Raw genomic sequence first — 230,686 nt, forward strand, 5'->3', positions numbered from 1 at the left:
TTCTTGCTCAGTAAAGCAGGAATCGCCACTGCGCCAAGTGACGCTGCTACAAATCCTGTGATGATTTGAATAAAATAGCCATTCGGGTAGCTTGGATACTGCCTATAATCTTCTTTGATAGTCATGATTCTCGCCAATGTTCCAATGATGATAGCACTTGTGATCGTCAATAGTTCGTTTGATGTTAAATCAGTTGGTTCCATGGAGTCGCCCCACCTCTTTTAATGAAGGAATAATTTGGATTAGTATAAGGGTAAAGCTCAGGAATTATGCAGTGTTATCTTTATTAGATGAATGAGATGATCATACAACCTGTGTTTCTTTGGGAAGAACCATTCAAGCGCTTCTGGTTTTTTGTCGAACGATGTGGGATAAGGAAAGGATTTCCTAAAAGAATGTCGAAGAATTAGAGTAGACGTTTTTCTTAAAGGAGATCTTGTATGTTAGAGACTGTCCATCATTTAATTCTGCATGTGGTATTTATTCTATTTACGATTCTTCTTTTTCAAATGGTTACGAGTGATTCGGACAGCGGAACAAGAGGGTTTACCTTTACGTTTTTCATCATGAACCTTGCTGTTATCGTATTCACCATGATCTTCCCCGTTGTTTACTCAAGCGGATATGTGTACGATTTCAAGGTGATTCCCATCATCCTTGCCTTTCTCTATGGTGGGAAGAGAGTGGGATTTAGTACGTTCTTCGCTATGCTCGTCATCGGTTTGTTTACGGACCATGTATGGATTTTGTTGCTTATGAATTATGCGATATATGGTGTAGTGCTGATCCCTTTATCTAAATGGTACGGGAGGTTAACCTGGAAGAACAAAATGCTCTTGATTTCGGTTTTTTATTTGTTTATCCCGGTTACAAGATCCCTTTATTTACTCCAGCACAATGAAACAGAGCAGCTCCCGTTTGTGGCAAGCTCCACCTTGATCATATGGATCACACTGATTCTGGCCATTTATTTGATTGAAAATAGACTGGAACAAGTCAGGATGAAAAAAGAGCTTATGAAGGCTGAAAAGTTTAATGTCGTAAGCGAGTTAGCAGCCTCCGTCGCACACGAAATCCGAAATCCTATGACGACCGTCAGAGGGTTCATGCAGCTTCTGCAGAGAGAAACGTTAACAGATGAACAAAAGAGCTTTATCGACATATCCATAAAAGAATTGGACCACGCACAAGACGTCATCAATCAATACCTTTCCCTTGCCAAGCCCCAGACGGAGGAGTACGAGGTGTTCAGTTTGACCGAGACCATGAATGAATCTGTTGGTGTCATGTCTACTTATGCCGTTATGAACAGCATTGATATGAAGAAAAACATTGAAAAAGATTTGATGATCAAAGGGATGAAGATTGAGGTGAAGCAAGTATTGCTCAATCTACTGAAGAATGCCATCGAAGCGGTACAAGAAAATGGAGAAATCACGGTTGGTGCCAGTCGTCATAAAGATCGACAGGTGATGATCACCATTCAAGATAATGGAGCCGGGATGCCTCCGGAACAACTTAAAGTATTGGGCAGGCCCTATTATTCGACCAAGGAAAAAGGGACGGGACTTGGATTGACAGTAAGTTATCAAATTGTCAAACGGATGAAGGGTGAAATTCAGGTGGAAAGTGAGGTGGGAGAGGGGACTACGTTTAGGATTTTTTTGCCCTTAGGTATTTAAAAACAGCTTAATCAATAATCAGGGGGGATCTATTCATGGTAGAGACTACTAAGCAGAAAGATGGAAAGACAATACTGTTAATCATTAGTTGGCTAGCGGCATTTTTTCCTTATCTATTTAGTCCAATTGTATTTGGACCCATTGCGTTTTTTCTAGGGTTGGTGCTAAAAAGAGATTATGAAGTGGGGAATCAAGGAAAGATCATTATGATCTTCGGAGTCGTGAATACAATAGGTGGAATTCTATTAGCTAATTGGGTAGTAAGCAATATATTGTAGAATAAGAATAATAGTGGGTTGTTCCAGGTAATGGGTACCAACAGAGGGAAACTTACTTCGATACTATTTACTCAATTGTTCGTAAGTAATTTATGAGGGGGCACATTATGAAAAAGATTTTCTTTTTGCTAATCGCAGCATCTTTTCTTCTAATAGGGTATAGCGACATTAGCAAGGGAGACAGTTTAGTGACATATGATCACAACCAACTCGCAAGTGATTTAGAAAAAGAAGGGATTGAACCGAAATTACCGACAGAGTTTCCGGTAGCTATTACAAACTATGAGATAGTGAAACCTCCGCACGAATCAGCTAGACACGAGATAGGACTAACAGGTGAAAGCGGGGAAGTATTTACTTTGGTTATCCATTCAGCACCAGTTACTTACGATGGGAAATTGGATAATCAAGAAAAAATAGAGATAAACGGAAATGAAGGTTTCTATGCTGTAAATGATGTGACTGGTCCATCTGTACATTGGACAGATGACGATTATCATTATATTTTAGAATATCAAACGATTGGTTTAGAAACAGAAGTTAACAAAGAAACAATGATGGCAATAGCGAAATCGTATGAATAGAGTGTTGGAAGGAGAAGTGCAGGATTGTAGTTGTTGAAGATTGGTAGAAAAAGGACCCTGGAGACAAGTTCCATGTAAAAAAACGGAAATGAGGTCTACTAGTAAATAACAGGGAGAGTGCCCAGATGTTCAACCATTTTAAATTTGAAACGATTTATCGTGAGAGGGATGTTTCCACACCTCTAGTCGTCATGATGTGTGGTGTGGCTGGTGCCGGTAAAACGACATTCTCTCAGAAGTTAGAGAAGAACGGATTTGTCCGTCTTTCCATTGATGAAGAAATCTGGGCGACTCATGGTCGGTATGGCATTGATTTCCCTTTGGAGAAGATGGAGGAATATAAGAAAGAGGCAGAAAGCAAATTGCGCAATGATTTATTAAGGCTCATCCAAGATAAACAACAGGTGGTCATCGACTTCAGTTTCTGGGACCGAGCAAGAAGAGACGACTATAAACAACTTATCGAAACGTACGGAGGTAAATGGAAACTGATTTATTTAAAGGTTAAGCCCGATGATTTACGTGAACGTCTTCAAATTAGGAACCAACGTTTTGATGCTAATGCGTTCCCGATTACAGAAGAAGTGTTAACTTCCTATCTGAAAGGTTTTCAAATTCCTGAGGGGGAAGGGGAAATGGTGATTGAGAACTAGACTTTTCACGTTTAGGGGAGGGGTTCCTTGTTCCTAAATGAAGCTTGAGATTGTGTAGACAAATGAGAGGAAGCCAGCATGTCTTCCCCTCATTTGCCGATACCTTAATCCGTCATATACTCATTCACCAGCTCATAACATCGATCTTTCGTCGACTCATATAAAGAAATGTACCACGCCACATTTTCGAATGTACCGCCTTCATACTTGAGCCTTTCTTTCTCTGCTTTTCCCTCTTTCTGTTCGATCCATTTCACTTGTTGCGTCTTTAACTCTTCCATGACATCTGGAGACAGTTCTTGTTTCAGCAGTGCGTAAATCTCATTTAAGGCATCGTCATACTTTTCATATGACACACCATAATAATCTTTCATTGCGTTGGTGACACCTTTATCTGAATCCTTTTTATAAGGCATAGCATCCATTTCTTTTTGGACGTTGTCCAGTTTTTCGAGGAACTCTGTTTTTCTTCCTTCTATTTTTGTGACTGAATGAACCTGCTCCGGACTTTCCTGGCTACTATTTTCAATAGATGCTTCATTGGATTGATTATTCTCCTTGTCTTCTGATGCCGAAGTACTTTCCGCAGCTGTGTCATCTGTACTTGCTGCAATCGTATCGGATTCAGAGTGATTAGCGGCATCCTCTTCAGGTGATTGACTACAGGCTGACATTCCGACGAATAACATCGCGGATAAGGTTGTGACGATGAACATGTTCCTTTTCTTCATTCTTACAGCTCCAATCTCTTGTTAAAAATACAGTACTTGGATTATTTTAACATAACCAAATATATCCTTCTAACTTGTTTAGATCCGGGTTAACTTCGAGGTAGAAACAGCTTTCGATGATGGGGCACTTGCCCTGGTGTTTTTTTGCTATCTTAGTGAATCACAAACTGGTAAAATTAGGTGTATTAAACGAGAGAAAGATTCAGAGAATCAAATAATATCAGGGCTTGCCCAACGGCTCACTGGAGGTACTGGATGATAGATATAAAAACCGATTACAATTTTAAAACGATCAAACCGATCAATAAGGGCTGGTCGAGTGATAAGAAGTACTTTATTGAAACAGAGACGGGTGAAAGGATGCTACTTCGTACAGCGGACCGCTCTGAATATGAGAGTAAGAAGAGCGAGTTTGAGGTGATGAAGCGTTTGGCAGAAACGGGAATTCCTATGTCTGCGCCGTTGGAGATTGGGTTGTGTGACGGCGGAGATCGTGTTTATTCGCTTTTTACGTGGTGTGAGGGGGAAGACGCTGCGGAGATGCTACCGAAGTTAACCGAAACGGAGCAATACGTGCTCGGGCTGAAGGCGGGTCGTTATCTCAGGGAAATCCATTCGATTTCTGCACCTCTTGATCAAGAGAAATGGGAAACGAAATTCAATCGTAAGGTGGACAGAAAAATCAATCAGTACCAAGACTGTCCCATAAAAATTGAAGCTGGCGATCGAATCCTTGAGTACATAGAGTCCAACAGGCATTTCCTTCGGGGGCGACCGCAGTCATTTCATCATGGGGATTATCACGTGGGAAATATGGTTATATCGAGAGAAGGAGACCTCTCCATTATCGATTTCAACCGGTATGACTTCGGTGATCCTTGGGAAGAGTTCAACCGCATCGCCTTCAGTGCTTCAGCGAGTCCCCACTTTGCCACGGGACAGCTAAACGGCTATTTCAACGGCAGACCTCCGGAAGAGTTCTTTAAGCTCATGCTCTTTTATATTAGCAGCAATATGCTGTCGTCGATTCCCTGGGCGATGCAAATCGGGGAAGAGGAAATAACATTCATGAAGAAGCAGGCGAAGGAAGTGCTGGGCTGGTTTGATGGGATGAACAATCCGGTGCCGACATGGTATGTGGAAGACTTTTATATTCAGTATATCGCAGAGATTCCGTACAAATTAAAGTCTCCATTCGACTTTTCATTCATCGAGGAATATGGTGAGGTCTTCAAGGTCTATGACGATCAGGATTCCGGCAATATCTGTTTCGGAGTAAAGAATGACGAGCAGAAAATTTTCATCAAATTCGCCGGTGCTCCCACAGCGAGATATGCAGGGAAACCTGAAGAGGCGGTCGCAGAGTTGAAGGCAAGTGTTGAGGTTTATGAAGATTTGGCTCATCCCCATTTGGTCAAATTCATTCGGGCGGAGGATAAAGGCGGTGGATTTGCCGCCATTTTTGAATGGACAGACGGGGTATGCATGGGGAAAATGTATCCCTTATCCAGGGAGAAATTCATGCAGATGCCGGACAACACTAAGATGGATGTCTTCCACGACATTCTCGACTTTCACATCCATGTGATAGAAAAGGGGTATGTGGCCATCGATTTCTATGACGGCAGTATTCTGTTTGATTTTTCAAAAGAAGAGACTGTGATCTGTGATATCGACCTCTATTCCAAACGCCCCTATATCAATACAACGGGCAGGATGTGGGGCTCATCACGTTTCATGTCGCCGGAGGAATTCGAGAAAGGTGCAGAGATCGATGAAATCACAAATGTGTATCTGATCGGAGCCACCGCCTTTGCGTTATTTGGCGGGGGAAAAGACCGGTCTTTCAGTAAATGGCGGTTCGGCGAGGCGTTATATGAAGTGGCGCTGAGAGCGGTAAGTGATGAGAGGGAGAAACGTCAGCAGTCGCTTGTGGAGTTTAAGAGGGAGTGGTCCGGTTATAGGAATAATCCATGACACTTTGTGGCCGGGTTTCGACGTTTGATTAAAAGGATGTGTGCATTCTACGTTTCTATTTCAATGCACACATCTTTTTCGATAATTTAGAGTGCAAATCCTCGTTTTTCACTCGATTTTTTATTGATAGTTGCCAAAGAGACGTGAAGTCGGTCCTAATGAGGTATTTTGCTAGCTTCATAGGTACTCATATTACAAACTTCACTCTTATATGAGCCGGTTTCGGGAACTTATGAGCCGTTTTTCAAATATATAAGCCGGAATTTTGAGATATGAGCCACTTTCCAATTGTTATGAGCCGTTTGTCGAAAAATCTTCGAGAAGAAGCGTGATATTCATACTTTTCAGTAGATCGATAGAACCCCTTCCGACAATCTCTCCATCCTGGAAGGATTGAATCATTCTCACAGTCCCAACCCGCTTTTGAAAATGGACTAAAACGGTTCTGGATAGGAAGTGTAAATTACTTTTCTCCCATCACTGCCACCGTTTGAAAATGTCTTGAGTCCGGTCCTTTTACTAATCTTACATTTTTAAACCCGACCTCATTCATTAAGGGAAGTAATTCGGTTTCCAACATGCTGTTTACTCCACTCCAGGTCTCACCATTCTTCCCGTTGCAAAGGGTGATCGTTACGGAACCATTGGTCTTTAGGACTCTATAAATCTCAGTAATGGTTTCAAATGTAATATCCCAAAAATAGACGGAATGGATACTATATATCTTTGTAAACATGTCATCGTTTAAAGGGATCTTTCCCACATCGCCTTGTATGAATGTAGCCCGGCCTTCTTTCATTCCCCGCTTATTTCTGATCTTTGCTGAGTGGAGGATAGACCCCGATAGGTCTAACCCTGTAACATGCTCGACATTGGGTAGCATAAGCAGTTGTTTAATGGCATAGCCTGCTCCACAACCGAGTTCTAATACTCGGTCTTCTGCCGTAACATTCAGTAAATCCAGTGTCCAGAGTGTTTCTGGTCGATGCTGTAAGACCATCTTTTCTCCAAAGTATCGGCCGATTATCCCTTTTGGTAATTGATATTGTCGGTCAGCATATTCCTTTAATTTCCTTCGTATCATCTAGTTTATGTCCTCCCCATACGAAATCTTAATAAAAGTATAGTATAATCATTGTATTAAACAAGGTAATAACGATAATAGTTAGTATTAATTTTTTTAATAATAAGGAGCATGTACGTGGATATCAATCAATTAGAGGCTTTCGATCATGTCGTTCGGCTTGGCAGCTTTAGTAAAGCGGCAAGGCACCTGGATCTTTCTCAACCTACTATTAGCATCAGGATACAAGGATTAGAGAAAGAGATAGGAAGCGGTCTGTTTCATAGAGTTGGAAAAAGGGTGGAATTAACAGAGGCAGGGAAGGGGTTCTTACCATATGCGAGACAAGCTATTGAGGTCGTCGCGAACGGAATTGAAAAAGCGAAACTCATGCAAGTTGGCAAAGTAGGTCATGTTACAATCGGAACGCTTCCCACATTTACTTCTGGCGTATTTAGTTCTGTGGTGGCTCATCTAAATAAGAGGTTCCCTGAGATTCACGTTGAAATTCACACGGGGCATAATCAGGAAATTATTGAAATGCTGTATGACGGATTTATTAAAATGGGCTTAGTGACAACCCCGTATTATAATACAGATTTGAAAAGGATTCTGACGATAAAGGAACCCCTTATGTTAGTTGCACACCATTCTCATCCTCTTGTGTCAGCATGTGATGGAAATTGTACATCGGAAGAAATCATTGAGAACGCTGATCCATATATCATCGTGGACTGGAGTACTGAAAGTAAGCATTGGCAAAAATCGATGATGAGCCCAGGAATCAACTGCATAGAATTGCCTCCATCTACCGCGTTGGATTTCGTTCTTTCAACAAATGGTGTGGCCCTTGTCACCGAATCAATGGTCAAGAACGTATTGGAACCAGACAAGCTAGTGACCTTACAACCAGCAGATTTTCCGCCATTATATCGGGAAATCGCTTTGGTGAGTCTGGATTCTGAAAAGAGTTTATCACCTGTTGCGAAAACAGTTGTTGAGGTGTTTCAGGCAGGTGCCACGGCAACAGATTCACCTCAATCTCTTGATATACGTTCAAAACAAGAGAATAATTGTATGTAAGAATTCAGCATTTGGGAGGTGGCATTGATGATACTAGAGGGAAACCCAAGCCCAAAATGCCGTTGAAGATTGGAAGCCCGCCGAATGGTGAGGATGTTGACGAGCTAACATCCTTTATGAGTGACGGTGAATACATAGGAGACGAAGAATAGCCCGAGTGCCTGCCTCCCGAACACGTTATAGATGAAACGGGTTCGGAAGGCACTTTTTTAAGAGTAGATTCCAAGTTGTTTTTCAATGCGCTCGACTCTTTGTAATAACCGTTGCATTTTCCTATCTAACATGGAATACTGCTTTTCTAGCATTTCTAATTGGTTTTCATACCCACCTTCATATTGTCTTGCATGAATGTAATAACGGGGGGCAGGTGCACATACCATTCGGTGACCTGAAACTCTATGATAAAACATATGTTCACACTCCTATACTGAGAAATTTTCATCAGGCTTTTGAAAATCACTTTTTACTAGGGAAATATGGAATAGTATCAATCCCATTACTTTCAAAATAAGAAAAGCTTAAGTCTCATCATGGATCCTTTTTATCTGTGAGACACTATATGCTTACTTTCACCCAATCGTTCTACTCTTTGTAAATGTATTAAATTTACTCCATATCCGTTGGTGAAAGAATATGGTCTTCAAATTGGTCAATAAAGAGTGAACCATTACTATTGATGACAGCATAATAAATGTCGTTCAACTCGATTCCCCTCTTTTTCGCCTCAGATTCCAACCATGCTAGCGTATAGGTGGAGGTTAAATTCTTTTGTATAATCTTACCTTCCATCATCAATTCAATTGGTATTAAAGTGGATGGAGAAGTATTCACATTCATATCACCCTTGGTTAGGGAAAGGAAACGATCTTTCTTTTTAATGGATAAAACACCACTCACTTCTAGAAGCGCATACTCAATCTCATTTATGTCAAATACCCGCAGTTCCCGGAGATGCTGGTTCAAGTCATCCATCGTGAACTTTAACTTCTTCATATTCTGTTCCAGAATTTTCCCGTTTTCAATTAGAACCGTGGGACGACCGGATAGCCACTTTCGAAGGAATCGACTTTTAGATGACAGCACTAATAATAGGTAAAATAAAAGGACCAATACAATAAAGGAAATAAGTGTTTCTGAAAAATCCAACTTAGAATCAAAGCCCATATTGGCAATAAATGATCCTATAGTGATGGACAGGGCGAAGCTATAATGATTTTTATGCGAGTTTATATGTTTGCCTATGGCTAATGTCACGACAATTAACAAGATGAAACTAATGATCGTTCTTACAATCGGTATTAAAACTCCGTCCATACTCATTCTCCTTATTTACAGCATTCCTTTTCATTATGGACAAATGATGAAAGATGGAGACAGACGAAAATTCAATATTCCATAATGGTTTCTGCTTCGTTGTGATTCCGTATCAGATTCTCACACTACCGGCTGACTATGAACAAAAGCTACTAAAGAAATGGCATGAAAAATCCCAAATTGCACATATTTACATTTCTCTTCAGGTCATACTAACGCCTCCCATAAAGATTGATTTAAGGAATTAAGGAGCGCAGCGTAATCTGGTGGAGTTTTATATGATAAGACAAAAAACAATCCATTTCCGTTATAATGAAGAGGAAGAGACTTTTTCTACTAATTAAAAATTATGTGAAGTGGGGAGGCAAGGGCATGGCAATGGATTATGCTGAGTTACTTACTGGTCTACTGATGAACCTCCTTGTCATATTAATCATTATTTTACTATTAAACTTTTATCACCTTTCCAAAAATAGAGTACATAAGCTTCACTTTAAACCCCTGGTGATCTATTTGTTCAGTTCGCTCCTTATGTTACTGAGTATGGCTTTAGCCGTTCAATTAGAGAATGGATTTCTTTATGATTTACGATTCATTCCTTTTCTATTAGGGGGAATTTACGGTGGGAAAAGGGTCTTACCTTGGCTTGCGGTCACGATGATCGCAATTCGTTTACCTCTCTTAGGCCCGGGATTGGTCATTACGGTGATCATGGCGATTCTCGCCACCCTTGTGATGATCTATATGCGACCGAGGATGGCGATGAAAGCATGGAAGACGAGGGTTTACTGGTATTCGCTTGTTGCCTTTGGTTACTCGGTTCTTTCCTTATGGATTCCATCTTTGATCTTTGATTTCGGTCATACGAGCACTCTCTTGATCTATTCATTTGTCTTAACAGGTTCGACGTTCTTTGTTTTTTATTTATGTGAAATCATCCGGACCATCTATATTCTTCAGTTGGAAGCAATTAAGTATGAGAAAATGCAGGTGGTCAGTCACTTGGCTGCGAGTATGAGTCATGAAGTCCGGAACCCATTGACCACGGTGAAGGGATTTCTGCAGCTGATCAATGAAGATCCGACTAATGTCGATGCGAATAGCGAACTCTCCAACATTGCTGTTAGTGAAATCGACCGTGCGACTGAAGTGATCAACCAATACTTGAATTTTGCTCGGCCCCACCCGGAGCTTGAAATGGAAGTGGACATCCGGGATGAGATCAGCCGCTCTAAGGAAATCATCATGCCCCTTGCCTTTAAAAAAGGTGTCGATCTAAAGGCGAACATTCTCCATCATCATTCGATTAAAGGCGATCCGAACAAGCTCCAGCAGGTTCTCATCAACGTCATGAAAAACGGACTGGAGGCCATGGATACAGGAGGTACGCTGCGAATCTTCAGTTACCTTGAAGAGGAAAAGGTGTTCATCGTCATCAACGACACGGGAATCGGAATGACAAAGGAACAGCTCATGCGACTCGGGGAACCGTACTTCTCCATGAAAGGGAAGAACGGGACGGGCCTCGGAATGATGACCGTCTTTCAACTCGTAGAAGGAATGAAAGGCACCATCAAAGTCCTGAGCAAACCGGGCAAAGGAACCACTGTTATTCTATCCTTCCCTTCATATGAGTAAAAAGAAAAAAACAAAATCAATCAAGGTCCGTCCCTCACTGCGTTAATGCTTTAGCAGTGCTAGGGACGGACCTTGTTTGTCGAACGCATCCTTTTGACTATCTCCCAAAAAAGGAATACACTGTAATAGTTCCATTATGAACAGTTCAATTTATAAACAATTAGAAATGAGGGCAAATCGATGGGAAATCATCTTACTCCTGCAATACAATTATTGCGTTCATTTTCAAGAGTGAATAAGACCATGATGCGGTTCGTTCAGAAAACAGCTGCAGATAATGGGTTATCCGTCCCACAATATACGGTTTTAGTGACGATTGCCCCTGAGAAAGAGATGAGCCAAAAGATAATCGGGGAGGAGACATTCCTGCCGAAAAGCACATTGAGTCAAGCCGTTGATGGGCTGGTTCAGGCAGGGTTCATCCACCGGCAGCAAGTGGAGGAAAATCGCCGGGAAATGCTTCTTTCTCTCAGTGGCAAAGGGGAAACCCTGCTAAAAGAGATACACAGGCAGGAAGGCAGCATTCATCAGCTTACGGCCGGCGCAGTCGAGACTCTGTCTGAAGAGCAATTTGCCGGCCTTTTACAGGCACATGGGCAGATTGCCGACTTCTTTGATGAGAAAGCAGCAGAACAGGGGGAGGATTCCAAATGATTAAGCTCTTGAAACACTTATCCGCGTATAAATGGATGGTCGTGGGGATCTTTGCTCTCATATTTATCCAGTCCATGTCGACCCTCTATTTACCCACCCTGATGTCTGACATCATAGACAAGGGAGTGGTCGTTGGGAACATCCCATATATATGGAAGATTGGTGGATTTATGCTGGTGGTTTCCGCTCTCGGCGCGGTGGCTTCCATCATTGCCAGTTACTATTCTTCGAAAGCAGCCGTCGGTTTAGGACGGGATATTCGCCGGAAGCTGTTCTACCATATCGAGAAATTCTCGTTGCAGGAATTCGATGAAGTGGGGACGGCCTCTCTGATTACGAGAACGACGAACGACATTACACAAGTGCAACAAGTCGTCATCATGATGCTGCGGATGATTATCAGTGCTCCTATCATGTTGGTTGGCGGGATTATCATGTCTGTGTTGATGGATGCCAAACTATCCTTGGTCATCGTCCTTACCATGCCGGTACTGGTTGGTTCCATCCTTCTGATTCTCTATAAAGGCATTCCGTTATTTCAATCCGTCCAGGAGAAGCTGGATCAATTGAATCTCGTGCTCCGGGAAAATTTAACCGGGATCCGGGTCATCCGTGCTTTCAACCGTGAACCGGAAGAGAAGGAGCGCATGAAGAATACAAACTGGGAATTAACCGATGTATCGATTAAAGTGAATAAAATTATGGCCTTTATGATGCCTGTTATGATGCTCGTTATGAACATGACCGTCGTCGCAGTCATTTGGTTCGGTGGCATCCGAATCGACAATGGCGGTATGCAAATCGGGGACCTAATGGCCTTCATTCAATATGTCATGCAAATCATGTTTGCCTTGGTGATGGCTTCAATGATGTTCGTCATGGTCCCACGTGCGGATGTATCGGCAAAACGTATTAACAAAGTACTCGAGATGAAACCATCTTTTGAAGATAAAGGGACAGAAAACGCGGATATTCATCGAGGCACACTGGTATTTGATCATGTCACCTTTCATTACCCTGGTGCAGAAGAACCTGCCTTATCTGATATCAGTTTTGAAGCGAACCCTGGTGAAATCACGGCCATCATAGGTGGAACCGGATCTGGAAAAACGACGCTCATTAACTTGATTCCGCGATTTTATGAGGTGGCGAGTGGTACGATTCGGGTCAATGGCGTGGATATAAAGAATGCTTCTCAGGAGGAAATCAGGTCAAAGCTTGGTCTTGTCCCACAGAAAGCAACTCTCTTTACGGGAACAATTGCAGAGAATATCCGATTCGGTAAAGAAGACGCAAGTGATGAAGAAGTGGAACAGGCTGCTCGGATTGCTCAGGCAGAGGAATTCGTCAGCAAGATGGATGAGGGATTTCAAGCAGAAATTGAACAAGGCGGATCCAATCTTTCAGGAGGTCAGAAACAGCGTTTGTCCATTGCAAGAGCGTTGGTTCGTAAACCGGATATCTATCTATTTGACGATAGTTTCTCTGCTCTCGACTACAAGACGGATGGAAAGCTTCGTGCCGCATTAAAAGCTGAAACGGAAAAGGCTACGGTACTCATTGTTGCCCAGCGAGTCAGCACGGTTGTCGATGCTGACAGAATTATTGTGCTAGAAAAGGGATCAGTGGCCGGAATCGGCACGCATAGTCAGCTGCTGGAAACCAATGATGTCTATAAGGAAATTGTCTCATCACAGCTCTCAGAGGAGGAAACGGCATGAGTAATCAACGAAAACCTCAAAGAGGCGGTGGCCAAATGGGATTTGGTCCGGGTGGCGGCAACATGATGATGATGGGACAAAAGCCCAAGAATTTCAAGGCCACCCTGAAGAGGTTGCTGGGCTATTTAAAGCCTCGAAGAACTCAACTTATGGCTGTCTTCATCGCCGCAATCTTAAGTACCATCTTTGCGATTGTCGGTCCTAAAATCATGGGTACTGCGATCACGGAATTATTTGAAGGCGCATATAGCAAGTTCAAAGGGATACCCGGTGCCGGGATTGATTTTGAAAAAATCGGTGGAATTCTCTTGATTCTGGCTGGGTTATATGTGTTCAGCAGTGTGTTCAACTTTATCCAGCAATATATCATGTCAAGCGTTGCCCAGCTGACAGCGTATGACTTAAGGGAAGATGTGAATCAAAAGATTGAGAAGCTTCCATTGAAATATTACGACGGACGTCCGAATGGGGAAACCCTGAGCCGGATGACCAATGACATCGACACGATCAGCAGTACGCTTCAGCAAAGTCTGACACAGTTCATCACGTCGATTGTCACCATTGTGGGAATCATTATTATGATGCTGTCCATCAGTCCTTTATTGACGCTGATTTCGGTTGTCAGCTTACCGGTTTCCGTGTTTGCCATCCGACCGATCTTGAAACGGTCTCAAAAGCACTTCTCTGATCAACAACGGACGCTCGGTCAATTGAATGGCCATATTGAAGAAATGTTCACCGGACATCAAGTCGTGAAAGCCTTCGGACATGAAAAGAAGGCCGGCGTACAATTCGATAAGGTGAATGATGAACTGTATGAAGCAGGTAGCAAAGCGCAGTTCATTTCAGGGATCATCATGCCGATTATGATGTTCATCGGGAACATAAGCTATGTGCTGATCAGTGTGGTCGGGGGGATTCTCGTCACGAATCGTGCGATTTCCATCGGGGATATTCAAGCCTTTATTACGTATACACGTCAGTTCACCCAGCCGATAACCCAAACGGCGAATATTGCAAATGTAATTCAATCGACGGTGGCAGCGGCTGAACGGGTATTTGAGCTACTAGACGAAGAAGAAGAAACGAAAGAGCAGACTTCAGAACACTTAACTCGGCCAAAAGGTGCTGTTACCTTCGAACATGTGGACTTTGGTTATGGAGAAAACCTGTTGATCCACGACATGAACATTGACGTTCAATCCGGGCAGACCGTCGCTATCGTCGGACCGACGGGAGCGGGGAAAACGACTCTGATTAATCTACTGATGAGATTCTATGAACTGAATGATGGGGAAATCAAGATAGATGGAATAGATACAAGGTCCGTCCCTCGAAGCGAATTGAGAAAAAGCTTTGGAATGGTGTTACAGGACACGTGGCTCTTTAAGGGTACTATCAGAGAAAATATCGCTTACGGGAAGACGGGTGCAACGGAAGAAGAAATCATGCAAGCTTCCCAAATGGCCCATGCCGATCATTTCATCCGCACGCTACCTGACGGTTATGATACCGTATTAAATGAAGAAGCATCCAATATCTCACAAGGGCAGAAACAGCTCATGACCATCGCACGAGCGATCCTGGCTGATCAACCAATCATGATACTGGACGAGGCCACTTCAAGTGTCGATACCCGGACTGAGCTCCTGATACAACAGGCAATGAACCGATTAATGGAAGGGCGAACTAGCTTTGTCATCGCTCACCGTCTTTCGACCATTAAAGATGCAGACTTGATACTGGTCATGGATCAAGGATCTGTAATTGAACAAGGAACTCACTCAGAACTACTCAGACAGAACGGATTTTATGCGGATCTGTATAACAGCCAATTTTCTACCGATGTTGCTGGGTAGAGTGTTTTTACACTCATTACGATTAGAAGGCTAGGCGAGTCAGGAAAGTGATTCGTGCCATTACATAGAAAATGGTCAGCGGCTTAAAGCCCTGACCATTTTCTATGTATTCTTTTAAACTAGCTCTACGACCGAATGGGGCTTCTTATAACATTCGTTGTCTGATGGAACTTTGATTTATTTTTACATCTACCTCCATCATGAAAGAGGGCAAGGAAGAAAAAACAGCTTTGACCATCCATTGATGATCGAAACCGTCTTTACTTTCTTTTCTTCCCATTTATCAACCACACTAGTAATGAATAAAAGAGGATGAAAAACAAAGCTTGTATGGTATTTTCCTTCCACATTATTAATTCATCATGCTTTACATAATCAAATAGCATAAATATGATCAATACGGTTATGAATAGAATGATATTCTTATAAAGTGTCTTCATAATTCCTCCATTGTTGACAACATTCTCATTGATATTTCTCCAGGTAATGCCCTTTCTCAAAGATTTCCTGAGCGCTGATCCCAGTCCATTCCGCAGGGCCAACACCGGGATTTTCTTCGACATAAGACCTGACCATCTTATATCCTTCACTATATCCGTAGATCCAAGGCAAATCATTCCCACCCATCAAGATTTCAAGTGATCGGTTGAAATCAACTTTACTTAGATCAGGTTCGATTTTCGCCCAATTTTCTTTATTATACGATTGATCAATTTTTGTAAATTCAATGTCCGGGTACACCGTTTTCTCAAACATGACGGCTTTTCCTTCAAAGATGATGTTATCTAATACTGTTGGATTTGTTTTCTTTCTGACATGCTTTTCAGCCGAGATACTATGATGGTATTCATGTGCCACTCCAGCCCTTAACGTGTCCTCTGTATAAAGGGGATTATAGAGGACATTAATTTTCCCCGCGCCCACTGTGATCATGTCAGTGTGTTTATTTTTTGATGGGAGAACACAAACGGTTGTTTCAATCCCTGAAGGCAGCAGGTCAGAGGATTTAATGAGAGATTCTTTGATGAGCTCATCGGTTTTCTGCCTGTCGATTTGATCGATTACATGCTGAATTTCTATGAGATGGGAAGGACCGACGTTCAGCTGTTTGGGAGAAGCGTTTAGAATCGGTTCAGCCATATGGAGAAACTCACCGTCTTTGAAGCAATCACTATATATGGGATCAATCACTTCTTCTTGATAAATCTTCAAATAGGAATCGTCGGGATTCTTCGATTTAGCTACTCTACTTATGTAGTTTTGGAAAAGCTCATAGGCATGAACAATTTTAAATGATTGGCTTGTTTTTTGATGTTCAAAAGAAGTTACAAGGTTTTCAAGTTTGATTTTATCTTGATTTTCCTTCTGTTCTTTTCGGGTTTGGACGGTGTTTTCACATGCTATCAATGTGAGTAACAGAATGCATGCCACAACGAGAATTCTTGCTTTCTTTTTCAAATTAGGGCTCCTTCCAACAAAACTTGTTTTTATAAGTTTACCATAATTTTGAATTTCTGGGCGATAAATCAGGGGGGGATTGTCAACATGTGGTATTATGTTTCCTTCATTGGTACTCATATTAATTCTTCACTCATATATGAGCTGATTTCGGGCACTTATGAGCTGGAATTCTGATATATGTGCCACTTTTCAATTTTATGAGCCGTTTGTCGAAAAATCTTCGTTAATGAGTGTATCTAATACATTCTAAATAACAATCCCCTTCATTCTTAAAAACTTCCAATCTTGTACACACATTGTTAATAGTTTCGTCATATTTACCTTCTATGATGAAATTAACAGAGAAATAGAGGAGGAAATATCATGATAGAACACAACAATCAAAATGAAGAAATGAATTATACGGAAACAAACGATACAGAAGTTAGTCATAAAGAAGAGATGGAGCGGACTCCTAAGACTAAGAAGCCTTTTAAAGGACGGGGATTCCTTAATACGGTTGGGGCGGGGATCATCGGATCGGTCCTGACGCTGACGGTATTACCTCAAACCGACTACTATCAGAACTTGGCGCAACCGAGCATCGAGCAGTCAGGAGATAATGCCCAGGCGGACACATCGGCTAATTCAGGAATCACGCCCACAACGGTTTCAACAGGGACAGGCGGCGATGTAGCGAATATTGTGGAGGATGCATCTGAATCGATCGTTGGAATCGTCAATTATCAGAAGCAGAATGGTATGGGTGCCTCACAAGATGCTCCTGCAGGGACAGGTTCAGGTGTTCTCTTCAAGAAAGAAGGAGACAGTGCTTTTATTATCACCAACAATCATGTCATAGAAGGTGCTTCGAAGATTGAAGTATCTCTCTACGATGGGGAAAAGACCGATGGAGAGCTGATCGGATCGGATCCACTAACCGATCTTGCCGTCGTGAAGATCGATGGAAAATATGCGGACAACCTATTGGAAGTCGGTGACTCCAGTGCACTGCGCGCCGGTGAACAAGTGATCGCGATTGGGAACCCACTCGGGCTCGACTTATCAAGAACGGTGACACAAGGAATTGTCAGTGCGGTGGACCGTACCATTCCCGTGCAGACATCTGAAGGTGAATCTGAATTGAATGTCATCCAAACGGACGCCGCGATCAACCCGGGTAACAGTGGAGGGGCTCTCTTGAATTCCAAGGGTGAATTGATTGGGATCAACAGCGCTAAGATTTCGAACTCCGGTGTAGAAGGACTCGGATTTGCCATTCCAAGCAAGGATTTCATGCCAATCGTCAGCGAAATCATCAAAACGGGAAAAGTGGAGCGCCCGTATATTGGGATCGGAATGACCAATCTCGCGGATGTACCACGACATTACCTGCCCAATCTGCCTGAATCAGTAGAGGCCGGTGTGATTGTTGCCAACATTGATGGAACATCTGCAGCAGCTGACGCCGGGATCAAAGAAGGCGATGTCATTACCGAGATGAATGGCAAGTCAGTAGCGAATGTGGCCGATTTGAGAAGGCAGCTGTACGGTGACTTGAATGTAGGAGATAAGATTGCACTTACCATTTTCCGAGACGGTAAAGAAATGACGGTTAGTCTGACGCTCACTAGTAATAGCATGGTGAATGGGTAAGGCTGAGGTTTGGATTGGTGCATGGTAAAAAATGGATGGAAAGTGCCAGGCACCAATCGAGTGGATTGTGCCAGGAACCAACCAAGGAAATTGTACCTGGCACCAAAAACTACAACTAAAGAGAATACAAATAAATGAACATAAAAAGGAGTACGGGTAAGTGGATAAAAAGAAGCGTTCGATCACATTATGGAGTGTTATAGGAGGGGTTGTCCTCATCGGTTCGCTACTTGCGGTGTTTGGTTTTTCGAAAGATGAAGTAGTGGCGAAAGTAGGCAGTGAGTCTATCAGTAAAGATGACTTGTATACGACGCTTGTGGATCAGTACGGGGATGGCGCCCTGGATACCTTGATCGCCGAGAAGATTGTGAAGCTTGAAAGTGAGAAGAAAGAACTCACGGTCAAGGACAGTGAAATCGAAAAAGAACTGGAATCAATCAAAGACTCTTATGACAGTGATGAGGCATTTAATGAGGCACTGGCTTCGAGCGGTTCAAATCTTGAAAGTGTCAAAGGGAATATCAGATCCTTCTTGTTGACGGAGAAATTGCTCAAGGACAGGATTTCGATTACAGAAGATCAGATAAAGGAATATTTTGAAACCAATAAGGACACGTTTGCTCAACAAGAACAGATAGAGGCAAGTCATATTCTTGTTGATGATGAAAAAACGGCACAGGAAGTGAAGAAAAAGATTGATGATGGAGGAGATTTTGCCGAGCTTGCGAAAGAGTACTCCTCTGATACGTCGAATGCCGAGTCAGGCGGGGAGCTTGGTTATTTTGGTAAAGGAGAAATGGTGACGGAGTTTGATGATAAGGCATTTGCGATGAAAAAGGGCGAAATTAGTGATCCGGTTAAAACGGAATTTGGCTACCATATTATCAAGGTGACGGACAAGAAAGAAGCGAAAGAGGCCGTTCTTTCCGATCATAAAGATGAAATCAAAGACATCTTGTTTGATCAGGTCCTTCAAACGGAGTATGGAACGTGGCTCCAGGAAAAGAAAGAGGACTATAAAATCGAAAAATTATTGAAAGATTCATAAATCGGCCTTGATTTGTTCATAAAATGGTCATGTTTTCTGGAAATAATGACAGTGCAGCCGCCGGATTGGGTGGCTGCCACATAAAAAAGGAGGAAATAAAAATGAATAAGAAAAGAACGCTAACCTATGTACTGACAGGTGTACTAACAGTAGGAATCCTCGGGGCTCTTCCAGCGTTTGCTGCTGAAGAGGATGCAGGAAAAACAAATGATTCGGCGGTTGTAAGCGGAAAGTCGGAGCCGGTATTTGGGGATCATCGAGGCGGGCATAGAAACTTCCATCTGAGTGAGGAACAGGTGAAGGAGAAAGCCAAAGAACTTGGAATCGACACTACCGATAAGGATTCAAGAGAACTCGCCAAAGAAATCATGGATGCTGAACTTGAAAAAAGAGCGAAGACATTAGGGATTAATACAGAAGGAAAAGATCATCGTGCCATCATGGAAGAAATCCGCCAGGTGGAACTGAACAATAAAGCGAAGGAACTGGGGATTGCTACTGAAGGAAAAGAGCGGGAGGAATTGGCACAAGAAGTCAGGGAAACCCTGGTAAAACAACAAGCGAAAGAATTTGGAATCAAAACTGATGGAAAGAAACTGGATGCACTTACGGATGAAGTCAGAGAAGCTGCCCTTCTGAAACAGGCAAAGGATCTTGGAATTGAGACAGAAGGAAAAGATCATCATAAATTGCAGCAGGAGGTATTCCAAGCATCCATCCTGAAGGCCGCCAAAGAGCTGGGAGTTAAAACAGAAGGCAAAACGCCTGAAGAACTGATGGAAGAAATTATGATTGATCATGCTGATGAAGCGAAAAAACTGGATTTCTTCCCTTTCAATAAGGAAAAGGGCTTATTTTTCCATAAGGGTGGGAAGGGGCTGCATGGTACACACGGAAAAGGACCTCACCATTCTGAGCAAAGTGATCAACGTTTGAACGATTCTCAAAGTGAATCATTATAGGAACGGAAATCCCCGCCATGGTGTGGGGGTTTTTCAGTTGAAGGAAATTAATAGAAGGAATTGGTCAAAACGATTATAATTTAGATAGAAAGTAATTGGGAAGGGGAGTCAAGGTTCAGTACCTTGCATAAATTCCAAGGCGGTGCCAGGGTACCTGTCTCCGCGGCTGTTTTAGAGAAATCGGAAAGGAGTAATGTTTATGGACGTTTTGGTCGTTGAAGATAACAAGAGTGTTACATCCATGCTTGAGATGTTTTTTATAAAAGAGGGGATTGACGGCGAATTTGTCCACGACGGGTCTGAAGGATACCGGCGTTATAGGGAAAAGGATTGGGATCTTGTCATCCTGGACTGGATGCTGCCGGGGATGGACGGTGTCACCATTTGTAAGAAAATCAGGGAGAGTGGATCCAAGGTCCCAGTCATCATGCTGACGGCGAAAGACAGTGAATCCGATCAGGTGCTCGGTCTTGAACTCGGAGCCGATGATTATGTGACCAAGCCCTTCTCTCCCCTTGCCCTGATGGCGAGGATCCGTGCGGTATCGCGGAGGTATCAAGGGGAGAAAGCCAGTGCGCCTGGAACTCGAGATGTCTCAACGTCTGATTTCCAAATCAGTAAGGAAACACGTGAAGTCTTTCTGAAAGGGGCTCCACTTACGAATCTGACACCAAAGGAATTCGAATTGCTCTATTATCTTTCACAGCACCCTCGCCATGTGTTTTCGAGGGAACAGCTTCTTGAACGCGTATGGGGGTATGATTTCTACGGGGATGAGCGGACGGTTGATGTTCATATCAAACGGCTGCGCAACAAAATTGGCAGTAAGGACAAGCCGTACCTGCATACAGTGTGGGGAGTAGGGTACAAATTCGATGAGGCGGCAGGAGATGAAATTTAGATATCTTTATCAGCTTCTTCTCAGCCATACAAGCGTCCTCATCATTGCTTTCTTGATCCTCGGCCTCCTATTTTCCCAGTATGTCGAAAATCTTGTTTACGAAAATAAGGTCACGGAACTAAGAACATATGGGGAGAAAATATTATCGGACCTTGAAAGACCAAGCCCTAGAAAGCCCCTCTATCTGGAGGAATACAGCAACTTGCTTCATGCACGGAACATCGATGTGATCACCTTCAACCGCCAAGGGGAAGTATCTTTCTCAAGAGGAGGGGGGTACCCGCGGATAGAGCTCTCTAAAGAAGAGTGGCAAAAAATCGAAAGCGGAGAAACCGTTCCTCTCAAAAAAGATTTCGGACGATTTAACCAGGCTGTATCTCTTGTCATTATGCCCCGGGTCATCAATGATCAGCTGACCGGTGGACTGATCTTGATTTCTCCGATCAGCGGCTCGAGGGAAATGCTGAGTGAGATCAATCATTATCTTCTTTACATCGCACTCCTTGCAATGGCGATCTCACTGTTGGTCAGCTGGTTCCTATCAAAGCATCATGTCAAACGGATTCAGCGGATCAGGGACGCTACTTCTCGGGTGTCATCGGGTGATTATGACGTCCACGTCCCGAGCTCTAATTTCGATGAAATTGGGGATCTTGCCGAAGACTTTAATGAAATGGTCACTAAACTCCAGGCTTCCAAAGAGGAAATTGACACACTGGAAAATCGGAGACGGCAATTCATGGCGGATGTGTCCCACGAACTGAGAACGCCGCTGACTACGATTCGGGGAGTCATCGAGGGTATCCGGAACGACATGATTCCAGAAGAACAGAAAGAGAAAAGCTTCGGTCTCGTAAGCCAAGAAACAAAGCGGCTCATCCGGCTTGTGAACGAAAATCTAGATTATGAAAAAATCCGTTCCAACCAGGTCGTCCTCTCGAAAGTGACCCTGCCACTTCTGGATATGTTCGAAGTTATCAAGGAACAGCTTGATTTCCAGGCTGAAGAAAAAGGAAATGAAATCAAGATAATTGCAGATTCGAATGTTTTGATACACGCCGACTATGATCGCCTCATCCAAATATTGATTAACATCACGAAAAACAGTATACAATTCACTACCGGGGGAACGATCACGTTATTCGGCACTTCTTCAGGGAACGAGACCGTCATCGAAATTGAAGACACAGGAATTGGCATGGATCCCCAGGAGATTAAGTCGATTTGGCGCCGTTTTTACAAAGCGGACCTGTCCCGTACCAATAACCCATACGGTGAATTCGGCATCGGACTCTCCATCGTGAAGCAATTAGTACTTATGCATGAAGGGACGATTGATGTTTTCAGTGAAAAAAGGAAGGGCACGAGGTTTGTTATCCGGCTGCCGCTTTGAGGGATTTCCAACGAGGAGCTTCAATCATCATACTATAAGCGAAATGCCGCGTGGACACTAACCCATGCGGCGTTCTTATCTGTAATATATCTAGAAGAAATACTCGTCGTAGTGACTATACACAAGGACCTTTCACAATCCGACGCCTACCACTTGTTCACTGTATTCATGTAAACTCGAAAGCCGGGGCTCAGTCCCCGGCTTTTTATCCTACGCCGACCCTTTTACTTCTCCTCTCCAACAAAACCGTATCTCGCCACACGCCATCCATTTTCCCGATTTTCTCACGGTGACCAATGGTTCGAAATCCATGTTTCTCATGCAGTTTGATGCTTACACGGTTTTCCGGGAATATCCCCGATTGAAGAGTCCAATATCCATGTCGTTCACTTGCTTCAATTAAGGCATCGAGGAGGAGGCTTCCGATTCCTCTGCCCGTATGCCGGGATGAAACGTACACACTCACTTCTGCTACCCCAGTGTATACACATCTGCTGGAGACAGGACTCATGGCAGCCCATCCCAATATTGAATCTTCTGAACGCATAACAATCCGCCCTGCTTGAATATGATTGGCGTCCCACACTTCCCAGGAAGGGACGTCTTTTTGAAAGGTTGCATTCCCCGTTGCGATTCCCTCCCGATAGATTTCGGCTACTTGATTCCAGTCAGCCGGTTTTATCTCATCTATGTATTCCTTTTTCATATCAACACTCCTTTCTCCTTAGAATAATACAGAAACGTCTTGCAATCTATATATAAGTGAACTATTATATAAGCATACATTAATATATGGAGGTGACGAAGTGACGATAGAAATAGACAAATCTGCAACCATTCTAAAGTTATTAGGGGATAAAACCCGCTTAACCATGGTAAAGATACTAGATACGAATGATTGTTGTGTGTGTGAATTCGTGGAAATCTTTCAAACAAGTCAGCCTGCCATTAGTCAACACGTTCGTAAATTAAAGGATGTGGGGATCGTGAGGGAGAAGCGCCGTGGTCAATGGATCATTTATTCTCTTAACCGGGATAGTGAAGCTTATCCAATGATTCAAAGCCTTCTTAACCACCTTCCAAACCAGGACTCCAAATTGACGGAGTTGGAGGAACAGGGCTTACGCATTTCTTGTGATTAATAGGAGGTAAAAAGGAATTATGACTATATTAGCATCTGTGATTTTTCTCATCACCCTTGTGTTCGTTATTTGGCAGCCAAAAGGGCTTTCCATCGGCTGGTCAGCGATCGGCGGGGCTGTTCTTGCCCTTGTGGCAGGGGTTGTCGATTTCCACGATGTGGTGGATGTAACAGGCATCGTGTGGAACGCGACTTTAGCATTTATTGCGATTATTATTATTTCTCTCATCCTTGATGAGATTGGATTTTTTGAATGGGCTGCCCTGCATATGGCCAAGGCGGCAAAAGGAAGTGGCGTGCGGATGTTCGTCTACGTTTCACTGCTTGGAGCGGTTGTCGCTGCTCTATTTGCCAACGACGGGGCAGCGCTTATTCTGACGCCAATCGTTCTTGCGATGGTACGGAACCTGAACTTCAGTGAGAAGCTCGTCTTTCCGTTTATAATTGCGAGTGGGTTTATCGCGGATACCACGTCCCTTCCGTTAGTAGTCAGTAACTTGGTGAACATCGTATCTGCAGACTTCTTCAGAATCGGTTTTGTTGAGTTTGCCTCCCGGATGATTGTGCCGAATCTCTTTTCCCTAGGGGCAAGTATTTTGGTGCTGTATCTGTTCTTCCGGAAGAGTATTCCCAAGAAATATGACGTTTCACAATTGAAGAAGCCTGTTGAAGCAATCCGAGATCAGAAGATGTTCCGCCTCTCATGGGTGGTTCTTTCGATCTTGCTGGTAGGTTATTTTGCCAGTGAATTCATTGGTCTTCCGGTTTCTATTATTGCAGGGATTGTGTCCATCTTCTTTTTGGCTATGGCTAGAAGAAGTGGAGCTGTTAATACGAAAGCCGTCATTAAAGGGGCTCCTTGGGCCATCGTGTTCTTCTCCATTGGAATGTATGTTGTTGTATATGGTTTACGGAATGTAGGGCTTACGAATGTGTTAGCCGATGTCATTCAAGTGACGGCTGATCAAGGGTTGTTTGCTGCTACTGTCGGTATGGGATTTATCGCGGCGATTCTATCATCCATTATGAACAATATGCCGACGGTCATGATCGATGCCTTGGCAATTGCCAGTACCGATACGACGGGTGTCACGCGCGAAGCCCTCATCTATGCTAACGTCATAGGATCGGATCTAGGACCAAAGATCACCCCGATCGGATCACTGGCGACATTATTATGGCTCCACGTCCTTTCATTAAAAGGTGTGAAAATCTCCTGGGGTACGTATTTTAAAACTGGCATCATTTTGACCATCCCAACCCTTTTCATTACACTGGTGGGGCTATATATATGGTTATTAATCATCTAACAAACATTAAAGGAGAGATTCAACATGTCAAAGAAAACCATCTACTTCCTATGTACAGGAAATTCATGCCGAAGCCAAATGGCGGAAGGTTGGGCGAAACAACACTTAGGTGAAGAGTGGAATGTATACAGTGCAGGAATCGAAGCACACGGCTTAAATCCAAACGCAGTCAAAGCGATGAACGAAGTCGATATTGATATCACGAACCAAACATCGGATATCATCGATCCAGAGATTTTAAATAGCGCAGACCTAGTTGTGACACTATGCGGGGATGCAGCAGATAAATGTCCGATGACACCCCCTCATGTGAAACGTGTACATTGGGGATTTGATGATCCTGCGAAGGCAGAAGGAACCGATGAAGAAAAATGGGCATTTTTCCAACGTGTACGTGACGAAGTGGGGGAAAGAATCCACCGTTTTGCTGAGACCGGTGAATAAAAAAGCATTACCGAGAGAGAGGTCTCTTGGGAAGGATGTATAGAATTTCTCGATATACAGTAAATGCAGCTGCCTTTATGCAGCTGCATTTTTTGAATCGATTAAACGTTGTGGGTTTAACCCGGATATGGGTGAGATGGTCTTAATCGTTAGAACAAAGTAAAGACCCGTTGTTTTTTAAAAATTAGGATTTATTAGAATCTATTTTATAAGTCATGGCCATTTTTACTTTATCCTTCTACATTAGCTTGTGGTTTTGTTTCTTCAATAGCATGGGGCTTTAATGAAGTAGCCAGTATCACCACCATACTCCCCAATCCAATCCAAACAAGCGTCGACACAGGAGAACTCCAAGTTAAACCTTTTCCGAAGAAGAATAATTCACGTAATCCTTGTACCATGAATTTCATTGGCAGCCATGAATAAAACCAATCACGATAAAACGATGACATCATCTCAGGTGCCATCGCAAGGAGTGGTGCTCCAAAGAATAGCATTAAGACGAAAAGTGGCATTCCCTTAATTCCGATAAGAGAAAGGATGCTTGAAATCATAAGATAAAAACTGAAGGATGTAATACTCAGGAATAACGCGGTATCCGTTACATCGGGAATTTTGAATCCAATCAGTCCATCTGCTATCCATGTTAAGCCAAATCCGATTACTAGAGCTACTACCGCCCCAATCAGGATTTGAAAAAACTTTGCAGTAAGCTTTTCTTTACGGCTCGCAACAGATAATTTGCTGACAGCGAGATAGATGATCGCTGCACTAGCCATGCTTCCCATCCACAGTGGCTGGAACAGGGAAACAGGGGCATTTCCGTTTGCACTATGTGTTCCGATTTCATTAACGTTCTTCACGTTTTTCGTAATCGGTGTCACTAGGCTTGAGACCTGTTTCGGCGCCAATGTGGTACCTTGCTTCTCAAGTCCTTCAAGGAGCTGCTCGCGAACACTGTTGTTCATATTATCGACGACACCATTCAAGATTTGCCCAGAAGCAGTTGCGGCCATCGTATTCATCCCTTGATTAATGAAGATTTCCACTTCAGCAGAAGATGGGTCCGGCGTCCATAAAGAAGCTTGCTTCGCACTGAAATCTTTCGGAAAGACGAGAGCTGCATAGTACTCTTGATTGTCTAATCCTTTTTGTACGGCTTCTGTACTATTCACTTCAATCCATTTTACGGCAGCCTCTTCATCCGATGTTGGTTTGGACATTGATTGGATCTTTTCAACAAGTGTCTGACCCATATTCATCTTTGGTTGATCAGGAATCTGTACTCCCTCGTCTTCGTTTACAATCGCAATCGGCAAATTTTTCGGTTGAGGCTGAACCGATGGGAACAAGGTTAGGGAAAAAATGAAGATAATTGCCAATGCAATGAGAGGGGATGCAAGTACCAGTTTGTTTTTGAATATATTCATGTCTTTGAACCTCCATTTAAGAAAAATATATGAAAGTGAGTAATCACTCACAAATAATATTACTTGTTTTTTCCAGAAAGTCAACAATAAAGTGAGTGATCACTTACCTCTTAATTGTATGTGAATAGGTTAGGTGTCTAGTCCCGTAAATGACCGGTGAAGGGGTATTTGTATGATAAAAACTATTTACAGGTTGGCATGATTATTAATATTCTCGCACGTTAAAATGAAATCCCCCACGAATAATCTGAAACCCGCAAGATAATTCGAAATCTGGCATTATAAAGCTGCAATCGGCTTGATTATATGTTGAGACGACAGAAGTGAAGGTCATAAAGAGGCATCGAATGATGTGTTGACTGAACATAAAGTATGGAATGACACTATTGAATAGATTTCTCAAATGGAGCGTGTTGTGTCCATCATCTACACTGAAAAAATGATTACTTGTGCTTAATTGACAGAATTTTCAAATCTGGTATATTGGTAATTGTTAGGAATACGTCTTTACATCCAAAGGGGACAAGATAAGGAGAGATGGGTAACCAGACAGAGGATGGTTCTATGGTTGAGAGTGATTTTTTATTAATAGACCAGAAGTTTGATAGAGAAAGCTGATGAAATGACTGGAAAAATCGTGATTTTTTTAAAAAAAGGGAAATTTTTTCTCTTTTCGTTTATTTCGCACGATCCAGGAGGGACCTATAATGAGAGGATTCACAAATATGTACCGGTTTCATTCCTTTATGAGCTGCCATTCAAATATATGAGCCAGTTTCAGACTTTATAAGCCGGATTCCAAATATATGAGCCACTTTGGTGTGTTTATGAGCCGTTTGTCGAAATAATGCAGGACCTTGACACGAGGAATGGATGTGTACATAAGACTTATCTACTTTCAATCATAATAGGAAAGAAACCGTTTAGCTAGTCGATGGTTACTAGTCAAAAAAATCCAGTTTGTATATCATTTGAAAAAGCCGATTAATAGGAGAGTGATGAAGTGTGAAATTTGTAATCCGAGTGTTAGCCATCATTTTATGCATCCTTTCTTTAGGAGCCTTCATCAGCCTCTTCCAAAAAGGAATCCATCTCAGCTTCTCATCTTTCTGGCAAAACTTCATCCACCTAGTATTTACTCTTACACACCCTGCCTCGATGACCTTCCAGACCGAGTCGTTCATGCATGATGCTAAGTATGATGTATTTCCCGATTTCTTCGGTTATTACTTTTATACGTTGACGATTTTGTTTCTAGGCTTTCTCTTATCATTAGGGTTCGCGATCCTTTGGATTCTGATTACGTTTCAGCTTTCTTTGAAGAAGAGGCTGCTATTGATCCGTTGCTCTACAATTCTGGAGTCGGTCCCCGATGTCTTTGTCATTGTCCTAGCGCAGCTTTTCTTCGTTTTTTTGTTTAAAAAAACCGGGATTTTAGTCTTCGAAGTGGTAGGTGGGTCGGAACGGCCCTTTGCCCTTCCACTTCTCACGTATAGTATCCTGCCAACGATCTTTCTCTACCGGACGTTGATGTTGATCTTTGAGGATGAATTGATGAAGCCGTATGTGGAGTTAGCAACGGGGAAGGGATTGACGGGCTTTCAGATATTAATGAGACATGTGTTCCGCAATAGCTTGGTTAGTTTGATCAACCATTCCAAGATGATCATTTCGTTCATGCTCTCCAATCTGATTATGCTTGAAATCCTATTTAATACATACGGACTTACCTGGTTTGTTATTAATCATCCTACGTACGAAATTGCAACCATGAGTGTCCTTTTGATTTTTATCCCGTTTTATCTGCTGGAGGAAGTGGTCAAGAAGCTGAAAACGAAGTATGTAGGAGGGGAATAGAATGATCCGTGTTTTGAGAAATAAGTCCTTTATGGCCGGCTTTTTATTCATCTTTCTAACACTCATGGGAAGCTTGATGTATGGATGGTACTTCGACAATCATGTCCCGGTAGCCGACCTTCGCTTTACAGGGGATGGGGTGAAGAGCCCGCCCTATTCCCCGTGGGAGTATCCTCCTTTCGGGACCAACAACCTGGCAGAAAGCCTGTTTCATATCCTCCTCATCGGAGCAAAGTATACCCTTGGCGTCGCCTTTCTGGTTGCGACTTTACGCTTTGTGGTCTCTTCTGTATGGGGAACGTTGTCCGAGCTCTATGTTCCTAAGCTGAATCAATGGAGCCGACCGTTTCTTGAGGCATTCTACTACTATCCGGTCACCCTCATTGCCTATTTAATGCTGTATTGGGTGTTGTTTGCCGACGGTCAGTTTAACGGGGGTGACAGTGAGTTCACATATGGTTTTGGAGCAAGGGTTATCATCGAAGTCATGGTTCTAACATTAGCTGCCGTTCCGATCACCTCACTGACGATTTCCAAAGAGGTGAATCAAATCCTTCGAAAAGAGTTCATGGAAAGTGTTCATATCCTAGGAGGGAACCGCAGGCATATTCTTTTGAAACACATCCTGCCTTTTTTGAAACCCCAGCTCGTAATCATCTTTCTGCGGGAGATGATCCAGGTGCTGATTCTTCTTGCTCACCTGGGTATCCTCGGCATCTTCTTTGGAGGAGGGGCCATGAAAGAAGATCTCTTTAAAAATGTTGTCTTCGTCTCCCTTTCCAATGAGTGGTCGGGGATTATCGGTAATAACTTCCGGTTTTTATTTACAACTTATTGGTGGATTGCGATCTGTCCGATCTTTTTACTAACATTGACTGTCTTGGCTTTCAAGTTGATGTTGGAGGGGTATCAGGACTTGCAAGGGGTGTCTGCTAAAAGGGGTCAGGTAGAAGGACCGGAAGAAGAACCGCTTGGGGAAGAGGAACGCTTTGAGCGGGTGAGGAGATCAATAAGGTGAGTCCAGAAGAAAAATCGTCTCGGTGTGGCATATACGAATGATAAGACTGATAAGACGTTTTATTTATCGTACAATGAGAGGTAGTATTACGGAGAGCAAGTGATCTTTCAGATTGCTGGCTTTATGAAAGAAGACTATAGGAGTTACTGATTACAATGATGAAAAGATACAAATTAAAAATAGATTTCCGAGGAATCCAAAAGGGGTCCCACTTCTATTTGATTGCAGAATCTGAGTATATTGGCATCAAGGAGTATATTCTACGAACGACAGATTTATCCACAAGGCTGGTCATCTCAGAAAGGGAAATGGAGAATTATTTTTTCCTTTTGAAATGAAAAAAAGGCTCCTTTCGCAATTGATGTTTTCTCGCCGTGTATGGTAGTGGATTAATCCTCCATACTTAGAAAGTTGATTGTAGCGGAAGGTGAGCACCTGCAGCAGAAATCAACTAGCACTCGCTACCTTCAATAGCAACAAAGTTTACAAAAAGAGCCTAAAAAAAAAGACCGGTAATCAGTTGGAAAGAAAAACCTCGTATTACCTCCTGATGTAAGTATAAGCATCGGGAAATAGTTCATCATCCCTTACAATACATGTCTAAATTTCCAATATTCTGGCGATCCTATATCTCATGAAGCCCTTCTCGTAATGTAGCTCTGATCTGGCACGTCCAGGTTAACCTACGAATGTACGAGGAAGGGCTTCTTTTGTGATTTTTTTCGTAAATTCCCGCTGTCCAATCTCCTCACTCGACAATCAGGGAAGCCAACTGTTAGAATATAATAGTTACTCAAGCTAACTATTATCAAAGATAACTATATATAAAGGAGGAAAATAATGAAGCCGGCACAGGAATTTTTTCAGGAGCTGATCAGGCTCTACAGGCCATTTGAGAATCAATTGAACGTCCAACTGAGCGGGCACGGGCTGCACCGTGCTCAGTGGACGATCCTCTATAATCTTTACCACAACGGTCCTGCATCCAGTGTGGAAATCTCACATTATCAAAGCGTCGAGAAGCCGACCATTACGAGAACGGTTCATCAGCTGGAGGAAGCAGGTTATATCGAGCGGATTCCGGGAAAGGATCGTCGGGAAAAGCGGATACAGTTGACGAAATTGGGGGTCGAGGTCTACGAAGATGTACGGAAAACCATCGACCGTTTTGAGCAGGGCATCATGGAAGGAATCAGTGAAGAGAAGCAGATCGAAATGATTGAACTGATGAAACAGATCAAAGGAAATATGAAAGGATAAGGAGTTTTACAGATGAGTCAGACAGAATCAAAGCTTTGGACAAAGGACTTTACCCTCATGTCCATCGCCAACTTTTTCATTTATTTAATCTTTTATTTATTGCTCGTCACCATGGCGGTGTATGCCGTGGATGAATTCGGGGCATCGGAGAGTCAGGCGGGACTTGTGACCGGCATCTTCATCATCGGGACCTTAATTGGTCGGTTGTTCCTTGGCCGTATGATCACGACCATTGGAAATAAGAAAATGCTGTTTGTCGGTATGCTTGCGTTCATTGCTACTTCTTGCCTCTATTTCGTGGAGAGTGGTATCAGTTTCTTGCTGCTCACCCGTTTCCTTCACGGGGTGGCACTCGGTATGGTCAGTACGGCTACAGGTACAATCGTAGCGGAAATCATCCCAGGGAGCCGGAAAGGGGAAGGAATCGGTTACTACAGTATGAGCATCACGCTCGCAACAGCTGTAGGTCCATTCTTTGGAATCTTCCTAAGTCAGCATGCAAGTTTCAAGACAATCTTTGCCTTCTGTCTTGCCCTTGGTGTCATGAGCTATGTGATCACTTTGTTTGTCAAGATTCCGGTTGTCAAGAAAGCGGCTAAGGAATCGGAAAAACAACGTCTAAGGCTATCAAGCTTCATCGAGCCCAAGGCGCTTCCGATTGCGCTTGTCGTGCTACTCGTTTCTCTTGCTTACTCAAGTGTTTTATCGTTCATAAATTTTTATGCAATCGATATCGACCTTGTTGAAGCTGCTAGTCTGTTCTTTGTCGTCTATGCCGTGGCAATTCTAGTATCACGCCCATTTACGGGACGGCTCATGGATGCGAAAGGTGCCAAGGCCGTCATGCTTCCCGCATTTGTGCTGTTTGCAGTCGGCTTGTTTCTATTAAGTGCAGCAGGGAATACGATGGTGCTATTGCTATCGGGTGTTTTGATCGGTCTCGGTTTCGGAAACATGCAATCTGTCACACAGGCGATTGCCGTGAAGAGCGTTCCACCGGAGCGTGTCGGGCTCGCAACCTCAACCTATTATATTTCACTGGATGCCGGTCTCGGGTTTGGACCTTATGCCCTCGGCTTCCTGATCCCGCTCTCGGGCTACCGTTCACTGTATATGATGATGGGAATCCTGGTTGCTGCGACACTTGTCATTTATTATGTTCAGGAAAGAAAACAATCCTGCGCAGTCTTTGCGCATGAATAGCCTTCAAAGAGGAGCCTGGCCGTATGGTCCGGCTCCTTTTTTTGGAGGGACGGACCTCCAATATGTGTGCTTACTCCGATATTCCACCACTCAGCAAGTATGACACTTCATAATTTCACGAAATTGATCTGAAATTGGCTAGTTAGCGGTGAAGACAGGCAAGCTGGTTCCTGCTAGTGTCTGTGGCCATAGGGCTGTCACCAGGTTTAATCCATTCACAAAGCTTGCTATAATACATGTATCAGTATATGGAAAATCAGAAAAACAATGTAAACGATACATACTAATAAAGGACTCTTACAAGAGAGCCCGCAGATAAGAGGTAGATGACATGTCACTCATAACCATCCTAATCGTCGATGACGATCCCCATATCAGAGAATTGATTAATCTTTATTTAACCATGGAAGGATACAACGTTCTGCAAGCGAATGATGGGGTAGAGGCGATGGAACTGGTCCAGGAGAAAGATATTCACTTAGTCATCGTCGATATCATGATGCCGAAGAAAGATGGCTGGGACCTATGCCGGGAAATTCGAGAAGACTATGACCTGCCCATCATTATGGTGACGGCTAAGGGTGAAAGTGAAGACAAGGTGAAGGGGTTCGAGCTTGGCACGGACGATTATATTGTGAAGCCGTTTGAGGCAAAAGAGTTTATCATGCGGGTTAAGGCACTGCTTCGTCGTAATAAAGTCCACACAGTGAAACGACTTTCGATCGGAAACCTTAAGATTGACAGTAAAAGCCTCGAGGTTCTTGCAGGAGATGAGCGTATTGACTTTCCATTAAAAGAATTTCAGATTCTGTTTAAGCTCGCATCCAATCCTGGTCTCGTCTTCTCCAGAGATCAGTTGATTGATGAAATATGGGGTATGGACTTTGAAGGAAATGAACGGACCGTTGATTCTCATATAAAAAAGATCAGAAAAAAGTTAGAAGGGAAACAATCAAATGTTTCTATTACGACTATTCGTGGACTCGGTTATCGGTTAGGGGTTGAACAAGATGTTTAATACTCTCTATTCCAAAATGGTGTTTACGTTTCTCGGGGTCGTGTTCATTAGTGTGACTGTGTCCTTCTTTATCACCTATAATATTTATGAAGAACGGGTCACTGCTGAAATTGAGGAAGAATTGATGGTTGCTGGTAAAGGAATCATCGAATTATCTAAAGTAATGGAACCGGAAAGCGTCGAGGACTATTTAGAGAGAGTTTCCTCTATTCGCTATAATATTGCACTTTATTCAGAAGGTGGAGAGGCAAGGTTCTATGGGAAAGCAGACCATGAGAAGTATGCCAGCCGGGATGAGATTGAAAAGGTGCTTGCCGGAGGGATTCACCACATCACAAATGAGGATCAAAGATTCTTTAATTATGCGTCAGTAGGGATTCCTTTTGAAGCAAATGGAAAGAAGTATGCTCTCTTTTTAAAGCCTGGACTCGTCGGGAAGCTCGATTTTGTTAAGAAAATCTTGAGGACGGTTTTAATCAGCGTATTGATCATCGGAAGTGTCCTGTATCTATTCGTAGCCCTTTATTTCGCTCGTCCCATCAAGAAATTAACGGCTTTCACCTCGAACGTAGCGAAAGGGAACTTTAGTGAACAGGTTTCAGTGAGAAGAAAAGATGAAATTGGCGAGCTTGCGGAGGGCTTTAACATCATGAACAAGGAATTGCAAAGCTTAGAGAACATGAGAAGAGAGTTCATTTCTAATGTATCCCACGATCTGCAGTCCCCTTTGATGTCCATAAAGGGATTTGCCAAAGCCTTAAAGGATCATCCCTTTCCTAAGGAACAGCAGGATCATTACTTAAGCATCATACAAACCGAGAGTGAGCGACTTGGGAGACTAAGTGAAAACCTGTTACAGCTATCGGTTCTTGAGAGCAAAGAAAATCCGGTGAATAAAGATTGCTATCGCCTGGACCAGCAGATCCGTCAAGTGTTCCTCAGTCATCAACCCCAGTGGCTGGAAAAAGAGATTGACATCGATTTGGAAGATGTAACACCAGTAGAATTGTCAGCAGACAAAGGCCAATTGGAACAAGTATGGCATAACCTTCTGACAAACAGTATTAAATTCACGGGTCAAAATGGAGAAATAAAGGTTTCACTTAAAGAGCGGAAAACGCAGGTTGTCGTCGCTTTCTCTGATACAGGAATGGGGATACCAGGAGATGATATCCCACACATCTTTGATCGCTTCTTCATGGTGGATCGGGCAAGAGAAAGCTCGAAACAGGGGAGCGGACTGGGTTTATCCATTGTCAAAAAAATCATCGATGGTCACCATGGTGACGTAACTGTTACCAGTTCTGTCAAGGGTACCACCTTTACGATTACTCTTCCAAAATGCATGGATTCACTAAGCGAGTAGACGGTTGTTTTGGAGAAAACCTAAATAGCACACTAAAAAGCTCAGAGTTCATTAATGTCTCTGAGCTTTACCTATTGTCTCAATTAAATCAATCATTAGTATATAGTGATGAAACACGAAAGGTCAGGACTCTTTAACGATATGACGAAACATGAATGGAGCGAATAGAGAGAAAAGGAAGATACTCAACGCGGTCCACCACCCGATTGAATGGAAAACATCTTCAGGTACCATAAATGTGTACCCCAAGTAGGTTAAGAACAATAATCCTTGAAGCATCTTCAATGTTTTCGCATCGGCTTCATTCTTCTGGGATACCAGCCTTTCATCCATCTCGGATATCATTATGTTTGGGTCCTTCTTGATTTTCATAAGTTTAAGGAAAGAAGCTATTGCTGCACTAAACGGGATGAGTGACAGGGCTAATAAGGCTTTGTTATTAATTAAAGAAATATCCATTGTTTCGAAAATGGCCCAGGTTATAAAAAGGGCTACGCTAGCAAGTAAGCATATTAGAATGGTTAATTTGGCTTCCTTCATGATTTTAGTTATACTCATTTTTCATTCCTCCCAGAATAAATCGTCTAACGTTTTATTTAATGCTTTACATATTGTCGTGCATAATTTAAGACTCGGATTATAGTTTCCAGCTTCGATTAGATTAATGGTTTGCCTGGTGACTCCGACAATACCTGCTAATTGTTCTTGAGATACGTCGGCTTCAACCCGGGCGATCTTCATCTTTTTATTTTTCAAAAAAATTCATCTCCTCCCTTTAGTATAGTATGTTGAACAGTAGAATATGTCATTTATATATTACATTTTGTAATGTATTATGGAGCCCTTTTTTCGATCGTACCTATTTTTAATAATGTTTATTCCTTACACTTCAACTGACATTTGTATTTATATCGCTTTTAATCAATAGCCTTATTGACTCGTTCCTTTAAATGCGAGATGGATGGTTTCCCCTTGTGGGCTGAACTACTTCTGAATTAATTCCACGCATTATAAAGTGGAGGCAGATTTAATACTTTGGTCATATTGAGGTCACATTACTCCTATACGATGGCTCATATCGAAGAGGAGAGATTAGCATGAAAAAAATAGTGGATTTTAGCTTAAAGAAAAACGTAGCCATTATCGTTTTGGCTTTATTGGTGGTGGCAGCTGGGCTTGTGTCAACCCAATCCATCAAGGTAGAAACCTACCCAGATGTCGATTCTCCGACCCTCATGATTCAAGGGGTCTATCCGAATCACTCATCGGAAGAAATTGAAAAGACCGTGACCACACCGGTAGAAGAAGCGATTGAAGGGATCAAACCGTATGACTCCTTAACAAGTACTTCAAGAGAAAATGGTTTCATGATCCAGGTGACATATGAATTCGGCGAAGATATGGATGAAATCGAAACCAGCATCCAGTCTTCGATCGAGAAGGTCAATCCGCCGGATGATGTCGACTTTACGTATAAACGAATCTCTGCCAGTGCCAAGCCGATCTATAAAATAGCCCTGTCAGGTGAGAATTTAAGTGAGTTACAGAAAGATATAAATAAAGAATTACTTCCATCCTTAAGTAATGTAACCGGCGTAAGTGAGGTCAATCTTTCAGGGACAACTGATACAAAGTTGTTCGTTGAAGTGAATAAAGAAAAAAGCCAGCAATATGGGTTGACCGCATCAGATATTGCGAATTCCTTGGAGAAAGAGAATGTTGTTCTCCCTGCAGGCACGCTAAAGAACGGTGGAGATGAAATCCCTGTCAGTCTCGAAGGACATGTAGAGTCGATTGATGAATTGAAGAAGGTTCAAATCCCTATCCCTGCAACCGCTAAATCACCATCATCTCAATCGGTACAGCCCATGGATTCAATTGCATTAGCGGAAATCGCAGAAGTGAAAAAGGTGGATGAAGCGAATGGCATTACCCGCTTTAATGGTGAGCCCGCCATTATCGTGGATGTGCTGAAAACTCAAGAAGCGAATACAGCCGAAGTGGTGGAATCGCTAAGAACAGAGTTGAACCACTTTAACAAGACGTTCAACTATGATTCCTATACGATCATCGACCAGGGAAACGAAGTTGAGAAGTCGGTGGACTCCCTGCTTAAAGAAGGAGGGTTCGGAGCTCTCTTCACAGTCGCGATCATTCTGTTATTCTTACGGAATGCTCGAGCCACTCTTATTGCCATTCTATCCCTGCCTCTGTCCATATTAGGTACGATTTCGGTATTGGATTATCTGGGATATTCGCTCAACATCATGACCCTTGGCGGTATGGCAGTGGCCATAGGTCGAATCGTAGATGACAGCATCGTCGTCATTGAAAACATCTATAAATGGCTTCAAAAAAATGAAACATATACGAAACGTGAAATCATTTTAAATGCTACGAAAGAAGTGATCGGTGCCGTTACCTCTTCAACCATTGCAACGGTTGTGGTGTTTTTGCCCCTTGCCTTTGTTGGCGGGATTGTGGGAGAGTTCTTTAGACCGTTCTCGATTGCAGTCGTCACGTCAATCATTCTTTCATTACTCGTCGCTTTCTTGGTTATCCCTGTGTTGAGTTTCGCCTTCTTAAAGAAAGGAAAGCATGAGGAGAAAACAGGGTGGCTGGCAATAGGGTACAACCGGATATTAAGGAAGTCACTCTCCCATAAATGGGTGGTGATCGCTGTTTCCATCCTCATGCTCGCAGGGGCCATAGCCATGGTGCCAGGGATCAACAAGTCATTCCTGCCAAGCGGCCCGGCCAATGCGCTCGAAATGGAAGTAGAAATTCCCGTCACGACTCCATTGTCTGAAACAGACAAACTTTCGAAGGAGATCGAGACAGCGCTCATGAAGAACGAACAAGTCGAGTACGTTCAGGGAGCAGTTGGGATGGAAAATAACACCAGCCCGTTAAAGATGAAGAGTCCTGGTGATAACAAAGCTTCTTTCTACGTCAAATTGTCAGAAGGTGAGACTGTTCTCGAACAGGGAGATCAACTTGAGGAGGCAGTTTCAAAGCTTGTCAATGAGAAATATGGAGGAGGTACAATTCGATTACAAGAGATCCAGCAGGAAGGGCCTCCATCTGGTAAAACCATCGATATCACCCTTTATGGAGAGAATTCGGATCACCTAAAAGAAGCGGCGGATAAAGTAGAGAGCGTGATGAAGCAAAACGAACAATTGAGCAACATCTCAAATACTGCCTCTCAAGAGCAAAAAAAGATTATCTTGGAATTAAAAGATGAAGCCAAGGAGCAGGGCATGACGCAACAGGCTGTCTACAAACAGGTTCAAGAGCAGATGAATACACATCCTGTAGAGGGTCTGGATGTAGATGCCGAAGTATGGGTCTCCTATGATCACCTAGTAGCGACGAAGGAAGAATTGGAAACAGTCGAGATTGTAACTCCTCGGGGCATTCAACCCTTAGGTGACATCGCTGTAATCAACGAACAGGAAATACCGGCAACCATTGAGCATAAAGATACAAAGGCGGCCTACACATTGTCTGCAGAAAGCGAAGGAGAAGATGTTGGCAGTGTAACAGACGGAGTCGAGAAAGACATGGCTGCCCTGAGTTTACCGAGTGATATTAAATGGAAAGTAGGCGGTGGTCAAGAAATGATGACAGAGGGCTTCCGGGACTTGGGACAGGCGATGATGATTGCCGTAGGACTCGTGTTCTTAACCTTAACGATCACATACGGTGGAATTATCACACCAATGGTGATTCTATCCTCTATCATCTTTGTCCCGATTGGTTCACTAGGAGCGCTTATGCTGACGGGTGAAACACTATCCATGAGCAGCATGATCGGAATGCTGATGCTGATCGGGATTGTGGTGACAAATGCTGTCGTAATGCTTGACCGAGTCGAAAGCAACAGAAGAGAAGGGGTGCAACTGGAAGCGGCTTTGGTAGAAGCCTGTAACGCCCGTTTCCGCCCGATTTTAATGACGGCGCTTGCCACCATTCTGGCCCTGTTGCCATTAGCTTTATCTCAGTCATCATCAGGGGTCATTTCCAAAGGGTTGGCCATCACGGTGATCGGAGGTTTAACAACCAGTACCTTGTTGACATTGGTATTTATTCCGGTGCTTTATCGTTTACTGGGTAGATGGAGAAAGCTCTAAGATAGGAGAAGGTGGTGCGAAGACCTGACATTCGCATCGCCTTTTCTGTTCCAAACAATAATCAGTTGATTTTTCGAAAGTAGCCTGAAATTATGAGGAGTGGAGAAAGTGAAAAAGTGGATGGTCCTATCTATTGTCAGTATCGTCGCGTTATCTGGAATCATGTTTGTGACAAAACCTTCTCAAGACCAATATACTGCATGGTTAAAGGAACACATAACCGAACGGATGGAGGGTCAGTCTTCTATGATAACAGTGGGGATCTCATTATTCGGTGAGCAAATGATTGAAAACCATACAGAAGTAAAGGATTACCTTGTTTTTAATACATTTGAAACTGATTTTAGAGGAAAAGAACTAAAGTTTGTAGGCGTCTTTCATACATTTATTCCTTTGTCATTAGGAGGATTGTAAGGGACTGAGATGGTAAAGGTTGTGGGAATTGTCATGTAAACCTCTATTCTTTCATATCCTTAGAATAGGAAAGGGGTTGTACCCATATGAGTAAATGGATCATCGTGGCAATAATCGTCCTTATCGTGTTGGTTTCTCATTACCTCATGAATAAATACAAGCAACAGGCGGTTCAGGTCATAACATTAGAAAGTTTTTTACAAGAGTCGACAATTGATGAAAACGCGTGGCAGAAGAAAGGAGTCATTGATGTGAACAAGAATCATGTTGACGGAGAAGATCACGGAGATGGTGATGATGACGGGGACGATGGTGGTGACTAAAAAATCTGATTATGCCATTTCAAAGGGAAGATTCACTCACTTGACATTAATCTCCTAAACAACCTGGAAGACCTATCTGCTATATTTGTAGTACAATTAAGGAAAGAAATATGGCGATGGTAGGGGAAGTCAATCATGACATTAAAAAAGTTGAAAAGTATCCTGTTTATGCTGCTTGGTTTCATATTCATGGTCTTCGGGATTGCAGGTATCGTACTTCCGGTTCTGCCGGGGGGACCGTTTTTCCTATTATCCCTTTACTTCTTTGCCAAGAGTTCCAAGCGGATGGAAGCCTGGTTTAAAAGCACAAAGATCTATGAGAAATATGTAGTAGCCTTTCTTGAAAAGAAAGGGATGACAAGGAAAGAGAAAATCAGAATCAACGTGACAGCTGATTTCTTTATTCTGCTTTCGATCCTATATGTGGATATTCTTTTCGTTCGGATCATCTTAATCGGACTTGCTCTGTATAAACATTATTATTTCATCAAGAAAATCAAGACGATTCAGCCGGAGTCGTATGCAGTGGAGAAAAGCCAGTAATCATATGTATTACTGGCTTGATTAATGTTGAAAGATGTTACTGGTTTCAAGCTAACACACAAAATGGAATGTAGGGCGTGCTTACTCTATGGGGGGATGAAAACATGAGGAAGTTGTTGATTATTGGTGCGAGTGGATTAGTAGGCAAAGCGTTATGGGAAGAGTGCAAAGATCAGTTTGATGTATATGGGACATATTCATCCAGACCAATGGATCTCCCTAAAGACAAACAGTATCAATTAGAGATGAGCGAAATTGGGGAGGTTACAGACATCATCCAATCGATCGGACCCGATGCCATCGTTTCATGTGTAAGGGGAGACTTCGATCAACAGCTCGAATTTCATAAAAAGCTTGCTTTGGAAGTAGCAAACACCAACTGCTCGGTCTATTATGTTTCGACTGCTAACGTTTTTGATGGTGACTTCACTAAGCATCATACAGAAATAGATACACCGAACGCCTCATCACCTTATGGACAGTTTAAAATTGCCTGTGAAACACTCCTTCAACAAGCATTATTAGATCGTGCCGTTATCATTAGGATTCCGCAAATTTGGGGAAGACAATCTCCAAGATTAGATTCTATTAAACTAGGAATCGAAAAGAACCAAATCGAGGTATACAGAAATTTAGAATGTAACCATCTATCTGATATACTCCTAGCAAGGCAGCTGAAATACATTATCACCAATCAACTCAAGGGGATTTTTCATCTTGGTGGGGTGGATATGATGCCTCATGATCGCTTTATTCAAGAACTAGTGATGAATTTTTCTGACAAAGAAATTACCTTTACATATCAATTACTTCAACAACATCCGGAAACGTATTATTTTGGATTAAAGAGCGTTAGAAACGAACTACCAAAGAGTCTATTGAAGACGAATACAAGCATGATAGAAGATCTCGTGAATTAAATATATTGCGCTAATGAGAATTCCTTACTCTCAGATTTAATAGAAGAATGGCTGTCGGGGAGTGAAGTCAGAATGGATAGACTTATATGGCTTCTTAAAAGGAAGTAAATACTATCTGAAGAAAGTTTACTAAATTGTTATACCCATGCAACGTTTTGTTATTAATTTTCCTCTAGTATAGTGGTGCATGAAAAAAATGTTTGGAGGTTTTAGACCATGTACCGCTCTTTACTAAAGACTGTCATTGTATCGGCATTATCACTTTCTACTGTTCTTACAATTGGAGTACAGCATCAAGATGCAAAGGCAGCAAATCCTCAAGAGACACTTTCAATTGGTAAGCTACATTTACCTGAATCACGAAGTACACAACAATTAACCAGGGGAGTTACACACACAGAGATTACTAGAGGGTATGCTTCAGATCAATCATTTTATACGGTGGATGTAGCTTTTGGGACACAGAGGAACAAGCCAAAACACTTATTCATGAACTGAAGAAAAAAGGATACAAAGCAAAACTTCATAAAGTTAAGAATAGACACTCGCAATTTACAGATGTAAAGAAGAAAAAAATCGGATATGTGGTCCGTACAGGGGAATTCAAAGAAGAGAAATCAGCAAATGATTTTGCTGATCATCTGAAAACTCAAGGATTTGAGAAAGCGAGATCCACTTTTTCGGAATATGATGGAACAATAAAATCAACGGGACCATGGCAAATTGATGTTCTTGAGATTGATCCTGAAGAATTTCAAGGTGAGCTGACGAATTCACTGGCAAAAGATAAAATTACAGGTCGCGAAACCGTATCTTCTATGGCTAATCGGAATCAAGCATTGGTCGGGATAAATGGAGGCTACTTTGTCGTAGGGTCAGGTGATGGGGTTCCTGGTGATCCGGCGGGGATTTCTGTAGTAAATGGACAATTAATAAGCGAAGCGATTGGAGATCGTACAAGCCTTATTCTCTCCAGTAACAATGCAGAGATCACAAATACCTCCACTTCATTAAAAGTCGAAACTAAAAGTGGCGAAAGCTCGGTGATTGATGGTATCAACCGGAAACCTGGATTGATCCGTAGCTGCGGTGGGGTAGAGGACAAGGAAACCAATCTACCAAAGCATGATGTGACATGTACTGATCCTGACGAAATCATCGAATATAACGCCTATTTCGGTGATACTACTCCTAAAGGAAACGGGTTCGAGGTCTTACTTGATGAAAAAGGGGAAATTATTGAAACATACTCCGAGCGAGGGCACAGAATCCCTGCGAACGGCAGTGTGCTTTCAGCGACAGGAGACCAGGCAGATTGGCTGAAAAATAACATTTCAGCAGCTGGGACGTTGTCGATTACCAGAACAGTAACAGCTGATGGAAAGCAGGTTAAGAATTTAGCTAATTTAGATATCATTGGCGGAGCACCTCAACTCCTTGACGAAGGAAAGGTAGAAATTCAGGCAAAAGAAGAGGGATTTGCATGGAGCAATGACTTCTATTATCATTTTGCACAATATCGTCATCCCAGATCATTTGCAGGCATAAAAGAAAACGGACATATTTTATTCATCACTGTAGAGGGGCGTAACCCTGAACAGAGCATTGGTGTCAGCTTCTTTGAAAGTGCCCAAATCCTTCAGTCTCTTGGAGCGGTAAAAGGAATGAACCTTGACGGTGGAGGCTCATCGGCGATGGTCGTTAATGACAAACTTGTAAACCAACCGTCAGACGATACTGGTGAACGACCCGTATCAGATGGCATTCTTATCTTGAAATAATTATATAGGGATAAATAATGATCAACAAAAAGAGGCTGTGACAAAAGTCTTCAAGGCAAGGGGAAATCCACAGCGGTGTTTCAAGACTAAATACTTTTTACTGTATCGTTTGGCCATCTGGTCCATGCGTTTCATTTACAGTTTGGACAGTAGTTAACGAATTCCCAAGTGAATCCAGGCGTTTTGCAGAAGAATCTGAACTTAAAAGCACCTATGAATAGTTTGCATTTTCGTCTTAAACTATGAAGTCGATTAATGGAAGGTCGATTTCTGATAGTCAAAACAATGTTATCTTGAATAATAATAACTTTGTATAAAGGATTTTTCATCTTGTCATAAGAGGATCAACGTTTATTCGGTTGCCAGCCCGCCTTTTTTGCCACTAGACATCCCATTGTAGCTGATAGGCTGCTAGAAATTTTTTTACTATCAGACGTCTGTCCCTTTCAAATCTACTAAACTTGCATAAAGATAGTAGTAGAAGGGAGGGATAGTTATGTTAAAAAACAACATGATGTACTTTGATTCAGCAGGCAAAATGGTAGATAAACTTGATATCCAACGGGAAAGCTGCAACCGTACCCTAGAGTACTGCGCAACTGCAATTGTTCCGGATGGATATACTTTCAAGTTTACGTCATTCGATTCCTTCGCGGCTTGCTCTGATTTGAGTGAGCTTGTTTGTATGCTTGAAGAGCAGGAGGCAGAAGGGACAGTTGAGAACCCATGCGGCGGCACGTTGAAGTGTCCTGTTGCGATCGATGCCGTTCGTCTGATTGGGACTGCTAGATTTCATATAAATATAGGAGACTTAACACCGATTGAAGGGGGACTTCAAATTGGTCAACTGCCATGTACCCTTGCAAGTGATGTCTCCGTGCCGGTCAACCAAGTGATCCAAACGATTTGCAAATCAGAATATTGTCAAGGAACTTGTTTTGATTCAGTTGGTGCATTCGCATTTGCTCCACAAGTCATCATAGATGCTTGCGGACGACAGATTGTGACCATACGAGGCGGATTGTTCCTGCGCTTTATCGGGTGTTGATTAGGAGAAAATGAAAACGGGAGCCATTTCGGTCCCTTTTATTGTAGACAGCCATCTCATTGGATGGAATTAGAATTCTGTACAAGCTAAAAGGTTACATAAAGAAAGACAGCAGAATCCTGCTGTCTTTCTTTATGAACAAACCGACACTACCTGATTCCGTCCATTCTTTTTAGCTTTATAAAGCTGTTCATCCGCCATCTGAATCATATCATCAATCGTGATAAAGCTTAAAGGCTTACTGCTGCTAAAACCGATACTGATTGTTAAGTAAATGGCTGTACCATTTTCTAGCTGCATAGCTTCCTGACGAAATACATCCAGTATGAGGTTAGACCACCCCAACGCCTGTTGTTGATTGGTATTTTCCATGAAGACGATAAATTCTTCTCCCCCGAAACGTCCAACAATGCCAACATCATCGAATACTTTCTTGATGAGTGCCGCTGCAAACGTAATGGCTTGATCGCCGATTATATGTCCATATGTATCATTGATATTCTTGAAGTGGTCTATATCGATCAACAGGAGAGAAACGGGCTCAGACTCTACATAGACTTCATTGGCTTTCTCCAGAAAATATTTTCGATTGAACATATTCGTTAAATGATCCTGCATGGCGGACATCTGTAGCTTCTCGAGTTCCCCTTTTTGAACGGCGAAAGCAGTGAACTGTTCGATGAATGCGGGGAGAAAGCTGTCCATAAATGAAAGGTCGATTTCTTCTTGTTTACTCCAGATGACAAATCGCCCATTATGGGATCCGCATGAAATCGGAACAGTAAACGTCGAGCCTTCTAGGGTGTCGACTCCAAATGCGTCACCATTTTGAAAAGAAATAAATTGCTCTATATAGTATTTCTCTAAAACTGCCGGTACATTGACCTTCGAGATCACTCTCCATATGGTGCCGTTCTTTGAAAGATAGAAGCCCTTTTCAAAATGGGTGACATCCATTAAACAGCGTAACCCTTCTTTGGATAATGAATCAAGCGAGCAAGTGGCAGACATTTCTTTAAGAGCATTTTGGAGGAAGGTATGGGCATAATATTTCTTTGTTTCATCCTCTTTTTCTTTTCTCATCCGATTAATTTTGTCCGCCAGACCGAGTGAGAGCACCAGAACCTCTACGACTACCCCGAATTTCGGGGCAAATAGCGTCAGGTGTGTTAAGGGTAGTAGTTTGTACGCCGCAAATAAGTTGAGTAGAACTCCTATGAAGAGGAGTGACCAAGCAATAATATAGAATGTGGCTTCTCTTGTTTTCAACCTCACTCTAAAGGCAATGGCCATCAGAAATACCACGAAAATGGTAGCCATGACAGTACTGATCATCGTCATCGTCCCAATCTTCACGAAGAAAGGGAGGACTAAGCATAACCCACAAACCGTATTGAAAATCGTGACAACCTTATCAACAATTGGTGCATTCTCTTTCAACTGAAGGAAATGCCTGGCGAATAGAAGGGCAAATAAGCAAGACCATAAGATAAAGAAGGAATTGGATCTAAGCGCCCACCAAGGAAAATCCCCCCATACAAACTGAAAGGCAAACCCATCCCAAATCGCCTGCAACATTGTAAATCCTGAAACAAACAATATGTAATAGAGATAACTTTTTTCCTTTAGAGAGAAAAACAAGAATGAATTATATATGATCAGAGCGATCATGATACCGTAGAAAACGCCCAGGATCAATTGGTTCTGATTGTTGGCTTCTGAGAACGCAATCGGATCCCAAAGAGAAACCGGTGCTTGAAAGAAACTATCGGTTTCGATTTTTAAAAAATAGGTTGTTGACGCTTCCGGCAGAAGGTGAAGTGTAAATACAAGATTACGATGTTTATAGTCTCGTATGCCGAAAGGATAGCGGTATCCGATTGTATCACCCTTTTTCAGTCGGTCCGTCTCTAACGTATATAACGTGACCGAACTAAGGTGGGGCTTCTTGATTTCAAGCAGAAGGTCCTTCTGCTCGACAGAGGCATTAGCAAGGTTCACTTTCAGCCAATAAACTGTATCTGAAATATCCCCGGATGGATTGGTTTTAGCCAAGGGAACAAACTCCCTGCTATGTTCGATGATTTCGTTCTCGGTTAAGTGATCTTGATCTATTAATACCTCTAGCCGGTTTGAAAGATCCATTTCTTGAAGGCTTTCTGGAATGACGATTGATTCATTGGACTCAGTCGCATATGTATGTAGAATGGGTGCGCACATCCCGAAAAAGGCAAAGGTTATACAAAAAAGCAATATGTATTTTTTCATAAAATGACTCCTAGTTTTACTCAATATTGTATGATTATACCATAGAATTTTTATAATAAAATTGAAAAAAAAGATGAATTTTAAATCCTACGAGTCCTTATTCAGGTAGAGGGTGCAGGGACCTACTGCCTGCAAGGTTAGGGTATTGTCTTTTATAAATGAAGTAATCATTGAGACATACTATCTTATCTGGAAAAAGGAATATATATATTGCATTATGACACATATATGTTACCATATGCAGGAGAGGTGTTGGGGTTATATGGAAAACAAGGTGAAGGTTTCTCGTGTTGGCATGAAGTTAACCCAGCAGGAACTTGCAGCGAAGGTGGGGGTCACCAGACAAACAATCAGTTTAATTGAAAAAGGGACTTACAACCCCTCATTGAATCTTTGCTTGGAGATTTGCTATGCCGTTCACAAAACGCTTGATGACGTGTTTTGGATTGAAAAGGGGGAGGATTAGGATGAAAAAAATAACGGACGAACGACTGGTACTGCAAAATTTAAAGAATATGAGAGTCCTGTTTTTATTTCAAAACTTTGGCATGATGGGAATTCTCGCATACGATTTCCTTACAAGGGGTCTAGACGGGATGACGGATAATCCCCTTTGGTACCTGTTCATTATGACAAGCGTTGTATCAGCTTATCTGTCAATGAGCATTAGTGTCGATCATGAAGAGAGTAGCAAGTCACCAAAGAAGAGACTGGGTATATCCATTGTTGTGGTCGTCACCATAGCGTCCATCTTCGCTGTGCTCACATCTCTATCAGAAGGCTATGATCCGGTTGATGGTGGGTTGGTAGGTCTAGTCCTGTTCGTTTGTGGCTTGATACCTGTACTTTATGTTTATTCCATAAGAAAAAAGAGGATGAAAGAGTGAATCAATTACATAATGATGTAGGAAAGGTCCGTCCTTGAACGAGTTAAAGGACGGACCTTTCATTTCTTGTTGCATTCAATTCCAGCATTTGCTAATATCTAACTATAATGTATTGCAATATAGTTTGGAGGCGGATTTCTTTTTTTGATTAAGTATATTGTATTACAACATAGTTATTCACCAAGATGGAAGGGGGAACTGTGGTGTCATCTAGTCAATTATTAAAGGGAATCCTTGAAGGTTGCTTGTTGTCCATCATTGCTAAAGGCGAAGTGTATGGCTACGAAATGATGGAGAAACTTGCGGAAAATGGATTTAAGATGGTCAAAGAAGGAAGCATTTATCCTTTGTTGCTTCGCATGAAGAAAGAGGGGCTTGTGACAGCCGAGCAGAAAGAAATGCCTTCAGGCGGCCCGAAGCGGAAATATTATTACATCACTCCAAAAGGGGAAGAGGAATTGGAGAATTTCAACATAAGGTGGAAAGAAATCTCTGGAAGCGTGAATCAACTACTGGAGGAGGAGTAAGCATGAATCTGTCGAAAAAGAGCGAAGACTTTTTAGGGAATTTAAGAATGTATCTAATTTCAAACGGGAAGTACGAAAATGAAGTGGAAGACATTGTCGGTGAGTTAGAGGACCATTTATGCGAGGCAGAAAAGCGCGGAAAGAGTGTAGAAGAGGTAACCGGGTTGACACCAACAGAATACATGAATCAAATTTCTAAAGAGATGCCCTTCGATTACAAGAGTATATTCAAAAACATTGCCATGATATTGATAGGTGCATTGTCCTTTATCGTCTTGGGTGATGCCATAAGTGGTGACATGGACTATTCCCTAATCGAATTGATCGGTTATCCTCTTGTTATGGTTGGCTTCCTATTCCTCACTTCAGCTGTGTTTAAGTACATTTCTAGTCGTCCTATGTCCAAGAGAAGAGAGTGGGCCCTCCTATATATCCTTGGAGGTCTACCGATATGTGTATTGACAGGATTATTATTTCTCAGTCAAATCATCGAAACACCTGTCTTATCTCTCGGGGGAACAGCGAGGATGTTGGCTCTGATCCTCACAATTGCTTCCATTATTGGAGTGTCGCTTTGGTCAAAAAGCTGGATCATGATTGTATTGGCCATTCTCGTCTACGTGCCGGAAATACTTCTTCAACATAGTTCGTTAGGGGAGAAAGCCAAACTCATAGTTACAGCCTTCCTTCTTCCTGTGTGTATGGGTGGATATTTTCTTTTCATCTTTATTATAGGAAAGAAGAAGGAAAAGCAATCGAAACCAGTGATGTAAAGGTGGGATTGATCAGGGTGTTACCTTTAAGGTAGCGCCTTATTAGCTGTAGGTTGATTCGGTATAGGTTTAAGTAGCGCCTTTTTAAAGGGAAGAGTTTGTATTAATTAAGACGAGAAATTAGACGCGAAGGAGGAAGGCGATTCTTACCGTAGCCTGTGATCGTTCTTGTTCATAAACTGTTGCTGCGGGGTGTGTAACGGTCAGTAATTAATTTTGAAATATTCTCTATTTTCATATCTTCTTTGCTAAAATAGACTAAGAGGAAAACGACATCGTAAATGGATGGGAATGGTACGAAAATGAGTATACTAAAAGATTTCTTGCTACAATTCACACTTATGGTCATACCGATTTTCAGTTACTTTACCTTTATTCTGGAGAGAATCAAGAAAGATCGCTTGATCAAGCTGGTCATGACCCTTTTGTGGGGAGCGTCCATCCTCTTGTGCATGTCTTTTCCCGTGGAGTACGGGGCAGGTGCCCGCTTAGATATCCGATTTGTTCCTCTATTACTTGGAACCTTATACCTCGGTGTTTGGCCAGGGGTGTTTCTATCCATCTTGATTATTCTTTATCGCCTTTCTTTTGGAATGAGCATGGGGGTATATACTACTGTCCTCGTCTTGGTCGTCACAATGCCGATTATCTTATTCTTTCAAAATTCCTTTCTACGTATGAAGATGGATAAAAGGGTGATGTTGGCCATCAGTTTATCCATTGGATATTGTTTTGGAGGCATGTTGTTCTTTGGGACATTATTCGGTTTTTCATTCGTATATTTGAAGGTGCAGTTGATTCACATCGCCTTCACAGTGACCGTCACGTGGTTCTGTACAGTGTTGATCGAAAAGATACGGGAGATTCACAAACTCCGACTAGAGGTTCAGAATTCAGAGAAATTCAGGGTGATCAGTGAGTTGACAGGTGTGTTTGCTCATGAAATCCGCAATCCCATGCAAGTGACCCGGGGCTTTCTGCAGTTATTAGATGAGCCGGATTTATCCTACAAGAAAAAGGAATACATCAAAGTGTCGATTGAAGAATTAGATCGTGCCAATGAAATTATCAGCGACTTTCTGGCATTCGGTAAGCCTTCCTTAAATACATATGGAAGTGTCAATGTAGGTGATCAATTGGAGCGGGTAACCACTCTCATTCAAAGTTTTAGCTTGAACCAAAATATAGATTTCACAACGGATATTCTTGAAAACTGTTGGATCGTAGCGAATCCTCAGAAATTGAGCCAGTCGTTGATCAACATTCTGAAAAATGCGGTGGAGTCGATGCCGAGCGGAGGAAGAGTGTGGATCGGCTGTCATACAACCAGAGATGGACATATTAAAATTACCATCAAAGATGAAGGAATCGGGATGAATCAAAAGCAGCTGGACCGTCTTGGAACCCCCTATTATTCCTTGAAAGAAAAGGGGACAGGACTCGGGATGATGGTCAGTTATCAAATCATTCGCTCAAATAAAGGGAAAATCAAAGTGAACAGCGAAGAAGGAGTCGGGACGGAGTTTGTGATTCTTTTTCCACCTGCTCCAATAATGGAAGAGGCGAAACCCCAGCACACCCCGTTGAATGAGGAAAGAAACGATTTTTTTACATGAAGGATATGGTTGTTAACCAACAATTGCTTGAGAAATGAGGGAATGTTTGATGTTTAAAAGAGGATTACTCCCCATGTTAATCGGTTTGATGTCGGTTCTATATATTTTTTTCATTCCACCAGACCCAGTCGCACTTAAAGTCGCCTTTAAACTGATTCCGATGCTACTGATTATTCTTTATGCCGTCCGAAAGCTGCCCGCCAAGCCTTCTCTTTCCATGCAACTGATCATCGTCGGTCTGTTTATCTGCATGGTAGGCGACGGATTGATTGCCTTTTCTTTTGTTGCAGGGCTAGGAGCCTTCCTGCTCGGACACCTAATATATGTGACGGGATTTTTGCGGATGTTCAGTTCGAATAAGGTGCGACTCATGGCCATATTGCCGATTGCACTCTATTCCTTCTTCATTGGTCGGCAGTTGATTGCCTCGTTATTGGTGGAGGGAAACGATGGGCTCGTGATCCCGGTTATTGCGTATATGTTGGTCATATCCGTGATGGCGTTTTCCGCTATCCAGACAGGCAACAAGTTGGCCACGGCTGGAAGTATCCTGTTTGTCATCTCGGATTCCATCTTGTCATGGAATATGTTTGTATCAGCCATTCCATATGGTGACATCTTCATCATGGCCACCTATTATTCTGCACAATTCCTGATTGCGAACAGTGTAACGGAATTTCGTAGCAAAGAAGAAGCTAAGAGCATCTCCAATTCGATATAAATCTTGGTTCAGCCTGTCGAGAATCCTCTACAGGTGTATTTATTTTTGAGAAGTTGTAAAAAAATCCAAACTTTTTCTTGCAGCGAAACGTCATATTAACAGAGATACATATAAAGCAGGTGACTTTGAAAAATGGAACAACAGGGGAATTACACTAAATCCGAGAAAGATCGATTACTTGAGGAGGCCATGACCAAATACGGAAATGATGTCTATTATATTGTCTATTCTTATGTGAAGGACCACAGCCTCGCCGAGGATCTCACACAGGAAATCTTCATCAAATTTTATCAAAAGATGGATACCTTCCGCGAGGACTCCTCCCTCAAAACATGGATTATCAGCGTAGCGGTCAATCACTGCAAGGATTATCTAAGGCGTTGGGACACGAGGATGGTCAGTATATCGAATAAAATCAATGATATGGTGAAAGGGAAGATGGGTGCACCTGAACAAACCGTGATCGAGAAAGAACAGAATTCTGAGCTGATCCAAAACGTCTTGTCACTGCCTATCAAATATCGGGAAGTCATCTTTTTGTACTATTTTGAAGAGATGAAGCTATCAGAGATCGGAGCCTGTATGGATATAAACACCAATACCGTAAAGACCCGGTTGACGCGTGGGAAGGCATTACTCGGTTCAACGATTAAACGCAATGAGGTGTATAACAATGGATGAGCTGAAACAGCTACGTGGTTTAATGAAAGAAGAGACCTTTAAAGGTCATGGTTTCACAAGCAAAATGAGAGAAAATATCTTGAATGAGATTCATTCGCAACGAACGTCCAAGTCCTTCTCATTCAACAAACAAATCTTTGCACCTGTGATGTCTGTTCTATTCCTTGCAGCATGCCTATCTGTGTTTGTCTATTTTGGTGGAACCCAATTAGGATTGATTGATGAAAACAATGCCAGCGCTCCTTTCTACGACTATGATGACTCTGATCGGCCAGCCTCACTCCGGGATGAGTTCAAGTTTCTCACCAAGTCTCCATTTGAGGTGGAAAGGGTCACGATGAAAACTAGTGATGATCCATTAGGAAAGCTTGATACCGTCACGTTGGAAGGAAAAGAAAACCAAATTCTTAAATTGACTTTTCAATCCCTTACACCGGATACGGACCTCCAATTCTCACAGAAAAAAGTGAAAGTCGGTCAGTATTCAGGAAGTTATTCTGAGTCCGATGGTCCGGCTAAGGTCAGTCACATCGCATGGATTGAAGACAACGTAATCAAATACGAAATGGAATACATACCAGGACAAACAGATGTCACCCTTACAAAACGTGACATGATTAAAATGGCTGAATCCTTTCGACATTAAAAGAAAAGGATGATGGATCCCATTTCCATCATCTTTTCTCTTAAGAAGTTCCGTATTCAACCTTTACGATCGCTCCGCTATTGTTATAGGTGACTTCTTTCCACTGACTTCCACCATTTGCACTTCGGTATACAATGATCTTATAGCTGCCTGATACAAAGCGATACGATTCTTGCCAGGTGACGCCACCACCGCCACCGCCGTCTTCGATGACCTTTGAACCGTCATCTTCTGAAGCGCTTATATGGGCAATTCCCACTGCTGCACCTGTAGAAAAAATCAATGAAGACGCGATAATACACTTTGCCGAATACTGAAAGAAACGATTGATCATAACTATCCCCTTTTGTTATAAAATGGTATTATTGTAAGTCAATCATACTATAGTAGTTTTCCGTTCAATTCAGTGGTCTGCACTCTTCTGATAGGAATATCATCTCTAATAGGATAGAAATCTCCATGTTTCTTGTAAGATATTAAGATTTTAATATTTTGCATGAGTGTGTTTGGAATGGATGTCGTCTTAGTGGCATCAGGACTTATCAGCAAAGATAGGCTAGTCAAAACAAGCCGGTGAAACGTATATAATGAGATAAATGGAGATGAAGTAAAGTGATCAAAAATAAAGTTTCACTCATATGCTCAGCGGTAATTTTCTGTATCTGTATGTCTTTATATTTTCCGTTTCCTGATAATGAAATGATCGATGCACGAACGACTTTCATGTCCTTTCCCATAAACGACCATAATGGGTATAACCTGCTTGCCATCTTGGGCTCGGTTTCATTTATAATCGCTATCATTTTACTTGTCAGGGGCATCACTAAATACCATATACGAACAGTCATACTCGCTTTATTCGTTTATACACTGTTACCCCTGTTACTCATTACAATCTATCAGGAAACATCAGCTAAATGAATTACTTAACGTATCCGGAGTTCACGATCATATTACTAGTGGATCATCCATGGATATTCATTTTCAATTAATCGACGGGGAGACTACCCGGCAAATGTAATAATTTTTCAGAAACAAGGGAGATTTGTTTCAATGACAAAAGACATAAGAAATCTGTTATTATCTATTTCTTTTCTACTTGCCGTAGTATCATTAGGTATAGTACTAAACTATTTCGACGTTCCTCAGGCAGGGGAACTAGGAAAGCTATTCAAACGAATAAAAGGTAGTTGATCTACTAATGATAAGAAAGGGTGTAGCGTACCTATGAATCTAGTATATGGAGTCATCTCAGAAGAAAGAGCGGAAGCCTGTCGGAACTTGTGTAATGAACTGATGGAGTTTCAGAAATCCAAGGCCGTCATAAATCCGGAATGGTTTGACAGCATGAATTTTGAAACTAGGATGGTACCTTCGATTAAGCAGGCCATACACAATTTTATTGTAGTGGTGAAAGATACTCATAACAATGATGAGATCGTCGCCTATGTGTATACAAACGTCTCACCTAAAGAATCGTATTCGAATGATTTTGCGACTTTTTTCGATCTATCATCGGTGAAGGAAGACAATGTAGGATGTCTATCCCAATTTTATATTAAAGAAGGCTATCGGCAATACGGCGTTGGGTCGAAATTATTTACAATGTCAATGGATTGGTTAAAGACATTTGACGATGTTGAAGAATACTTTGTCTTTACATCGAATGGAAACCGTGATGCCTTGGAATTCTATCAGCGTAAGGGATTCTCGATCTCCCATGACATATTGAATGGCTTTATCACAGTATTACGAAGCAAGAGGCATCTTGATAAAAGGAAAAGGGGTGTTCATTCGTGACAACGAATAGAGCGAATCGTAAGGTAGATGGCTTTCTTAAAAAAGCGAAGAAGTGGAAGGAAGAATTTGAAGAATTTAGAAGGATCATTCTGGACTTTGAAGAACTGGACGAGGAGATAAAGTGGATGCATCCTTGTTACACATTAGAGGGTAAAAACATCGTGTTAATGCATGGTTTTAAGGACTATTGTGCACTTCTGTTCCACAAAGGTGTCCTGTTAAAGGATACCCATGGAATTCTCATCCAACAAACGGAGAATGTCCAGGCAGCGCGGCAGATCCGGTTCAGGAATGTCGAAGAGATCATAGAAATGGAACCAATCTTGAAATTCTATATCAAAGAAGCCATTGAAGTGGAAAAAGCGGGCATCGAAGTGGAGCTGAAAAAGACGGAAGAATACACGATTCCTGAAGAACTTCAACAGAAATTCGAAGAAGTTCCTAGCTTAAAAACATCATTTGAAGCATTGACCCCTGGTCGACAAAGAGCCTACATTCTCTATTTTTCTCAAGCCAAACAATCCAAGACGCGAGTGAACAGGATTGAAAAATATATGGAGCATATTCTCGATGGTAAAGGATTAAATGATTGAACACGTTTCATAGTCATTTTTGCGGGGAGGAATATTGAGGAATTTCACTCTAAAAGAAGCACTTCAGATTCTAGAACGGACACCCAAGACTTTAGATAGCTTCTTAACTGGATTAGAGGAAGGTTGGCTAGAATGCAATGAAGGCAGAGAAACATGGACTGTTTCCCAGGTTGTCGATCACCTAATCGAGTGCGAGAAAAGCAACTGGATCCCAAGAATAATGACAATCGTGGAGGAGGGAGAGAATAATACTTTCCCTCCATTTGATCGTGATGCTCACATAACCTTTCCATCTCACACCTCACTCAATCAAAAGCTAACTGACTTTAAAAGATTGCGCACTCAGAATATAGAAACCGTAAAAGGATTTATACAATCTGATAGACAGTTTGAATTGACAGGGAAACACCCTGCGTTTGGTGAAGTGAAGCTAAGAGAACTAATCTCCACATGGGTTGTCCACGATCTCACCCATATTTCTCAGATTGTAAGAGTGATGGCTGAGCGGTACAGGGAGGATGTTGGACCTTGGGAAGAGTATTTGGGGGTGTTGAAGAAGGGGTGATAGCTGAATACGTATAGATTTTTCTTTAGCTATTCCCTTACTGATGGATTGAGCAGTCAATTGGAAGAAAGAAGGCGTTTCATTGTACAGGACTAAATTCACTAAATCAGGATTTTATATTCATCTTATTCTCTTTATCCTATCTATTGCAGTGCTCATTTTGTTAACGTTATCTGGACCAAACGGAGAAATGACTGACTATACGAACCTTATCATGGGGGTCATCGTGACTTGCATGATAGTAAATATAGGCGTGATGAGTTACAAACAAGGAAAACCAAGAGCTGGAAGGGTATATCTAGCTTTAACCATTCTTCCTATAGTCTATATTACTTTTTGGTTCTTCATTTTTTGAAGTGAATAGAGGAAAGAGTTGAATTAACGGAATATTCGTTTTTTATTGGCAAGAGTAGAAAAGTGCTGACAATCTCTTTTGTTATTGCAAATTTAAGAAAGTTGAGATGGGAACAAGTAAGAAAGAGAATTTTAACGTTTGCCATGCTTTTTATTCCTTTAAGTATTTCTCATTTTCTCTTAAATGAATATGTTACAGGGTCTGAAACAGAGTTATGGGATTTAGGTATTCCTTTTGGAGTATCAGTAGGATTGGCATTTTCAGATTTAATGTCCTGGAAAAAGAAGGAAAGAGATGTAGTGGGCTAATTTTCGTATCATGCCCCTGGGTACCCATAGTTCAATTAGTTATAGAGGAGAGATTTTTTGTTAAAGATTCTGCGTATTATTTTTTCAATAGGATCGCTTTCATTTGCAATATATGGACTTATCACGGGTGATTTTAAATTTAATTACATAATGATTCTATTCTTAGGAATAACGATGTTGTTGATGGGATTGGAAGAATTTCATAAAGAGCGAAAAGGCTATGGTTGGTTATTTGTTGCTGTGTTTTTATTGACAATCTATACATCTGTTCAAGGTTATTTGTGGCAGTAAGCAAAGATAGGATTCGTTTCATAAAGCGTTTTGACTAAATCGGTTCTATTTCAAAAAGAACTTGGGGGCGTATGATGACAAGGACAACTGATTCCTTAACCATAATACTGTGTTCAATGCTTTTCCTCGCTGGATGTACAAAAGGAGATGACCGAGTCTCAAATGTTCTTGAAACGTGGGAAGAGAGTCCAGCGCTCGTGAAAGAAATAACCGTTACCGACGATGGGCAAACGGATGAATTTGTGTTCCGTATAGGCAATAATGGCAAATTGGGTTTTGGTGAATACGGGCCTTTTAAAGCTGGTGAATCCCAGAAGTACATGTGGCATTTTTGGGGAGATAAAGCTACATTATTACAACCATTTAAAGTAATAGGTGTAAAGGAAGAAAAACACGAAGAAGTAACGGTGTTTCAATTACCCAAAAGTAACAGTCTTGCTCCAAATGCAGGCGCAGATCATCACTTACCCTCTACAATGTCCCTTCCTTCTAAGGGGATGTGGAAGTTAATGGTCTATTTTGGAGATGAATTGTTTGGAGAAGTTTATGTGGAAGTGGAATAGAAGTACGGCATGATAACCGCACCCATATGCTAATAATTCTAATACACAATATTTATTAATCAATTTTCAGAAATCACCGGATTATGAGTAAGACCAGGAAGGTTTCTACATAAAAATCAATCTAAAAAAGTAGGTGTAGTAATGTTACCACCTAAAAGTATCCTATCCACATGGCGGAAATTTGATGGATTTCCAATGGAGACGTTAACGAAAACGTGGGTTTACAGCAAGGATGGGAGTAAGAAGCAACGGGAAGTATCATTAATGAGAGAACACAGAAAACAATATGGCATCACAGGGAATTGTTTTGACCTCTCCATTTGGTTATTAGATGAATTCAAGAAGGATGGAATTGAAGCCTATCCCATCGGCCGTCATTTGAATACGGAAGATGCTCACGTTGCCGTCATTGCTTTAGATGAAGAGGGCCATCGCTTTTTGTGCGATTTAGGAGACCAATGGTTAAAACCTATTTTAGTAGATTCCAAATGTGAAGAGTACACTGATGAGAGACTTACTGGTTTTTTTCCAGCTGCGCATGTCCAAATCTTGCCAGATGAAACGAATATAGCGATTCATTATCATAGACCAAACGGGAAAATTTCAAAACAAACGTTTGATCTGCAACCGATTGAAATGGAATTCTTCATGAAGGCAGCAGAGTTCTCTCAAAATATGATAAAACCACAGCCTTTACTGGAATGTAGAGTCCCTTATAAATCCGAAATTGCTCATTGGGAATTTTACAACTGGGAAAGCTTCTTGAGTACGAGTGAGGGGCTAATAAAAGAACCGCCGTGTCATATAATGGAAGAGTGGATTGTTAGAATACATCATAGAACAGGTTATGATAAAACTTTCTTGTCAGAAGTCTTAAGGCAGTATGAGTCATTGGCGAAGATGAATTTATTATTATAATTAATCAAAATACTGTCCTCAAAGGTTGCTAGGAGGAATAATAGATGAATTCTTTTTATCACTTTATTATCTATATCGTCGTCTCATTCTTTGCATTCTTCTTAGTCGAAAGACTTGTGAGAAGAAAGTGGGGGATACGCTCTACCCGGAAAATGGGATATCAAGGTATCAATTCCATTCATACCTGGGGGCAACGTATCATATGGGCTGTTTTTTTTGTGAATGTAGTGTTCGACAGCTCGGGACTGATCAATGCGATGATCATCATGGTTCTTTGTGTGTTCGACACCTTTATGCAATGGAAGTTCAATCATGCAGAGAGAGAATACATCATTTCCTTCATGGGGTTAGTGTTCTTTATCCTCTTTATTTCAGTAGGATATACATTTGAATTGCTCCTATAACAAAGGAAAATAAAGGAGGTAATCCTATTGGGTTTTGCTCAGTATTTCTTCATAAAACTTTTATTCGTTATGGTGATGTACTTCTTATTCATTTACCTGTTTCATCATTTGATCAGCAGGTGGTTGGACGTAGAGAAGAGAAAAATCTTTTCCCATGAGCTCATTAACGCTCAGCATGAAAAGGGAGATAAGGTCATTCGATCATTGGCTGCAGTGACTTATATAGTTGGATTCATTATCATTATTGTCACTGACTTTGAACCAGACAGCTGGTATTTCCAACTTTATGGGATCATGGCATTCTTTTTTGTGGTTGGACAATTGTGGAAAGCTTTTATGGAGAAAAAAAATATAGACGATATACGTGAATTTACATATACAATGATGGAAACCGGATTTCACATCTTCTTGTTTATTGCTATTTTCTCAACAGTAAACTGGCTTTATTAAGGCAAATGATTGCAATTATTGATAAGGAGGATACGCTATGAAAGAAAATCTCACACTAGCTTGGATCGCTTCGTGGTTTGCACTTGTTGGACAGTTAGCGTTTTTTATCGTCGTGGCGAGCCTCACGGGAGAATGGCGTTACATAATGTGGAGTTTTATCGTAAGTATGTCAGCAGGTGTTCCTTGTATGATTCTTACCAGGCAAGCACAGAAAAGGGGAAATCAGAAAGCTGATTTATTAGAAGATTAACCTTCTTTGCATTACTGCGTCAGGGTTGAGGAATAATTTTTCCTGTTTTTAGAAGTTGGAAGATAATAATGAAAAAGGATATATTTTTATTGTTTTACAATAAAAATATATTATAATAAGAAGTGATATGCAGTGGGGAATCGATTCCCCAGCAGGAAATGTTGTATGCGAAAGGAGTCAAAGATTATGAGAGCATTAACACAACTCATACGATTCGGTTGGGAGCAGGCACTATCCTGTCTGTTCCCTGTCGTCATTTTTGCCTCTTTGGCTCTTACTCAAATCATACCGCTTCCCTTTCTGCCACGTTACGACTGGATACTCTTGATCTGTATTCTGATGCAGTGGGGGATGCTGCGTTCCGGACTTGAAACACGTGATGAATTGAAGGTGATCACGGTGTTTCATTTGATCGGCCTTGCCCTTGAGCTCTTCAAGGTCCATATGGGCTCTTGGTCTTACCCGGAGGAAGGGTACTCTAAAGTATTTGGGGTGCCATTGTACAGTGGATTCATGTACGCAAGTGTTGCGAGTTATCTGTGCCAAGCATGGAGACGGTTGAATGTTGACCTGATAAAGTGGCCACCGCTTTGGGCAGTTATTCCTCTTGCATCTGCGATTTATTTGAACTTTTTCATCCACCATTATTGGATGGATATTCGCTGGTGGTTATCCATACTTGTCATCATCGTCTTTTGGCAAACCTGGGTCACATATGAGGTGGGGGGTACCAAGTACCATATGCCACTTGCCCTTTCGTTTGTACTAATTGGATTCTTCATTTGGATCGCTGAAAATATCGCCACGTTCTTTGGTGCGTGGCAATATCCAAACCAGACCGAGGCATGGAGTCTCGTCCATCTTGGAAAAGTGAGTTCATGGCTGTTATTGGTGATTGTCAGCTTTCTCATCGTAGCGACATTGAAGCAGGTGAAAGGGAAAGGTACCGTGAGAAAAGGGATAAGTCAGGTAATCTAGTGATTAAAGCTCTATTTGAATAAATCATCCCAATCTTACTTACATTATGTGCTGTCACCACTCTACACTTGTAAGCTAGGTCTCATCATTCAATAAACCATCTCCAAAAGGAAATGGTTTATTATTTTTTATCTGAATATTGAAACTAAGTAGTCTTTCTGTTCGTAAGTATTAAGAGAGTCTAGTCTCTCCAAGGGAGGTGTTTCGTATGGCTGAAGGGATGTTTTTGCTCATCATCGTATTCACAACAGTTATCATCATTGGAAGAAATAGAAAGAAAAAATAATTTGATCACAAAGAACAAGGTGTTTATTATGCAGTCGATGAATAAATTCAAGAAGGTATTTTAAGACAAGACCGGTTACGAAACGGTGAGTTTGTAGACCGTGTAAGGATGAGTATTCTAGTTGATGAGTTCTTTAGCTAACTTACGAACGATTGGAAGTCAATCTTTATGTCGCCTTACTGTATATAAGTGTACTCTATTGGTTTAATGCGTCACTTTCGGGGTTTATGCGTCAGAATATTTTTTTATGCGTCACTTTCAGGATTTATGCGTCGGAATCTCCATTTATGCGTCACTCTCAGATTATTGGCGTCACACTCGTAGAAAGACATAATCCCATGTCACAAAGTTACATATAAAGAATCCGATTAATCAGAATAGAAGGAGAATCAGGTAACCATTCTTACAACTAGCTCAACAATACCTCCGCCCGATCCGCATCAATCGATAATCGTAAGCCTTTAATGATTAATCACTCTTTTTTTTATGAACTGATCACGGCATTCGTCGTTTCTCTCGTTGCCCCAATCATATTGGCAATGTCAGCGTTAGCGAGTTTCATATAGATGGACTGTCCCCGTTTTTAGTGAGATCTGAGCGTTTGTTCTCTGTTGTTGATCGCAATCGTCCAAACTAGTGAACCCCAAAATCGTTGTTGCCCATTGCCCTATTTACACGTCAATGCATGAAGCTAATGTTGAATGGTTCCTAACTGGACCAGTGCATTAAAATATATAATAAGAAGAAAACAGAACCCCCAGAATGTTGATTTCACAGCATTCTGGGGGTTTCTGTTTTCTCAGACCTTGGTGGAAAAGTGAAATATGGTTTGAGAAGGCCACCATAACTGTGGACTGATCTTACGTCCGATAAAAAACCTTGGTTCAGCGAAAGATGTTGAACAATCTTTAAGTCTTGAATGATTTCTCTTCTAGTGGGATCTTTTTCCTTCACTTAGATAACTCGTAGGATGGTGCAAACCGAAAATGTTTCCAAAATTCAAGTACCTAGCATTCACTACAAATGAATATTCTAAACTATTCTAGGAAAGCTACTAGAAACGATTCATTAGGAGCGGTCATGATGCGCTATAGAGGAAAGAATCGGGAGTCATTCCAGAGGTCGAATGAGAATGTAAGGGAATCTACTCAACCTGTTAAGCCTCTATCGGAAAACGTAATGGTCAATATAGAATACATACAAACAGTTTTCGGCCACACTTCTGATTTACATATCAGTGATTTAGTCTTGAAGGAACGGGATAGTAGATTGGTGTATTTAAATGGAATGGTTGATCATTCGATTATTGAGAATTTCGAACTGGCTCTGGTTGACCTTCACTTGGAGCGGGACATATCCAGCTCTTCTTTACCTGGTGATATAGAGGAGATCGACTGCTTTGACCAACTCATTCAATCGATACTGTCGGGAGAAACTGCCATTCTGATTGAAGGCGTCATGAAGGGGTTTATTCTAAAAACATCTAGTCAGAAGGTGAGAGATGTTTCAGAGTCAACATCTGAACAAGTTGTAAGAGGTCCTAAGGAAGCGTTCACTGAAACGCTTCAAACGAATACCGCTCTCATTCGACGAAAAATAAAGGATGCGAACCTTTGGAGCATCACGAGGCAGGTTGGACAATCAACTCAAACCGATGTGTCTGTTCTATACATCAATGGAGTGGCAGACGAAAAGATTGTGAAAGAGGTCCTTCAAAGGATTGACCGGATTGATATTGATGGGATTCTCGAGGGGAATTACATTGAAGAATTAATTGAGGATCCAACCTATTCTCCTTTCCCCACCGTTTATAATACGGAGAGACCTGATGGAATCGCTGCCGGCCTTTTGGAAGGGCGAATCGCCATATTGGTTGATGGAACTCCTTTTGCATTATTGGTACCAGCGCTTTTCGTTCAATTCTTCCAATCAGCAGAGGATTACTATCAGAGATGGGATATTGCTAGTCTTATACGAATCTTGAGGGTGTTCAGTCTATTTATGTCTCTCCTTGGCCCGTCACTCTATATCGCTCTAAGTACCTTCCATCAAGAAATGATGCCTACGAACCTTCTGATTAGTCTTGCTGCTCAGCGACAGGGCGTTCCCTTTCCAGCACTATTTGAAGCGGTTCTGATGGAAATCACCTTAGAAATCTTAAGAGAGGCAGGAATCCGGTTGCCGAAAACCATCGGTCAAACCGTGTCAATTGTAGGAGCATTGGTAATTGGGCAAGCTGCTGTTGAAGCAGGCTTTGTCTCTCCCGCCATGGTGATCGTCGTTTCATTTACTGCGATTTCTAACTTTGTCCTTCCGTCTTATAATATCGCCATTTCAATAAGAATATTGAGGTTCCTATTTATGATTTTGGCGGCTACTCTGGGGTTATATGGAATGGCTTTGGGATTGTTTGCACTATCCATCCATTTATGCGGGTTACGCTCCTTTGGGGTTCCTTACATGTCACCAATCGCACCGTATGTCAAGCAAGATCAAAAAGACACCTTGTTAAGGCTACCCCGAAAACATTTAGTGACACGACCACGATTGATTAGTCAGAAGAATATTGTGCGTCAGGGCAATAAATCGGAATGAACGTCATCTAAGAAAGGTGAAAAATATGAAATGGAAACTCCTTATTGTATCAGTAATCTCTTCTTTATTGCTAAGTGGTTGCTGGAATAGCAGAGAACTTGATGAAATTGGAATTGCTGTAGCATTAGGGATTGATAAATCAGGTGATAAGATTCTTATTTCAGTTCAATTGGTGAACCCAGGTGAAATTTCAAGTAAGCATTCAGGAGGTGCCAAAGCGCCTATCGTCATCTATCAGGAAACGGGAGATACTGTTTTTGAGGCCCTCAGAAAAATGACCAAGACCGTTCCTCTTAAAACGTTTTTCCCACATCTGAGAATGCTTGTCATAGGAGAAAATCTAGCGAAAGAAGGGATTGCCACATCCATGGATCTACTTGCACGAGATCAAGAATTTCGCCCTGATTTTTACGTTGTAATAGCAAAGGACCATGAAGCTCACCAAGTTCTGAAAATGCTGGTTCCAGTAGAAAAGATTACAGCCCAAAACCTGTTCAAAAAATTAGAAACTTCCTCAAGTGTTTGGGCCCCAACGGTTGCTCTAACATTCGGGGAATTGTTAGATGAGTTCATCAGTCCAGGAAAACAAGCGGTGGTCACAGGAGTGCAAATAGTGGGTGACCCTGAGGTCGGGAAGTACACATCAAATCTTCAATCTGCCGATCCCCCCGTTCGTCTGCAGTATACAGACACAGCTATATTTAAGGACGACAAACTTCATGGATGGCTTAATGAACCAGAAAGCAAAGGGTACAACTATATCGTTGGGAATGTAAAGAGCACCGTAGTTAACGTCCCTTGTAGTGAGGGGGGAAAAGTATCCATTGAAATCTTGAAAACGAAGGCAAAAGTACTTGCAACCTTTTCAAAAGGGAACCCTTCAATTGATGTCAATCTTGAAGCAACGGGAAATGTGGGAGAGGTTCAGTGTGATATGGATTTTAAGAAAACAAAAACGATCGAGGATTTAGAAAAAAAAGTAGAAAGAGATATAAAGGATAAAATGATGCAGTCTATCAAAACAGCTCAAGAATCCTACAGGGTTGATATATTTGGATTTGGTGATGTGATTCATCGGGAAAACTATCGTTATTGGAACAAGAATAAAAAAGAATGGGACGAACATTTTGCAGAATTGCCGGTACATGTCAACGTGAAAACAAATATCCGGCAAACGGGGAAACGAAACCACTCAATTGTGAACCAAATAAGGGAGTAAGTGAGTATGTGGAAAATACTAGGGGTCACTATCGTTATACTTATTTTCGTCTACATGGATGGGATTTCTCTCTGGAAGCATCATCACTACAGAGCGTTATGGACATTTTTGATTCTCATGGGTATTGGTACAGGATTGCTGATTTATCAACTTTTCATAGGGCCTATCCCAACCTTATTAAAAGGGGTAGACTTTATTCTTAACCCGGTTACGGACTCTTTTTATAAACTATTCGAATAAGGAAGGAGGGAATGAATTATGTTGGAAAAAGGAAAAATAAGTCTCAGGCAGTTTACAGTATTAGTCCTACTCTATACGGTTGGAAGCACCATCTTAATCATTCCCTCCATCCTCACATCAGTCGCAAAGCAAGATGCCTGGATTGCAGGGTTTATCGGATTAGGAGGTGGTGTTGTAGCCGTTTTTTTATATTCAAGTCTTGCTTCCAAATTTCCAGGGAAGAATTTCTCACAGATTCTTGAACAACTTCTTGGCAAATGGGTAGGAAAGACCGTTTCGTTAGTGTATTTACTAACCTTTGTTTTCTTATTGTGCTTATTTGTTCTTCGGGATATCGGGGACTTCATGGTATCGGTGATGATGGTTGAAACGCCAATAGAAGTTATTCATTTCACCTTTTTAGTTGTGGTCATATTTGCTGTAAGGCAAGGGCTTGAGACTCTGTCCCGTACAGCTGAATTATTTTTACCTTGGACCTTTTTCCTCTTCTTGATATTAGTATTTGCGGTTTCTCCACATATCGATTTTAACGCTGCTCGACCAGTTATGGAATTTGGCCTGAAGCCTGTATTGAATGCAAGTATATCGTTTCTAACATTTCCTTTCTTGGAATTGATTGTTTTCTTAATGATCATACCTTATGTCAATACACAACATATCAGAAAAGGGTTCTTAACTGGAACACTCATTGGCGGTGGCAGTCTAATACTTATTTCAATCCTTTCTATTCTTGTTTTAGGTGTTGTTGATACATCTGAAAGTGTATATTCGAGCTATGATTTAGCCAAACAAATCAATCTAGGTGGATTTATACAACGAGTGGAAGCGATGATGGCTTTCCTTTGGTTTACAACTGTATTCATGAAATTGACGATCTTAACTTATGTCGTGTCCCTTGGTCTCGCTCAAACATTAGAATTACATGATCACAAGGTTCTCACCCTCCCGTTAGCATTAATTATGTATGTGTTTTCCATTGACTTATTCCCAAATATTTCATTTTTGATAGAATTTACCCAAACGATGCAAATATACGTATTAATCTATGGAGCAGTTTTTCCAATAATATTAATCATCTTGTCCAATATTAGGCAGGTTCGTTCCCTAAAACCTAAGGAGAATGAGGCTGGGACATAACCAAATCAATATAATCGAAAGACGAACAATCAGGATAAAAGACCATGTTAGGCTTTCTTGTGACACCGCTGTTGATTTCCGTGCAAGACTTCGCTTTCCTCGGGGCGGAAGGCGAGCCTCCTCGTCGCTGACGCTCCTGCGGGGTCTCACCTATTCCGCTTTTCCCGCAGGAGTCTTCGTCTTGCACTCCAATCAAAAGCTAGAACCGGTTAAATACACTATATTTGCTTTTGCAATAACCATAAAAAATCCGAACGTTTTCGATTTTCAGTAAAGAATGTCGAATGTTCGTTCGGATTTTTCTTTGACTAAAACCCTTTTGTCCCAGCCTCATAGAAGCTTATACATGATAAGGAAACGAGTATGTAGAAAAGACCACTATTAAATTCCTCCCAAATCCATTTGTAAAAAACTCTATGAAAAAAGGTCGAATTTAGTTCACATAAACTTCATAAAAGGCAACAACGAATAATACTCTCATTTAACATCCCTTTCCTAAAATATAGTAGAAATACATATTAGGATAGGAGATGAAGAGCATGAACAGAAAATTCGTAATCGGTACAGGAGTTGCTATTTCATTGTTGTTAAGCACATTCAATCAGGCGTTTGCAGAGGAGTCAAAAGGCGAAAGAAAACGAGTGGAAACCGTAGCACATCGCGGGGCATCGGCTTATGCACCTGAAAACACGATCGCAAGTTTCGATCTGGCAGTCGATATGAAGGCCGATTATATTGAAATCGATGTACAAAGAAGTAAAGATGGAGAATTGGTCGTCATTCATGATACGACAGTGGATCGAACAACTGATGGTACAGGAAAAGTACGAGATTTAACACTTGAACAACTTAAGAGTCTTGATGCCGGTAGCTGGAAGGGTGAACAATTCGCAGGAGAACCCCTCCCAACATTTGAAGAAGTTCTTAATCGTTATCATGGTAAAGCAGGGATCTTAATAGAATTAAAGTCTCCAGAACTTTATCTAGGAATCGAAGAACAAGTGGCAGCAACATTAAAAGATCACCATCTCGATAAACCACACAATGAAAAAATCATTCTTCAATCGTTTAACTTTGACTCAATGAAGAAAATGGATAAGCTACTTCCTCATGTACCAGTCGGTGTCTTAGCTGCTAACCGTTCCCTTACCTCAAAGAAGACTCTGCAAGAAATCTCAACCTATGCGGAATGGTTCAATCCAAGCTACGGAATCGTGACAGAAGAGGTGGTGAAAAACGTTCATTCACTTGATTTGCAAATTGGATCATGGACAGTGCGCAGTCATGAATCGGCAGACTTTTTATTTGATATGAACGTTGATGCAATTATCACGGATTATGTAGTTCCAAGGAATTAATATGAATCTAGAATGATATAGTTAATGAAAGAAAACCAGGGATGTTGATTTTTCAGCATTTCTGGTTTTTTTAGTAGATAAGATTACATTGGCTTAATAGTTGAAATGAGAAAGTCAACTGATCTTTACAAAGAATTAAACTTAACCCCCTTGTATTCATACTGGCTTAACCATTCAATGTTTTACTAGTGTAGTAGCAATTATATTAGGAGGGATTAAAGATGAAAAAAAGTCTATCAATCGGATTATCAATGGCATTACTAGCATCTTCATCCTTAACAGCCATGGCTCACGGCCACGAGGATCACGGCAAAAAGAAGAATTCTCACAAGAAGATTGAGAGTGTTGAATTCTCGTCCATGAAAGCTCCAGATACGATTAAAAACATGGTAAAAACCTATACAACAGCCTCTGTAAAAGTAACCTATAAAGATGGTACCGTTAAAGAGCTACCCCTAAACTATGATCAGCTATACTTATCAAAAGATAAAATCGTAGACAATAAAGGAGAAATGATCCCGGCTGGTACGCCGATCGATGTGAACGGTGATCCAATTATGGATAATAGCGTACCTGAGAATCCATCTTATTTCATTTCGGATGCTCCTGATTCAAATAGCCTTCTGACGAAAGGGAATCAAACATTCATGATTTCCCATTTCGAATACGATTCACAAAATAATGCCGGTGACCGTATTTCAGGTCTGCCTGCATCTATGACATTATCTGAACTTGACCATGATAAGAAAACGGGTAAGCTTTCAGTGAAAGAAGCTCATAAAATTGATTTTTCAGGTGTAGACGGCTTATGGAACCCATGTAACGGATCAACAACGGATTGGGGTACTCACCTAGGTTCAGAAGAATATGAGCCTGATGCCCGAGCATTTGAAAATAAAGATTCGAAAGCCTATAAAGAAGTAAGTAATTTTGCAAAATATTATTTTAATGACGAGTCAAAAGCAAATCCTTATAACTATGGTTGGATTCCTGAAATCTCGGTTTCAGATGATGGAAAGCCATCTGTCGTCAAGCATTACAGCACTGGGCGTTTCTCACATGAAATGATGAAAGTACTTCCTGATAACAAGACCGCATTGTTCGGTGATGATGGCGGTAATACGATGATGTTTATGTATGTAGCAGATAAAGAGGAAGACTTTTCAGCAGGGACGCTATATGCAGCGAAATTCGACCAAACAGGTACAGAAAAAGGCGGATCTGGAGACTTAAACTGGATCAAGCTTGGACATGGTACGGATAAAGAAATTTCAGATATAATCGATAGCGGAGTGACATTCAGCGATATTTTCGAAACAACCGAAGAGCCAACCGAAGGATTTACAGCTGTGAAGACGAACTCACATGATTCTGTCGAATATCTAAAAGTGAAGCCAGGTAAAGAAAAAGAAGCTGCCTTCTTAGAACCACGCCGTTACGGTGCCATCAAGGGAGCTACTGCTGAGTTCAACAAAATGGAAGGTCTTGCAGTGAATGCAGAAGATCATAAAGCCTATATGGCGATTTCCTACCAAAATGGCAGCATGGAAAAGCAGGAAGGTGCCGTACAAGACGATATTCAACTGCCAAACATTGAATCAGGCGTGACCTACGAATTGAATCTTGAAAATCGTCAAAAAGATAGTGGGGAAGAGTATATTGATAGCCGCTATGTTCCTGCAGGCATGCAAGGGTTTGTATTAGGTGAAGACCTTGCTTCTCCGGACGCACTTGGAAACACAGCTGATCCTGACAAAGTGGCTAATCCAGATAACTTAAGCTTCTCAGAAGATTTGAATACGCTCTTCATCGGAGAAGATAGCGATATGCATACCAATAACTTCGTATGGGCGTATGATGTGGAAACCCAAAAGCTATCCAGAATCCTGTCCGTTCCAGTTGGAGCAGAAGCAACGGGACTAAGCGCAGTCGATCAAATGAAAGATTCTCATTATGTGCTAAGCAATTATCAACATCCAGGTGCAGATCTTGATGAGAAAAACATTACAGCAGTGGATAAAACAGAATTAGAAAAAGCAATGAAAGATACGCTTGGTATCATGGAAACAGGTGGAGTTGGGTACATTTCCGGCATACCTGGTGGGGAAGTGAAGGAAGAAAACCATGAAGGTCATCGGGGCCATCATGGAGATAAAGATGAAATTGAAAAACGGGATCACCACCATGACCATGATGATCATGATGCAAAAAAATAAGTGATTAATAAGTAAAGATGGGTCTGCCCTGCGACACGTAAGTATAAGCGTGAAGGGGGCAGACCCTTTTTTATATTCCATTAGTGAACGTCTTTGATGACCATCCATGTCACAATAAAGCATCATTCAGTAGCGATTTGTTGCCTTTGTCTCACCTTCTGGAAAAATAAAGGGGATATTCTAGACACTATTCCTAGTTGAAACGACTCATAGTTTGTGAGTCGTTTTTTTGGTATTGTTAGGAATTTATGTTGATATAAAAATTATTTGTATTCAGTTAAAGGCCATTTAATTGTGCAAAGCACTTCTTAATTAAATGGGTATTTATGTTAAAATGAAATGGATCTGCTGAAGTGAATTACCGAAAAACCTAGTTGAAGTAAAGGGAGAGATATTAGTGGAATTAGGTGAGCCTATAGCAATCGGAAATACTGCAAAAATATATGTTTATCAAGACAGAATTGTCAAAATATTTAATGACTATTTACCGCATACTGAATCTTTATATGAGGCAAAAAAGCAAAAATTAGCTTATTCATGTGGATTACCTGTCCCTAAAATAATCGATGTAACAAAAATAAACGGGAAACAAGCTATTCTAATGGAATATATTAAGGGGAGAACTATAGGTGATCTCCTATCTGAAAACATGGAACATGCAGAATACTACCTGAATATTTCCATTGATATACAACAAAATATACATAGGGTTGTTGCTGATTCACTGGAGCTAATGCCCGAAAAATTAGCACGTCAAATTGAAGCAGCACCAATTTTAAGTAAACGAAATAAGTCTGTATTAATTCAAAAATTGAAATCAATCACTTTCGAAAAAAGACTTTGCCATGGAGATTTTCATCTATTTAATTTGATAATGTCAGAGAATAAAGTGACAATTTTAGACTGGGTTGATTCAAGTGTAGGGGATTATCGAGCAGATATATACCGTTCTTATCTTCTCTATTCACATTATTCAATAGAATTAGCTGAAATGTACTTACAACTTTATTGTGAGAGAAGTGAATTATCTAAAGAAGATATTTTTCAGTGGGCTCCAATTATTGCAGCAGCAAGATTATCTGAGAACGTATCCTCTGATGATTCTGAACGCCTTATGAATATAATTAATCAATATTTTTTAATTTAAATCGAATCATTAACGTATGTAGCAATTAGGAGGTTACTTGAATAATTTGAAACTTCAAGTAATTGGTTTCCGTCTAATTAATAATCTTAAGATAAGGGGAATTGAAGCAATGGAAAAGAAAAAAGGAGTAATACCTTCTATAATCTTTGGTTTTATTATTTTGTTGTCTATTTTGGTTTTAACCTTCTTTATCTTTAATGGAGAATTCATCCATGAGGTTATTAAAGACGGATTAACAGACGAATAAAATTAATCGGCAAATGGCCAAAGAGGAGTGGTTAGTAAAACAGAAATATATTTTACTAACCTTGTATAAATCATCTTACCTGAGCATGCATGAATCAAAGATTTCTTATTCGGCAGCCTCTGGAGAAATAACAACTAGATTTTTAAAAATGACATAAACCAAAGTGAAGTTCCACCTCACGTAATTAAGTCAGAACCCTGCTTAACTAAGGAGGTGGGGATTTTTCGATATTTCCTTCAACCTATAGTGATTGATTATAGGGCTTACATATCTACACTACTTCAATATACCTTCTTCAGAAGTGCAATAACCTCTTCTAATGTAAGACCAAAGGATTTGTAATATGAAGTGTCAACAACCATTTGCTTTACGATCATTTCGTTTCGCTTTTGAAGTATTTCTTCAGATGAAAGGTCGACTACAAAACATCCTTTTCCAGTTACAGTATAGATCAAACCACATCGTTCAAGCTCTTCCCAAGCTTTTTTTATGGTAATGATGCTTACACGTAGTTCCTTGGCCGCTTGTCGAATTGGTGGTAAACTATAGCCTTTCTCAATCTCACCCTTGAGAATTTGAGCGCTGATTTGTTCAAAGAGCTGCTGATAAATTGGTTTTTCAGACGTGTTTGAAATAGCTATATTCATTAAATATCCAATTTCTTAAATTGTTTAATGGCAATAAAATAAGCAATAATGGTACATCCTGCAAATATCCCAATTCCTGCGAACAAGATGGATAAGTGAATTCCAATATGATCAGCACCGCTACCTTTGAATAGGTCAAACAACATAGAATTTTTTATTCCCAACCATTCTGCACCTCCAGCAAAAAGCATAGCTCCTGTAATGGCTGCTATCGTAGGGGCACCATATTTATATGCTGTCTTAAAATACATAGATATGAAAATAAAGTTGAAGATTGCTAGCATAATGAAACAAAGTCCCCAAAAACCTAAAGTTGGTCCAAAGAATAAGTAGGTTAAATCAGGATATAAGTGAGTACTAATCATACCAAAGATGACTGCAATGACGATATGCAGTAATTCCAGAATGACAATGACGGCTACTTTCGCTTTAACATAGTCTTTTTTAGTGATAGGCAGCATAAACGAAAATAGTAAATCATTCTGAGCTTTATAGGTCGAAAACAAATTAGGTACCGTTATCCAGCAAAAATATAGTAGTACAATAAAGTATAACCATCCAGGAATGAGCATTAAAGCTCCTGTCAAAAAGGGTAATACATAAAATATAGGATTAACACCTAGTTTTAAATCCTTCATCAGTAAGTTATACATACATATCCTCCCTTTTTGAAAAATAAATCATAATTTCTTCAAGATTAGGGCGGGCTGACTTAATATCTGTTGTTGAATCAAAGTCTTCAGCATGGATCAATCCTGTAAAACCAAATGAATTTGTTTTGTAGGAAATTAAATGTTCCTTCACTATTTCGAGTTGATTATCATTTCCATTCAACAATCGATATGAGTTAATAAATTCGTCTTTCTCTGAACTATTGATCATTTGTCCATTGTTAATATAGGTAATATAATCAGCACACTTTTCTAAATCAGAAGTAATGTGAGTTGAGAAAAGAATACTTATTTCGCCGTCTCTTACCAACTCTTGAAATAAATCCAACAGATTGTCTCTCGCAACTGGATCAAGTCCACTGGTTGGTTCATCAAGCAAGAGAAGCTTAGAACCGTGGGATAGAGCAAGAGCTAAATTATATTTTACTTTCATACCTGCTGATAATTCATTTATTTTTTTATTTTCATCCAATTTAAATCGGTTAAGATAATTGTGATACGTTTCTTCCTCCCAATGATCATAAAACGTCTTAACAACATTCGTTACGTTTTTGATTTTGTTTCTCGTATAATAATCGACTCCTCCAAATGCATATCCAATTACTTGTTTCAATTCGAGTTCGTTTTCGATAAAACCCTTACCGAAAACACTAATTTCCCCACTATCAATATGAACCATGTTCAAAATGGACTTTATAGTGGTCGTTTTTCCAGCACCATTAGCACCAATAAATCCCATGATATATCCTTTTTTAAGTTGAAAGGATACATCTTTTAACTGGAAATGGTCATATTTCTTATTTAGATTTTTGACATCCAAAGCTAACATATAAAAACTCCTCTCTAGAAATTGTGTATAATGTATATACACACTATACTCTTGGAATGAGCAATATGTCAATCAACATCTGAAATTCATTTCAAATTATTCTGAAAATTCAAAGGTAGTTGTACTACAGCTTATAATCTTTAGACCTTTTGTTATATATGTGGCAAATATTATGAAGGAAACTTCTAAGGGGTGCTCATGTTTACTAAGAAAATCAATCTGCTACCGTTGCGAATGATATTCTTAGAGGTCTCCCTAGAGAGGAATGGTTTAAGAATAAATTACGTAGATTCGTCTTTGACCATGGAGCATTTAATATTTGGTATCTCGAATTCAATTCTTCTTCAAAACAGTACCTTCAGGAATAGGATGCGTACCTTTCTTTGTTTTTGGGATTGTCTAAGTGGTTATGTTTTGAAATAATTGGTATTAAGTTAAAGGTTAGTTGAAGAAGAGTTAATTTGAAAATCGATAAACTGGGGAGAAATTCAATAATTATTGGAGGAGTATCACAATATATGAACAAAAATAAGTAAATAATTTCTTTATATAAAAATTGAGATAGTTAAGGGAGTTATAAAAAATGAAACGATTACAAGGGAAGATTGCTGTTGTTACAGGTGCATCCCGTGGAGCGGGTAGAGGGATTGCATTCGAACTAGGCAGTGCAGGAGCGACGGTGTATGTGACAGGTCGGAGTGTAAAGGGAGCTACAACCGATAATCGATCAGAAACCATTGAGGAAACTGCAGATGGTGTCACTTCACGAGGAGGTAAAGGCATCGCCATACGATGTGACCATACAAGCGATAATGACGTGAGAAACCTGTTTGAGCAAATTGAAAGGGAACATGGTCGGATTGATATTTTAGTCAATAGTGTATTTGGTGGCTCCGAAAGTTCTCTACCATCAGGAGATGGACGACATTTTTGGGAACGCCCACTGGAGCATTGGGATGCTATGATGGTTGCTGGACCGCAAGCTTATTTACTGGCTACTCGATACGCTGTACCTCTGATGAAGCAACACCATAAAGGGTTAATTGTAAATATCACATTTTTTATTAAGAACAAGATTTCAGGTAATTTATATTATGATTTAGCTATGAATGCGATCAATCGAATGACACTAGGAATGGCAAAGGAATTAAAGGACTTCAACGTTTCAACCGTATCTGTTTGTCCAGGTTGGATGAGAACAGAAAGAGTGATAGATTCAGGTTTTGGACCAGAGGATGGAACTACGGAAACAACAGCGTATGTAGGTCGTGCAGTTGTGGCATTGGCAACAGACTCTACTGTATCAACGTTTTCTGGCGACGCAATAATGGTGGCTGATCTAGCGAGAAAATATGGCTTTACCGATGTAGATGGCACTCAACCTTTGCCATTTGAAGGATAATCAGCTTCCTGTACATTATGTGTATGAGTTGAAAATAAGTTAATTTCTAATACAAAGAGAAGGTTTGTGAAACAATGTAAGCTAACTGGTGTGAAAATCGGAGATCAGATGATAATCTCTAGCTATTGTCCATACTCAATTTTAAGGTAGTTTAATTGAATAATAATATAGAAAAAGGACTGATTTTTTGGATAGGATTGGAACAAACAATGAAGGATTTTTAGTTAATGTACTAGATTTTAAACTCTATGTAAATCGAGTGGGGAAAAAGAATTATAAACCAACGATTGTAATGGATGCAGGTTACGGAGATTACTCGAAAGCATGGAATGAAGTCGCTCCTGAAATAGCTAAGTTTGCCGAAGTTGTTTTATATGATAGAGCTGGTTTAGGTAGGAGTGATAAGAGCTCCAATCCTCGAACAAGCGAACAAATGGTTATCGAGTTAAAAGAACTACTTACTAATTTGAACATAGCGCCACCGTATATATTGGTAGGGCATTCATTTGGTGGTGTAAATATGAGATTATTTGCTACTGAATACTCAAATGAAGTAAGTGGATTAGTCTTAGTCGACTCAACACATGAAAACTATAGGGAGAGATTTCTTCCTACAATGTCATTAGAATTTCAAGCTGCTTATAGGAAGCAGTTTGTTTATGAAGGCAATTATTATGAGTTTATGGAAAGTTTAAAACAAGTAAAGAAGAATAGTAAAAAACTAAATGTTCCTTTGATTGTTATTTCAGCGGGTAAAAAAGCTCATTATTCAGCTCAATCACAAAAACTTTGGAATGAAATGCAGAAAGAGCTTCTAAACATATCGATAAATAGTAAGTTTATACTTGATAACAAGAGTACCCATTATATTCAAAAGGATGAACCTTCAATAGTAATTGATGCTGTAAAGCAATTGGTAATTAGTCATCGATAAGCAAACAATTTTCATTAAGTTAAAAAGGTCGATTCCCTTTGAGGGAGCGTCTTTTGAAAGAATGGTCACTTTATCGAATAGTTATAGTCTTGACAACTGACACTATTCTGCATTACTATATACCAGTAATAAGTATTACTAAATATCAGTATCACAAACTACCTGTGATACATAGTACTAAAACTATAGGGAAATACAAAGTGGGGGGTGAACATTTGGAAAACTTCACAGAAATGCTGAAAGGGGTACTTGAAGGTTGTGTGCTTGAGATCATTAGCCGTGGGGAAACGTATGGCTATGAAATTACGCAACAGCTAAGAGAACTTGGCTTTACGGATGTAGTTGAAGGCACTGTTTATACAATCACCATGCGCCTTGAGAAAAACAATTTAGTCGACATTGAAAAAAAGCGATCTACTGTAGGGCCACCGAGAAAATTTTACACACTCAACACAGCTGGTAAAGAGAAACTCAAGATTTTTTGGGGGAAATGGGATTTCGTCTCAAGCAAAATGAATGAACTCAAAACAAAAGAAATTAAAAGGAGAGGTTAAGATGAAATTTATTGAAAAAATTACTGGAAGTTTGGCTGACAAGCGGGAATGGAAGGCAATGGAGGTGCGTGCGAAGACACTTCCCACTGAGTACTTCAATGCTTACAAAGCCATTCAAAAGTATATGTGGACCGCTGGGGGTCTCACCGACTGGAAGGACACAAGCCGTATTTTTAATGGCATTATCGACCTTTTCGAGCAAGGTGCAGCTGAAGGCAAGAAAGTCACTGACCTCACGGGTGAGGATGTCGCTGCTTTCTGCGATGAACTAGTGAAGGACTCGGAAACTTGGAATGACAAGCATCGGGCTAAGTTGAATGATACGATTGGTCGTGGTTAACAGTAAAGTCGTTGTGATATTAAGGCTAAAACCTATCCCGTGAAGTAGTAAAAAACTTAATCGGATTAACCCTGAAGAGAATGAATAAGGAAATTCAATAAATATACCGACTGAATAGCTGGTTACAAATGTTTTACTTACACCTTCACTATTCAGATATTTTTTTATCCTAGTACTAAGTAATACAGAATATCAGTATGACATAGTAGTGAAGTATAGGCAGTCCAGTGCTTTTCAAACTCCACGCAACATGGCAATCATCATCAGATTTTCCCGCCCGGTTTGCATGCCATCTAAAGCTGAAAACTGTCCTGTCATGCTTATGCTCTTGCGAACTTGATCCGGTTGACGCTGAATCGTCGTGCGGATAATTATTCTGGAGGGATGAAACGTCGGCTTGACATCGCTATGAGCATGGTAGGGAAGCCAGCCGTTATTTTGAGTAAAGTATTTAATCGTCAGTTTGGGTAAGTACAACATGATTGATCATCTATTGTACTAACTTTGTAAAAGAATGTACCTAACGTTAGGTTGGCGTTGATCTAAGACGGATTAACGCTTTTTTTGTTGAAGTAATTGGACTACCTGACAGATTTAAGGAATAAGAGTGGAGAAAGTCAGGATTATTTTGAAAAGGAATAATACTTTTAATTGTGAAAATTTATCTTGAGTACGATGGTTTAATTTGGAATAATTGGTATTAAGTTAGTGGTTAGGTTATGAACTATAAGGACTTTTTTGTGTAATGGATAAAGACTTTTTTAGGAGGGAGAAGTTATGAGGTGTATTTCAGTTATTTTCACTATTTTAATCCTTTTATCAGGGTGTTCGGGTAAACAACCTTTAGAACTGGTTCGTTCATCTGTTGAAATTAGTGATGATAGGTCAGGCGGAATTGGTATTACTTCTGGGGAAAAGGAAGGAGAATATATTCAGCCGATTACACTAAGCTATCAATTTGTTTTAAAGAACATAGGTGAAGAAATACTTGGTGGTAATGAAAAACTAAATAATGAAACATTTGAGTACGAGGATGGAATAAAGGTGTACATTGAACCAAATGAGAAACTAAGAGAAATTTCAAAAGATGTTATGGGTTTTAATATTTATAGTGAAAGTGAAAGAAAGGAAGCTAAAATGGGGAGTGGAAAGCAAAGTATTCCAATTCTTCAACCAAATCAAGAAGGAGAATATTATCTTGATTTTGATTTAGGTGCATCAGAGGAAAATCCCGAAATAAGACTGGCACCACCTCAAGAGCAATTAGATAGATTAATGACATATGCACAAGAAGCTTCATTAGTAATTTATATTGAAAATGAAGAAATAGCACGTTTTGACCTTAGTCAAAATAAAGAATGAAAGAATACACCTTTTGATTGGAAAGAGATAAAAAAATGTCTTGTCATATCCGGGTAAGAGCAGGTGCAATCATTATTGAGGATAATAAGATTTTATTAACTGAATTTCATGATCCTTATAGAGGAGCTTTGTATGATTTTCCTGCTGGAGGAACTGAACCAAATGAATCAATCATTGAGGCAGTAAAGAGGGAGGCAAAAGAAGAAGCCAATATTGATGTTGAAGTTGGTCCACTTGCCTTTGTTTATGAGTACGCACCACATCTAAACGGTGAAAAGTATGGAAAGACACACACTTTAGTTATGATGTTTGAATGTACGATAACAAATGGATCTATACCAAGACTTCCTGACAAACCTGACCTTAATCAAACAGGTGTGAAGTGGATACCACTATCAGATTTAGAGAATGTAGAGCTTTACGCTAAGATCGGAAAACAAATCAATGATTACTCAAGACATAAAAGAAATATAGATATGCTAGAAGAACATAAACTTTTACAGGAAACTACATAAAGAATAATACAATAATTTCAATAACCAAGACTGATAGAGAAGGCTGAAATGAGTGAGTTTTTTAGGAGAGGATTGTAAAGGAATCTTGTGACTAACAATAGAATTTATTGAATAGAAGAATATATAGGAGAGAGGAGGTAGTGAGTTGGTTAATGTAGAAGTACCTCTAAGATGTACAGGAATTGCCGTGGTTCTATTTGGGTGAAGAAGGTATTTATTGAGATCTCTAATCTGAATTGATATGAGGTGAAATTTGATGAGGAATTACGAAGTTTTGCTTCATACATTCCCAACGATAGATGAATACATAGATTTGTGTACAAGTGTTGGATGGAAGGATTTTATGAATTTTGATGTTGCAGAGATATCAATACGAAATTCTGTATTTTCTGTTATTGTTAAAGAGAATCATAACATCATAGGAATGGGAAGGATCGTAGGGGATGGTGCTATTTATTTCTACATTCAAGACATAGTAGTTCACCCCGAGTATCAAGGAAGAGGTATTGGTAAAGACATTATGAGTGCTCTAATGGAATACCTGGAAGAGAATGCTCCAGAAAAGGCATTTATAGGTTTATTTGCTTCCAAAGGAAAAGAAGAATTTTATGAAAAATATGATTTTAATGATTACTCACCTAATATGACAGGGATGTTTAAAGTTAAATCTGAATGATATTTTGTATTTGAGCTAACGTGTGCAAGAATTGAAGGTTTGGAAATTTTCAGTGGCTCTTTTTCTAGTAGACTTTTTTTTAACCTTACAAGGACTCTAAACCAGAGAAGCAGATGAATGAAAATCAGATTGTTTCAGGAGGATCAATGATGGAAAGCGAAATATTACGCCATTTTCTAGCCACACTTTCATATAGGACTACAATCGCAATTCAGCATGTACCATCTAATTTTCCAACTTTAGATATTGGTAATAATGCTCGGAAACCTATTGAAATACTTAATCATATGACATTTTTAATGGGGTATGTTATTCATTGCTATGAGAGGATCAATCTTGATGATTTTAGACATATAAAAGATTGGGAAATAGAAAAAAATCGCTTTTATGAAACTTTAGAAAAGGTAGACCTTATTTTATCTGAAGGGGTTAAACCATCCGAAAGATCTGTTGAACAGCTTCTACAAGGACCTTTTTCTGATGCCATGACGCATGTTGGACAGCTTACCTTAATGCGGAGATTAGCAGATGCCCCTACAACTTATGAAAATTTTATGAATTCTACAATAAATAAGGGATTAATATATCCCCATAATTAATTCCATTATCATTTATTAAAAGGAAAAAAGTATATAAGATTAATGTAGAAAGGAAAATATAGGGGTGAAAAATAAAGATTTTGTTAATAGTCTAATACCACTGGGAATGATTATTGGTGGAGCAATAGGTGTAATTCTTAGTATCTTTATCGAATCAATCTCTCAAGAATTTTCAATTGCTTTAGGAGCTGGATTTGGCCTACTACTGGGAACGATTGCCTATGGATTATATAGTTAAAAAGGTGAACATGCAACAAACGAATACGATTGCTTAAGATTGGAAATCGGATATCCATTTTTAAAATATTCCGTTATCGGAGGTTAATAAACGCAAAGGGGTTAAAGGAGTATGGAACTTACTATTAGAAGAAGAACGAAAGAAGATATCGATGAGTTCATTACTTGGACGTATGAAGGAATATATTCTTTTTATGATAACAATCTTCAAGAAGAGAAAATGGACGGATTTAAGAAAAGTGTTCATTTAGAACTGGCATTTTCCGTGATTGACGATAATGAAAAACTGGTAGGAAATTGTGAGTTTTACGATGTAGAGGAAGATGGAGAAGAAATATTAGTAGTCGGAGTTCAAATGAAGCCCTCAATGACAGGAAAGGGTTACGGTTCGACATTTATTAAAGCTATTATCGATCAAGGAAAAGAACGACTAAAGTTTAATCATTTAGAATTGGCAGTTGTAGATTTTAATGAACGAGCAATAAGAACCTATGAAAAAGAAGGATTTAGAAAAAGAGGAGAATTCCAAAATGAAATAAGAGGCACTCTCTATACCTTTATCATTATGGAAAAAGATTGGGAATAGGATTTTCATTTAACAATCGTAGGAGAAAACAGAAATCACTCGGGCTATTTTCCATTAAAGGAGACAAGCATGAAGCAACCAACTAACAAACTAGACCACATAACAGATTATATTAATCAAATCATGAATAATCAGCAAGGCGTTGGGGTGAGCGTTGCAATTGTAAAAGGCGCTGACATCATCTATTCTAAAGGGTTTGGATATTCACAGATACAACCTGAAAAGAAACTTATTGATGGAGATACATTGATGAGTATTCAAAGTATTTCAAAGAATTTTATGGCCTTTTCGATCATGCAGCTTGTAGAGAAGAGCCTATTATCATTGGATGATCCTGTTGTTCAATATCTGCCTTACTTTAGAACAAAATACAAACAACAAAGTGATACGATCACAATACGCCATCTTTTATCTCATACGGCAGGATTCCCTTCAGACCTAGGGATAGCCAATATGACTGCTCCGAATGTAAGAGAAATATTTTCAGATACACCTACTGAATTTCAAGAAGCATTAGATCACTACAACCTTACAGAAGAAGAAATTAGAAGTGTAAGAACGAGAGAGGATATAACGAAATGGTTTCAAAAAGTAGAGTTGGAGTATCCAGTTGGGAAGGGATGGAATTATTGCACAGATGCGTATGTGATTCTTGCAGATTTGTTCGAAAAGGTGGAAGGAGTAAGGTGGGAAACACATCTTAGTGACGAAATCCTTTCTCCCCTGACCATGAATCGAACAACGCCTAATTCTAAGAATGTTGAAGAAGATCAAAACAGCGCCAGGTATTATATGGGTAAGGATAAAATAGAAACGCCTTTTCCGAAAAATGCAATATCAGCTCCGATTGGTTACCTATATTCGACGGCAAATGATTTAGGAAAATATATAGCATTGCATCTAAATAAAGAAAAAACTGTTTTACGTTCAGATTTAATTGAAGAAATGCAAAAACCTTTTCATCTTGTTAATGAAAAGTGGCAGTTCGGAAGTGAAGTCAGAAGTTACGGTCTTGCATGGTTTACAGATATATATAAAGGGTTCAGGGTTGTTGAACATGGGGGCGGTCAAATGGCTGTAAGATCTTTGATGTCAATGGTACCTGAACTCAACCTGGGAGTGGTTGTCCTACTCAATTTTGACGGGACCGCTCATCATGATATTTGTGACAAGATTATAGACGTGTTCATGGGTGACTAACCTAGTAATCATGCATGGCGGATACTATAACCTTACCTCCAGATAAAATATCGCTCATATCAAGGGGGTCACTATGTACATTGGAGTGAAGAATTTTCATTAAGTGAATTGAAGGGATTTCTTGCAGGTGCTCCTTAAATCTTCGCAAAATAATAAAATTGTCTGAAGACTGGTAGAAGGGAGAATAGGTATATGAATGTTCCTAATATTTCCAACAAATTATTAGATTACACTATTGTATATGATGATAGAAGAGAAGTGAATTCCGGTAAATACGACCATAAGCAATTGATTATTGAAGAAGTGAAAAGTAAGTTTAAAGCTTCTGTAGAAAATAGAACGGGCAAGGAAGTAATCATTGTTTACGATTGGCGTAAGACTCACAGCGGAATGGAAGTTATATTATACGCGTTTGAATATTGAAATGTCACATTTTGAAAAGAAGCAAGTATAAATGGGGGATTAAGAGATGATGAAACTATTTTTTATTTTATCCGCTTTATCTATCCCTGTTTCTATTCTATTTGAACAAGAAGCGACGGGGATACTAATAGCTTTATTTTTAATGTTTATAGGGGCTTATTTTAGTAAACCAAGGTTCAATAAAAGTAAGAGTTAAATAACTGGATATAACATAAGTCATATCTCAACAGCAATTATTCTGTTAAAGGGCGAGTTTACTTAAGGTCAACCTGACGAATTTTTAAGCTTTTCTTATTCTGTTTATGGGAAGTTAGATATGGAGGGATATGTTGAAGAGGATAAAAAAAAGATATATTCTCACCATTATTCTATTTGGAATAGCAATCTTAACAAACCCAAAAAAAGATGAATATATCCAATTCACTGAGGAAACCATAGGTGAGCCTGCAATTGATGTAGAAGTTGAACAGATAAACTTTGTTATTTTCTCTTCATATACGCCAATTATTTTTGGTGAACACGGAATAACTCACCTTGGTATATTCGGACAATTTATTCAAATCTCTGAAGGTCAGTTCGATTATCCAGCCTGGTTGGAGTTATTCAATTAATGGATGTTTTTGCGTGATCGAGCAGAAAATCGTTTGTACAATGAGGGGGCAAAGTTGGCTGAAGAAGAAATTCTTTTGATTTCTTGAATTCCTAATGCAATCGAAAAATAATGATTAAGGTTTCAGTCACTCACATTATTTTGAAATAATTGGTATGACGCAACTAATACGACAATGGGGTAGAGTTTATGTTTATTTTATTACTTATTCTTGTTATAGGAATGGCTACAATTATTGGACTACTCAAAGAACATTCAAGCCAAAATAAGAGAATTATAGACCTTCTAGAAGAAAAAAATAAATCAACTAGAAGATAAAGAGCAACATAAATCAGAAACAAACCCAAAGAATTGTCCTTATAAAAATTTCATTGAATAAACCCAGTATAGTATCAAATACTAATTGGGGGTGAGTCTAATATGGGAAAAATGGCTTTATCATGTATGCTAGTAATGTTTTTATTAAGTAATCAAACAGCAGCATATGCCAACACGATAAATAAAGCTGATACGAACTTATGTGATACATTCAAATATGCATTGATCAATAGCCTTAGAGAGCCTGTTGATCAAGCCATAGATAAGATTTATAAGGATGATGAAAATGCACCGGAAGGTCTTACATGGGCATCGTATGAAACAGAAATCTTATTGATAAAGCAGATAAATGGGGTGGGTGGTGCTTACGAAATTACATTAAAGGTTAAACCGTATTATCGCGCTCATCTATCTTACGGAGAAGATATCATTGTAGTAGGAGCAGATGGTCAATTAATTAAGTATAGACATTTGAAAACTTTTCCAAAACTTCATTTCAACTAATAGCAGAAGATCCACTAATCTCCTGCTATTTTTTTCGGGAACGGGGGAAATCAGCAAGAGCATGAAACCCATATGCTTGCTGCTCCGTCTAACTAATGAGGAGGTAATGTTGATGAAGTATTTTGTTCAGTATGTAGTAGCAATCCTTCTTTTGGTAACCTCAACTTTTTTTACATGGTATGAAGGAAGTGCCGTAAGAGAGGATCCTTGGGAATGGAAGTACACTGCATATTTCTCAAAGATGCTAAATGGAGAGGTTACAAGTAGTGCTGACATTTCACAATTAGACCATTTTCTATATGCAGCTAAATTCACCCCCTTGTATCCTACTCTACTAGTAATCTGTATCTCTTATATTCTAATTCTAACTGGTTGGTTATTATTTCGACGAAATCCAAACGTACAAATCATGTTTCACATGGTTACAGGTATCTTATACTTTGTATGTTCAGAAATGGTATCTGATTCCCCTACATTAGGAGGGAAATCGTTTACGATTACATTTTTGGCAATTGGTCTCATTCATTTTGTTCTTGCTACTCTTTTCTATATTATTTCGAGGAAGGAAAAAGGACACCGGCAACATTTAAATGGAGTGTAAAAGAAAAAGCATCGCTCTCTATTAAGATTCAGAATATGAAGTAAAGAAATAAGGAGGAATCTTAATGAACCATCGTCCGATTAATATAAAAGAAAAGTTATCTACCTTTAGTGAGCATTGGTCACCAAAGGTAATGTGTGAAATGAATGATTATCAGTTTAAGCTGGTCAAGGTTCAAGGAGATTTTGTATGGCACGATCATAAAGAAACCGATGAAGTATTCATTGTGATTGAAGGTGAGATGTTCATTGCTTTTCGAGATGGAGAGGTGAAGCTCTCTAAAGGGGAAATGTATGTGATCCCAAAGGGTGTAGAGCATAAGCCATATGCTGAAAAGGAATGCCATATCATGCTGGTTGAGCCAAAAGGGGTGGTTAACACTGGTGAAACCAAAGGGGAAATGACTGCTCAAAACGATGTATGGATTTAGAATTAAATAATTCGGCTAATGCTACATATGGGAACATCAAGGCACTTTAAAAAGGTCGCTATGATTGAGCATAGCGATTTTTCTTAATAAAAGACCCTTCACACACTAAGGCGCTTATGTGTGAAGGGTCTAAACTATTTTCAGCTTACAAGGGAGGAAGGTCAAACTTTCCTTCTTCAAATAACTCCTTTAACATATGTTTCGTGTAACCGGCAGCTTGAGAGAATTGAATTTTAGCCGGCATTGGTGCTTCTTCGGCATCCACGATTACATCGATAATACACGGTTTCTTTTGTTGTACAGCCTTCTGTAGGGAAGGTAGAAGTTCCTCAGGTCTCTCTACGCGGTATCCAACCCCACCGCATGCTTCCGCATATTGGGCAAAGTTAGGGTTCTGAAGATTCGTACCGTATTCAATATTTCCCATCACTTCTTGTTCAAACTTAATCATGGCGATTTTATGATTATTCAGTATCACGACGACAATAGGCAATTCATACTTGACCGCAGTCACAAAGTCGGCCATCGTCATGGCGAATCCTCCATCGCCGCAAATCGCAAAGACTTGCCTTTCTGGATAGGCGATTTTCCCCGCAATGGCACCTGGAAGACCACAACCTAGCGTAGCAAGCCAGCTAGAAATGATAAAAGACTGATTGGTAATCGGGAAATGTCTGGCCATCCACACCGTTACATTCCCAACATCAACAGACAAGATTGCATCATCTGAAGCGACTTCCTTGAGGGCATGAATCAGTCTCTGTGGCTTTAGCGGAACAGATCCATCCTCTTCTTGACCCTCTAACTTTTCCCACCATTTTTGCATTCTTTCCTGATTTGTTTCTAAGAATGAAAGATTTTCTTTCATTGAGCAATGGTCTGTCAACCATTTCAAGGATGTTGCGGCATCCCCAGCCAAACCTACATCAACCGGATAGCGTTTCCCAATCTGGGTAGGGTCTAAGTCAATTTGAATGGTTTTTGCTTTGTCTGGAAGAAAACCTGTGAATGGGAACGATGTCCCAATCATCATGAGCATGTCGGCTTCCTGCATCCCTTCATAAGAAGGTTTTGTCCCAATCAAACCAAGACCACCTAAACAATAGGGATGCTTATCAGGAATGACTCCTTTTCCTGGCAGGGTTAAAACGATAGGGGCCCCAATTTTTTCTGCAAACGACAATAATGCCTCGCTCTGCCCGTGAACACCTCTCCCTGCGAGAATGATCGGTTTCTCAGCACTCTCGATGATTTCCATAGCTTTATGCAGATCCTCTTTAAGTGGAGAAATGTCCTGCTTCACTGAGAAATTTGCCGTGATACGGGCTTCTTTTCCGACTTCAAAACGGGGTATGTCATCTGGAATGGTTAATACCGATACCCCTTTTTTTGCGTAGGCGGTCCGGATCGCCTGATTGACCACTGCTGGAAGCTGTTCAGCTGACATGATTCGTTGATTATATACGGCTACATCATCAAACAACCTGTCTAAGTTCACCTCTTGAAAGGAATCAGTCCCTAGAAGGTCTGATTCCACTTGACCTGTAATGGCTAAAACGGGAGCTTTATCAAGCTTTGCATCATACAATCCGTTCAGAAGATGGATGGCGCCAGGACCTGCAATTGCGGTGCAAACCCCCAGTTTTCCCGTTAACTTTGCATATGCTGCAGCAGCTAATGCTCCTGCTTCCTCATGCCTGACCTGAATGAACTTAATTTTATCCTCTGCTTTTCGAAGTGGTTCAATAATGGAATTAATCGAGTCCCCCGGCATTCCGTAAATATGGTCGACGCCCCATTCAATCAATAAATCAATTAATTTTTCACCGGCTGTTTGTTTAAACATCATACAGTCTCCTCTCAATAATTGGATATTCTTATTTTGATACTTAACGGCATAAATTACTCAATATTTCTATTAAAAGATGCGCATACTGAAAAAAAACGACCTAGGGTGATAAAGGTGAAGAAGCTTGTTTTTATTCGACATGGTGAAAGTCTCTATAATCTTGAAAATCGATTTACTGGCTGGAGGGATGTTGATTTAACCGATGATGGATATAAAGAGGCAAGAAGAGCGGGTGCCATCTTGAAGAAACATGGATTTATATTCGATGTTGCTCACACGTCCGTTTTAAAAAGGGCGATCAGGACGTTATGGATCATTCTCCATGAAATGGATTTGGTGTGGATTCCGGTACATAAATCATGGAGATTAAACGAAAGGCATTATGGTGCATTGCAGGGGTTGAACAAGGATGAAGTCACTGGGAAATTTGGTGAAGAGCAAGTCTATGAATGGAGGAGGTCAGCGGACATAAGACCACCTTCAATGATAAAAGAAGATCATCTTCTAGACCTGTCCGATCCGAAGTATGCATCGGTAGGGGTAGGGGATGTGCCTTTGTCTGAAAGTCTTCTCGACACGGAACAACGGGCTCTTCGTTATTGGAAAGAAGAAATTGTGCCCAGTCTTAAAGAAAACAAGCGTGTCATCATCTCGGCTCACGGAAATACATTACGGGCTCTAGTTAAATATCTAGACCATATCCCGAACGACGGGGTTGTGAGCCTCAATATCCCAAATAGCATTCCCCTTGTGTATGAATTGGATGATGACATAAAGCCAATCAGCCATTATTACTTAAACGAAGAAGGGGAAATTCCCCATGAGTCGATTCCTCGACACATGGATATGGATGATGTGGAAAATTGGGATTGGATGGGGTAGCAATCAAATAGTAAAAGAGAGAATCTGAAACAGTCATTACATTAATAAAGGGAAAGTACCACTAAAAAAATATTTATTCTCAAGTAGTTGTTTAATGAAAACGGGGCTAATCCAAGGTTAGCTCTTTTTTTGTGAAGATTGGTCTTGAGAATGATCTTGAAATTTGAAATAATTGGTAGTGAGTGAAAGAGGAGGTTCAACTATGTGGTGGTTACAAAGTATGCTTAAGTATTCATGGAAAGTAAATGTGTTATCACTTATTTGCTGTTTCTTCCTAGCTAATGCACCATACTTTGGGCTTGACCCTTGGTCCAATGGTCACCTACAAATAAATGATGCCGTTACCCCTGTGTGCACTCTAATTTCTATTCTCTTTTTTATGTTTACAAGAAAAGAAGCAATAAGAGAATTTAATGAACAACATCATGGCTTCAAGTAAGTGCTCCTTTAAGCTTTAGTTATATGACGTTTTCGGCAGTTTAAAGGGAAGGTATGGTGTTATGGAGATACATGAAGGAGTAAATAGTGGATTTGAAATGGAAGGCTGGTTTATGTGAAAACAGAACAAATGATACGAATAGTGAATGATTCATTTCCGGATATTGATATTAAGGAAATACAGACAAAGTCGAATGGTTGGGATAATAACATTCTTATTCTGAATAAAGAAATGGTCTTTAGGTTTCCAAAGTCACATGAGATCGCAACAAAAGTATTAGCTGAGGCTGATTTAATAGAACAATTACGACAAAAACAACCGTTGCTTCAAATTCCCCAATATGAATTCCTTTATGTGAATGAAACGTTTATGGGTGTGAAATATGATTATATGCATGGAGAATCTTTAAGTGAACCTGAACGTAACTTCACAATGGATTCAAACAATGCAGCCCTACTAGGTGATTTCCTGACTAAACTTCATAGTATTGATTTATCGACCTTAAAAGAAAAAAACATTATAACTGTCCATACTCGAGAATATTGGCAGGATTTATTTAAATCAGTAAAGACATCTATATTTCCTCATTTAAACTCAATTCAAATAAATGAAGTACTAGTGTGCTTTGAATATTTCTTCAATCCTTCAATGTTTTCAGCCAATTACGAAACAATGATCCATGGCGATTTAACTACTGCGAATATTATATTTCAACAAGAAAGGGGACTTATAAGCGGCATCATTGATTTTACTGATACCCAATTAGGAGATCCTGCTTTTGATTTTGCAGGCGTATACTGGTCTTTCGGTCCGGAGTTTACAAAAGAGGTTTTGTCACATTATGAGTTGGGAGATCGGGAATCCATTTTTAACAGAGTACAATTGTTCTATGGTTTACAACCAATTTTTCATGAATTGCTGCATGAAATGAAAGAAAATCGCGATGTGAATTGGGACACAGCCCTTGAAAGATTTTCATACTTATTGTCTCTAAGAGATTGAAAGTTAATCCTACTGTCGATTGATTTGTAGAAGTTAGTGTCTATTTGAAAATCATTTCAATAAAAGGTCAATGACATTAGCGTTGAACTTGTTTATTTCAGTGCTTAAGCATCTTAATATTAAAAAGAAGACGACTATTTCCCGAAATAGTCGTCTTCTTTTTAATATAAGCAATTTATTTATGTTAAAGTAAATGGATATAAGTTCATTTTAAGTAATTATATTCCACTTTTAATGGCAGATGATTTAACAGAGTAGGTGGGTGTTGATGTTGGTGAAAGTAAAATCTCGAAGTATGAATATGGCAGGTATAATTTTTTTCTTTTTATTTGCTCTTTGTTTTTTACTGATATTTTCTCGTTTTCTTTTTATCCAAGTTACCGGTGAAGTAGAAGGGGAAGATTTGGTTGCAGAGGCAACGTCAAAATATATAAAGAGTAGTATCTTAGAATCGAAGAGAGGCACGATTTTTGATCGGAACTCGAACGTCGTGGCAGAAGATACGTCCAGTTTCAAATTGGTGGGGATTCTTTCCGATACTGTGACGTCTAATCCCAAAGCGCCTCAACATATTGTGGATAAGAAGAAAACGGCTGCAATTTTAGAGAAATACATAGATATGAGTGAAAGCAAGATCTATCGATTGCTGAATCAAGATGATTTGTTTCAAGTGGAGTTTGGTACGGCAGGAAACGATTTATCCTTTCAGTTGAAACAAAAGATAGAAAAGGAGAAGCTACCCGGTATTAGGTTTGTGAGTAAAACCAAAAGATTGTATCCAAATGGGAAGTTTGCTTCTCAAGTGCTTGGTGTCGTGCGGGATGATGCTACGGACGGTAATAGAAAAGGAATATTAGGATTAGAAAAAAGCCTGAATAATTATTTGGCAGGAAAAGATGGAAATACAAGCTTTAAAAGTGATGTATGGGGATATTTATTACCGGATTCCAATGAACATCGCATCGCGCCTGAAAATGGGGATAAGGTATATCTTACCCTAGATGAAAAGATTCAGACGTTCGCAGAAGAAGCAATGAATAAAGTAGAGAAAGAGTACAGTCCAAAGAAAATGTTTGTGATCGTCTCTAATCCCAAAACAGGGGAAATATTGGCGATGTCCCAAAGGCCGTCCTTTAACAATAATTCCCGGGAAGGACTCGCGAAGGGCTGGACAAACGTAAATGTCGAAACGTCCTATGAACCTGGTTCTACCCTGAAATCATTTTCGCTAGCAACAGCGGTTGATCGCAATGTATTTGATCCTGATGCGTATTATGAATCAGGTAAATTCTATGTCGAAGGAAATCCTGCACCGATAAAAGACTGGAATGGGGGCGTTGGATGGGGAGGCATAACCTATCTCGAAGGGGTACAAAGATCCTCGAATGTTGCTTTCACTCATTTATTAGGTAAGATCGGGGAAGATGAATATCTGTCCTATCTTAAGGCATTTGGTTTCGGTCAAAAAACAGACATTGGACTGGAAAACGAAACACCAGGAAAAATTCTTTATACCTATCCTATTGAAAAAGCAACGACCATATTCGGACAAGGTACCACAGTCACTGCACTTCAAATGATTCAAGCGGAGTCGGCGATTGCAAACGACGGAAAGATGATGAAGCCCTATTTGATTTCGAAAATCATGGACGGAGACACAAATAAAGTACTAAAAGAAGCGAAACCCCAAGTAGTGGGGACCCCGATTAGTAAGAAGTCAGCTGAACAGACACGTGAATACTTAACAACCACGGTTACATCTGACGTAGGAACGGGGAAACTATTCAACATTGAAGGATATCAGGTGTCAGGTAAATCCGGAACGGCTCAAATTCCTGATCCCAACGGTGGAGGATATTTAACGGGACATGATAATTACCTATCCTCATTTATTGGAATGGCACCTGCTGAAGACCCTGAGTTAATCGTTTACGTAGGCATTCAGCAACCGAATCTAAACGGGGCATTGGGATCAATCCCAGTTGCGAAAGTATTTAACCCTGTAATGGAAAATAGCTTAAAATATTTAAATATCAAACCAGCAGAAAGTAATCGTTTGAAAACCATCCACGTGCCCGATATGAAGGGAGAGAACATCAGTAAGGTGAAAGAAAAGGTGGCCGGACTGGGACTGACGCCAGTCATAATAGGAAATGGAAAGAAAGTATCACAGCAATCTGATCATGGAACCCTGATAGAAAATGAAAAAATATTCATTGTATCCAATGATAAAACAACGATTCCAGATATAAACGGTTGGTCCCTAAGGGATGTATTAAAGCTCGAGAACTTACTGGACATAGAAGTAAAGGTGAAAGGAACGGGTTATGTAACGAATCAAAGCATCAAAGCGGATACGGTCATTTCCGGTGAAGAGAAATTGGTGGTTCATTTCAAACCGAGGGACTGACTTCTATACATAGTAAGTTATAGAATCATAGGATTCTTCTCAAAAATGAAATGTGAAAGGAGGGACAATGATGAATCTATTCACACCAATCGTTGTAACAGCTGCAGTATTATTTTTAGCGTGGAAAGTAGGGAATAATGAAAAAAGAGCTGAATAAGCTATTTTAATGCATCTCTTATTCTTTAACTAGACCGTTTTACAATTACATTTTTCAAAAAAGGTAAGGGGAGAAGACAAATGAGAAAAAAATTAAGTGTTATTTCCTTTCTATTATTTTTGATCGGTGCAGCGGCTTTTATTGCCATGCTTCTTGGATATGATCGTTTTCTTTTCGCTGGCGTAATCATTTCGGTGGCAGGGTTCGTTACAGCTCTTTTTTCCGAGAAAGGGCTGTATAAACGAGTTGGCTTATTCGGTAATGGAGGAATTGTTTTCGTTGCGATAATCGTTCCCTTAGTGGTTACTACGTTTTTTTGGAATACGCCTTAATTGAATCAGGTTTGAACCTCAATCTCCATGTGGAATTGGGGTTCTTTATTTCTGAAGTATGTGAATTTCTATGAATATTATAATCATAAATTCAATATATAATAGAGAAAGAAGATGATTGATTTTCATACTATGTATCTCTAAGGTGCTGATATTTTGTACAGGAATAAAAGCGTGAACTTCGTTATTGTTTCACTCATTTGCATACTTGTCATTCTCATTCTGCATGTTATTTTCCATCTTAAAATTTATATTGTATACAGTGCAAATGTCGGTTCCATTTTTATGATCGGCTTAATCATTTTTCTTATTACATTACTCTTTTTTAAAGGGTAAAGAAACATATTAGTTATTCAGAAGTAAGACACCTTAGACGATAATCGAACAAGGGAACTCCGTAACAATGCGGGGTTCCCTTTCTTTACATCTAGGAAACAGGGATCCCGGTATCAAAGAGATTGAAGAGTCATTGAAGAAAGTATACAAAGATGGCAACTTGTGCAATCTGTTAAAATTGTTGTTGACAATGGATACTGTAAATATTATTATTACAGTACAGCCAGCAACAAAGATTTTGGTTGTATTCTAACTGTAACTTATTTTATTCTATTTTCAAAAGAATATGTTTAAAAATACACCAATAACAAGGAGTGTGTAAATAATATGGTCAATCTATATCTAACACCAAGCTGTACTTCCTGCCGAAAAGCAAAGGCGTGGCTTGAGGAGCATTCTATCGAATATACCGAAAGAAACATGCTAACGGACCCTTTAAGTGCTGATGAGATTAAATCGATTCTGCGTCTGACGGAAAATGGAACAGAGGAGATTATCTCGACGAAATCAAAAGCTTATCAGGAGTTGAACGTAGACATTGATTCTTTACCACTTCAGGAATTATATACATTAATCCAGGAGAATCCACAGATGCTGCGCAGACCAATCATCCAAGATGAGAAACGATTGCAAGTGGGGTATAACGATGAAGAAATCCGAAGTTTTCTGCCCCGGAAGGTACGCAACTTCTCATACAATGAACTGCAAAGAATGGCTAATTAAGGCGGCATACGCTTCGAGGTTTGTATTGTTGACAAGGTAAACTGTAATCGTTATCCTGACAGTAAGAACGAAGAAATGATCGATGAGGAGGCATACTATGAATAGTGATTTTACTCTAGCCATTCACAGTTTAACGTACCTGGCACTTCAGATGGATCGTATGTCTACAAGCGATGCCATTTCAGACAGTGCAGGGGTCCATCCAGTTCGCATTCGTAAAGTGCTTAGTTTGTTAAAGAAACAAGGGTTTATCAGGTCCAAAGAAGGAACGGGTGGAGGATTTATCTTTGTCCGTGAGCTAAGCGAGATCAATCTTTGGGACATTTATCGAATCACTTCAGAAGGTTCGCTGCAACCGAAGTGCACCGCTTCTAACGAAGAGTGTCTAGTAGGGGCGAATATGAAAAGCGTTCTTTTTCACATTTTTCTAGGTGCAGAAGAACAATTGGGGAATTATTTAAAAGACTACACAATCAAAGATATTGTCGATATGATCAATAAAGAAAAATAATCGAAGGCTATTAGGATTACCGCCTTCTACTACTATAAATGTAATAAAAAATAGTACAGTTAAACGAAGAATATTTTAAGAGAAGGTGAAAAATATCATGACAAACAATCATTCTATTTTAAAAACAGGAGATTGGATTAAAGGAACAGGTCGCTCAGGTGAATTAATTATCGGTTATATTGAGAACTTTGATATGCAAGGTGAAACCGTCAAAGCGACAGTCGTTTCAAGTGATAATAAAACCATAGAAGGCAAAACCATTCCAATTTTGAGTACTCAGATCAAAAAAATCCCTGAAGTAAATATAAAAAACAAAGAGCAACTTCAAATTCTGATTGATCTCGCACTCAGAACAGGGGACGAGGAGTGGTTTTTGGAACTGACTTCGAAGTTGAATGCTATGAGAGAGCTTGTACAAGGTGCTAAGTAAAGTTTTTATAGAATAGAAGCTGAAGAGGAGGTTCTTCAGCTTCTGTCCTTTTTAAAAAACTGGGGGATTTTATTCTTAACGGTTGCATCTAAACCATTTAATCAACTATCTAAAGCCCCCTTTTTTTCTATAATCTTTTTAAAGACAAAACCAGAAAGAAACGCTAAAAAGGTATAGACAAAAACCCAAATCAAGAATGTGTCATTAAATATAGTAAATGTGGCAACCAACGTTGATATGAAGACAATCACGGGGGATACCATGAGGGTTTGGAAAAGGAAATATCCAGCAACACCGATAATGATCGAAAGAGCCGGAAATCCAACTAATATCATAAATACAATGTCCATCAGCAACTCTCCTCCCTTTTAGTGTAATTTTACACCTAAAGGATACTTTCCGCAATTGGTTTATTATCTAGTTCTCTTGCAACCTAAACCCTATGCATCTACCATGAAAATTCCCCCTACTGACCGCTTCCACTATAATCAGTCCCAATCAAGCACAAATTGACAGGTAATAAGTATTCCCCCCAATTATAATGAAACCAAGGTTCGATCAAATAGGGGGTAATAATATGCCAAACTTCGAAGTGGACATCTTGCAAATCAGAGGGAACTCTTTTCATATTGGGTTGAAAACGGGTGAAATGATCAGGAATACGTCTATTCTTCAAATTATGGAATCCATCACCAAGCCAGAAATTGATATACAAAACATGAAATCGATCTATTCAATGTATTCTCCACATTTACTTGAAGAGTTAGAAGGGCTTGCCCAAGGGTTGGGAATTTCGAGTGAACGAGCAGCCGCATTGTTTAGTGGCTATGATGTACCTAAGACAGAGGCAATGGGATGCTCGTCCCTTCTAACAAATGAATATTATGTGAGGAATTACGATTTTACTCCTGATTTGTATGATGGAATATTTAGTTTGGTTCAACCTGCTGGAGCTTTTGCATCCGCAGGATATAACCTTCAAATTCTGGGAAGACACGATGGTGTCAATGAACATGGGCTAGTTGCAGGCTTACACTTTGTCAGTAATGAAGGTTACGCAAAAGGAATTTCTCCATGGGCTGCCTTACGGATGGTATTGGATACATGCTCTTCCCTTGAAGAGGCTAGCGGCTTGTTGAAGGAACTCCCTCACTCTGCCTGTTATAATTTTTCTCTTGGAGATCAAAAAGGGAGGATGGCAGAAGTCGAAGTGAGCCTGGATAAAGTGATAGTACGCTATGGTGAGTCCTTCTTATCATGTGTGAATCATTTTCAGACGGATCAACTAAAAAGTAAAAATCGGCCAGCCATCCAAGGGTCACTCCAACGGAATAAAAATATCTTGGAATTAAAAGGAAAGGGCCATTCCCACCATGAAATGTTCAATTATTTTAAAAACACTCATTCACCGCTTTTCTTCACTGATTATACGAATTTATTCGGTACGCTACACACCTTTGCTTATTCTTATCAACATTCAAAGATACTCACTACCATTGCACGGAGCAATGATGTATTAAATATAAACTTCAAAGATTGGGTGAAGGGGGAAGACATTCCTCAGAAGTCCTTGATCGGTTTAATTCAAGAAGTATAAGTGAGAGATGAGAAACATAATAAGGTCAACTCTCCTGTTAGCATCTTGCAAGAGAGTTGACCTTATTTATGGGTAACCTTTTTATTATTTATCCAATAGTCTAGAGATATTTTAATTCCTCCGTCAATCGCAGAAACTCTTCTTTGTTCCGGTGGCATAATGAATGGTCAATCCCCTCTAGTATTTGTTCTTTGCGAAATGTCAGTAGTGCCTTGTCCAAAATCATTTCAGCAAATAATGAATAGAGGTTTCTGACCTCAGACTTTGGTGAGTTTAGTAAATGCTTCTTCATGAAAATCAGCTCCTTGACTTCTTTTCTATTATATTAACCATTTGCGGAATATTCAAACATATAGACAGGTGATTTGTTCAAGGATATTCAAATATTATTTGTAAACATCTTGACCTAAACGTTGGTTCAGGTTGTATTCTACAATTGAACAATCAAACATAGAAATAGATGGAGGAATGAATGATGACAAAATATGCATTGGTTACGGGTGCAAATAAAGGCATTGGATATGAAGTAGTTCGTCAGTTGGCTGAACAAGGATATGAGGTTTTTTTAGGTGCCCGGAATAAGGAGTTAGGGGCAAAGGCAGTTGAATCACTGAGGCTTTCAAATGTAAGGTTCATTCAACTTGATATTTCCGAAAGGGCATCCATTCAAGGAGCATACAATGCCATTCTGGAAATGACTGATCACATCGATTTATTAATAAATAATGCGGAGATCGCGTTGGATTTTAACATCCTACCAAGCGAAGTGAAAGTAGAGATGCTACGAGAAATATTTGATGTGAATTTCTTTGGTACCTTCCAAATGATTCAAACGTTTCTACCCCTCGTGAAAAGAGCTGAGGGTGGAAAAATTGTGAACGTCACGACTGACATGGCCTCACAAACTATGTTTGATAATGGGGATGTTCATCCACTAAATGTTATTGGGTATAATTCTTCTAAGACCGCTGTGAATTCCTTGACGCTATCCTTTAGCAAAGAATTTACTAAAGGGAATCCTGCCATAATAGGTGTGACTCCAGGGTTCACCTCGACTGATTTAAATGGTAATGCACCAGGTGGAAAAACGACTGCAGAAGGGGCAGCAGTCATCGTAGAGGTTGCTTTGAGTGAGACGGATTACCATGGTAAGATAGTTAACGATAACGGGGTTATTCCTTGGTTAAAAAAGGGTGATACGATGAACTATTCGATTGGACAAGTTGCAAAAATACAAGGGAAAATCCTTAAATATGAAAGTGAAATGAAGTAATGGAAACTCCATCTTCTTAAAAGGTCCGTCCCTCTATTTTTTAGGGACGGACCTTTTACTATTCTGATGCCTCTTCATCATGAAGACTGGACCTCTCCTTATGTCCCGCTTTCAGCAAGAAGTAGGCGGTAATTGCTGAGGTGACGGGGATTGCAAGTGCGACGCCGATTCCGGCAGAGCCGATGAAAATCATTTCTGATGTGAATACTTTGGAATTCATGATTTCCCCGATGGAATAAGATAGATCTTTGAACCAGATGAGAAGACCAAGATATCCTCCGAAGAACGCAAAAAACAGGGTATTGGCGCTGGTACCGAGAATATCCCTACCAATGCTCATACCAGATGAGAATAACGCCTTTCTGGTAATCGACGGATTGTGATACGCCATTTCCCGCATCGGGGAGGAGATGGATATTGACACATCAATGATTGCCCCGATGGTACTCATGATGATCATCGATGCGCCGATTTTTACAAAATCGACCCCGACATAAAGGGAAAATGCACCGATTTCCTCGGTTTCTTCCTCGCTGAATCCTTGAATCATGGCCGAGTCTGTCAACGCCAGGATGAAGAAAATCAAAGCCCCGGTCGTGATAATTGTTGAGATGAATGCTGTCACTGTCTTGATGTTGATCTCACTTATGTAAAAGAGGGAGATACAGCTAATCAACACGCATGCGAATAAGGTCAGGATGACCGGGTTCATATGGGGATCGTTCATCATGATAATCGTAAGTAGAAGTACCCCTGTGTTTAAGAACAATGCAACGAATGATCTCGCCCCTTTTTTACCACCGATCCCGACCATTAGGATGAATAAGATAGCTGCTAAAAATAACTGAACAGTCATGAGTGCACCCTCTTTCGATTCACGAAATAGATTGATGTGAAAATGCCGATGGGGATGGCGAGAACTATTCCGATTCCACCACTCAATGCCCTCGTCATCTCCAGTGAAAGGTTCATGGAAAGAGTGAACCCTAAGGGCGATGCATTTTTGAAATATAGGATAAGCATGGGGATGCCCCCGCTAATATAGACAAAGAACAAGATGTTGGTCATTGTCCCCATGATATCCTTGCCGATGTCAAACCCTGACTTTCTCAGTGCTTTGATGGAAATGTCAGGGTTCTTCTCATACAAACCGAATATGGACGAAGATAATGTAATCGCCACATCCATTACCGCTCCTAAGCAGCCCACAAGGATCCCGGCCATGAAGACCAGTTGATATGGACGTGTCAAAAACTGCATCTCTTCGTATCTCAAACCCTTGCCGTTTGTGAATGTGACAGCAATATAGCTGATCAAAAGAGTCGTGAATGTGCAAATCAGGGTTGCCACCACCGCTGCATAGGTCTTCTCATTGAAGCCATTTACGAGTAAAAGGGAGACGAGTGTGAATACGATGACTCCGACGCTGCAGGCAATCAGTAGACTCACATTCTGAGAATTCAAGTATACATCCAATGCATAAGAGAGAATTAGCGCATTGATCCCTAATGTGATCAGGGAGAAGAGCCCCTGCTTTTTACCCACTACCAATAAGAAGAAGATAAAGGCCAAGGTGATGATCATGAGGGATTGATCCCGTTTGACATCGTTTATATTTCCTGTTAATTCAGTCTTACCGCCAGGGGCTGAATCGATGGAAACAAATAATTCATTCCCCTGATGGTAAGGCTGATCATTGGCCCTTGAGTCTGAATACTTGTTTGTTAAACGAATGAATTCACCTTTATGTTCCCCGTTTTTCAGCACGGCTTTAATCTCCTGAACATACATCCTATCTTTATTTCCTGTCATATCTTCAATGTTTGTCATTTCAAGGTTCTTTGTGGTGATCACTTCTGCAATCGGGCGGTCATACAAATCCTGATTGTGTTGAACGAAGTAAAGGGAAGCGACAGCGCCAATTGCCAGGATGAGGTATAAACCAAGTTTCTTGTACGTTTTATTTTTTATCTTTATCTCAAACACTAAAAAATCCTCCAGCTTTAGAATCGTTACCAAGGGATGGGGATTAAATCATCGTCCCATTCATCATTGGTCATGAATTATTATTCCACAGGAGAGTGGATTAAGCAAAGGCAGGGAGGTTCTTCGGGAGTTTTTCATACCCTTCTTTTAGTGCTTAAATATCTTTGAATTGATGGAAAGAACCATATTCTAAAAAAATCCGAACGAATTCGATTCTAATGTAAGAATTTCGAATGGTCATTCGGATTCCCCTTTGACTAAGACGGTTTAGTCTTTAGCCTCTTCCCATAAGCTTAGAGAATTGTCACGCCGCCTGAGATACGTAACGCCAATCCATTTGAATACGATTGCTCGCATTCTTTCTAAAGCTTACTGTATGAAACGGGTTTCATAGCAAGTAGAATATAAAAAAACTTGAAGAACACCCTGTAAGGGTTACTTACAAACAAATTGGTACCTTTTAAACGGATACACCTTAAATGATAAATATAGACATCAATCCAGGCTTTTTTCATACACTATTTTTGAGGTGAATAAAATGCCCAGAGTCAAATACACAGATGCAGATGTTGCCCTGATGGCAAGAATGATGAGAGCGGAAGCGGAAGGTGAAGGTAAACAAGGGATGTTATATGTTGGAAATATTATCGTCAATCGGGCCAAGGCAGATTGTTTGGACTTCAAAAAAGTAAGAACCATCCGACAAGTCATCTTTCATGTACAAGGAGGAAACTATTCCTTTGAAGCGGTTCAAAAAGGAAATCTCTTCTATAACAGAGCAAGATCGGTTGAAAAGAAGTTAGCCAAAAAAAATCTGGACTACTGGAGCCAGCATCCAGCGAAATATTCTCTTTGGTACTTTAATCCTTATGCACCATGTCCCCCAACATGGTACGGCCAACCATTTGCGGGTCAATTTAAAAACCATTGCTATTATGAGCCGGCAGCGGGGACATGTGAGAGTGTGTACACCGGAGGATAAGTTTATTGTTACTTGAGGGTCTTAGTACCAATATTTATAAGGGAGTTCCTACAATTTATATGGAGTTCCCTTATTATTTTCTAATAACCATTGTGATTCAGACAGTTAGAGCAATGTAGAATTATAAATTATCAGAGACATCATTTCGAGCATTCATTTTGTTAAATGATGGGAGGAGAAGTGGAACATAGTAGAAAACTATTCATTTGAATTTCCAGAGAATTGTCCTCGACCTTAGATGATATAAGGTAGACTAGTTTTAGTTGAATTTAATAATCGATTCGTTTCTAAGAAGACATACGAATGGGGTCTGATTCCAGGATCGCTTGTGGTTAAGCGTACCGAGGATCAGGCCCCATTTTTCCCTTATATCAATGTGATAGGCTACGTCTTCTTGCGTCTATGGATCATGATGAATCTATTAATCCTTAATTTGCTTTAATTCCTCTGTTAATCGTAGGAATTCACTTTTGTTTCTGTTACGTAATGATTGGTCGATTTTTTGATCGAGTTGCTCTTTTCGGAATTTTAGTAGAGCCTCGTCTAATATCATTTCTGCAAATAAGGAATCCATGTTACCAATTTCATGCTGCGGTGAATGAAGCACATACTTTTTCATGAAAAATCAACTCCTTGACCTTTTTTTCATTATACTAAATATTGTCTAAATATTCAAACGTTTTGAAAGGAAATGATAGAAAAGGTCTATGGTCACATCCTTCCATATTATAATCATCCTATTTCCCCTTCCCGATCCAACTATGTTTTCTGCCTGTCTACTAATAAAATGGTATCGTTTTCCATTCTCCATCAAAAGTTGTAGAAAACATGTGGCTAATGGATGGTTAAGGTCGATTGAAAGCTGAATAGAATAAAAGTAGATCGTAAGAAGAGTTTCAACAGGTATAAACCCAGTAAGTAGATAAAATGGAATGAAGGTAATGTGCATTGAATTGCCTCAATTCAATTTATAGTGAATATTTTTATAATTTGGTATAAAATAGAATTTTGTGAGGGGGGAAATTATGAACTTATTAAAAACAACGTTATCTCATTTTAAGCCTTACTGGAGGAAGCTCTTAGTGGCTCTAAGCTTCTCGATTATAGGAGGACTATTTACAATTGTGCCATCGATTCTCGTCAAACGACTGGTGGACGATGTAATCGTTGGTGGCGAATTAGAATTCTTAGTCTGGGTAGTTGTGGGGATCCTTGGAGCATATTTAGGTAAATCCCTGTTTGAGACCATGCAGGAATATGTGCAGGTAAAAATCGGACTGGATGTGATTACGGATATGCAGATTCGGGCGTTCAGAAGGCTCCACCGGACCCCGATGTCGTTCTTCTCTAAAACACCCAGGGGAGATATGCTGTACCGCTTGACTCATGATGTGGAGTCGATTCAGAACCTGAATAATACGGTCGTACCTCGTATCTTGCAACAAGTGGTAGGTGCTGTAGCGGCCTTTTCCACTGTGTTCATTCTATTCTGGCCGGCGGCGATTGTTATGTTTGCCGTATTCGCAATTTATATTATTCCATCGTTTACGTTAGGGAAGAAGATGAGAAAGATGAGTGCGATTCAGCGGGAGATGAGTGCGGATATGTATCAGCACCTGCAGGAAAGCATTGAGAGTGTCAGATTGGTACGGACATACCAGACGCAGGATATGGAAGTAGGTACGCAGGAGAAGAAGTTAACCGCTTGGAAGCAATTCTCGATTCGTGCAGCTCTTATAGGGAAGGTGAACTGGCGTCTCGGGAATCTGTTCAATATTGCAGCACCTGGTGTCGTGATGCTGATCGGAGGTTGGGCAATTTGGGACGGGGCGATTACGATTGGTACGTTGGTTGCCTGCCTAAGCTTCATTCCTATTATGTTTCTGCCCGTCCGGTCCATGGCAGAGCATGCTTTGACCATTCAACAGGCAATTCCTGCACTTCAGCGAATCTATGAATATTTTGATTTACCAGAAGAACATATTGAGAATCTTCCTTCCTTTGGCGATGTGATAGGAAAGATAGACCTTGAGAACCTTTGGTTTGCTTATCCCGGAACGGATAAGCACGTTCTAAAAGGTGTGTCACTATCCCTTGAGCAAGGAAATCACATCGGAATTGTAGGGACCAGTGGCGGAGGGAAAAGCACTCTGGTCCAACTCTTACTGGGACTATATGAACCTCAGCAAGGCTCTGTTTTGATTGATAATAAGGACTTATTTTCCTATAACCGGAACAGCTTCCGACAACAAGTGGGTGTGGTCTCCCAAGAGACATTTTTACTCAATAACACCCTCCGCCAAAACCTATTGTACGGGAAGCCGGATGCCACGATGGAAGAATTAGAGAGGGCTGTTGAAGCGTCTGGTTTAAAGGAATTAATCATTTCACTGGATGAGGGGTATGAAACGATTGTTGGAGAGAGGGGATTGAAACTCTCCGGCGGCCAACGACAACGGGTTGCACTTGCACGGGCGATTTTGAGACAGCCGCCTCTGTTGATCTTTGATGAGGCGACTTCTTCCTTGGATGGGGAAACAGAAGAACGGGTACAGGCATCACTTGAGAAACTGATTCCAGGTCGTACAACGATCACGATTGCCCATCGATTGGTCACGGTGAGGAATGCTGATGTGATCATCCTTCTGGATCAGGGTGTAGTCGCTGAAACAGGGACACATGAGAAGTTACTCACGCAAAGAGGCAAGTATTATGAACTATACAAAGCACAATACAGGGAACTCGAAAAGGAGATGATCGGATGAGCGTGATTCCTGCCTCCCAGAAGAAAAATGGTGACGGTAGAAGGGTACTAGCTTTCTTGCGTCCATATAAAAAATGGGTGATAGCAGATTCCATCGTCATTGCCATCAGTCAGGTGTTTTCTGCGCTGATTCCGACACTCGCTCTCAGTTGGTTAGTCGATACCATTCTCCCGAATGAGCACTACAACTGGCTCTGGGGATTGATGTGGCTGTTGATCTTATCATCAGTGTTAGACTTGGTGATGATGGTGATAGACGAATATTTCTGTCATCAAACCGCAAAGACCGTGACCAATTGGCAGAAGCTTAGACTTTTTCGTCATTTACAAATCGTACCTTATTCGTTTTATCACCATAATTCAACGGGTGAAATGCTTGCAAGAGTATCTGATGATCCGGATACGCTCCATAACTTCCTTGCCTGGGAAGGATCAACCTTTATGGCGAGCGTGCAGGGAGTATTCCTTTACAGCTTAGTTCTGCTATGGATTCATCCCTACTTAATGATCACAAGTGTTGTACTCGGCGTGATTTTCTACTGGACTTCAAATTATGTTGGAGCACGAACAAGGTCTGCATCTGCTGAAGCAAGAAAGGAAGCCTCCAGATATCTTGAGCGATTGAGAGAGTCGGTAACGGGCATTCATCTTTCACGGGTTATGGGTGTTTCAGAAAGTGAAGTGGACAGTGTCCTGACCATCAGGGACAGTTTCGTTCAGCATTCGGTTAAGGAGCTGAAGGCAAGAATGCAATCGGTGGTAGTGATTGCAAGCTATAATGGGTTTGCCCTAGGACTCGTGTATCTGATCAGTACATTGCTGATCTGGAATCAAGGGTTAACTAGCGGACAAATGCTGACAGCAGGAGGACTTGTGACCATCGCCGCGAATGAAATGCAGAGGTTGCTCAGGAACTGGCTTTCTGTCAGAAGAACAGGTCCGGCTCTGGATCGTTCTGAAATCCTTCTTGCAGAAGAAGTTTCAAAAGCCGAAATTTCTAAAGGCATTCAAGGTGAACGGGCAAATGGTCATATCCGACTTCAAGACGTAGCATTTGCCTATCCAGGCAAAGAAGAAGCTGTTCTTAAAGGGGTTTCACTTTCCATCGAAGCCGGTGAGAAATGGGCATTGGTCGGTCCGAGCGGATCAGGGAAATCCACGATTGTGGATCTATTGTTCAAGCTCTATGATGCAGGTGGCGGACGGATTGAAATTGATGGCAGGGACATTCGGGACTGGGATACGACGTGGCTCCGTTCGCAAATGGCGATTGTAACCCAGGATGTACTGTTACGAAGCGGGACGCTTGCAGATAATTTGAGAATCGGCAAGCGGGACGCGACCGATACAGAACTCCTTCAAGCAATGGTGGACAGTGGACTAGGTGACTTAATAGACACGCTTCCGGAAGGACTTGAAACCCCGGTCGGAGAAAGGGGTAGCTTGCTTTCTGGAGGACAGAAACAACGTCTTTCCCTGGCTAGGGCCCTGCTAAAGGACGCCCCGATTCTCATCCTGGATGAAGCGAGCTCTGCTTTAGACCCAATCACAGAAACCAAGATCAACGAAGCGGTACTAAAAGTAGGTAAAAATCAAACCATCATCATCGTGTCCCATCGGTTATCCACCGTTCTCTCGGCCGATAAGATCGTCGTCCTCGAGGATGGAAGAATTGTTGAAGAAGGCAAGCATATTGATTTACTTCAAAATAAAAACGGTGTGTACTCCAGATTGTTTGGAAGAGAAGTCGAAATAGGCGGGACGACGATAAATCATGTGTCGTGAAAACTATTGAATAAGGGGAAGAGGGCGGTCCAAATACTTGGAACCGTCCTTTTTCAGGTGAGTTGAAGTGAGTGAACGGTTCCCTTTTTATCCGATTTGTTCGTCAGAGGCAATTAGTTGCCTATACTGTCAGGTTTATACATAATGTTCATCCTTGTTGGTCACATTAATAAAAACGATTGGGGTAGGGGGTTTGAGAATGAATAGTATGAATAAAATACCAATTACTTCTTCTGAATTAGGAAACTTATGGATGACATATCAAGAGAAAACGATGATGATGAGATTTTTGGAGTATTTTCTTGAACACGTTGATGAGGACAATTCCAAACAAATTCTACAGTCGTATTATGAACGTGTGACAGAAACGGTAAAAGTGGTTTCAGATATATTCCAGCAAGAAGGAGCAGTGATTCCGACAGGATTTACTGAAAATGACGTGAACAAAGGGGTTCCAAAGTTATTCGACCCCCAATATGATCTTATGTATTTGCACCTGATGTCCAAGATTGGCACGAATCTTTACGCGCTATATTCAACGATGTCTTATCGTGAAGATATTAGACAATTTTTCAGAGATCTAACAGGTGAAGCACAAGAAGCTTATGATCAAATAACTCATGCGCTTTTAGAGACAGGGGTTCTTTCCCGCCCCCCATATGTATCAATGCCGAAAGAAGTGGCATTTGTACAAAAGAATAAGTATATAACCGGTCTAAATCTGTTCAATAAGGATAGGTCGTTGAATACAATCGAACTGTCACTGATTCACCATGCGATCGAAACCAATCTGACTGGAATGCAACTTATGATCGGCTTTGCTCAAGTGGCGTCTGACAAAGATGCACGCCATCATTTTGTTCAGGGAATGGAATTGGCCAGGAATGTAGAAACATCCCTCGGTGAATTCTTAAGGGAAGATTTCATAGAACCCCCGGCCACTCATGCAGGGAAAGCGACAGATTCAACTGTTGCTCCTTTCTCAGATAAATTGATGATGTATACGACCAGTTTGTTATCTACATTCGGACTTGGAAGTAACGCCTTGGGAAGCGCATTTAGTCTGCGCAGTGATTTACCAATCAAAATGGCCCTCCTTGCGAAAGATATTTATGATTTCGCGAAAAAAGGAGGAGAAATCATGATCAAACATGGCTGGTTGGAAGAACCACCACAGGTAGAAGACCGTAGAAAATTGACTAAATAAATAGGAGCCGCAATGAGGCTCCTTTCTTTAGTTATAGTTTCCGTGTTTGTATGAGATGCCCCTTGCCATCCTATTACAACAATTGCAGGGAGTCTTATTGTAAATGGCTGGGCGGTTCAATTTTGTGCTGATTCTTAGCCACTTCAGTGAAAATGTCCTGCTTTTGTTGGTCGTGACTTGGGGCCATTGTAGTAATAGAAGGATTTAATAGTTTAAGTACGTGTTGAATGTCTTGTTGAAGTAGGTAAATATCTTGTTTTGTAGCCGGTTGGGAATCTCGTTTTAATTCATAACCGACTTGTCCATTTGGTTCCAACGTCGCCCATTTTATACTATCAAAAGAGGTAACACCTTGTTGCCTTAATTTCATTTCCAGTTGATCTACCGTGAATCTTAGTTTTTTTAGATTCTCCTCATGTATGTTTCCATCTTCTATGAGTATTTTTGAATTTCCTGTAATGAATTTTTCAAACCGATCAGACTTCACTTGTGCATATTCAATAATGACCAACGTTATAACTAGCATCATTCCTACAGCAAGTGTTGTCCAAATGCTCTCGCCGGCAAGAGGTTGAATTAACAACGAGCCAATTCCAATCATAATAACAGTTTGTGCCAACGTCATCTGTGAGATTGACTTTCTTCCAGCAATTCGTAATAACAATGTTCCCCCAATCACAATGAATATTGATTTCCAGATTAAATCTATATTCATCAGGTCGAACACCTCCTTATCTAGTGGTATTAGTATCTAACATAGCTGGTTTACTATACATTGGTACCACTAGTGAAGGTGAATTCGAGGGACGGACCTCTTGCGTGAAAGCAAGAGGTCCGTCCCTCGAATTAGTTTTCTTCTGATAAGTATTCCTCATTCTTCCAATCGGTTACAAACATGCTCCCGGGAGAGTGTGTCACCATGAAGGGGACTTTTGCATGCAGTGCTACGGCTTGTGGTGTTACCCCGCACGCCCAAAACACGGGAGTCTCACCTTCTTGGATCCCGACAAAGTCACCATAATCGGGTTGAGTGATATCCATGATTCCTATTTCACTCGGGTCTCCAATATGAACAGGTGACCCGTGCATTTTGGGGAACAGGGTGGTAATGTCTGCTGCTTTCTGTACGAGCTGATTCGGGATTGGACGCATGGAAACCACCATCGGTCCATCGAAAACACCCGCCTTATTTGTCTCGAGATTGGTTGTGTACATCGCCACATTTTTATTCTCCTGAATATGACGCAACGGAATGTCTCCTTTTAGCAGTTGACTTTCAAATGTAAAGCTGCACCCGATTAAAAAGCTGACAAAATCATCACGCCATATATCATCAACCCTCGTTTTCTTTTCGGTCAATTGACCAAATTCATACACATGATACTTAGGGACGTCGGTACGTATATCAGAATCTTTCGCATAAGCAGATTCAAATTGTCCTGCCTCAAGAACTTCGACAATCGGGCAGGACTTCGGATTTCTCGACGTGAACAATAAAAAGTCAAAGGCGTATTCCTTTGGAAGGACGACTAGATTCGTTTGCACATAATGTTGGCATAAGCCAGACGTATGGGTTGTGTGTTGTCCACTTCTGATGATGTTTCGTAGTTCTAAAGGTAACATTAGTGTCAGAATTCCTTTCTCATACGATGATTGAATTTTCTCTATTTTAACATAAGTTGAAACTGATTATTCCCCTTCAACTGATTAGTTTATTTAATGAATGAAGGAAGATCCTCCACATTATAGGCAAATGCACATCTCTCTAATGCATGCATAAGATATCGTGGAATAATTTGAAGGGAATGAACTTTATGCATCATGTTTCAATGAATGAGCCACATCCATCCTCTTTCAATCAACATACAGAATGGGAAGCCGGGAAACAACTTGAGGAGCTTCTGCTCGATGGTATCAAGGGTAAGGCATCTTCTGTGGATTTTTACCATCGATTAGCTGGGGCAGCACCCAGCCAAAAGCACCAGTTAAAACTTCTTCGTATGATGGAAGATGAACAACGCCATTGGTGGCAGTTGACCAATCTGTACATGACCCTTACAGGGGGGCAGCCGGTTTACCAAGTTGATAGTGTTCCATTTCACTCCTATCGTGATGGCCTAAAGAAAGGATATGAAACAGAATTAGCCGGTTACGAGCAATTTCGGATTGCCTGCCTGCAAGCTCAGCATCAATCTGTTTATGAAGTGCTTGTAAATACGTGCATGGATGAATGGGAGCATGCAAAGCGATTAAGTACTTTAGAGGCGGATGAAGAGAGTAGGGTGACTTCACAGGACTATGGTCCGGCTCCCTACGTTGTGAATATCGATGAAGCTACTGTTGAGAATAATACGTACCGAACTGCCATTTGGACAGGAAAACATTTGCAAGTGACCTTGATGAGCATACCGCCAGGAGAAGACATAGGATTGGAAATCCATCCTTATCTCGATCAATTCCTGCGCCTTGAGCAAGGACAGGGAACCGTGCAAATGGGCCATCAACAAGATCAGCTAACCTTTCAGAGAGAAGTGTCTCAAGATGATGCCATCATGATTCCAGCAGGAACATGGCATAATGTGATCAATACCGGAAATACGCCAATCAAGCTGTATTCTATCTACGCCCCGCCACAACACCCAGCGGGGACTGTCCATAAGACAAAGGCGGATGCAGAGGCTGCTGAAAAAGGGAATACAAACACAGGATATTACTTCATGAATTCGTAAATGGAGATGGAACCGGGAATGGAATCTGCACAGGTTTTGTACCCGGTTTTTTTGATGTGTATGCGTACTTGATTACGGATTCTATTTATTCATGTAGAAAGTGCTGAGGATTGAATTTTCGGAAAACAAACAGGGGGTTTATGTTAAAATGAAAATGGAAAGTACTCTTTTAATTATTGAATGAGGATTACGCTACTACACAAATGTCGAGGGAGATATGGTGTTCTCGTTCCTAGATCAAATTGACACCAGTATGGTAAGGAGCTACATAGAAGCAGTGGTATCAATTGAAAAGGTTTAGGTCTGAAAACAGAATTCCACTTTACTTATGATCGGAGGAAAAGTATGAGTGCCATCCTTTCACTAATCGGAGAAATAGTTGCAGCCATTGCGGGCTCATTACTATTAAATAAAAAGAAATAAAATAGAATAAGATGGGGATATTTTGTTACGCTGGAAATGATTATTCGACTGGATTCTGTAAGTATCAAGGAGCATAAAGACAACTGTGGGATACGTACTTGCTTTAATGTCATATTGGCAAAGGGCAGTTCGTCGAGCGGGCAGGGTCGTACATAATATGAAAATTACAATTCAAGCAAACAGGAGGTCATAATGAAAAGTGTAATCGCATTTAGCGGGGGGAAGGATTCTTCCTTGGCATTATATAAAATACAAATGAATCCTGATTGCGAGGTCGAATCCTTGCTAGTGACACTTACAGAAGGGTTCGAACGTGTATCGATTCATGGTGTCCGGCATGAATTACTCAAGAGGCAGTCTGAGTCTCTCGGGATTCAGTTGAGGGAAGTTTGGATTCCGCAGGATTGTTCGGATGAAGTGTATAAATCACGTATGGACAAGGCTGTTTCAGACATGTTGGCTGATGGAATCACTCATATGATTTTCGGCGATATCCATCTTCAGGATGTGCGGGAATATCGGGAGAAGATGCTCTCCGGGACTGGGATAACGCCTTTATTTCCATTATGGGGAATGAATGTGAAGGAATTAAGCCGGGAGTTTATTCAGCTATCCTTTAAGACCGTACTGACATGCATTGATTTGGATCAATTAGATCCATCCTTCTCAGGAAGAGTGTATGATTGGGAGTTCATCAGAGATTACCCTGAAGATAAGGATATTTGCGGGGAGAATGGAGAGTTCCATTCCTTTGTCTTTGATGGCCCAAACTTTGCATTTCCAATCCACTATACATTAGGAAAACAAAAAGTGACACCTGACCACCTCACCCAAAAGGACCGGTTTTTGTATATCGATATCCTTCCTTTTGAGGATAAAGGCTAAATCTGTTATTCAGGAAAAGTTAATCCATATTTATTAACATTTTAGCGTAGCAATTGGTTACATTATTAAAAAGGAAGCGATTTCTGAATGATTAGGGAAATAGAGAAATGCCTGAATTTATTAATGGGATTGTAGATTGGACTTTGGAGATGCCGACTTTTAAATTCACATTTACCTTCATTTCAATCAATCTGAAATTGTTCAGTTCAGACTGGAGTACAAAAAAGAGTAATCGACCATTACTAGTTTCACTCTAACTTGTAAGTAAATTCAAAAGAGACTACACATACTAACCCAATAGATTTCTCAAGGAGGAATGGAAGATGAAAGCAGCATGGTTTTCTGAATTCGGACATGCACCTGATGTTCTTCAGGTTGGGGTGTTTGAGACGCCTGAGCCTTCTCATGGAGAGGTTCTTATCCGGATGCGCACCTCAGGGGTGAATCCTTCCGATACGAAGAAACGACTTGGATCCTTTCCCGATCTGCTTACTGAAGGCCCGGTAATTCCGAATAGCGACGGAGCCGGGATCATTGAAGCAGTTGGGACTGGTGTTCCTCACTCCCGGATTGGGGAACGTGTGTGGGTGTATCAGGCTCAATACGCTCGCCTTCACGGAACAGCTGCTCAATATGTTTCTATTGACAGTCATCGGGCTATTCAGCTACCGGGAAATACGACTTTCGCCGAAGGAGCGTGTCTTGGCATACCGGCAATGACGGCTCACCGCAGTGTATTCTCAGATGGTCCTGTAAAAGGGAAAATAGTACTCATCACAGGTGGAGCGGGCCGTGTAGGTCATTATGCGATTCAATGGGCAAAGGAAGGCGGTGCAACCGTGATTGCTACCGCTAGTAATGATGTTGCCTATAGACATTGTATGGAAGCGGGAGCTGATTTGGTTGTTGACCATTCCAAGGATGGAATGGTTGAAAGTGTATTGACATATACGGATGGAGTCAAGGTGGACAGGGTGATTGATGTAGAATTTGGAGCAAATTTACCCATGATTTTGCAGCTGATTCGAACCGGGGGAGTGATCGCCAGCTACTCCTCAACCGTCATAACTGAACCCAAATTGCCGTTCAGAGATATGATGTTCATGGATTTAACCATTCGCCTGATCATAGTCTATGCTATGCCAGAAGAAGCAAAAAGCCAAGCCATAACAGACATCACTAGGGCTTTAAAAGAAAACATACTTCAACACCGTATTGCCGATACCTATCAGCTTGATAACATTGCCGAGGCCAATCAGCAAGTTGAAGATGGAGGATTTTACGGTTGCGTCGTCATTGATGTGGATTGAAAAAGAAAAACGATCCCGATTCAACTTTAATCGGGGTCGTTTTTTTAGTTAGCGAGATCTAGATTTTTTCACCATCGGGATAGTCACAGTACTCAATAATCGTCCCTTCCGTATCTGCGGGGTTTAAATAAATCAGTCTTCTACCATGTTTGTTGATACGGAGGCTGTCCTCTAATATCCGAATCCCCTTATGACTCAGTTCATCTAATGCAGCATCAAGGTCATCTACACGATAGGCGATATGGTGAACGCCCTTTCCTTTTTGCTTAATAAAGCGGGCGATGGGGGAAGTCACATTATTCGTCGGTGCAAGTAATTCAGTTCGGGCACCGTCCACCTCCATAATGGCAATCTTGCTTTCAACACCCAACGCATGACTACTGTATTGATCAATCAGCGTTGCCCCCAAGACATTTTCATAAAATCGAATGGAATCTTCTATATTTCTGACAGCGACTCCGATATGGTCGATCGTCTTTTTCATTATCATTCTCCTAAAACTTTGTATCTTGGTATCTTACCATATTCTTAATCCGTTCGTTAAAGAAACCGTCCTAGTCCTTTGAGAAAAGTGAATATCGTGGAGTTATGGAGTGAATTTGAATGAATGGGAATTACAATTTGGTGCTTGAAAAGTGTGAAAAAGGCACAATATCATTTTTATCATAGATCGATATGTATAGAAGGAAATCACGATGCTGGTATCGAATGTTATAGGGTGACAGTTTTCAAATAGAAAGGGTGACAAGAGTGGGCAACAACAGAAGTGAGATGTGGGAATGGGCGAAATCGTTATGCGTCGGTATTATGCTAATGGTCATCATCCGTACTTTTTTTCTGACACCAATTGTCGTTGACGGTGCGTCGATGAATACTACCCTGTTGGACCATGATCGGATGATTGTGAATAAGTTGGATAAACCGGAGCGATTTGACATCGTTGTATTCCATGCTACTGAAGATGAAGATTACATAAAACGGGTGATCGGGCTGCCCGGAGACCGGATTGAATATAAGAATGATACGCTATACGTAAATGGACAGGCCTATGATGAACCTTACTTACAGGAGCAAAAAGACAATGGAGAAGGGGCATTAACCCTGGATTTTAAATTGGAAGATACCGCGGTTAATCAAACCACCGTTCCTGAAGGTCAATTATTTGTGATGGGTGACAACAGGAGATATAGCAAGGATAGCCGCTTGATTGGATCCATTCCCCTTGAGAATGTAGTAGGCACGACGAATATTGTCTATTGGCCTGTAAATGAAATCAAGATTATCAAGAAGTAAGAAGGCAATGGTGTCGGTGGTTAGAGAATCATAGATACATAGGTATCTATAATAATTAATAAAGTGGAGGTAACGATTAGGTTACCTCCACTTTATTTTCCCTCCGTCATTCATCATTTTTAGGGTGGATCTTTTCACTTTGCGTTTTTATTTCCTTGACTATATTATCTTTTAGATTTGGACATTTGCATGTATGGAATTCTTTTAACAAGGATCCTAGTTTTTTGATGGATAGTAACATTTCACATTCTCTCAAATTCTTCACCTTTGACAACTGAATTTTTAAAATAAAAGCTTGGATTTTCTTCTCATCAGAAAACATTATTATACCATAATAATGTTAAAATGAGCGACTAGAAACCGACAGGGCTTGATAGAGAGGGACGGACCTTCGTGTGTTTAATAAAGGCTCTTTTCGTAAACTTTGTTGCTATTTAAGGTAGCGAGTGGTAGTTGATTTCCCCTCACCAACTATCGCACTCACTCAAAGACAGAGCCTTGGCAGCTCTTATGTTAGAAAACTACAACCTTTGCGAAAAGAGCCTATATAAAAGCAATCACTATTCATTTATGGAAGAGGCCGCTTTGTATAGAAGAATGATGGAGGAATTCAAAGACAGTGTATTGAGAGGATGGATGATATGAATTCAGAGCATAGATTCGAAATGAACCCTGAATTACTGGAAGACCTAAAAGGAGGGAAAGAAACCTTTTGGCACAACTCATTATTGAAGAGGGTCCATTCCTTAAAAGGGCTCATAGGTGTGGAGATAAAAGAGGCTGAAGACAGGCTCATCCGATTTGCACCCTTTATAAGAACGGTATTTCCTGAAACGGAAAAGACTAATGGGATTATTGAATCCCCCATCCGTCATCTATCCGGGATGCAGCACGAATTAGAAACTATGTATCAGTGCACTATTCCAGGGCGGTTCATGCTGAAATGTGATAATGAGCTCCCCGTTGCAGGCTCAATTAAAGCTAGGGGTGGTGTATACGAGGTATTGAAGATAGCCGAATCCTTATTGCTTGCTCATAACAAGGTGCGAATCACAGATGATTATTCAGAACTTGCGCGTAAATCTTTTAGAAACTTTTTCTCCCAGTATTCCATTGTAGTAGGATCAACAGGAAACCTGGCTTTGAGTATTGGAACAATCGGTGCTGCTCTAGGATTCCGTGTGTCTGTACACATGTCACTGGATGCAAAGGAATGGAAAAAAGATCTCCTTCGGGAAAAAGGCGTGAAGGTGATCGAACATCAAAACGACTTTTCACATGCGGTAAAAGAAGGCCGGAAGCAATGCATGAATGAAACGAATGGTTATTTTATCGACGACGAGCACTCGAAGGATCTATTCATGGGTTATGCAGTTGCTGCTCTCAGGTTGAAGAGACAGTTTGACCAAGCGGGGATCAAGGTTAATAGTGATCATCCGCTCATCGTGTATTTGCCCTGTGGGGTTGGTGGTGGTCCTGGAGGAGTAACTTATGGGCTGAAATATGTATTCGGTGATCATGTCCATTGCTACTTTGCCGAACCAGTGAGTTCCCCTTGTATGCTTCTCGGGCTCGCAACTGGGAAACATGAGAACATCTCGGTTCAGGATATCGGTCTAAGTAATCGGACCGAAGCGGATGGATTAGCGGTCGGCCGCCCATCCGGACTTGCAGGGAAGATGATAGAAAACCTGGTGAATGGTGTATATACCGTGAATGATCAAAATCTATTTAAAATGCTAGCTCTCTTACACCGTTCTGAATCAATTTCACTTGAGCCTTCTGCACTGGCAGGAATGATTGGTCCTACATTATCAGCCATTCAAACCCATCTGAACTCTCTTTCACTCACAGCTCATCAATTAAGCAATGGGACCCAATTGGTGTGGGCAACAGGTGGTGAATTGGTGCCGGACTTAATAATGGGAGGATATATTGAAAAAGGGGAGAGGTACATTTCTGAATGAAGCAAGTAGTGGTGAGTGAAAACAAAATCATAGGGATCGATGAAGGAGATAAAATAGATTTTTTTCAAAATGGTCTAAATTTAACTCTCTTACCTGCATTCCAAATGGGTTTTGTTATACTAAACTAAGACTAAAGTGCAATTTATACCCACAAATAGATTTACTTAAGATTTGGGAGGAATGACAATGGATAGTATCATATTTGACCTTGACGGAACCCTTTGGGATCCCGTCGAGTCTGTGCTTGAAGCATGGAACAAAGCTACCTCGGAAAATAGTAAGCTGAAGGTAGGCTTGACACGAGAACATCTAGAAGGAACAATGGGGCTCCAAATGAAAGAAATCGGGAAGAAACTATTCCCGGAGTTGAGTGAAGAAGAGAGAGAAAAATTATTAATAGAACTTTCCAAACATGAAATTCCTCACTTAACCAACCATGGCGGCCAATTATACAGCAATGTTGAGGAGGTTCTTCTACAGTTGGCGAAGAAGTATAAACTGTTTATTGTCAGCAACTGTCAAGAGGGATACATCGAAGCGTTTTATGAATATCACGGACTTGATCATTATTTCATTGACTATGAGAATCCTGGTAGGACGGGTTTGTCAAAGGGTGAGAATATTAAACTCATCATCGAGCGTAACCACCTAAAGGAACCTGTATATATAGGCGATACAGAAGGAGATAGACTGGCTGCTAAAGAGGCGGGGATTCCTTTTGTCTATGCCCGATATGGATTTGGAGAAGTGGATGAATACGGGCAAGTGATAAAATCATTTGATGAGTTGTTGACGCTATTTTGAGATTAGTAGATTAAATGCAAAGTGTCTATATATCGATTCTTTGCATTTTTTTAGCTTGTTTTTTTCACAAAGAATAGAAATGTAGTTTTATCACCTCCTTCCATTCAATTTAAAGCATGGGATAAACGATTCTTCCCTCCTATATTAAATGAAGAATTCTTTTTTAAATCCATTCCAATTGATAACCACTATAAAAAAGGTCCATTAAGTGGTAAGCTATTCTCTTAGTGTTGATTCGGTTCTTACGAGTAGAATAGACTTATAAGAAAAATTTATGGAGGTATCCCAATGAACATAGATAACAATGACATACTGATCCGCTTACGATACGCCCTGGATATTAAAAATACTGAAATGGTAGAGATTTTTAAACTGGGTGGCATTGATCTTACAAAAGAACAAGTGTTGAAGGTGCTTACCAAATCCCAAGATGAATTTGAAGAGGAAATCCTGGAAGATGACAATCATATCCCTTGTGATGATGAAATGTACGAGTCCTTTCTAAATGGATTTATCACATTTAAGAGAGGGAAGCAGGAAGCACGGCCAGGCCAACCTGAAAGACCAGAATTAACGTACGAACATGTGAATAATCTTCTACTAAAGAAAGTGAAAATCGCGCTTTCCTTAACGAGTGAAGAAATGATTGAGATACTTGATGAAACCGGCGTAGTCATCACTAAAGGTGAATTAGGGGCGATTTTGCGAAGAGAAGGACATAAGAATTATAGAATCTGTGGAGATCGATATGCACGTAATTTCTTAAAAGGATTAACGCTTAAATATAGGGGATAAGGTATGAACCACACGTATTCAGGTGAGACGTTACATTTTACAATAAAATACAAGAACCGGACCTCTATTGCCGTTTACCTTGACAGCTATGGAAATGTTGAAGTTCAGGCACCGAAGGGCTCATCTCATGAATCTGTAGTCCTGTTGCTTGAAGATAAATGGGAAGTGATCCTTGAGAAATCGAAGGAAAAGAAGGACCAATTGAAGGGCCCTCAAGAGAAAACCTATAATCATGGCGATTCTTTTCTATATAAGGGACATTCTTTCCCGATTGATGTTCATCACGACCCACTCATCCCACAAGACCATGTCGCTTTCAACAGTAACACTCTGTACATTCATGTAAAAGAGCTAGAGGATGAACATATTCAACAAGCGCTAAAGCGTTTTTATTACAAGGAGTGCAAAGCTTTGGTTGAAAAGAGTATATCGAGCCAACAACGTCACTTCAAAACGAAACCTCGATCCGTTCGAATCTCTGAAAGCAAAGCGACTTGGGGAACATGCAACGGAAAGAGACAATTGACCTTTAACTGGAAGCTTGCCATGGCCCCTCAAGATGTTATTGACTATGTAGTCGTTCATGAAATGTGCCATATGGTACATCTGAATCATGACCGATCTTTCTGGCGGCTTGTCGGGAAAATCGTACCGGATTATAAGGAAAAGGAACGGTGGTTGGCACAGTCGAGTTGGAAAATGACCGTCTAATACGATGCGGAGCAAGGAGGGAGAATCTCTATGACCATCGTTACTTTTTTGATCATTGCTTGGATTTTAAGTTGGTTTAAATTTGAACAAATTTTTATTCAGGCTTGTAAAGAGCTTTTCAACAAAGAAGTCTCAAAGGCGAGTTATTATTTTATCTTCTTTTGTATTGGTACCTTAGGTGATATCACCTTATTTTTCAATGGAACATTTTATGATAAACTATGAAACCATTTTTATTGAGGGGAGAACAGTGTGAAAGCTGGTGGTTGAACTTTTCACTGCTCTCCTTTATTTTGACTGAAAATAAACTATACAAAAACGTACTTTGCGATGGAAATTCCTATAAAATGAAAGTATGACTTTTATAGTGAAAGGATGTTTGACATGAGTGATTTAATCTCGAATAAAGAAAGAGCAGTTTCGTTTTTATATCTGGTTGCGAGGGGGGACGTAAGAGAAGCATACGATCTTTATACAAGTTCCGACTTTTGTCACCATAATCCTTATTTCCGAGGGGATGCAAAGTCTCTTATGACAGCTATGGAAGAAAATGCAGAAGAGAATCCTGACAAGATATTTGAAGTGAAGCGAACGATAGAAGAAGGAGAGAATGTGGCGGTTCATTCACATGTGAGGCAGCATCCTGATGATATCGGGGCGATTGTCATCCACATTTTCCGATTTCAGGATAGAAAGATCATAGAATTATGGGATGTGGGGCAACCGATACCAGAGGATTCCCCTAATGAAAATGGAATGTTCTAACTTAATCTGAATACATACAGAATAAGACTGCTAAACGAAAAGCTATCGTCCGGCAGTCTTATTTATATTGATTAAGGGTCATATTTATGGTAAATTAGAACAGAAACACATAACAAAAGTGAATTATAACACATTTCCTCAATAATAATTATATAACATAATTCACTATCGAGTCAACCCCTATTTTTAATGAAAAGGAGTGCTTGAATGAACCCTGAAATTCGCAAGGAGCAGGAACGAGTAGACCGCGTCATTAAAATAATCTTGGAGCAAATCGGAAATTTGGAGAGTGAAACTGGACGACGTCACGATGAAGTAGTGGAAATTCGCAAACACTTCTGGGATGAAGTCAAAGTAAACACCGATTCATTTGATGATTTTCTGGAAACTGTCCTTAGTTTAAGACAACAGGCGCAAATATTGACCGTCAGCCAAGGTACCCACAAGCAGGCTATAAAAAAGCTATCCTCATTAAAGAGAATGAAAGATAAACCATATTTCGGACGCATCGATCTTACTGAAGAAGGAGATACAAAAACAGAGAAAATCTATATTGGTATTTCTACGCTAACGAATCAAAGCGGGGATGATTTTCTAATCTATGATTGGCGCGCCCCCATTTCGAGCGTCTATTATGATTATCCTCCCGGTCCATCCGAATACACTACACCTGGAGGCATCATCAAGGGGAACCTAGAGAAAAAGTGGCAGTATCTTATCCAGGATGGCGTCATCAATTCTATGTTTGATACGAGCTTGACCATCGGGGATGAGGTATTACAGCAAATACTTGGTAAGAGAACCGAAGCCTATATGCACAGTATCGTTGCAACAATTCAGCAGAAGCAAAATCAGATCATCCGGCATGATCGTGGGAAGTTGCTCATTGTTCAAGGTGCTGCAGGAAGTGGGAAAACCTCTGCCGCGTTGCAGCGGATTGCATATTTACTCTACAAGTACCGGGGCAATTTGAAGGCGAACCAGATTATTCTATTTTCACCTAATGCCATGTTTAATAGCTATGTATCAAATGTATTACCTGAACTTGGTGAGGAAAATATGGAGCAGGTGACCTTCCAAGAATATTTAGACCATAGGCTTAGTAAAGATTTCGATTTAGAGGGACCTTACGAACAATTGGAGTACGTTCTGACAGAAATGAAAGCACCTACGTACGACACCAGGAAAGAAAGTATAAAGTTCAAAGCTACTACTGATTTCTTTGACATCATCAAATTTTACAGAGGATTTTTGGAAATGGAAGGCATGTTATTTAAAGGAATCAAGTTTAGAGGAAAAGCGATTATTACGGGGAGCCAAATCAAGGAAAGATTCTATTCGATTGATCCTTCACTGCGGTTCCATAACAAGCTTGAGAAATTGAAGGATTGGATTCAATTTCAAATCGATGACGCAGAGAAAAGGGAACGCTCCAATGTTTGGGTAGAAGAAGAAATCGAGCTGATGAGCAATGAGGATTATCATAAAGCACATAAGCATCTGCAGAAGAATAATCATTCCAATGATTATGAAAGTGAGTATGATATATTATCCCGATGGGTCGTACGCAAACGGTTTAAGAGGGTCCGTAAATGGCTAAAGACACTTCAATTTGTAGATGTTAAGGGAATCTATTATCAGCTGTTTGCTGATCCAGTGATAATTCGTTCCTTACCTGAGGGACTAACCCTAAGAAGCTGGGAGGATATCTGTAAATCTACTGTGAACAATCTTGAAGAAGGAAAACTCCATTACGAAGATGCTACTCCTTTTTTACTGTTAAAAGAGCTGATACTCGGCTTTCAGTCAAATACATCGATTAAACATGTATTAATCGATGAAGCTCAAGATTACTCACCGTTTCAATTCGAGTTTATCAAAAGGCTGTTTCCTTCTGCAAGATTGACAGTATTAGGCGATTTTAACCAGGCCATCTTTGCTCATGCACATCAACATGTGGATTTCAGTACACTGACGAGATTATATGGACCGGGTGAAACCGAGGCAATAAATCTGACGCAGAGCTATCGGTCTACAAAGTCGATTATCGAGTTTACACGTGGACTTGTCCCTGATGGGGAACATATAAATCCATTTGATCGACCTGGGGAAAAACCGGTGCTAACCCAAGTGAAATCATACGATGAACTCCACCAACGTATTTGTACTCAAGTGGCAAAGTGGAGAAGTAGGTCGTACCACTCCATAGCGATTATATGTAAATCAGCAACGGAGAGCGAAGCGGTATATGCCTATTTAGACGTTATTGAGGACATTAAGCTTATGAAAAGCGACTCACTCCAATACGAGCAAGGGGTTATCGTCATCCCGGCTTATTTAGCAAAGGGAATAGAATTTGACGCTGTCATCATTTACAACGCATCTATTGAATCATATCGTGATGAAAGCCTCCGCCGGTTATTTTACACAGCATGTACCAGAGCCATGCATGTGTTACAACTATATTGTTTAGGAGAACAGACTCCTTTCCTTGAAGATATAGACTCCGACCTCTACAGTCAAGAATCCAACTAGCATATTCATGGTAGAAAAACAGATATTAGATGTCAGTTATGGCTTATCCGAATCAGGATAAGCCATTTCATGAGTAATGTAGGATTGAGTTCCGCACTTTTATTTGAAATAATTGGTAGGATGATAAGAAGTTTAATAGATATAGGAAATGTTTGGTTTTTTCAGTATACTATTTAGAGAGACGAAATAAATGAAAGGAGTGAAAACAATGTCACAAACAGCTATGAAACCAGCAGTGAACCCAACAATTTACGGGATTCTATTAGCTATCAGCTCAGGTCATTTCATCAATGATACCCTTCAAGCCGTAGTACCTGCTATGTTTCCAATTATCGAGAAATCCCTACAGTTGAGCTATACGCAGATTGGTTGGATCGCCTTTGCCCTAAATATGACTTCTTCATTGTTACAGCCGGTTTTCGGGTTTTATGCCGATATTCGTTCAAGACCGTATTTGCTTCCGCTAGGGATGGTGTCGAGCTTAGCTGGACTGATCGGATTTGCCTTATCAGGACATTTTCTTTGGATTGTATTATCAGTATTATTGATTGGCTTCGGTTCTGCCATTTTTCATCCCGAGGGCTCAAGGGTAGCTTATATGGCAGCAGGTAACCGCAGAGGACTTGCTCAATCGATTTATCAGGTCGGAGGGAACACTGGCCAATCGCTTGCTCCTTTAATTACCGCCTTCATATTCGTTCCTTTTGGACAAAAAGGGGCATTATGGTTTACGATTGTGGCACTCATCGGCATAGTAGTTTTATTTCGCGTATCTAACTGGTACTCAGAACAAATACGTACGAATGAGGAACGAAACCAAAAATCAAAATCTGTTCTGAAGAAAGTACCAATCAACCCGAAAATCAAATGGGCAATGGTATTCGTTGTGTTCCTTGTCTTTGCACGTTCTTGGTACGGAGCCGGTTTATCGAATTACTACCAGTTTTATTTGATTGAGGATTACGGCCTTTCCATTAAAGAAGCACAGGCGTACATATTTGTATTTATGTTTGCTGGGGTACTTGGGACATTTATAGGAGGACCGCTTTCAGATCGCTTTGGTAAGAGAAATATCATTTTCTTCTCGATGATTGGTGCAGCTCCATTAACCCTTGTTTTGCCTTACTTATCGCTAAATATGGTATATCCAGTCATTTTCTGCATCGGTCTTATTCTGTCATCCAGCTTTAGCGTCATTGTCGTTTATGCACAAGAGCTCTTGCCACGGAAAATTGGAATGGTATCCGGACTCACTGTCGGACTCGCATTTGGAATGGGCGCGGTCGGTGCAGTTATCTTTGGAAGCTTGGCAGACCTATACACCATTCGATTTGTCATGATCCTCTGCAGTTTTCTTCCGCTATTAGGAATGATGACTTTTTTCCTTCCAACCGATGAGAAGGTGCGAAGCTATCACAAGCAAATTTAAATGACTAAAAGTGTTTTGAAAAAGATTTAAATGAATATAAATATAACAAAAAGAAGCGAACATCAGTTAAATAGAGTGTTCGCTTCTTTTGTTTTTTAAAATGGCTCTTTTCGTAAACTTTGTTACTATTGAAGGTAGCGAGTGCTAGTTGATTTCCGCTGCAGGTGCTCGCTTTCCGCGGGGCGTGAGTTGAGCCTCCTCGGCCTTTGCCCTGCGGGGTCTCAACTTTCCCGCAATTCCCGCAGGAGTCGAGCACCTTCCGCTACAATCAACTTACTAAGTTTGATGACTTATCTACTACCATACACGGCTAGAAAACATCATTTTTTATCCGGTGCAGTGGTCGATTTTAGCTTGAATAGTAAAATGCCATTTCATGCGGTTTTTTCACTAGTAAGCTCTGTCACGAAATCTCTTAAAGATGGTGAGGGGAACGGCGTAGACTCCTGCGGGTATCGGGCGTGCCGAGACCCCGGAAGCGCAGCTGAGGAGGCTTGGCCGTTCGTCCGCCGGAAAGCGAAGCCGTTCCCCTCACCATCTATCGCACACACTCATTGACAGAGCCTCGGCAGCTCCTATGTTAGAAAACAACAATCTTTGCGAAAAGAGCCTTTAAAATAAAAATGTTAGTTAGAACGATTGGTTACAAACGGAAAATCTTATTAAGAAAAAGCAAAATAAACAATGAATAATCCACAAAGAATATACATAATCGGATGAACGTCTTTCCATTTTTTCAGCGAAATCATCGCAAATGGATAAAGGATGAATCCGAGGGCAATTCCGGTTGCAACGCTAAAAGTCAAAGGCATCATGATGATGGTCACAAAGGAAGGAATGACTATTTCAAGACGATTCCAATTGATATGCCTTACTTCAGTAGCCATTAACGCACCTACGATAATAAGTGCAGGCGCCGTCACCTCAGGTGTGATAACCGATAAAATAGGTGAAAAGAACAACGCAATCGAAAAGCATAATGCAATGATTACCGAAGTGAATCCTGTTCTACCTCCAACGGCAACCCCTGCTGAAGACTCTACGAATGATGCTGTAGTGGAAGTCCCGAATATCGCTCCTGCGACACCTGAAGCAGAATCGGCCAGCAGTGCCCTACCTGCATTCGGAATCTTATTATCCTTCATAATGCCTGCTTGGCTTGCAACTGCAATCAATGCGCCTGCAGTATCAAAGAACGCGACAAACAAAAAGGTAAAGATAACAGCCAATATTTCAAGAGTGAAAATATCCCCTAAATGAGTGAAAACCACTCCAAAAGTAGGCTCAAGACTAGGAACTTTTCCTATCATAGAATGCGGCACATTTATTTTGCCAATAATCATACCTAAGACAGTGGTTGCCACCATTCCGTAGAAAATCCCACCTTTTATCCCTTTTACCAACATCATCAATGTAATGATGAATCCAAATACTGCAAGGAGGGTAGTAGGAGAAGATAGATTTCCGATTGAGACGAAAGTTTCAGGATTCGCAACGACAAGCCCGGCGTTTTTAAAACCGATAAATGCGACGAAAAATCCAATACCGCCGGCAATGGCATACTTCAAGTCCTGTGGAATGACATTGATGATTTTTTCACGGATCTTCATAACACTTAATATCATAAAGATGATGCCTGCTACAAAAACTCCCGTTAGTGCAATTTCCCAAGGAACCCCCATACCGATACATACTGAAAAAGTAAAGAATGAGTTAAGTCCCATACTTGGAGCGATCCCAATTGGAAAATTTGCCATAATCCCGATTAAAAGGGATCCAACAATCGCAGACAATGCTGTGGCCGTAAATAGTGCGCCCTTATCCATACCTGCCTGACTGAGAATAATGGGATTCACCACAAGAATATAAGCCATGGAAAGGAATGTCGTGATACCTGCTAATGTTTCTTTTCTATAAGTTGTCTTTCTTTCAGCAAATTGAAAGAATGTTTTCATACATAACCCTCCGAGTAGATAGAATAAAAAAAGCTCCGGTGCAACATTCACCAGAGCCGTATCCACAGGATAAAATAATTGAAACGATCATTACTTTATCTTGTAGACGAGCCATTTAAGGTAGCTGGTAGAAACGTTCAAGCCATATTCTTGAACTTATACAAGGTATGTGTATTTTTGTTATAATTGAATTAGAAGCATCATAACAAGTCACTTTCTTGCGGTCAATGAAACGAAAAAATGTTCATGAATTCTTTATTTTCTAAATTGATGGTTTATTATAAAAATCGCCAAACACTCTATACATCATCCAGGAAAAAAGCTATATTTAGTGAATACATTCATTGAGTAGAGAAAACTTAAGTTAATACGTTAATTGATATAGGAGGAAATAGAATAATGTCTTCTTTAAAACCAGGTACAGTAGTGGATTTATTCGTTGACCTTGAAGTGCCATACGGTTTCTTTCTGACGAATGATATCGATCGTGTACTATTGCACCACTCTGAAATAACAGAAGAAATTCAAGAAGGAGATACTGTGAAGGTATTCCTTTATCATGACAAGGAAGTTCGCCTGACAGCCACCATGCGTATCCCTAAGGTACAAGTTGGAGCATATGGATGGGCAGAAGTAGTGGATAAGCGTGAAGATTTAGGGGTGTTCGTGAACATTGGATTGCCTAAGGATATTTTGGTCTCCTCAGATGATCTGCCAAAGTTTCTGGAGCTTTGGCCAAACCCGGGCGATCAGTTATTTCTAACCTTAAATCGGGATAAGCAGGATCGTTTATATGGACGTTTAGCCACTGAAAATATTATCGAACAAGTGTCTAGAAGAGCATCAACAGAAATGATGAATGCCAAAGTTCAAGGGCGAGTGTATCGACTGTTAAGAGTCGGAACTTTCTTCTTATCTGAACAAGGATATCGCTGTTTCGTTCACATGAATGAGCGTAAAGAGGAGCCTAGACTCGGGGAGCTTGTTGAAGGAAGAGTCATCGATGTTAAGGATGACGGGAATTTAAATGTATCGTTTCTACCCTTGAAGCAGGAAAAAATGCAAGATGATGCAGGAGTCATTCTCGAGTACCTTGCTGAACGGAATGGTGCGATTCCTTTCTGGGATAAAAGTCAGCCTGACGAAATTAAAGACCGTTTCAATATGAGTAAAGCGTCCTTCAAACGTGCACTTGGAAAACTGATGAAAGAAGATCAGGTGTATCAAGAAGAAGGCTGGACGTACTTAAAGAAATAAATCTCTTCAAATGATAAAGAGTGCTGACAATCCGTCAGCACTCTTTTATTTCTACCTTTCAGTACGATCTGCTTTGTTCAACCTTCTGCTTTGCATTCATTTTCCTGCCCCGTCTAATTGGTAATAGTGTACCGATTAATGCGATAAGGGCACATCCAATGAGTATGGAAGAATATCCTTTCAATGCGATCGTAGATAGAACACCGAACACGACTAGGTCCAGGACTGAATCCACAATTGACAGCAAAGAAATTGTTGTTGCCCTGATCCCCGACGGTATCAAATCATTGCTTAATTGAGAATAGATGGGGTATCGTATTGCCCTAACAAGTCTTAACATGAAAAATGCACCCAATATGATCCATAAAGACGAACCGAACAAAGCGGATAACAGTAAACCCACTACAGCAAGCAAACCGGATATGTTCATCAACATCAGCCTGGAAAAACGTGCTGTCATCCATCCGATGGAATTTGAAGCAATAAGCCCAACGACGGCAGAAGCCGCATAAAAGACACCAATCAAGGAGATAGGCACGCCTGCCTCCTTCATCAGTGGTTGATCAAAGTATTCATATACCACACCAGCCGGAATGAAGACTAATGTGACATTCAGAAACATCAGCAATAGTTGTGGTGCTTGGCGTATCACACGGACCCCACTCTTTAGTTGAGAAAAAGGATTTTCTTTCTGAAATGAATCAGTATCCGGCTGCTTGACTCTCAGAATTAAGATTAGTTCTATAAGGTGAAAGGCCAATCCCAGGAGGATAAGCAGATTAAACTGGCTGTCCGCTAAATCCTTGGCAAAATACGAACCGAATAGTACCGCGATCAACATACTGATAAAGGTGGCCGATTGAATTTTCCCCATGGCATAGTCCATTCGATTTTCTTCATTTGACTCTTTAAGAGAATCATAGAGTAACGCCTCATCGGCTCCTGAAAAAAATGTCACACTAAACCCATTGAGGAAACTGTATAAGAAAAACACCCAAGGTTCATAGGCGAATAATAGAAGAACGATACTAACGAACTTTAGCAAGGAACCGAATAAAAAAGAATTCTTTGCACCAAACCGGTCAGCAAATATTCCTGTTGGGACCTCACCTAGTAAAACGGCACCGCTCCAGAACATGAGTACGATTAATATGTCAGAAGAGGTCAATCCTCTTTCAAAGTAAAACAATGTTAATACGGGTTGAAGAAAACTGATTGTACCAAAAAAAGAAATCCAAAATAGCATCCGAATGTTATGAGATGCGAGCGTTTGTTTCATCATCTAAATCTCCTGCTTCCTTTGAAGTTATTACAATACGGAAGAAGGAGCGTCGTTTCATCTAATAGGGAATTCTAAACGGTCACTCCTTCTTGAATGAATGAAAGTGTTTTGAATATTTTTTGCATAATATTTCCTCCTACTGTTTGATTCATTAAGTGTAGCATAAGAGAGCTGTTAGAAAGAGTAATTATAATTCGACATATTTCTACAGGAGTGATTTCTGAGTGAAGGGATGAGGGATATGAGGTTAGAGAAGGATGGGAACCGAGCAAATCAAGGGATTAACGGCCTAAAGATGTGGAGGACTTCCTCGGTTCTTCTTCTTAAAATGTACCAATTCAATCTTTATATGCATGAATGGTTTCTTTTTCAAAAATGGGTGTTTTTGAATTTGGCAGAGAATCCTTATTCGAAGGGGTGATGAATTGCCTCATCACCTTTAATAGTCTCACCCGATTAAAACGCTGGACGAGTATTAGTGGTAGATTGAAAAGGATCCCGTATAGAAACATTCCCCAAGACATCACTCCGCTATTTATGATGAAAAATAGGGGGGCAGGCATCATTTGCATCCAGTGAGATAACTCTGCCCGATTGATCTCCATGAGGAACGTCCTTCTGCCAAGATCAGAAGTGAGACCGATTTCATTCTTTATCACTCCTGATCGAAACCATCCCGCTGCATCCGGTATGTACGCTTTCCATTTCTTGATTCTCAAAATCCCGTACACCCCTCCTTTCACCTCTACTTTTAACGGATGAAAGAGAGGGGAGAACCGTAGAAGCTGGTGCTCGGACATCCGGGAGGTCTGAAAGGAAACAGTCAAGTGAATCATGACCCATGCGATAATGTTTAAAAAAAGGATCATTTCATCTTTTCATCCTTTCCTTTATCGATAAAAACATATCGATCTTTCCATTTCGTATTTTTTGTGAAAAAAGTGCTTACGAGTGAGTGTGAAAAGGTGATAATAAAGAATAGGATGTGGACCGGGAATAGTAGTGAATCGAAAATGGTGAAATTGCCGATCTTTCTTGCATGTACAGACAGATACCCTGCAATAAGGACGTACTCTAGCATAAATAGATAGGGATGAGTCCAAACCACCCCTGGAGAATGGACGATAAACGAAATGAGAGAGGCGATCCATAAAGAAGTGAGTCCCAAAAGGATGATATTCGTGGATTTTGCCCCTGATGCGAAGCTTTTTGACCACCCGCGGAATAAATCATCCAAACCGGTTCCGTACATTCTCATGGAAATTGCGTTTCTTCCACTGACTGCTTCCACTGATTCCCCGCACATTTTCGCATGTTGGCTTAAAGCGAAATGTTCAACCATTTCTGCTTTAATCGCTTCGTGTCCACCAATACGTTCATAGACATTCTTTGAACAAAGGAAGCATTGCCCAAAGCCTCCGGTAGGTTTCACCATTCCGGAGAAAAAATGGGTAACATTGGTTGAAGCAAACACAACGAAATGAAACATCATGGATAAGGTTTCGTATCCCGTTTCCATCACATGATAAGGATGGAGACTCAGCACACCCTGACATTGCTGACGCTTATAGGTTTCACATATTCTAAGCAAACCCGCCTGCTCAAACCATGTATCACTGTCTACAAACATCAACCACTCACCATTGGACGCTTTCGCACCGTTCCAACAAGCCCATGACTTTCCGTTCCATCCTATTGGCAGAGGTGGACTATCAACGACTGTTACCCCGAATCCTTCTGCAATTTCCTTCGTTCGATCGGTTGAAGCATCATTTACCACAATCACTTCTTCGGGCTGAATGAATTGATTCTGAATGCTGGAGAGTAACGTGCCAATTGTTTCTTCTTCATTTCTAGCAGGGATAATGATCGAGCATTTTTTGCCCAGGTAGCTATTTCGAACATGAATGGATTTCTTTGCAATCGGAATTCTCGTGAAAAGAAAAATAGTAAGGATCAAGGTCCCTAACCAAACAACCATTTATTTCCACCTTCTTATAAATCGTTTTGTATCGACATTTTAACCATTTTTCGAACCGATAATACGTTTATTCAATGGTGGATTTTTATTGCTTCCCCAATGAATAAACGAATTACTGGTTATGATTGTTAGATAAATGGGCACAATGGAAAGCTGAATAGTCGAAAATGAGCTTTCTCGTAAGGAGGAAATGAAAATGAAAAAGAAAGTAATCATCGTTGGCGGTGGTTTAGGGGGTATGTCAACAGCTATCCGCCTTGCCTCAGTTGGGTATGACGTAACGATCGTAGAAAAAGGTGAGAGACTTGGAGGGAAATTAAATAAACGGGGAGGGAAAGGTTTTTCCTTTGATACTGGTCCATCTATCCTTACCATGCCATGGGTACTGGAAAAAGTATTTGCTCACGCGAACCGTGACCTTTATGACTATATAGACATCTCTAGAGTGGAGCCCGGGTGGAGGACCTTTTTTGAAGACGGAAAGGTTATGGATGTTTCATCGGACCTCCCGACCATGCTGGAAGAATTGAAGAAAACATCTACTGAGGATGCAGATAACTTCTTTAACTATTTAAGCTACTGTTCAAAAATGTATGAGCTTACGATGAAAAGCTTCTATAAAAAGAGCATCAATGGCTTGCAGGACCTTCGTAACATGCACCCTGTCAAAGAATTACTACAAATGGATCCGATGAAATCACTAGATACGGCTAATCGGAAATTCATCAAAGATAAGCATTTTCAGCAGCTCTTTAATTTCCTTATCATGTATGTGGGTTCTTCACCATATCACGCACCGGCGATCATGTCACAGCTTACCCATGTTCAGCTAGGTCTCGGTGTGCATTATGTCAAAGGCGGCATGTACAAAATTGCCGAAGCGATGGCCAAGGTGTTGGAAGAGCTGAATGTAGAGGTGCGCTTAAATTGTGAAGTGGAAGATATTCTTACTTCCGGAAGCCGTGCAGAAGGGATTCGCACCAATATTGGGGAAGAAATAAAGGCTGATATCATCGTATCGAATCTGGAAGCAATCCCTTGCTATAAATCACTTCTGAATGATTATCATGAATCCGCTAAAGAAGTTAAGGAGTTAAGCAAATACGCTCCAACCGTTTCAGGACTTGTTCTTCTCCTTGGTGTGGATCGGAAATATGATCACCTAGCCCATCATAATTTCTTTTTCAGTAAAGATCCGAAAAAGGAATTCAGACAAATCTTTGATGAAAATTTGTTAGCTGATGATCCTACAATCTATATCGGCATCTCGTCGAAAACTGATCCCTCTCAGGCGCCAGAAGGAAAAGAAAACCTGTTTGTGCTAACCCATGTTCCTCCGTTACAAGAAGGGGAGGACTGGACACAGTACAAAGAGTCATATCGACGTAAAGTGCTGGATAAGCTCGAGAAAATGGGTGTGACCGATTTAAGGAATCATATCGAGTATGAATACTCCTTTACACCAAATGACCTGCAAAACCTCTACGGAGCAAATGGAGGATCAATCTACGGCACCGTTACCGACCGAAAGCTTAATGGAGGCTTCAAAATACCGAATAAGAGCAGAGTACTATCCAATATGTATTTTGTAGGCGGCTCTACACACCCTGGCGGAGGCGTACCAATGGTCGCGCTTTCCGGCCAGCTGACGGCAGAACTGATCATAGATGAACAAGTAAAAGTAAACCGATTTATTGGGTAAAGGAGAAAAGGTGAAGGTGCAATCGATGCACTTTCACCTTTTTTTCATTTCGAATGACTATCCACTGTATCCGAATTATTAACCTTAGTTTCATTTTCATCAGGAAAAGGGTCAAAGAAATTGACGACATTCCCTAGACCTTCAAATCCAACTACCTGCTCTTTATCTTCCTTTTCATGATATCTTTTCTTCATGCAAAAAAACCCCCTTTCCTGCCTATTAGTTTGGCGAAAAGGGGGTTACTTCATTCTTACACATTCGCGAAAAATCGGTAAGTGGACCAGAGTCTTTGTATCATTCACAAAGAAGGTGGTTAGTCCTTTTTCAGACTGATCTTATACTTGATACTAAGCAATGAATTCTACCAGTGACTATCGATAAATTCATCCCGACCGGATTTCGCACGGTCCTGTTTATATTGATTGGGATTCTTTTTATAAAATTTTTGATGGTATTCCTCCGCCGGATAAAACGGTGAGGCGGGAAGGATGTTTGTGACGATTGGTTTCTTAAATCGCCCGCTTTCTGCTATTTCATCCTTCGTCAATTCAGCCAATCGTTTTTGATGATCGTTATGATAAAAAATCGCTGTACGGTACTGTTCACCACGATCATGGAATTGACCACCCTCATCAGTCGGATCAATTTGTGGCCAGTATAACTCCAATAGTCTCTCATATGGAAAGAGAGAAGGATCGAATGTGACCTGGACAACCTCATAATGTCCGCTGTTTCCCTTTTTTATATCCTGATAGGAAGGGTTTTCGAGATGCCCTCCTGAATAACCTGATATGACATCGATAATTCCCGGTAATTCATCAAATGGTTTTACCATGCACCAAAAACAACCACCGGCAAAGGTAGCAATTTCCTTCTTTTCGTTCATATAGAATCCTCCAATACTATATATGCTACTCTAAAGCAGTAAAGTAAAAGCTTGAAACAGATTTTACCACGAAAAAATATACACGACAATACTTTTGTTTTATCGTACTTCACCGGGGGATTGGTGATGTATTTTTTGTCTGGTGTACTCACTCAATTACCTGCCATTCATCACTTCAATCTTAAGATTCATTGGAATGAAAAGGAGTTTAGCTCATGAGCATTTCCTACCCATTATAATGCTAATAATACGAGAATTCGAAGTGAAGCCTCTACAATTTTCAACAAAATGAGTAAATAGGATTCACTATCGAGAGAATCTTGTGTATAATTCTGTTGAACGGAATAATTACATACGTTATGAGATTAGGTGAAGCGGAGTGAAAAACACTTCTTAGCTTCTTAATAGGGAAGTTGGTGCAATTCCAACGCGGTCCCGCCACTGTAAATGGTAGTTAGCTGAATCCATGCCACTGTACGAAACTGTATGGGAAGGTGCAGCAAGCAATGACCATGAGCCAGGAGACCTGCCTAATGTCTTTCGCACCAAATCTACGCGGATAGAAAGGTGTAATGTGCATGTTATCATGGTTTTAAAACCTTTCAGTGCATCTTACACAACACCTCTTGTCCACGAGAGGTGTTTTTTTGTCTGACTACAAAAAATTTCAGGGGGAAAAACATGAAACACACATTCAAAATTTTATTGGCATTCGTATTATCTATTGGTTTCTTGTCTGCATGTGGCACGAATGATGCCAAAGAGACAAACAAAAATGAAAGTAAATCGGTCAGTCAAGAAAAAGGAGAATTTCCTTTATCCGTAAACGACGCACTAGATCATAAAATTTCCTTAGAGGAACAACCTAAGCATATCGTCTCGTTAATTCCAAGTAATACTGAAATTTTATTCGAATTAGGGTTAAACGATGAAATCGTAGGCGTGTCCGATTTTGACAACTATCCAAAAGAGGCAATGAACAAAGAGAAGATCGGTGGCATGGAGTTTAATGTTGAGAAAATAGTCGGCTTAAAGCCGGATTTGGTACTTGCTCATGAATCCACAGCCAAATCTGCAGAGGAAGGCTTAGAGCAACTTCGCAGTGCTGGAGTGAAGGTGTTTATCGTTCAAGACGCCAAAAGCATTGAAGAGGTATATGACACAATCGAAAACATCGGAACGCTTGTCGGTAAGAAAGAACAAGCAGAAACCATTACTTCTGGTATGAAATCAGATCTCGCAACCATTCAGGAAAAAGCCAAGAGTATAAAAGAAAAGAAAAGTGTATATGTAGAAGTATCGCCTTCACCCGATATTTATTCAACTGGAAAAAACACATTCATCGATCAAATGCTGTCACTTGTTAACGCTGAAAACGTGATGAGTGACCAGGATGGATGGGTGCAAGTGAACCAAGAGGCGGTTATTTCAGCGAATCCTGATGTCATCATTACAACCTATGGCTATTATAGTGAAAACCCTAAAGAACAAGTAATGGGAAGAGATGGCTGGAAAGATGTAAACGCTGTGAAAGATGGGGACGTACATGATGTGCATTCAGATTTAGTCACCAGAACTGGTCCAAGATTGGTTGAAGGAGTAGAGGAAATTGCCAAGTCAATCTATCCGGAGATATTTGCAGAATAAAATATGGCTGACATACGTGTTCGCTGGGATATTTTTAGTAACTTCCCTTCTTGCAGGTATATCGATTGGTACCATTTCGATTCCTCCAGGAAATATATTAACGATTATTGGTTCTGAGCTGTTTGGTTTTCATCTACCTCAATCAATTGATCCAATGTTTACGAATATTGTATTTTCGATTCGTCTACCAAGGGTTCTATTAGCTTTATTGGTCGGGAGCTCCTTGGCGATTGCCGGGGCTTCATTTCAGGGGTTATTGCGCAATCCGTTGGCAGACCCATATACATTGGGAGTATCTTCAGGAGCATCTGTAGGTGCAGTCATCACTTTATTTTTCAATTGGAGCATACCATTCATTGGGAAGTTTACGCTTCCCTTTTTCAGTATCATTTGTTCAGTGATAACCGTGTTTCTCGTACTATGGTTTGCACAAAAAGTGGAAAGAACCATGAAAGTCGAAACCATTATACTGACCGGAATTATTTTTAGCTCTTTTTTAGGGTCATTGATTTCATTAATGATTGCTCTCACAGGAGAAGAATTACGGCAAATTATTGGTTGGCTGCTTGGGAGCGTTTCTATGAGAGGGTGGGACTATATTGTAATTATCCTGCCGTTTTTCTTTATAGGTGTGATGATTTTATTTCTAAACAGCAAGGAATTGAATGGTATGAGCTTCGGTGAAGAACAAGCCCGCCATATTGGAATATCTGTACATAGACGGAAGCTTATGATCTTGATTGCCGGAAGCATCCTCACGGGGGCAGCCGTTGCGGTTTCAGGAACAATCGGATTTGTCGGTCTTGTTATACCTCATTTTCTAAGAAGAATAGTAGGGCATGATCATAAACATTTACTTCCTTTATCAATCGTTGTAGGCGGAGGTTTTCTTGTACTCGCTGATCTTATCTCAAGAACGATCATCGCGCCAACTGAACTTCCGATTGGAGTAATCACTGCCCTGATCGGGGCACCAATGTTTGCATATATTCTACTGAAGAAAAGGGGTCGGTCCTCATGATTGATGTAAAAGGCGTTTCTGTAGGATACAACGACCATAAAATTGTTGAGAATATGAATTTTAAAATAGATCAAGGTGAATTCTTTGGAATTCTTGGACCGAATGGAAGTGGGAAGACGACGTTATTAAAAGCAATTACCGGACTTCTTCCTCTGATGGAGGGGACGATTGAATTAAAAGGGAAGCCCCTCCAACAGTTTACTTCAAGAGAATTGGCGAAACTTGTTGCCGTCCTTCCCCAACAATCGACTGAATCATTTTCATATGAAGTGAAAGAGACAGTGATGCTCGGAAGGTATGCTCATCAAAAAGGCTTATTTAAAGGGAAAACAGAATGGGATAGTGAAGTGGTTGACAAAACGATGGAACAAACAGGTATTGCATCTTTTCAGCACCGATATCTCCACGAACTGTCCGGCGGTGAGCGTCAACGGGTGTTTCTTGCGCAGGCACTGGCGCAAGAACCCGAAATACTTTTATTGGATGAACCTACAAATCACCTTGATCTTTCCTACCAGAAATCATTATTGGATTTGATTAGAACACAAACAATCGAAGAAAACTTAACCGTCGTAGCCATTTTTCACGACTTGAATTTAGCAAGTCTTTATTGTGATCGCTTATTGCTACTAGACAAAGGAAAAACCAAACTTCTACATCACCCAGAAGAAGTCTTGAAAGAAGAACATATTGAAGAGGTGTATCAAACGAAGGTCCAAAAACAGGCACATCCATTAGTGGCCAAGCCACAGATGGTCATTGTCCCTGAAGGGCAAGAGAGTGAGGATTTTCTATTAGATAAAAGATACCTCCTATTGGACGAAGAGAGTATCCATTTCTCAGCACCATTCCCGTTGAAATGTATGTCTTCTGGAATTATCGGAGCAGGAATCGGGTGGTACACTCATTTCATCAATCGGAGAGTTTCTGTTGATTATGATTGTTCGGATTATAAAGAAGATATGAAAGATTATCTGATTGAGAAACAATTGGATCCATCATTATCAGTAGGGATGATGACAGCACTTGATTTGACCAATATGGTATGTGATCGGTTTGAATCTTTAGGGAAATCGGTCTTTGTCGTTGTGACAGCTGGAGTAGGGAATGCCATGGATGTGTCTACCAGTTATCAATATGACATTGATTTCAAGCCAGGTACGATTAATACTTGGGTATTCATAAACGGTAATCTGTCCGATGAAGCGTATATAGAAGCAATCGTAACCTCCACCGAGGCAAAGGTTAGAGCTCTTCAGGATATGGGGGTTCGAGACAGACGGACAGGTAATCTTGCAACAGGGACGCCTACAGACAGCATTCTGATAGCCTCTAATCAAAAAGGAGAGCTTGAACCATTTGCCGGGCCAATTACACCAGTGGGGAAATTGATCGGACGTGGTGTTTATGAAGTCACGAAGCGAGCCATAGGACGCTATATGGAGAAAATAAAGGAGGGTGGGTAATCCTTTTACATATTAGAGGAAGGTGAAATGTGATATGGGAAACCTAATATTCATAACAGGAGGGGTTCGAAGCGGCAAAAGTTCTTATGCTGAAAGACTTGCCGCTGAAGAGAGAAGATCTGGCGATGCATTGATCTATCTTGCCTGTGGCGTCAATACCGATCGTGATATGGAACAAAGAATTTTGAAACATCGACTCGATCGGCAAGCCTCTATGGAAGACTGGCTGACTATTGAATGTCCTCGGTCCATTGAAGGGGACATCGGGCGCATACCCTACAACTGCATTGTATTGTTAGATTGTCTCACCACTCATTTAACCAATGAAATGTTCAGTGTGGACATCAGAAAAGGTGTGGAAGTAGAGCATGCAATCTATCTGTCTATCATTCAGGTGATGAATAAAGCAAGATTATTAGTAGTGGTGAGTAATGAATTATTCTCAGACATACCCATTGCATCTGACGATATTCTCTCGTTTCAGAAGACTCTTGGGTCTCTACATAGAAAATTGGTCGACAAATCATCTATGGCAATTGAAATGAATGCAGGAATTCCTGTTGTAAAGAAGGGAACTCCTATATCTTGATTCTATTCAAAAGTTTCTTTCTGAATCTACAGTTTTTTACCACTATCCCGGTTCGTAAACCATTCGATGTCGGGCAACACGAAATGAAGTGGATGGTTAGGACATTTCCACTACTGGGCATGTGTTTAGGTATGATCCTATCCGGTGGATTTGTTGTACTGGACACATTCACACACATGAGCCCCTTGGCATTATCGTTTTTTATTTGGGTGATGCCGATCATCCTGACGGGAGGACTTCATTTAGATGGTTATATGGATGCAAGCGATGGCTTTTTTTCTTACAGGGATAAAGAAAAACGATTAGAAATCATGAAGGACCCCCGTGTTGGTGCTTTTGGCGTTTTATCTTTGGTTGTATTACTATCATCCCGTTTTCTATTTATTTATGAATCCGTCCTCTATACCCATTCAGAATTGATCGGGATGGTTCTACTATGCATTCCATTTTTCAGCCGTTTGGTAATGGGAGCAAGCCTTGTCACAATTCCTGCGGCACAGAAATCAGGGATGGGATATGGCTTCAGTAAGCATATGACAAGACATGAAGTCCTTTGGATGGTTACTGCTTTATTAGCTGGTGGTATGGTCCTGTTCTATTTAGATTGGTTTTATCTATACGTAGGGTTCACCTTGGTTACATTAGTGGCCTTTTGGTGGGTTTATTCTAAGTCCATTAAATGGTTTGGTGGTATGACCGGTGATACTGTCGGAGGTAGTGTAGAGGGGGTGGAGTGGATCTTATGGATGACTATATGGTTATTGCAGTTATCCGACATGGTGTAACAGAAGAAAATGAGTTGGTAAAGTATACCGGTTGGACGGATACCAGCTTGTCACGAAATGGAATTGATATTTTACATTGTCGTAAGCATTTATTCCATCAGTACGAAAGAATCTTTTCCAGTGATCTTAACAGATGTTTGGAAACAGCTCGTTTTTTGTTCTCTGAAAGTCCAGTAGTCTCTTCATCCTTGTTAAGGGAAATACACTTCGGTGTTTGGGAAGGTCTAACCTATGAGGATTTGAAGGAAGATAGGGTTTATCAGAAATGGTTAGCCGATCCAACTATTTGTCCGCCAAATGGGGAAGGTATGAATCAATTTCGGCTACGGGTGGATGCTGCCTGGGATCAAATCATTGAGGAAATCGATGAACACCGCGGTAATCGGTATGCTGTTATCACTCATGGAGGAGTCATTCGTCACCTTTTATCTCTTCTTTCACCTGCAGATATGAAGCGAGCATTTTGGGAATGGGAGATCCACCATGGGAATGGGTACGAATTGGCATGGAAGACTGAAGAAGATTGGAGGAAGAATGTATGTACTTCATTACGGGCGGTTCCTTTAATGGAAAAAGCAGATGGGTGAAAAAGCAGTTTAATCTAATAGAGAGTGAAACAACTTGGATTTCTTTGTTTGATAATGAAATGGAAGATATCACGACAATCCGGCCTATCATCGTTTTGGAAGGTGTTGAATATGCAGTTCGTTCGTCCATTCTTCATTCAGGTGTAGATAGTAAGGCGTTGTTTAAAGAGCAGATCGATTCATTAAGAGAATGGGAAGAAGGAAGCCCTGAACGAAAGGTCATCTGGATCGGGTCGGAAATAGGGAAAGGAATTGTTCCCATCGATCAATCGTCTAGAGAGTGGAGAGATATGACAGGGTGGGTGTATCAGGACCTGGCCGAAAAATCTCAACAAGTTTGGCTGGTTTGGTACGGTCTTGCTTCATCAATAAAAGGGTAAAGGAGAGAGAAGAATATGCAACTTTATACAAGAACCGGAGACAAGGGACAGACAAGCTTAATCGGTGGGAGAGTCTATAAGGACGATATCCGTGTTGAAGCGTATGGAACATTGGATGAAGTAAATTGTTTCGTTGGTCAGGCAATATCTGAACTTGATCATACTCTTTTTCAAGATATCTTAAAGGACCTGGAGACAATTCAGCATGAATTATTCGATTGTGGTGGGGACTTATCGAATGTATCAAAGAAAAAAAGAGTCAAGCTTCAGGCGGAATCTGTTCACACGTTGGAAGAGAAAATTGATCTCTTGACAGAGGAAGCTCCTCCTCTTGAAAAATTCATTCTGCCAGGAGGTGTGAAAGCATCTGCCAGTATTCATATTGCGAGAACCGTTGCAAGAAGAGCAGAGAGGTGCATCGTGTCATTATCCAAGACAGATGAAGATTTTCCAATAGTCACGTTGCAGTATGTTAATCGTTTATCAGATTACTTCTTTGCTTTAGCCCGGGTCATTAACCATCGCAGCAATGTAAAAGATGTGGAATACATTCGCAGTGCAAACGTATTTTCTAACGGAAAAGATCAAAAGAACAATGATAAATAATTTAAAGACACTACTAACGTTATCCTTATTCCTCGCTTTATCCGCTATTGGAGGAATGGTGAAAATCCCAGCCGTCATCGGATCGGTTGCTCTGGACAGTATGCCTGCATTATTGGTTGCTTCTTTATACAATGGAAGAAAGGGAGCAATCGTGGCAGGTGGAGGGCATATCATTTCAAGCATGTATGCCGGTTTTCCCCTTGGCCCGTTGCATATTCTCATTGCTGTTGAAATGGCTCTATTTGTGTGGTTGTTCGGATATGTGTTTTCTAAAGGAAAGCGGGTACTGGCTGCAGTCCTCTTCTTTATCGGAAATGGCGTAATGGCTGGAATTCCCTTTATCTTTATTCTGAGTCTTTCTTTTTATTTAGCAATTGTTCCTTCCTTAATAGTTGGGAGTTTGATTAATTTAACCATTGCTCATTTTTTATATCCTCCTCTTGTTTCAAGGCTCCCAAAGAGGGACATGGCATGACTTTGCATAGAGATGTTTTATCGATTTCCATCACTGACAATGAAGAACTGATTCTTGCATCGGACTGTAGCGGTGGAATAGGAAGAAAATCTGCTGATATGGTTCAGGTTGACCCTGAGATTGTCGGGTATTTCTGTCTTCGCGTAGCAGCGATGGAATGCTTGGCAGTAGGGGCAAGTCTGAAAGCAGTTCAGCTCATGAACTTTACCAGTGACTCTGTATGGGGGAAATATAGCTCCGGTGTGAAGAAAGGGTTGATTGAGTTAGGTTTAGGCGCTATCCCCATTACCGGCAGTTCGGAATCCAATTTCCTTCTCAAACAGTCCGCTCTTGGTGTTACATGTATCGGAATGCGAGAGAAGCATTCCGACGAAACGATACACGATGATCTTTCTTATGCTTTAATTGGTACACCACTAGTTGGAGATGAAGTCATGGCACATCTATCATCCGTGGCGCCACTACCCCTCTTTATGAGATGTATTCACCATTCTTCCATCATCGACCTTTTGCCGGTAGGCTCTAAAGGGGTACTTGCTGAGCTTTCGCTATTGATTGGGGAACCATTATCTAAAGGAGAGGTTACGTCGGTTCATGATGTGGAAAAATCCAGCGGTCCTTCTACTTCATTTATAATTTCGTATCATAAAGAAGCAGAAAAAGAGGTAAGGGATCTGACTGGTTCATATTTTCATTCCCTTCATCTTTATTCTCATAATAAATAAGTACTTTTATGGGTATTTGTGATAAAATAAATTTTCAACCAACTAGTATGGAGAAATGTGTTAGTTTATCCAACATTCTGCGATTGTCAATCTCATTTGGATAGCGTACCATTTCATACTATCATCGGTTACTCACGAATGTCATAAAAGTAGGTGAAGAAATGGATTCACGATTAGATCGCAAGACCAAAAAGAAAAAACGTGGAAGAAAAGTAATCTTGGTATTATTACTCCTTATTTTCAGTTTGCTCGGCTATGCCGCTTTTCAATTTTATAGTGGATATAAAATGGCTGGTGAAGACCAGATGCAGGAAGATTATAAATTCAATGGTGTAAAAGATGAGAACGGAAAGGTGAACATCTTATTATTAGGTGTTGATAGCAGGGGCGAGGAGAAGTCAAGGACCGATACGATGATGCTTGCACAAATCGATCCTAAAACGAATGAAACCAAACTCGTTTCTTTTATGAGAGATATATATGCAGAAATACCTGGATACCAGAACTATAAGCTGAATACCGCTTTCTATTTAGGTGGTCCTGAATTGCTCAGAAAAACGATAAAGCAGAACTTTGATCTTGATATTCAATATTTTATGATTGTGGACTTTAAAGGATTTGAACAGTCGGTTGATGTCTTAGCTCCTAAAGGTATCGAAATGGACGTTGAGAAGGCAATGTCAGAAAACATCGGAGTTTCTCTGCAACCAGGAGTCCAACAACTTAATGGGAAAGAATTATTAGGGTATGCGAGATTCCGTCACGATGAAGAAGGAGACTTTGGAAGGGTAGAAAGACAGCAAAAAGTCATTGCAGCCCTTAAAGATGAAGTCCTTTCCATTGGAGGGGTCACAAAACTTCCTAAGATGGCAGGTTCGATTCAACCTTATATCCAGACGAATATGAATAAGCTTGATCAAATTTCCATAGCAAAAGATATACTGCTTAGTAACAGCAGTGACATGGACAAGCTTACAATTCCCGTTAAAGGTTCATATGGTTTTGGTAGCTACAGTGGAGTAGGATCAGTACTCGAGATTGACTTCGAAGAAAATATTCAAGCTCTAAAAGACTTCCTGAATGGTAAGAGCTCTGACGAAGCTGCAACTGAATAATTATTGAAAATCCCGTTAAGCATTAATCGGCTTAACGGGATTTTTTTGCATGAAATTAGAAAACGGAATAGAAGCAACCCCCAAAACCGGTCTAACAGTATTCTAAACACTTTTCGATGTATGTACACTCAAATTCCAAAAATTAAAATTCTGATTATACGCTCTCTCGTCCTATATACAGCCTTTAGAAGGAATCTGACTAACATAAATGGGAATGATAACGCTTCCACTAGCTATTACGGCAGATTCCTAACTACTTCCTTTATTGCCCTTGATATCATCTATCAGCATGTTACGATTATAAACGTTGTGAACAAAGCACACGCCAATAAAGGCTTTTGGCAACATAATGTGATTATTTAACTATTAAATGAACCTTAAAAATGAAAATCAATTTAAAACAAAAAATGAAAAGTATTTTAAAAAAGAAAACTTAGTATACGATGAGGAGTGGATATGATTGTTAAAAAATAAAACGGTTGCTTTTCTAGGTGCAGGAAATATGGCAGAAGCAATGATTTCAGGAACTGTACAAAGTGGAAAGATTCCATCTGAACAAATTATTGTTTCCAATAGAAGCAATCAAGGAAGACTAGAAGAAATGAAAGCGAAATATGCTATCACCGCTTTAACAAAAGATGATCTACCCTTTAATGAAATTGACATTTTGATCCTTGCTATGAAACCAAAGGATATTGATAAAGCATTAGATTCCATTAATCATTTAGTAAGGAATGATACGGTAATCATGTCAGTCTTAGCTGGAATTACAACTTCTCATATGGAAGAACAATTGCCGGCTGGTCAATCTGTGATCAGAGTGATGCCGAATACGTCAAGCATGTTGAAGGAATCTGCCACTGCAATCAGTGCCGGAAGATTCACATCAAGAGAAGACATGAATAATGCAGAAGAATTATTATCTAGCATTGGTGAAGTGTTCGTCATTGAAGAAAATCAAATGGACATCTTTACTGGGATTGCCGGAAGTGGTCCTGCTTACTTCTATTATTTAATGGAGCACATTGAAAAGACTGGTGCCGAGGCTGGATTGGATCCAGCGTTAGCACGTAAAATCGGTGCTCAAACCATTTTCGGTGCAGCCAAAATGATGCTTGAAAGAGAAGAGTCACCAACACAACTAAGAGAAAATGTTACATCCCCCAATGGTACTACAGCTGCAGGACTTGATGCATTAGCTCAGTTCGGTGGAGGTAAGGCGATTTCAGAAGCAGTAAAAGGAGCAGAAAAACGTTCCAAAGAAATCAGTTCTTCCTTACAATCTAAGCAATTAGTCACAAGCTAAACCAAACATCGAAAATCTTACACCTCATATAAATATTACCAAATAAACAAGAAATACAGGTCCGTCTCTGCAAATAGAAAGAGGGGCAAGGGATGGACCTCTTTACTAGGAGTGATTGAATGTCCCAAGATAATAAGAAGAAACGTATCGTCATTAAGATTGGAAGTAGTTCATTGACAAGCTTACATGGAGAAATGAGCCGCAGAAAACTTGAGCGTCTTGTAGATGAAGTTGTCCGTTTAAAGGATGACGGTCATGAAGTATTGCTTGTTTCATCAGGAGCCGTCGCTGCGGGTTATCGTAAATTAGGCTGCTTGACACGCCCAAGCTCGCTACCAGAGAAACAAGCAGCAGCAGCTATTGGTCAAGGGCTATTAATTGAAGCATATTCTGATCTTTTATTTTCAAACGGATATGTCGCTTCGCAAATTCTAATCACTCGTAGTGATTTTTCTGATGAAGACCGATACAACAATGCACGAAACACGATTAATGTCCTGCTTGAAAGAGGAATCATTCCAATCGTGAATGAAAATGATACTGTAACAATTGATCGCTTGAAATTTGGAGACAATGATACACTTTCTGCCAAAGTAGCGGCATTGGTAGATGCGGATCAACTAATCATACTATCGGATATTGACGGTCTTTATGATTCTGATCCTCGCAAGAACCCTGATGCAGAACTGCTTGAAAGTGTAACTGAAATTACAGAGGATATTGAAGATATGGCAGGAGAACCAGGAAGTTCAGTAGGAACAGGCGGAATGCGTTCCAAGATAGATGCCTTCAAGATTACAATGGCTTCCGGCATTCCAGCTTTCCTTGGTAAATCCGGTTCTGCAAACATCATTTATGATGCTGTGCAACATACGGCAAAAGGAACCTATTTCGAATCGACGGAAGATTCGGTTAACCTTGATTCTAAGAAGCAGTGGATAGCATTCAACTCTGGTCCTGAAGGTGTAATTACCATTGATGCAGATGCGAAAGATCGAATCTTAGAACAGAAGCAAAGCTTAACCATCGATGATATTTACTCTGTGAATGGCCGATTCGACAAAGGCGCAGTCGTACGAATCCTTGATAACCGTAATGATGAAATTGGTTTAGGAATGGTCAATTATCGATCTGGCCAACTGAAAAATCCTACAGACATCAAAGCAGATGAAATCGTTGTAGAAGTCGACCACTTGGTATGTCATGTAGAAGTACCCATTCCGGTAGGAGTTTAATTTAGGGGTATCTTATTCCCCTTCCGATATGTTTTTTAGATTTAATAATAATTATTAGTGACATGCACGAAATATCATAAGAGTATATGAAAACAGCTTTTTAAACTAATCAGGAGGTATTTGATGACTTTAACTGCAGAAAAAACCGATGTAAAAAAACAAGCGATTCTTGCTAAGAAAGCTTCAAAAACACTAAGCTTGCTGACAACAGAGCAAAAAAATAAAGCACTTCATACCCTTGCAAATCACCTAGAAAACAATTATCAGGCCATTCTTGATCAAAATAAAATAGACCTTGAGAGAGGTAGAGAAAAAGGGTTCGAAGCTGCATTTATGGATCGCTTATCACTATCAAAAGAACGAGTAGAGGATTTTGCAAACGGACTTCGTCAAGTAGCAGACCTTGAAGATCCAACTGGGAAAATCGTTTCTGATTGGAAACTCGAAAATCAACTGCAAGTTCAAAAAGTGACAGTACCACTTGGTGTCATCGGAATGATCTATGAAGCACGTCCAAATGTGACAGTAGATGCTACCGGTCTAGCATTGAAATCTGGTAATGCCATTATTCTTAAAGGTGGTTCAAATGCCATTACGTCCAATAAAGCCATTGTTGATGTAATGCACGAAGCCTTAGAAAATACGGACATTCCTAAAGATGCCGTACAATTCATCAATACGACAGATCGTGAAGCAACAAATGAATTATTTACAATGAAAGAGCATATTGATGTGTTAATCCCGAGGGGTGGCGGTGCATTAATCAATGCTGTTGTGAATAATGCTACTGTACCAGTCCTTGAGACGGGTGTTGGAAACTGTCATATTTATATCGATAAAGATGCAGAAGTGGAGAAGGCATTAAACATCATGATTAATGCCAAAACGGATCGTCCGGCTGTATGTAATGCGGCAGAAACCGTTATCGTTCATGAAGAATGGTTTGAAAAGAATAAAGCTGCCTTTGTCGAAAAACTTAAAGCACATCAGGTTTCCATTCATGGAGATGAAAAAGTAGTTGCCTCCATTGAAGATGCGAAACTTGCAGGGGAAGAGGATTGGGCAAATGAATATTTAAGTCTTGATATTGCTGTTAAGATTGTCTCTTCTCTTGATGAAGCAGTAGAACATATTGAGCAGTATGGTACAAAGCATTCAGAAGCAATAGTAACGGAGAATAGTGAAGAAGCAAAGAAATTCATGATGCTTGTTGATGCAGCTGCGCTATATCATAATGCTTCCACTCGATTTACAGATGGTGGCGCGTTAGGTTTCGGTGCTGAAATTGGCATCTCTACTCAGAAACTCCATGCAAGAGGACCAATGGGGCTTCCAGCTTTAACGACTATCAAATATATGATGCATGGTACTGGTCAAATTCGATAAAATGAATCATAAAAAAACGCTTGAGGAATCAATCCTCAAGCGTTTTTTTCTTTGGATCTTTTCGGAAAGATTGTCGTTTTCTAACACAGGAGCTACAAAGGCTCTGACTATGAGTGAGTCCGATAGATGGTGACAGAGCTTACTAGTGAAAAAAAGAATGAATTTGTATCTTACTATTAAAGCTAAATTCGACCACTGCACACGATTATCCTAACTCTTCAAGTAAAAACTCGTGAAGTCCGCGGATTGTATGAACCTCTTGTTCATAACAGATCATCAAAAGTCTTTCGAATATCTCTGCAGTCATAATCGCATCATTTAAAGCATGATGACGAGTTCGGTTATCGATGTTGAATTTTTTCACAAGCGCATCTAAATAGCAATCGTCTCTAGCAAGTAGACCATTCGCCAAAGAGTAGGAGTCAACATACTCAGGATCAAAGAAAGGGAGTTCCCATTTATAAATCCGCTTCTGCAAAAAGTTAATGTCAAAGCTCGCAGGATGAGCCACAAGTATGGTGCCCTTACTGAATTCTAAAAACCTTTCCAAACCAACCGGTAACGTAACTCCATTTATAAAATCTTTTCGTCTTAAACCTGTAAATCGTTTGGTTTCCCTTGAAACCGTCTGGAGTGGATTAATAACTTGATAGAATGTATCGTTCCTTTGAACTTTTCCTTCCGTCACCTTTACGGCTCCAATGGAAATGATTTCATCCCCGACTTCAGGGAAGAAACCGGTAGTCTCCAGATCGAAAATTGTAAACGTACAATCGAATAAATGTTTTTTTTGAAGAGTTGGTTTTTCTTCTTCAAACTGTTTGAGAGTTCGTGCTAATTTATGATAGGATAACTTATCTTTTTCTCGTTTTACTTGATAGCGAAAGAAAAATTGATGCCATAGATAATATTTAAGAATGCGGAAGCCTACATGAATACCCACATTATCCATTAGACCACCCGGTTCCTATTAAAGCTGATTTCCATCACTTGCTGAAGTCGATTGGCAATTTGGATGGATTCTTTCAATTTTTGACGATCCTCTTTTGAAAGTGTTCGTACATCAATGTCATTGCTTAAAGGTTTCCCCTCACTTAGTTCAAGAAGATTTTGTTTCGTTCGCAGAGTTAAAAGGATGTGCATTGCTGTTTTTACATTTTCTGCATCCCGAGGGTGGAAAGCTTGAATTTTCTTAAGTGCTTGAACCCTTTTGATGGTATTTACTTCTTTAATTCCATATTTAACAGAATGAATGCGAATCATATTGACGATTTGTAAGAGCCCTGATTTCTTTATATTGAATAAATGATTTTTAGGTTTAAGGTTTACTCTTCCTAAAGGACCAACTGGAAGTTTGAATCGGAGCGCGTCCTTTCGTAGTAGCTGTTGCATGTTAAGGGAACGCTTCGATTTCTCAGCTAAATAATTTCTGATTTCATCTGCGATTGAATAATCTCCGTAGATTGGACGGAAATCATAGAACATCGTGATATTCTGGACTTCCTGAGCATCCATTTCATGAAGCCATTCATCAATTGCCTTTTTCCAATCTGTATAGGATCGCTTCCATTTTTGTTCTTTGGCCATAATTCCACCAGTACATTCTGGAAAACCACAGGCAGCAAGCTTTAGATTCAATTTTTCAGTGAATGCCTGAAAATAATGATCCACTCTTTTGAGGTCAGATAAATGATTATAATCATCAAGAATGATCCCATTATCCTGATCGGTATGGAAACCCTGTTCACTTCGTCCTTGGCTGCCCATTACAATAAAGCAATAATTGATAGGGGCAGACCCAAATCCTTCCTGACGCATTTCCTTTTCACACAATTGAATGATCTTCCGATGCAGGCGATCGTTATAGTTGGAAATAACCTCACATATATCGTAGCCAAAATTGTCTTGAGCAAGAAGGTCTTGAATGAACTGTTGAAAGGTTTCGCTCTTCACTGTTGCGAGCTTCACTAACTCATCAATCGTTAAAGCTTTTTGAATCTTATAGGAAAGATCCAGATAATTTGAATCCTGTATATTTAGAAATGATGTACTAGTGAGGATTCCGACTACACTATCATTTCGTATGATGGGTACGAAATCAACCTCTTCGTGTTTGAAGTATGAGAGTGCTTCATATGCAAAGGACTCGTCCCGGATCCAAAATGGCCGTTTCTTCATCCAATCCTTCACGGATTCAGAAATCGTCGGGTTAGTTATATAGGTCAGAATTTCACGTTGAGTAAGGATACCTTGCATTTTTTTCTTATGATCCACGACCACTAATCCGTAAGCATCTTGTTCTTTCATTTTTTTGGCTGCTTCCACAATCGTGGCATTCTCCTCAATGAAAGTAGGGCTTTCCATAAGAGTATGTACTTTTGTCCGGAATAAATTGATGTTCTCATCATCAGTTTCCGTAGCAGACTTCACCTTAATCTCGTCGTAAAGCGTCTTCATACGATTACCGATACTTTCAAAAATGATTTTTGAAAAATCATTGTTTTTCGTCATGACCTCTAAGATCCGGTCTTTTTGGATTCGAAACACAGTACAATCTTCTATGGCTTGAACTGAAAAGGTCATTTGTCCGCTTGTAAGCATAATCATAATACCGATTAAGTCACCCGGGTAATAGAAACGGAGTGAGTACTGTTTCCCGCTTGAGCGATGAAGGACATTCTTGGCAAGTCCGGAAACAAGAAAGTAAATATCAAGCTCATCCACTGTTTCATCTTCGTGAAAGAGAAACTCTCCTTTTTTGAAGGTGGTGTATTTAGATCCAGAGATAATATAATCTAATTGTTCAGTCGAAAGGACATCAAAAGGATAGTGATCTTGTATAATTTGTAATAATTCCTGCTGGTTCATCCAATACCTCCCGTTCACGCTAGTTCCATAGTACTTTAACATAGAATTCCCTAATTTAAAACGTTAAAACGGATCTCTTACTAGAAAAGTCACCCTGATGTAAGTCTTTCATCAGGGTGACTTTGGTAAATTTCCGATAAGTCTCTAAGAAGCTTTATGTGTTCTCAATTCCTGCTCTTTCTTCTTGGTAAAAGGCATCCACCAGTTCCAATCACCCAATAGCTTCATTAATGAAGGAACAAGTATCATGCGGACGATGGTTGCATCGATGAAAATGGCGATGGCAATCCCAACTCCGATTTGTTTTACTGGCATGACACCGGTGAAGGCGAAGGCACCCGTAATCACAATCATAATAAGGGCAGCAGATGTAATGATCTTACTGGTTGATGCAAGACCCTCAATTGTCGATCGGGTATTGTCGCCTGTTTCTTGGTAGATCTCATGAATCCTTGAAATAAGGAATACCTCATAGTCCATACTTAACCCGAAGACTAAACTAAATACCAATACCGGTAGAACGAGGGCGATATCAGATTCAGGAAGTCCAAAATGCCCCCCTTGGAAAATCCATACCAAAATACCGAATGTCGATGAAAGACTAATGATATTCATCAAAATGGCTTTCAATGGAATGATAATGGAACGGAATGCAAACATCAGGATTAAATAGGTAGATCCTAAAATAATTAGTAAACACAGACCCACTTTTTGATAGATTTCATCAAAGATTTCCTGATTGAACTTGACCTGACCTCCAAACAGGAGTGGATGACTCCATTCTTTATGACTCCATTTGCTCACTAATTCCTGAGCCTCAAATGATGATGGATTTATAGAAAGATGTAGAGGTATCAATGCTTTGCTCCCTTGAATAAATCGGTTTAAAGCAGGCTGAATTCCATCCTTTGTTTCTGGTTGCTGAAGAGCCCCGAATAACTGTTCCGGTGATCCAATATTCGTTGTGGAGAAAATCGAATCAACCGAAGTCACGGTGTCTTCTTTTTTTAATTCCGAAATGAGTTCGTTCAATTCTTGTAGACCTTCTTTGGTTACCCAGTTTCCTTTGCGTTCCGCGACAACATACACTGTACTACCTTCATTGGTATGGAACTCTTCTTGAATCGTATCCATTGCTTGGCGTGATTCAAACGTAATCGGTAATGCTTCGGAATCAGGAATTGCCAGGTTCATTGATCGAACTGGCAAAATACCGATCATTAATACCAAGATGGCTAGCAAGGCAAGCACAACAGGTCTTTTCATGATAAAGCCTGCATAAGTCTTCCACTTTCCGCCTGAATTTTCCTCTTGCTTGATGAGCATCCATTTATTAATGGAATTTCCCAGCAGCATGAGAACAGAAGGGAGGAGGGATAAAGCCGAGACAACAGCTAACAGGACGACAACCATACCTCCGATGGCGATTGTTTGGAAAATATCGATATCAATTAGCATCATCGCTCCTAAACCGATGAACACACACACAGCAGAAAAGATGATTGATCTTCCTGCCGTCTTAATGGTTGTCTGTATAGCTTCTGAAATCGACGTCTTGATTAATTCTTCACGATAACGATTAATAAATAGTAAAGAGAAATCAATACTTAATGCAAGACCGATCATTGGAACAACATTCAGCAAGAAGACGGAGAGCTCCATATGCTCTCCAATTAATGTAAGAATACCAAATGACGTCACGACCGTTACCATGCCGATTACAACGGGGACGATAGAAGCGATGGCAGAACCGAACGCAACTAATAAGACAAGCAGGGCGAACGGCAACCCAATCAATTCTGCTCTTTTCAGATCATCCTGACTCGCCTTGTTTATATCGGAACTAATAATGGACGCGCCTGTCAGAGACTGTCCAGGATTTTCCTTAATGAGTTCCTGTATCTCTTTTGTTTCAACTGATATATCTGATTGATCGAAGGATAAAACGGCATAAGCTAACTTGTCCTTCATTAATGTTTCATCTTGGATAGGAGATTGAATAGAAGAGGTGATTGACAGCTTTTCTACTTTTCCAAGTGTTTCTTTAATAGAAGTGTTGAAATCCACGTTCGATTGAGCATCTTGTTTTTCCATGAGCAGAAGGATGGAGGACTCAGGAAAATCGAATGTATTCGTTAATTCCTCATTAACTTTTTCAAATTGACCCTCTGTTCGGAAGCCGTCCCCACCCAATATAGAAGCTAAATCTGTGGCAAAATAACCAAATACCCCTGCGAGTATGACCCAGAATAAAATCACCCATTTATAAAATCGGGTAATCCCTTTACCTATAAGATTCATCTTTTTGACACTCCTCATTTCAATCTATCGAAAATCCTCCCAAAATCACTCTCATAACACTTGTAGGAAAAACGAATTACTAATTCAGTTTAATAGGTTCAGTGAAGTGGCGCAATAACAAAGTGTTACATATGGAGGAGAGTGGGTTTAGAAAAAAGGTGTCTCCGTTTAGAGACACCTTGATGACTTACTTATTGTTTACGATATACTCAGATGCTTTCAGTAAGTTTGGAAATATATAATTCGCATTATAGGAAGGAGAGGGACTGTCAGAAAGTAAGATAGTGGTGCATCCGGCTTTGCGGCCAGCTTCTATATCCACATCACGGTCGCCAATCATATACGAATGAGAAAGATCCACATCATACTTTGATGCTAGGTCGAGGAGCATACCGGCTTCCGGTTTTCTGCATGAACACCCCTCATTTGGTTTATGTACACAGCATGAAACCTCTTGAATGATTCCGCCTGCATTTTTAATTTCGTTGACCATGTAGTCATGGATGGAGTGGAGTTCTTCATGGGAAAGGTATCCTAAACCAACTCCGCCTTGATTCGTGACAACAAATAGAAGGAAGTCTGAATGGGAAAAGTTGTTTATGGCTTCGGTAACTCCTTCTAGGAAATAAAATTGGGATGGATGATTTACGAAGTTCACTCTTTCTGTTTTTACTTCATTAATTACACCATCACGATCAAGAAATATTGCTTTTTTCATCATTTTGCCTCCCTTTTCGATATAATTCACCAATGAATTCAATGTTTTGTCGTTTCATGCGGTTTCCGAGGAAATAATGACAGAGTATTCTGTCATTTGTATATGGAAATTAAATAGGGAGAGGGACGGACCTCTGAAGGTCCGTTCCTCCTTATTATTGTTTTCGGATGAAAACCACTTTTAAATAGTCACTCTGTCTGTATTGGCTTAGTGTTTTAAAATCTTCAGGAAGTGAGTATTCTTCGACTATTTTGTATTTCCCATTTGATTCTTTGAATGCTACATCAATAAAGCTTTTGAATTTCTTCATATTGAATGTGCTGCAGTTCGTTGATGCCACGATAGTACCGTTCTTTTCAGTAATGGCAATTGCTTCTTTCAATAAATCTTTATAGTCCTTAGCAGCACTGAAAGTATGTTTCTTGGAGCGTGCAAAGCTTGGTGGATCAAGAACGACAAGATCAAAGGAAAGTTCTTTTTTGACAGCGTATTTAAAGTATTTGAAGACATCTTCAACTATAATATTTTGAGCTTCATAGTCAATTCCGTTGATGCTGAATTGTTCAATCGTTTTACTTAAACTCCGATTCGCTAAGTCTACGCTAGTGGTTTCAATGGCACCACCGAGAGCTGCGAATACTGAAAAGGCTCCTGTGTAGGAAAACGTATTTAAGACTCGTTTTCCTTCTGAATACGCGTCGCGAATTCTTTTCCGTACTTCTCGTTGATCGAGGAATACGCCAACCATCGCTCCATCATTTAAATAAATGGCAAATTGCACACCGTTCTCTTTGACGAGAAGAGGGAAAGAAGGGCGAATACCTTCGACAAAATCATCTTCTTCCACGTATTTCCCATCTTGAGCGAACCTTTTTTTCTGGTAAATCCCTTTGTATTCGGTTAATTCTTTAATGCACTGAATCACATCTTCTTGAAAGGAATAAGCACCTTTTGAATACCATTGAACCAAATAATATCCGTCAAAGTAATCGATAGTGAAGCCTCCGAATCCATCGCCTTCACTATTAAAGACTCTGAATGCTGTTGTATCATCGCTATAGAAGAAGTGAAGTCGCTGGTTGATTGCAGCTTGAATCTTTTTATAAATCAATTCTTTGTCAATCAACTCTTGTTCTTTCCAGCTTAATAGCCAGCCGATTCCCTTGTTCTGTCTACCGTAGTATCCTTTCGCAATAAATTGATTGCGATTGTCGATTAGTTTCAGGATATCTCCTTCTTGTGCATTCTCAATAGATGTGGTCACATTTTCTTTATTTAAAAGGGGGTAGCCTTTTTTAAATTGTTGTATGTATGTTGGATTTGCTTTCACAATTCTTTCTTTTGTCATTCTTCTCATCCTAACCTTGAGGTATAGTCTTGTGTAGTATAGAACGTTACAGCAGTTTACGCAACTGCATAAAAAAACTTCCCCGTTCAGAATCGAAATTCGATTTGAACAGGGAAGAATCTTATTTGCTCCAAAGGAAATCGCCTACAAGTCGGTCAACCTTAATCGTTTCATGTAAACCGCTATGTGAAATCGATGGATCATATACAATCGTGGACTGATAGGGATTTCTTTCGAATAATGATTGACTTGCTAAAGCACTTTGGACATTTACTACATCATCCCCGGAACCTGCCACAGATAATACCTTTATATCAGGGGAAATGAGATTTCGATTCATATACATTTCCTTCAAAGCACGGGATTGGGGCTTCAAATCGATAACTGCCGCACCGGTATTGATTTGATCATAAGATTCCTTCGTCACACCAAGGAATGGGGTAGCAATCGTAATGAATTTATGTGTCTTAGGCACAAATGAACCATCGCTGGTATTTTCAAGATACTTTGTCGAAGCTAGGCCACCCATTGAATGGGAGACGATATTGACAGCCTGAACATCAAATTGATGGTGCAAAAGCTTCATAGCATTCTCAAGCCAAATCGCTTGTTTATCCAATGATGCATGATTATCTTCAAAAATGACCTGAACAAGTGGAGGAGAGGTAGGATTTTTAGGAAGTGTCCCTTTGTATCTGACGCTGCCTTTCTCAGATACTGTGATTTCCAGTGTCTTTTGTCCCCATCCATGTTGATTCTCAAATCGATCTAACATCGTCCTGAAGGAATTATAAGTCCCTTTGTATCCATGAACAAATACAGTAGGGTATTTTTCGACAGCAGTTAATGGCTTCTCGCTGGATTGTACGTTAGTCGTATGAAATATAGTATATAAAGTGAAGAAGCCGATAATGAGAAGGCCACTCCATATAAACGATCGTTTATAATTAACTGACAAGAAAATCGCTCCTTTAAAAGGTATACTACTATTGTAAATCATTCGTGAAGTATTGAATATGTTAAAAAAGAAATTTATTTGTCACATTCTATGTAAGTTTTTCCAATATTAGTTCGTGGTAAGGAGTGAATCTTTGATAAACAGTGTAATTTCCATAAGAAAAAGGCTTAAATGGAACATTTAAGCCTTCATCATTATTCTTCCTTATATCAAAAATATTAAACCCAATCACCAGCTTTAAAAATTGGTTCAATCGTACCGTCCGCTTTCTCACCATGAATATCCAATCCTTCGGAGCCGATCATGAAGTCGACATGGACCATGCTTTGGTTAAATCCGATTTTCTCTAATTGATCTGCTGACATCTTGTTACCACCTTCAATACATACGGAAAGGGCTCTTCCTAAAGCGATATGACAAGATGCATTTTCATCAAAAAGGGTGTTATTAAAAATAATGTTTGTATTGGAGATAGGGGAGTCGTGAGGCACTAGTGCAACCTCGCCTAAATAAGAAGCTCCTTCATCGGTTTCCAATAGATTCTTTAAGGTCTCATAGCCTTCCTCAGCAGTATACTCGACCACTTTACCCTCTTTAAAGGTTAAGCTGAAATCCTTTATAAGCGTACCGCTATAATTTAATGGCTTCGTACTTGATACAACACCATTCACTCCATATTTATAAGGAATCGTGAACACTTCTTCCGTCGGGAGATTCGGAACAAATGGGGTACCTTTATCATTTGTGAATTGGGCACTAATCCATTTTGTTTCTGGATGGAATTCGATTGTGAGATCTGTCCCTGGACCTTTATAATGAAGTTTTTTGTAGTGATTTTCATTTAAACGGTTCGCGTTTTTGTTCAGGTTCTCAATATGGGATTTCCATAGTTCAACAGTGTTTTCTTGATCTGTTCTCGTTGTGTAGAAAATGTTTTCCCATAATTTTTGAACAGCTTCTTCCTGATCCACTTCTGGGAAAACAGTCTGGGCCCACTCGACAGTCGGAATAGCCGCTATCAGCCAGCTTATTTTTCCTCCACCGATATAAGCTGAAAAATCTTTCATGGCTTCAGCTGAGGCTTTATTCAGCATCGCAACCCTTGAAGGATCCGTATCTCTTAGAAGAGAAGGGTTTGGTGCCGCTAAATTCAACAGTGCTACATTGTTCTCTGCCATTTCAATATAGCCTTTTGCCTTCCAATCAGGGAATGATTTCAACCCTTCTTCAGTGGACTCCTCTAAGCGGATTTTCTTTAGCTCTTCATCATGGAAATCGGTTAAGACGTTCACTACCCCTGCTTCGTATGCCTTCTTCGTAATCAGGCGCACAAATTCAAAAGATGTAACCGGTGCGGAAATTAAAAGTTCTTGGTCCTTTTGTAGATTTAATCCTACACGTACGATCAAATCTGCATATCTCTCTAAGTTTGTTTCAAATGCATGATTCACAGTAAATCCCCCTTAATATGTATTCATTAATAACTATATCTCTTTATTCAGAAAATTTCATTGATAAAGTTCTTTGAGTGGTTCTTTATAAAAGGGGTTTTGCTAAGTTTGTTGCTATTTTGGGATAGGGATCTTTTTTACTTGTATAGTAAACGTGTCCCTCATCATACTAAGAAACCCTGATTGATAAAGCCATGGCATTTACTTTGGAATAAATCAACTAACTTAAGGATAGAGCAAAATAAAAGAACTGGTCCTTAAAAAGGCCAGTCCCGATTGGAATTATAATGTACTAGAGAATGGTGGGAATTCTTCTTCATTGGAGTTGATGACGATGACTCCAGCTAATGCCATAACAGTAAGGCTAGAAATGATGAGTAATTGCTTGATCTTTTTCATTTGTTTCACCCCCTTATAAAATCACCATTTCCTCATAAATGGCATTGGCTTCATTGAGATAGAATGCTGCGAGCTTATATTTTCGAATCCCCTGATAATATTGCCCAAGGTATTTAGAGTGTTCAGCATATAACAGCTGAGATCCACTTTTCTTGAAAAAGGGCAAACTGTATTCTTTCATAAATGTCTCAAACTCGCTTGGGAAATCTTTCAGGGCAAATTGATAGTAGGATAATTGATAGAATTTATCCGGATACTTTTCTTTTGAACAAAGTCGTAAACCCTTAGGTAACCAGTAATGCACTTCTGAAAATTGTTTCATCTTATAATATTCTTTGACGAGAGAGAGGATAGAATAAAGCTGTCCTTCTTGATCAGACCCTTTTAATTCAATACTTTTCAAATAATGTTGGATTGCTTCGTCGCTTTTGTTCATAAAGGATTTTAAATAGCCTAGGTTTTGCTCCACCTTAGAATATAAAGACGTATACTGAATGGAGTGGGAAATGAAATTCGCCCATTCGTAATGTTTCATCGATTGCTCTATATAGCGTATTCTCCGATAGCAGATCCCTAATAGTAAATGGACTTCTGCACATCTCTTTTGGTAATATACTCCCTGGAAAATGGCGAGGGACTGCTCTCCGTAAAAAATGGCCAATCTGTACCTGTTCAATCGGGTCAAGACCAAACTGAAGAGATAATATAAATCCGCCTTTTCTTCTTCATTGACAACATTTCCTAGCACATAATAGGTTTCGGCTTCTTTCAGTTCTCCCTGCGCTTTATCATAGTCTCCTCTAAGATAATAATAGTTTCCCTTATATTTATGATAATAGAATTTTAGGGTATCCGTCAGTTCCTTATAATTGGATTGAATATGAATCATATGCTTCAAAGCTTGAGGGAGATTCACCTGCACTAATTGCCAGCGGAAGCAAAGAATCTGATAAAATAAATGTGGAATCAAATCATCTGTTTGTTCCAGATCCCTTTGGATGAGTTGATATGTAGTAAGGATTTCATCAGATTTATTCCAGAGTAATGCATGATTCCAGTTTTCGAGAAGTTTGTTCAAATTGGTTGGACTTTCCAGAAGGTTATTTACTCCCAAACGTTCACAAAGTAAATCGATGATGTCAGGTGAAGGGGTAACTTGATGGTTTTCTAGTTTGGATAGATAGGAAACAGAAATAATACCTTTTGATAACTCTTCTTGGGTTAACTTTCGTTTCAGTCTATGAAAACGGATTTTTGAACCGATTGTCATTGGATCTTCTCCTCTAGCAGGGCGATAGTCTCTGTCAGAAGGACAGATTATTAAAATAGTATCATAAATAAATGAGTAATGTTTCGAATATTCCTATAATTATAATTATTTATAGGTAATTGGTATGGTGTGGTTTCCGATTCTTTCATAGTGTCCCTTCTTTGTGTTTTTCTTTTGTTATAATGAAACCATTGAACTTTTAAGAGGAGGAATACCATCTTGATCGATTTACGAAGTGATACCATAACAAAGCCAACAGATGAAATGAGAAGAGCGGCATATGAAGCTGAAGTAGGAGATGATGTATATGGTGAAGATCCCACTGTATTGAAGCTTGAAATGGAAGCTGCCCGAATTCTTGGTAAAGAGGAAGCTTTATTTGTGACAAGCGGGACACAGGGGAATCAAATTGCCGTATTGACACATACACGACCAGGTAATGAAATCTTACTAGAAGCAAATTCACATATTTTCTATTATGAATCAGGAGCAGTTGCTGCGTTAGCCGGGGTTCAAACTAGAACGATTACTGGAATCGATGGTGCGATGGACCCGATAGAAGTAGAAGCAGCTATTCGTACAGAAGATCAACATTTTCCGGAAACAGGTTTGATTTGTTTGGAGAATACTCATAACCGAGCCGGAGGAGCCATCGTATCACCAGAAAATATGAAAGCCATTCATTCAATGGCAAAGAAACACGACATTCCTGTGCACGTAGATGGTGCAAGACTCTTTAATGCTGTGTCAGCAAGTGGGAGAGATGCCAGAGATTTCACTGCTTATTGTGATACCGTTCAAATATGCCTTTCAAAAGGGCTGGGTGCTCCAATAGGATCGATTATTGCAGGTGATCATGCCTTTATTACCCGTGCAAGAAAGTGGAGAAAACGATTAGGTGGGGGATTGAGACAAGTAGGAATGATTGCGGCGCCAGGATTGGTTGCACTAACCACCATGAGAGAACGATTATCGGAAGATCATGATAAAGCAACTATCTTAAAGGAAAGCCTGACTGAATGTAACGGAATAGACGTCATCAATCGTGTAGATACAAATATTGTAGTAGCTGATGTATCAGGAACTGGGATGACTTCTGAGCTGTTTGTTGAAGACTTAAAGAAAAAGGGGATATTGGCCGTAACCTTTGGCCCGACTCTTGTCCGCTTCACTACTCATTATGATGTATCAATGAAGGATATCAACAATGTGGCAAAAATCCTCCAGTATGGGCATTAGCAGGTGATGGATTGCCCATCTTGTAAATAGATTCGGAAGGGTAGGCAATGCCTGTCCCTTCCGAATCTGTTACTCTTTCGTATCTAGTTGTTTTCCATGATGTGGATGAGGATGCCATCTCATCATGTAGCCATTTTCTTTTAGTTTTTGATGTTTTTCTTCCATCATGTTAAGAACTTTCTCACCCTGTTCTTTGGAAAAAACACCATACTCGACGTATTTCTTCACAAGTTCTTTCTTTGTCGAATACATTTGCTCGTGTAATTTTCCAAGCTCAGCTTTTTGTTCTGCCGTTAGATTCACCTTTTGACCAGGTGCTTGACCCTCGCCTTCTGCATAAGCAAAGGTGCCTAAACTAAAGCTGATCATCAAAACAGCTAATAACGAAATAACCATTTTTTTCATTTTTCATTCCTCCTGTTCATTATGTCTCCCATATTCTTTGCGAATAACTAGCATAATATGTAGGAGTAGACGTATAAGAAGGGAAATTGATAGTATGAATAGAAACAATGATATAAATTGGGGGTTAAAAGATGTTTAATAAGTTTTTATCGAGTATCGGAATCGGACACGTCAAAGTAGACACCATCGTACATACGACTGAGATCTCATCAGGAGATCTGATTAAAGGTGAAGTCGTCTTGAAGGGTGGCATGGCTGATCAGCCCATCAATGAAGTTCGCTTATTGCTTCTCCACAAATATGAAGAAGACAAAAAGGATAGCGATTTCTCCTATCATGAAAAGGAGATGGACACGATTGCCTTTGACAAAATCGGTACGATTCTTGCAGGTGAAGAAAAGCGGATCTCATTTGAACTCCTTACAAAGTCCAGTCATCCGAGAACCACCGATACAGACCAAACGATTTTACGAACAACCGTTGACATACCTCAAGCCGTTGATCCAACTGATGAGGATAGTATATTTGTCCGATAAATCCATATGAGTACAGGTAGGTTCATTTAATGAATCTGCCTTTATTTTTTATGCATCAAAAGGAGTAAAAGTACTTATTGAAATCCATAAAAACCCATTGTAGAATATAGTAAGCGTATACATTCAAAAAATTCAGATTTTTAAATGTATATGCATCCAAACGAATTTAAGGAGGAATTAGATGGGTGGAATATGGTTAGCGGTAATTGGAGGCATTGTATTTTTATTAGGATATAAATATTATTCCAAGCTTATTGCAGAAAAAGTGTACAGACTTGACCCGAATTATGTGACACCAGCACACCAATACAAAGATGGTGTGGATTTCGTTCCAACGAATAAATTTGTCCTCTGGGGTCACCATTTCACCTCAGTGGCCGGAGCTGCACCAATCGTCGGTCCGGCCATAGCTGTATATTGGGGATGGTTGCCAGCATTTTTATGGGTGATTTTTGGTACTGTGTTTGCAGCAGGGGTCCATGATTTTGGCACACTAGTCCTTTCAGTTCGAAATAAAGGACAATCTGTCGGTACTTTAGCCAATAAACTTATAGGGAAAAGAGCAAAGGTGCTATTTTTATTTATTATTTTAATTCTCGTATTAATGGTCAATGCGGTATTTGCTTGGGTCATTGCCAATTTATTCATTACGTTCCCAGCAAGTGTGTTGTCGGTGTTCATCCAGATTCCACTGGCAGTATGGATTGGCTATTCGGTTTACAAAAAGAATGGAAGTATGCTTATTCCTTCTGTCATAGCCCTTGCTGTGATGTACCTATCAGCTGTCATCGCAAGCCGGGTCGAATTTCTACAAATTGATTTAGTTCGTTACTTTGGGGGGCAAGACGCATCCTCACTCTTTGGTTTAAGTTCAACGAGTATGGCCTTCATGATTTGGATTGTTATATTAATGATTTATGTTTACATAGCTTCAATCCTTCCTGTTTGGAAGCTATTACAACCACGTGATTATATCAATTCGCATCAATTAATCGTCGGACTTGGTTTACTCTATCTCGGTCTATTGTTTACCAATCCTAAAATTACGGCCCCTATGACGAACGGTTCAGCAGATGTATCGTGGTTTCCTTTATTATTTATTACGATTGCATGCGGTGCCATTTCCGGATTTCACGGATTGGTTTCATCCGGTACCTCTTCCAAGCAACTAAATACAGAGGCGGATGCCCGCTTTGTTGGGTACTTAGGTGCAGTCGGAGAAGGTGCACTTGCATTGGTTGCAATCATTGCATGTATTACATTTTTCCCGAATGTGGAGGAATTTAAAGCAACCTACAGCGGCTTTGCCGCAGCAAGTGGAGCAGGATTGGGCGTATTCATTAAAGGAGCGGGACAACTTGCTACAGGTGTAGGTATTCCAGCGGATATTGCAGCAACGATCGTTTCCGTCATTATTGTGAGCTTTGCCGCCACCACATTAGATTCATCTGTTCGCCTAATGCGTTACATTATTGCTGAATTGGGCGAAGAATATAAAGTGCGATCATTAACCAATGCCCATATTGCCACTACAGTAGCTGTAGTATCAAGTGCGGCATTAACCGTATTGCCTCAGGGTCCAAAAGGATTTGGTTCTGGAGGATACCTTCTATGGCCATTATTTGGTACATCAAATCAATTACTTGCAGGGATTAGTTTACTTCTGATCACCATCTGGCTTAAACGCCAAGGGAGAAATTACTTTGCTACTTTAATTCCAATGGTATTCCTAATGTTTATGACATTATGGGCGATGATCAATCAAGTTGTGTTTGAATGGTCAGGAATCGGGGATTCAGAGGGGAATATGCTTCTATTCATCTTTGGGAGCATCATTTTGATTTTCACCCTGTGGATACTCATAACAGCGGCATCCTCACTGTCTAAAAAAGGGGATGACCCCTCTCAGTTCTCTGCATAGATGGGAATAAGAGGACTCAAATCGGGTCCTCTTTTTGTTAAAGAAATCAGAAGGAGGGTTAGATATGATAGAAGTGATGATGATCCGTACAGAGTTGGAAGTCGGAATGGGCTGATGTGGTGGCCTTAGTGGTGACGGGTAGCAAGATTTCTCACATCACCATCACGAAAGAAGCTCCCTTGCAAAGCTCTACCGTGAATCCTTCGAGCAATACGGGATGGCTGTAAACATTATTTACTGTGATCCCAGAAACATCCTATCGATTCTCTATTATTTAGGAAGACAGGTGGGAAGGAAACAGATTTCCCTATACACTGTATGCTACTCTCTTCTTTTCTCTATTAAGAGGGAAGCTATTTTCATCAATGGGCATTTCCTTACCGACAATCGACAGTACCATGCAAGAATCAAAGACTTTCTTTAAAGGGGGAATCAGGAATGGATACATCAATGAAAGAAAAGTTCAAACGGGTGATAGAGCTTTACGATGACATGATCCGCCTTCCACACAAGACCGAAATAGCGAGAGAATTGAGGGATGAAGATGATTTATTCTTATTGCTCATATACTCTGATATGCTCGGCATTCCAAATCCCGTATACTATTACACCCTTGAGCTTTATCCATATATAATTGAAAAATTTCATGATTGGCATTTAAGGATGGGGATGGAGCACTCTCCTCTGGACGGTATGAGATGTTGTTAGTAAAAGGAAGCGGGGGTGACGGCATGAATGAATTAAATCAACAGTCCATTTTATTTGTAGGAGGAAAAGGGGGTGTGGGAAAGTCAACGACTGCCTCTGCACTGGCTGTGATGTTTGCGAAATTGGGAAAGAAGACATTAATTATTTCGACAGATCCGGCCCATAACTTGGGAGATATTTTCCACCAGGAAATCAACGGAATCAAAACACCTTTACTTGAAAATTTATGGGGAATAGAGATTAATCCAGACGCAGAAACACATCAATACATTAAAGAAGTGAAAGGGAATCTTAAGGGAATGGTTAAGGCTACCATGGTAAATGAGGTACACCGTCAAATCGATATGGCCGCCTCTGCACCTGGTGCAGAAGAGGCTGCGTTATTTGATCGGATCGTTTCAATTATTCTTAAAGAAAGTAAGGACTTTGACAAAATCATTTTTGACACCGCACCTACCGGTCACACGATCCGCCTATTATCTCTTCCGGAACTAATGGGGGTATGGATGGATGGAATGTTGGAAAGAAGGAAAAAAACAAACAAGAATTATTCGCAGCTTTTAAATGATGGAGAGCCGGTTGACGACCCTATTTATGATATTTTGCAAACGCGACGTGAAAAGTTTTCTAAAGTAAGGGAAATTCTACTGGATCAAAATAGAACAGGCTTTATCTTTGTACTCATTCCAGAAAGACTTCCGATTCTTGAAACCGAGAAAGCGATAGAATTAATGTCCAGACATTCCTTGCATATAGGCGGCCTCATTATCAATAAAGTCCTTCCTCAACAAGCTGATGGTGAATTTTTGAAAAAAAGAAAGCATCAGGAGGAAGTATATTTGGAATTGATGAGAGAGAAATTCTCAGCACAAGCATTATATCGTATTCCTCTAATGGAAGAGGATGTCTTTTCGTTGCAACATCTTGAGACATTTGCTGACTATCTACAAAAGGAATTATATTTGGAAGAAGGAATCGTTAAGAATAAATCCTTACATAGGTGATTCAGAATGACCATTGTGGAGCTACCTCAATGGTCATTTTTTTGTTATTGAAGGAATTGTGATTTTTTTGTCGAAGGATTAATAAAACTATGGAAGTAGAGGGTGATATATATGAACAATAAGAAGAAATCATTATCGGTCATTCTTCCCCTAAAGAAAAGAGAAGAAACCCAAAATCGTTGGTTATTTCATCGACTTAATACCCTATTGCCTTCTATTATGAAAAAACACAATTTAAATATGTGGATTGTAGTAGGAAGAGAATATAATGAAGACCCTATATTGAAAAGTTTATATCCTGCAGGGGTAGATGGGTCAAGGAGATTGACAATCCTGGTTTTTTATTTAAAGGAGGGACAAGTCAATAGATGGGTGCTTCACCCCAATCCTAACTTTGAACCATTTTATGAAAGAATATGGAATCCAGTAGAATGTGATCAATGGGAATGTCTTAAACAATTAGTGAGAGAAGTTAACCCTGATAAGATCGGATTGAACTATTCTTCTATATTTGCTGCCGGTGATGGATTGAGCCATTCTCATTATCAACAATTGAGCATGCTGCTCGATGAGCATTCACATGCATTTGTTTCGGCACAGCCCCTTATTGTCGACTGGCTATCGATAAGATCGTCAAAGGAACTGATGGCTTATCCGTCCATTGCAGAACTTGCAAGGGAATTGGCAGAAGAAGCCTTATCAAGAGCGGTGATTCATCCTGGTATCACAACGACAGAAGACGTAGTTGATTGGATACGCCAACGAGTCCTGGATTCAGGATTGGAAACCTCTTTTTATCCTACAGTGGATTTACAAAGAAAAGGATCAGATATGGACCGTTTGGAAGACGAAATTATTAGGTGTGGGGATATTGTTCATTTGGATTTTGGAATTCGTTACTTAGGACTTGCAACAGATACACAACAGCTCGCTTATGTTCTCCATCCAGGGGAGGAGGACGCACCAGAAGGACTTCAATCCGCATTGGAAACTGCCTTGCGACTCGAGGACATAATAACTGAAGAAATGAATGTCGGCAAAACGGGGAATGAAGTATTTGAAAGGGTAATGAAGAAGGCAAGAGATGAAGAAATTGAGGCGATGCTCTACTCCCATCCGATAGGGAACCATTGTCATGAAGCAGGTGCTCTAATCGGTTTATACGACCAACAAGGATATGTCCCTATCAAAGGTGATCTGCCACTGACACCCAATACATGCTATGCCATGGAATTCAATATAAAACAATTCATTCCTGAATGGGGTCAGATTGTCCCCATCTATCTTGAAGAACCTGTTGCTTTCATTCAAAATCGCCTTGAATATATGGCAAAAAGGCAAACTGAATTCTATTTGATTTAATGACATACAAATAAGGGTATGCAAAAAGACTGATTACCATGATTTGTGGTGATCAGTCTTAACTATTGAACTATTGCTCCTCACCCACTGATTTTATATAACTCGTGTAAAATTATGGAGCGTTCCTTTCCGCTCCAGGCACTTGCTTTGATAGCACTCACTCATAGACAGAGCCTTGGCAGCTCCAATGTTAGAAAACAACAATCTTTACGAAAAAGATCCTTTAAAAAAAGTTTAAATACAACCTTGACTTTATACCTCATAGGGTATATTATTGTAGTTGTAGCAAGGAATCAACAAGCCAATTGGAGGTGTCTTTATGGATTACAATTCACAAATCAAGAATCGGATTAAACGAGTTGAAGGGCAGCTCCGGGGAATTGTCAGAATGATGGATCAGGGGGATGATTGCAAAGATGTGATTACACAGCTTTCCGCAGCCAAAACAGCTCTGGATCGTTCTGTAGGCTTGATTGTTAGCATGAATCTTGTTGAGTGTGTAAAGGATTCACAAGAAACCGGTGAAAACACTGAGGAGCTTGTAAAGGAAGCAGTCAATTTATTGGTGAAGAGTCGATAATAAAAGATTGACACTATTTTTTTTATCATTTAATATACCCTTATAGGTATATAGAAACCATTATTTTTAGGAGGAATTATCAATGAACGCAGATAAAGTATTAGACGCAAAAGGATTAGCTTGTCCAATGCCGATCGTAAAAACTAGAAAAGCGATAAAAGAAATTGAATCTGGTCAAATCCTTGAAGTTCAAACTACAGATAAAGGCGCTAAGAGCGACCTGACAGCATGGGCAAAATCAACAGGACATGAATTAATTCATTCAAATGAAGAGCAGGACGTATTTACATTCTGGATTAAAAAAGGGTAACTATTTTAAGTTGATATATACCCCGCACAGTAATTAGGAGGAGATAACATGTCAGAAACAAAATCTACGAATATCATTCTTTTTAGTGGAGATTACGATAAAGCGATGGCAGCTTACATCATTGCCAATGGCGCAGCTGCATATGATCACGAGGTAACCATTTTCCATACATTCTGGGGTTTAAATGCTTTAAGGAAAGAGGAAATGGTACCTATGAAAAAAGGATTCATGGAGAAGATGTTCGGTAAAATGATGCCAAGAGGGGCAGACAAAATGGGATTATCAAACATGAATTTCATGGGTATGGGACCAAAGATGATTAAAGGTGTCATGAAGAAGCATAATGCAATGCCTTTGCCCGATTTAATTGATATGGCAAGAGAACAGGACATCAAATTGGTTGCATGTACGATGACCATGGATTTATTAGGTTTACACAAAGATGAATTATTAGAGGAAATTGAATACGCTGGTGTAGCAGCTTATTTAGCAGATGCTGAAAATGGGAATGTAAACTTATTTATCTAATTTTTTTGAATAAAAATATACCCTATAAGGTAATTGGAGGTTTTTCGTATGAACACGATTGAATCAAATTTCGTATTAGATGCAAAAGGTTTGGCATGTCCAATGCCGATTGTGAAAACAAAGAAGGCAATGAAAGACATGGAAGCAGGGCAAGTGATTGAAATACAGGCCACTGACAAAGGTTCAAAAGCAGATCTTCAAGCGTGGGCTAAAAGCACAGGTCATGATTATCTTGGAACAATTGAAGACGGTGATGTGCTCAAGCATTTTGTTCGTAAATCAAGCGGGGAAGAAGCTTTAGAACGCAAGCATAATTCAGTAACAGACAATGAAGCATTAGCAACAAAGTTAAGCGATGATGATACCGTTGTACTGGATGTTCGTGAAAAAGCGGAATACGCATTCAACCATATTCCAGGTGCGATTTCAATCCCACTCGGTGAGCTTGAACAACGTGCAGGTGATCTAAATAAAGAAAAAAATATCTTTGTCGTTTGTCGTACAGGGAATAGAAGTGACATGGCAGCACAATTATTAACAGAAAAAGGTTTTACGAACGTCATCAACGTCGTACCAGGTATGAGTGAATGGAATGGTGACGTTGAATCGGATATTAAATAAAGTCATTTATTGCATTTGATGGCTGACAGACTAATTCGTTCTGTAATCAAAAAATATAAAGAAAGAATGATCCAGGAGGGGAAAAGATGGCGGTTAAACCAATGAATTCAAAAGAAGTAGCTCAAAAAGTGATGGAAAAGGAAGGTTTATTCATTTTAGATGTTCGAAATGTTGACGCATTTGAAGATTGGAAAATTGAGGGTGAAAAATTTGAATACTTGAATATTCCTTATTTCGACCTTTTAGATGGTGTTGAAGAAATCATGGATCAACTTCCACAGGGTAAGGACATTTTAGTCGTATGTGCGAAAGAAGGTTCTTCCGTTATGGTCGCTGAAATGATTTCCGAAGAAGGAAGGGACGTTTCATACCTTGAAGGAGGTATGAAAGCTTGGAGTGAACATTTAGAACCGGTTAAAGTTGGCGACTTATCAAGTGGAGGAGAGCTCTATCAATTTGTGCGTTTAGGAAAAGGCTGTCTGTCCTACATGATTGTATCTAACGGAGAAGCAGCAGTAGTAGATGCAACTCGTATGACTGATCGCTTCATCAATTTCGCAACGGAAAAAGGCACAACGATTACACATGTATTTGATACTCACTTGCATGCCGATCATATTTCCGGGGGGAGAGGCATTGCAGAGAATACCAATGCCACTTATTGGTTGCCACCTAAGGATGCTGAAGAAGTCACCTTTGACTATGCAGCGCTTGAAGATGGAAATCAAGTGGTAATCGGTCAAACAACCATTGACATCACAGCACTTTATTCACCGGGGCATACAATAGGCTCCACCTCATTTGTAATCGACGGGAAGTATTTATTATCAGGGGATATTTTATTTGTCGATAGCATTGGACGTCCTGATCTTGCAGGAAAGGCAGAGGATTGGGTAGCTGATCTTAGAGAGAGTCTATACAAACGCTATAAAGATCTTTCTATGGACCTTACCGTTTTGCCTGCTCACTTTATGATCATTGATGAACTGAATGAAGGTGGTACAGTTGGAGAAAAGTTAGGAACGCTCTTTGCAAAGAACCACGGATTAAACATTGAGAATGAAGATGAATTCAGAAAACTAGTTTCTGAAAATCTGCCTCCACAACCAAATGCTTACCAGGAAATTCGTGAAACCAATATGGGGAAAGTAAGTCCAGATGAAGAAAGACAGCGTGAAATGGAAATTGGACCAAATCGTTGTGCTGTTCGCTAATGTAAAGATCATTTACAGATGAACAAATGGGAACTCGCTTGTTGCGGTTCCCATTTCACTAATTGAGGGGGACTTGAAATGGATTTGGCATTTATCATTACCATCTTTTTAATCGGGTTTGTCGGTTCCTATATTTCAGGAATGGTGGGGATCGGCGGGAGTATCATTAAATACCCGATGCTCCTTTACATCCCACCTTTGCTGGGGGTTGCTACGTTTTCTGCCCATGAGGTATCAGGCATTAGTGCAGTACAAGTGTTTTTTGCCACACTAGGTGGAGTTTGGGCTTACCGAAAAGGAGGCTTCTTGAATAAAACGCTCATCACATATATGGGAGTCAGTATATTAATCGGTAGCTTCGTTGGGGGATATGGATCGAAATTTATGAGTGAAGCTGGGATCAATATCGTATACGGTATCCTGGCCTTAATTGCAGCGATTATGATGTTCATTCCTAAAAAAGGTATAGATGATGTGAAATTAGAGGATGTTTCTTTTCATAAATGGTTAGCAGCCGTACTTGCCCTCATCGTTGGAATCGGTGCCGGCATTGTCGGTGCCGCAGGAGCATTCTTATTAGTTCCAATCATGCTCGTCGTTCTAAAGATTCCGACACGGATGACCATTGCTTCTTCCTTAGCTATTACGTTGATATCCTCCATCGGATCAACGATTGGAAAGATTTCGACGGGGCAAGTAGATTATGTACCAGCGATGATTATGGTGGTAGCTAGTTTAATTGCTTCCCCACTTGGAGCAATGGCAGGCAAGAAAATGAATACAAAGATACTTCAAATGATTTTAGCCCTATTAATTTTAGGAACTGCTATAAAAATATGGATGGATATCTTATAATATTTTAACAAATTGATGCTTAGTTCTACTTTACATGGCTTCTTTGGTTTCAAGAAGAGGCAGAGTAATAGAGCTAAGCATTTTTAGTTATAAATAGAATTTTCTGACTTCTATAAAAAAGTTTATACAATTGGGACTTCTTTCTGTACAATGGGGGTATGTGGACGATGATATCCAAATGATTATTATTCATGAAGGAGAGAGAGCCGTGTCAGGAGAAGAAGCCTCAAGAAAAAAAAGACTGCTTAAACAACATATTGAACATAAGCTTCAATCCGATCAAATCACATTCACAAGCAACGCAGATGGGATATTTGTATTAGACTTAGAAGGTCAGTTCATTTATGCAAATAAATCCTGTGAGTTGATAACAGGGTTAACTCCAAACCAATTGATTCAAAAAAAATTCATAGAAATTATACCCCCTACATATAAAAGCTCTACATTAACACATTTTCCTTCAGTGAAAAATGGAAGTATTCAAAACTTTGACTTTAAAATCCTGCATCGTAATGGCCATCAGATAGAAGTGAATATCACTATGTTTCCGGTGGAAATGTCAAATGAAATTATTGGCGTGTACGGTATTGCGAAAAATATTACGACTCTGAAGAGAAATGAAGAAGAACTGAAAAGAAGGGAGGAATTATATAGTAAGATGGTCGAATTCTCTCCGGATACAGTAATGGTTAATAAGAATGGGATTTGCCAGTATATCAATGAAACCGGAATCAAGTTTTTAAAAGCAAAAGATAAAGATGAAATCGTGAATCGAAAGGTAGTGGATTTTGTTCATCCAGATTACAAACAACAGGTGTTAAGAAGAATCGAGCTTCTCAATAAAGGCGAAGCCGTCATGCCCCAAATGGAAAAAATGATTTGTCTCGACGATTCGATTGTGGAAGTTGAAGTGAAAGCAATCCCTACATATTTCGAAGATGAATTGGTTTCACACGTGATGATCCGTGACCTCTCCCAGCGGAAATTAGCAGAGGAACTCATGATCAGGTCGGAGAAATTATCAGTAGCCGGTCAGCTGGCAGCAGGAATTGCCCATGAAATACGTAACCCGATCACATCCATAAAAGGCTTCTTGCAACTTATGGAGAGGGAAAATACGTATAAACAATATTATTTCGATGTTATTACGAGTGAAATGAGTAGAATAGAACTGATACTGAATGAACTCCTTTCCTTAGCTAAGCCGAGGGATTCTGATATGAAGGAGACTGATTTAGTTCTATTGATTGAGCAAGTGGTCACTCTGATTAATACAGACGCGATCATGAAAAGCATTGAGATTCATTCTAAATTTAAAAAAGAAACATGCTTCATCATCTGTGATGAAAATCAGATCAAACAGGTATTCATCAATTTTATTAAGAATGCATTAGAGGCTATGACGGTTGGTGGAATGGTTCTGATTGAACTAGAAGAAATTCATAACCAAGTATTCATCCGCTTTATTGATGAAGGAATTGGTATACCAGATGAACTATTGAAACGGATAGGGGAACCTTTTTTCACGACCAAACAGAATGGAACGGGATTAGGAATCATGGTGAGTAAGCAAATCGTCGACAATCACTTTGGAAAAGTAACGATTTCAAGTGATTCAGGGGGGACCTGTGTCGAAGTTGCCCTTCCACTCCCTGTCTTCAGTTTGTAAAAAGACGAAACCTTCATTCCAAACCAACATCTCCTCCTCAAAGGAGTCTCCATAAGAACGTAGCTAACGGTGGCTAACTGCTCGAAATCACTCCTGAAACAATTCCTCATAAAAAATAGGTCTTCTACATATTCTTCATTAATAAATCGACACTGTTATAATAGGGTAGTGAAAAGTCATTGTAACGTTTTATGAGTTCCTAACGTCTAAGGTGTAGAAAGAAATCAGACTCTAGTTGGATGAAAAAAGAAAGTTAGATGGGTACAATGGGTGAGTACTCCAAGAATCCAAGCTATTAATGATGACTAAAGCGAAAAAGGGAGAATAAAATATGAAAAAATTCATCGGAATCCTCTTACTATGTACAATACTCGTAAGCGGGATTCAGCCAGCTGCAGCTGCAGATAATGATAAAGCAAGTATTAATGAAAAATTCGGACTACCTATCGTGGTATATGGAGAAACACTAACCAGCCAACAGAAAAAAGAAGTGCAAAAGCAACTTGGAATGGATGAAGGCACTGAAGTTGAGGAGTTCACGGCAACAGGTGAAGACCTTGTGAAGTATATTGAAGGTGAAAACCGGAATGCCCGCATGTTTTCCTCTGCTATGATCACCCGTAAAGAAAAGGGTGAAGGACTTAAGGTCAATATTGTGACTCCGGATAATATTACGGAAGTAACCAATTCCATGTATTCCAATGCACTTCTGACAGCTGGAGTAGAAAATGCTGTTGTAGATGTAGCATCACCCGTAAAGGTGAGTGGCCATTCTGCATTAGTTGGTATCTATAAAGCCTATGATGTAAGTGGAGAGAAGCTTGATACCGTCAGAATGGAAGTTGCCAATGAAGAATTATCCGTCGCAACCGAACTAGCGAAAGAAGCTGGGATCGACAAGGAAGAGGTTAGTAAACTATTAACTGAGATCAAGAAGGAAATTGCTGAACAAAATCCTGCGACAAAAGAGGAAATAGAGAAAATCGTCGAAGATAAACTACAGACCCTTAACATTCAATTGAGTCCAGAGGATCGTCAATTATTAATTGACTTATTTGAAAAGATGAGATCACTTAATATTAACTTTGACAATGTCAAGCAACAGCTAGATGACCTGACGAAGGATATTCAAACCACGATTAAGGATATTGTGAACGATGAAGGATTCGGTCAAAAAGTATCTGATTTCTTTACTGGCTTACTAGAAGCAATCAAGAGCTTCTTTAAATCGATTAAAAATTTATTCGGATAAACATGAAATACTAAAGAAGACTGAGTCAATATCGACTCAGTCTTCTTTAAATTTCAAGTAGAGGAAATGTAAGGTGAACTGTTGTTCCTTTCCCTTCCTCACTATCTACAGACAAGGATCCTTTATGTTTATGCATGATTTCTTTGGCGATGGATAAACCGAGACCGTATCCTCCTGTTTCCCTGGTCCTGGAAAGGTCGGAACGAAAGAATCGTTCCCCAATTTGCGGCAAAGATTCTTTGGGAATACCGATCCCCGCATCTTGTATTTTAACAACTGCCATACCGTCTATCTCATAAGAATGTACAACAATAGAGCTTCTTTCGGGTGAATATTTTAATGCGTTATCAAGGATATTATAGAACACTTGCATGACCCTGTTGGGATCACCATGAATGATCGATTCCTCATTCAATTGATGTGAAAGATCAATTTGCTTCATATTGGCGTGAGGGCGAATAAGTTCCAATGAATCCATGACCACTTGTGAGAGCACAATCGGTTCAATATCTAATGAAAAAGAAGCATCTTCCAGCTTGTTCAATTCCAACAGTTCGGTAATTAATTTTTGCATTCGTATCGATTCTTTTTGGATCAGGTGTAAACTATCTTCGATTTCCCCAGGATTCGTTTGTACCCTGTCAGTCAGTGCCTTTGCATACCCTCCGATGTAAGTAAGGGGGGTTCGTAACTCGTGAGCAACATTAGAGAGAAATTGTCTTTTCCGATCTTCTTGATGCTGTAGGGAGTCAACCATACTATTAAAGGTCCAGGCAAGCTCGGCCATTTCATCATTTGATGAGACAGTAAGTCGTTCAGTGAAATCTCCTTTTGCCACTTTGTTTGAAAACCGCTGCATTTCCTTGACAGGTTTGAACAAGGAGTCAAGCGAAGACTGTATGATAATGAAGAGAACGAAATAAAACATTACCCCTGCCAATACCAAAATCGGTATGCCCTTACTGAAGACTTCAGTCATTTCTGCAAGAGGGATGTAAATGAATAGGTATCCCATTAATTTATCTTCATTCATAAGGGGAAAGATGGCTCCGATTACGTTCCGATTGAATTCATCAACATAGCCTTCCTTCAATATATGTTTCCCTTTCGCCAGTTCCTTTTGATCGTTATCATCAATGAGCGGCTTTTGATCAAGCAGATAAGGGAAGTTTTTTCCCAATTCATCAAGGTTTTCAACTACTGAAACTTCATAAGGGGATATGACGTTGTACCATAATATTTTGTCTTTAACATTCCCGCTTACTTCCCCGTAATGATAGTGAGCAGCTGTTCTCTGTCCTTGGTATAGAAGAGATTCTTTCACAGTCCCAATATATAAATCCTTGTATAGAAAATGAATAAATAAAAACGAAAAAACGATAGTTAAAAACAAACTGCTTAATAAAAGGAGAGAAACCTTTTTCTTGAGAGGAAGGGTTAATCGTCTCACCTTGACTCCTCAAATTTATAGCCAAGTCCCCAGACTGTTTCAATTAAATGACCGTAGCTCTTTAATTTAAGGCGTAACGTTTTAATGTGTGTGTCCACTGTGCGGTCACTGCCTTCATAGTCATTTCCCCATACACGGTCAAGAAGCTGATCCCTCTTATATACCCTTCCTTGATTACGTGCGAGAAATAAGAAAAGTTCATATTCTTTTAAAGTCAAACGTGGTGAATGATCACCGACTGATACGGTTCTAGAAGCCAAATTAAATGATACAGGACCATAGCGTTCGATCATTGACCGCTGATGCGACTGAACTCCATATGATCTTCTCAATATGGTTTCAATACGTGCAACCAGCTCTTCAGCGTTAAAAGGCTTAATCATATAGTCATCACTTCCAAGTTTAAGTCCTTTCACTTTATCCAAATCATCATCTTTAGCTGAAAGGAAAATGAAAGGAATCTGACTTTTTTCCCGCACCTCTTCTAATAATTGAAATCCATCCATAAATGGCATCATAATATCCACAATCATTAAATCAATATGTGTTTTATTCAGTTGATCAAGGGCATCCAAACCGTTCTCAGCTTCTACTGAGAAATAGTGATCCCTATTTAAATATAGTTTAATCAACTGCCTCATTTCAGGTTCATCATCCACAATCAGTATATTCCATTTTTTCATCATAACGACTCCCAACCTCGTAAATAGGAAATTACATCAAGCTTTATTATAAATATAAATAGTGAATTTTTTGTGAGTTTTTTTGTATCAATACTCTAAGCTCATTTTAACATGGATTCATGATTCATAAAAAAGGGGAGAAACCAGTTCGTTATCTTCTACTTTTTCCTTAACAGGGACATTTGCCCTTCCCATCTCCCAGCTTTTTAATAGGCTAATAAAGAGGAGTGACGAACATGCACGCATGGAGAAACACAAACAGAAAGAATTTATTGAGTCTATTGAACTCAGGCTCTGGGTTACCCAATCTTGGCACTGGGTATCAAGGTGCTATACCAGGTGGTGGGAATCCCTATGGTCAAGCTCCTGTACAAGGATCATTCTACGGACAGACACCACCAGGATCATATGGTGGTGTTCCATCAGCGTATGGTCCACAAGGATATCCGCCTTCTGGGTTTCCTCAGCAAGTCTACGGACCTCCATACCCTCAACCAGGATACGGGTTGAACCCTCTCGGAGCAGGATTAATCGGGCTTGGATTGGGGTTTTTAGGAGGGCAAATCATAAACGGACCTTTTAAGGGACCATATAAACGATATTATTATTATCTATAATTATTCAAACCGACTTTCCAAGGGAAGTCGGCTCTTTTATGTAAAGGGACACAAGTGATTGACAATATACCTACAGGGGTATATAATCGTGGTATAAGGTAATCGCTTCGGCGGAATCTCAAAGAAAAGATGAGGTGCATCAAATGGAATTTCTAGGATTAATCATTCTTGCTGTACTTATTATTCTTTATATGATGAAGAATAATGGTAAAAATCTAAACCAAATATCAGCGCAGGAATTAAAATCAATACTCGGAGATGGAGACAAGCAGTTTATTGATGTTCGTACTCCAGGAGAATACAAACGCAATCACATCAGGCACTTTAAAAATATGCCGTTACAGACTCTTCAACAACATGCTGACACTCTCTCTACAGAAAGAGAAATCATTGTCATCTGCCAAAGCGGAATGAGAAGTGCAAATGCATGTAAATTATTTAAGCAAAAAGGATTTACTAACGTAACAAATGTGAAAGGTGGAATGAATTCCTGGTTAAATTAATGGGGTTCGTTATAAATGTTTATAGTTATTGAATGGCAATTCTAAAGGAGGAGAGTTTGATTGAAAACAATTTTAGCAAATAAAGTTAATAGACGATTAGTAACTGGAGAATCATTAAATATTATCGATGTCCGTGAGGTAGCTGAAGTACGAAATGGGAAGATCCCAAGCAGTATGAATATTCCCCTTGGACTTCTGGAATTTCGTATGAATGAATTAGATAAAAAGAAAGATTACATCATAGTCTGTCAATCAGGTGGACGAAGCAGTCAGGCTGTATCATTTCTAGAGTACCAGGGATTCAATGTGACAAATATGGACGGTGGTATGAATTCATGGGAAGGGAACGTAGAATGAAGTTACTTTTGAATATCTGTTAAATACCCATGCAGGTTTAGAGTGTGGAATTTAGGATAATGTAAAATCATTAAGGTAAAATAATTATGTGGGAGGAGTTTAGGATATGACTAGGACAATAAATGAGTTATCAGCACGAGAGCTGACAAAAAAGATCATCAATGGAGATAGAATGTTTATATTGGACGTTCGACCACAAGATGCATTCGATGACTGGAAGGTTGAAGGAAAGAATGTTTCCATTATAAACAAGCCATTTAGCGAGTTGAAAAACAATCTTGAATCGATTAAAGGTACACTTTCAAAAGACGAATCAATTTATGTTATATGTGCTAAAGGGAATTCTTCGAAGAAGACTGCAGAGATGCTGGTTGATGCAGGCATGGAAAATATCCATTCAGTAGAAGGTGGCATGCAGGCATGGAGTGAACATTTAGAACCGGTTAAAATCGGCGATGTATCAGGCGGCGAGCTATACCAATTCGTAAGAATCGGAAAAGGGTGTTTATCTTATGCCATTGTTTCTAATGGGGAGGTTGCACTCGTTGACCCAGCCCGGCTGTTGGAACCTTATAAGAAATTCATACAGGAACATAGCCTCTCCGTTAAAGCCATACTTGATTCCCATCTTCATGCTGATCATATTTCGGGCGGTCGATCCTTAAGTAACGAATACAACACGCCCTATTATATACCTTCTAAAGATGCTGAAGAGGTACAATATGAGTATAAAGACTTGAATGATGATACCGTAATTCAGGTTGGGAAAACGAGCATTAAAGCTGTCTACTCACCTGGACATACAATTGGAAGCACTTCGTTTATTGTCGATAACCATTACTTGTTAACAGGAGATATTCTGTTTATCGATTCAATTGGAAGACCTGACTTAGCTGGAAAAGCAGAGGACTGGGTAGGGGATTTGAGAACAACATTGTATTCCCGGTATAAACATCTTCAAGATGATTTACTTGTCCTACCTGCACATTTTATGACTTTGGACGAGATGAATGAAAATGGTTCAGTTTCACAATCCTTAAGCGGTCTGTATAAAGAAAATCATGGGTTGAATATCGAAAATGAGGAAGAATTCAGAAAAACAGTCACAGAAAATCTTCCTTCACAACCGAATAGCTATGAGAAAATTCGTGAAACGAATATGGGGAAAATGAAACCAGAAGAAGAAGAAAAGCGTGAAATGGAAACCGGTCCTAACCGATGTGCCATACGGTAATCTGTCTATGTAGGTTGAAGAAAACATGCACCGTCTCTGAGCTTTATCAGGGTCGGTGCATGGATTGGATGAACCGAGGAAGTGAAGAGACGTGAAAGAAACACTGGAATCAAAATATATTCAACAGCATCTGGCAAATGAACGAACGTTTTTGGCATGGATTCGAACAGCCATTGCCATGATAGGAATCGGTTTTTTGACGACAAGCCTGCATTATAACTCTCTTCAGGGGAATCCCCTCCAAGATAAGATCGCCGTCAGCATCAGTGCGGTTTCAATCTTCGTTGGATTAGTCATCATCATTGGTTCAACCATTAATTATTACCGTACTAGGAAGCATATTAACACACAAACATTTACTTCATCCGATGTTTTTATTAAAATGATGGCGGCTGTCGCTACTGTCGTTCTCCTATTTGTTACCGTTTATTTTCTTTCACTAAAATAAAAGCTGCACGCAAGGGGACTAACCCTTGCGTGCAGCCTTTTTAATCTTGTTTTTGTTCATTGTAATATTGAACTGATGTCATGGCACCTTCGCTCACCATGGAATTATCCTCAATATTGGAAGGGTCAGGATTCCCACCTTTGTCTACTGGCAAATCTTCTTTTCTTCGTTTCTTGAATTTTGTAACCAATCCTTCTTTCATATTATGAAGCTGATTACGCTTATCCTTCGATGATAACATCCATCCCAGTGACCCCGCGGTTACAGTGGCTCCAACAAGTAAGGTTTTATTTACTTTCATGCTACTTTCCTCCATTCGGGTATATCGTTATTTGGTATGTTCAATGTTTTCCCCGTTCACATGAAAATAAACATTACGGCTTGAAGTTAGCTTAGCTAAGTGAAAGAGTGGACAACACAATCATTCTAGTTGAAAATAAACGTAGATGTTAAATCAAGAGAGGATGTAGTAAATGGAGGAACTTTCAAACAAAACCGTCATTGGATTTATCGGAACTGGTGTAATGGGTAAGAGTATGGCTAGTCATATTCAGAAAGCCGGATTCCCGCTGGTACTATTTAACCGTACAAAAGAAAAGGCAAAGGAATTGATTCATAACGGAGCAAAATGGGCCGATACACCAAAGGAAGTGGCGGAAGCTTCGGATATTGTCATAACAATCGTAGGCTACCCTTCTGATGTAGAAGACTTATATCTTGGAGAGAGTGGGATCCTTCATCATTTAAAACCTAATTCCCTAGCCATAGATATGACCACTTCTTCTCCCGAATTAGCAGAAAAAATTTCCAAATCCGCAATGGATAAGGGGATCTATACATTAGATGCACCAGTTTCCGGTGGTGACATAGGAGCAAAGGAAGCAAGACTTTCCATCATGGTAGGTGGAGACGAGAAAGCGTACAGATCCGCCAAACCTCTCTTAGATCTTTTAGGCTCAAATGTCGTTTATCAAGGGAAAGCAGGCGCAGGACAACATACGAAGATGTGTAATCAAATCACCATTGCATCGAATATGGTGGGTGTCAGTGAAGCCCTTCTCTATGCAAAGAATTCTGGCTTGAATCCGCAACAAGTTTTAAAGAGTATCACATCAGGGGCTGCAGGAAGTTGGTCACTTAGCAATCTGGTTCCACGGATGATTGATGAAGATTATGCACCAGGCTTTTATGTGAAGCATTTTATAAAAGATCTCAAAATCGCCCTTGACTCAGCGAAAGACATGGGTCTACGCACACCCGGTCTGGAACTAGCCCTGTCATTATATGAGGAACTGGCTCTAAATGGCGGAGAAAATAGCGGAACACAGGCTCTGATTACATTATTGGAAGAATCCACCGATTAAATCTCCCTACCATTTTTACTTCAAGCAACAAAAAGGGGCTGGGACAAAAGGGTTTTAGCCAAATAAAATATCCTAGCGTTCATTCGAAATTCATTCCTGAAAATCGAAAATGTTCGGATTTTTCTGACCAAGGAAAGCGAAGTTTTGCACGGAAATCAACAGCGGTGTCACAAGAGATCCTATCATGGTCTTTTATTCTGATTGTTCGTCTTTAGATTATATTGATATTGTTATGTCACAGCCTCTTTTTGTTCATTTCTGTTTTTATGAAATTGGGTGCCTTTTTGAATAATCGATTCTCTTCATCATACTTAAGCAGAAAATGGAAATAATAAATCGAAGGATGATTAACGAAGGTAGGGTGAGTCTCTTGAAGAGAAAATCAGTAAAAAAAGTGTCTACAATAATATATATGTGTGGTTCATTCATGACATTAGCTGCATTCTTAGTCTCTTATTTCCAGACAAAAACCATCATTAAAACCATTAAGAAATATAGTCCTTATCATTAGGTTATTGGTTGCAATATTGTCCTATAACTTAGACAATGAGATGGAAGACAAGTAAGGAGGGAATACCATTGAAGTTAACCGGGAAAAAAGTCATTCAATTAGTAAGTGCAGATTTCGAAGACCTTGAATTGTGGTATCCAGTCTTGCGCTTGCGAGAAGAAGGAGCGGCAGTACATATTGTTGGCGAAGAGGCAAATCAAGAATATATTGGTAAATATGGCGTTCCAATTGTTTCAGAATACGCATTTAATGAAATTGATCCAGAAGACTATGATGCAATACTTGTCCCTGGAGGGTGGTCACCGGACAAGCTCCGTCGCTACGGAGAGGTCATCTCAATGGTTCAATCAATGAATACTAAGAAGAAGCCAATCGGGCAAATCTGCCATGCGGGATGGGTGCTGATTTCAGCCAACATTCTTAAAGGTGTAAAAGTGACCAGCACACCGGGTATTAAAGATGATATGGAAAACGCAGGAGCAACGTGGGTGAATGAACCGGTCGTCACTGATGGCCACATCGTCTCCAGTCGAAGACCTCCTGATCTACCTGATTATATGAGGGAATTCATTGACGTATTGGCGAAATAAATACCAATTGTAAAAGGAAGGGTTCACGTCAAGCTGACTAGAACCCTTCCTTTTTGTTTATATCTTCTTTTCTCGTTTATTCCGATCACGTACTCTGTTAAAGAAAGTTTGTTTAACGGATTGATGAGTCGTGATGGCTGCCCCCGTGGCGATAAATCCATTTGCGATGCCGTTTAAATCAAAGCCTAATGTCCAACCACTGACTACCACACCAACACCCAATAAGATCCAGATGATCACCCAATCAGGTACGTGTGGAGTCCTTTTGAATGCATACCCTAATACCAACAGAATGGGAACGAGAAGGGTTACTTGTGGGTCAATGGCAATACCGTTTAATACGTTCTCAATCATTTTAGTTCACTCCTATTATGGAAAAATGACTTCTATAAAGTTTATTGGACAACAACGAGTTTCATGACAACCTATATAAGAAGATTTCAGAGGAGGAGTTTGAAACTATTTATAAAATGTGCGGAATTGTGACCTTTAAAGTGACATGGGAAATGTTCAGTGATATTATATTGATTGACCTATAATGAAAAGGAGCTGTTAGAAATGGCAAAAAAAGGATACATACAATTTCAAACAGGTGAAAAAATCGAGTTTGATTTATTTCCAAATGAGGCACCTGGAACTGTAGCAAATTTTGAAAAACTAGCAAATGAAGGATTCTACAACGGCTTAAGCTTCCACCGTGTTATCCCAGGTTTCGTAAGTCAAGGCGGTTGTCCAAATGGAAATGGTATGGGGGGTCCTGGTTACACAATCAAATGTGAAACAGAAGGAAATCCACATAAACATGAAGAAGGTTCTTTATCCATGGCACATGCAGGTAAAGATACAGGCGGAAGCCAGTTCTTCATCGTACACGCGCCACAGCCACACTTAGACGGTGTCCATACCGTTTTCGGAAAAGTCACTTCAGGAATAGACATCGCTAAATCAATGAAAAACGGCGACGTAATGGAGAAAATGGAAGTATTTGATGCATAATTGCTAGAGGGACGGACCATCGTTCTTTCTCACCTATTTGAATGCATTATTTCTAATGATTTGAATCAATAGTTGAAAAGATTCAAATGATGGTGTATTATACTAATACAGGCTGCGTTGTACGTAATCATAACGAAGTTTTAACCTTTAAACTGTAATAGGGAGTTTTACATTGAAGTTGGAATGTCAAGCCTCCACGAATTGAGGACGACAGGAAACCTTCTGCAAACACCCACTTTGAGGAGTGGTGGTTTAAAACTTTCTTATATCAAATTACGGCAAATGTGGCTCCTAACATTAGTATCTCAAGTCAGTTCCCAATCGGGGGCTGGCTTTTTCATTTTGGAATTCTCGATGATGATTGTAATTGATGGGGAAATGCAGCTCTAGTGTACTTAGATCAAAAAAGGCGGGATTCCAAAATTAGAATCCCGCCTTTTAATTATATATCGAGGCCCCTCCCGTCCGTACATGGTTAAGTGTCCCGCAACAAGCGAATGTTCGGGAGGGGCAAGTTAACTTTACCACGACCGAAGACAATTAGCAAAGTGACTTATCTTAGTACTCCTTGCTTTGTTAAATACTGATCAATGTCTAGAAAGTCTTTCACTTCAATAAATGGTGTCTTGGTTTCCTTAAGAATTTCCGGTAAAGCTTTCATGGCAAAGGTGACATCTGCTACTTTTGCAGGGTGGCTATCAGGCTCGCTGTCACCTGCAAAGTAAATGGTGTCATACTCTTCCTTTAACATTGTAATTACCTTCGACTTGTCGATCCCATATCTCTCAGAGTAATGAGGATGTTCAGGATCAATCTTCATATGTACATTTTTTTCTTTATAAAATCCTTCATTTGAGTAGACCTTTACATTGGTTATTCCATGCTGTTTAAGGAGGTGATGGATGTAATAGTCCGTCCCTGCACTTAAAATATAGAAGACTCCTCCTTGTGCCTGGACTTTACGAATGAACGTAGAGATGTGTCCATCTAACTCGATGGAATGAATGTCTTGAATAATTTGACTTTCGTTTTGGTGAATGGATGTGAATACTTGGGATAAAAACTCAATATCTTTCAAACCGCCAGACTTCCATTGTGTGTAGAGTTCTTTTCCTTCTGCAAAGTATTTCTCCAAAACGAGATGATAGAAATCCTTCTTAGAGATGGTTCCATCAAAGTCCGATACAAATGCCCATTTATTCATATCAAAGCCTCCTTACAAATAGTTTAATCGATTGTAACATGAAAATAGAGGAGGAAGAAAAAGAACTACCGAGAGTACCATAATTATATTATGTAAACAAATAGTCGTTTAAAAAAGTCACCTCGCTCTTACAGCAGGGTGACCACACATTATTTCTTCATGTTTTTTACAAATTCTTTCATAATTTCTGGTGTTCGTTTAGCTTCTTGAACCATATGATTGATGGCCGTTTTCTTATACTCAATATCTCCCTGAATCTCACCTTGGGTTTCCTGGAGCTGAGTGGCTTCAGAAGAGATTTTATCCATACTGGATTGAATGCTTGCCACAGTATGATTCATTTCATTTACAATAGGTCTTGTTGTCTTGACCGTTTTCATTAGCGAAACAGCTAACATACCGATGGCAATCACAATTAATCCAATACTTACATATAGAATCCACATTTTTAGGTTCACCTCAAATTATGTTGTTTATAGTTATATTCCCTAAAAATGTTGAAAATAACGGATGAAATTATTTTATTTCCTGGTTTACTATTACTCTCATTGCTTGTAATCTAAACTATAAGTTCGATAAATAGAATCGGAGAGGGAGAGACGCAGATGATTAAAGCCATAATGTTTGATCTAGATGATACTTTATTGTGGGACTCTAAAAGTATTGAAGAAGCCTTTAAGGCGACTTGCCTTCATGCACGAACGAAAGTGGAAGTCGATCCCGATACGCTGGAGCTACGTGTCAGAGAAGCCGCAAAGAAGCTTTATGCAAGTTATGATACATATGAATTTACACAGAATATTGGAATCAACCCGTTCGAAGGACTTTGGGGTGATTTCCTGGATACACATGATGATCGATTCCAGAAAATGAAGGAAATCGTTCCTTCATACCGTAGAAAAGCCTGGATCAAAGGTTTAGAGACCATGGGCATTTCCGATGCAGAACTGGGGGAAGAATTGTCCGAAAGGTTTCGCACAGAAAGAAAGCAACGGCCATATGTATATGAGGATACGTTTCAAGTATTAGATGAGGTTAAGGAGAAGTTCCAACTAATATTATTAACGAATGGCTCTCCCCATTTGCAGAATACGAAGCTTGATAAGACCCCTGAACTGCTCCCTTACTTTAATGAGATTATTATTTCAGGGGATATAGGTAAAGGGAAGCCAGATAGTGCGATGTTCCAGCACGCTTTAAGAAGGTTGCAGCTTCAAAAAGACGAAGTCATCATGGTGGGGGACAATTTACAAACAGACATTCTCGGGGCATCACGACTTGGCATTAAAACCGTTTGGATTAATCGTCGTCAGCAAAGACCTCAAGAAGTCATCCCTGATTACGAAGTGAAAGAGCTGCAAGAAGTGCTCGAGATTGTCACTAACATCAATTAAAGACAAAAGAGCCTTGGTCGTTAGTCCGACGGAATGCATAGCCATTCCCCTCACCATCTATCGACACTCATTGACAGAGACTAGGCACCTCATATGATAGAAAACAAAAATTTTCGAAAAAAGAGGGGGATTCGAATGGCAAAAGGAATGCATCAAATTGATGTGGATGCATCACGAGCAAATGTATGGGAGTTTATTCGTGATATGAATGCTTGGGCACCCCTCGTTCCTGGATATAAGGGGCACACCATTTTGTCGGATGTTCATTCCACGTGGACATTCACCATTCATTATGGTGTGATGAGGAAAAAGCTTCATGTAAACGTTTTGATAACGGAATGGAAGGAACCCACCAAAGTGAAGTTTACCTTAAATGGGATAAATCAACATTTCACTGGAGAGGGATTTTTCAACTCTCAAGAAGTAAATGATCGCACAAGTAGAATGACGGGAAGTTTAGAAATTGAAGCCACCAGTTCAATTGGAAAGCTGCTTCAATCTACATTTGATAAAATGGTCATTGACCTCACGAAAGAACTGACCGAAGCCGTTGGAAGAGCCATTGAGAAGAAGTCATAAGTCATTACATCATATCCTTTTGTAAAGGCTCTTTTCGCAAAGATTGTTGTTTTCTAAACATAGGAGTTGCTGCCAAGGCTCTGTCTATGAGTGAATGCGATAGATGGTGAGGGGAACGGCTTCGCTTTCCGGCGGACGAACGGCCAAGCCTCCTCAGCTGCGCTTCCGGGGTCTCGGCACGCCCGTTTTTCCGCAGGAGTCTACGCCGTTCCCCTCACCATCTACAAGAGATGTCTTGACAGAGCTTACTAGTGAAAAAGACGAATGAAATGGTATCTTACTACTCAAGCTACCATCAACTACTGCACACGTTGAAAAATGATGTTTTCTAGCCGTGTACGACAGTAGATTAATCCTCCATACCTAGAAAGTTGATTTACGCTGCAGGTGCTCGACTCCTGCGGGAATTGCGGGAAAGTTGAGACCCCACAGGGCAAAGCCCGAGGAGGCTCAACTCACGCCCCGCGGAAAGCGAGCACCTGCAGCGGAAATCAACTAGCACTCGCTACCTTCAATAGCAACAAAGTTTACGAAAAGAGCCTTTGTAAAAGACATTCAGCTTCAAAGACAGTCTGTGTGCTATAATGTACTGTTTATAAGGAAGAGAATTACTAGATAAATAAGAACTACATACACTAAAAAAGCAGAAAGAACATTTGTTAAACGAAAAAAGGGGTCATACCATGCAAAAGCTTCAACAACTTCGAGAAGAAGCCATCGAGGAATCAAAACAAAAAATCGAGGATGATATTAGTTCCTTCTTGGTGAAACATGAACACTGTCCATCATTTGAGGATTACGTGATAAATAGAAAGGCGTATTTCCATCAAGTATGGTTGAATAGTTGGCTTAACAAAGTGACGAACGATGTCCTTCGAAGTCATAAGAAAGCATTTCTAAGAGAGAAAGGCTATGATATCGAAGGAACGGATAAGAAACTGATCAATAAATTGTTTCGAAATGAAATCAGGGATTACCACCCATTTCATATACTAGTTTGGTTAAAGGAAAACCCACCGACTGAAGACGAGTGGAAGGTGCGCCATCAGCGTGAAAGGCAGACCTTTCTTAAGAAAAATAAAGAGAGGAAGCAGGCAGGTCTCCAAAAAGAAATTCAAAAAGAAATTCTATCCTTCATTCAAGATCAATTGGATAAACGTGAACGCAAGTGGTATGTGGAATTGCGCTTTCTCTTAGCCAAAAAACTTATCCATGATATCAACATAAAAACGAAATATCGACCAATTGAACCATATTTACTGGAAGAGAAATTAGAAGAGGATGGTACCTTCTCAAGTGACTCCTTCACAACGGTATCGGACTTCCTACAGGAATTCACCGGTTCCATTCACAAAAAGAACGAACATTGGGACGGACATGGATGGGAATATGAAACCTATTTCTTTCCATATGAGCGATTTGTCTTCTATCACTCTGAGCAGGTTGTCTATCGATCTCTCTTTCAACATATACCTGATGCATTACTGACTGCTTATGAGAATGCATATGGACAGAGGCTTTCAGAAGAACGATTGAGCAGACTTAGTCATCACTTTCTCCTCACATTAAAATCTTCGTTCTTCAATCTCATTCAAGAGGAATATGTGGCCGATTTAAAGAAACTTGCGGAAGTTCCGTATGATTTGGAAACTCATCTTTCAATATATGAGAGAGATGTCTTGGAGCAGGAGAATAGAAAGGCTGCTGAATTAGCAGAGTTAAAGCGGAAACAAGAAGAACAAGAACGCATTCTTGAAGACATTTTCGGACGGGAATACAGCCCCTCATTTCGAGGAGATATCAAATATATTCTTCATATAGGTGAAACGAATACTGGAAAAACCCATTATGCAATCAATCGGATGAAACAGGCTCAGACCGGTTTGTATTTAGCACCACTTCGTCTTCTAGCACTGGAAGTTTTCGATACTTTAAATGCTGGTGGAATCCCTTGTAATTTAAAAACAGGGGAAGAGGAAAAAGAAATGCCCTCAGCAAAACATGTCTCCTCCACAGTAGAAATGTTCCGTGAAAAAGACGAATATGACGTGATTGTAATCGATGAAGCCCAAATGCTGGCCGATAAGGATAGAGGTTTCTCTTGGTACAAGGCCATTACAAAAGCGAACGCGAAAGAAGTCCATATCATCGGAAGTGAAAATGTACGTGAGCTTCTACTGGAATTAGTAGGAGAAGGGCAAATGGAAATCCATAACTATAAAAGAGAGATCCCTTTACAAGTGGAACCAAAGGAATTTCAACTCCGTCATGCAAAAAAAGGGGATGCGGTTGTTTGTTTTTCACGAAAGAAAGTATTGGACACAGCTTCGAGATTACAGAATAACGGTCATAAAGTCAGCATGATTTATGGTAGTATGCCTCCTGAGACGAGAAGGAAACAAATGATGCAATTCATCAATGGGAAAACAGATCTAATCGTTTCTACAGATGCAATCGGTATGGGTCTAAACTTACCTATACGGAGAATCGTCTTTCTGGAAACAGAGAAATTTGACGGAACTAGAAGAAGGAGGCTGACTTCACAAGAAGTTAAGCAAATTGCGGGAAGAGCAGGGAGGAAAGGCCTGTATAATGAGGGTAAGGTCGCTTTCACAAGGGATATCAAGGTGATGAAGCATCTCCTAGAACAAGATGATCAATCTCTTGAAACGTTTGCCATTGCCCCTACGAGTGGTGTATTTGAACGATTCCAACGGTATCATCATGACCTGGATACGTTTTTTTATTTATGGGAAAAGTTCAAAAGTCCTTTTGGAACAGAGAAGTCTTCACTTTTTGAAGAAAGAGAATTATATACGTTAATCCGTGATACAGATATTGAAGCTAAACTCTCGTTAAATGACCTATATGGCTTTTTGCATCTTCCATTCTCAAAAAAAGAGGCTCAGTTAACCGAGCAGTGGCTAGAGTGTATGTATGCCATCGTAAACGGAGACGAATTACCTGAACCAAGAATAAAGAATCAAAATCTTGAACAGAAAGAGGTTTCCTATAAATCTGTTGGGTTGCACCTCTTATTCCTATACCGTTTGGGAAGACAGACCGAAGCATACTACTGGGAGCGAATTAGAAGTGAAATTGCTGATGGGGTGCATGAAAGCCTTAGGACAGAGGTCACAAGTCTAACGCAAACCTGTAAGCAATGTGGAAAGAAACTTCCACCGAATTTCGGATTCCCAATTTGTGATCGATGTCACGGAGTCAGAGTGAAGAGAAGGACGAGGAGAAAACCTCCGAAATATTGATTCATGAGCATATTTCACGAATAATGGAACAGGTTGTGTTACGATACGTTACGAAATGAAAACGATGATTGAGGTGTAAGGCAATGAAAATTGAAGTGTGGTCAGATTATGTATGCCCTTTTTGTTATATAGGGAAACGTCATTTAGAGGAAGCACTAGAGCAGTTTACTCAAAGAGATGAAGTGGAAATCTCTTTTAAAAGCTTTGAATTGGATCCCAATGCCCCTGTCAATACTACTAAAAGCATCCAGGAGATTCTCTCCCAAAAGTATGGAACATCTCTTGAAGAGGCAAAAGGTATGACAGACAGTATGACTCAACAAGCTGCGACTGTGGGGTTAGATTTCCGGTTTGACACGAGTATTCCTACAAATACGTTTGATGCTCATCGACTGACGAAATATGCGGAAACCAAGGGGAGAGCAGCTGACCTGACTGAAATCCTGTTACACGCTCACTTTACTCTTTCAAAGCATATCGGTGACAAAGATACCCTTCTCTCGCTAGCCATACAGGCAGGGTTGAACGACACGGAAACTTTAGCGATCCTTGATAGCGATGACTTTTCCAAAGAGGTTCGTGCCGATGAAGAAGAAGCAAGACAAATTGGTGTACAAGGAGTTCCATTCTTTGTCATCAACCGAAAATATGCGATTTCTGGTGCACAACCGAGCGACGTATTCTTAAATTCAATCCGAAAAGTGTGGGAAGAGGAGAAGGAAACTTCACCACTTCAACCACTCGGAGCAGATGGCATGGCATGTGATGAAAATGGCTGCGACATTCCTCCATCCAAATGATCATAAGAGCCCGTTATAAAGAGAGAAAAAGCAAGTAGAGAGCCATCTCCACTTGCTTTTTCTTGTGTTTAACCTATTGTCATTCATCTAATTGCTATAAAAGTTCTCTGTGTAATACGGCTGTGCCTTCTCGTTAAAGGCAACTCCAACTCCTAAATGCTCGTAATGGGATTGGAGAATGTTTTCCCTATGGCCTTTAGAATTCATCAGTCCTTCGTGAGCGAAGATCGAACTTAGTTGACCGTATGCCAAGTTCTCACCAGCAGTTCGGAAGGCTACCTGATCTTCTTCCATTCGGTCAAACGGTGATTGACCTTCCAGATTTGTATGACTGAAATAGTCTTGTTCCGCCATATCCAAACTATGTTTCCTGGCTGTGTTTCTGACTTGACTATCCCATGAAAGGACACTTAAACCTTTCTCCACCCGGGTAGCGTTCGTTAAATCGAATAGCTGGAATTCAAACCCCTCTTTCAATTGAGGGCTTGCTTCAGAATAAAAATCCTTCTTAGCTTCTTCAAGGTTTTGGTCAATGATTTGAATGGCCGTGACAGTATCATTTTCGTGTTTGTCATAGAACACAGTCACGTAGCTTCCATCCGCTTGGTATACTTCCTGTTCACCGTTATCCTGAAGTTGGTACAAAGTTAGTCCTTTTCTAATATTCTTCAACGGTTTTCCAAGTTCATTATGGACGACTTCTTTAGGTACATCCATTTCAACACCAGACTTAGAAGTGAGGAGGTCCTGATTAGTATAAAGTCCATTTACTTGTTGATTTTTATCATAAGATACCATCAAGAAATTCCGGTAGTTTTCATGATATGCATACCAGGAAACTCCATATTCATTGATGGAATGCCTCTTTGCTTCCCCAAGTTCCTCATCAACCTTTTTTTTAGAATCTCCTATTTCAATATTATAGATAGAGAACGTTTGCTCACTTGGCATGGATAAAGTGGGCTTTTCAACAGGCTCCTCATTCTTTGATTGAGATGGGTTTTCTAAATCACGGAAGGATTCGTCCAATTTTATGAGAAGAAGGTTTACTTCATTGTAGATTTGATCAAAGGTGTCCTTAACTTTAGGACTGTTTTTCAGGTCTTCCATTTTGGTGAGTACCGAATCGATCCCTGCTGCGTCCACTTTTTCTTCCCAAGCGGGTTTTGAAACATAGGCAACCACAACTATCAGGGTAAGAATAAATAATCGTCTCAATTCCTAACACTCCATTCTATCTTTCATTGTAACCAATTCTTCTAAAAAGTAAAAAGGGAGAGGTACTCCCTAAATGATCATTCTTGTGCATATGTAATCTCAAATAAAAAGTATACACGACTTCGGCTCATAAGAGCGACATACTATGGTAGGTCCTTTACCCATTCTACACTATTTTCAATCTAAAGAACCTGTTTTAGTATGGTTCGGTCTGGGTAAGATATATGAATAGAGCATACTCACAAATTTTACATATAAGGGGAAATGCACAATGAAATTGTCACACGAAGAACGAATCCAACTACATGAATTCAATAACTTAACAAAATCATTAAGTTTTAATATGTATGATATTTGCTATACAAAGACCCGCGAAGAGAGAGAAGCATATATTGAATACATCGATGAGCAGTATAACGCGGATCGCTTAACCAATATACTAACACATGTTTCAGATATCATTGGGGCACATGTATTGAACATATCTAAGCAAGATTATGTTCCTCAAGGAGCAAGTGTGACGATCCTTGTTTCAGAAGGACCGATCGTGGAAGTACCCACTGAGCATTTTGATGAATCTCCAGGACCTTTACCTTCAACTGTGACCATGCATCTTGATAAGAGTCATATCACAGTTCATACTTATCCTGAATATCACCCTCATGAAGGGATCTCTACATTCAGGGCTGATATCGATGTATCTACGTGCGGGGAGATTTCCCCCCTTAAAGCATTGAATTATCTTATTCATTCATTCGACACAGATATCATGACAATGGATTACCGAGTGAGGGGGTTCACCCGTGATATCAATGGGAAAAAATTATTTATCGATCATGATATCAATTCCATTCAAAACTATATTCCGGAAGAAATAAAAGATGAGTACGATATGATAGATGTGAATGTGTATCCACAAAACATTTTCCATACAAAATGTAAATTGAAAGAGTTCGATTTAAACAATTATTTATTTGGATATACAAAAGACAGGCTCGAGGAAAGTGAAATGGAGGAGATTACTGACAAAGTAAAAATGGAAATGGACGAAATATTTTATGGAAAAAACATCCCAAGACCATAAGGAAGGGAAAATCTCCGTCTACAAGACGGGGGTTTTTATTTTGATATCTTCCTATTATGAATATGAGATGGAAGAAGGAAAAACGCAGTCTATTGAAGAATAGGTAAATAGACTTGTCATAAGAGGAGGAATATGGGATGAATTCACACGAAATTGAATACAAATTGCACGGGGATGATATGCAGTTTGTCGAAATAGAATTAGATCCGGGTGAAAGTGCTGTAGCTGAAGCTGGTGGAATGATGATGATGGAAGATGGAATCGGGATGGAAACGATTTTCGGAGACGGAGGACAAGGAAACGGTGCAGGTGGATTTCTTGGGAAACTAGTAGGTGCAGGCAAACGTATCCTAACAGGGGAAAGCTTATTCATGACTGTATTCACTAATGAGGGTATGGGGAAGAAGCATGTCTCCTTCGCTGCTCCATATCCAGGTAAGATCATTCCAGTTGATTTGAGTGAATTGGGAGGGAAAGTGATTTGTCAGAAAGATGCCTTTCTTTGTGCGGCCAAAGGAGTATCCGTTGGAATTGATTTTCAAAAGAAATTAGGCACGGGATTCTTTGGTGGGGAAGGGTTTATTATGCAGAAACTCGAAGGTGACGGTTTAGCCTTTCTACACGCCGGTGGAACGATTTATAAAAAAGACCTCCAGCCAGGAGAAGTTTTACGAGTGGATACTGGTTGTTTAGTGGCGATGACGAAAGAAATAGATTACAATATCGAGTACGTTGGGAAAATCAAATCTGCTTTTCTTGGTGGAGAAGGATTGTTTTTTGCTACCGTTCGAGGTCCAGGTACTGTTTGGATTCAGTCACTTCCGTTCAGCCGATTAGCCGAACGGATCTATGCAAACGCCCCTCAGGGTGGAGGCCGTTCTACGGGAGAAGGAAGTTTGTTAGGTGGAATTGGTGATTTTCTAAATGGTGACGATTGAACACATGTGAAAGCATAAAAATCGGTTCCACTATAAGATGACCGTAATTTTACAAACGACACCATGAGAAGATAATCATTGTTTGGTTCATGATGAAAAATAGAAGGATTCCGTTCTGGGATCCTTTTTTTGTTCTTGCAATTTCTTTTTGAAACCTTCACTATTAGTAGACAAGTTAAACTCGTTATTAGAAAGTAGGAATGTTCATTGAACTCATTTACATCCTTAGGAGTCTCTCAAGGTCTCCAGAAAACGTTATCCAATAGAGGGATAGATAAACCGACACGAATACAAGAAAAAGTGATCCCTATACTCCTTCAGGGCAAAGATGTAATCGCAAAAGCTCAAACCGGAACAGGCAAAACGTTTGCATACGCTCTACCCATATTGGAACAAAGTAAATCAAACACAGGGTATATTCAAACATTGATCATTACCCCGACACGGGAACTGGCTATCCAGGTAACTAGTGAAATGAGAAAGATGACAATGAAAAACAAAGGATTTAGCGTCCTCTCCGTATATGGAGGGAAAAGCCATGAAGAAGAAATAAAGGAACTTGAGCAGAACGTGAATATTGTGGTAGGAACACCGGGTCGCCTCCTGGACCATGTAAAAAGAGGGAATCTGAATTTATCACAACTCCGTTTTTTGGTCATTGATGAAGCAGATCAACTATTGCAAATAGGGTTTCTAAATAAGGTCGAGGAGATTTTAAGAAAAACCCCAACGCAGAGGCAAACAATGTTATTTTCTGCAACGATTCCGTCTGAAATCAAGAAATTGGGCCATAAATATATGAAAAAACCACAATACATCGAGGTGGATGAGGCTGAGAAGTCTACTTCCATCAATCAATTTGCCATTTTCACAGTGGATCGGGCCAAGCAAGATACCGTCATTCAATTAATGGAGGAGTTCCAACCTGGTAAATCCATCGTCTTCTGCCGTACGAAACGCAGGGTGACGAAATTGTATCAAGTTCTAAAATCTAAAGGATTTAAGGTTGCTGAACTTCATGGGGATATCCCACAAGAGAAGCGGGAAGTTGTTATGGAACAATTTAGAACCGGTGATGTACCAATGTTAGTGGCAACCGACGTGGCTTCGAGAGGACTAGATATTGAAGGCGTTACTCACGTATTTAATTATGACATTCCAGAGAATACTGAGACCTATATTCACCGAATTGGAAGAACAGGGAGAGCCGGCGAAAGCGGCTTAGCATATACACTTTATTCTTCTGAGGAACGAAGCATGTTGATTGAGATTGAAGCCGCCTTAAATACTCGTATTCAAAAGCAAAATCTAGGTAATACGATTTCTCTTAAAACTAACTCTAAGAAAAAAAGTGAGAAAAGACAAGGCACTAAGAAGAAGGTGAGCGGGGAGTCCCACTCTAATATAAAAGGCAATCAGAGAGGTAAGTCAAAGACCGGGATAAAGTCTTCTGCTCCGATTGCAAATAAATCTACTGAAAAACCAAATGGAAAACGATCAAAAACACAAATCGATTCCAACGAGAGAAAAAAAAGGAAATAGAACCTTTTCTCGATTGAATAATTAATAGTAATAAGCCTGGAAACCATGCTACGGCATGGTTTTTATTTTGCAATAATTTCGCTATCATTTATAAATTATATTAGAATAACAACATGTAAGTGTATATATTATTTCAGTATAATGAACGGGACGGGGTGTTTTTATGGTAGGATAAAAAGGGATATTGAGAAGTGTAAAGGAGTTAAATCGATTCTTATGAAACTAGTATCATGGAATGTAAACGGAATTAGAGCATGTGTAAAAAAAGGGTTTTTAGATTATTTCCAAAGTATGAACGCAGATATATTTTGCCTACAAGAAACAAAGCTTCAAGAAGGGCAAATATCATTGGATTTAGAGGGCTACCATCAATATTGGAACTATGCAGAAAGAAAAGGCTATTCTGGAACGGCAGTATTCACTAAACAGGAACCGCTGACGGTTTCTTATGGTTTTAATGAGAATCATATTGAATCAGAGGGAAGAATCATTACGTGTGAATTTGATTCGTTTTACTTGGTGAATGTGTATACTCCTAATTCTAAAAGGGATCTATCCAGAATAGAAGAGCGCTTGGAATGGGAAGATATATTAAGGGAATATTTACTAGTGTTGAATCAACATAAACCTGTCGTTCTCTGTGGGGATCTGAACGTGGCACACAATGAAATCGATTTGAAAAACGATAAATCAAATCGAGGAAATTCAGGTTTCACTGCCGAAGAACGGGGAAAAATGACCCTATTACTACAAGAAGGCTTTGTGGATAGCTTCCGAAGTTTACATCCATTTAGAGATGAAGCCTTTAGTTGGTGGTCTTATATGAGCAATGTCCGTGAGCGCAATATTGGATGGAGAATTGACTATTTCATTGTCTCAAAACGCTTAGCACCTTCAATAAAAGGGGCTGAAATTCACCCTGAAATCCTTGGTAGTGATCACTGTCCTGTATATTTAGAGTTAGAGTAGCACATTAAAGAAAAGAGAATTCACATAAGTGGAGGGTAAACAATGTTACGAAAAAGATTGTTGCAATATATAGAGGAAACAAAAGAATCAAACGGCACCGTTCCTTTGTTTGAACAAGAGAGAGAATATGCAGTGAAACATGGCTTAGTGAATGATGACGAACTGACTGCACCGGAAACTAGTTCCCGCTTTCAAGATGCTTACATTGAGCGGTGTAATAAGGAGACGGAAGAACCTATCGATATAGAACCCGTCGTATTTCTTAATCAGACGATTTCATACTTAAAAGAACAGAAAAACGAATTCATTTTTCTGGAATCTCTTTGGTTTAATGTGATTGGTGTGGAAGGCGTATCAATCGAAGTGGATGATGTGTTTGGTTCCTATGACGCGATGCTAGGATTGAAGTTACAAAAAAAACATCGAAGTGTAATTGAGCAATTCTTAGAAAAGTCTCTTCAAGGCGAGTCATCTTATGATTTGCTGTTTAATGGGGAAGATGGTTTGTGGGACTTGAATTTCACTTTGAACGACCATTCTGATTTTCATGAAGAACTATCTATGCTCGCAGTTTATGAGCTCATCTATAGCACCCTATTTAAGCTCCTTCAAGCGGTTGACGAAGCTTAAGTCCATAATCTCCACTTTATGTGATTGAAGATAGAGGGACGGACCTTAAATAAGGTCCGTCCCTCTCTTGATTATTTCTTATTATCAGAACGCTTGCTGATCTCTTCTGTTACGACATGAGCCAAATCGTCATTTCCAAATAAGGATAGGACGCCTAGCAGTGTGGTGTCAGGGATTTCTTCCGATTCTTCTTTCGGCACGGTCAAGTCAATCCCCTGGAGAAGTGCCGGATTTTCTTTCTGATAAGGATAGGCTTTTTGGTAAAGGGCAGCTGGATCAAGATCGTGATTTACACACCATTGTGCAAAAACCAGAATCATCATATGCTCGTCCTTTTGATAATTTTGAATGATTTTTTCTTGCATCTCATTAGAATTCATTAAGATCTCTCCTTACTCATTGTTTCTAATTGTATTATAACGAAATTGAGGGAATAAGCCCATTCATATCCTTTAGAGATCAGGAAGGGAATTCGTTATTTAATTGAGTGTTATAAGGTGTATAATAGGAAGAAGGAAGAAACATGTTCCACATTGAAAGGAAGTTAAATGAATGAATATTACTAATCACTATGTAGAAGAATTAAGAGATCCAACCGGTATCCTAAGTGGAGATCGTTATGAAGTGGCACTTGATATCGAAGTCCCTGAAGATGATGAACTTTACTCAGCACAGGGAATTTACATAAAAGCCATTTTTGTTCGTGACGAGAATGGGGAAAGAATCGTACAATCCACGATTATCGAAAAAAACACAGAGGCTCATCTTGATTTTGAATTGGAAGAAGAGGAAAAGAGTCTTATTCTTGCTTACTGCGGTGAGCACATATCGGTTAAGTGAGCTGCACCCTCTACATTCGTTAAACTGTGAATGTAGAGGGTGTTTTTTTGTTTAGGTGGTGTATCATGATTGTTCCAATTCTAACTTAAGCAAAACAATACTTTTATCTATCAGAGTTCATCAAATTTCATTGAATAAACCATATATGAAACTGATATTATCTGATATACTAGTGATAACAATATGATAGCAAATGCTATCGAACTGATAGTGAAGGAGTGAAAACCTTGTCGGATCAAGGGAAAATGCAACTTAATGTAAGAGTTGATAAAGAAACGTCAGAGAAATTAGATGAAATCGTAGAATACTATCAGCAAAACACGAAAATTGGTCGTGTATACAAAGGTGACGTGTTAACAGACATCATTCTTAAATCTTTTGAGATCATGCAAAAGCAAAAATCCATACAAAAACGAAAATATTAGTATTTTCAAAAGGATAGAAGAGCTATCCCAAAAATAAAAATTCTAAGCCGCTGAATATGGAAATTCAACTCGTGTATGTCATAATATAGGAGACATACACAAAATACTGTGAGTAAAAGAGGTCTCAACGTGCAAATGCCGAAAAAGCTAATCAATATTCAAAGGGGATCAGGAATTTCCCCTTACATATGGAGTATCATAAGCATCCTGCCATTCTACTTTATCTTTCAGTCATCCTCTACGATTGAAATTGTGGTTGGTATTTCATTGACCATTGCCTTCTTTATTTCTCTCCGGTTCGCTTTCTTATCGAAGGATTGGCCGGTTTATTTGTGGACTTCAATCCTAATCGCTATATCAATCACGATGACCATTCAATTCAACTTTATCTACTTTGCTTTTTACATCGCATACTATAACGGGAATATTAAGAACAGGGTCGCATTCTTAACCCTTTATATTATTCATTTAGTATTAACGACAGCATCGATCAATTATAATTTTGTACTGCAAAATGAATTATTTTTATCTCAGTTTCCATTTATTCTTATCATTTGGATTAGTGTCATTCTATTGCCATTTAATATTTATAATCGGAATAAGCAAGTACAATTGGAAGATCAATTGGAAGATGCCAATAAACGCATTTCAGATTTGGTCAAACAAGAGGAACGTCAGAGAATCGCTAGGGACCTACACGACACATTGGGCCAAAAACTTTCTCTTATCGGTTTAAAGAGTGATTTAGCACGAAAGCTAGTGTATAAAGATCCGGAGCAGTCACGAAGCGAATTAAAAGATGTCCAACAGACGGCACGAACCGCATTAAGTGAGGTAAGAACGATGGTGTCCCAAATGAGGGGGATCAGGCTGAAAGATGAACTCGTCCGGATAAAGCAATTATTGAAGGCAGCTGAAATCGAATTTGTGATGAATGATGTGGGCACACTCCCTCAAGCGTCACTCTTTATGGAAAATATCTTAAGTATGTGCTTAAAAGAAGCCGTGACGAATGTGGTTAAACACAGCAAGGCCACGTACTGTCAGCTTAACATTGATGAATCGGATAAAGAATTGACGATTGTAGTGAAAGATGACGGACGTGGGATAGAAGGAGATTACACACTTTCAAAAGGCAGTGGCTTGATTGGAATGAGGGAACGTTTAGAATTTGTAAATGGCAGCTTGGAAATTCTGTCGGAGAATGGGACCACATTGATTATGAAGGTACCCAAGGTAATCAAACAGACAGAGAGGGAGGGAATGGAATGATTCGAATTGTGATCGCGGAAGATCAGCGGATGTTGCTTGGTGCATTAGGATCGTTGCTTAGTTTAGAGGATGATATGGAAGTGGTAGGAAAAGCAGGCAACGGTGAAGAAGCCATTTCCCTTGTTCATGAACTGAAACCTGATATTTGTATAATGGATATTGAAATGCCTGAAAAGACCGGTCTAGAAGCTGCAGAGGAATTAAAAGGTGAAGACTGTAAAGTGATTATCCTTACTACCTTTGCGAGGTCCGGTTACTTCCAACGCGCGTTAAAAGGCGGAGTAAAGGGATACTTATTAAAGGATAGCCCCAGCGAAGAACTGGCAAACTCGATACGACTTGTGATGGACGGAAAGCGAATGTATGCACCAGAACTTATGGATGATGTGTACAGCGAAGAAAACCCCCTCACAGATCGTGAAAAAGAAGTATTGGAGCTTGTCGCCGATGGGAAAAACACAAAAGAAATCGCTGACGAGCTCAGCCTCAAAACGGGGACCGTCCGAAACTACATCTCTACCATACTAGACAAGCTTGAAGTGAAAAATCGTATCGAAGCCATCACCCAATCTAAAGAAAAAGGGTGGTTTAAATAACAATAGGTACAGACGTTGACCATAGATCCGTACACTACTTTCCTATTTGTATTAGCATATGGAGTATTGAAATTTTTTCTTTTAAACATCAGTATAAGGATATTTATTGCTATCATAGGGTTTGAGGGATGAGTCCTATATGAGAACGAATGAAAGAATATCCTTTTCGTATTGACAAGGAAAAGAATCATGGTACGATAACATCGAATACAAAATTTCATAAGACGATCCACTAGGGGTGCCTTATTAAAGGCTGAGATTAAAGTGTGACTTTAAGACCCTTTGAACCTGATCTGGTTGAGACCAGCGTAGGGAAGTGGTCTTTGACGATCGCGTAGAATCGTATTTTATTATTCTGATCTCAAGCCACTTTCTGTATGCTATAAGCATGATGGAGAGTGGCTTTTTTTGTTGCCCATTTCGGGTCGTCTGGAAAAGGAGAAATCGCATGACATTTTCATCATATTTAAGAAACGAAGTGAAGGAAATTTGGGAGGCTAGTTTTCAGCATCCTTTTGTCAAAGGAATCGGTGATGGAACACTCCCCCTAGAGAACTTCAGGTTTTACATTTTGCAGGATGCCTATTACCTTTCACATTTCTCAAAGGTGCAGGCACTTGGTGCAGCAAAGGCAACGGACTTACATACAACTTCAAGAATGGCAACTCACGCAGTAGGGACAAATGAAGCCGAGCTTTCTCTTCATGCGAATTTCTCAAAGCGTTTAGGGATTACAGAAGAAGAAAAAAAGCAGTTCAAACCTGCTCCTACTGCATATGCCTATACCTCACACATGTACCGCTCCTCTCAATATGGTGGTCTTGCAGATATACTGGCTGCAATTCTCCCATGCTATTGGCTGTATTACGAGATCGGTGAGCACCTGAAATCGTGTAAACCTGAAGAGACTATTTATCAGGAGTGGATTGCTGCCTATGGAGGAGAATGGTTTCGTGAGTTAGTGGAAGAACAAATTCATAGACTTGATTCATTGGCAGAATCAATGAATGAGATAGACAAAGAAAGAATGAAAGAAAATTTCATTCTGAGCAGCATCTATGAATTACAGTTTTGGGAAATGGCCTACACGCTTGAAAAATGGCCGTATCAACAAACTCTTTCTCAAAATGCAAAAGGGAAAGAAGGTGGCATACATGTCTAAGTTAAAACTGACGGACATATTGGTAACGGTGGTCATTTCCATTATGTTTGGGATTGTTTATAAGCTTTGGGGGCCTGTATACAATATGCTCAAGCCATTCGGTTTACATGCCGATCAATTGATCTATGGCATGTGGTTTATGGCGGCTACTGTGGCATTTTTGATTATACGTAAGCCTGGTGTAGCACTTCTAGCAGAAATTTCAGCTTCTTCCGGAGAATTTCTCATGGGTTCAGAATGGGGACTTGAGGTACTACTATTCGGGATCATTCAAGGATTGCTTGCTGAGTTCATTTTCTTTGCAACCCGTTATAAACGATATAACGTCTTTGTGATCTCTACCGCTGCTGTCGGCTCCGCCGTTGGTTCACTCTTTATGGATTTTTTCAAAGGATATGTGGGAGATTTAGTTCTTTGGAACTTAATTTTGTTCATTGCTGCAAGATTACTTGGTTCGATTGTCATCGCAGGGATAGGATCCTATTATTTGGTGGGTGCATTAGAGAAAACAGGCGTTACCCGTTTAGTAAGGCGAGCCGATCAAGAGGAATATGATGCATTGAATCATTAAAGGAGTGAAGGCATATGCATATTGAAAATTTGCGCCTTAAATTTCCGGGTTCAGAAAAACTATTATTTAAGGATGTAAGCATATCGATCAAGGAAAGAGAAAAGGTATTGCTCTTAGGCCCTTCTGGATGTGGGAAATCAACACTCCTTCACGTTTTATCAGGAGTGATTCCCCATTCCATAGAGGTTCCCATGAAAGCTACCTCATTAGAACTACCTGAGTCTAGAGGATGCGTGTTTCAAGATCCAGACTCACAATTTTGTATGCCTTATGTAGATGAGGAACTCGCATTTGTATTAGAGAATCAACAAATTCCAAGGAATGAAATGCCGCAGATTATTCAAGACCTGTTAAGAAAGGTGAAGTTAGAGCTAAAGGATCAACACACACCAATATACACTTTATCAGGGGGGATGAAACAGAAGCTTGCCATTGCTTCAGCTCTCGCTCTTCATCCTCAGACTTTATTTTTGGATGAACCAACAGCCATGTTAGATGAGGATAGTACGAAGGCAGTTTGGGAAACGGTGAAAGCAACATGTGGAGATAAGACGTTACTTATCGTAGAGCATAAGCTGCGTCACGTTCTGGAAATCATTGATAGGATTATCCTCTTTGATGCTAATGGAAAGGTTGTGGCAGATGGAAGTAAAGACGCCATCTTAAACACCTGTAGAGAAGAGTTGAAATCAGTAGGGGTCTGGTATCCGGAAGCGTGGGAGGATTATCTTTCTGCCAGACCTCCTAAAGTGCTTGACTCGTTTGGGCAACTTAATGTAAAACTCGAGAATTTCAAGGGATATTTACAAAAAGAGGTCAAGATACACGTTCCGAGTGCGGTTGTCCATAAAGGTGAATGGATTGCGATCACTGGCAAAAACGGAGCAGGAAAATCAACATTGCTACATAGTCTCATGAAATTCATTCAAACTTCGGGGATTTATGAACTTTATGGCAAACAGGTGAAAGGGAAAAAGGTCCCGGAGGAATGTACCTTTGTATTTCAAAATCCTGAGTTCCAATTCGTCACTCAGCGTGTTTATGATGAAGTTGCATACAGTTATCGCCTTCAAAATATGGATGAAGATAGAATTGAAGAAAATGTTGATATATTACTGAACAGGTTCAAGTTACAAGAATATAGAGACCATCATCCCTATCATTTATCTATGGGTCAAAAGCGCAGATTAAGCGTAGCAGCGTCCATCGTCAGAAATAAAGATATTCTATTATTGGACGAACCAACTTTTGGGCAAGACACCATTAATACGTTTTCATTAATTGAGATGTTTCAGGAATTCCAAGAAGAAGGCACGACTATATTGATGGTAACCCATGATAAAAGGATTATCACTCATTATGCAACAAGAGTATGGGTGGTTGATGAAGGAGAAGTTATTGATGAGTTCTACCAAGTAGCTGTAGGGAGTAAAGCGATATGAGTATCCATATTGATCATAAAGAAACTTGGCTTCATACCATTAATCCTAGTTTCAAATTATTGATTATGGTTGGTCTTTTTATATTTATGCTTTTTATTCATTATCTCAACTGGTTATGCTACTTGACCCTAATCTTTTTATTTCTTCTAGCATCTTTTTCAGGCTATTCATATAGAACGGTGTGTTTAATGGTGCTCCCTTTTTTCCTTGTTTTTGTCTCTACCTCTTCTTCAATGATTTTATTTGGGAAAGGTCAGACAACATGGCTGAAATGGGGACTGATCCATATTACAGAGGAAAGTTATTATCGTGGAATCCATATTGGGTTGCGGGCATTCTCCTTCGCCACTTTGGGCTTATTATTTGCTCTAACAACAAGACCGGTCATGCTAATTTACTCCCTTATGCAGCAACTGGGTTTAAAGCCAAAGTATGCCTATAGTTTTTTGGCAGGACTTCGATTACTCCCAATCATGATTGAAGAGTTTTTTACGATACGAAATGCCATGAAGATAAGAGGAGTTAAGGAACAGCGAGGAATAAAAAGCCTCCGACAGAAAATGAAATCTTATTTAATACCACTATTGGCACAAAGTATTCGAAGAGCTCACAGAATTGCCGTAGCCATGGAAACGAAAGGGTTTCATGGAAATGAGAAACGTACGTATTTCTATAAAGCCAGCTTTTCTAAATATGATGGATATTTTATTGGGAGCATCCTCATCGTGTTGGTTGTCAGTTACTATGCTTCTATCCATCTACCACTATTTCCGACAGGAGATGTTCGTTATGGAAATTGAAATGAGGAGAAGATTACATGTCCTGTCTTCAGGTAAGCAATCACAGAGAGAGTTAGTTGAAATCGCCAAAATTATCCATCCTTATGTTGACTTTATACAGCTTCGTGAAAAAATGTGGACGGGGAAAGAATTAATTATGACGATAGAGCAATTAGTAGCAGCAGGGGTTCCATTAAGAAAACTATACATCAATGATCGAGCAGATATTGCCTTTATGAAGGAATTAAGAGGAGTACAGCTAGGGCATCAAAGTGCCTCTATCAGCACAGTAAAGCAGTCATTTCCTTCCTTGAAAATTGGTGCATCGGTTCATACCTTACAAGAAGCACAGCAGGCGCATGATCAAGGAGCTGATTTCCTTGTTTATGGGAATGTTTATCCTACTTCATCAAAACCTGGTAGAACGGGCACGGGTCTATCAAACTTAGAGAAGATGGTTCAAACCTTCCCTATTCCAACGATCGCCATCGGTGGCATCACACCCGACCGTGTGGGAGAAATCGTGAATACTGGTGCCAAAGGAATCGCTGTCTTATCAGGTATTTTCCTTTCTAAAGAGCCTCTCGAAGCAGCACGGTCCTATTATAAAGAATTACATCAGGAGGTGGAGTAGCTTGGGAAAGCAGTATGACGTCGTAATTGTTGGTGGAGGAGTAATCGGTTGTTCCATTGCTTATCAATTAGCAAAACGAGGGAAACAAGTGTTATTGCTTGAGAAAAATCAACTGGCAGGAAAAGCTTCCAAAGCTGCGGCGGGAATGCTCGGAGTACAATCAGAATTAAATGAGGGCAGCCCTCTTTATCAAATGGCACAGGCCAGTCGTAATCTGTACCCTGCTTTAGCAGAAGAATTAAAGGAAGTTAGTGGTATGGATATTGAGTATGTGGAAAATGGAATGATCAAACTAGCAAGAACAGAGGAAGAAGCACAATCATTATCAGGGGTAGGCACTCGGACAGATCAGGGTGAACGGATTAAATGGCTATCCAAGACACAATTATCAGATTGTGAACCTAATCTATCAAAGGATGTAGAGGGTGGGTTATTGATTCCAAGAGGTGGAAACGTCTCCGCACCCAACCTGACCAAAGCACTCGGTTTGGCATCTGCTAGATTGGGTGTGGAAATAAAGGAGGATACGAATGTATCTGATTTCTTGAAAGATAGAAATAGGATCATAGGTGTTCAAACGCCCAATGGTCCCTTTTACGGTGCTGAGATTATCGTAGCAGGAGGGGCTTGGAGTCAGTCACTTCTGGAGCATCTTGGCATGGCCTTCAACACTTATCCAGTCAAAGGAGAATGTTTTTCTGTCAAACTTTCTCAGGAATTGGTGAAAAGCACAATCTTTACAGAGGAATGCTATATCGTCCCGAAGATAGGTGGGCGGTTTTTAGTAGGAGCGACAGAGCACCCACATACATTTGATGAAAATATTTCTATATCTGGATTAATGCATCTGATGGAATTGGCTACAGGCATACTGCCCGGCTTGGCCCAGGCTCATTGGGATAAAGCATGGGCAGGTATAAGGCCACAAACTCATCAGGGTATTCCTATTATTGGAAGAAGCAAGGAATGGAAAGGGCTTTCTATTGCAACCGGGCATTATCGAAACGGAATTCTCCTTGCCCCCATTACAGGCATGATGATAGCTGACCTTATAGAAGGCATGGAGAACCCTCATCTGCAAACACTTACGAGGAGTTGAGAAGATGGAATTACGAATAAATGGACAGCTGGTTACTGTACCTGACACAACTTTAACGATAAACGATCTCATTTACCATTATAAACTTGAAAATCGAATGATCATTGTCGAACAAAATCAAACCATTCTGGAAAAAGAAGAACACGGGAAGACCAAAGTGAAAAATGGAGATACTATTGAACTGGTCCAATTTGTAGGAGGCGGTTAACATGTTGAAAATCGGAAACTATTCATTCCATTCAAGACTATTGTTGGGAACAGGTAAATATCCAGATTTTGATATCCAAAAAAAAGCGGTTGAGGTATCTGGTGCAGAAATTCTTACATTCACTGTAAGACGTATGAATATATTCGAGCCCAGTCAACCTAATTTCCTGGAAGAACTGAATCTTGAGAGCTATTCATTATTGCCAAATACAGCTGGAGCTAAAAATGCTCAAGAGGCGGTACGTTATGCGAAATTGGCAAGAGCTTCGGGGCTTTGTGACATGATTAAAGTGGAAGTGATCGGATGTGATAAAACATTACTTCCAGATCCTGTAGAAACATTGAAGGCAACAGAGGAGTTAATAAAAGAAGGGTTTATAGTTCTTCCGTATACGTCGGATGATGTGGTTCTTGCGAGAAAACTAGAAGAATTGGGTGCTCATGCCATTATGCCAGGTGCATCTCCAATTGGCTCTGGTCAAGGAATCCTTAATCCAGTCAATCTACGTTTTATAATTGAGCAGGCCAAGATACCGGTCATTGTCGATGCTGGTATTGGTTCTCCATCCGATGCGGCTTTTGCTATGGAATTGGGAGCGGATGCAGTGTTATTGAATACGGCAGTGTCTTCAGCAGGTGATCCCGTTATGATGGCTAACGCCATGAGACTTGCCGTCGAAGGTGGACGATTTGGCTACGAAGCTGGACGAATTCCAAAGAAACGCTACGCATCTGCCAGTAGCCCGATGGAGGGGATGAGTGTTTGACAAAAGATAGATATTCAAGACAAACATTATTTTCTCCAATTGGAACAGAGGGGCAGCAGAAAATACAAGGTAAACATGTGTTAATCGTCGGCGCAGGGGCACTTGGAACAGGAAACGCTGAAGTTCTGGTTCGCGCTGGTATCGGAAAGCTGACAATTGTAGATCGTGACTATGTGGAATGGAGTAATCTGCAACGTCAGCAGTTGTATAAAGAAAGTGATGCAAGGGAACGTATCCCCAAAGCAATCGCAGCGAAAACAAGGCTACACGAGATAAATTCAACAGTCGAAATTAATGCACAAATATGCGACGTAATGGCTGAAGATTTGTTGGAATTGGCGGGTGGGGTCAATCTTATCCTCGACGCCACAGACAATTTTGATACAAGGATGATGATAAATGATGTATCCCAGAAATATTCTATCCCATGGATCTATGGAGCTTGTGTAGGGAGCTACGGAATATCATTCACGATTCTTCCAGGTATGACACCATGTCTTCAATGCTTCATAAAGTCTATTCCTCTAGGAGGTTTAACCTGTGACACAGCCGGAATCATCAGTCCAGCTGTGTCACAAGTGGTGGCCTATCAAACGACCGAAGCATTAAAGATCTTAGTGGACGATCGCGAAGCCCTAAGTCAAAGGGTCGTTTCGTTCGATTTATGGAGAAATGAGCAAACGTCAATGGATGTTAGGAAGCTGAAACGAGATGGGTGCCTCTCATGTGGAACCCATCGAACATATCCGAACCTAAGTTATGAGAATCAAACTAAAACAGCTGTTCTTTGTGGAAGGGATTCAGTACAGATACGACCTGCTACCCCAAATGCCATTAAGCTCTTAGAAATGGCTCAATCTTTAGAGGGGCAAGGAAAGCAAGTGGATAGGAATCCATATTTGATTTCATTTTGGGTTGACTCTTTCCGGATCGTGCTTTTCCGGGATGGGCGAGCTATCATTCATGGAACGAAAAATATAAGTGAAGCAAAATCAATTTATCACCGTTATGTAGGTTGAAATAGGAGTGGATACAAAATGGTTCAAAAGCATTGACGATTGCAGGCTAAGATCTCAGAAACATATCTTGCCTTCCCTCATCATACTATACAGTAGACCCCGGTCTAACTTGTATCATCATCTACGATAAGAGGGAGGGTATAGAATGAATGTCTGGTTTGTTTTGTTAAATATCTTGGTGTTTCTTGTTCTTATTGGTGTATTACTTTATATGCAAAGAAAAAATGTTTCGTTTTCTAAGCGGGTGTTTACGGCACTGGGACTCGGGATCCTATTTGGTATCGGATTGCAGTGGATATATGAAGCCGGGGATGAAAATGTTACACAATCGATTGAGTGGTTCAACATTATCGGAAGCGGTTATATTAAACTGCTGCAAATGATTGTTATGCCATTAGTGTTTGTCTCGATTCTTTCAGCCTTCACGAAATTGACACGCTCTCATAATTTAGGTAAGATCTCAGTGCTTATCATCGGATTGCTTGTCGGAACAACAGCCGTAGCTGCAGCTGTTGGAATCGCTACTACCGCAGCATTTGACCTGGAAGCCATTCAAATTGATTCAGGAAATGCAGAAGCTGCAAGAGGTGTACAATTAGAGGAAAGAGCAACGGCCCTTGAAGGTCAAAGTTACCCTCAAAAAATACTGGAACTGTTACCTGCCAATCCATTCCTGGACTTCACAGGACAAAGAGCAACCTCAACGATTGCTGTCGTGATTTTCTCAGCCTTCATTGGAATCGCTTACTTAGGGGTTCAGCGAAAAGAACCAGAGGCTGCTGAATTCTTCAAGAAGATCGTCGATTCCATTTATGCTGTCATTATGAGAATTGTGACTCTTGTCCTAAGGTTGACTCCGTTTGGTGTTCTGGCCATCATGGCTAAAACGGTAGCTCTAAGTAATTTTGATGCCATCATGAAGCTTGGTGAATTTGTCGCTGCATCTTACATCGCATTACTCATCATGTTTGGCATCCATTTAATCATGCTAGTACTTGCTGGTTTGAACCCGGTCACGTACGTGAAAAAAGTTCTTCCTGTATTAGCCTTCGCCTTTACGTCAAGGTCCAGTGCTGGAACGTTGCCACTTAACATTCAAACCCAAAAGAATAAACTAGGTGTCTCAGAAGGAATCGCCAACTTCTCCGGATCTTTCGGATTATCGATTGGACAGAATGGATGTGCAGGGGTATATCCGGCCATGCTTGCGGTTATGATTGCTCCCACGGTTGGGATTAATCCATTAACTCCTTCCTTTATTTTCACGCTTATCGCCATCGTTGCCATAAGTTCCTTTGGCGTGGCAGGGGTTGGAGGAGGTGCCACATTTGCAGCCATCCTGGTTTTATCCGCTATGGACTTGCCAGTGGCGTTAGCAGGTCTCTTGATTTCGATCGAACCCTTAATCGACATGGGACGTACAGCGGTTAATGTGAGCGGTGCCATGACATCCGGAATTATTACAAGTAAAGTAACGGGAGAGTTGAACAGAGACACCTATGATAATGAAATCATTGAAGCGGAAGCATAAAAGGTGGTGCTGGCTCATACTTGTATGAGCCAGTTTTCTTTGGGAAAGTTCGTATAAAGACATTGGTTGAATACAAGCATTAAATTGAGTGGATAAGAAATCACCAGGCCTCTATAGAAAAAATCCATTTTTGAGTAATTTTAATTGAAAATTCTGACTATATTCTTTACTATGGAATTAACATACCGACCGGTTAGTATCTTTGGTGTGTGTGAAAACTGTAATAAAAAGGAGGAAGAAACGTGCATGTGAATGATTTATTTAATTTATCGGGGAAGGTAGCCATTGTGACTGGAGGAGGTAGAGGGCTAGGTAAACAAATCGCTATTGGATTTGCAGAAGCTGGGGCTAACATTGTTTTATGTTCGAGAAACGTTGAAGCCTGTGAGGAAGTGAAGAAGGAATTAGAAGATATAGGTGTCCAATCAATGGCAGTTAAATGTGATGTCACCAATCCAATTGACGTACAGCATGTTGTAGACGAAACCAAAAGGGTGTTTGGACGAATTGATATCCTAGTTAATAACAGTGGTGCTTCATGGGGTGCCCCTGCCGAAGAAATGCCCTTAGAAGCCTGGAATAAAGTAATAAATGTGAATGTGAACGGTACTTTCATTATGTCTCAGTCAGTCGGGAAGCTGATGTTAGAACAAAAGGAAGGGAAAATCATCAACATTGCCTCGGTAGCTGGTCTTCAAGGAACAGATCCAAGGTATATGGATGCAATCGGTTATAGTACAAGTAAAGCAGCGGTCATCAATTTCACGAAAGATTTAGCGGTCAAATGGGGTCCTCGAGGAATTCATGTGAATGCGATTGCACCTGGCTTCTTTCCGACAAAAATGTCAAAGGGAATCCTATCTCATGCAGGTGAAGCCATATTAGACGGAACACCATTAAATCGCTTTGGTACCGAAGATGATTTAAAAGGAGCGGCTCTTTTCCTTGCAGCAAGTGCATCTGATTTTGTCACTGGTGCAGTTATTGTGGTTGACGGTGGTTCTTCTTCCGTGTAATGAATCAACAAAACATACTATTGAATCAGGCTAAGAAAGGATGGATGAAATGGACTTCTCTTATTCTCCCAAAGTACATGAATATCAAAATAGACTTTCTCGTTTCATGGAAGATTATGTATACCCAAATGAACCCCTCTATGAGAAGCAACTCAATCAAATGGAGAACCGCTGGAGTGGGGTTCCAGGAATCATGGAAGAGTTAAAAAATTTAGCAAAGAGACAAGGATTATGGAACTTATTCCTTCCACAAAGCGACTATGGTGCCGGTTTAAATAATGTAGAATATGCGCCGCTATGTGAAATAATGGGCAGATCTCTGATTGGACCAGAAGTATTTAATTGTAACGCTCCTGACACAGGCAATATGGAAGTGTTAGAAAGGTATGGGACACCTTCTCAAAAAGAAAAATATCTAGTCCCCCTCCTAAGTGGTGATATTCGTTCTTGCTTCTCCATGACGGAACCTGATGTGGCTTCATCGGATGCAACGAACATAAAGGCAAGCATTGTCAGGGAGGGAGATGAATATATCATCAATGCTACGAAATGGTGGTCCTCCGGTGCAGGCGATCCCAGATGCCGTTTTTCGATCTTAATGGGCAAAACAGACCCTGGCGCTAACCGTCATGAGCAGCAATCGATGATCCTCGTTCCTCTTGATGCAAAAGGTGTGAAAATTGAACGTATGCTGCCTGTCTTCGGATACGATCATGCCCCTCATGGGCATGGTGAAATTTCATTTACTAATGTACGAGTTCCATTAGAAAATATGATATGGGAAGAAGGCAAAGGGTTTGCCATTGCACAAGGACGCCTTGGACCCGGCAGGATTCATCATTGCATGCGCTTGATTGGTGCAGCGGAAAGAGCGCTTGAAGATTTATGTAAGCGCGTTCAAAGTCGGAGTACTTTCGGAAAAGTACTGGCCAGTCAAGGAGTGGTGAGAGAATGGATTGCAGACTCAAGGATCGAAATCGAACAGGCTCGTCTTTTAACAATGAAAGCGGCCTATATGATGGATACAGTGGGGAATAAAGCTGCAAAGCAGGAAATTGCCATGATCAAAGTTGTTGCTCCTTCCATGGCTTTGCGTGTGATCGATCGGGCAATTCAGGCTTTTGGAGCAGAAGGGGTATCAAATGATCTCTCGTTGGCAGCTCAATGGGCAAATGCACGCACATTGCGTCTTGCAGATGGACCTGATGAAGTGCATCGTGCTCAACTAGCAAAATTAGAATTGCAAAAATATAAACAACATTCTCCAGTAGAGAACTAGAAAGAAGGTGGATGAATGTGAGATTACTAGGAAGAGTTTCGTGTGGTCTTACTGACACAAAGTGCATCCCTTGAGTATGGAAAGGACAATATCCGGGTAAATGCTGTAGCACCTGGGGTGATTGATACTAACATTATTGAAGGATGAAAGAAAATGGTCAGTAATTTCTAAATCAAATGCCCTAAGGCGAGTAGGAAATCCAGATGAAGTTGCAGCAGCTATTTTGTTTTTGGCTTCCGATGAGGCATCTTTTATAACCGGTGCCACATTATCTGTTGATGGAGGTGGATTCATCTTTTAGGAAATATTCGTATGTGAATAATCTGAAATGGGAGGAATGATTTTATGACGATTAAGCCCTGGCTTACTCATTACCCTGAAACGTTTGAGACTGACATTCCAACGATTGATTTTTCTATACCGGAAATGCTTCAACGAACTGCTTCTTTATATCCGGCCCACCCTTGTTTAAGCTTCTATCAAAAGCGCATGACGTATGGTGAACTACAAGATGCCGTTACCATGTTTGCTTCATCCCTTCAGAAAGTGGGATTGAAAAAAGGGGACAGAGTATCCATCATGTTGCCTAACTGTCCACATTATGTGATTTCTTATTATGGGATCCTTACTTCTGGAGGTATCGTCACCCAGGTGAATCCCATGTCGGTTGCACGGGAATTAATCCATTTACTTAATGACTCCGGTGCCGAAACAATCGTCGTTTTGGACAGGTTTTTACCGATGATCCAAGACGTACAAAAGGAAACAAAGATCAAGACGATTATCGCCGTAAGCTTTCAAGGTGAAACCAATAATTCGAATTACTCCTTTGATGAGTTTTTAGAGTTGGGGGACGGTCACGTTTCCAAGGTGCGGGTCGATCCTGAAGATGATGTTGCCGTCCTACAATATACGGGTGGGACAACGGGTACATCCAAGGGGGTTATGCTTACACATAGCAATATCCTTTCAAACGTCATTCAAAGTTCCCTTTTCTTTAAAAACAGTATTGAAACAGGTAAAGAAAGAAGCTTGAGCGTCATTCCGTTCTTTCATGTATTTGGCATGAATTCATGCATGAATTTTTCCATCTATTCTGCAAATGAAATGATCCTTCTTCCTCGATTTGAATTGACTGAAGTATTAACAACAATTAAAAACGAAAAGCCAACCCTGTTTCCAGGAGTGCCGACGATGTATGTCGCCATTACCAATCATCCAGAGGCTGAAGAGTATGGAATTGATTCCATAAAAATTTGTAACAGCGGCAGTGCTCCTATGCCGGTAGAGTTATTGAATCAATTCGAGAAGAAAACAGGGGCAAAGATATTAGAAGGCTATGGTTTGTCTGAGACTTCGCCGACGACCCATTGTAACCCCGCCTTTGCAGCAAGAAAGCCTGGAACGGTAGGTATCGGCTTACCATCTACAGACTACAAAGTAGTTGATTTGGGTACAGGTACGAAGGAAGTCCATTTTGGAGATGTAGGGGAACTGATCATTAAGGGACCTCAAGTCATGAAAGGTTACTGGAACTTACCGGAAGAAACCACCAACGCATTGAGAAATGGATGGCTATATACAGGAGATATCGCCAGAATGGATGAAGAAGGATATGTATCGATCGTGGACCGCAAGAAAGATTTGATCATCGCCTCCGGGTATAATGTGTATCCCCGAGAAATTGAAGAAATCATCTATGAGCATCCTTGCGTACAGGAAGCTGTTGTCATCGGCGTTCCGGACACCTACCGGGGTGAAACGGTCAAAGCAATAGTTGTACTGAAAACTGGGACAGAGACTTCAGAGAATGAATTAATCCGTTTTTGTCAGGAGAATATGTCCTCATTCAAAGTGCCGACAATCATCGAATTTCGAGAAACTCTGCCAAAGACAAGTGTAGGGAAAATATTGAGAAGGGCTTTAAGGGAGAAGGTAAAGTAAGAATGGTTGGTTGTTTGTAGGACTAAAACAAATAGAAAACGGAAGTTACTCTGTTAAAAGCACCGAAATCAACATGGCTAAAAAAATGGAATAGGTATGTGATATAATTCAGGTGACTTTTGTAGATTGCGAGGACTTCATATGAAAGAAAAACTTACAGAACATGCCGTACGTTTATTTGATGAAAAAGGCTTTACCGTTACCTCTATCCAGGACATCGTAGAATCGATTGGGGTGACGAAAGGGACATTTTATTACTATTTTTCAAGCAAAGAAGAGCTGTTAATGGACATTCACATGCGCTATATAGACGGATTATTGGCCAAACAAAATAGAGTTCTTGATGACGAAGGGAAAAGTTACAGTGAAAAACTCCTTGACATCGTTCATCTTTCTATTGTTGATATCAAAGAACAAGGCGCAAGCGCCAAAGTGTTCTTTAGGGAAATGAGACACCTGAGTAAGAAAAGCCTGGATCAAATTGAACCAAAGCGGGATATGTACCGATTTAATATCGAAAAACTCTTAAAAGAGGGAAGAAAAAACGGAGAGTTTCGTGAGGGCTTTGACGCATCGATTGTGGCCTTTGGAATACTTGGCATGATGAACTGGAGCTATCAGTGGTATAAACCAAATGGAGCGAAATCGGATACGGAAATAGCAGAAACATTTGTAGATATGGTTTTAACAGGAATTGAATCTAAGTAGAGATGGAGTCGAAATCTTCATTTCCTCTCTGATGAATATACCAACCGGTTAGTATTTAATATGAAAGTAGGCGGATCAATGGAAACCATCAAAATAACAAGTAGATTTTGCGAAACCGATGCATTAGGCCACATTAACAATACTACCTATTTTGTCTATCTAGAAGAAGCACGAATTAAATTCTTTCAAACAATTGGTTTTGAAATGGATGTGAAAGACTGGCGCTTTATTTTAGCGTCAACGAAATGTGACTTTGTATCACAAGGATATTTCAATCAAGAACTACGTATTTCTACCTATATTTCAAGGATTGGATCAAAGAGTTTTCAGTTAGAGCATGATATTCTGTGTGCGGACACTCATCAGTTGATTGCCAAAGGAAACGCAGTGATCGTCTACTTTAATTTCAATGAGCAGAGAAGCGAAGTAATTCCAGACCTGTTAAAAAACCAATTGAATACGTATCTACGACCGGAAAATACTGAATATTCTTGAATTAAGGAGGTATACAATGACAGAAAGAATAGAGTATGAAACGGTATCGGTTCGAAAAGGAGAAGAGTTAAATGTATTCCAATTACAGAGCTTCTTGATTGAGCATTTTCCACACCTAGTTCAAGAAGAGCTGACCGTTAAGCAATTTTCTGCAGGTCACTCCAACCTTACGTATTTATTGAAAATGGGGGAATGGGAAGGTGTACTTAGGCGACCTCCAATTGGTCCCGTCGCTCCGAAGGCTCATGATATGAAAAGGGAATTCAGGTTCCTTTCAGAGGTCCATCCTCTATTCGGCGTTACTCCAGAACCGTATGTATTCTCTGATCAAGAAGATATTGTCGGGAGCCCATTTTTTATCATGGAAAGAAAGAAAGGCGAAGTAGTGGATACTTCTTTTCCCCCACATCTTCATGTCACACCTGATGTTTGCAAGAGGATTTCCGATGAAATGGTATCAAAATTGGTAGACCTACATGCCATTGATCATACAAATACACATCTTCATGAAATCAGTAGGCCAGAACATTTTATGGAGCGACAAGTTCATGGTTGGATCAAACGCTATGATCGGGCAAAAACAACTGATATTCCTGAGGTGGATCACCTGACAAAATGGCTAATAAAAACCGTTCCTACGAATACTGAATCTACTATCATTCACTATGATTTCAAATTGAATAATGCCATGTTTTCCTCTGATTTCAAATCAATGGTGGGGTTATTCGATTGGGAGATGGCTACGGTAGGTGACCCACTTGCCGATTTAGGTGTGGCCATGGGCTATTGGATCCAACATGATGATCCTGAATTGTTAAAATACGGGCTCGGTAAGCCACCTGTGACGATTATGGAGGGCTTCTACAGTAGAAGACAATTCATTGATGAATACGCCAAGAAAAGCGGTAGAGACGTAAACCATATTCATTTCTATATATCATTTGCCTATTTCAAACTTGCTGTCATTGTTCAACAAATCTATTACCGCTTTAAGATGGGGCAAACCAACGATCCGCGCTTTTCTCAATTTGATCAGTTTGCCAAATCATTGATTACCGTTGGAAATCAGGCTGCCTTTGATTTCAAGGAATAAAAAACAAGGAGATGAATAAAACGATGAATTCCTCTTTATTAGTCGAAACCAATGATCGAGTGTTGTATTTAACTTTAAACAGACCCCATAGCTTGAACTCCTTTGACGAAAACATGCTTTCAGGAATCATTGAGGAATTGCAACATGCTGCACACAACCAAAAAATTAGAGCAATCGTCATTCGTGGAACCGGGAGGGCATTCTCAGCAGGTGGAGACGTGAAAACAATGGGTAGCGCTACTTCATCCCAAGTCTATGAACATATTGGAATATTAAATGAATGCATTAAAGCGATAACTAAATTAGAAAAACCTGTTATCGCCTCTGTTCACGGGTTTGCAGCAGGTGCCGGATTCAATTTAGCCCTTGCCTGTGATTTAATCATTGCTTCAGAAACTAGTCAATTTGCTTTAAGCTTTTCTAAAGTAGGTCTTATTTCTGATGGAGGAGGGTCCTATTTTCTTCCACGAATCATCGGACCACATGTAGCAAAGGAATTATTTTTTTCCGGGGAACCAGTCGATGTCAAAAGAATGTACGAATTAGGTGTAGTCAACCGAATCGTCCATATTGATAGGTTACAAGACGATACAGCTGAATGGGCACGTACATTAGCTCAGGGGCCAGGAAAAGCCTTTGGCATGATGAAGAAAATGATTGATCGTTCATTCACCATGAGTCTCGATGAAATACTCGAACAAGAGAGAATCACTCAAACCCTAATGATTTCAACGGAAGATCATGCTGAAGGAGTAGCAGCCTTTAAGGAAAAAAGAAACCCATCTTTTTCAGGAAAATAGGAGGAGGTTTACCATGAGAGCGATTCAGTTTAATGAATATGGTGGTCCTGAAGTATTGAAGAATGTAGAGATTGACGTCCCTTCACCAAAAGGGAAAGAGGTATTGATTCAAGTATATGCGACTGCTGTCAATTATGCAGATACGGCGAGACGGGAGGGACAATATGTGGTGAAAACCCCGCTTCCATACGTTCCTGGTGCAGAAGTATCCGGGGTTGTTATGGAAGTCGGAGAAGACGTGACGAGGGTAACAAAAGGGGACCGGGTTGTCGCCATGATGGATTCTGGAGGTTACGCAGAATGTGCCCTGACAGATGAACGGTCGGTGATCCCTCTCCCTTATGGATTAGATTTCAATGAAGCAGCCGCCATACCCGTACAAGGACTAAGTGCCTATCATATTTTGAAAACGCTTGGAAGACTGCAACAAAATGAAACCGTTCTCATTCATGCAGCGGCTGGAGGTGTCGGGTTGCTTGCCGTTCAGCTTGCTAAGCGATTTGGTGCAGGAAAGGTCATCGCGACGGCCAGTACCACAGAAAAATTACTGCTCGCTGAAGAAATGGGAGCAGATATATTAGTTAATTACACACAGGATGGATGGGAGGAACAAGTGTTAGCAGCTACAGATGGATTGGGAGTAGATCTTGCACTAGAGATGGCAGGCGGTGATGTGTTTTATAAAACGTTAAAGTGTCTCGCCACCTTTGGAAGATTGGTCATTTACGGAGTAGCAAGCGGGGAGCAGAGCAGAATTTATCCATCTTCGTTAATGGCGAAAAATCAGTCCGTCATCGGCTTTTTTCTTCCTCCTCTTATGAGAGATGCTGAATTAACTCAGAAAACACTGCTCGAAATCTTTCATTATGTGACAAACGGGGATTTAAAAGTCACGGTCGGTCATGTGTTTCCATTAGAAGAGGCTGCTAAAGTTCATACCCTCATGCAGGGAAGACAAACGGTAGGTAAAGTGATTCTCCAACCATTATAAGAATACTGGCTGGTTCGTAGTTGATTCAATTTAGAGGGGGAAGAAGGATGCACTTACGTTTATCAGACGAGCAAAGGATGATTCAAAAGACCATTCGTAAATTTGTTGAAAAAGAATTAATTCCGTTAGAAAATGAAGTACTTCGAAATGAACGGGAAGGAAAACCGAGTCTCTCTTTAGAAAAAAGAAAAGAGCTACAGTTAAAAGCAAAGGAAATGGGCTTTTGGGGAATCAATACACCTGAGGAATACGGAGGAGCTGATCTTGGGCAAATGATGATGGCAATCGTTTATATGGAGATTTCCAAAACCTTTGTTCCTTTCAGTTTTGGAGGATATGCCGATAACATTCTTTACTACGCTAACCAAGAACAGAAGAAGAACTATTTAATACCCACTATTAACGGAGAGAAAAAGTCTTGTTTTGCCATGACAGAACCGGGAGCAGGATCTGATACTCAGAACATCCGGATGACGGCAGTGAAAAACGGAAACGAATGGATATTAAATGGAGAAAAAACCTTTATCACAGGAGGTAATGAAGCAGACTTTGTCATGGTCATGGCAGTCACAGATAAGGAAAAACATCGTCAGACAGGACGGGAAGGAGTAACCTGCTTTATTGTTGATCGAGGCATGGGGTGGACGTCTGAATATATCCATACAATGGGTGAATGGGGTCCAGCGAGTCTGTTCTTTGATGATGTGAGGGTTCCTGAAGAAAATATCCTCGGCGAAATTGATGGCGGTTACAACCTGGGATTGGAATGGATTGGTTTTGCCCGCTGGATTGTAGGTGCTCAGGCAGTCGGAGCGTCGGAACGCCTTCTGCAAATGGCAATAGATTATTCGAAGGAGAGGGAGACGTTTGGAAAACCAATTGCGGATCGACAGGCGATTCAATGGCAGATTGCAGATTCTGCAGTGGAAATTGAAGCTGCCAGATGGCTTGTGTTAAATGCAGCATTTACGCTTGATCGAGGAGAAGACAATCGCCATGTGGCTTCAATTGCAAAGCTCTATGGGTCCAACATGGGAAATCGGGTAGTCGATCGAGTCCTACAAATTCACGGCGGTATGGGCTACACAAGAGATCTCCCGATCGAACGGTGGTATCGTGAAGCGAGATTGTGGCGCATTTATGATGGAACCGATGAAATTCAAAAACTCATCATTTCCAGGAATCTATTAAAGGGCCATGTGAAGGTTGGCCAATTTATATAAAGGATAAGGAGGCAATTGGTTTGGGTAAAAGATTTGCAGGAAAAGTAGCATTTGTAACCGGAGGAAGCAGAGGGATTGGTAAAGCGATTGCCCGGCACTTCGCAGAAGAAGGCGCTAAGGTTGCCATTATTGATGTAAATGAAGAAGCATTAAAGGAAGCTAGCGTAGAATTAGAGAAATATGATTTGTATACTAAAGTTGCTAATGTGGTAGAGTCACAGGAAGTAGAAGAGGCTTTGAGAGAAGTGAATGAACTCTACGGATCAGTTGATATTATCGTTAATAACGCAGGGGTCATCCGGGATAATCTAGTATTTAAAATGACGGATAATGATTGGCAGACGGTCATGGATGTACATCTAAAGGGTTCATTCAACGTAGCGAAAGCAGCTCAAAGCTATATGGTTAAGCAGAAGTATGGCCGCATCATAAATATCTCTTCTACATCAGCACTTGGCAACCGGGGACAGGCTAACTACGCAACTGCGAAAGCGGGACTACAAGGCTTAACGAAGACCCTGGCCATTGAACTTGGCCCGCTTGGAATCACAACAAATGCAGTAGCCCCAGGGTTTATTGAAACCGAGATGACAAAAGAGACGGCGAAACGAATTGGCATCACATTTGAACAGTTAGTGGAACATAGTCTTCAAACAATCCCGGTAGGAAGAAGTGGAAGGCCGGAAGATATAGCGAATGCAGTTGCTTTTTTTGCAGATGAGAGCTCTTCATTTGTAAATGGACAAGTTTTGTATGTTGCAGGCGGACCGAAAGACTAAAGAGAAAGAGGTGTAAGAAATGTTCCAAGCTTATATTGGCAAACGCTCAACTTCCGTAGAAAATTGCGTAGAAAAAGGAGCAGTACGTAAATTTGCCGAAGCCATAGGGGACCCTCATCCCATCTATGTGGACGAAGAAGTAGGAAGACGTTCTAGACACAGAGTAAATATTGCTCCCCCCACTTTCCCAAGAGTGTTTGACTATGGGACAATTGAAGGATTTCATTTACCTAACGATGGTTTGATTCACGGTGAACAATCCTTTCACTATGAAAGGCCACTTAAAGTGGGTGAAAATATTCAATGTTACACCAAAATAAAAGACTATTATGAGCGAAACGGATCGGACGGAACACTTGGCTTTCTTGTCATCGAAGACGTTGGTGAAGTACCGGGAGGAGAAAGGGTATTCACCTCCGAAGCGATTGTCATTATCACTGAAGAAGTTAGAAAGAGGTTGAGTAAATGACAGTACTACAATCATTTCAAATAGGCGATATACTTCCCCCCGTTGAATTGACTCCTGTAACGAGAATCGACTTGATTAAATACGCAGGAGCCTCCGGGGATTATAACCCCATTCATACCATTGATGATGAAGCCCAAAAACTGGGTCTTCCTGGAGTTATCGCTCATGGCATGTGGACGATGGGAAATATGTCCAAGCTTTTCCGTCCACACTATAAAGAAGGCTTTATCAAGGATTACTCAGTACGATTTAAAGGAATGGTCATGCTGAAAGACAGGATTACACTTCGGGCTGAAATGGTGAAAAAACAGGATAACCTCCTCCATTTTATCGTTTTCGCAACCAATCAAGTCCAGAAAAAAGTGATTGAGGGTAAAATAATCTTTGAGATGTATGATTAAAATTATTTATAACGTTTATATTGCTTTCTAAATATAATGTCGTATAACCCTCTTCAATTGAATAGACATAAAGAGTATAGGAGTTTTAATAAATGAGCCAAAAGACATAAATCCGATCAAAAAACTCGGGTTGACTTCCTCGTGAAGTATGATATTATTTAGAATATTAAAATTAATAACTCTTATCCAGAGTGGTGGAGGGATCTGGCCCTACGAAGCCCAGCAACCTACGATTTGTAAGGTGCTAATTCCAGCAAAATGTGAAGTCATTTTGGAAGATAAGGTATCCTTACCTGAACAACTTTCCAAAATGGAGGGTTGTTTTTTTATTTACATTTTTCTGGATAAGATGAAATTGGGGGAATCATGTGACTAAAGTGAATAAGCAACATCCAATTGATGACGTAGTCCTGGAGAAGATACACTCAATGCTTGAAAGCATGAATTTTGGTTCGATTACCATCGTTGTTCAAGACGGAAAAGTCATTCAATTAGAGAAAAACGAGAAAGTACGAATTAAATAAGCTGACTAGACAAACTAGAGGCGAATAACTCAGATAAGGGAACCACTTTATCTTGTTATCGTCTCTTTTTTAATGGATAAACATCAGGGAAAGGGGTGTATCATGTTAACCTATCAAACTTGGAAAGAACCGTCTTTGGATTTTGAAGTGGACCCTATCTATAAGGGGTCTTTGAACGTATTGAAGTGGGCGTATAGCCATTATGGCGATAGTGTCGTTTATGCCTGTAGTTTCGGGGTTGAAGGCATAGTCTTGATCGACCTCCTAACCAAAGTACAGCCAAAAGCTACCATTGTGTTTCTCGACACAGCCGTTCATTTCAAAGAAACATATGAAATCATTGAAAAAGTGAAGGAAAAGTATCCAAATCTAAACATCCAAATGAAAAAGCCTAAACTATCAATCCAAGAGCAAGCAGAAACCCATGGAGATAAACTTTGGGAGAGAAATCCGAACAAGTGCTGTCAAATTCGAAAGCTGGATCCATTAAAAGAATCATTGTCCAAAGGTAATGCATGGATCTCAGGATTAAGGAGGGAACAATCACCAACAAGAAGTAACGTGGAATTCATAAATAGGGATGAGAAGTTCCAATCGGTAAAGATTTGCCCGTTGATTCATTGGACCTGGAAAGAGATTTGGCGTTATGTCCATAAACATAACCTATCCTATAATGTCCTTCATGATCAGGGATATCCTAGTATCGGATGCTCCCATTGCACAAAACCAGCCATAGACATCAATGATATCCGCTCCGGAAGATGGAAAGGAAAAGGGAAAACAGAATGCGGACTTCATTAAATGAGGTGACGATCCTTGCTTGAAATCATGGCCATTGGCATAAGCTTATTCTTCGCCATGAATATTGGTGCCAGTGGAGCGGCGGCATCGATGGGGGTTGCATATGGTGCAGGAGCGATAAAAAACATACAGACAGCGCTTTGGATTTGTGCAGCCGGTGTCCTGACCGGTGCAGTTCTCGGTGGAGGAGAGGTAGTCAAAACGATTAGTTCTGGGATCATCCCACAACAAATATTGACGATTAAAATTGTCATCATCATTTTGTTATCAGCCACAATTTCATTGTTTCTGGCAAATTTGATCGGAATCCCATTGTCTACAAGTGAAGTAACGGTAGGAGCGGTTGTAGGGGTGGGAGTAGCTTATCAGGTGCTTTACGTGAAGTCACTTTTAACCATCATGAGTTTCTGGGTGATTGTCCCGGTCATCGCATTCGGAGTAACATGGGTTTTCGGTAAAGGTTTGCTACTACTGGAAAAACGAGGGTATCAACTGGAAAAGGGATGGCTTTCCTACCTTTTAATTGTTGCAGGATTCTTTGAAGCATTCTCTGCAGGGATGAATAATGTCGCAAACGCTGTTGGCCCACTGGTGGGATCAGGTTTATTATCACCTTCACGAGGGATATGGATAGGAGGATTATTTGTTGCTCTTGGAGCGGTTTTATTGGGGAAAAAAGTTGTGGAAACGAACGGTAAGAAAATAACTCAGTACTCGAAAGCAGAAGGAATTCTCATCTCGTCTACGGGAGCAATCCTTGTCATGGTGAGTTCCTTGTATGGATTACCTATTCCGCTGACTCAAGTTACTTCATCTTCCATCATTGGATTAGGAATGGCCAAAGACGGCAAACACATGCTACAAAAGAAAATTGTTAAAAAAATCGTTAAGATATGGGTGGTATCCCCACTGATTTCACTCAGTATTTCTTACTTTTTAGTCAAGCTGGTAATCGATAGTGATCTATACTCAATCGTCGTACCGATTAGTGTCATCATTGCCACTGTGGGAGCACTATCCCTCATGCGAGTAATTAATGAAGAAAGACGATCCGTTCACGAAGATGGAGGCGGAATATAACGTTAATTCCGATTAAAACAATAGTTTAAGGAGGATATTTAATGAGTTTACAGCCCCACGGAGGAAAATTGGTTCAATCATATTTACCTGAAGAGCCTTATGAGGAAATTCATTATGAGATTCCATTAGATGAGATTGCCTTAAGTGATTTAGAGCTCATTGCAATCGGTGCATACAGCCCAATTGAAGGATTTCTAACTGAGACTGATTATCAAAATGTCGTGGAATCATTACGATTGCAGAACGGCAGTGTGTGGAGCATCCCGGTTACACTGCCAATTGAAAAGGAAAAAGCCGAGAACTTAAAGAAAGGTATACGGAGCCGACTTGTTTACAATGGGGAAACATATGGTCTCATTGAAATAGAAGATGTGTATGAGCCAGATAAACAGAAAGAAGCTCTCTTAGTTTATGGAACGACTGACATCAGTCATCCTGGTGTACATAAATTACACCAACGTGGTGATGTATATGTCGGAGGCAGGATAACTCTAATTAAGAGGCTCTCAAAGCAATTCAATGAATATACATTTGATCCAAGCGAAACCCGTAAAAGGTTTAAACAAAAGGGCTGGAAAACGATTGTAGGATTCCAGACGCGAAACCCCGTTCATCGTGCCCATGAATACATTCAGAAGACAGCATTGGAAACAGTCGATGCACTTTTCTTGAATCCGTTAGTCGGTGAAACCAAAGCGGATGATATCTCAGCGGCAATCAGAATGGAAAGCTACGAAGTTCTATTAACAAACTATTATCCGAAAGATCGTGTGTTTTTAGGGGTATTCCCTGCTGCTATGAGATACGCAGGACCTAGGGAAGCCATCTTCCATGCGTTAGTTCGAAAAAATTATGGCTGCACCCACTTTATTGTTGGGAGAGATCATGCTGGTGTTGGGGATTATTATGGAACGTATGATGCACAGAAGATTTTTGATCAGTTCAGTGTAGAGGAGATCGGAATTACTCCTCTTCGCTTTGAACATAGCTTTTATTGTAAGAAATGTGAAGGAATGGCGACGACAAAGACTTGTCCTCATGATAAAGAGCATCACGTCATTCTGTCAGGAACTAAAGTGAGAGGAATGCTACGAAACGGAGAAGTCCCCCCTTCAACATTTAGTCGTCCAGAAGTGATTGAAGTGTTAATCAAAGGGCTTAAACGAGAATCTAACCAAACAAGTTGAGGAGGAGCATAGTTTGAGAGAAAACAATGAAAACATTGTATGGCATGAATCCGCTGTAACGAAACAAGAGAGGCGAACCCAAAATGGACATCAAAGTTTCATTTTGTGGTTTACGGGTTTATCAGCTTCAGGGAAATCGACGGTTGCCAATGCTTTATTCCATTCCCTTTTTCAACAAGGCAAGCAGGTTTACGTGCTCGACGGAGATAACGTTCGGCATGGGTTAAATCATGATTTAGGCTTCAATGAAGGAGATCGCAAGGAGAATATTAGAAGAATTGGCGAGGTGTCCAAACTTTTCATAGATAGCGGCCAAATCGTGCTCACTGCCTTTATCTCACCATATAGGCAAGATCGAAATCTCGTACGGAATTTAGTCGAGGAAGAAGAATTTTTGGAAGTGTATGTGCATTGTTCGTTAGAGGAATGTGAAAAACGCGACCCTAAAGGCTTATATAAAAAAGCCCGCAAACAAGAGATCACTCACTTTACAGGAATCAGTGCCCCATATGAAAAACCGGAAAATCCTGAGATTGTTCTGGATACAGAGAAGAATTCAATTGAAGAATGTGTGGAATACCTACTGAATGTATTAAAGCAAAAACAACTCATATAAGGAGAGAAAATCATGGCATATACAAAATCATGGGATTCAAATGAGAAGCTGAATAAAACAGAACAATGGAAGCTTGAGAAAGACGGATTATCGATTTTCAAAGATATTCCGTATTATGCTGAAAACGGGTTTTCTTCCATTCCGAAAGAAGAGTGGGATAAATTTAAATGGGCAGGACTTTACCTGCAAAGACCAAAGGAAGATGGTTATTTCATGATGAGGGTAAACGTACCATCAGGCATCTTAACCTATCATCAGGCAAGGGAGCTTGCATCCATAAGTAAAGAGTATGGAAGGGATGTCTATGATATCACTACCCGTCAGGCTATTCAGTTTCACTGGTTGAAGATCGAACAAATTCCCGATATATTCAAACGCTTAGAGCAGGTAGGATTGTCTTCCGCCGGTGCATGCGGGGATATTACACGTAACATCGTCGGGAATCCACTGGCAGGGATCGATCCTGATGAGCTCTTCGATACAAGAGGCGTTGTGAAGGAAGTGTATGATTTCTTCCAGCACAACGAAGATTTTTCGAACTTACCGAGAAAGTATAAGGTTGCGATCTCAGCTAATATCAATAATGCGTCAAATGCTGAAATCAACTGCGTTTCTTTTGTACCTGCAAAGAAGCTGATAGATGGGAAGGAGGAAGCCGGTTTCCACCTGAAAGTCGGGGGTGGCTTAGCTGCAAGACCATTACTAGCACAGGAATTGGATGTATTCGTTCTCCCTCACCAGGTGAAAGACGTCACGATTGCTGTGACAACCATATTCCGTGATTTCGGTTATCGGGAGAAAAGGCATTTAGCTCGATTGAAATTTCTAATGGCTGACTGGGGTCCGGAGAAGTTCAAAGAGAAGTTATTGGAATATGTAGATCTCCTGTCAGCAGGAACCGATGCCGTAAATGGCTGGAACGCAGGATATTTCTACGGAGTTCATCCTCAGAAACAGGATGGTCTCAATTATGTGGGTCTGAATGTACCGGTAGGACGTTTAAATTCGGATGAAGTGTATGAACTCGCGAGGATTTCTAAGAAATATGGGAACGGCGAACTGCGTAACTGTAATTCTCAGAATCTTATTATACCTAATATTCCAGATGAGCAGGTTGATGCTTTACTTTCCGAGAAAATCTTTGATCGGATTTCCACGAGTCCCTTATCCTTTATTGGGTATTCCGTATCATGCACAGGTATTGAGTATTGTAATCTAGCTCTGGTGGAAACGAAGGAACGGATGAAACAAATTGCCAATCATTTGGATGATGAACTTTCTTTAGATGTCCCCGTCAGAATCCATATGGTCGGATGCCCGAATTCATGCGGTCAACGGCAAATTGCAGACATTGGTCTTCAAGGAATTAAAATGAGAACGAAAGATAAGAAAATGATCGAAGCGTTCGAAATCTATGTCGGTGGTACCCTACAAGATGGAGGGAAGCTGAATGAAAAGTTAAAAGGGAAAGTGGAGGCAGTAAAGCTGACTGAGGTAGTCAAGCAGCTCCTCATTCATTTTAAAAATACAAAGGAACAAGGTGAAGCCTTCTTTGACTATATTAACCGAGTCGGCACCGCACCACTTCAGGAATCCTTGAACCAATTGCTTAAGGAAGCCTAATGGGGGAGATATTAAATGAACTTGTATCGATTTGAAGTCACTACTAACGACTTTGTCACCATTGTAGTAGTAGCGGCGGAATCAGATGAAAAGGCTTTTGATCTGGTAGAAATAGAGTTAGAAAAATATTTTTTAAAAAAGCCTGATGTGGTGGACATCTCCCTTTATGAGAAACGCAGAATCCAGGGGAATGGTGCAGGGTTTGTGCTCCATGAACAGGAAACGATCTTGAAATCATAAGGAGGAAGAAGCAATGGGAAAGGTTTACTTAGTGGGAGCGGGTCCTGGAGACCCTGAACTGATTACGGTAAAAGCATTAAAATCGATACAGAAAGCAGACGTCATCTTATATGACCGTCTGGTGAATAAAGAGCTTCTCTCCTATGCGAAGAAAGGAGCCGATTTAATCTACTGTGGAAAACTGCCAAACTATCATACGATGAAACAAGATACGATCAATCATTTTCTCGTGCGTTATGCTTCTAGTGGGAAAGTGGTAGTTAGGTTAAAGGGAGGTGATCCCTTCGTATTCGGCAGAGGAGGAGAAGAAGCTGAAGCACTGGCGAAAAAGGGGATTCCTTTTGAGGTTGTCCCCGGGATTACATCCGGTATTGCGGCGGCTGCCTATGCGGGTATTCCCGTTACTCATCGGGACGCCAGCTCAAGTGTTGCCTTTGTGACAGGTCATAAACAAAACAATCAACAGGAGGATGAGAAATGGGAAAGCTTATCTAAAGGAATCGACACCCTTGCAATCTATATGGGGGTCAGTAATCTTCCCTATATTAGAGAAAAGCTGATTCAACATGGGAAGAGTCGGGATACGCCTGTGGCACTGGTCCACTGGGGTACAACAGAAGTACAAAAAACCGTTACCGGGACACTGGATACGATCATCGATATCGTAAATGAAGAAAAAGTTGAGAATCCAAGCATGATCATCATCGGCGAGGTGGTCCGTTACCGGGATAAGATTCAATGGTTTGAAGAATCGTTGGATAAGAAATCTTTCATGAGCGAGGCACTATAAATGAAACAAGCGGTCCTTTATGTATGCCACGGGAGCCGTATCCCTAAAGCTAGGGAAGAAGCCATCGCTTTCATTAAACGTTGTCAGAAACATATTGAAACGGAAATACAGGAAATATGCTTTCTGGAACTTGCATCCCCTTCTATTCAAGATGGATTTGAAACATGTGTGAAAAAGGGAGCTACTCATATCTCAGTCATACCGCTGCTTCTATTGACAGCAGTACATGCAAAAAAAGATATCCCTGCGGAAATACATCATTGCAAAGAGATCTACCCCTCTATAAAGGTTCGTTACGGTAGACCAATTGGTGTTCACATAAAAATGGTTGAAAGTGTCATAAAGAAAATTGAGAATGTTTCCTCCATAGATTCCACAACTGTAGCGGTCTTAATTGGAAGGGGGAGTTCCGATCCTCAAGTGAAAAAGGATCTGGAAGCAATAGCAAAGCTTGTTCATCATAAGACACAGCTAAAAGAAGTTAAAACCTGTTATCTAACGGCAGCCTCCCCTAGCTTTAATAAGACGCTGGAATCGTTTAAAAAAACAGAAAGTAATGTCATATTTATTCCCTATCTATTGTTTACAGGGATACTCATGCAAGAAATCGATAGGGAAATTCGTTCAACAAACAATCATCATATACAACTTGGTGATTACCTTGGGTATGACCCTCTCGTAGAAAAAGCATTCTTGGAAAGGATAAATGAAACGTTGTGTTAGAAAGGAGAAATGTATGCTTCCTCTAATGGTTGATGTAAAAAACAAACAGGTGACAATAATCGGCGGGGGGAAGGTAGCATTCCGTAAACTTTCAGTATTTCTGAAGCATGGGGCTAGGATAAAAATCATCAGCCCCCAGGTGACGAGAGAAATTGAGAATTTACATGAGAAAGGGCATGTGAGATGGATCAACAAAGAAGTTGATAAAAATGATTTAGTTGATGCTTTCATTGTCGTTGCAGCTACTGATCAAAGAAAGGTAAATGATTGGGTGCAACAGGAAGTGGGGGATAATCAGTTGATTTGTATAGCTGATCGAGGAGGGAGCGGATCCTTTCAGATGCTCTCGTATAAGCAAACAGGTAATCTCACCATTTCTGTTTCCACCAATGGATCAAGTCCCACTTTATCTAAAAGGCTGTGCGAAGAATTTTTTCAGCAATGCAGTGATGAATTCATTGAAAAACTTGATGAAATCGGCAAAAAAAGAAATGAGCTTATTGCATCGTCCTTATCGGGAAGAGAAAAAAGGCTATTGCTGAAAAAGTTGGCAGATAGCATAAGATACTGAGTGTTAGCAATATTAATAGTAAACGACGGCAATTAGGGGAATTCTACCTAATTGCTCTTTATTAACTCCTTTTTTGACGCATACAAGGTTTAAGACTAAACAAATTATTATCAGCATTAATATATTTCAGAATTATCAGATTATAAAGAAGGGGATACATACTTCTATCTAGAAATGAATGATTAAGGAAAGTAACTTTAAAGAGAAATACCTTAATCATAAGGAGGAGAAGTATGTACGCAACCACAGGATCCATATTTGATCAAACGGTAGAAAAATTCCGAAATAAGGAGGCAATTGTTGAGGAAAAGACTGGAATCAGGCTTACATACAAGCAGTGGCAGGAAGAAGTCCATCGTACAGCCAATGCGCTACTGGAAGCTGGCGTAAAAAAAGGGGACCGGGTTTCTACATATCTATTTAATACGTTGGAGCTAGCAAATGCGTACTTTGCATGTGGAAAGATCGGTGCTGTGATTAACCCGATCAACTTCAGGTTAAAGTCCCAAGAGATTCAGTATATTCTAGAAGATGCTAAACCGAAGGTCCTGTTATTTGAAGAAGCACTAATAAAACCGATTGAGCGGATTTCAAATGACTTTCCAGAAACACTTTTTTTCTATGTTGGAGATGAACCACCAGCATTTGCTCAAAGCTACAATGAGGTTGTAAGTCGATGCCCGGTAGACATACCAGAAATGATTGTAGATGAGATAGATCCTTATGCGATAATGTATACAAGCGGTACTACTGGCCGACCTAAGGGAGTGCTCCACAGGCACAGGGATGTGGCCGAGCAAAGCTTAATTTGCACTTCTGTTATGGGGTTGAGACCAAATGATATCGGACTTGTTACTGCACCAATGTTTCATTGTGCCGAGCTACATTGTTGCTTCCTGCCACGTGTACAAGCGGGAGCTAAGAATATCATTGTTCATCAGTTCCAACCTCAAACCGTTCTGGAAGTGATTGACCGTGAGAAAGTCACGACCTTGTTTGCCGCTCCGACTATGTGGAATATGCTTTTGCAACATGGTGTGGAAGAAATGAATACTTCTTCGTTACGGATCGGTCTCTACGGGGCAGCACCAATGGCACCTGTGCTCGTCAGGGAAATTCATGAGAAATTACGAATTGATCTTATACAAGCATATGGCCAAACCGAGATGGGTCCAGCGGTTACGTTTCTGCTACAGGATGAGCAATTAACCAAAACAGGATCAGCAGGAAGGGCCGCATATAATCATGAAATCCGAGTGGTTAAACCGAATGAAAACGGTCCATCTGAACCACACGATTTCTGCCTACCAGGAGAAGTCGGAGAAATCATCGTTCGTGGTTCGTGTACAATGCTCGAATACTACAATCGGAAGGAAGCAACGGAAAAAGCTCTTTATAAAGGTTGGTATCACTCCAGTGATTTAGGATATATGGATGAAGAAGGCTATCTTTATGTGGCTGACAGGGTGGATGATATGGTGATCTCTGGAGGAGAAAATGTGTATCCACGTGAGGTGGAGGACGCCATTCATGAGCATGAAGATGTTTTAGATGTCGCGGTATTAGGTCAACCCCATGAAAAATGGGGAGAACAAGTGATTGCAATCGTTGTTTCTAAGAATCGTTCACTCACATCAGATGATTTGGATTCGTTTTTGAAAAATGGTGATCTATTATCAGATTATAAGCGGCCAAGAGAGTATCGATTTGTAGAAGAGCTGCCTAGGAACGCAAGTGGGAAAATCCAAAAGTTTATACTTAGGGAAAACGTGGTTCAGAGGGAAAAACGTTGTTGATTACGGTAATTATCGGGAGCTGAAAAAATCCACTAAAAATGAAAGATGCTAATAAACACGAAACAGAACACTTGTTCCATTTCGTGTTTGTTAGCAACCAAGGGTGAAAATGGGAGTAAATGAAAGAAAATGAAAGATAGTAAAAGCCCAGAAAGTAATTCTGGGCTTCTTTTCTATTCCTCGCAGCTTGTAGAAAACAAAATCGATATGCCACAAACTTTGTCTTTCATCACATCCGCAAACACCGTCGATGCAACTCCTGTGAAGGAATTGCAAAGATTTGAAAGATCATCATTGAAAAACTGGATGACTTCAGCCGTGAATACAGGATATACGGAGTTGGGTGAACCGGGGAATTGTTGCTTAACCACCACTTGATTGAAGTAGGGATTACCTGATAAGGCCTTTTCTACTAAGTTGGCAATTTGAAAGGAACGTAGGGGGCAAGGTATTGGAGAAACGATTTCTTGTTCATTATTGATGACGATTGTATTAAGGGTGATATTACCGAATTCAACGGACGGGACAAGAAGTGTTGCCAGCGCCTCAGCCTTCTCATTATCAGATACGTTAACAAGTGCTAAATATTGAGAACCGACGGGTATTAGAGGTCCCACTGTCACAGAGAGATCCTGACCAATTGAATACTTGAGTTCATTAAAATAAGTCACCCATGGAGGTGAAACCTGAACCTCTGATTTATGTTCCATAAATAAATCCTCCTATTTTATTCTAGTGATACTACTACATATTATATACCTTTAATAGAGAAAGGTTCGGGCGTTACAAATGTATCAGAAAGACCTGATTTTCAACTCCAAATTACTCTACGCCCTTCACCTTTAATACCTATTACAGTATGTAGAATCATTGAAAGAGAATTTATCGAGGCAAATTTAATGACCGAAGCTTTTTTTCGATACTGAAACAAAAATAGCAAATAGTAACTTTGTATTTGAAGCTCTAAAGTGAATAGAATAATAGATGAATTAATAGCCATCGGAATCTCCGCTGGCTATTTAGTATTTTGAATATAAGGAATGAGCCTGAAATTAGTTGGCTTTTCTCTATTAAGAGAATTCCTACCAATTTCTCTATTTGTAGCAAATCCCTATTTTCAGTGAATTAGATGGTTGAACCATAAAATAGATATAGATTATGTTGCCGAGATAACAGCACCATTTCTATGTATGACGATTACAATCTGTCCTGACTTTTTTTGATAATCAGAAGAAGTACCATAAGGAATTTTCAATGAGAAAGATTTCCCGTTCTTCTTTAATTCAACAGTGAATTTATCAGGTACCCCAATAATTTCAGCTTCAGTCACCTCAGCTTTTCCAGGAATAAATAGGTTTTGGCCAATGAGTAGCATATTCATTTTTAAATCATTTGATTTAGCCAAGACCTCTTGTTTTATTCCAAAACGGTGTGCTACGCCCCATAACGTATCACCAGCAACAACAGTGTATAATTCTCCAACATTTAACTGGGTTTGTTCACCAGGAACCAGAATAGATTTTCCGATATTAATTTGATCCGAATCCATCCCATTTAATTGTTTTAAATGAGCGATTGTTGTTCCATATCTTTTGGCTAATGAATACAATGTATCCCCTTGTTGGACTGAATAATTATTTTCAATATGACTTTCTATTGGAGGAACTAGAAGCGTTTGACCTGCATAAATTTTATCAGACAATAATACGTTTTTTTCTTTTAGTTGATCCACTGTAACATCATATTTCTTAGCTAGACTATATAATGTGTCATGCTTTTTTACTGTATATTCTGCACTGCAAGCTCTTGCATTTCCATTCGTGAGCAAAAGAGCAGACAATGCTCCAATAGTTGTAGCAATCGTTAATTTTTTGTTTCTCTCCTTTAGCGCTTTCTTCCTTTCTATAGTGATTCTTTCTCTCCTACTCAGTTGAATTGTACTCAATTCTCCCATCTCCTTTGTCCTAAATACTATCGAACTAACTATATATTAGTCATTAGTGGGAGAGAAGGGTCTATCGTCTTAACTGCCATTATAATCCTATCTGCCCATTGTTTTCCTGTTGGCATCATTTCCAATCTTTAAAATTCTACAAATAACGACAAATTCCTCCTGTCGGTAGATTCGTATCAGAGATGTTTCAGAATCAATCAATTGAGTATAAAGTCTTAGATATGTAACCGACAAAAAATAGTTGCAATGTATTCACCTTGAAGGTGGACAGCTACTTAAATCTCATTGCTCTCTATCAGTTAGGCATACATACGGTATATGAACCTATCCAGTGTACATAAAGGATTTACGCCAATTCCCGTTCCGAAAAAAGAATCAATTGTACCTTATTGCTCGAAATCATCCGTTTTTTAAATTATCCAAAAATATACTTACTACTAGTACTTTACTCTCGGTAAAAAGGGTGGATTTAAATCATATTGATTAGTGATAAGATATTTTGGTATTTGTAGAAATATGTAGAATTTTGTCTAATATTATCCAATATCTACAGTTCTACTACACAATTATTACTTTAACTGAATGAGGTGATGCACTAGAAATTGAAAATTTTTTTATGAAGGGAGATGCAATTACTAAAATGTGTATAGAAAATGATTAAGAGATGTATATAAAAAGAGGAATATGAAATCACAAGAAGTTAAGGTTGTGGAGTTAATGAATAAAAAACCGGCAAATATGAATCGGGCAGGTGCCGTTTTGTTCTGTACATTTTCTCTCTTATTTTCTATTGTATTTGTTCGTTTTCTTTATATACAAATAACAGGAGAAATAGAAGGGAAAAATTTAGTTGTAGAAGCTTCTAATAGATATTTACAGAATCATAGGTTGAAGGCAAATAGAGGAACTATACTTGATCGTAATGCTCATGTCCTAGCAGAAGACACTCCTTCTTATAAAATAATTGCGATTTTATCTGAGTCAGTAACATCTAACCCTAAAAAACCCAACCATGTTGTCAACAAGAAGAGGACGGCTGATGTGTTGTCTAGATATATCCATTTGGAAAAGACTGAAATTTACGAACTATTAAAAAAAGAGGGGAAATTCCAAGTAGAAATGGGAACTGAAGGTTATGGAATTTCTACCGAAGTAAAAGAAAAAATTGAAAAGGAAGAGTTACCTGGAATTACGTTTGTTAGTATTAATAGACGGTCCTATCCGAAGGGGATGTTTGCTTCTCATACGATCGGACTCCTTCAAGAAGATGTAAGTAGGAATGGATTTCCAATCACTGAAGGGATAATGGGAATTGAAAAAAGTTTTAATAAAAACCTTACTGGAAAAGATGGTTATTTGAGATATGAAAGTGACTTTTGGGGGTATATATTATCGGATTCAGAAAAGAGGATCATTCCCCCGGATAATGGAGATGATATTTATTTAACCATAGATGGAAACATCCAAAAAATTTTAGAAGATGCGTTAAATTCCGTTGATAGCGAGTATCACCCTAGGAAAATGTTTGCCATTGTATCTGATCCCTCTTCTGGAGAAATACTAGCCATGGCACAAAGACCATCATTCAATAATGATACAAAAAAAGGTATACGTGATAGCTGGTCAAACTTCATTGTTGAAACCTCTTTTGAACCAGGATCGACTATGAAATCATTCTCATTAGCCGCTGCAGTTGATAGTATGGTATTTGACCCAAATGAGTATTATAAATCTGGCCAATTTTTTGTAGATGGCTACCCTTCACCAATAAAGGATTGGAATAGAGGGAGAGGATGGGGAACAATTACGTATTTAGAGGGACTACAACGGTCATCTAATGTTGCTTTTATTAATCTGTTAGGGAAAATTGGAACTGAGAAGTACTTATCTTATTTAAAATCACTTGGATTCGGGAATATAACAGGCATTAACCTTCAAAATGAAGCAAAAGGAATTCTACAATATAACAATCCAATTGAAAAGGCTACTACAATATTCGGTCAAGGAAGCACAGTGACAGCCCTACAGATGATTCAGGCAGAGTCAGCCATTGCAAATGGAGGAAAAATGATGAAACCATATGTAGTCTCAAGAATAGTAGAGAGCGATTCAAACAAAATCGTTAAAGAATTTCAACCAGAGGTTATAAGATCTCCAATTACCAAAGAAGCTGCTGATAAAACTCGTGAGTATTTAACGTCTACTGTTAACTCAGATATAGGCACTGGGAGGAGATTCCAATTGAATGACTTTCAAGTCTCTGGTAAATCAGGCACTGCCCAGATACCAAATCCAAATGGAGGGGGTTATTTAACTGCACCCAATGAATATTTGTTTTCATTCTTGGGAATGGCTCCAGCTGAAGATCCTAAATTGATTGTTTACGTAGGGGTGGAGGAACCTGATTTGCCACCAACAGAAATTGGATCAATTCCTGTTTCGAAAGTATTTAAACCTGTTATGAGAGATAGTCTGATCTATCTTAATGATTTAAAGACAGATAGCATAAAAGAATAATACCCAAATGTAAGTGGGTACTATATTTTCCCTTATTGAAGAAATACAAAAGATGATCCTTTTCAACAACAGGTCTCTCCTTCGTCCATAATGGAGAATAAAGGTATTTAAGTTAAAGGTATTTAAGATTCTGGTGAAACGCCACTAACTACATGATAATCTCAATGATTGCCAGAATCTCTAAAAACAGTAAATAATGAGCTATATTTCGATTACAGAACGAGTAGATGGTTCGATTAGAATTCAATAATGAGAAATATGATGTACCTTCAGATTCTTCCACTTCTTACTGTTTTATTAAAGAGACAGACACACCAAATAAAGGAATCATCCATTCTCATAAAACTCCTAATAAAAGTATTCATACCGGACTTAAACATTTTCATATGTTGATTTCAGTTAACCAAGTTTGAGTTTTCAATAGGACGAATGTTAATCAAAAAAAGCAGAAATCCTTGTAGTATGTTTGAACTTCTTTACGTTTAAAAAAGAATTTCTGCTTTTTTGAAAACCTTACACCAAATTGCTAGGGTACTACAATAAGTTAAGTAGATGAGAAGGGGCTATATTTATTCATTTCATCTTGATCCTCGTATGCTTGATAATGTTTATACCTTCAGTTGCTTGGTAATGTCGTTAGTTTCACCGAAATATCTCGATAAAAGGCACGAATATCACTTAATCCAACAGTGTCATACAAGCTCAATCCTATAAAATCGGCATGGTCCCATCTATATTGAGTCTTGTGATAATTCCATACTCCTATTTTAGCCGTACTTTGTTCTGGCTGTGCCTGGTGTCCAGTCGGGTATTGTGAAGAAGGAACGCTCACTAGACCGTCGTTTGGCCACCAAGAAGATCCAAGTTGACCATTTTCATATCTTCCAATGTAAAATCCAGAAGGGTATAATAGTGGATTCATTGAAGGAAGGGGGAGATTGTAACCTGTTAAAGGAGAATGAAATGTAGCATCCCCAGTATAAGAAAAATAATAAACATCTGAATACGTTTTCATTTTTCCGTTCAGCTCTTTAGCTCCATCTATTGAAAGATCAAATTGACTAGTATCTTTTGTTTTCCAGAAAGGGCTGTTTAACATTCGTTGTACATACGAATATATCGGTTCATTTATTTCTCTCTTCAAACCCCAATGATCTAGTTTAAAATCATAGTTAAAAGATTCATTAGAATGCAGGTCTGCCAAATTAATATATTTGTACACAAACCCTTTTAAAAAGGGCATAAAGTTTTCTAGTTTATTGGCAAAAGGGGATCCATCATGAGGGGTCGCCAAGGTTGTGACGCTATGAACCCAATCTTTGTCTCCGACGTAAAGACTGGACATTTGCTGAGCCTGAGGATTGTTCTTATGATAATCCTGTTCCTCTATACTTCCCGATCTCAGTAATTCCAGCAACATCCTTGAAGTTTGCCCACCCATACTGTGACCAAGTAGATGTACCCGATACTCCTCATTCCAGTCCGTTTTAACACCTGAGTATTTCTTTCCGAATCGTTGATGATGATGATGTAAAGAATGAGCAGCCCCATAGTCAACCGTGCCACCCTTTATGTAGGCAAACAATTCAGCTGCTCGATCCCAGTTACTTGACACCGGTCCCACTGCAGCTGTAAATGTTTTAAATCCCTGATTGTTTAAATGGTTTTCTATATCATGAATTCCACCCCAGTAATAAAAATCAGACACTTCTTCTTTCCCCCAACCACCTAGTCCATGCACTAAGACGATGGGGTAATCATTACCCTCAGATTCTCCGGTATTTGCAGATATTTTCCTTTCAGGCAACATTAATAATAGCAAAAACAAGATAACGAGCATTTTACTTAAATTAATCATAATTCCATTCTCCTTTTTCTGAAATTTCTTACTATTAAGATAATACAAATGTTAATCTAAGCCAATAGGCTATGTGTCATGTCAGCCTTTTGACTGATAATGCCGCTTAGTAGAGAAATCCGTAAAACTGAAAATGAGAATATCCTGCTTGGTGATTAGCTTCTGAGCCGGATGATCTCTGCAAAGCAGGAGAAGTGGGAGAACAAGTCATGGCAGTGGTCGTTTCGAAAAATCCTGCCCTCACGTCAGTTGATTTGGATGCATTCTTGAAAAACGGTGTTCTTAGCTGCATTCTTTATTTGTATAGAAACATGGGAATTTATAGCTGTTGTTCTGAAGATAGAGAGAAGCCGGATGAGAAGAACCTGCGGGTATTAGGTGCCAACCGTCACACAAGGATCCTGCCCGATTGAATAGTTGATTTCATTAAAATAAGTGACCCAGGGAGGTGAAAGGTGAACCTCTGATTTATGTTCCCTTACTAAATCCTCCTATATTAATCTAGTGATTCTACGTCATATTATATAAATTTAATAGAAAAATGTTCGGGCTTCACATATGCGATCTATCACTATGGAAATCATTTTAATGATTCCATGTTGCTGACATGTCCTGGGTGATAATAATGAAAAAAATGAATGGATAGCCCATTCCTCAATCGTCTACAACCCTAATATGTAGACATTTTTGACGGTTTTAATCAAATAGATCAGCCCACGATAGTTTAGTACCCATTCTCATGGATGGCCTAGTCCCTTTTTCCTTACTCACATAAACTATTAAGAGTATGAAAAACACATGTAGAAAGGAAGGGACGTTTTATGCAGTTCCCAGATGCATCACAATATACTCCTTTATTGTTAAATGGCAGCCCACTATTTGACAATTTTGGGGATGAATCTCCCCAACCTGTTGATATTGTAGGAAATAGCACTTACCCAGCGGGA

Annotated in this window: 241 protein-coding genes, 1 other RNA gene, 4 pseudogenes and 4 riboswitches (2 of these 250 only partly in view); of the genes and pseudogenes, 195 read left to right on the forward strand and 51 right to left on the reverse strand. The window is 40.1% G+C overall.

What is annotated here, in order from left to right:
* A protein-coding gene (locus FGG79_RS03335; protein ID WP_138776328.1) for a YIEGIA family protein crosses the window boundary here: on the reverse strand, window positions 1-203 show its 5' portion. It extends 715 nt beyond the left edge of the window; the window shows 203 of its 918 coding nt (coding positions 1-203); its start codon is at window positions 201-203; its stop codon lies off the left edge, out of view.
* 237 nt (window positions 204-440) lie between these two features.
* Here FGG79_RS03335 and FGG79_RS03340 point away from each other — a divergent pair, with 237 nt between their 5' ends.
* The 4 genes from FGG79_RS03340 to FGG79_RS03355 all read left to right on the forward strand — a co-directional run bounded on the left by FGG79_RS03340 (window position 441) and on the right by FGG79_RS03355 (window position 3,197).
* Window positions 441-1,682 (forward strand): ATP-binding protein, encoded by a 1,242-nt coding sequence (locus FGG79_RS03340; protein ID WP_138776329.1) that lies wholly within the window; start codon window positions 441-443, stop codon window positions 1,680-1,682.
* Window positions 1,683-1,717: 35 nt separating this feature from the next.
* Window positions 1,718-1,960 (forward strand): hypothetical protein, encoded by a 243-nt coding sequence (locus FGG79_RS03345; RefSeq protein WP_138776330.1) that lies wholly within the window; start codon window positions 1,718-1,720, stop codon window positions 1,958-1,960.
* Between the two features lie 107 nt (window positions 1,961-2,067).
* Entirely contained in the window at window positions 2,068-2,544 is a 477-nt protein-coding gene (locus FGG79_RS03350; protein ID WP_171050780.1) for a DUF4367 domain-containing protein, read from the forward strand.
* Window positions 2,545-2,669: 125 nt separating this feature from the next.
* A complete protein-coding gene (locus FGG79_RS03355) occupies window positions 2,670-3,197 on the forward strand; it encodes a P-loop nucleotide/nucleoside kinase family protein (RefSeq protein WP_138776332.1) in 528 nt (175 codons plus the stop codon).
* Window positions 3,198-3,301: 104 nt separating this feature from the next.
* Here the strand turns inward: FGG79_RS03355 and FGG79_RS03360 are convergent, their stop codons facing one another.
* Window positions 3,302-3,928, reverse strand: coding sequence for a lysozyme inhibitor LprI family protein (locus tag FGG79_RS03360; RefSeq protein WP_138776333.1), 627 nt, complete (start codon window positions 3,926-3,928; stop codon window positions 3,302-3,304).
* Between the two features lie 255 nt (window positions 3,929-4,183).
* Here FGG79_RS03360 and FGG79_RS22050 point away from each other — a divergent pair, with 255 nt between their 5' ends.
* Window positions 4,184-5,905 (forward strand): phosphotransferase family protein, encoded by a 1,722-nt coding sequence (locus tag FGG79_RS22050; protein ID WP_138776334.1) that lies wholly within the window; start codon window positions 4,184-4,186, stop codon window positions 5,903-5,905.
* Window positions 5,906-6,368: 463 nt separating this feature from the next.
* Here FGG79_RS22050 and FGG79_RS03370 read toward each other — a convergent pair whose 3' ends face one another.
* Window positions 6,369-6,989 carry a class I SAM-dependent methyltransferase gene (locus tag FGG79_RS03370; RefSeq protein ID WP_138776335.1) on the reverse strand — a complete coding sequence of 207 codons (621 nt, stop codon included), beginning with the start codon at window positions 6,987-6,989 and terminating at the stop codon, window positions 6,369-6,371.
* 117 nt (window positions 6,990-7,106) lie between these two features.
* On the opposite strand from FGG79_RS03370, the gene FGG79_RS03375 reads away from it, so the two are divergent.
* Window positions 7,107-8,051 (forward strand): LysR family transcriptional regulator, encoded by a 945-nt coding sequence (locus FGG79_RS03375; RefSeq protein ID WP_171050781.1) that lies wholly within the window; start codon window positions 7,107-7,109, stop codon window positions 8,049-8,051.
* Window positions 8,042-8,203 (forward strand): hypothetical protein, encoded by a 162-nt coding sequence (locus FGG79_RS21645; protein ID WP_171050782.1) that lies wholly within the window; start codon window positions 8,042-8,044, stop codon window positions 8,201-8,203. Before FGG79_RS03375 ends, FGG79_RS21645 begins: the two co-directional genes overlap by 10 nt.
* Window positions 8,204-8,260: 57 nt before the next feature.
* Here the strand turns inward: FGG79_RS21645 and FGG79_RS03380 are convergent, their stop codons facing one another.
* Together FGG79_RS03380 and FGG79_RS03385 are read right to left on the reverse strand one after the other, a co-directional pair.
* Entirely contained in the window at window positions 8,261-8,461 is a 201-nt protein-coding gene (locus FGG79_RS03380; protein WP_138776337.1) for a hypothetical protein, read from the reverse strand.
* Window positions 8,462-8,657: 196 nt separating this feature from the next.
* Window positions 8,658-9,365: a DUF421 domain-containing protein gene (locus FGG79_RS03385; RefSeq protein WP_138776338.1), complete on the reverse strand. Its 708-nt coding sequence runs from the start codon at window positions 9,363-9,365 to the stop codon at window positions 8,658-8,660.
* Window positions 9,366-9,737: 372 nt separating this feature from the next.
* Between FGG79_RS03385 and FGG79_RS03390 the strand changes: the two genes are divergently transcribed.
* The 4 genes from FGG79_RS03390 (at window position 9,738) to FGG79_RS03405 (ending at window position 15,237) form a co-directional block, all read left to right on the forward strand.
* A complete protein-coding gene (locus FGG79_RS03390) occupies window positions 9,738-11,003 on the forward strand; it encodes a sensor histidine kinase (RefSeq protein ID WP_171050783.1) in 1,266 nt (421 codons plus the stop codon).
* Window positions 11,004-11,183: 180 nt separating this feature from the next.
* Complete coding sequence (locus FGG79_RS03395) at window positions 11,184-11,657, forward strand: MarR family winged helix-turn-helix transcriptional regulator (protein ID WP_138776340.1); 474 nt, start codon at window positions 11,184-11,186, stop codon at window positions 11,655-11,657.
* On the forward strand, window positions 11,654-13,378 hold the full coding sequence (locus FGG79_RS03400) for an ABC transporter ATP-binding protein (RefSeq protein WP_138776341.1): 1,725 nt from the start codon (window positions 11,654-11,656) through the stop codon (window positions 13,376-13,378). The genes FGG79_RS03395 and FGG79_RS03400 overlap by 4 nt, the downstream gene beginning before the upstream one ends.
* Window positions 13,375-15,237, forward strand: a complete 1,863-nt coding sequence (locus FGG79_RS03405; protein WP_138776342.1) for an ABC transporter ATP-binding protein — start codon at window positions 13,375-13,377, stop codon at window positions 15,235-15,237. Before FGG79_RS03400 ends, FGG79_RS03405 begins: the two co-directional genes overlap by 4 nt.
* Window positions 15,238-15,702: 465 nt before the next feature.
* Here FGG79_RS03405 and FGG79_RS03410 read toward each other — a convergent pair whose 3' ends face one another.
* Entirely contained in the window at window positions 15,703-16,695 is a 993-nt protein-coding gene (locus tag FGG79_RS03410) for a DUF2268 domain-containing putative Zn-dependent protease (protein ID WP_240794189.1), read from the reverse strand.
* 366 nt (window positions 16,696-17,061) lie between these two features.
* On the opposite strand from FGG79_RS03410, the gene FGG79_RS03415 reads away from it, so the two are divergent.
* From FGG79_RS03415 to FGG79_RS03435, 5 genes are all read left to right on the forward strand, one after another.
* Window positions 17,062-18,333 (forward strand): S1C family serine protease, encoded by a 1,272-nt coding sequence (locus FGG79_RS03415; protein WP_138776344.1) that lies wholly within the window; start codon window positions 17,062-17,064, stop codon window positions 18,331-18,333.
* Window positions 18,334-18,493: 160 nt separating this feature from the next.
* A complete protein-coding gene (locus tag FGG79_RS03420) occupies window positions 18,494-19,381 on the forward strand; it encodes a peptidylprolyl isomerase (protein WP_138776345.1) in 888 nt (295 codons plus the stop codon).
* Between the two features lie 101 nt (window positions 19,382-19,482).
* Window positions 19,483-20,343: a hypothetical protein gene (locus FGG79_RS03425; RefSeq protein ID WP_138776346.1), complete on the forward strand. Its 861-nt coding sequence runs from the start codon at window positions 19,483-19,485 to the stop codon at window positions 20,341-20,343.
* 199 nt (window positions 20,344-20,542) lie between these two features.
* Window positions 20,543-21,244: a response regulator transcription factor gene (locus tag FGG79_RS03430; protein ID WP_138776347.1), complete on the forward strand. Its 702-nt coding sequence runs from the start codon at window positions 20,543-20,545 to the stop codon at window positions 21,242-21,244.
* Entirely contained in the window at window positions 21,234-22,637 is a 1,404-nt protein-coding gene (locus tag FGG79_RS03435) for a sensor histidine kinase (protein WP_138776348.1), read from the forward strand. The genes FGG79_RS03430 and FGG79_RS03435 overlap by 11 nt, the downstream gene beginning before the upstream one ends.
* 205 nt (window positions 22,638-22,842) lie before the next feature.
* Here the strand turns inward: FGG79_RS03435 and FGG79_RS03440 are convergent, their stop codons facing one another.
* The gene (locus FGG79_RS03440) at window positions 22,843-23,343 is read right to left on the reverse strand and encodes a GNAT family N-acetyltransferase (protein ID WP_138776349.1); all 501 of its coding nucleotides are present in this window, start codon (window positions 23,341-23,343) and stop codon (window positions 22,843-22,845) included.
* Window positions 23,344-23,443: 100 nt separating this feature from the next.
* Here FGG79_RS03440 and FGG79_RS03445 point away from each other — a divergent pair, with 100 nt between their 5' ends.
* The 3 genes from FGG79_RS03445 to arsC are packed head-to-tail and all read left to right on the forward strand — an operon-like array spanning window position 23,444 to window position 25,532.
* Window positions 23,444-23,779: an ArsR/SmtB family transcription factor gene (locus FGG79_RS03445; protein WP_138776350.1), complete on the forward strand. Its 336-nt coding sequence runs from the start codon at window positions 23,444-23,446 to the stop codon at window positions 23,777-23,779.
* 19 nt (window positions 23,780-23,798) lie between these two features.
* The gene (locus tag FGG79_RS03450; protein WP_138776351.1) at window positions 23,799-25,088 is read left to right on the forward strand and encodes an arsenic transporter; all 1,290 of its coding nucleotides are present in this window, start codon (window positions 23,799-23,801) and stop codon (window positions 25,086-25,088) included.
* A 24-nt stretch (window positions 25,089-25,112) separates the two neighbouring features.
* Window positions 25,113-25,532, forward strand: a complete 420-nt coding sequence (gene arsC / locus FGG79_RS03455) for an arsenate reductase (thioredoxin) (RefSeq protein WP_138776352.1) — start codon at window positions 25,113-25,115, stop codon at window positions 25,530-25,532.
* A gap of 230 nt (window positions 25,533-25,762) precedes the next feature.
* On the opposite strand, the gene FGG79_RS03460 is transcribed toward arsC, so the two are convergent.
* Entirely contained in the window at window positions 25,763-26,956 is a 1,194-nt protein-coding gene (locus FGG79_RS03460; RefSeq protein ID WP_138777564.1) for a YhgE/Pip domain-containing protein, read from the reverse strand.
* Window positions 26,957-27,967: 1,011 nt separating this feature from the next.
* Here FGG79_RS03460 and FGG79_RS03465 point away from each other — a divergent pair.
* The 7 genes from FGG79_RS03465 (at window position 27,968) to FGG79_RS03495 (ending at window position 34,684) form a co-directional block, all read left to right on the forward strand.
* Window positions 27,968-28,819, forward strand: a complete 852-nt coding sequence (locus FGG79_RS03465) for an ABC transporter permease subunit (protein ID WP_138776353.1) — start codon at window positions 27,968-27,970, stop codon at window positions 28,817-28,819.
* 1 nt (window position 28,820) lies between these two features.
* Window positions 28,821-29,837: an ABC transporter permease subunit gene (locus tag FGG79_RS03470; RefSeq protein ID WP_138776354.1), complete on the forward strand. Its 1,017-nt coding sequence runs from the start codon at window positions 28,821-28,823 to the stop codon at window positions 29,835-29,837.
* A gap of 155 nt (window positions 29,838-29,992) precedes the next feature.
* Entirely contained in the window at window positions 29,993-30,175 is a 183-nt protein-coding gene (locus FGG79_RS03475) for a hypothetical protein (RefSeq protein WP_240794190.1), read from the forward strand.
* A gap of 502 nt (window positions 30,176-30,677) precedes the next feature.
* Complete coding sequence (locus FGG79_RS03480) at window positions 30,678-31,097, forward strand: MarR family winged helix-turn-helix transcriptional regulator (RefSeq protein WP_138776356.1); 420 nt, start codon at window positions 30,678-30,680, stop codon at window positions 31,095-31,097.
* Window positions 31,098-31,109: 12 nt separating this feature from the next.
* The gene (locus FGG79_RS03485; protein WP_138776357.1) at window positions 31,110-32,300 is read left to right on the forward strand and encodes an MFS transporter; all 1,191 of its coding nucleotides are present in this window, start codon (window positions 31,110-31,112) and stop codon (window positions 32,298-32,300) included.
* A gap of 331 nt (window positions 32,301-32,631) precedes the next feature.
* Window positions 32,632-33,318, forward strand: a complete 687-nt coding sequence (locus tag FGG79_RS03490; RefSeq protein ID WP_138776358.1) for a response regulator transcription factor — start codon at window positions 32,632-32,634, stop codon at window positions 33,316-33,318.
* Window positions 33,311-34,684 (forward strand): HAMP domain-containing sensor histidine kinase, encoded by a 1,374-nt coding sequence (locus FGG79_RS03495; RefSeq protein ID WP_138776359.1) that lies wholly within the window; start codon window positions 33,311-33,313, stop codon window positions 34,682-34,684. Before FGG79_RS03490 ends, FGG79_RS03495 begins: the two co-directional genes overlap by 8 nt.
* A gap of 123 nt (window positions 34,685-34,807) precedes the next feature.
* Here the strand turns inward: FGG79_RS03495 and FGG79_RS03500 are convergent, their stop codons facing one another.
* Window positions 34,808-35,242 (reverse strand): hypothetical protein, encoded by a 435-nt coding sequence (locus FGG79_RS03500; protein ID WP_138776360.1) that lies wholly within the window; start codon window positions 35,240-35,242, stop codon window positions 34,808-34,810.
* A gap of 3 nt (window positions 35,243-35,245) precedes the next feature.
* The gene (locus FGG79_RS03505) at window positions 35,246-35,440 is read right to left on the reverse strand and encodes a helix-turn-helix transcriptional regulator (RefSeq protein WP_138776361.1); all 195 of its coding nucleotides are present in this window, start codon (window positions 35,438-35,440) and stop codon (window positions 35,246-35,248) included.
* A gap of 341 nt (window positions 35,441-35,781) precedes the next feature.
* Here FGG79_RS03505 and FGG79_RS03510 point away from each other — a divergent pair, with 341 nt between their 5' ends.
* From FGG79_RS03510 to FGG79_RS03545, 8 genes are all read left to right on the forward strand, one after another.
* On the forward strand, window positions 35,782-38,820 hold the full coding sequence (locus FGG79_RS03510; protein ID WP_138776362.1) for an efflux RND transporter permease subunit: 3,039 nt from the start codon (window positions 35,782-35,784) through the stop codon (window positions 38,818-38,820).
* 108 nt (window positions 38,821-38,928) lie between these two features.
* Window positions 38,929-39,234 carry a hypothetical protein gene (locus FGG79_RS03515; protein ID WP_138776363.1) on the forward strand — a complete coding sequence of 102 codons (306 nt, stop codon included), beginning with the start codon at window positions 38,929-38,931 and terminating at the stop codon, window positions 39,232-39,234.
* Window positions 39,235-39,320: 86 nt separating this feature from the next.
* Window positions 39,321-39,557 carry a hypothetical protein gene (locus FGG79_RS03520; protein ID WP_138776364.1) on the forward strand — a complete coding sequence of 79 codons (237 nt, stop codon included), beginning with the start codon at window positions 39,321-39,323 and terminating at the stop codon, window positions 39,555-39,557.
* Window positions 39,558-39,692: 135 nt separating this feature from the next.
* Window positions 39,693-40,100: a YbaN family protein gene (locus tag FGG79_RS03525; RefSeq protein ID WP_138776365.1), complete on the forward strand. Its 408-nt coding sequence runs from the start codon at window positions 39,693-39,695 to the stop codon at window positions 40,098-40,100.
* Window positions 40,101-40,204: 104 nt separating this feature from the next.
* Complete coding sequence (locus tag FGG79_RS03530; protein WP_138776366.1) at window positions 40,205-41,020, forward strand: sugar nucleotide-binding protein; 816 nt, start codon at window positions 40,205-40,207, stop codon at window positions 41,018-41,020.
* Window positions 41,021-41,236: 216 nt separating this feature from the next.
* Window positions 41,237-41,518, forward strand: coding sequence for a hypothetical protein (locus FGG79_RS03535; protein WP_138776367.1), 282 nt, complete (start codon window positions 41,237-41,239; stop codon window positions 41,516-41,518).
* The gene (locus FGG79_RS03540; RefSeq protein WP_240794235.1) at window positions 41,515-42,801 is read left to right on the forward strand and encodes a phosphodiester glycosidase family protein; all 1,287 of its coding nucleotides are present in this window, start codon (window positions 41,515-41,517) and stop codon (window positions 42,799-42,801) included. Before FGG79_RS03535 ends, FGG79_RS03540 begins: the two co-directional genes overlap by 4 nt.
* Window positions 42,802-43,297: 496 nt before the next feature.
* Complete coding sequence (locus FGG79_RS03545; protein WP_138776369.1) at window positions 43,298-43,849, forward strand: hypothetical protein; 552 nt, start codon at window positions 43,298-43,300, stop codon at window positions 43,847-43,849.
* Window positions 43,850-43,981: 132 nt separating this feature from the next.
* Here the strand turns inward: FGG79_RS03545 and FGG79_RS03550 are convergent, their stop codons facing one another.
* A complete protein-coding gene (locus FGG79_RS03550) occupies window positions 43,982-46,117 on the reverse strand; it encodes a diguanylate cyclase (protein ID WP_138776370.1) in 2,136 nt (711 codons plus the stop codon).
* 262 nt (window positions 46,118-46,379) lie between these two features.
* Here FGG79_RS03550 and FGG79_RS03555 point away from each other — a divergent pair, with 262 nt between their 5' ends.
* The 8 genes from FGG79_RS03555 to FGG79_RS03590 all read left to right on the forward strand — a co-directional run bounded on the left by FGG79_RS03555 (window position 46,380) and on the right by FGG79_RS03590 (window position 51,968).
* Complete coding sequence (locus FGG79_RS03555) at window positions 46,380-46,583, forward strand: helix-turn-helix transcriptional regulator (RefSeq protein WP_138776371.1); 204 nt, start codon at window positions 46,380-46,382, stop codon at window positions 46,581-46,583.
* 1 nt (window position 46,584) lies between these two features.
* Entirely contained in the window at window positions 46,585-47,004 is a 420-nt protein-coding gene (locus tag FGG79_RS03560) for a hypothetical protein (protein WP_138776372.1), read from the forward strand.
* A 203-nt stretch (window positions 47,005-47,207) separates the two neighbouring features.
* Window positions 47,208-47,531 carry a PadR family transcriptional regulator gene (locus FGG79_RS03565; protein ID WP_138776373.1) on the forward strand — a complete coding sequence of 108 codons (324 nt, stop codon included), beginning with the start codon at window positions 47,208-47,210 and terminating at the stop codon, window positions 47,529-47,531.
* A 2-nt stretch (window positions 47,532-47,533) separates the two neighbouring features.
* Entirely contained in the window at window positions 47,534-48,304 is a 771-nt protein-coding gene (locus tag FGG79_RS03570; RefSeq protein ID WP_138776374.1) for a DUF1129 family protein, read from the forward strand.
* 302 nt (window positions 48,305-48,606) lie between these two features.
* Window positions 48,607-49,920 (forward strand): ATP-binding protein, encoded by a 1,314-nt coding sequence (locus FGG79_RS03575; protein ID WP_171050784.1) that lies wholly within the window; start codon window positions 48,607-48,609, stop codon window positions 49,918-49,920.
* Window positions 49,921-49,969: 49 nt separating this feature from the next.
* Window positions 49,970-50,641 carry a lysoplasmalogenase gene (locus FGG79_RS03580; RefSeq protein ID WP_138776376.1) on the forward strand — a complete coding sequence of 224 codons (672 nt, stop codon included), beginning with the start codon at window positions 49,970-49,972 and terminating at the stop codon, window positions 50,639-50,641.
* 132 nt (window positions 50,642-50,773) lie between these two features.
* Complete coding sequence (locus FGG79_RS03585; RefSeq protein WP_138776377.1) at window positions 50,774-51,322, forward strand: sigma-70 family RNA polymerase sigma factor; 549 nt, start codon at window positions 50,774-50,776, stop codon at window positions 51,320-51,322.
* A complete protein-coding gene (locus FGG79_RS03590; protein ID WP_138776378.1) occupies window positions 51,315-51,968 on the forward strand; it encodes a hypothetical protein in 654 nt (217 codons plus the stop codon). Before FGG79_RS03585 ends, FGG79_RS03590 begins: the two co-directional genes overlap by 8 nt.
* A gap of 40 nt (window positions 51,969-52,008) precedes the next feature.
* On the opposite strand, the gene FGG79_RS03595 is transcribed toward FGG79_RS03590, so the two are convergent.
* Complete coding sequence (locus FGG79_RS03595; RefSeq protein ID WP_138776379.1) at window positions 52,009-52,302, reverse strand: hypothetical protein; 294 nt, start codon at window positions 52,300-52,302, stop codon at window positions 52,009-52,011.
* Window positions 52,303-52,580: 278 nt separating this feature from the next.
* Between FGG79_RS03595 and FGG79_RS21650 the strand changes: the two genes are divergently transcribed.
* The 20 genes from FGG79_RS21650 (at window position 52,581) to FGG79_RS03710 (ending at window position 69,888) form a co-directional block, all read left to right on the forward strand.
* Window positions 52,581-52,889 carry a hypothetical protein gene (locus FGG79_RS21650; RefSeq protein ID WP_171050785.1) on the forward strand — a complete coding sequence of 103 codons (309 nt, stop codon included), beginning with the start codon at window positions 52,581-52,583 and terminating at the stop codon, window positions 52,887-52,889.
* 306 nt (window positions 52,890-53,195) lie between these two features.
* The gene (locus FGG79_RS03605; protein WP_138776381.1) at window positions 53,196-53,768 is read left to right on the forward strand and encodes a GNAT family N-acetyltransferase; all 573 of its coding nucleotides are present in this window, start codon (window positions 53,196-53,198) and stop codon (window positions 53,766-53,768) included.
* On the forward strand, window positions 53,765-54,361 hold the full coding sequence (locus FGG79_RS03610) for a YdeI/OmpD-associated family protein (RefSeq protein WP_138776382.1): 597 nt from the start codon (window positions 53,765-53,767) through the stop codon (window positions 54,359-54,361). The genes FGG79_RS03605 and FGG79_RS03610 overlap by 4 nt, the downstream gene beginning before the upstream one ends.
* Before the next feature lie 34 nt (window positions 54,362-54,395).
* Window positions 54,396-54,926, forward strand: coding sequence for a DinB family protein (locus FGG79_RS03615; RefSeq protein ID WP_138776383.1), 531 nt, complete (start codon window positions 54,396-54,398; stop codon window positions 54,924-54,926).
* A 417-nt stretch (window positions 54,927-55,343) separates the two neighbouring features.
* Window positions 55,344-55,589 (forward strand): hypothetical protein, encoded by a 246-nt coding sequence (locus tag FGG79_RS03620; RefSeq protein ID WP_138776384.1) that lies wholly within the window; start codon window positions 55,344-55,346, stop codon window positions 55,587-55,589.
* A 57-nt stretch (window positions 55,590-55,646) separates the two neighbouring features.
* Complete coding sequence (locus tag FGG79_RS03625; RefSeq protein ID WP_138776385.1) at window positions 55,647-55,880, forward strand: DUF3953 domain-containing protein; 234 nt, start codon at window positions 55,647-55,649, stop codon at window positions 55,878-55,880.
* 74 nt (window positions 55,881-55,954) lie between these two features.
* Entirely contained in the window at window positions 55,955-56,443 is a 489-nt protein-coding gene (locus FGG79_RS03630; protein WP_240794191.1) for a DUF4871 domain-containing protein, read from the forward strand.
* A gap of 141 nt (window positions 56,444-56,584) precedes the next feature.
* On the forward strand, window positions 56,585-57,361 hold the full coding sequence (locus FGG79_RS03635) for a hypothetical protein (RefSeq protein WP_138776386.1): 777 nt from the start codon (window positions 56,585-56,587) through the stop codon (window positions 57,359-57,361).
* Window positions 57,362-57,405: 44 nt separating this feature from the next.
* Complete coding sequence (locus tag FGG79_RS03640; RefSeq protein ID WP_138776387.1) at window positions 57,406-57,765, forward strand: DUF4181 domain-containing protein; 360 nt, start codon at window positions 57,406-57,408, stop codon at window positions 57,763-57,765.
* 27 nt (window positions 57,766-57,792) lie between these two features.
* A complete protein-coding gene (locus FGG79_RS03645) occupies window positions 57,793-58,215 on the forward strand; it encodes a DUF4181 domain-containing protein (RefSeq protein ID WP_138776388.1) in 423 nt (140 codons plus the stop codon).
* 37 nt (window positions 58,216-58,252) lie between these two features.
* Window positions 58,253-58,465 carry a hypothetical protein gene (locus FGG79_RS03650; protein ID WP_138776389.1) on the forward strand — a complete coding sequence of 71 codons (213 nt, stop codon included), beginning with the start codon at window positions 58,253-58,255 and terminating at the stop codon, window positions 58,463-58,465.
* A 186-nt stretch (window positions 58,466-58,651) separates the two neighbouring features.
* On the forward strand, window positions 58,652-59,443 hold the full coding sequence (locus FGG79_RS03655) for a DUF817 domain-containing protein (protein WP_138776390.1): 792 nt from the start codon (window positions 58,652-58,654) through the stop codon (window positions 59,441-59,443).
* Between the two features lie 1,369 nt (window positions 59,444-60,812).
* On the forward strand, window positions 60,813-62,324 hold the full coding sequence (locus tag FGG79_RS03670; RefSeq protein WP_138776391.1) for a spore germination protein: 1,512 nt from the start codon (window positions 60,813-60,815) through the stop codon (window positions 62,322-62,324).
* A 25-nt stretch (window positions 62,325-62,349) separates the two neighbouring features.
* Complete coding sequence (locus FGG79_RS03675; protein WP_138776392.1) at window positions 62,350-63,543, forward strand: Ger(x)C family spore germination protein; 1,194 nt, start codon at window positions 62,350-62,352, stop codon at window positions 63,541-63,543.
* A 6-nt stretch (window positions 63,544-63,549) separates the two neighbouring features.
* Complete coding sequence (locus FGG79_RS03680; protein ID WP_138776393.1) at window positions 63,550-63,783, forward strand: hypothetical protein; 234 nt, start codon at window positions 63,550-63,552, stop codon at window positions 63,781-63,783.
* 18 nt (window positions 63,784-63,801) lie between these two features.
* Window positions 63,802-64,920, forward strand: a complete 1,119-nt coding sequence (locus tag FGG79_RS03685; protein WP_138776394.1) for a GerAB/ArcD/ProY family transporter — start codon at window positions 63,802-63,804, stop codon at window positions 64,918-64,920.
* Between the two features lie 539 nt (window positions 64,921-65,459).
* On the forward strand, window positions 65,460-66,278 hold the full coding sequence (locus FGG79_RS03695) for a glycerophosphodiester phosphodiesterase (RefSeq protein ID WP_138776395.1): 819 nt from the start codon (window positions 65,460-65,462) through the stop codon (window positions 66,276-66,278).
* A 221-nt stretch (window positions 66,279-66,499) separates the two neighbouring features.
* The gene (locus tag FGG79_RS03700; protein WP_138776396.1) at window positions 66,500-68,494 is read left to right on the forward strand and encodes a PhoX family protein; all 1,995 of its coding nucleotides are present in this window, start codon (window positions 66,500-66,502) and stop codon (window positions 68,492-68,494) included.
* Window positions 68,495-68,891: 397 nt separating this feature from the next.
* Window positions 68,892-69,641, forward strand: a complete 750-nt coding sequence (locus FGG79_RS03705) for an aminoglycoside phosphotransferase family protein (protein WP_138776397.1) — start codon at window positions 68,892-68,894, stop codon at window positions 69,639-69,641.
* Between the two features lie 37 nt (window positions 69,642-69,678).
* Window positions 69,679-69,888: a hypothetical protein gene (locus FGG79_RS03710; RefSeq protein ID WP_138776398.1), complete on the forward strand. Its 210-nt coding sequence runs from the start codon at window positions 69,679-69,681 to the stop codon at window positions 69,886-69,888.
* Between the two features lie 281 nt (window positions 69,889-70,169).
* Here FGG79_RS03710 and FGG79_RS03715 read toward each other — a convergent pair whose 3' ends face one another.
* The 3 genes from FGG79_RS03715 to FGG79_RS03725 are packed head-to-tail and all read right to left on the reverse strand — an operon-like array spanning window position 70,170 to window position 72,035.
* Window positions 70,170-70,535 carry a GntR family transcriptional regulator gene (locus FGG79_RS03715; RefSeq protein ID WP_138776399.1) on the reverse strand — a complete coding sequence of 122 codons (366 nt, stop codon included), beginning with the start codon at window positions 70,533-70,535 and terminating at the stop codon, window positions 70,170-70,172.
* Window positions 70,535-71,188 carry an ABC-2 transporter permease gene (locus FGG79_RS03720; protein WP_138776400.1) on the reverse strand — a complete coding sequence of 218 codons (654 nt, stop codon included), beginning with the start codon at window positions 71,186-71,188 and terminating at the stop codon, window positions 70,535-70,537. The genes FGG79_RS03715 and FGG79_RS03720 overlap by 1 nt, the downstream gene beginning before the upstream one ends.
* The gene (locus FGG79_RS03725) at window positions 71,181-72,035 is read right to left on the reverse strand and encodes an ABC transporter ATP-binding protein (RefSeq protein WP_138776401.1); all 855 of its coding nucleotides are present in this window, start codon (window positions 72,033-72,035) and stop codon (window positions 71,181-71,183) included. The genes FGG79_RS03720 and FGG79_RS03725 overlap by 8 nt, the downstream gene beginning before the upstream one ends.
* 583 nt (window positions 72,036-72,618) lie before the next feature.
* Between FGG79_RS03725 and FGG79_RS03730 the strand changes: the two genes are divergently transcribed.
* From FGG79_RS03730 to FGG79_RS03745, 4 genes are all read left to right on the forward strand, one after another.
* Entirely contained in the window at window positions 72,619-73,437 is an 819-nt protein-coding gene (locus FGG79_RS03730; RefSeq protein ID WP_138776402.1) for an SDR family NAD(P)-dependent oxidoreductase, read from the forward strand.
* Window positions 73,438-73,624: 187 nt separating this feature from the next.
* A complete protein-coding gene (locus tag FGG79_RS03735; protein ID WP_240794192.1) occupies window positions 73,625-74,371 on the forward strand; it encodes an alpha/beta fold hydrolase in 747 nt (248 codons plus the stop codon).
* A 215-nt stretch (window positions 74,372-74,586) separates the two neighbouring features.
* Window positions 74,587-74,925, forward strand: coding sequence for a PadR family transcriptional regulator (locus FGG79_RS03740; RefSeq protein ID WP_138776403.1), 339 nt, complete (start codon window positions 74,587-74,589; stop codon window positions 74,923-74,925).
* Between the two features lies 1 nt (window position 74,926).
* Window positions 74,927-75,265 carry a DUF1048 domain-containing protein gene (locus FGG79_RS03745; RefSeq protein WP_138776404.1) on the forward strand — a complete coding sequence of 113 codons (339 nt, stop codon included), beginning with the start codon at window positions 74,927-74,929 and terminating at the stop codon, window positions 75,263-75,265.
* A gap of 237 nt (window positions 75,266-75,502) precedes the next feature.
* On the opposite strand, the pseudogene FGG79_RS03750 reads toward FGG79_RS03745, so the two are convergent.
* Window positions 75,503-75,622: pseudogene (locus tag FGG79_RS03750) on the reverse strand (ABC transporter ATP-binding protein); the annotation flags it as partial.
* Here FGG79_RS03750 and FGG79_RS22395 point away from each other — a divergent pair.
* The 13 genes and pseudogenes from FGG79_RS22395 to FGG79_RS03805 form a co-directional block, all read left to right on the forward strand.
* Window positions 75,620-75,703: pseudogene (locus FGG79_RS22395) on the forward strand (ABC transporter ATP-binding protein); the annotation flags it as partial. The pseudogenes FGG79_RS03750 and FGG79_RS22395 sit on opposite strands and share 3 nt — an antisense overlap.
* A 339-nt stretch (window positions 75,704-76,042) precedes the next feature.
* Window positions 76,043-76,627 carry a hypothetical protein gene (locus tag FGG79_RS03755; RefSeq protein WP_138776405.1) on the forward strand — a complete coding sequence of 195 codons (585 nt, stop codon included), beginning with the start codon at window positions 76,043-76,045 and terminating at the stop codon, window positions 76,625-76,627.
* A 35-nt stretch (window positions 76,628-76,662) separates the two neighbouring features.
* The gene (locus FGG79_RS03760; RefSeq protein ID WP_138777570.1) at window positions 76,663-77,142 is read left to right on the forward strand and encodes an NUDIX domain-containing protein; all 480 of its coding nucleotides are present in this window, start codon (window positions 76,663-76,665) and stop codon (window positions 77,140-77,142) included.
* A 256-nt stretch (window positions 77,143-77,398) separates the two neighbouring features.
* Entirely contained in the window at window positions 77,399-77,818 is a 420-nt protein-coding gene (locus FGG79_RS03765; RefSeq protein ID WP_138776406.1) for a GNAT family N-acetyltransferase, read from the forward strand.
* A gap of 149 nt (window positions 77,819-77,967) precedes the next feature.
* Window positions 77,968-78,417 carry a hypothetical protein gene (locus FGG79_RS03770; protein ID WP_138776407.1) on the forward strand — a complete coding sequence of 150 codons (450 nt, stop codon included), beginning with the start codon at window positions 77,968-77,970 and terminating at the stop codon, window positions 78,415-78,417.
* 64 nt (window positions 78,418-78,481) lie between these two features.
* Window positions 78,482-78,655 (forward strand): hypothetical protein, encoded by a 174-nt coding sequence (locus tag FGG79_RS21660; RefSeq protein ID WP_205688819.1) that lies wholly within the window; start codon window positions 78,482-78,484, stop codon window positions 78,653-78,655.
* Window positions 78,656-78,766: 111 nt separating this feature from the next.
* Complete coding sequence (locus tag FGG79_RS03775) at window positions 78,767-79,240, forward strand: GNAT family N-acetyltransferase (RefSeq protein WP_138776408.1); 474 nt, start codon at window positions 78,767-78,769, stop codon at window positions 79,238-79,240.
* A 69-nt stretch (window positions 79,241-79,309) separates the two neighbouring features.
* A complete protein-coding gene (locus tag FGG79_RS03780) occupies window positions 79,310-80,440 on the forward strand; it encodes a serine hydrolase domain-containing protein (RefSeq protein WP_138776409.1) in 1,131 nt (376 codons plus the stop codon).
* A 192-nt stretch (window positions 80,441-80,632) separates the two neighbouring features.
* Window positions 80,633-80,863 (forward strand): hypothetical protein, encoded by a 231-nt coding sequence (locus FGG79_RS03785; RefSeq protein WP_138776410.1) that lies wholly within the window; start codon window positions 80,633-80,635, stop codon window positions 80,861-80,863.
* A gap of 329 nt (window positions 80,864-81,192) precedes the next feature.
* Entirely contained in the window at window positions 81,193-81,474 is a 282-nt protein-coding gene (locus tag FGG79_RS03790; protein ID WP_481747251.1) for a hypothetical protein, read from the forward strand.
* A 419-nt stretch (window positions 81,475-81,893) separates the two neighbouring features.
* Window positions 81,894-82,295: a DUF3888 domain-containing protein gene (locus FGG79_RS03795; protein ID WP_138776412.1), complete on the forward strand. Its 402-nt coding sequence runs from the start codon at window positions 81,894-81,896 to the stop codon at window positions 82,293-82,295.
* A gap of 112 nt (window positions 82,296-82,407) precedes the next feature.
* Window positions 82,408-82,896, forward strand: a complete 489-nt coding sequence (locus FGG79_RS03800; protein WP_171050787.1) for a YjdJ family protein — start codon at window positions 82,408-82,410, stop codon at window positions 82,894-82,896.
* A gap of 64 nt (window positions 82,897-82,960) precedes the next feature.
* Window positions 82,961-83,326, forward strand: a complete 366-nt coding sequence (locus FGG79_RS03805; RefSeq protein ID WP_138776414.1) for a cupin domain-containing protein — start codon at window positions 82,961-82,963, stop codon at window positions 83,324-83,326.
* Between the two features lie 145 nt (window positions 83,327-83,471).
* On the opposite strand, the gene FGG79_RS03810 is transcribed toward FGG79_RS03805, so the two are convergent.
* Window positions 83,472-85,172, reverse strand: a complete 1,701-nt coding sequence (locus FGG79_RS03810) for a pyruvate oxidase (protein ID WP_138776415.1) — start codon at window positions 85,170-85,172, stop codon at window positions 83,472-83,474.
* 117 nt (window positions 85,173-85,289) lie between these two features.
* On the opposite strand from FGG79_RS03810, the gene gpmA reads away from it, so the two are divergent.
* The 8 genes from gpmA to FGG79_RS03850 all read left to right on the forward strand — a co-directional run bounded on the left by gpmA (window position 85,290) and on the right by FGG79_RS03850 (window position 92,397).
* The gene (gene gpmA / locus FGG79_RS03815) at window positions 85,290-86,057 is read left to right on the forward strand and encodes a 2,3-diphosphoglycerate-dependent phosphoglycerate mutase (RefSeq protein WP_138776416.1); all 768 of its coding nucleotides are present in this window, start codon (window positions 85,290-85,292) and stop codon (window positions 86,055-86,057) included.
* 202 nt (window positions 86,058-86,259) lie between these two features.
* Window positions 86,260-86,496 carry a hypothetical protein gene (locus FGG79_RS03820; RefSeq protein ID WP_138776417.1) on the forward strand — a complete coding sequence of 79 codons (237 nt, stop codon included), beginning with the start codon at window positions 86,260-86,262 and terminating at the stop codon, window positions 86,494-86,496.
* Window positions 86,497-86,610: 114 nt separating this feature from the next.
* Window positions 86,611-87,498, forward strand: a complete 888-nt coding sequence (locus tag FGG79_RS03825; protein ID WP_138776418.1) for an aminoglycoside phosphotransferase family protein — start codon at window positions 86,611-86,613, stop codon at window positions 87,496-87,498.
* Window positions 87,499-87,766: 268 nt separating this feature from the next.
* Window positions 87,767-89,908: a penicillin-binding transpeptidase domain-containing protein gene (locus tag FGG79_RS03830; protein ID WP_240794193.1), complete on the forward strand. Its 2,142-nt coding sequence runs from the start codon at window positions 87,767-87,769 to the stop codon at window positions 89,906-89,908.
* Between the two features lie 237 nt (window positions 89,909-90,145).
* Entirely contained in the window at window positions 90,146-90,397 is a 252-nt protein-coding gene (locus tag FGG79_RS03835; RefSeq protein WP_138776419.1) for a hypothetical protein, read from the forward strand.
* Window positions 90,398-91,060: 663 nt separating this feature from the next.
* Window positions 91,061-91,456, forward strand: coding sequence for a transcriptional regulator SpxA (gene spxA, locus FGG79_RS03840; RefSeq protein WP_138776420.1), 396 nt, complete (start codon window positions 91,061-91,063; stop codon window positions 91,454-91,456).
* A 97-nt stretch (window positions 91,457-91,553) separates the two neighbouring features.
* Window positions 91,554-91,967 carry an RrF2 family transcriptional regulator gene (locus FGG79_RS03845; RefSeq protein ID WP_138776421.1) on the forward strand — a complete coding sequence of 138 codons (414 nt, stop codon included), beginning with the start codon at window positions 91,554-91,556 and terminating at the stop codon, window positions 91,965-91,967.
* A 97-nt stretch (window positions 91,968-92,064) separates the two neighbouring features.
* Window positions 92,065-92,397: an IDEAL domain-containing protein gene (locus FGG79_RS03850; protein WP_138776422.1), complete on the forward strand. Its 333-nt coding sequence runs from the start codon at window positions 92,065-92,067 to the stop codon at window positions 92,395-92,397.
* A gap of 101 nt (window positions 92,398-92,498) precedes the next feature.
* On the opposite strand, the gene FGG79_RS03855 is transcribed toward FGG79_RS03850, so the two are convergent.
* The gene (locus FGG79_RS03855; protein ID WP_138776423.1) at window positions 92,499-92,747 is read right to left on the reverse strand and encodes a DUF2651 family protein; all 249 of its coding nucleotides are present in this window, start codon (window positions 92,745-92,747) and stop codon (window positions 92,499-92,501) included.
* A gap of 227 nt (window positions 92,748-92,974) precedes the next feature.
* Here FGG79_RS03855 and FGG79_RS03860 point away from each other — a divergent pair, with 227 nt between their 5' ends.
* Complete coding sequence (locus FGG79_RS03860; RefSeq protein ID WP_138776424.1) at window positions 92,975-93,994, forward strand: C45 family autoproteolytic acyltransferase/hydrolase; 1,020 nt, start codon at window positions 92,975-92,977, stop codon at window positions 93,992-93,994.
* A 100-nt stretch (window positions 93,995-94,094) separates the two neighbouring features.
* Here the strand turns inward: FGG79_RS03860 and FGG79_RS03865 are convergent, their stop codons facing one another.
* Window positions 94,095-94,286, reverse strand: coding sequence for an IDEAL domain-containing protein (locus tag FGG79_RS03865; RefSeq protein ID WP_138776425.1), 192 nt, complete (start codon window positions 94,284-94,286; stop codon window positions 94,095-94,097).
* Between the two features lie 183 nt (window positions 94,287-94,469).
* Here FGG79_RS03865 and FGG79_RS03870 point away from each other — a divergent pair.
* Window positions 94,470-95,177 (forward strand): annotated as a pseudogene (locus tag FGG79_RS03870) (SDR family NAD(P)-dependent oxidoreductase); the annotation flags it as partial.
* A 148-nt stretch (window positions 95,178-95,325) separates the two neighbouring features.
* On the opposite strand, the gene FGG79_RS03875 reads toward FGG79_RS03870, so the two are convergent.
* Both FGG79_RS03875 and FGG79_RS03880 read right to left on the reverse strand, forming a co-directional pair.
* A complete protein-coding gene (locus tag FGG79_RS03875) occupies window positions 95,326-96,123 on the reverse strand; it encodes a YibE/F family protein (protein WP_138776427.1) in 798 nt (265 codons plus the stop codon).
* Complete coding sequence (locus tag FGG79_RS03880) at window positions 96,120-97,244, reverse strand: YibE/F family protein (protein WP_138777574.1); 1,125 nt, start codon at window positions 97,242-97,244, stop codon at window positions 96,120-96,122. Before FGG79_RS03880 ends, FGG79_RS03875 begins: the two co-directional genes overlap by 4 nt.
* Before the next feature lie 547 nt (window positions 97,245-97,791).
* On the opposite strand from FGG79_RS03880, the gene FGG79_RS03885 reads away from it, so the two are divergent.
* The gene (locus FGG79_RS03885; RefSeq protein WP_138776428.1) at window positions 97,792-98,235 is read left to right on the forward strand and encodes a cell wall hydrolase; all 444 of its coding nucleotides are present in this window, start codon (window positions 97,792-97,794) and stop codon (window positions 98,233-98,235) included.
* Between the two features lie 421 nt (window positions 98,236-98,656).
* On the opposite strand, the gene FGG79_RS03890 is transcribed toward FGG79_RS03885, so the two are convergent.
* Window positions 98,657-98,854 (reverse strand): IDEAL domain-containing protein, encoded by a 198-nt coding sequence (locus tag FGG79_RS03890; RefSeq protein WP_138776429.1) that lies wholly within the window; start codon window positions 98,852-98,854, stop codon window positions 98,657-98,659.
* Between the two features lie 406 nt (window positions 98,855-99,260).
* Between FGG79_RS03890 and FGG79_RS03895 the strand changes: the two genes are divergently transcribed.
* The 3 genes from FGG79_RS03895 (at window position 99,261) to FGG79_RS03905 (ending at window position 103,991) form a co-directional block, all read left to right on the forward strand.
* Complete coding sequence (locus FGG79_RS03895) at window positions 99,261-101,000, forward strand: ABC transporter ATP-binding protein (RefSeq protein WP_138776430.1); 1,740 nt, start codon at window positions 99,261-99,263, stop codon at window positions 100,998-101,000.
* A complete protein-coding gene (locus tag FGG79_RS03900; RefSeq protein WP_138776431.1) occupies window positions 100,997-102,784 on the forward strand; it encodes an ABC transporter ATP-binding protein in 1,788 nt (595 codons plus the stop codon). The genes FGG79_RS03895 and FGG79_RS03900 overlap by 4 nt, the downstream gene beginning before the upstream one ends.
* A gap of 199 nt (window positions 102,785-102,983) precedes the next feature.
* Window positions 102,984-103,991, forward strand: a complete 1,008-nt coding sequence (locus tag FGG79_RS03905; RefSeq protein ID WP_138776432.1) for a DUF3231 family protein — start codon at window positions 102,984-102,986, stop codon at window positions 103,989-103,991.
* A gap of 94 nt (window positions 103,992-104,085) precedes the next feature.
* Here the strand turns inward: FGG79_RS03905 and FGG79_RS03910 are convergent, their stop codons facing one another.
* Window positions 104,086-104,706: a DUF421 domain-containing protein gene (locus FGG79_RS03910; protein ID WP_138776433.1), complete on the reverse strand. Its 621-nt coding sequence runs from the start codon at window positions 104,704-104,706 to the stop codon at window positions 104,086-104,088.
* Between the two features lie 131 nt (window positions 104,707-104,837).
* Complete coding sequence (locus FGG79_RS03915) at window positions 104,838-105,623, reverse strand: putative hydro-lyase (protein ID WP_481747263.1); 786 nt, start codon at window positions 105,621-105,623, stop codon at window positions 104,838-104,840.
* Window positions 105,624-105,805: 182 nt separating this feature from the next.
* Here FGG79_RS03915 and FGG79_RS03920 point away from each other — a divergent pair, with 182 nt between their 5' ends.
* The 3 genes from FGG79_RS03920 (at window position 105,806) to FGG79_RS03930 (ending at window position 109,338) form a co-directional block, all read left to right on the forward strand.
* Window positions 105,806-106,720, forward strand: a complete 915-nt coding sequence (locus FGG79_RS03920; protein WP_138776435.1) for a cupin domain-containing protein — start codon at window positions 105,806-105,808, stop codon at window positions 106,718-106,720.
* A 615-nt stretch (window positions 106,721-107,335) separates the two neighbouring features.
* Complete coding sequence (locus tag FGG79_RS03925) at window positions 107,336-108,028, forward strand: Dph6-related ATP pyrophosphatase (RefSeq protein WP_138776436.1); 693 nt, start codon at window positions 107,336-107,338, stop codon at window positions 108,026-108,028.
* A 323-nt stretch (window positions 108,029-108,351) separates the two neighbouring features.
* The gene (locus tag FGG79_RS03930; protein WP_138776437.1) at window positions 108,352-109,338 is read left to right on the forward strand and encodes an NADPH:quinone reductase; all 987 of its coding nucleotides are present in this window, start codon (window positions 108,352-108,354) and stop codon (window positions 109,336-109,338) included.
* Window positions 109,339-109,396: 58 nt separating this feature from the next.
* Here FGG79_RS03930 and FGG79_RS03935 read toward each other — a convergent pair whose 3' ends face one another.
* Window positions 109,397-109,822: a VOC family protein gene (locus FGG79_RS03935; RefSeq protein ID WP_138776438.1), complete on the reverse strand. Its 426-nt coding sequence runs from the start codon at window positions 109,820-109,822 to the stop codon at window positions 109,397-109,399.
* Between the two features lie 266 nt (window positions 109,823-110,088).
* On the opposite strand from FGG79_RS03935, the gene lepB reads away from it, so the two are divergent.
* The 9 genes from lepB to FGG79_RS03980 all read left to right on the forward strand — a co-directional run bounded on the left by lepB (window position 110,089) and on the right by FGG79_RS03980 (window position 119,637).
* Entirely contained in the window at window positions 110,089-110,631 is a 543-nt protein-coding gene (lepB, locus tag FGG79_RS03940; protein ID WP_138776439.1) for a signal peptidase I, read from the forward strand.
* A 641-nt stretch (window positions 110,632-111,272) separates the two neighbouring features.
* The gene (locus FGG79_RS03945; protein WP_240794194.1) at window positions 111,273-112,598 is read left to right on the forward strand and encodes a D-serine ammonia-lyase; all 1,326 of its coding nucleotides are present in this window, start codon (window positions 111,273-111,275) and stop codon (window positions 112,596-112,598) included.
* A 186-nt stretch (window positions 112,599-112,784) separates the two neighbouring features.
* On the forward strand, window positions 112,785-113,402 hold the full coding sequence (locus tag FGG79_RS03950; protein WP_138776441.1) for an HAD family hydrolase: 618 nt from the start codon (window positions 112,785-112,787) through the stop codon (window positions 113,400-113,402).
* 288 nt (window positions 113,403-113,690) lie between these two features.
* On the forward strand, window positions 113,691-114,197 hold the full coding sequence (locus FGG79_RS03955) for a YehS family protein (RefSeq protein WP_171050788.1): 507 nt from the start codon (window positions 113,691-113,693) through the stop codon (window positions 114,195-114,197).
* Between the two features lie 3 nt (window positions 114,198-114,200).
* Entirely contained in the window at window positions 114,201-114,908 is a 708-nt protein-coding gene (locus FGG79_RS03960) for a M48 family metallopeptidase (protein WP_138776442.1), read from the forward strand.
* Window positions 114,909-114,938: 30 nt separating this feature from the next.
* Complete coding sequence (locus FGG79_RS03965) at window positions 114,939-115,133, forward strand: hypothetical protein (protein ID WP_138776443.1); 195 nt, start codon at window positions 114,939-114,941, stop codon at window positions 115,131-115,133.
* Window positions 115,134-115,292: 159 nt separating this feature from the next.
* Window positions 115,293-115,673 (forward strand): nuclear transport factor 2 family protein, encoded by a 381-nt coding sequence (locus tag FGG79_RS03970; protein ID WP_138776444.1) that lies wholly within the window; start codon window positions 115,293-115,295, stop codon window positions 115,671-115,673.
* Between the two features lie 207 nt (window positions 115,674-115,880).
* Window positions 115,881-118,208 carry an RNA polymerase recycling motor HelD gene (gene helD / locus FGG79_RS03975; protein ID WP_138776445.1) on the forward strand — a complete coding sequence of 776 codons (2,328 nt, stop codon included), beginning with the start codon at window positions 115,881-115,883 and terminating at the stop codon, window positions 118,206-118,208.
* Window positions 118,209-118,416: 208 nt separating this feature from the next.
* Window positions 118,417-119,637 carry an MFS transporter gene (locus FGG79_RS03980; RefSeq protein WP_138776446.1) on the forward strand — a complete coding sequence of 407 codons (1,221 nt, stop codon included), beginning with the start codon at window positions 118,417-118,419 and terminating at the stop codon, window positions 119,635-119,637.
* A gap of 662 nt (window positions 119,638-120,299) precedes the next feature.
* On the opposite strand, the gene FGG79_RS03990 is transcribed toward FGG79_RS03980, so the two are convergent.
* Complete coding sequence (locus FGG79_RS03990) at window positions 120,300-121,592, reverse strand: NCS2 family permease (protein WP_138776448.1); 1,293 nt, start codon at window positions 121,590-121,592, stop codon at window positions 120,300-120,302.
* Window positions 121,593-121,675: 83 nt separating this feature from the next.
* A riboswitch (purine riboswitch) is annotated at window positions 121,676-121,776 on the reverse strand.
* A gap of 215 nt (window positions 121,777-121,991) precedes the next feature.
* On the opposite strand from FGG79_RS03990, the gene FGG79_RS03995 reads away from it, so the two are divergent.
* Window positions 121,992-122,849 (forward strand): CvfB family protein, encoded by an 858-nt coding sequence (locus tag FGG79_RS03995; protein WP_138776449.1) that lies wholly within the window; start codon window positions 121,992-121,994, stop codon window positions 122,847-122,849.
* 58 nt (window positions 122,850-122,907) lie between these two features.
* Here FGG79_RS03995 and FGG79_RS04000 read toward each other — a convergent pair whose 3' ends face one another.
* From FGG79_RS04000 to FGG79_RS04010, 3 genes are all read right to left on the reverse strand, one after another.
* On the reverse strand, window positions 122,908-124,131 hold the full coding sequence (locus tag FGG79_RS04000) for an MFS transporter (protein WP_171050789.1): 1,224 nt from the start codon (window positions 124,129-124,131) through the stop codon (window positions 122,908-122,910).
* A gap of 338 nt (window positions 124,132-124,469) precedes the next feature.
* A complete protein-coding gene (locus FGG79_RS04005; protein WP_138776451.1) occupies window positions 124,470-125,000 on the reverse strand; it encodes a glycosyl-4,4'-diaponeurosporenoate acyltransferase CrtO family protein in 531 nt (176 codons plus the stop codon).
* Complete coding sequence (locus FGG79_RS04010; protein ID WP_138776452.1) at window positions 124,997-126,112, reverse strand: glycosyltransferase family 2 protein; 1,116 nt, start codon at window positions 126,110-126,112, stop codon at window positions 124,997-124,999. Before FGG79_RS04010 ends, FGG79_RS04005 begins: the two co-directional genes overlap by 4 nt.
* A gap of 196 nt (window positions 126,113-126,308) precedes the next feature.
* On the opposite strand from FGG79_RS04010, the gene FGG79_RS04015 reads away from it, so the two are divergent.
* Window positions 126,309-127,814 carry a phytoene desaturase family protein gene (locus tag FGG79_RS04015; RefSeq protein WP_138776453.1) on the forward strand — a complete coding sequence of 502 codons (1,506 nt, stop codon included), beginning with the start codon at window positions 126,309-126,311 and terminating at the stop codon, window positions 127,812-127,814.
* Between the two features lie 44 nt (window positions 127,815-127,858).
* Here FGG79_RS04015 and FGG79_RS21665 read toward each other — a convergent pair whose 3' ends face one another.
* Both FGG79_RS21665 and msrA read right to left on the reverse strand, forming a co-directional pair.
* Complete coding sequence (locus FGG79_RS21665; protein ID WP_171050790.1) at window positions 127,859-128,008, reverse strand: hypothetical protein; 150 nt, start codon at window positions 128,006-128,008, stop codon at window positions 127,859-127,861.
* A 167-nt stretch (window positions 128,009-128,175) separates the two neighbouring features.
* The gene (gene msrA, locus FGG79_RS04020) at window positions 128,176-128,700 is read right to left on the reverse strand and encodes a peptide-methionine (S)-S-oxide reductase MsrA (RefSeq protein WP_138776454.1); all 525 of its coding nucleotides are present in this window, start codon (window positions 128,698-128,700) and stop codon (window positions 128,176-128,178) included.
* Window positions 128,701-129,050: 350 nt separating this feature from the next.
* A riboswitch (cobalamin riboswitch) is annotated at window positions 129,051-129,248 on the forward strand.
* A gap of 133 nt (window positions 129,249-129,381) precedes the next feature.
* Here msrA and FGG79_RS04025 point away from each other — a divergent pair.
* The 14 genes from FGG79_RS04025 to FGG79_RS04090 all read left to right on the forward strand — a co-directional run bounded on the left by FGG79_RS04025 (window position 129,382) and on the right by FGG79_RS04090 (window position 142,023).
* On the forward strand, window positions 129,382-130,347 hold the full coding sequence (locus FGG79_RS04025; protein ID WP_138776455.1) for an ABC transporter substrate-binding protein: 966 nt from the start codon (window positions 129,382-129,384) through the stop codon (window positions 130,345-130,347).
* Window positions 130,310-131,368, forward strand: coding sequence for a FecCD family ABC transporter permease (locus FGG79_RS04030; protein WP_138776456.1), 1,059 nt, complete (start codon window positions 130,310-130,312; stop codon window positions 131,366-131,368). Before FGG79_RS04025 ends, FGG79_RS04030 begins: the two co-directional genes overlap by 38 nt.
* The gene (locus FGG79_RS04035; RefSeq protein ID WP_138776457.1) at window positions 131,365-132,834 is read left to right on the forward strand and encodes an adenosylcobinamide amidohydrolase; all 1,470 of its coding nucleotides are present in this window, start codon (window positions 131,365-131,367) and stop codon (window positions 132,832-132,834) included. Before FGG79_RS04030 ends, FGG79_RS04035 begins: the two co-directional genes overlap by 4 nt.
* Window positions 132,835-132,868: 34 nt before the next feature.
* Window positions 132,869-133,423, forward strand: a complete 555-nt coding sequence (locus tag FGG79_RS04040) for a bifunctional adenosylcobinamide kinase/adenosylcobinamide-phosphate guanylyltransferase (RefSeq protein ID WP_138776458.1) — start codon at window positions 132,869-132,871, stop codon at window positions 133,421-133,423.
* Complete coding sequence (cobS, locus tag FGG79_RS04045) at window positions 133,420-134,208, forward strand: adenosylcobinamide-GDP ribazoletransferase (RefSeq protein ID WP_171050791.1); 789 nt, start codon at window positions 133,420-133,422, stop codon at window positions 134,206-134,208. The genes FGG79_RS04040 and cobS overlap by 4 nt, the downstream gene beginning before the upstream one ends.
* Window positions 134,166-134,795 (forward strand): histidine phosphatase family protein, encoded by a 630-nt coding sequence (locus FGG79_RS04050; protein ID WP_138776460.1) that lies wholly within the window; start codon window positions 134,166-134,168, stop codon window positions 134,793-134,795. The genes cobS and FGG79_RS04050 overlap by 43 nt, the downstream gene beginning before the upstream one ends.
* Window positions 134,747-135,175, forward strand: a complete 429-nt coding sequence (locus tag FGG79_RS04055) for a bifunctional adenosylcobinamide kinase/adenosylcobinamide-phosphate guanylyltransferase (protein ID WP_138776461.1) — start codon at window positions 134,747-134,749, stop codon at window positions 135,173-135,175. Before FGG79_RS04050 ends, FGG79_RS04055 begins: the two co-directional genes overlap by 49 nt.
* Window positions 135,176-135,190: 15 nt before the next feature.
* Complete coding sequence (locus FGG79_RS04060; protein WP_138776462.1) at window positions 135,191-135,781, forward strand: cob(I)yrinic acid a,c-diamide adenosyltransferase; 591 nt, start codon at window positions 135,191-135,193, stop codon at window positions 135,779-135,781.
* Window positions 135,771-136,256, forward strand: a complete 486-nt coding sequence (locus FGG79_RS04065; protein ID WP_138776463.1) for an ECF transporter S component — start codon at window positions 135,771-135,773, stop codon at window positions 136,254-136,256. Before FGG79_RS04060 ends, FGG79_RS04065 begins: the two co-directional genes overlap by 11 nt.
* Window positions 136,253-136,981, forward strand: coding sequence for an ATP-binding protein (locus FGG79_RS04070; RefSeq protein WP_138776464.1), 729 nt, complete (start codon window positions 136,253-136,255; stop codon window positions 136,979-136,981). Before FGG79_RS04065 ends, FGG79_RS04070 begins: the two co-directional genes overlap by 4 nt.
* A 161-nt stretch (window positions 136,982-137,142) precedes the next feature.
* Window positions 137,143-138,096, forward strand: coding sequence for an LCP family protein (locus tag FGG79_RS04075; protein WP_138776465.1), 954 nt, complete (start codon window positions 137,143-137,145; stop codon window positions 138,094-138,096).
* A 460-nt stretch (window positions 138,097-138,556) separates the two neighbouring features.
* Window positions 138,557-139,402, forward strand: coding sequence for a pyrroline-5-carboxylate reductase (gene proC / locus FGG79_RS04080; protein WP_138776466.1), 846 nt, complete (start codon window positions 138,557-138,559; stop codon window positions 139,400-139,402).
* A gap of 119 nt (window positions 139,403-139,521) precedes the next feature.
* A complete protein-coding gene (gene proB / locus FGG79_RS04085; protein WP_138776467.1) occupies window positions 139,522-140,637 on the forward strand; it encodes a glutamate 5-kinase in 1,116 nt (371 codons plus the stop codon).
* 123 nt (window positions 140,638-140,760) lie between these two features.
* A complete protein-coding gene (locus FGG79_RS04090) occupies window positions 140,761-142,023 on the forward strand; it encodes a glutamate-5-semialdehyde dehydrogenase (protein WP_138776468.1) in 1,263 nt (420 codons plus the stop codon).
* Between the two features lie 205 nt (window positions 142,024-142,228).
* Here the strand turns inward: FGG79_RS04090 and FGG79_RS04095 are convergent, their stop codons facing one another.
* The 8 genes from FGG79_RS04095 to FGG79_RS04130 all read right to left on the reverse strand — a co-directional run bounded on the left by FGG79_RS04095 (window position 142,229) and on the right by FGG79_RS04130 (window position 153,336).
* On the reverse strand, window positions 142,229-142,975 hold the full coding sequence (locus FGG79_RS04095) for a 3'-5' exonuclease (protein ID WP_138776469.1): 747 nt from the start codon (window positions 142,973-142,975) through the stop codon (window positions 142,229-142,231).
* On the reverse strand, window positions 142,975-144,891 hold the full coding sequence (locus FGG79_RS04100; RefSeq protein WP_138776470.1) for a DUF294 nucleotidyltransferase-like domain-containing protein: 1,917 nt from the start codon (window positions 144,889-144,891) through the stop codon (window positions 142,975-142,977). The genes FGG79_RS04095 and FGG79_RS04100 overlap by 1 nt, the downstream gene beginning before the upstream one ends.
* A gap of 144 nt (window positions 144,892-145,035) precedes the next feature.
* Window positions 145,036-147,192 (reverse strand): MMPL family transporter, encoded by a 2,157-nt coding sequence (locus FGG79_RS04105; RefSeq protein WP_138776471.1) that lies wholly within the window; start codon window positions 147,190-147,192, stop codon window positions 145,036-145,038.
* 187 nt (window positions 147,193-147,379) lie between these two features.
* Window positions 147,380-147,910, reverse strand: coding sequence for a D-glycero-alpha-D-manno-heptose-1,7-bisphosphate 7-phosphatase (locus tag FGG79_RS04110; RefSeq protein ID WP_138776472.1), 531 nt, complete (start codon window positions 147,908-147,910; stop codon window positions 147,380-147,382).
* A gap of 154 nt (window positions 147,911-148,064) precedes the next feature.
* The gene (locus tag FGG79_RS04115) at window positions 148,065-149,258 is read right to left on the reverse strand and encodes a class I SAM-dependent rRNA methyltransferase (protein ID WP_138776473.1); all 1,194 of its coding nucleotides are present in this window, start codon (window positions 149,256-149,258) and stop codon (window positions 148,065-148,067) included.
* A gap of 121 nt (window positions 149,259-149,379) precedes the next feature.
* Window positions 149,380-150,216 (reverse strand): alpha/beta hydrolase, encoded by an 837-nt coding sequence (locus FGG79_RS04120; RefSeq protein ID WP_171050792.1) that lies wholly within the window; start codon window positions 150,214-150,216, stop codon window positions 149,380-149,382.
* 218 nt (window positions 150,217-150,434) lie between these two features.
* A complete protein-coding gene (locus FGG79_RS04125; protein ID WP_138776475.1) occupies window positions 150,435-151,667 on the reverse strand; it encodes an aminopeptidase in 1,233 nt (410 codons plus the stop codon).
* Window positions 151,668-152,079: 412 nt separating this feature from the next.
* On the reverse strand, window positions 152,080-153,336 hold the full coding sequence (locus tag FGG79_RS04130; RefSeq protein WP_138776476.1) for a helix-turn-helix transcriptional regulator: 1,257 nt from the start codon (window positions 153,334-153,336) through the stop codon (window positions 152,080-152,082).
* A gap of 219 nt (window positions 153,337-153,555) precedes the next feature.
* Between FGG79_RS04130 and FGG79_RS04135 the strand changes: the two genes are divergently transcribed.
* Window positions 153,556-154,575, forward strand: a complete 1,020-nt coding sequence (locus FGG79_RS04135) for a threonine aldolase family protein (RefSeq protein ID WP_138776477.1) — start codon at window positions 153,556-153,558, stop codon at window positions 154,573-154,575.
* 69 nt (window positions 154,576-154,644) lie between these two features.
* Here the strand turns inward: FGG79_RS04135 and FGG79_RS04140 are convergent, their stop codons facing one another.
* Entirely contained in the window at window positions 154,645-154,980 is a 336-nt protein-coding gene (locus FGG79_RS04140) for a YckD family protein (RefSeq protein ID WP_138776478.1), read from the reverse strand.
* A gap of 131 nt (window positions 154,981-155,111) precedes the next feature.
* On the opposite strand from FGG79_RS04140, the gene FGG79_RS04145 reads away from it, so the two are divergent.
* The 13 genes from FGG79_RS04145 to FGG79_RS04205 all read left to right on the forward strand — a co-directional run bounded on the left by FGG79_RS04145 (window position 155,112) and on the right by FGG79_RS04205 (window position 167,540).
* Entirely contained in the window at window positions 155,112-155,516 is a 405-nt protein-coding gene (locus FGG79_RS04145) for a sporulation protein (RefSeq protein WP_138776479.1), read from the forward strand.
* 181 nt (window positions 155,517-155,697) lie between these two features.
* Window positions 155,698-157,437, forward strand: coding sequence for a carbon starvation CstA family protein (locus tag FGG79_RS04150; RefSeq protein WP_138776480.1), 1,740 nt, complete (start codon window positions 155,698-155,700; stop codon window positions 157,435-157,437).
* A gap of 450 nt (window positions 157,438-157,887) precedes the next feature.
* Complete coding sequence (locus FGG79_RS04155; RefSeq protein WP_138777578.1) at window positions 157,888-158,145, forward strand: cory-CC-star protein; 258 nt, start codon at window positions 157,888-157,890, stop codon at window positions 158,143-158,145.
* 23 nt (window positions 158,146-158,168) lie between these two features.
* A complete protein-coding gene (locus FGG79_RS04160) occupies window positions 158,169-159,149 on the forward strand; it encodes an ArsA family ATPase (protein ID WP_138777579.1) in 981 nt (326 codons plus the stop codon).
* 111 nt (window positions 159,150-159,260) lie between these two features.
* Window positions 159,261-160,511, forward strand: a complete 1,251-nt coding sequence (locus FGG79_RS04165; RefSeq protein ID WP_138776481.1) for a M24 family metallopeptidase — start codon at window positions 159,261-159,263, stop codon at window positions 160,509-160,511.
* Window positions 160,512-160,830: 319 nt separating this feature from the next.
* Complete coding sequence (locus tag FGG79_RS04170; protein ID WP_138776482.1) at window positions 160,831-161,091, forward strand: metal-sensitive transcriptional regulator; 261 nt, start codon at window positions 160,831-160,833, stop codon at window positions 161,089-161,091.
* 82 nt (window positions 161,092-161,173) lie between these two features.
* A complete protein-coding gene (locus tag FGG79_RS04175) occupies window positions 161,174-161,401 on the forward strand; it encodes a sulfurtransferase TusA family protein (RefSeq protein WP_138776483.1) in 228 nt (75 codons plus the stop codon).
* Between the two features lie 48 nt (window positions 161,402-161,449).
* A complete protein-coding gene (locus FGG79_RS04180; protein ID WP_138776484.1) occupies window positions 161,450-161,929 on the forward strand; it encodes a DsrE/DsrF/DrsH-like family protein in 480 nt (159 codons plus the stop codon).
* Between the two features lie 48 nt (window positions 161,930-161,977).
* Window positions 161,978-162,550 carry a sulfurtransferase TusA family protein gene (locus FGG79_RS04185; RefSeq protein ID WP_138776485.1) on the forward strand — a complete coding sequence of 191 codons (573 nt, stop codon included), beginning with the start codon at window positions 161,978-161,980 and terminating at the stop codon, window positions 162,548-162,550.
* Window positions 162,551-162,636: 86 nt separating this feature from the next.
* Window positions 162,637-163,764, forward strand: coding sequence for an MBL fold metallo-hydrolase (locus FGG79_RS04190; RefSeq protein ID WP_138776486.1), 1,128 nt, complete (start codon window positions 162,637-162,639; stop codon window positions 163,762-163,764).
* A gap of 78 nt (window positions 163,765-163,842) precedes the next feature.
* Window positions 163,843-164,619, forward strand: coding sequence for a sulfite exporter TauE/SafE family protein (locus FGG79_RS04195; RefSeq protein ID WP_138776487.1), 777 nt, complete (start codon window positions 163,843-163,845; stop codon window positions 164,617-164,619).
* 208 nt (window positions 164,620-164,827) lie between these two features.
* On the forward strand, window positions 164,828-166,288 hold the full coding sequence (locus FGG79_RS04200) for a PAS domain S-box protein (protein ID WP_171050793.1): 1,461 nt from the start codon (window positions 164,828-164,830) through the stop codon (window positions 166,286-166,288).
* Between the two features lie 331 nt (window positions 166,289-166,619).
* Entirely contained in the window at window positions 166,620-167,540 is a 921-nt protein-coding gene (locus tag FGG79_RS04205) for a DUF1002 domain-containing protein (RefSeq protein WP_138776489.1), read from the forward strand.
* A gap of 46 nt (window positions 167,541-167,586) precedes the next feature.
* Here FGG79_RS04205 and FGG79_RS04210 read toward each other — a convergent pair whose 3' ends face one another.
* On the reverse strand, window positions 167,587-168,990 hold the full coding sequence (locus FGG79_RS04210) for a sensor histidine kinase (protein ID WP_171050794.1): 1,404 nt from the start codon (window positions 168,988-168,990) through the stop codon (window positions 167,587-167,589).
* Window positions 168,987-169,673: a response regulator transcription factor gene (locus FGG79_RS04215; RefSeq protein WP_138776491.1), complete on the reverse strand. Its 687-nt coding sequence runs from the start codon at window positions 169,671-169,673 to the stop codon at window positions 168,987-168,989. Before FGG79_RS04215 ends, FGG79_RS04210 begins: the two co-directional genes overlap by 4 nt.
* A 236-nt stretch (window positions 169,674-169,909) precedes the next feature.
* Here FGG79_RS04215 and FGG79_RS04220 point away from each other — a divergent pair, with 236 nt between their 5' ends.
* The 5 genes from FGG79_RS04220 to FGG79_RS04240 all read left to right on the forward strand — a co-directional run bounded on the left by FGG79_RS04220 (window position 169,910) and on the right by FGG79_RS04240 (window position 172,832).
* Window positions 169,910-170,290, forward strand: a complete 381-nt coding sequence (locus FGG79_RS04220; RefSeq protein ID WP_138776492.1) for a hypothetical protein — start codon at window positions 169,910-169,912, stop codon at window positions 170,288-170,290.
* 143 nt (window positions 170,291-170,433) lie between these two features.
* Window positions 170,434-170,793, forward strand: coding sequence for a rhodanese-like domain-containing protein (locus tag FGG79_RS04225; protein ID WP_138776493.1), 360 nt, complete (start codon window positions 170,434-170,436; stop codon window positions 170,791-170,793).
* Window positions 170,794-170,853: 60 nt separating this feature from the next.
* Window positions 170,854-171,150, forward strand: coding sequence for a rhodanese-like domain-containing protein (locus FGG79_RS04230; protein ID WP_138776494.1), 297 nt, complete (start codon window positions 170,854-170,856; stop codon window positions 171,148-171,150).
* A gap of 106 nt (window positions 171,151-171,256) precedes the next feature.
* Complete coding sequence (locus tag FGG79_RS04235) at window positions 171,257-172,384, forward strand: MBL fold metallo-hydrolase (RefSeq protein ID WP_138776495.1); 1,128 nt, start codon at window positions 171,257-171,259, stop codon at window positions 172,382-172,384.
* Between the two features lie 91 nt (window positions 172,385-172,475).
* A complete protein-coding gene (locus FGG79_RS04240) occupies window positions 172,476-172,832 on the forward strand; it encodes a YidH family protein (protein WP_138776496.1) in 357 nt (118 codons plus the stop codon).
* A gap of 40 nt (window positions 172,833-172,872) precedes the next feature.
* On the opposite strand, the gene FGG79_RS04245 is transcribed toward FGG79_RS04240, so the two are convergent.
* Complete coding sequence (locus tag FGG79_RS04245; RefSeq protein WP_138776497.1) at window positions 172,873-173,133, reverse strand: hypothetical protein; 261 nt, start codon at window positions 173,131-173,133, stop codon at window positions 172,873-172,875.
* Window positions 173,134-173,305: 172 nt separating this feature from the next.
* On the opposite strand from FGG79_RS04245, the gene FGG79_RS04250 reads away from it, so the two are divergent.
* Complete coding sequence (locus FGG79_RS04250) at window positions 173,306-174,196, forward strand: NAD(P)-dependent oxidoreductase (RefSeq protein ID WP_138776498.1); 891 nt, start codon at window positions 173,306-173,308, stop codon at window positions 174,194-174,196.
* 579 nt (window positions 174,197-174,775) lie between these two features.
* On the forward strand, window positions 174,776-175,297 hold the full coding sequence (locus tag FGG79_RS04255; RefSeq protein ID WP_138776499.1) for a type 1 glutamine amidotransferase domain-containing protein: 522 nt from the start codon (window positions 174,776-174,778) through the stop codon (window positions 175,295-175,297).
* A 57-nt stretch (window positions 175,298-175,354) separates the two neighbouring features.
* Here FGG79_RS04255 and FGG79_RS04260 read toward each other — a convergent pair whose 3' ends face one another.
* Window positions 175,355-175,651 carry a phage holin family protein gene (locus tag FGG79_RS04260; RefSeq protein WP_138776500.1) on the reverse strand — a complete coding sequence of 99 codons (297 nt, stop codon included), beginning with the start codon at window positions 175,649-175,651 and terminating at the stop codon, window positions 175,355-175,357.
* Between the two features lie 204 nt (window positions 175,652-175,855).
* Between FGG79_RS04260 and FGG79_RS04265 the strand changes: the two genes are divergently transcribed.
* Window positions 175,856-176,293: a peptidylprolyl isomerase gene (locus FGG79_RS04265; protein ID WP_138776501.1), complete on the forward strand. Its 438-nt coding sequence runs from the start codon at window positions 175,856-175,858 to the stop codon at window positions 176,291-176,293.
* 106 nt (window positions 176,294-176,399) lie between these two features.
* Window positions 176,400-176,588: non-coding RNA, 6S RNA (gene ssrS, locus FGG79_RS04270), on the forward strand.
* 258 nt (window positions 176,589-176,846) lie between these two features.
* On the opposite strand, the gene FGG79_RS04275 is transcribed toward ssrS, so the two are convergent.
* Complete coding sequence (locus FGG79_RS04275) at window positions 176,847-177,497, reverse strand: MtnX-like HAD-IB family phosphatase (protein WP_138776502.1); 651 nt, start codon at window positions 177,495-177,497, stop codon at window positions 176,847-176,849.
* 149 nt (window positions 177,498-177,646) lie between these two features.
* On the reverse strand, window positions 177,647-177,943 hold the full coding sequence (locus FGG79_RS04280) for a DUF948 domain-containing protein (RefSeq protein ID WP_138776503.1): 297 nt from the start codon (window positions 177,941-177,943) through the stop codon (window positions 177,647-177,649).
* Window positions 177,944-178,102: 159 nt separating this feature from the next.
* Between FGG79_RS04280 and FGG79_RS04285 the strand changes: the two genes are divergently transcribed.
* From FGG79_RS04285 to FGG79_RS04300, 5 genes are all read left to right on the forward strand, one after another.
* A complete protein-coding gene (locus FGG79_RS04285) occupies window positions 178,103-178,891 on the forward strand; it encodes an HAD family hydrolase (RefSeq protein ID WP_138776504.1) in 789 nt (262 codons plus the stop codon).
* A 135-nt stretch (window positions 178,892-179,026) separates the two neighbouring features.
* Window positions 179,027-179,470, forward strand: a complete 444-nt coding sequence (locus FGG79_RS04290; RefSeq protein ID WP_171050795.1) for an SRPBCC family protein — start codon at window positions 179,027-179,029, stop codon at window positions 179,468-179,470.
* 103 nt (window positions 179,471-179,573) lie between these two features.
* Window positions 179,574-179,738 (forward strand): hypothetical protein, encoded by a 165-nt coding sequence (locus FGG79_RS21670; protein ID WP_171050796.1) that lies wholly within the window; start codon window positions 179,574-179,576, stop codon window positions 179,736-179,738.
* A gap of 415 nt (window positions 179,739-180,153) precedes the next feature.
* Window positions 180,154-182,736, forward strand: coding sequence for a DEAD/DEAH box helicase (locus FGG79_RS04295; protein WP_138776506.1), 2,583 nt, complete (start codon window positions 180,154-180,156; stop codon window positions 182,734-182,736).
* An 83-nt stretch (window positions 182,737-182,819) separates the two neighbouring features.
* Window positions 182,820-183,536: a DsbA family oxidoreductase gene (locus FGG79_RS04300; protein WP_138776507.1), complete on the forward strand. Its 717-nt coding sequence runs from the start codon at window positions 182,820-182,822 to the stop codon at window positions 183,534-183,536.
* Window positions 183,537-183,623: 87 nt separating this feature from the next.
* Here the strand turns inward: FGG79_RS04300 and FGG79_RS04305 are convergent, their stop codons facing one another.
* Entirely contained in the window at window positions 183,624-184,754 is a 1,131-nt protein-coding gene (locus FGG79_RS04305) for a CAP domain-containing protein (protein ID WP_171050797.1), read from the reverse strand.
* 271 nt (window positions 184,755-185,025) lie between these two features.
* Here FGG79_RS04305 and speD point away from each other — a divergent pair, with 271 nt between their 5' ends.
* The 5 genes from speD to FGG79_RS04330 all read left to right on the forward strand — a co-directional run bounded on the left by speD (window position 185,026) and on the right by FGG79_RS04330 (window position 189,917).
* Window positions 185,026-185,838: an adenosylmethionine decarboxylase gene (gene speD, locus FGG79_RS04310; protein ID WP_138776508.1), complete on the forward strand. Its 813-nt coding sequence runs from the start codon at window positions 185,026-185,028 to the stop codon at window positions 185,836-185,838.
* 137 nt (window positions 185,839-185,975) lie between these two features.
* Entirely contained in the window at window positions 185,976-186,776 is an 801-nt protein-coding gene (locus FGG79_RS04315) for a TIGR00266 family protein (protein WP_138776509.1), read from the forward strand.
* Between the two features lie 207 nt (window positions 186,777-186,983).
* Window positions 186,984-188,318 carry a DEAD/DEAH box helicase gene (locus FGG79_RS04320; protein WP_138776510.1) on the forward strand — a complete coding sequence of 445 codons (1,335 nt, stop codon included), beginning with the start codon at window positions 186,984-186,986 and terminating at the stop codon, window positions 188,316-188,318.
* 216 nt (window positions 188,319-188,534) lie between these two features.
* Window positions 188,535-189,287 carry an exodeoxyribonuclease III gene (locus FGG79_RS04325; protein ID WP_138776511.1) on the forward strand — a complete coding sequence of 251 codons (753 nt, stop codon included), beginning with the start codon at window positions 188,535-188,537 and terminating at the stop codon, window positions 189,285-189,287.
* A gap of 42 nt (window positions 189,288-189,329) precedes the next feature.
* Entirely contained in the window at window positions 189,330-189,917 is a 588-nt protein-coding gene (locus FGG79_RS04330) for a branched-chain amino acid aminotransferase (RefSeq protein WP_171050798.1), read from the forward strand.
* A gap of 71 nt (window positions 189,918-189,988) precedes the next feature.
* Here the strand turns inward: FGG79_RS04330 and FGG79_RS04335 are convergent, their stop codons facing one another.
* Window positions 189,989-190,297: a hypothetical protein gene (locus tag FGG79_RS04335; RefSeq protein WP_138776512.1), complete on the reverse strand. Its 309-nt coding sequence runs from the start codon at window positions 190,295-190,297 to the stop codon at window positions 189,989-189,991.
* Between the two features lie 172 nt (window positions 190,298-190,469).
* Here FGG79_RS04335 and FGG79_RS04340 point away from each other — a divergent pair, with 172 nt between their 5' ends.
* The 38 genes and pseudogenes from FGG79_RS04340 to FGG79_RS04525 all read left to right on the forward strand — a co-directional run bounded on the left by FGG79_RS04340 (window position 190,470) and on the right by FGG79_RS04525 (window position 223,410).
* Window positions 190,470-190,757 carry a DUF6509 family protein gene (locus tag FGG79_RS04340; protein ID WP_138776513.1) on the forward strand — a complete coding sequence of 96 codons (288 nt, stop codon included), beginning with the start codon at window positions 190,470-190,472 and terminating at the stop codon, window positions 190,755-190,757.
* Between the two features lie 227 nt (window positions 190,758-190,984).
* Window positions 190,985-191,182: a hypothetical protein gene (locus FGG79_RS04345; RefSeq protein WP_138776514.1), complete on the forward strand. Its 198-nt coding sequence runs from the start codon at window positions 190,985-190,987 to the stop codon at window positions 191,180-191,182.
* A gap of 135 nt (window positions 191,183-191,317) precedes the next feature.
* Window positions 191,318-192,454, forward strand: a complete 1,137-nt coding sequence (locus FGG79_RS04350) for a sensor histidine kinase (RefSeq protein ID WP_138777586.1) — start codon at window positions 191,318-191,320, stop codon at window positions 192,452-192,454.
* Window positions 192,451-193,050 carry a response regulator transcription factor gene (locus tag FGG79_RS04355; protein ID WP_138776515.1) on the forward strand — a complete coding sequence of 200 codons (600 nt, stop codon included), beginning with the start codon at window positions 192,451-192,453 and terminating at the stop codon, window positions 193,048-193,050. The genes FGG79_RS04350 and FGG79_RS04355 overlap by 4 nt, the downstream gene beginning before the upstream one ends.
* 224 nt (window positions 193,051-193,274) lie before the next feature.
* Window positions 193,275-193,382: riboswitch (TPP riboswitch) on the forward strand.
* Between the two features lie 116 nt (window positions 193,383-193,498).
* Window positions 193,499-194,212, forward strand: coding sequence for a thiaminase II (gene tenA, locus FGG79_RS04360; protein ID WP_138776516.1), 714 nt, complete (start codon window positions 193,499-193,501; stop codon window positions 194,210-194,212).
* Window positions 194,205-194,783, forward strand: a complete 579-nt coding sequence (locus FGG79_RS04365) for an ECF transporter S component (protein ID WP_138776517.1) — start codon at window positions 194,205-194,207, stop codon at window positions 194,781-194,783. Before tenA ends, FGG79_RS04365 begins: the two co-directional genes overlap by 8 nt.
* A 14-nt stretch (window positions 194,784-194,797) precedes the next feature.
* The gene (locus FGG79_RS04370; protein ID WP_138776518.1) at window positions 194,798-196,225 is read left to right on the forward strand and encodes an ABC transporter ATP-binding protein; all 1,428 of its coding nucleotides are present in this window, start codon (window positions 194,798-194,800) and stop codon (window positions 196,223-196,225) included.
* Window positions 196,222-197,025 carry an energy-coupling factor transporter transmembrane component T family protein gene (locus tag FGG79_RS04375; RefSeq protein ID WP_138776519.1) on the forward strand — a complete coding sequence of 268 codons (804 nt, stop codon included), beginning with the start codon at window positions 196,222-196,224 and terminating at the stop codon, window positions 197,023-197,025. Before FGG79_RS04370 ends, FGG79_RS04375 begins: the two co-directional genes overlap by 4 nt.
* Window positions 197,015-197,638, forward strand: a complete 624-nt coding sequence (locus tag FGG79_RS04380; protein ID WP_171050799.1) for a thiamine phosphate synthase — start codon at window positions 197,015-197,017, stop codon at window positions 197,636-197,638. The genes FGG79_RS04375 and FGG79_RS04380 overlap by 11 nt, the downstream gene beginning before the upstream one ends.
* Window position 197,639: 1 nt before the next feature.
* Complete coding sequence (gene thiO / locus FGG79_RS04385; protein WP_138776521.1) at window positions 197,640-198,737, forward strand: glycine oxidase ThiO; 1,098 nt, start codon at window positions 197,640-197,642, stop codon at window positions 198,735-198,737.
* 4 nt (window positions 198,738-198,741) lie between these two features.
* Window positions 198,742-198,945 carry a sulfur carrier protein ThiS gene (gene thiS, locus FGG79_RS04390; protein ID WP_138776522.1) on the forward strand — a complete coding sequence of 68 codons (204 nt, stop codon included), beginning with the start codon at window positions 198,742-198,744 and terminating at the stop codon, window positions 198,943-198,945.
* A 1-nt stretch (window position 198,946) separates the two neighbouring features.
* Window positions 198,947-199,711: a thiazole synthase gene (locus FGG79_RS04395; RefSeq protein WP_138776523.1), complete on the forward strand. Its 765-nt coding sequence runs from the start codon at window positions 198,947-198,949 to the stop codon at window positions 199,709-199,711.
* The gene (locus FGG79_RS04400; protein WP_138776524.1) at window positions 199,708-200,730 is read left to right on the forward strand and encodes a thiazole biosynthesis adenylyltransferase ThiF; all 1,023 of its coding nucleotides are present in this window, start codon (window positions 199,708-199,710) and stop codon (window positions 200,728-200,730) included. The genes FGG79_RS04395 and FGG79_RS04400 overlap by 4 nt, the downstream gene beginning before the upstream one ends.
* 145 nt (window positions 200,731-200,875) lie before the next feature.
* Window positions 200,876-202,261, forward strand: a complete 1,386-nt coding sequence (locus FGG79_RS04405) for an L-cystine transporter (protein ID WP_138776525.1) — start codon at window positions 200,876-200,878, stop codon at window positions 202,259-202,261.
* A 242-nt stretch (window positions 202,262-202,503) separates the two neighbouring features.
* On the forward strand, window positions 202,504-203,277 hold the full coding sequence (locus FGG79_RS04410; protein WP_138776526.1) for an SDR family oxidoreductase: 774 nt from the start codon (window positions 202,504-202,506) through the stop codon (window positions 203,275-203,277).
* A gap of 49 nt (window positions 203,278-203,326) precedes the next feature.
* Window positions 203,327-204,556, forward strand: coding sequence for an acyl-CoA dehydrogenase family protein (locus tag FGG79_RS04415; RefSeq protein WP_138776527.1), 1,230 nt, complete (start codon window positions 203,327-203,329; stop codon window positions 204,554-204,556).
* A 42-nt stretch (window positions 204,557-204,598) separates the two neighbouring features.
* Window positions 204,599-204,857: pseudogene (locus tag FGG79_RS22340) on the forward strand (SDR family NAD(P)-dependent oxidoreductase); the annotation flags it as partial.
* A 44-nt stretch (window positions 204,858-204,901) separates the two neighbouring features.
* A complete protein-coding gene (locus FGG79_RS04425; RefSeq protein WP_138776528.1) occupies window positions 204,902-206,500 on the forward strand; it encodes a long-chain-fatty-acid--CoA ligase in 1,599 nt (532 codons plus the stop codon).
* Window positions 206,501-206,641: 141 nt separating this feature from the next.
* Window positions 206,642-207,208 carry a TetR/AcrR family transcriptional regulator gene (locus tag FGG79_RS04430; protein WP_138776529.1) on the forward strand — a complete coding sequence of 189 codons (567 nt, stop codon included), beginning with the start codon at window positions 206,642-206,644 and terminating at the stop codon, window positions 207,206-207,208.
* 78 nt (window positions 207,209-207,286) lie between these two features.
* Complete coding sequence (locus tag FGG79_RS04435; RefSeq protein WP_138776530.1) at window positions 207,287-207,703, forward strand: acyl-CoA thioesterase; 417 nt, start codon at window positions 207,287-207,289, stop codon at window positions 207,701-207,703.
* A 16-nt stretch (window positions 207,704-207,719) separates the two neighbouring features.
* Complete coding sequence (locus FGG79_RS04440; RefSeq protein ID WP_138776531.1) at window positions 207,720-208,796, forward strand: phosphotransferase family protein; 1,077 nt, start codon at window positions 207,720-207,722, stop codon at window positions 208,794-208,796.
* A 23-nt stretch (window positions 208,797-208,819) separates the two neighbouring features.
* Complete coding sequence (locus FGG79_RS04445; RefSeq protein ID WP_138776532.1) at window positions 208,820-209,596, forward strand: enoyl-CoA hydratase/isomerase family protein; 777 nt, start codon at window positions 208,820-208,822, stop codon at window positions 209,594-209,596.
* Window positions 209,597-209,609: 13 nt separating this feature from the next.
* The gene (locus FGG79_RS04450) at window positions 209,610-210,587 is read left to right on the forward strand and encodes a quinone oxidoreductase family protein (RefSeq protein WP_138776533.1); all 978 of its coding nucleotides are present in this window, start codon (window positions 209,610-209,612) and stop codon (window positions 210,585-210,587) included.
* A gap of 47 nt (window positions 210,588-210,634) precedes the next feature.
* Window positions 210,635-211,810 carry an acyl-CoA dehydrogenase family protein gene (locus FGG79_RS04455; protein ID WP_138776534.1) on the forward strand — a complete coding sequence of 392 codons (1,176 nt, stop codon included), beginning with the start codon at window positions 210,635-210,637 and terminating at the stop codon, window positions 211,808-211,810.
* 20 nt (window positions 211,811-211,830) lie between these two features.
* Complete coding sequence (gene fabG, locus FGG79_RS04460) at window positions 211,831-212,589, forward strand: 3-oxoacyl-ACP reductase FabG (protein ID WP_138776535.1); 759 nt, start codon at window positions 211,831-211,833, stop codon at window positions 212,587-212,589.
* A 19-nt stretch (window positions 212,590-212,608) separates the two neighbouring features.
* A complete protein-coding gene (locus tag FGG79_RS04465; RefSeq protein ID WP_138776536.1) occupies window positions 212,609-213,058 on the forward strand; it encodes a MaoC family dehydratase N-terminal domain-containing protein in 450 nt (149 codons plus the stop codon).
* The gene (locus FGG79_RS04470) at window positions 213,055-213,459 is read left to right on the forward strand and encodes a MaoC/PaaZ C-terminal domain-containing protein (protein ID WP_138776537.1); all 405 of its coding nucleotides are present in this window, start codon (window positions 213,055-213,057) and stop codon (window positions 213,457-213,459) included. The genes FGG79_RS04465 and FGG79_RS04470 overlap by 4 nt, the downstream gene beginning before the upstream one ends.
* A 179-nt stretch (window positions 213,460-213,638) precedes the next feature.
* Window positions 213,639-213,744: riboswitch (SAM riboswitch) on the forward strand.
* 110 nt (window positions 213,745-213,854) lie between these two features.
* Window positions 213,855-213,983 (forward strand): YezD family protein, encoded by a 129-nt coding sequence (locus FGG79_RS22005; RefSeq protein ID WP_481747264.1) that lies wholly within the window; start codon window positions 213,855-213,857, stop codon window positions 213,981-213,983.
* 102 nt (window positions 213,984-214,085) lie between these two features.
* Entirely contained in the window at window positions 214,086-214,784 is a 699-nt protein-coding gene (locus FGG79_RS04480; protein ID WP_138776539.1) for a phosphoadenylyl-sulfate reductase, read from the forward strand.
* 27 nt (window positions 214,785-214,811) lie between these two features.
* A complete protein-coding gene (locus FGG79_RS04485; RefSeq protein WP_138777588.1) occupies window positions 214,812-215,864 on the forward strand; it encodes an inorganic phosphate transporter in 1,053 nt (350 codons plus the stop codon).
* Window positions 215,865-215,905: 41 nt separating this feature from the next.
* A complete protein-coding gene (sat, locus tag FGG79_RS04490; protein WP_138776540.1) occupies window positions 215,906-217,051 on the forward strand; it encodes a sulfate adenylyltransferase in 1,146 nt (381 codons plus the stop codon).
* Between the two features lie 13 nt (window positions 217,052-217,064).
* Window positions 217,065-217,667, forward strand: a complete 603-nt coding sequence (gene cysC / locus FGG79_RS04495) for an adenylyl-sulfate kinase (protein ID WP_138776541.1) — start codon at window positions 217,065-217,067, stop codon at window positions 217,665-217,667.
* Window positions 217,668-217,679: 12 nt separating this feature from the next.
* Window positions 217,680-219,290, forward strand: a complete 1,611-nt coding sequence (locus tag FGG79_RS04500; protein ID WP_138776542.1) for a nitrite/sulfite reductase — start codon at window positions 217,680-217,682, stop codon at window positions 219,288-219,290.
* A 15-nt stretch (window positions 219,291-219,305) separates the two neighbouring features.
* Window positions 219,306-219,530, forward strand: coding sequence for a DUF3906 family protein (locus FGG79_RS04505; RefSeq protein ID WP_138776543.1), 225 nt, complete (start codon window positions 219,306-219,308; stop codon window positions 219,528-219,530).
* 13 nt (window positions 219,531-219,543) lie between these two features.
* A complete protein-coding gene (cobA, locus tag FGG79_RS04510; RefSeq protein WP_138776544.1) occupies window positions 219,544-220,320 on the forward strand; it encodes a uroporphyrinogen-III C-methyltransferase in 777 nt (258 codons plus the stop codon).
* Window positions 220,321-221,043 carry a sirohydrochlorin chelatase gene (locus tag FGG79_RS04515; protein WP_138776545.1) on the forward strand — a complete coding sequence of 241 codons (723 nt, stop codon included), beginning with the start codon at window positions 220,321-220,323 and terminating at the stop codon, window positions 221,041-221,043.
* A gap of 13 nt (window positions 221,044-221,056) precedes the next feature.
* Window positions 221,057-221,614: a precorrin-2 dehydrogenase/sirohydrochlorin ferrochelatase family protein gene (locus tag FGG79_RS04520; RefSeq protein WP_171050800.1), complete on the forward strand. Its 558-nt coding sequence runs from the start codon at window positions 221,057-221,059 to the stop codon at window positions 221,612-221,614.
* A gap of 233 nt (window positions 221,615-221,847) precedes the next feature.
* The gene (locus tag FGG79_RS04525; protein ID WP_138776547.1) at window positions 221,848-223,410 is read left to right on the forward strand and encodes a fatty acid--CoA ligase; all 1,563 of its coding nucleotides are present in this window, start codon (window positions 221,848-221,850) and stop codon (window positions 223,408-223,410) included.
* A 173-nt stretch (window positions 223,411-223,583) separates the two neighbouring features.
* On the opposite strand, the gene FGG79_RS04530 is transcribed toward FGG79_RS04525, so the two are convergent.
* Window positions 223,584-224,120, reverse strand: coding sequence for a hypothetical protein (locus FGG79_RS04530; RefSeq protein WP_138776548.1), 537 nt, complete (start codon window positions 224,118-224,120; stop codon window positions 223,584-223,586).
* Window positions 224,121-224,566: 446 nt separating this feature from the next.
* A complete protein-coding gene (locus FGG79_RS04535) occupies window positions 224,567-225,355 on the reverse strand; it encodes a LysM peptidoglycan-binding domain-containing protein (protein ID WP_171050801.1) in 789 nt (262 codons plus the stop codon).
* A gap of 693 nt (window positions 225,356-226,048) precedes the next feature.
* Here FGG79_RS04535 and FGG79_RS04540 point away from each other — a divergent pair.
* Window positions 226,049-227,881, forward strand: a complete 1,833-nt coding sequence (locus tag FGG79_RS04540; protein ID WP_138776550.1) for a peptidoglycan D,D-transpeptidase FtsI family protein — start codon at window positions 226,049-226,051, stop codon at window positions 227,879-227,881.
* A gap of 616 nt (window positions 227,882-228,497) precedes the next feature.
* Here FGG79_RS04540 and FGG79_RS04545 read toward each other — a convergent pair.
* A complete protein-coding gene (locus FGG79_RS04545; protein WP_171050802.1) occupies window positions 228,498-229,739 on the reverse strand; it encodes an esterase/lipase family protein in 1,242 nt (413 codons plus the stop codon).
* 209 nt (window positions 229,740-229,948) lie between these two features.
* Here FGG79_RS04545 and FGG79_RS04550 point away from each other — a divergent pair, with 209 nt between their 5' ends.
* Together FGG79_RS04550 and FGG79_RS04555 are read left to right on the forward strand one after the other, a co-directional pair.
* Entirely contained in the window at window positions 229,949-230,152 is a 204-nt protein-coding gene (locus tag FGG79_RS04550; protein WP_138776551.1) for a hypothetical protein, read from the forward strand.
* 408 nt (window positions 230,153-230,560) lie between these two features.
* Window positions 230,561-230,686 carry the beginning of a carboxypeptidase regulatory-like domain-containing protein gene (locus tag FGG79_RS04555; RefSeq protein WP_138776552.1) on the forward strand. It continues 6,084 nt past the right edge of the window, so 126 of the gene's 6,210 nt are visible here — the first part of the coding sequence; it begins with the start codon at window positions 230,561-230,563; the stop codon falls past the right edge of the window.

The organism is Bacillus sp. BHET2 (assembly GCF_005938125.1).
Lineage (GTDB): Bacteria > Bacillota > Bacilli > Bacillales > Bacillaceae_B > Rossellomorea.

Excerpts from the sequence above, each read along its gene's own strand:
- FGG79_RS03720 (WP_138776400.1), bottom strand. The coding sequence starts at position 71,188 with ATGTATAACTTACTGATGAAGGATTTAAAACTAGGTGTTAATCCTATA.
- FGG79_RS04055 (WP_138776461.1), top strand. The coding sequence starts at position 134,747 with ATGTACTTCATTACGGGCGGTTCCTTTAATGGAAAAAGCAGATGGGTG.
- FGG79_RS04525 (WP_138776547.1), top strand. The coding sequence starts at position 221,848 with ATGTACGCAACCACAGGATCCATATTTGATCAAACGGTAGAAAAATTC.
- FGG79_RS04545 (WP_171050802.1), bottom strand. The coding sequence starts at position 229,739 with ATGATTAATTTAAGTAAAATGCTCGTTATCTTGTTTTTGCTATTATTA.
- FGG79_RS03785 (WP_138776410.1), top strand. The coding sequence starts at position 80,633 with ATGAATGTTCCTAATATTTCCAACAAATTATTAGATTACACTATTGTA.
- FGG79_RS03345 (WP_138776330.1), top strand. The coding sequence starts at position 1,718 with ATGGTAGAGACTACTAAGCAGAAAGATGGAAAGACAATACTGTTAATC.
- FGG79_RS04235 (WP_138776495.1), top strand. The coding sequence starts at position 171,257 with ATGACTAGGACAATAAATGAGTTATCAGCACGAGAGCTGACAAAAAAG.
- FGG79_RS04350 (WP_138777586.1), top strand. The coding sequence starts at position 191,318 with ATGCCGAAAAAGCTAATCAATATTCAAAGGGGATCAGGAATTTCCCCT.
- FGG79_RS04070 (WP_138776464.1), top strand. The coding sequence starts at position 136,253 with ATGACTTTGCATAGAGATGTTTTATCGATTTCCATCACTGACAATGAA.
- FGG79_RS04530 (WP_138776548.1), bottom strand. The coding sequence starts at position 224,120 with ATGGAACATAAATCAGAGGTTCAGGTTTCACCTCCATGGGTGACTTAT.
- FGG79_RS03875 (WP_138776427.1), bottom strand. The coding sequence starts at position 96,123 with ATGACTGTTCAGTTATTTTTAGCAGCTATCTTATTCATCCTAATGGTC.
- FGG79_RS04550 (WP_138776551.1), top strand. The coding sequence starts at position 229,949 with ATGGCAGTGGTCGTTTCGAAAAATCCTGCCCTCACGTCAGTTGATTTG.
- FGG79_RS03595 (WP_138776379.1), bottom strand. The coding sequence starts at position 52,302 with ATGATCAATCGTTTCTTTCAGTATTCGGCAAAGTGTATTATCGCGTCT.
- FGG79_RS03755 (WP_138776405.1), top strand. The coding sequence starts at position 76,043 with ATGAGGTGTATTTCAGTTATTTTCACTATTTTAATCCTTTTATCAGGG.
- FGG79_RS03655 (WP_138776390.1), top strand. The coding sequence starts at position 58,652 with ATGAGAGCATTAACACAACTCATACGATTCGGTTGGGAGCAGGCACTA.
- FGG79_RS21670 (WP_171050796.1), top strand. The coding sequence starts at position 179,574 with ATGGTGAGGGGAACGGCTTCGCTTTCCGGCGGACGAACGGCCAAGCCT.
- FGG79_RS03955 (WP_171050788.1), top strand. The coding sequence starts at position 113,691 with ATGAACATAGATAACAATGACATACTGATCCGCTTACGATACGCCCTG.
- FGG79_RS03355 (WP_138776332.1), top strand. The coding sequence starts at position 2,670 with ATGTTCAACCATTTTAAATTTGAAACGATTTATCGTGAGAGGGATGTT.
- FGG79_RS03810 (WP_138776415.1), bottom strand. The coding sequence starts at position 85,172 with ATGTTTAAACAAACAGCCGGTGAAAAATTAATTGATTTATTGATTGAA.
- FGG79_RS04180 (WP_138776484.1), top strand. The coding sequence starts at position 161,450 with ATGTCAGAAACAAAATCTACGAATATCATTCTTTTTAGTGGAGATTAC.
- FGG79_RS04170 (WP_138776482.1), top strand. The coding sequence starts at position 160,831 with ATGGATTACAATTCACAAATCAAGAATCGGATTAAACGAGTTGAAGGG.
- FGG79_RS03440 (WP_138776349.1), bottom strand. The coding sequence starts at position 23,343 with ATGAAAAAGGAATACATAGATGAGATAAAACCGGCTGACTGGAATCAA.
- FGG79_RS04190 (WP_138776486.1), top strand. The coding sequence starts at position 162,637 with ATGGCGGTTAAACCAATGAATTCAAAAGAAGTAGCTCAAAAAGTGATG.
- FGG79_RS03865 (WP_138776425.1), bottom strand. The coding sequence starts at position 94,286 with ATGAAGAAGCATTTACTAAACTCACCAAAGTCTGAGGTCAGAAACCTC.
- FGG79_RS04050 (WP_138776460.1), top strand. The coding sequence starts at position 134,166 with ATGGATGACTATATGGTTATTGCAGTTATCCGACATGGTGTAACAGAA.
- FGG79_RS03685 (WP_138776394.1), top strand. The coding sequence starts at position 63,802 with ATGTTGGAAAAAGGAAAAATAAGTCTCAGGCAGTTTACAGTATTAGTC.
- FGG79_RS03920 (WP_138776435.1), top strand. The coding sequence starts at position 105,806 with ATGCATCATGTTTCAATGAATGAGCCACATCCATCCTCTTTCAATCAA.
- FGG79_RS03490 (WP_138776358.1), top strand. The coding sequence starts at position 32,632 with ATGTCACTCATAACCATCCTAATCGTCGATGACGATCCCCATATCAGA.
- FGG79_RS03495 (WP_138776359.1), top strand. The coding sequence starts at position 33,311 with ATGTTTAATACTCTCTATTCCAAAATGGTGTTTACGTTTCTCGGGGTC.
- FGG79_RS04500 (WP_138776542.1), top strand. The coding sequence starts at position 217,680 with ATGGCATATACAAAATCATGGGATTCAAATGAGAAGCTGAATAAAACA.
- FGG79_RS03965 (WP_138776443.1), top strand. The coding sequence starts at position 114,939 with ATGACCATCGTTACTTTTTTGATCATTGCTTGGATTTTAAGTTGGTTT.
- FGG79_RS03980 (WP_138776446.1), top strand. The coding sequence starts at position 118,417 with ATGTCACAAACAGCTATGAAACCAGCAGTGAACCCAACAATTTACGGG.
- FGG79_RS03725 (WP_138776401.1), bottom strand. The coding sequence starts at position 72,035 with ATGTTAGCTTTGGATGTCAAAAATCTAAATAAGAAATATGACCATTTC.
- FGG79_RS04250 (WP_138776498.1), top strand. The coding sequence starts at position 173,306 with ATGGAGGAACTTTCAAACAAAACCGTCATTGGATTTATCGGAACTGGT.
- FGG79_RS03745 (WP_138776404.1), top strand. The coding sequence starts at position 74,927 with ATGAAATTTATTGAAAAAATTACTGGAAGTTTGGCTGACAAGCGGGAA.
- FGG79_RS04470 (WP_138776537.1), top strand. The coding sequence starts at position 213,055 with ATGACAGTACTACAATCATTTCAAATAGGCGATATACTTCCCCCCGTT.
- speD (WP_138776508.1), top strand. The coding sequence starts at position 185,026 with ATGAAATTGTCACACGAAGAACGAATCCAACTACATGAATTCAATAAC.
- FGG79_RS04155 (WP_138777578.1), top strand. The coding sequence starts at position 157,888 with ATGAAAGAAAAGTTCAAACGGGTGATAGAGCTTTACGATGACATGATC.
- FGG79_RS04365 (WP_138776517.1), top strand. The coding sequence starts at position 194,205 with ATGTCTAAGTTAAAACTGACGGACATATTGGTAACGGTGGTCATTTCC.
- FGG79_RS03605 (WP_138776381.1), top strand. The coding sequence starts at position 53,196 with ATGAATCTAGTATATGGAGTCATCTCAGAAGAAAGAGCGGAAGCCTGT.
- FGG79_RS03430 (WP_138776347.1), top strand. The coding sequence starts at position 20,543 with ATGGACGTTTTGGTCGTTGAAGATAACAAGAGTGTTACATCCATGCTT.
- FGG79_RS03935 (WP_138776438.1), bottom strand. The coding sequence starts at position 109,822 with ATGAAAAAGACGATCGACCATATCGGAGTCGCTGTCAGAAATATAGAA.
- FGG79_RS04425 (WP_138776528.1), top strand. The coding sequence starts at position 204,902 with ATGACGATTAAGCCCTGGCTTACTCATTACCCTGAAACGTTTGAGACT.
- FGG79_RS03450 (WP_138776351.1), top strand. The coding sequence starts at position 23,799 with ATGACTATATTAGCATCTGTGATTTTTCTCATCACCCTTGTGTTCGTT.
- FGG79_RS03805 (WP_138776414.1), top strand. The coding sequence starts at position 82,961 with ATGAACCATCGTCCGATTAATATAAAAGAAAAGTTATCTACCTTTAGT.
- FGG79_RS03895 (WP_138776430.1), top strand. The coding sequence starts at position 99,261 with ATGAACTTATTAAAAACAACGTTATCTCATTTTAAGCCTTACTGGAGG.
- FGG79_RS03360 (WP_138776333.1), bottom strand. The coding sequence starts at position 3,928 with ATGAAGAAAAGGAACATGTTCATCGTCACAACCTTATCCGCGATGTTA.
- FGG79_RS03960 (WP_138776442.1), top strand. The coding sequence starts at position 114,201 with ATGAACCACACGTATTCAGGTGAGACGTTACATTTTACAATAAAATAC.
- FGG79_RS04370 (WP_138776518.1), top strand. The coding sequence starts at position 194,798 with ATGCATATTGAAAATTTGCGCCTTAAATTTCCGGGTTCAGAAAAACTA.
- FGG79_RS04380 (WP_171050799.1), top strand. The coding sequence starts at position 197,015 with ATGGAAATTGAAATGAGGAGAAGATTACATGTCCTGTCTTCAGGTAAG.
- FGG79_RS03530 (WP_138776366.1), top strand. The coding sequence starts at position 40,205 with ATGAGGAAGTTGTTGATTATTGGTGCGAGTGGATTAGTAGGCAAAGCG.
- FGG79_RS03395 (WP_138776340.1), top strand. The coding sequence starts at position 11,184 with ATGGGAAATCATCTTACTCCTGCAATACAATTATTGCGTTCATTTTCA.
- FGG79_RS03485 (WP_138776357.1), top strand. The coding sequence starts at position 31,110 with ATGAGTCAGACAGAATCAAAGCTTTGGACAAAGGACTTTACCCTCATG.
- FGG79_RS04290 (WP_171050795.1), top strand. The coding sequence starts at position 179,027 with ATGGCAAAAGGAATGCATCAAATTGATGTGGATGCATCACGAGCAAAT.
- FGG79_RS04315 (WP_138776509.1), top strand. The coding sequence starts at position 185,976 with ATGAATTCACACGAAATTGAATACAAATTGCACGGGGATGATATGCAG.
- FGG79_RS04105 (WP_138776471.1), bottom strand. The coding sequence starts at position 147,192 with ATGAATCTTATAGGTAAAGGGATTACCCGATTTTATAAATGGGTGATT.
- arsC (WP_138776352.1), top strand. The coding sequence starts at position 25,113 with ATGTCAAAGAAAACCATCTACTTCCTATGTACAGGAAATTCATGCCGA.
- FGG79_RS04130 (WP_138776476.1), bottom strand. The coding sequence starts at position 153,336 with ATGACAATCGGTTCAAAAATCCGTTTTCATAGACTGAAACGAAAGTTA.
- FGG79_RS04195 (WP_138776487.1), top strand. The coding sequence starts at position 163,843 with ATGGATTTGGCATTTATCATTACCATCTTTTTAATCGGGTTTGTCGGT.
- FGG79_RS03770 (WP_138776407.1), top strand. The coding sequence starts at position 77,968 with ATGGAAAGCGAAATATTACGCCATTTTCTAGCCACACTTTCATATAGG.
- FGG79_RS03845 (WP_138776421.1), top strand. The coding sequence starts at position 91,554 with ATGAATAGTGATTTTACTCTAGCCATTCACAGTTTAACGTACCTGGCA.
- FGG79_RS04440 (WP_138776531.1), top strand. The coding sequence starts at position 207,720 with ATGACAGAAAGAATAGAGTATGAAACGGTATCGGTTCGAAAAGGAGAA.
- FGG79_RS04540 (WP_138776550.1), top strand. The coding sequence starts at position 226,049 with ATGAAATCACAAGAAGTTAAGGTTGTGGAGTTAATGAATAAAAAACCG.
- proB (WP_138776467.1), top strand. The coding sequence starts at position 139,522 with ATGTCCCAAGATAATAAGAAGAAACGTATCGTCATTAAGATTGGAAGT.
- msrA (WP_138776454.1), bottom strand. The coding sequence starts at position 128,700 with ATGAACGAAAAGAAGGAAATTGCTACCTTTGCCGGTGGTTGTTTTTGG.
- FGG79_RS03990 (WP_138776448.1), bottom strand. The coding sequence starts at position 121,592 with ATGAAAACATTCTTTCAATTTGCTGAAAGAAAGACAACTTATAGAAAA.
- FGG79_RS03380 (WP_138776337.1), bottom strand. The coding sequence starts at position 8,461 with ATGTTTTATCATAGAGTTTCAGGTCACCGAATGGTATGTGCACCTGCC.
- FGG79_RS03730 (WP_138776402.1), top strand. The coding sequence starts at position 72,619 with ATGAAACGATTACAAGGGAAGATTGCTGTTGTTACAGGTGCATCCCGT.
- FGG79_RS04445 (WP_138776532.1), top strand. The coding sequence starts at position 208,820 with ATGAATTCCTCTTTATTAGTCGAAACCAATGATCGAGTGTTGTATTTA.
- FGG79_RS03415 (WP_138776344.1), top strand. The coding sequence starts at position 17,062 with ATGATAGAACACAACAATCAAAATGAAGAAATGAATTATACGGAAACA.
- FGG79_RS03385 (WP_138776338.1), bottom strand. The coding sequence starts at position 9,365 with ATGGACGGAGTTTTAATACCGATTGTAAGAACGATCATTAGTTTCATC.
- FGG79_RS04060 (WP_138776462.1), top strand. The coding sequence starts at position 135,191 with ATGCAACTTTATACAAGAACCGGAGACAAGGGACAGACAAGCTTAATC.
- FGG79_RS04165 (WP_138776481.1), top strand. The coding sequence starts at position 159,261 with ATGAACAATAAGAAGAAATCATTATCGGTCATTCTTCCCCTAAAGAAA.
- FGG79_RS03680 (WP_138776393.1), top strand. The coding sequence starts at position 63,550 with ATGTGGAAAATACTAGGGGTCACTATCGTTATACTTATTTTCGTCTAC.
- FGG79_RS03850 (WP_138776422.1), top strand. The coding sequence starts at position 92,065 with ATGACAAACAATCATTCTATTTTAAAAACAGGAGATTGGATTAAAGGA.
- FGG79_RS03780 (WP_138776409.1), top strand. The coding sequence starts at position 79,310 with ATGAAGCAACCAACTAACAAACTAGACCACATAACAGATTATATTAAT.
- FGG79_RS04265 (WP_138776501.1), top strand. The coding sequence starts at position 175,856 with ATGGCAAAAAAAGGATACATACAATTTCAAACAGGTGAAAAAATCGAG.
- FGG79_RS04115 (WP_138776473.1), bottom strand. The coding sequence starts at position 149,258 with ATGACAAAAGAAAGAATTGTGAAAGCAAATCCAACATACATACAACAA.
- FGG79_RS22050 (WP_138776334.1), top strand. The coding sequence starts at position 4,184 with ATGATAGATATAAAAACCGATTACAATTTTAAAACGATCAAACCGATC.
- FGG79_RS04335 (WP_138776512.1), bottom strand. The coding sequence starts at position 190,297 with ATGAATTCTAATGAGATGCAAGAAAAAATCATTCAAAATTATCAAAAG.
- FGG79_RS04285 (WP_138776504.1), top strand. The coding sequence starts at position 178,103 with ATGATTAAAGCCATAATGTTTGATCTAGATGATACTTTATTGTGGGAC.
- FGG79_RS04395 (WP_138776523.1), top strand. The coding sequence starts at position 198,947 with ATGTTGAAAATCGGAAACTATTCATTCCATTCAAGACTATTGTTGGGA.
- FGG79_RS03835 (WP_138776419.1), top strand. The coding sequence starts at position 90,146 with ATGAGAAAAAAATTAAGTGTTATTTCCTTTCTATTATTTTTGATCGGT.
- FGG79_RS04405 (WP_138776525.1), top strand. The coding sequence starts at position 200,876 with ATGAATGTCTGGTTTGTTTTGTTAAATATCTTGGTGTTTCTTGTTCTT.
- spxA (WP_138776420.1), top strand. The coding sequence starts at position 91,061 with ATGGTCAATCTATATCTAACACCAAGCTGTACTTCCTGCCGAAAAGCA.
- FGG79_RS03860 (WP_138776424.1), top strand. The coding sequence starts at position 92,975 with ATGCCAAACTTCGAAGTGGACATCTTGCAAATCAGAGGGAACTCTTTT.
- FGG79_RS04435 (WP_138776530.1), top strand. The coding sequence starts at position 207,287 with ATGGAAACCATCAAAATAACAAGTAGATTTTGCGAAACCGATGCATTA.
- FGG79_RS04090 (WP_138776468.1), top strand. The coding sequence starts at position 140,761 with ATGACTTTAACTGCAGAAAAAACCGATGTAAAAAAACAAGCGATTCTT.
- FGG79_RS04220 (WP_138776492.1), top strand. The coding sequence starts at position 169,910 with ATGCACGCATGGAGAAACACAAACAGAAAGAATTTATTGAGTCTATTG.
- FGG79_RS04505 (WP_138776543.1), top strand. The coding sequence starts at position 219,306 with ATGAACTTGTATCGATTTGAAGTCACTACTAACGACTTTGTCACCATT.
- FGG79_RS04450 (WP_138776533.1), top strand. The coding sequence starts at position 209,610 with ATGAGAGCGATTCAGTTTAATGAATATGGTGGTCCTGAAGTATTGAAG.
- FGG79_RS04000 (WP_171050789.1), bottom strand. The coding sequence starts at position 124,131 with ATGATGAAACAAACGCTCGCATCTCATAACATTCGGATGCTATTTTGG.
- FGG79_RS03370 (WP_138776335.1), bottom strand. The coding sequence starts at position 6,989 with ATGATACGAAGGAAATTAAAGGAATATGCTGACCGACAATATCAATTA.
- FGG79_RS03405 (WP_138776342.1), top strand. The coding sequence starts at position 13,375 with ATGAGTAATCAACGAAAACCTCAAAGAGGCGGTGGCCAAATGGGATTT.
- FGG79_RS04010 (WP_138776452.1), bottom strand. The coding sequence starts at position 126,112 with ATGGTTGTTTGGTTAGGGACCTTGATCCTTACTATTTTTCTTTTCACG.
- FGG79_RS04205 (WP_138776489.1), top strand. The coding sequence starts at position 166,620 with ATGAAAAAATTCATCGGAATCCTCTTACTATGTACAATACTCGTAAGC.
- FGG79_RS21665 (WP_171050790.1), bottom strand. The coding sequence starts at position 128,008 with ATGAAGAAAAGATATCATGAAAAGGAAGATAAAGAGCAGGTAGTTGGA.
- FGG79_RS03695 (WP_138776395.1), top strand. The coding sequence starts at position 65,460 with ATGAACAGAAAATTCGTAATCGGTACAGGAGTTGCTATTTCATTGTTG.
- FGG79_RS03925 (WP_138776436.1), top strand. The coding sequence starts at position 107,336 with ATGAAAAGTGTAATCGCATTTAGCGGGGGGAAGGATTCTTCCTTGGCA.
- FGG79_RS04040 (WP_138776458.1), top strand. The coding sequence starts at position 132,869 with ATGGGAAACCTAATATTCATAACAGGAGGGGTTCGAAGCGGCAAAAGT.
- FGG79_RS04355 (WP_138776515.1), top strand. The coding sequence starts at position 192,451 with ATGATTCGAATTGTGATCGCGGAAGATCAGCGGATGTTGCTTGGTGCA.
- FGG79_RS03830 (WP_240794193.1), top strand. The coding sequence starts at position 87,767 with ATGTTGGTGAAAGTAAAATCTCGAAGTATGAATATGGCAGGTATAATT.
- FGG79_RS03350 (WP_171050780.1), top strand. The coding sequence starts at position 2,068 with ATGAAAAAGATTTTCTTTTTGCTAATCGCAGCATCTTTTCTTCTAATA.
- FGG79_RS04140 (WP_138776478.1), bottom strand. The coding sequence starts at position 154,980 with ATGAAAAAAATGGTTATTTCGTTATTAGCTGTTTTGATGATCAGCTTT.
- FGG79_RS03340 (WP_138776329.1), top strand. The coding sequence starts at position 441 with ATGTTAGAGACTGTCCATCATTTAATTCTGCATGTGGTATTTATTCTA.
- FGG79_RS04275 (WP_138776502.1), bottom strand. The coding sequence starts at position 177,497 with ATGAATAAATGGGCATTTGTATCGGACTTTGATGGAACCATCTCTAAG.
- FGG79_RS03635 (WP_138776386.1), top strand. The coding sequence starts at position 56,585 with ATGTTACCACCTAAAAGTATCCTATCCACATGGCGGAAATTTGATGGA.
- FGG79_RS04375 (WP_138776519.1), top strand. The coding sequence starts at position 196,222 with ATGAGTATCCATATTGATCATAAAGAAACTTGGCTTCATACCATTAAT.
- FGG79_RS04175 (WP_138776483.1), top strand. The coding sequence starts at position 161,174 with ATGAACGCAGATAAAGTATTAGACGCAAAAGGATTAGCTTGTCCAATG.
- FGG79_RS04145 (WP_138776479.1), top strand. The coding sequence starts at position 155,112 with ATGTTTAATAAGTTTTTATCGAGTATCGGAATCGGACACGTCAAAGTA.
- FGG79_RS04065 (WP_138776463.1), top strand. The coding sequence starts at position 135,771 with ATGATAAATAATTTAAAGACACTACTAACGTTATCCTTATTCCTCGCT.
- FGG79_RS03760 (WP_138777570.1), top strand. The coding sequence starts at position 76,663 with ATGTCTTGTCATATCCGGGTAAGAGCAGGTGCAATCATTATTGAGGAT.
- FGG79_RS03570 (WP_138776374.1), top strand. The coding sequence starts at position 47,534 with ATGAATCTGTCGAAAAAGAGCGAAGACTTTTTAGGGAATTTAAGAATG.
- FGG79_RS04035 (WP_138776457.1), top strand. The coding sequence starts at position 131,365 with ATGATTGATGTAAAAGGCGTTTCTGTAGGATACAACGACCATAAAATT.
- FGG79_RS04415 (WP_138776527.1), top strand. The coding sequence starts at position 203,327 with ATGGACTTCTCTTATTCTCCCAAAGTACATGAATATCAAAATAGACTT.
- FGG79_RS03675 (WP_138776392.1), top strand. The coding sequence starts at position 62,350 with ATGAAATGGAAACTCCTTATTGTATCAGTAATCTCTTCTTTATTGCTA.
- FGG79_RS03480 (WP_138776356.1), top strand. The coding sequence starts at position 30,678 with ATGAAGCCGGCACAGGAATTTTTTCAGGAGCTGATCAGGCTCTACAGG.
- FGG79_RS03900 (WP_138776431.1), top strand. The coding sequence starts at position 100,997 with ATGAGCGTGATTCCTGCCTCCCAGAAGAAAAATGGTGACGGTAGAAGG.
- FGG79_RS03510 (WP_138776362.1), top strand. The coding sequence starts at position 35,782 with ATGAAAAAAATAGTGGATTTTAGCTTAAAGAAAAACGTAGCCATTATC.
- FGG79_RS04465 (WP_138776536.1), top strand. The coding sequence starts at position 212,609 with ATGTTCCAAGCTTATATTGGCAAACGCTCAACTTCCGTAGAAAATTGC.
- FGG79_RS04075 (WP_138776465.1), top strand. The coding sequence starts at position 137,143 with ATGGATTCACGATTAGATCGCAAGACCAAAAAGAAAAAACGTGGAAGA.
- FGG79_RS03470 (WP_138776354.1), top strand. The coding sequence starts at position 28,821 with ATGATCCGTGTTTTGAGAAATAAGTCCTTTATGGCCGGCTTTTTATTC.
- FGG79_RS03575 (WP_171050784.1), top strand. The coding sequence starts at position 48,607 with ATGAGTATACTAAAAGATTTCTTGCTACAATTCACACTTATGGTCATA.
- FGG79_RS04150 (WP_138776480.1), top strand. The coding sequence starts at position 155,698 with ATGGGTGGAATATGGTTAGCGGTAATTGGAGGCATTGTATTTTTATTA.
- FGG79_RS04110 (WP_138776472.1), bottom strand. The coding sequence starts at position 147,910 with ATGAAAAAAGCAATATTTCTTGATCGTGATGGTGTAATTAATGAAGTA.
- FGG79_RS04095 (WP_138776469.1), bottom strand. The coding sequence starts at position 142,975 with ATGGATAATGTGGGTATTCATGTAGGCTTCCGCATTCTTAAATATTAT.
- FGG79_RS04185 (WP_138776485.1), top strand. The coding sequence starts at position 161,978 with ATGAACACGATTGAATCAAATTTCGTATTAGATGCAAAAGGTTTGGCA.
- FGG79_RS04485 (WP_138777588.1), top strand. The coding sequence starts at position 214,812 with ATGGCCATTGGCATAAGCTTATTCTTCGCCATGAATATTGGTGCCAGT.
- FGG79_RS04015 (WP_138776453.1), top strand. The coding sequence starts at position 126,309 with ATGAAAAAGAAAGTAATCATCGTTGGCGGTGGTTTAGGGGGTATGTCA.
- FGG79_RS03435 (WP_138776348.1), top strand. The coding sequence starts at position 21,234 with ATGAAATTTAGATATCTTTATCAGCTTCTTCTCAGCCATACAAGCGTC.
- FGG79_RS03775 (WP_138776408.1), top strand. The coding sequence starts at position 78,767 with ATGGAACTTACTATTAGAAGAAGAACGAAAGAAGATATCGATGAGTTC.
- helD (WP_138776445.1), top strand. The coding sequence starts at position 115,881 with ATGAACCCTGAAATTCGCAAGGAGCAGGAACGAGTAGACCGCGTCATT.
- FGG79_RS04515 (WP_138776545.1), top strand. The coding sequence starts at position 220,321 with ATGAAACAAGCGGTCCTTTATGTATGCCACGGGAGCCGTATCCCTAAA.
- FGG79_RS04325 (WP_138776511.1), top strand. The coding sequence starts at position 188,535 with ATGAAACTAGTATCATGGAATGTAAACGGAATTAGAGCATGTGTAAAA.
- FGG79_RS04480 (WP_138776539.1), top strand. The coding sequence starts at position 214,086 with ATGTTAACCTATCAAACTTGGAAAGAACCGTCTTTGGATTTTGAAGTG.
- FGG79_RS03425 (WP_138776346.1), top strand. The coding sequence starts at position 19,483 with ATGAATAAGAAAAGAACGCTAACCTATGTACTGACAGGTGTACTAACA.
- FGG79_RS03500 (WP_138776360.1), bottom strand. The coding sequence starts at position 35,242 with ATGAGTATAACTAAAATCATGAAGGAAGCCAAATTAACCATTCTAATA.
- FGG79_RS03855 (WP_138776423.1), bottom strand. The coding sequence starts at position 92,747 with ATGGACATTGTATTTATGATATTAGTTGGATTTCCGGCTCTTTCGATC.
- thiS (WP_138776522.1), top strand. The coding sequence starts at position 198,742 with ATGGAATTACGAATAAATGGACAGCTGGTTACTGTACCTGACACAACT.
- FGG79_RS03890 (WP_138776429.1), bottom strand. The coding sequence starts at position 98,854 with ATGAAAAAGTATGTGCTTCATTCACCGCAGCATGAAATTGGTAACATG.
- FGG79_RS03945 (WP_240794194.1), top strand. The coding sequence starts at position 111,273 with ATGAATTCAGAGCATAGATTCGAAATGAACCCTGAATTACTGGAAGAC.
- FGG79_RS03905 (WP_138776432.1), top strand. The coding sequence starts at position 102,984 with ATGAATAGTATGAATAAAATACCAATTACTTCTTCTGAATTAGGAAAC.
- FGG79_RS04340 (WP_138776513.1), top strand. The coding sequence starts at position 190,470 with ATGAATATTACTAATCACTATGTAGAAGAATTAAGAGATCCAACCGGT.
- FGG79_RS04260 (WP_138776500.1), bottom strand. The coding sequence starts at position 175,651 with ATGATTGAGAACGTATTAAACGGTATTGCCATTGACCCACAAGTAACC.
- FGG79_RS03930 (WP_138776437.1), top strand. The coding sequence starts at position 108,352 with ATGAAAGCAGCATGGTTTTCTGAATTCGGACATGCACCTGATGTTCTT.
- FGG79_RS04100 (WP_138776470.1), bottom strand. The coding sequence starts at position 144,891 with ATGAACCAGCAGGAATTATTACAAATTATACAAGATCACTATCCTTTT.
- FGG79_RS03475 (WP_240794190.1), top strand. The coding sequence starts at position 29,993 with ATGATGAAAAGATACAAATTAAAAATAGATTTCCGAGGAATCCAAAAG.
- FGG79_RS03700 (WP_138776396.1), top strand. The coding sequence starts at position 66,500 with ATGAAAAAAAGTCTATCAATCGGATTATCAATGGCATTACTAGCATCT.
- cobA (WP_138776544.1), top strand. The coding sequence starts at position 219,544 with ATGGGAAAGGTTTACTTAGTGGGAGCGGGTCCTGGAGACCCTGAACTG.
- FGG79_RS04280 (WP_138776503.1), bottom strand. The coding sequence starts at position 177,943 with ATGTGGATTCTATATGTAAGTATTGGATTAATTGTGATTGCCATCGGT.
- FGG79_RS03910 (WP_138776433.1), bottom strand. The coding sequence starts at position 104,706 with ATGAATATAGATTTAATCTGGAAATCAATATTCATTGTGATTGGGGGA.
- FGG79_RS03580 (WP_138776376.1), top strand. The coding sequence starts at position 49,970 with ATGTTTAAAAGAGGATTACTCCCCATGTTAATCGGTTTGATGTCGGTT.
- FGG79_RS04005 (WP_138776451.1), bottom strand. The coding sequence starts at position 125,000 with ATGATCCTTTTTTTAAACATTATCGCATGGGTCATGATTCACTTGACT.
- FGG79_RS03400 (WP_138776341.1), top strand. The coding sequence starts at position 11,654 with ATGATTAAGCTCTTGAAACACTTATCCGCGTATAAATGGATGGTCGTG.
- FGG79_RS03650 (WP_138776389.1), top strand. The coding sequence starts at position 58,253 with ATGAAAGAAAATCTCACACTAGCTTGGATCGCTTCGTGGTTTGCACTT.
- FGG79_RS03590 (WP_138776378.1), top strand. The coding sequence starts at position 51,315 with ATGGATGAGCTGAAACAGCTACGTGGTTTAATGAAAGAAGAGACCTTT.
- FGG79_RS03800 (WP_171050787.1), top strand. The coding sequence starts at position 82,408 with ATGAAGTATTTTGTTCAGTATGTAGTAGCAATCCTTCTTTTGGTAACC.
- FGG79_RS04245 (WP_138776497.1), bottom strand. The coding sequence starts at position 173,133 with ATGAAAGTAAATAAAACCTTACTTGTTGGAGCCACTGTAACCGCGGGG.
- FGG79_RS04330 (WP_171050798.1), top strand. The coding sequence starts at position 189,330 with ATGTTACGAAAAAGATTGTTGCAATATATAGAGGAAACAAAAGAATCA.
- FGG79_RS04430 (WP_138776529.1), top strand. The coding sequence starts at position 206,642 with ATGAAAGAAAAACTTACAGAACATGCCGTACGTTTATTTGATGAAAAA.
- FGG79_RS03670 (WP_138776391.1), top strand. The coding sequence starts at position 60,813 with ATGCGCTATAGAGGAAAGAATCGGGAGTCATTCCAGAGGTCGAATGAG.
- FGG79_RS03525 (WP_138776365.1), top strand. The coding sequence starts at position 39,693 with ATGACATTAAAAAAGTTGAAAAGTATCCTGTTTATGCTGCTTGGTTTC.
- FGG79_RS03970 (WP_138776444.1), top strand. The coding sequence starts at position 115,293 with ATGAGTGATTTAATCTCGAATAAAGAAAGAGCAGTTTCGTTTTTATAT.
- FGG79_RS03715 (WP_138776399.1), bottom strand. The coding sequence starts at position 70,535 with ATGAATATAGCTATTTCAAACACGTCTGAAAAACCAATTTATCAGCAG.
- FGG79_RS03390 (WP_171050783.1), top strand. The coding sequence starts at position 9,738 with ATGGCAATGGATTATGCTGAGTTACTTACTGGTCTACTGATGAACCTC.
- FGG79_RS03560 (WP_138776372.1), top strand. The coding sequence starts at position 46,585 with ATGAAAAAAATAACGGACGAACGACTGGTACTGCAAAATTTAAAGAAT.
- tenA (WP_138776516.1), top strand. The coding sequence starts at position 193,499 with ATGACATTTTCATCATATTTAAGAAACGAAGTGAAGGAAATTTGGGAG.
- FGG79_RS04025 (WP_138776455.1), top strand. The coding sequence starts at position 129,382 with ATGAAACACACATTCAAAATTTTATTGGCATTCGTATTATCTATTGGT.
- FGG79_RS04160 (WP_138777579.1), top strand. The coding sequence starts at position 158,169 with ATGAATGAATTAAATCAACAGTCCATTTTATTTGTAGGAGGAAAAGGG.
- FGG79_RS03995 (WP_138776449.1), top strand. The coding sequence starts at position 121,992 with ATGTCTTCTTTAAAACCAGGTACAGTAGTGGATTTATTCGTTGACCTT.
- FGG79_RS03520 (WP_138776364.1), top strand. The coding sequence starts at position 39,321 with ATGAGTAAATGGATCATCGTGGCAATAATCGTCCTTATCGTGTTGGTT.
- FGG79_RS03885 (WP_138776428.1), top strand. The coding sequence starts at position 97,792 with ATGCCCAGAGTCAAATACACAGATGCAGATGTTGCCCTGATGGCAAGA.
- FGG79_RS03585 (WP_138776377.1), top strand. The coding sequence starts at position 50,774 with ATGGAACAACAGGGGAATTACACTAAATCCGAGAAAGATCGATTACTT.
- FGG79_RS04300 (WP_138776507.1), top strand. The coding sequence starts at position 182,820 with ATGAAAATTGAAGTGTGGTCAGATTATGTATGCCCTTTTTGTTATATA.
- FGG79_RS03550 (WP_138776370.1), bottom strand. The coding sequence starts at position 46,117 with ATGAAAAAATACATATTGCTTTTTTGTATAACCTTTGCCTTTTTCGGG.
- FGG79_RS04455 (WP_138776534.1), top strand. The coding sequence starts at position 210,635 with ATGCACTTACGTTTATCAGACGAGCAAAGGATGATTCAAAAGACCATT.
- FGG79_RS03630 (WP_240794191.1), top strand. The coding sequence starts at position 55,955 with ATGACAAGGACAACTGATTCCTTAACCATAATACTGTGTTCAATGCTT.
- FGG79_RS03535 (WP_138776367.1), top strand. The coding sequence starts at position 41,237 with ATGTACCGCTCTTTACTAAAGACTGTCATTGTATCGGCATTATCACTT.
- FGG79_RS03765 (WP_138776406.1), top strand. The coding sequence starts at position 77,399 with ATGAGGAATTACGAAGTTTTGCTTCATACATTCCCAACGATAGATGAA.
- FGG79_RS04225 (WP_138776493.1), top strand. The coding sequence starts at position 170,434 with ATGGAATTTCTAGGATTAATCATTCTTGCTGTACTTATTATTCTTTAT.
- FGG79_RS03640 (WP_138776387.1), top strand. The coding sequence starts at position 57,406 with ATGAATTCTTTTTATCACTTTATTATCTATATCGTCGTCTCATTCTTT.
- FGG79_RS03795 (WP_138776412.1), top strand. The coding sequence starts at position 81,894 with ATGGGAAAAATGGCTTTATCATGTATGCTAGTAATGTTTTTATTAAGT.
- sat (WP_138776540.1), top strand. The coding sequence starts at position 215,906 with ATGAGTTTACAGCCCCACGGAGGAAAATTGGTTCAATCATATTTACCT.
- FGG79_RS03950 (WP_138776441.1), top strand. The coding sequence starts at position 112,785 with ATGGATAGTATCATATTTGACCTTGACGGAACCCTTTGGGATCCCGTC.
- FGG79_RS03555 (WP_138776371.1), top strand. The coding sequence starts at position 46,380 with ATGGAAAACAAGGTGAAGGTTTCTCGTGTTGGCATGAAGTTAACCCAG.
- FGG79_RS03545 (WP_138776369.1), top strand. The coding sequence starts at position 43,298 with ATGTTAAAAAACAACATGATGTACTTTGATTCAGCAGGCAAAATGGTA.
- FGG79_RS04295 (WP_138776506.1), top strand. The coding sequence starts at position 180,154 with ATGCAAAAGCTTCAACAACTTCGAGAAGAAGCCATCGAGGAATCAAAA.
- FGG79_RS03820 (WP_138776417.1), top strand. The coding sequence starts at position 86,260 with ATGTGGTGGTTACAAAGTATGCTTAAGTATTCATGGAAAGTAAATGTG.
- FGG79_RS04520 (WP_171050800.1), top strand. The coding sequence starts at position 221,057 with ATGCTTCCTCTAATGGTTGATGTAAAAAACAAACAGGTGACAATAATC.
- FGG79_RS04215 (WP_138776491.1), bottom strand. The coding sequence starts at position 169,673 with ATGAAAAAATGGAATATACTGATTGTGGATGATGAACCTGAAATGAGG.